The 228,057-nt window shown below is 69.5% G+C and carries 209 protein-coding genes, 5 tRNA genes, 1 other RNA gene, 1 pseudogene and 1 riboswitch (1 of these 217 cut by a window edge); of the genes and pseudogenes, 70 read left to right on the plus strand and 146 right to left on the minus strand.

From position 1 onward, the window contains the following. Positions 1-96 precede the first annotated feature (96 nt). From ASE44_RS05315 to dinB, 6 genes are all read right to left on the minus strand, one after another. Positions 97-663, minus strand: coding sequence for a hypothetical protein (locus tag ASE44_RS05315; protein ID WP_056914182.1), 567 nt, complete (start codon positions 661-663; stop codon positions 97-99). Further along, positions 660-1,460 (minus strand): energy-coupling factor transporter transmembrane protein EcfT, encoded by an 801-nt coding sequence (locus ASE44_RS05320; RefSeq protein WP_056778000.1) that lies wholly within the window; start codon positions 1,458-1,460, stop codon positions 660-662. Before ASE44_RS05320 ends, ASE44_RS05315 begins: the two co-directional genes overlap by 4 nt. Then, positions 1,457-2,932, minus strand: coding sequence for an ABC transporter ATP-binding protein (locus ASE44_RS05325; protein ID WP_056778002.1), 1,476 nt, complete (start codon positions 2,930-2,932; stop codon positions 1,457-1,459). The genes ASE44_RS05320 and ASE44_RS05325 overlap by 4 nt, the downstream gene beginning before the upstream one ends. A 2-nt stretch (positions 2,933-2,934) precedes the next feature. Continuing rightward, positions 2,935-3,564, minus strand: coding sequence for an ECF transporter S component (locus ASE44_RS18910; RefSeq protein ID WP_056778005.1), 630 nt, complete (start codon positions 3,562-3,564; stop codon positions 2,935-2,937). 36 nt (positions 3,565-3,600) lie between these two features. After that, positions 3,601-3,709: riboswitch (TPP riboswitch) on the minus strand. 51 nt (positions 3,710-3,760) lie between these two features. Continuing rightward, positions 3,761-4,090, minus strand: coding sequence for a hypothetical protein (locus ASE44_RS05335; RefSeq protein WP_056778008.1), 330 nt, complete (start codon positions 4,088-4,090; stop codon positions 3,761-3,763). 9 nt (positions 4,091-4,099) lie between these two features. Beyond that, the gene (gene dinB / locus ASE44_RS05340; protein ID WP_056778011.1) at positions 4,100-5,398 is read right to left on the minus strand and encodes a DNA polymerase IV; all 1,299 of its coding nucleotides are present in this window, start codon (positions 5,396-5,398) and stop codon (positions 4,100-4,102) included. A gap of 82 nt (positions 5,399-5,480) precedes the next feature. Here dinB and ASE44_RS05345 point away from each other — a divergent pair, with 82 nt between their 5' ends. Next, positions 5,481-6,806: an acyltransferase gene (locus ASE44_RS05345; protein ID WP_082455828.1), complete on the plus strand. Its 1,326-nt coding sequence runs from the start codon at positions 5,481-5,483 to the stop codon at positions 6,804-6,806. Here ASE44_RS05345 and ASE44_RS05350 read toward each other — a convergent pair. The 4 genes from ASE44_RS05350 to gatC all read right to left on the minus strand — a co-directional run bounded on the left by ASE44_RS05350 (position 6,777) and on the right by gatC (position 10,797). Beyond that, positions 6,777-7,373: a hypothetical protein gene (locus tag ASE44_RS05350; RefSeq protein ID WP_082455830.1), complete on the minus strand. Its 597-nt coding sequence runs from the start codon at positions 7,371-7,373 to the stop codon at positions 6,777-6,779. The genes ASE44_RS05345 and ASE44_RS05350 overlap by 30 nt on opposite strands. A 114-nt stretch (positions 7,374-7,487) precedes the next feature. Continuing rightward, positions 7,488-8,987, minus strand: a complete 1,500-nt coding sequence (gene gatB / locus ASE44_RS05355; RefSeq protein WP_056006775.1) for an Asp-tRNA(Asn)/Glu-tRNA(Gln) amidotransferase subunit GatB — start codon at positions 8,985-8,987, stop codon at positions 7,488-7,490. Between the two features lie 2 nt (positions 8,988-8,989). Further along, positions 8,990-10,501 (minus strand): Asp-tRNA(Asn)/Glu-tRNA(Gln) amidotransferase subunit GatA, encoded by a 1,512-nt coding sequence (gene gatA, locus ASE44_RS05360; RefSeq protein ID WP_056778015.1) that lies wholly within the window; start codon positions 10,499-10,501, stop codon positions 8,990-8,992. Beyond that, on the minus strand, positions 10,498-10,797 hold the full coding sequence (gene gatC / locus ASE44_RS05365; RefSeq protein ID WP_056006781.1) for an Asp-tRNA(Asn)/Glu-tRNA(Gln) amidotransferase subunit GatC: 300 nt from the start codon (positions 10,795-10,797) through the stop codon (positions 10,498-10,500). Before gatC ends, gatA begins: the two co-directional genes overlap by 4 nt. Positions 10,798-10,887: 90 nt before the next feature. Here gatC and ASE44_RS05370 point away from each other — a divergent pair, with 90 nt between their 5' ends. Then, positions 10,888-12,609 (plus strand): long-chain-fatty-acid--CoA ligase, encoded by a 1,722-nt coding sequence (locus tag ASE44_RS05370; protein WP_056778022.1) that lies wholly within the window; start codon positions 10,888-10,890, stop codon positions 12,607-12,609. Between the two features lie 2 nt (positions 12,610-12,611). Here ASE44_RS05370 and ligA read toward each other — a convergent pair whose 3' ends face one another. Further along, positions 12,612-14,912, minus strand: coding sequence for an NAD-dependent DNA ligase LigA (ligA, locus tag ASE44_RS05375; protein ID WP_056778024.1), 2,301 nt, complete (start codon positions 14,910-14,912; stop codon positions 12,612-12,614). Between the two features lie 150 nt (positions 14,913-15,062). Between ligA and ASE44_RS05380 the strand changes: the two genes are divergently transcribed. Continuing rightward, the gene (locus ASE44_RS05380) at positions 15,063-16,550 is read left to right on the plus strand and encodes a sugar porter family MFS transporter (protein ID WP_056778026.1); all 1,488 of its coding nucleotides are present in this window, start codon (positions 15,063-15,065) and stop codon (positions 16,548-16,550) included. Between the two features lie 60 nt (positions 16,551-16,610). Here the strand turns inward: ASE44_RS05380 and mnmA are convergent, their stop codons facing one another. Beyond that, positions 16,611-17,723, minus strand: coding sequence for a tRNA 2-thiouridine(34) synthase MnmA (gene mnmA, locus ASE44_RS05385; protein WP_235522550.1), 1,113 nt, complete (start codon positions 17,721-17,723; stop codon positions 16,611-16,613). A gap of 59 nt (positions 17,724-17,782) precedes the next feature. Beyond that, complete coding sequence (locus tag ASE44_RS05390) at positions 17,783-19,006, minus strand: cysteine desulfurase family protein (protein WP_056778030.1); 1,224 nt, start codon at positions 19,004-19,006, stop codon at positions 17,783-17,785. A gap of 67 nt (positions 19,007-19,073) precedes the next feature. Between ASE44_RS05390 and glgX the strand changes: the two genes are divergently transcribed. Further along, a complete protein-coding gene (glgX, locus tag ASE44_RS05395) occupies positions 19,074-21,116 on the plus strand; it encodes a glycogen debranching protein GlgX (protein WP_056778033.1) in 2,043 nt (680 codons plus the stop codon). A gap of 2 nt (positions 21,117-21,118) precedes the next feature. Continuing rightward, positions 21,119-21,610 carry a Cys-tRNA(Pro) deacylase gene (ybaK, locus tag ASE44_RS05400; RefSeq protein ID WP_082455832.1) on the plus strand — a complete coding sequence of 164 codons (492 nt, stop codon included), beginning with the start codon at positions 21,119-21,121 and terminating at the stop codon, positions 21,608-21,610. Between the two features lie 15 nt (positions 21,611-21,625). On the opposite strand, the gene glgP is transcribed toward ybaK, so the two are convergent. Continuing rightward, positions 21,626-24,199 (minus strand): alpha-glucan family phosphorylase, encoded by a 2,574-nt coding sequence (glgP, locus tag ASE44_RS05405; protein ID WP_056778035.1) that lies wholly within the window; start codon positions 24,197-24,199, stop codon positions 21,626-21,628. 184 nt (positions 24,200-24,383) lie between these two features. Here glgP and ASE44_RS05410 point away from each other — a divergent pair, with 184 nt between their 5' ends. Together ASE44_RS05410 and glgB are read left to right on the plus strand one after the other, a co-directional pair. After that, the gene (locus ASE44_RS05410) at positions 24,384-26,438 is read left to right on the plus strand and encodes a maltotransferase domain-containing protein (RefSeq protein WP_082455834.1); all 2,055 of its coding nucleotides are present in this window, start codon (positions 24,384-24,386) and stop codon (positions 26,436-26,438) included. Further along, positions 26,435-28,717 carry a 1,4-alpha-glucan branching protein GlgB gene (gene glgB, locus ASE44_RS05415; RefSeq protein ID WP_157579806.1) on the plus strand — a complete coding sequence of 761 codons (2,283 nt, stop codon included), beginning with the start codon at positions 26,435-26,437 and terminating at the stop codon, positions 28,715-28,717. Before ASE44_RS05410 ends, glgB begins: the two co-directional genes overlap by 4 nt. Before the next feature lie 84 nt (positions 28,718-28,801). Here the strand turns inward: glgB and ASE44_RS05420 are convergent, their stop codons facing one another. The 11 genes from ASE44_RS05420 to rpsB form a co-directional block, all read right to left on the minus strand. After that, positions 28,802-29,794 carry a tetratricopeptide repeat protein gene (locus tag ASE44_RS05420; protein WP_056778038.1) on the minus strand — a complete coding sequence of 331 codons (993 nt, stop codon included), beginning with the start codon at positions 29,792-29,794 and terminating at the stop codon, positions 28,802-28,804. After that, entirely contained in the window at positions 29,791-31,659 is a 1,869-nt protein-coding gene (locus ASE44_RS05425) for a hypothetical protein (RefSeq protein WP_056778042.1), read from the minus strand. Before ASE44_RS05425 ends, ASE44_RS05420 begins: the two co-directional genes overlap by 4 nt. A gap of 119 nt (positions 31,660-31,778) precedes the next feature. Then, on the minus strand, positions 31,779-32,522 hold the full coding sequence (locus tag ASE44_RS05430; RefSeq protein WP_056778044.1) for an alpha/beta hydrolase: 744 nt from the start codon (positions 32,520-32,522) through the stop codon (positions 31,779-31,781). Positions 32,523-32,577: 55 nt separating this feature from the next. Continuing rightward, positions 32,578-32,868: a hypothetical protein gene (locus tag ASE44_RS18165; RefSeq protein ID WP_082455836.1), complete on the minus strand. Its 291-nt coding sequence runs from the start codon at positions 32,866-32,868 to the stop codon at positions 32,578-32,580. 56 nt (positions 32,869-32,924) lie between these two features. Then, complete coding sequence (locus ASE44_RS05435; protein WP_200921020.1) at positions 32,925-33,593, minus strand: lytic transglycosylase domain-containing protein; 669 nt, start codon at positions 33,591-33,593, stop codon at positions 32,925-32,927. A 75-nt stretch (positions 33,594-33,668) separates the two neighbouring features. After that, positions 33,669-34,226, minus strand: coding sequence for a DivIVA domain-containing protein (locus ASE44_RS05440; protein ID WP_235522551.1), 558 nt, complete (start codon positions 34,224-34,226; stop codon positions 33,669-33,671). Positions 34,227-34,281: 55 nt separating this feature from the next. Next, positions 34,282-35,328, minus strand: coding sequence for a phosphatidate cytidylyltransferase (locus ASE44_RS05445; RefSeq protein ID WP_235522552.1), 1,047 nt, complete (start codon positions 35,326-35,328; stop codon positions 34,282-34,284). Between the two features lie 71 nt (positions 35,329-35,399). Next, a complete protein-coding gene (gene frr / locus ASE44_RS05450; RefSeq protein ID WP_056006819.1) occupies positions 35,400-35,954 on the minus strand; it encodes a ribosome recycling factor in 555 nt (184 codons plus the stop codon). A gap of 72 nt (positions 35,955-36,026) precedes the next feature. Beyond that, the gene (pyrH, locus tag ASE44_RS05455) at positions 36,027-36,740 is read right to left on the minus strand and encodes a UMP kinase (protein WP_056006822.1); all 714 of its coding nucleotides are present in this window, start codon (positions 36,738-36,740) and stop codon (positions 36,027-36,029) included. Between the two features lie 169 nt (positions 36,741-36,909). Next, a complete protein-coding gene (tsf, locus tag ASE44_RS05460; protein ID WP_056778047.1) occupies positions 36,910-37,737 on the minus strand; it encodes a translation elongation factor Ts in 828 nt (275 codons plus the stop codon). 18 nt (positions 37,738-37,755) lie between these two features. Beyond that, complete coding sequence (gene rpsB, locus ASE44_RS05465) at positions 37,756-38,682, minus strand: 30S ribosomal protein S2 (RefSeq protein WP_056006828.1); 927 nt, start codon at positions 38,680-38,682, stop codon at positions 37,756-37,758. 314 nt (positions 38,683-38,996) lie between these two features. On the opposite strand from rpsB, the gene ASE44_RS05470 reads away from it, so the two are divergent. Beyond that, positions 38,997-39,521: a murein hydrolase activator EnvC gene (locus ASE44_RS05470; RefSeq protein WP_162235737.1), complete on the plus strand. Its 525-nt coding sequence runs from the start codon at positions 38,997-38,999 to the stop codon at positions 39,519-39,521. On the opposite strand, the gene ASE44_RS05475 is transcribed toward ASE44_RS05470, so the two are convergent. The 11 genes from ASE44_RS05475 to ASE44_RS05525 form a co-directional block, all read right to left on the minus strand. Further along, positions 39,494-40,423: a tyrosine recombinase XerC gene (locus ASE44_RS05475; RefSeq protein WP_056780894.1), complete on the minus strand. Its 930-nt coding sequence runs from the start codon at positions 40,421-40,423 to the stop codon at positions 39,494-39,496. The genes ASE44_RS05470 and ASE44_RS05475 overlap by 28 nt on opposite strands. Positions 40,424-40,480: 57 nt before the next feature. Continuing rightward, entirely contained in the window at positions 40,481-41,770 is a 1,290-nt protein-coding gene (gene dprA, locus ASE44_RS05480; RefSeq protein WP_056778054.1) for a DNA-processing protein DprA, read from the minus strand. Further along, the gene (locus ASE44_RS05485; protein WP_056778058.1) at positions 41,767-43,296 is read right to left on the minus strand and encodes a YifB family Mg chelatase-like AAA ATPase; all 1,530 of its coding nucleotides are present in this window, start codon (positions 43,294-43,296) and stop codon (positions 41,767-41,769) included. Before ASE44_RS05485 ends, dprA begins: the two co-directional genes overlap by 4 nt. Continuing rightward, positions 43,296-43,652, minus strand: coding sequence for a YraN family protein (locus tag ASE44_RS05490; RefSeq protein WP_056778061.1), 357 nt, complete (start codon positions 43,650-43,652; stop codon positions 43,296-43,298). The genes ASE44_RS05485 and ASE44_RS05490 overlap by 1 nt, the downstream gene beginning before the upstream one ends. A 123-nt stretch (positions 43,653-43,775) precedes the next feature. Beyond that, a complete protein-coding gene (locus ASE44_RS05495) occupies positions 43,776-44,099 on the minus strand; it encodes a DUF2469 domain-containing protein (RefSeq protein WP_056006841.1) in 324 nt (107 codons plus the stop codon). 12 nt (positions 44,100-44,111) lie between these two features. Further along, positions 44,112-44,756: a ribonuclease HII gene (locus tag ASE44_RS05500; RefSeq protein WP_056006844.1), complete on the minus strand. Its 645-nt coding sequence runs from the start codon at positions 44,754-44,756 to the stop codon at positions 44,112-44,114. Beyond that, on the minus strand, positions 44,756-45,505 hold the full coding sequence (lepB, locus tag ASE44_RS05505; protein ID WP_056006848.1) for a signal peptidase I: 750 nt from the start codon (positions 45,503-45,505) through the stop codon (positions 44,756-44,758). Before lepB ends, ASE44_RS05500 begins: the two co-directional genes overlap by 1 nt. 75 nt (positions 45,506-45,580) lie before the next feature. Next, positions 45,581-45,928 carry a 50S ribosomal protein L19 gene (gene rplS, locus ASE44_RS05510; RefSeq protein WP_056006851.1) on the minus strand — a complete coding sequence of 116 codons (348 nt, stop codon included), beginning with the start codon at positions 45,926-45,928 and terminating at the stop codon, positions 45,581-45,583. Positions 45,929-46,092: 164 nt separating this feature from the next. After that, entirely contained in the window at positions 46,093-46,620 is a 528-nt protein-coding gene (locus ASE44_RS05515) for a hypothetical protein (RefSeq protein WP_056778063.1), read from the minus strand. Between the two features lie 83 nt (positions 46,621-46,703). Further along, on the minus strand, positions 46,704-47,363 hold the full coding sequence (locus tag ASE44_RS05520) for a response regulator transcription factor (protein ID WP_056778065.1): 660 nt from the start codon (positions 47,361-47,363) through the stop codon (positions 46,704-46,706). Then, complete coding sequence (locus ASE44_RS05525) at positions 47,360-48,604, minus strand: ATP-binding protein (RefSeq protein WP_082455840.1); 1,245 nt, start codon at positions 48,602-48,604, stop codon at positions 47,360-47,362. Before ASE44_RS05525 ends, ASE44_RS05520 begins: the two co-directional genes overlap by 4 nt. A 112-nt stretch (positions 48,605-48,716) precedes the next feature. Between ASE44_RS05525 and ASE44_RS05530 the strand changes: the two genes are divergently transcribed. Beyond that, the gene (locus ASE44_RS05530) at positions 48,717-50,222 is read left to right on the plus strand and encodes a PspC domain-containing protein (protein ID WP_056778067.1); all 1,506 of its coding nucleotides are present in this window, start codon (positions 48,717-48,719) and stop codon (positions 50,220-50,222) included. After that, positions 50,219-50,551 carry a hypothetical protein gene (locus ASE44_RS05535; RefSeq protein WP_056778070.1) on the plus strand — a complete coding sequence of 111 codons (333 nt, stop codon included), beginning with the start codon at positions 50,219-50,221 and terminating at the stop codon, positions 50,549-50,551. The genes ASE44_RS05530 and ASE44_RS05535 overlap by 4 nt, the downstream gene beginning before the upstream one ends. A 26-nt stretch (positions 50,552-50,577) precedes the next feature. On the opposite strand, the gene trmD is transcribed toward ASE44_RS05535, so the two are convergent. Genes trmD through nirD form a run of 3 tightly spaced genes read right to left on the minus strand, consistent with a single transcriptional unit; the run spans position 50,578 to position 52,461 of the window. Next, positions 50,578-51,285: a tRNA (guanosine(37)-N1)-methyltransferase TrmD gene (gene trmD, locus ASE44_RS05540; RefSeq protein ID WP_056778071.1), complete on the minus strand. Its 708-nt coding sequence runs from the start codon at positions 51,283-51,285 to the stop codon at positions 50,578-50,580. Between the two features lie 46 nt (positions 51,286-51,331). Beyond that, positions 51,332-52,090, minus strand: a complete 759-nt coding sequence (locus ASE44_RS05545; RefSeq protein WP_056006866.1) for a sirohydrochlorin chelatase — start codon at positions 52,088-52,090, stop codon at positions 51,332-51,334. Next, positions 52,087-52,461 carry a nitrite reductase small subunit NirD gene (gene nirD, locus ASE44_RS05550; protein ID WP_056006869.1) on the minus strand — a complete coding sequence of 125 codons (375 nt, stop codon included), beginning with the start codon at positions 52,459-52,461 and terminating at the stop codon, positions 52,087-52,089. Before nirD ends, ASE44_RS05545 begins: the two co-directional genes overlap by 4 nt. 211 nt (positions 52,462-52,672) lie before the next feature. Between nirD and nirB the strand changes: the two genes are divergently transcribed. From nirB to ASE44_RS05580, 6 genes are all read left to right on the plus strand, one after another. Then, entirely contained in the window at positions 52,673-55,273 is a 2,601-nt protein-coding gene (gene nirB, locus ASE44_RS05555) for a nitrite reductase large subunit NirB (RefSeq protein WP_056778074.1), read from the plus strand. Beyond that, positions 55,274-56,053 carry a uroporphyrinogen-III C-methyltransferase gene (gene cobA / locus ASE44_RS05560; protein WP_056006875.1) on the plus strand — a complete coding sequence of 260 codons (780 nt, stop codon included), beginning with the start codon at positions 55,274-55,276 and terminating at the stop codon, positions 56,051-56,053. Then, positions 56,050-57,213, plus strand: a complete 1,164-nt coding sequence (locus ASE44_RS05565; protein ID WP_056006878.1) for a uroporphyrinogen-III synthase — start codon at positions 56,050-56,052, stop codon at positions 57,211-57,213. Before cobA ends, ASE44_RS05565 begins: the two co-directional genes overlap by 4 nt. Before the next feature lie 190 nt (positions 57,214-57,403). After that, positions 57,404-58,822, plus strand: coding sequence for an MFS transporter (locus ASE44_RS05570; RefSeq protein WP_056006881.1), 1,419 nt, complete (start codon positions 57,404-57,406; stop codon positions 58,820-58,822). 37 nt (positions 58,823-58,859) lie between these two features. Next, positions 58,860-61,022 (plus strand): molybdopterin oxidoreductase family protein, encoded by a 2,163-nt coding sequence (locus ASE44_RS05575; protein WP_056778077.1) that lies wholly within the window; start codon positions 58,860-58,862, stop codon positions 61,020-61,022. After that, positions 61,019-62,683 carry an FAD-dependent oxidoreductase gene (locus ASE44_RS05580; protein ID WP_056778080.1) on the plus strand — a complete coding sequence of 555 codons (1,665 nt, stop codon included), beginning with the start codon at positions 61,019-61,021 and terminating at the stop codon, positions 62,681-62,683. The genes ASE44_RS05575 and ASE44_RS05580 overlap by 4 nt, the downstream gene beginning before the upstream one ends. Before the next feature lie 92 nt (positions 62,684-62,775). Here the strand turns inward: ASE44_RS05580 and rimM are convergent, their stop codons facing one another. From rimM to rpsP, 3 genes are read right to left on the minus strand one after another with little or no spacing between them, the layout of a single operon-like run. Further along, complete coding sequence (rimM, locus tag ASE44_RS05585) at positions 62,776-63,444, minus strand: ribosome maturation factor RimM (protein WP_056778084.1); 669 nt, start codon at positions 63,442-63,444, stop codon at positions 62,776-62,778. Continuing rightward, a complete protein-coding gene (locus ASE44_RS05590; RefSeq protein WP_056006893.1) occupies positions 63,445-63,696 on the minus strand; it encodes an RNA-binding protein in 252 nt (83 codons plus the stop codon). It lies immediately after the preceding gene. 2 nt (positions 63,697-63,698) lie between these two features. After that, complete coding sequence (gene rpsP, locus ASE44_RS05595) at positions 63,699-64,121, minus strand: 30S ribosomal protein S16 (protein ID WP_056006896.1); 423 nt, start codon at positions 64,119-64,121, stop codon at positions 63,699-63,701. A 251-nt stretch (positions 64,122-64,372) separates the two neighbouring features. On the opposite strand from rpsP, the gene ASE44_RS05600 reads away from it, so the two are divergent. After that, positions 64,373-65,515: a glutamate--cysteine ligase gene (locus ASE44_RS05600; RefSeq protein WP_056778085.1), complete on the plus strand. Its 1,143-nt coding sequence runs from the start codon at positions 64,373-64,375 to the stop codon at positions 65,513-65,515. Positions 65,516-65,525: 10 nt separating this feature from the next. Here the strand turns inward: ASE44_RS05600 and ASE44_RS05605 are convergent, their stop codons facing one another. Together ASE44_RS05605 and ffh are read right to left on the minus strand one after the other, a co-directional pair. Beyond that, entirely contained in the window at positions 65,526-65,906 is a 381-nt protein-coding gene (locus ASE44_RS05605) for an META domain-containing protein (protein ID WP_056778088.1), read from the minus strand. A gap of 16 nt (positions 65,907-65,922) precedes the next feature. Next, on the minus strand, positions 65,923-67,476 hold the full coding sequence (gene ffh / locus ASE44_RS05610) for a signal recognition particle protein (RefSeq protein ID WP_056006905.1): 1,554 nt from the start codon (positions 67,474-67,476) through the stop codon (positions 65,923-65,925). A 103-nt stretch (positions 67,477-67,579) separates the two neighbouring features. Between ffh and lipB the strand changes: the two genes are divergently transcribed. Together lipB and lipA are read left to right on the plus strand one after the other, a co-directional pair. Continuing rightward, a complete protein-coding gene (lipB, locus tag ASE44_RS05615; RefSeq protein ID WP_056778089.1) occupies positions 67,580-68,254 on the plus strand; it encodes a lipoyl(octanoyl) transferase LipB in 675 nt (224 codons plus the stop codon). Beyond that, positions 68,251-69,267, plus strand: a complete 1,017-nt coding sequence (lipA, locus tag ASE44_RS05620; RefSeq protein WP_235522553.1) for a lipoyl synthase — start codon at positions 68,251-68,253, stop codon at positions 69,265-69,267. Before lipB ends, lipA begins: the two co-directional genes overlap by 4 nt. Before the next feature lie 37 nt (positions 69,268-69,304). On the opposite strand, the gene ASE44_RS05625 is transcribed toward lipA, so the two are convergent. Genes ASE44_RS05625 through ASE44_RS05635 form a run of 3 tightly spaced genes read right to left on the minus strand, consistent with a single transcriptional unit; the run spans position 69,305 to position 74,379 of the window. Then, positions 69,305-69,805 carry a DUF2004 domain-containing protein gene (locus ASE44_RS05625; RefSeq protein WP_056778092.1) on the minus strand — a complete coding sequence of 167 codons (501 nt, stop codon included), beginning with the start codon at positions 69,803-69,805 and terminating at the stop codon, positions 69,305-69,307. After that, complete coding sequence (gene ftsY, locus ASE44_RS05630; RefSeq protein WP_056006913.1) at positions 69,805-70,683, minus strand: signal recognition particle-docking protein FtsY; 879 nt, start codon at positions 70,681-70,683, stop codon at positions 69,805-69,807. The genes ASE44_RS05625 and ftsY overlap by 1 nt, the downstream gene beginning before the upstream one ends. Before the next feature lie 51 nt (positions 70,684-70,734). Beyond that, a complete protein-coding gene (locus ASE44_RS05635) occupies positions 70,735-74,379 on the minus strand; it encodes a chromosome segregation SMC family protein (RefSeq protein ID WP_056778094.1) in 3,645 nt (1,214 codons plus the stop codon). 149 nt (positions 74,380-74,528) lie between these two features. Here ASE44_RS05635 and ASE44_RS05640 point away from each other — a divergent pair, with 149 nt between their 5' ends. Continuing rightward, entirely contained in the window at positions 74,529-75,611 is a 1,083-nt protein-coding gene (locus ASE44_RS05640; RefSeq protein WP_056778098.1) for a GNAT family N-acetyltransferase, read from the plus strand. Positions 75,612-75,614: 3 nt separating this feature from the next. Here ASE44_RS05640 and mutM read toward each other — a convergent pair whose 3' ends face one another. From mutM to ASE44_RS05670, 6 genes are all read right to left on the minus strand, one after another. Beyond that, complete coding sequence (gene mutM / locus ASE44_RS05645; RefSeq protein WP_056778101.1) at positions 75,615-76,505, minus strand: bifunctional DNA-formamidopyrimidine glycosylase/DNA-(apurinic or apyrimidinic site) lyase; 891 nt, start codon at positions 76,503-76,505, stop codon at positions 75,615-75,617. Beyond that, positions 76,489-77,145 (minus strand): ribonuclease III, encoded by a 657-nt coding sequence (gene rnc, locus ASE44_RS05650; protein ID WP_056011317.1) that lies wholly within the window; start codon positions 77,143-77,145, stop codon positions 76,489-76,491. Before rnc ends, mutM begins: the two co-directional genes overlap by 17 nt. 112 nt (positions 77,146-77,257) lie before the next feature. Beyond that, entirely contained in the window at positions 77,258-77,467 is a 210-nt protein-coding gene (gene rpmF, locus ASE44_RS05655) for a 50S ribosomal protein L32 (protein ID WP_056006932.1), read from the minus strand. Positions 77,468-77,470: 3 nt separating this feature from the next. Continuing rightward, positions 77,471-77,983 (minus strand): DUF177 domain-containing protein, encoded by a 513-nt coding sequence (locus tag ASE44_RS05660; protein WP_056006935.1) that lies wholly within the window; start codon positions 77,981-77,983, stop codon positions 77,471-77,473. A gap of 111 nt (positions 77,984-78,094) precedes the next feature. Next, on the minus strand, positions 78,095-78,577 hold the full coding sequence (coaD, locus tag ASE44_RS05665) for a pantetheine-phosphate adenylyltransferase (RefSeq protein WP_056006938.1): 483 nt from the start codon (positions 78,575-78,577) through the stop codon (positions 78,095-78,097). A 19-nt stretch (positions 78,578-78,596) separates the two neighbouring features. After that, a complete protein-coding gene (locus ASE44_RS05670; RefSeq protein WP_056778103.1) occupies positions 78,597-80,765 on the minus strand; it encodes an ATP-dependent DNA helicase RecG in 2,169 nt (722 codons plus the stop codon). 72 nt (positions 80,766-80,837) lie between these two features. On the opposite strand from ASE44_RS05670, the gene rsmD reads away from it, so the two are divergent. Beyond that, on the plus strand, positions 80,838-81,410 hold the full coding sequence (gene rsmD, locus ASE44_RS05675; RefSeq protein ID WP_056778106.1) for a 16S rRNA (guanine(966)-N(2))-methyltransferase RsmD: 573 nt from the start codon (positions 80,838-80,840) through the stop codon (positions 81,408-81,410). A 31-nt stretch (positions 81,411-81,441) separates the two neighbouring features. On the opposite strand, the gene thiL is transcribed toward rsmD, so the two are convergent. Next, a complete protein-coding gene (gene thiL, locus ASE44_RS05680; protein WP_056778110.1) occupies positions 81,442-82,458 on the minus strand; it encodes a thiamine-phosphate kinase in 1,017 nt (338 codons plus the stop codon). A 25-nt stretch (positions 82,459-82,483) separates the two neighbouring features. On the opposite strand from thiL, the gene ASE44_RS05685 reads away from it, so the two are divergent. Beyond that, positions 82,484-82,975 (plus strand): DUF3515 family protein, encoded by a 492-nt coding sequence (locus ASE44_RS05685; RefSeq protein ID WP_056006950.1) that lies wholly within the window; start codon positions 82,484-82,486, stop codon positions 82,973-82,975. Positions 82,976-83,009: 34 nt separating this feature from the next. On the opposite strand, the gene ASE44_RS05690 is transcribed toward ASE44_RS05685, so the two are convergent. The 11 genes from ASE44_RS05690 to ASE44_RS05740 form a co-directional block, all read right to left on the minus strand. Then, the gene (locus ASE44_RS05690) at positions 83,010-84,101 is read right to left on the minus strand and encodes a D-alanine--D-alanine ligase family protein (protein WP_056778112.1); all 1,092 of its coding nucleotides are present in this window, start codon (positions 84,099-84,101) and stop codon (positions 83,010-83,012) included. Beyond that, positions 83,998-85,143 (minus strand): NAD(P)H-dependent glycerol-3-phosphate dehydrogenase, encoded by a 1,146-nt coding sequence (locus ASE44_RS05695; protein WP_056778115.1) that lies wholly within the window; start codon positions 85,141-85,143, stop codon positions 83,998-84,000. The genes ASE44_RS05690 and ASE44_RS05695 overlap by 104 nt, the downstream gene beginning before the upstream one ends. Further along, a complete protein-coding gene (locus ASE44_RS05700) occupies positions 85,133-85,873 on the minus strand; it encodes a 1-acyl-sn-glycerol-3-phosphate acyltransferase (protein WP_056778116.1) in 741 nt (246 codons plus the stop codon). The genes ASE44_RS05695 and ASE44_RS05700 overlap by 11 nt, the downstream gene beginning before the upstream one ends. A 6-nt stretch (positions 85,874-85,879) precedes the next feature. Then, positions 85,880-87,250, minus strand: coding sequence for a UDP-N-acetylglucosamine 1-carboxyvinyltransferase (murA, locus tag ASE44_RS05705; protein ID WP_056006959.1), 1,371 nt, complete (start codon positions 87,248-87,250; stop codon positions 85,880-85,882). A gap of 19 nt (positions 87,251-87,269) precedes the next feature. Beyond that, positions 87,270-87,866 carry a 3-isopropylmalate dehydratase small subunit gene (leuD, locus tag ASE44_RS05710; protein WP_056778119.1) on the minus strand — a complete coding sequence of 199 codons (597 nt, stop codon included), beginning with the start codon at positions 87,864-87,866 and terminating at the stop codon, positions 87,270-87,272. Further along, on the minus strand, positions 87,866-89,362 hold the full coding sequence (gene leuC / locus ASE44_RS05715) for a 3-isopropylmalate dehydratase large subunit (RefSeq protein WP_056778120.1): 1,497 nt from the start codon (positions 89,360-89,362) through the stop codon (positions 87,866-87,868). Before leuC ends, leuD begins: the two co-directional genes overlap by 1 nt. Before the next feature lie 180 nt (positions 89,363-89,542). After that, positions 89,543-90,685, minus strand: coding sequence for a DUF4333 domain-containing protein (locus ASE44_RS05720; protein WP_056778125.1), 1,143 nt, complete (start codon positions 90,683-90,685; stop codon positions 89,543-89,545). Further along, positions 90,682-91,608 carry a hypothetical protein gene (locus ASE44_RS05725; protein WP_056778128.1) on the minus strand — a complete coding sequence of 309 codons (927 nt, stop codon included), beginning with the start codon at positions 91,606-91,608 and terminating at the stop codon, positions 90,682-90,684. Before ASE44_RS05725 ends, ASE44_RS05720 begins: the two co-directional genes overlap by 4 nt. After that, a complete protein-coding gene (locus ASE44_RS05730) occupies positions 91,605-92,660 on the minus strand; it encodes a serine protease (RefSeq protein ID WP_056006974.1) in 1,056 nt (351 codons plus the stop codon). Before ASE44_RS05730 ends, ASE44_RS05725 begins: the two co-directional genes overlap by 4 nt. A 185-nt stretch (positions 92,661-92,845) precedes the next feature. Continuing rightward, positions 92,846-92,918: transfer RNA gene (locus tag ASE44_RS05735), tRNA-Glu, on the minus strand. 109 nt (positions 92,919-93,027) lie between these two features. Then, positions 93,028-93,924 (minus strand): diacylglycerol kinase family protein, encoded by an 897-nt coding sequence (locus tag ASE44_RS05740; protein WP_235522622.1) that lies wholly within the window; start codon positions 93,922-93,924, stop codon positions 93,028-93,030. Between the two features lie 89 nt (positions 93,925-94,013). Between ASE44_RS05740 and ASE44_RS05745 the strand changes: the two genes are divergently transcribed. Beyond that, positions 94,014-94,652, plus strand: coding sequence for an MBL fold metallo-hydrolase (locus ASE44_RS05745; protein WP_056778133.1), 639 nt, complete (start codon positions 94,014-94,016; stop codon positions 94,650-94,652). A 10-nt stretch (positions 94,653-94,662) separates the two neighbouring features. Here ASE44_RS05745 and ASE44_RS05750 read toward each other — a convergent pair whose 3' ends face one another. Beyond that, a complete protein-coding gene (locus ASE44_RS05750) occupies positions 94,663-95,757 on the minus strand; it encodes an acyl-CoA desaturase (protein ID WP_056006983.1) in 1,095 nt (364 codons plus the stop codon). A gap of 375 nt (positions 95,758-96,132) precedes the next feature. Between ASE44_RS05750 and ASE44_RS05755 the strand changes: the two genes are divergently transcribed. Further along, a complete protein-coding gene (locus ASE44_RS05755) occupies positions 96,133-96,336 on the plus strand; it encodes a cold-shock protein (protein WP_056006986.1) in 204 nt (67 codons plus the stop codon). Between the two features lie 184 nt (positions 96,337-96,520). Here ASE44_RS05755 and ASE44_RS05760 read toward each other — a convergent pair whose 3' ends face one another. Then, the gene (locus ASE44_RS05760) at positions 96,521-97,222 is read right to left on the minus strand and encodes an SOS response-associated peptidase (RefSeq protein ID WP_056006988.1); all 702 of its coding nucleotides are present in this window, start codon (positions 97,220-97,222) and stop codon (positions 96,521-96,523) included. A gap of 141 nt (positions 97,223-97,363) precedes the next feature. On the opposite strand from ASE44_RS05760, the gene ASE44_RS05765 reads away from it, so the two are divergent. From ASE44_RS05765 to ASE44_RS05795, 7 genes are all read left to right on the plus strand, one after another. Then, complete coding sequence (locus ASE44_RS05765; RefSeq protein WP_056778136.1) at positions 97,364-98,098, plus strand: hypothetical protein; 735 nt, start codon at positions 97,364-97,366, stop codon at positions 98,096-98,098. Next, positions 98,095-99,690 carry a DNA polymerase Y family protein gene (locus tag ASE44_RS05770; RefSeq protein ID WP_056778139.1) on the plus strand — a complete coding sequence of 532 codons (1,596 nt, stop codon included), beginning with the start codon at positions 98,095-98,097 and terminating at the stop codon, positions 99,688-99,690. The genes ASE44_RS05765 and ASE44_RS05770 overlap by 4 nt, the downstream gene beginning before the upstream one ends. Positions 99,691-99,734: 44 nt before the next feature. Next, a complete protein-coding gene (locus ASE44_RS05775) occupies positions 99,735-103,157 on the plus strand; it encodes an error-prone DNA polymerase (RefSeq protein WP_056778142.1) in 3,423 nt (1,140 codons plus the stop codon). A gap of 154 nt (positions 103,158-103,311) precedes the next feature. Beyond that, positions 103,312-103,788: a DapH/DapD/GlmU-related protein gene (locus ASE44_RS05780; protein ID WP_082455846.1), complete on the plus strand. Its 477-nt coding sequence runs from the start codon at positions 103,312-103,314 to the stop codon at positions 103,786-103,788. A 102-nt stretch (positions 103,789-103,890) separates the two neighbouring features. After that, entirely contained in the window at positions 103,891-105,462 is a 1,572-nt protein-coding gene (locus ASE44_RS05785) for a polysaccharide biosynthesis tyrosine autokinase (protein ID WP_056007003.1), read from the plus strand. Continuing rightward, positions 105,459-106,073 carry a hypothetical protein gene (locus ASE44_RS05790; protein ID WP_056778145.1) on the plus strand — a complete coding sequence of 205 codons (615 nt, stop codon included), beginning with the start codon at positions 105,459-105,461 and terminating at the stop codon, positions 106,071-106,073. Before ASE44_RS05785 ends, ASE44_RS05790 begins: the two co-directional genes overlap by 4 nt. Next, positions 106,070-106,801: a GntR family transcriptional regulator gene (locus ASE44_RS05795; protein ID WP_056778148.1), complete on the plus strand. Its 732-nt coding sequence runs from the start codon at positions 106,070-106,072 to the stop codon at positions 106,799-106,801. The genes ASE44_RS05790 and ASE44_RS05795 overlap by 4 nt, the downstream gene beginning before the upstream one ends. A gap of 77 nt (positions 106,802-106,878) precedes the next feature. Here ASE44_RS05795 and ASE44_RS05800 read toward each other — a convergent pair. From ASE44_RS05800 to ASE44_RS05815, 4 genes are all read right to left on the minus strand, one after another. Further along, positions 106,879-106,950, minus strand: a tRNA-Gln gene (locus ASE44_RS05800). A gap of 91 nt (positions 106,951-107,041) precedes the next feature. Continuing rightward, on the minus strand, positions 107,042-107,962 hold the full coding sequence (locus ASE44_RS05805) for an NAD(P)/FAD-dependent oxidoreductase (protein WP_056778151.1): 921 nt from the start codon (positions 107,960-107,962) through the stop codon (positions 107,042-107,044). Further along, entirely contained in the window at positions 107,959-109,479 is a 1,521-nt protein-coding gene (gene gltX / locus ASE44_RS05810) for a glutamate--tRNA ligase (RefSeq protein ID WP_056778154.1), read from the minus strand. The genes ASE44_RS05805 and gltX overlap by 4 nt, the downstream gene beginning before the upstream one ends. Beyond that, positions 109,472-110,434 (minus strand): LysR family transcriptional regulator, encoded by a 963-nt coding sequence (locus ASE44_RS05815; RefSeq protein WP_056778157.1) that lies wholly within the window; start codon positions 110,432-110,434, stop codon positions 109,472-109,474. Before ASE44_RS05815 ends, gltX begins: the two co-directional genes overlap by 8 nt. Before the next feature lie 81 nt (positions 110,435-110,515). Here ASE44_RS05815 and ASE44_RS05820 point away from each other — a divergent pair, with 81 nt between their 5' ends. After that, entirely contained in the window at positions 110,516-111,601 is a 1,086-nt protein-coding gene (locus tag ASE44_RS05820; RefSeq protein ID WP_056778158.1) for an aminotransferase class V-fold PLP-dependent enzyme, read from the plus strand. On the opposite strand, the gene ASE44_RS05825 is transcribed toward ASE44_RS05820, so the two are convergent. The 4 genes from ASE44_RS05825 to ASE44_RS05840 form a co-directional block, all read right to left on the minus strand. Next, positions 111,598-112,362, minus strand: coding sequence for a fumarylacetoacetate hydrolase family protein (locus ASE44_RS05825; RefSeq protein WP_056007024.1), 765 nt, complete (start codon positions 112,360-112,362; stop codon positions 111,598-111,600). The genes ASE44_RS05820 and ASE44_RS05825 overlap by 4 nt on opposite strands. Positions 112,363-112,440: 78 nt before the next feature. Next, positions 112,441-113,574, minus strand: a complete 1,134-nt coding sequence (locus ASE44_RS05830) for a branched-chain amino acid aminotransferase (RefSeq protein WP_082455848.1) — start codon at positions 113,572-113,574, stop codon at positions 112,441-112,443. A gap of 43 nt (positions 113,575-113,617) precedes the next feature. Next, a complete protein-coding gene (locus ASE44_RS05835; protein ID WP_056778161.1) occupies positions 113,618-114,673 on the minus strand; it encodes a 3-isopropylmalate dehydrogenase in 1,056 nt (351 codons plus the stop codon). Between the two features lie 101 nt (positions 114,674-114,774). Further along, positions 114,775-116,298, minus strand: coding sequence for an MFS transporter (locus ASE44_RS05840; RefSeq protein WP_235522554.1), 1,524 nt, complete (start codon positions 116,296-116,298; stop codon positions 114,775-114,777). A gap of 114 nt (positions 116,299-116,412) precedes the next feature. Between ASE44_RS05840 and ASE44_RS19030 the strand changes: the two genes are divergently transcribed. Further along, the gene (locus ASE44_RS19030; RefSeq protein WP_056778166.1) at positions 116,413-116,970 is read left to right on the plus strand and encodes a TetR/AcrR family transcriptional regulator; all 558 of its coding nucleotides are present in this window, start codon (positions 116,413-116,415) and stop codon (positions 116,968-116,970) included. 62 nt (positions 116,971-117,032) lie between these two features. On the opposite strand, the gene serA is transcribed toward ASE44_RS19030, so the two are convergent. The 3 genes from serA to ASE44_RS05860 all read right to left on the minus strand — a co-directional run bounded on the left by serA (position 117,033) and on the right by ASE44_RS05860 (position 119,687). Next, a complete protein-coding gene (gene serA / locus ASE44_RS05850; RefSeq protein ID WP_056007036.1) occupies positions 117,033-118,625 on the minus strand; it encodes a phosphoglycerate dehydrogenase in 1,593 nt (530 codons plus the stop codon). 115 nt (positions 118,626-118,740) lie between these two features. After that, entirely contained in the window at positions 118,741-119,112 is a 372-nt protein-coding gene (locus ASE44_RS05855; protein ID WP_157579807.1) for a hypothetical protein, read from the minus strand. A 5-nt stretch (positions 119,113-119,117) separates the two neighbouring features. Further along, complete coding sequence (locus tag ASE44_RS05860; RefSeq protein WP_056778172.1) at positions 119,118-119,687, minus strand: hypothetical protein; 570 nt, start codon at positions 119,685-119,687, stop codon at positions 119,118-119,120. 70 nt (positions 119,688-119,757) lie between these two features. On the opposite strand from ASE44_RS05860, the gene ASE44_RS05865 reads away from it, so the two are divergent. After that, positions 119,758-120,144 (plus strand): DoxX family protein, encoded by a 387-nt coding sequence (locus ASE44_RS05865; RefSeq protein ID WP_082455849.1) that lies wholly within the window; start codon positions 119,758-119,760, stop codon positions 120,142-120,144. Between the two features lie 45 nt (positions 120,145-120,189). Here ASE44_RS05865 and ASE44_RS05870 read toward each other — a convergent pair whose 3' ends face one another. From ASE44_RS05870 to ASE44_RS05895, 6 genes are all read right to left on the minus strand, one after another. Next, entirely contained in the window at positions 120,190-120,945 is a 756-nt protein-coding gene (locus tag ASE44_RS05870; RefSeq protein ID WP_056778174.1) for a copper homeostasis protein CutC, read from the minus strand. Between the two features lie 53 nt (positions 120,946-120,998). Beyond that, positions 120,999-121,913: a carbohydrate ABC transporter permease gene (locus tag ASE44_RS05875; protein WP_056007049.1), complete on the minus strand. Its 915-nt coding sequence runs from the start codon at positions 121,911-121,913 to the stop codon at positions 120,999-121,001. Next, positions 121,910-122,914: a carbohydrate ABC transporter permease gene (locus ASE44_RS05880; protein WP_056007053.1), complete on the minus strand. Its 1,005-nt coding sequence runs from the start codon at positions 122,912-122,914 to the stop codon at positions 121,910-121,912. Before ASE44_RS05880 ends, ASE44_RS05875 begins: the two co-directional genes overlap by 4 nt. Further along, a complete protein-coding gene (gene ngcE, locus ASE44_RS05885) occupies positions 122,911-124,317 on the minus strand; it encodes an N-acetylglucosamine/diacetylchitobiose ABC transporter substrate-binding protein (RefSeq protein ID WP_056007057.1) in 1,407 nt (468 codons plus the stop codon). Before ngcE ends, ASE44_RS05880 begins: the two co-directional genes overlap by 4 nt. 95 nt (positions 124,318-124,412) lie before the next feature. After that, entirely contained in the window at positions 124,413-125,192 is a 780-nt protein-coding gene (locus ASE44_RS05890; RefSeq protein ID WP_056778177.1) for a sugar isomerase domain-containing protein, read from the minus strand. A gap of 10 nt (positions 125,193-125,202) precedes the next feature. Beyond that, complete coding sequence (locus ASE44_RS05895; RefSeq protein WP_056007063.1) at positions 125,203-126,150, minus strand: MurR/RpiR family transcriptional regulator; 948 nt, start codon at positions 126,148-126,150, stop codon at positions 125,203-125,205. Positions 126,151-126,243: 93 nt separating this feature from the next. Between ASE44_RS05895 and ASE44_RS05900 the strand changes: the two genes are divergently transcribed. From ASE44_RS05900 to ASE44_RS05910, 3 genes are all read left to right on the plus strand, one after another. Beyond that, a complete protein-coding gene (locus ASE44_RS05900; RefSeq protein WP_162240058.1) occupies positions 126,244-127,269 on the plus strand; it encodes an N-acetylglucosamine kinase in 1,026 nt (341 codons plus the stop codon). Next, a complete protein-coding gene (locus tag ASE44_RS05905) occupies positions 127,266-128,267 on the plus strand; it encodes a Gfo/Idh/MocA family protein (RefSeq protein WP_056778182.1) in 1,002 nt (333 codons plus the stop codon). Before ASE44_RS05900 ends, ASE44_RS05905 begins: the two co-directional genes overlap by 4 nt. 121 nt (positions 128,268-128,388) lie before the next feature. Next, a complete protein-coding gene (locus ASE44_RS05910; RefSeq protein ID WP_056780902.1) occupies positions 128,389-129,711 on the plus strand; it encodes an alpha-L-fucosidase in 1,323 nt (440 codons plus the stop codon). An 88-nt stretch (positions 129,712-129,799) separates the two neighbouring features. On the opposite strand, the gene ilvC is transcribed toward ASE44_RS05910, so the two are convergent. From ilvC to otsA, 6 genes are read right to left on the minus strand one after another with little or no spacing between them, the layout of a single operon-like run. Continuing rightward, positions 129,800-130,828, minus strand: a complete 1,029-nt coding sequence (gene ilvC / locus ASE44_RS05915; protein WP_056778185.1) for a ketol-acid reductoisomerase — start codon at positions 130,826-130,828, stop codon at positions 129,800-129,802. Between the two features lie 48 nt (positions 130,829-130,876). After that, positions 130,877-131,386, minus strand: a complete 510-nt coding sequence (gene ilvN / locus ASE44_RS05920) for an acetolactate synthase small subunit (RefSeq protein ID WP_056007074.1) — start codon at positions 131,384-131,386, stop codon at positions 130,877-130,879. A 2-nt stretch (positions 131,387-131,388) separates the two neighbouring features. Next, the gene (locus tag ASE44_RS05925) at positions 131,389-133,194 is read right to left on the minus strand and encodes an acetolactate synthase large subunit (protein ID WP_056007077.1); all 1,806 of its coding nucleotides are present in this window, start codon (positions 133,192-133,194) and stop codon (positions 131,389-131,391) included. Positions 133,195-133,236: 42 nt separating this feature from the next. Beyond that, positions 133,237-134,931 (minus strand): dihydroxy-acid dehydratase, encoded by a 1,695-nt coding sequence (gene ilvD / locus ASE44_RS05930; RefSeq protein WP_056007079.1) that lies wholly within the window; start codon positions 134,929-134,931, stop codon positions 133,237-133,239. A gap of 1 nt (position 134,932) precedes the next feature. Further along, positions 134,933-135,754 (minus strand): trehalose-phosphatase, encoded by an 822-nt coding sequence (gene otsB / locus ASE44_RS05935; protein WP_056007081.1) that lies wholly within the window; start codon positions 135,752-135,754, stop codon positions 134,933-134,935. Then, positions 135,751-137,229, minus strand: coding sequence for an alpha,alpha-trehalose-phosphate synthase (UDP-forming) (gene otsA, locus ASE44_RS05940; RefSeq protein ID WP_082456048.1), 1,479 nt, complete (start codon positions 137,227-137,229; stop codon positions 135,751-135,753). The genes otsB and otsA overlap by 4 nt, the downstream gene beginning before the upstream one ends. A 162-nt stretch (positions 137,230-137,391) precedes the next feature. Between otsA and ASE44_RS05945 the strand changes: the two genes are divergently transcribed. The 3 genes from ASE44_RS05945 to ASE44_RS05955 all read left to right on the plus strand — a co-directional run bounded on the left by ASE44_RS05945 (position 137,392) and on the right by ASE44_RS05955 (position 139,134). Continuing rightward, complete coding sequence (locus ASE44_RS05945; RefSeq protein ID WP_200921022.1) at positions 137,392-138,225, plus strand: sugar phosphate isomerase/epimerase; 834 nt, start codon at positions 137,392-137,394, stop codon at positions 138,223-138,225. 4 nt (positions 138,226-138,229) lie between these two features. Then, on the plus strand, positions 138,230-138,418 hold the full coding sequence (locus ASE44_RS05950) for a hypothetical protein (protein ID WP_056778188.1): 189 nt from the start codon (positions 138,230-138,232) through the stop codon (positions 138,416-138,418). Between the two features lie 182 nt (positions 138,419-138,600). Next, a complete protein-coding gene (locus tag ASE44_RS05955) occupies positions 138,601-139,134 on the plus strand; it encodes a hypothetical protein (protein ID WP_157579809.1) in 534 nt (177 codons plus the stop codon). 366 nt (positions 139,135-139,500) lie between these two features. On the opposite strand, the gene ASE44_RS05960 is transcribed toward ASE44_RS05955, so the two are convergent. Further along, a tRNA-Lys gene (locus ASE44_RS05960) sits at positions 139,501-139,576 on the minus strand. Between the two features lie 145 nt (positions 139,577-139,721). On the opposite strand from ASE44_RS05960, the gene ASE44_RS05965 reads away from it, so the two are divergent. Together ASE44_RS05965 and ASE44_RS05970 are read left to right on the plus strand one after the other, a co-directional pair. Then, positions 139,722-140,525 carry an inositol monophosphatase family protein gene (locus ASE44_RS05965; protein WP_235522555.1) on the plus strand — a complete coding sequence of 268 codons (804 nt, stop codon included), beginning with the start codon at positions 139,722-139,724 and terminating at the stop codon, positions 140,523-140,525. Positions 140,526-140,588: 63 nt separating this feature from the next. After that, positions 140,589-141,572 (plus strand): DNA topoisomerase IB, encoded by a 984-nt coding sequence (locus tag ASE44_RS05970; protein ID WP_056007092.1) that lies wholly within the window; start codon positions 140,589-140,591, stop codon positions 141,570-141,572. Here ASE44_RS05970 and ASE44_RS05975 read toward each other — a convergent pair. The 12 genes from ASE44_RS05975 to prfB form a co-directional block, all read right to left on the minus strand. Next, on the minus strand, positions 141,569-141,934 hold the full coding sequence (locus ASE44_RS05975) for a hypothetical protein (protein ID WP_056778193.1): 366 nt from the start codon (positions 141,932-141,934) through the stop codon (positions 141,569-141,571). The two genes, ASE44_RS05970 and ASE44_RS05975, sit on opposite strands and share 4 nt — an antisense overlap. 15 nt (positions 141,935-141,949) lie before the next feature. Next, positions 141,950-142,327, minus strand: a complete 378-nt coding sequence (gene mnhG / locus ASE44_RS05980; protein ID WP_056778195.1) for a monovalent cation/H(+) antiporter subunit G — start codon at positions 142,325-142,327, stop codon at positions 141,950-141,952. Then, positions 142,324-142,587, minus strand: a complete 264-nt coding sequence (locus ASE44_RS05985; RefSeq protein ID WP_056007101.1) for a monovalent cation/H+ antiporter complex subunit F — start codon at positions 142,585-142,587, stop codon at positions 142,324-142,326. The genes mnhG and ASE44_RS05985 overlap by 4 nt, the downstream gene beginning before the upstream one ends. Continuing rightward, positions 142,587-143,156, minus strand: coding sequence for a Na+/H+ antiporter subunit E (locus ASE44_RS05990; RefSeq protein ID WP_056007104.1), 570 nt, complete (start codon positions 143,154-143,156; stop codon positions 142,587-142,589). The genes ASE44_RS05985 and ASE44_RS05990 overlap by 1 nt, the downstream gene beginning before the upstream one ends. After that, on the minus strand, positions 143,156-144,724 hold the full coding sequence (locus tag ASE44_RS05995; protein WP_056007107.1) for a Na+/H+ antiporter subunit D: 1,569 nt from the start codon (positions 144,722-144,724) through the stop codon (positions 143,156-143,158). Before ASE44_RS05995 ends, ASE44_RS05990 begins: the two co-directional genes overlap by 1 nt. After that, on the minus strand, positions 144,721-145,200 hold the full coding sequence (locus tag ASE44_RS06000) for an NADH-quinone oxidoreductase subunit K (RefSeq protein ID WP_056007110.1): 480 nt from the start codon (positions 145,198-145,200) through the stop codon (positions 144,721-144,723). Before ASE44_RS06000 ends, ASE44_RS05995 begins: the two co-directional genes overlap by 4 nt. Further along, positions 145,197-148,127, minus strand: coding sequence for a Na+/H+ antiporter subunit A (locus ASE44_RS06005; protein WP_056778199.1), 2,931 nt, complete (start codon positions 148,125-148,127; stop codon positions 145,197-145,199). Before ASE44_RS06005 ends, ASE44_RS06000 begins: the two co-directional genes overlap by 4 nt. A 139-nt stretch (positions 148,128-148,266) precedes the next feature. Further along, positions 148,267-148,635, minus strand: a transfer-messenger RNA (tmRNA) gene (gene ssrA / locus ASE44_RS18170). Positions 148,636-148,771: 136 nt separating this feature from the next. After that, entirely contained in the window at positions 148,772-149,248 is a 477-nt protein-coding gene (gene smpB, locus ASE44_RS06010) for an SsrA-binding protein SmpB (protein ID WP_056007115.1), read from the minus strand. 111 nt (positions 149,249-149,359) lie between these two features. Then, positions 149,360-150,274, minus strand: coding sequence for a permease-like cell division protein FtsX (ftsX, locus tag ASE44_RS06015; RefSeq protein WP_056007118.1), 915 nt, complete (start codon positions 150,272-150,274; stop codon positions 149,360-149,362). Continuing rightward, positions 150,271-151,581, minus strand: coding sequence for a cell division ATP-binding protein FtsE (ftsE, locus tag ASE44_RS06020; RefSeq protein ID WP_056778202.1), 1,311 nt, complete (start codon positions 151,579-151,581; stop codon positions 150,271-150,273). Before ftsE ends, ftsX begins: the two co-directional genes overlap by 4 nt. Before the next feature lie 100 nt (positions 151,582-151,681). Then, positions 151,682-152,791: a peptide chain release factor 2 gene (gene prfB, locus ASE44_RS06025; RefSeq protein ID WP_056007124.1), complete on the minus strand. Its 1,110-nt coding sequence runs from the start codon at positions 152,789-152,791 to the stop codon at positions 151,682-151,684. Positions 152,792-152,837: 46 nt separating this feature from the next. Between prfB and ASE44_RS06030 the strand changes: the two genes are divergently transcribed. Beyond that, positions 152,838-154,106, plus strand: a complete 1,269-nt coding sequence (locus ASE44_RS06030) for an MFS transporter (RefSeq protein WP_056778205.1) — start codon at positions 152,838-152,840, stop codon at positions 154,104-154,106. Between the two features lie 24 nt (positions 154,107-154,130). On the opposite strand, the gene ASE44_RS06035 is transcribed toward ASE44_RS06030, so the two are convergent. The 7 genes from ASE44_RS06035 to ASE44_RS06065 are packed head-to-tail and all read right to left on the minus strand — an operon-like array spanning position 154,131 to position 158,702. Continuing rightward, complete coding sequence (locus ASE44_RS06035) at positions 154,131-154,595, minus strand: hypothetical protein (protein ID WP_056778207.1); 465 nt, start codon at positions 154,593-154,595, stop codon at positions 154,131-154,133. Further along, complete coding sequence (locus tag ASE44_RS06040) at positions 154,592-155,005, minus strand: hypothetical protein (RefSeq protein WP_056778211.1); 414 nt, start codon at positions 155,003-155,005, stop codon at positions 154,592-154,594. Before ASE44_RS06040 ends, ASE44_RS06035 begins: the two co-directional genes overlap by 4 nt. 49 nt (positions 155,006-155,054) lie before the next feature. Further along, entirely contained in the window at positions 155,055-155,480 is a 426-nt protein-coding gene (locus ASE44_RS06045; protein ID WP_235522556.1) for a TadE/TadG family type IV pilus assembly protein, read from the minus strand. Continuing rightward, entirely contained in the window at positions 155,464-155,658 is a 195-nt protein-coding gene (locus ASE44_RS06050; protein WP_056007134.1) for a hypothetical protein, read from the minus strand. The genes ASE44_RS06045 and ASE44_RS06050 overlap by 17 nt, the downstream gene beginning before the upstream one ends. Before the next feature lie 13 nt (positions 155,659-155,671). Then, positions 155,672-156,610 carry a type II secretion system F family protein gene (locus ASE44_RS06055; RefSeq protein ID WP_056778214.1) on the minus strand — a complete coding sequence of 313 codons (939 nt, stop codon included), beginning with the start codon at positions 156,608-156,610 and terminating at the stop codon, positions 155,672-155,674. Then, on the minus strand, positions 156,607-157,476 hold the full coding sequence (locus tag ASE44_RS06060; protein WP_056778217.1) for a type II secretion system F family protein: 870 nt from the start codon (positions 157,474-157,476) through the stop codon (positions 156,607-156,609). Before ASE44_RS06060 ends, ASE44_RS06055 begins: the two co-directional genes overlap by 4 nt. Further along, positions 157,473-158,702: a CpaF family protein gene (locus ASE44_RS06065; RefSeq protein WP_056778219.1), complete on the minus strand. Its 1,230-nt coding sequence runs from the start codon at positions 158,700-158,702 to the stop codon at positions 157,473-157,475. Before ASE44_RS06065 ends, ASE44_RS06060 begins: the two co-directional genes overlap by 4 nt. 93 nt (positions 158,703-158,795) lie before the next feature. Here ASE44_RS06065 and ASE44_RS06070 point away from each other — a divergent pair, with 93 nt between their 5' ends. Both ASE44_RS06070 and ASE44_RS06075 read left to right on the plus strand, forming a co-directional pair. Continuing rightward, positions 158,796-159,188 carry a barstar family protein gene (locus tag ASE44_RS06070; protein ID WP_157579810.1) on the plus strand — a complete coding sequence of 131 codons (393 nt, stop codon included), beginning with the start codon at positions 158,796-158,798 and terminating at the stop codon, positions 159,186-159,188. 73 nt (positions 159,189-159,261) lie between these two features. Beyond that, on the plus strand, positions 159,262-160,005 hold the full coding sequence (locus tag ASE44_RS06075; protein ID WP_056778221.1) for an NAD(P)H-hydrate epimerase: 744 nt from the start codon (positions 159,262-159,264) through the stop codon (positions 160,003-160,005). 55 nt (positions 160,006-160,060) lie between these two features. Here ASE44_RS06075 and ASE44_RS06080 read toward each other — a convergent pair whose 3' ends face one another. Beyond that, positions 160,061-161,974 (minus strand): anthranilate synthase family protein, encoded by a 1,914-nt coding sequence (locus ASE44_RS06080; protein WP_056778224.1) that lies wholly within the window; start codon positions 161,972-161,974, stop codon positions 160,061-160,063. Positions 161,975-162,229: 255 nt separating this feature from the next. Between ASE44_RS06080 and ASE44_RS06085 the strand changes: the two genes are divergently transcribed. Together ASE44_RS06085 and ASE44_RS06090 are read left to right on the plus strand one after the other, a co-directional pair. Beyond that, positions 162,230-162,311 (plus strand) — tRNA-Leu (locus tag ASE44_RS06085). A 52-nt stretch (positions 162,312-162,363) separates the two neighbouring features. After that, positions 162,364-163,110: a DedA family protein gene (locus ASE44_RS06090; RefSeq protein ID WP_056778227.1), complete on the plus strand. Its 747-nt coding sequence runs from the start codon at positions 162,364-162,366 to the stop codon at positions 163,108-163,110. A gap of 45 nt (positions 163,111-163,155) precedes the next feature. On the opposite strand, the gene ASE44_RS06095 is transcribed toward ASE44_RS06090, so the two are convergent. The 4 genes from ASE44_RS06095 to murI form a co-directional block, all read right to left on the minus strand. Continuing rightward, on the minus strand, positions 163,156-164,070 hold the full coding sequence (locus ASE44_RS06095; RefSeq protein ID WP_056778231.1) for a cation diffusion facilitator family transporter: 915 nt from the start codon (positions 164,068-164,070) through the stop codon (positions 163,156-163,158). A 77-nt stretch (positions 164,071-164,147) separates the two neighbouring features. Further along, positions 164,148-164,777 carry a non-canonical purine NTP pyrophosphatase gene (locus ASE44_RS06100; RefSeq protein WP_056778234.1) on the minus strand — a complete coding sequence of 210 codons (630 nt, stop codon included), beginning with the start codon at positions 164,775-164,777 and terminating at the stop codon, positions 164,148-164,150. Beyond that, positions 164,777-165,511, minus strand: coding sequence for a ribonuclease PH (rph, locus tag ASE44_RS06105; RefSeq protein ID WP_056778236.1), 735 nt, complete (start codon positions 165,509-165,511; stop codon positions 164,777-164,779). The genes ASE44_RS06100 and rph overlap by 1 nt, the downstream gene beginning before the upstream one ends. Then, complete coding sequence (murI, locus tag ASE44_RS06110) at positions 165,504-166,349, minus strand: glutamate racemase (RefSeq protein ID WP_056007165.1); 846 nt, start codon at positions 166,347-166,349, stop codon at positions 165,504-165,506. The genes rph and murI overlap by 8 nt, the downstream gene beginning before the upstream one ends. An 88-nt stretch (positions 166,350-166,437) precedes the next feature. Here murI and ASE44_RS06115 point away from each other — a divergent pair, with 88 nt between their 5' ends. Next, the gene (locus ASE44_RS06115; protein ID WP_082455852.1) at positions 166,438-167,766 is read left to right on the plus strand and encodes a nicotinate phosphoribosyltransferase; all 1,329 of its coding nucleotides are present in this window, start codon (positions 166,438-166,440) and stop codon (positions 167,764-167,766) included. A gap of 39 nt (positions 167,767-167,805) precedes the next feature. On the opposite strand, the gene ASE44_RS06120 is transcribed toward ASE44_RS06115, so the two are convergent. From ASE44_RS06120 to ASE44_RS18920, 3 genes are all read right to left on the minus strand, one after another. Further along, positions 167,806-168,081: a DUF3039 domain-containing protein gene (locus tag ASE44_RS06120; RefSeq protein ID WP_056011344.1), complete on the minus strand. Its 276-nt coding sequence runs from the start codon at positions 168,079-168,081 to the stop codon at positions 167,806-167,808. Positions 168,082-168,181: 100 nt separating this feature from the next. Then, complete coding sequence (locus tag ASE44_RS06125; protein ID WP_056007168.1) at positions 168,182-169,753, minus strand: hypothetical protein; 1,572 nt, start codon at positions 169,751-169,753, stop codon at positions 168,182-168,184. Next, positions 169,729-171,567: an ABC transporter ATP-binding protein gene (locus tag ASE44_RS18920; RefSeq protein ID WP_235522557.1), complete on the minus strand. Its 1,839-nt coding sequence runs from the start codon at positions 171,565-171,567 to the stop codon at positions 169,729-169,731. The genes ASE44_RS06125 and ASE44_RS18920 overlap by 25 nt, the downstream gene beginning before the upstream one ends. A 271-nt stretch (positions 171,568-171,838) precedes the next feature. On the opposite strand from ASE44_RS18920, the gene ASE44_RS06140 reads away from it, so the two are divergent. The 5 genes from ASE44_RS06140 to ASE44_RS06160 all read left to right on the plus strand — a co-directional run bounded on the left by ASE44_RS06140 (position 171,839) and on the right by ASE44_RS06160 (position 176,673). After that, positions 171,839-172,531 (plus strand): NTP transferase domain-containing protein, encoded by a 693-nt coding sequence (locus tag ASE44_RS06140; RefSeq protein WP_056778242.1) that lies wholly within the window; start codon positions 171,839-171,841, stop codon positions 172,529-172,531. A 117-nt stretch (positions 172,532-172,648) separates the two neighbouring features. Then, positions 172,649-173,416 carry an ABC transporter permease gene (locus ASE44_RS06145; RefSeq protein WP_056007176.1) on the plus strand — a complete coding sequence of 256 codons (768 nt, stop codon included), beginning with the start codon at positions 172,649-172,651 and terminating at the stop codon, positions 173,414-173,416. Then, positions 173,416-174,174, plus strand: a complete 759-nt coding sequence (locus ASE44_RS06150; protein ID WP_056007179.1) for an ABC transporter ATP-binding protein — start codon at positions 173,416-173,418, stop codon at positions 174,172-174,174. Before ASE44_RS06145 ends, ASE44_RS06150 begins: the two co-directional genes overlap by 1 nt. Positions 174,175-174,248: 74 nt before the next feature. Beyond that, complete coding sequence (locus tag ASE44_RS06155; RefSeq protein ID WP_056778245.1) at positions 174,249-175,145, plus strand: hypothetical protein; 897 nt, start codon at positions 174,249-174,251, stop codon at positions 175,143-175,145. A 52-nt stretch (positions 175,146-175,197) separates the two neighbouring features. Continuing rightward, positions 175,198-176,673 (plus strand): glycosyltransferase, encoded by a 1,476-nt coding sequence (locus ASE44_RS06160; protein WP_056007185.1) that lies wholly within the window; start codon positions 175,198-175,200, stop codon positions 176,671-176,673. Here ASE44_RS06160 and ASE44_RS06165 read toward each other — a convergent pair. The 6 genes from ASE44_RS06165 to ASE44_RS06190 all read right to left on the minus strand — a co-directional run bounded on the left by ASE44_RS06165 (position 176,594) and on the right by ASE44_RS06190 (position 183,798). Then, positions 176,594-177,802: an acyltransferase gene (locus ASE44_RS06165; RefSeq protein WP_056778249.1), complete on the minus strand. Its 1,209-nt coding sequence runs from the start codon at positions 177,800-177,802 to the stop codon at positions 176,594-176,596. The two genes, ASE44_RS06160 and ASE44_RS06165, sit on opposite strands and share 80 nt — an antisense overlap. A 53-nt stretch (positions 177,803-177,855) precedes the next feature. Then, positions 177,856-179,148 carry a CDP-glycerol glycerophosphotransferase family protein gene (locus ASE44_RS06170; protein ID WP_056778252.1) on the minus strand — a complete coding sequence of 431 codons (1,293 nt, stop codon included), beginning with the start codon at positions 179,146-179,148 and terminating at the stop codon, positions 177,856-177,858. Positions 179,149-179,215: 67 nt separating this feature from the next. Next, a complete protein-coding gene (locus tag ASE44_RS06175) occupies positions 179,216-180,100 on the minus strand; it encodes a glycosyltransferase family 2 protein (RefSeq protein ID WP_056778255.1) in 885 nt (294 codons plus the stop codon). After that, positions 180,100-180,927 carry a CDP-alcohol phosphatidyltransferase family protein gene (locus ASE44_RS06180; RefSeq protein ID WP_056007196.1) on the minus strand — a complete coding sequence of 276 codons (828 nt, stop codon included), beginning with the start codon at positions 180,925-180,927 and terminating at the stop codon, positions 180,100-180,102. Before ASE44_RS06180 ends, ASE44_RS06175 begins: the two co-directional genes overlap by 1 nt. Further along, positions 180,928-181,995, minus strand: coding sequence for a glycosyltransferase family 2 protein (locus ASE44_RS06185; protein WP_056007199.1), 1,068 nt, complete (start codon positions 181,993-181,995; stop codon positions 180,928-180,930). It lies immediately after the preceding gene. A gap of 120 nt (positions 181,996-182,115) precedes the next feature. After that, positions 182,116-183,798, minus strand: coding sequence for a S1C family serine protease (locus ASE44_RS06190; protein WP_082455853.1), 1,683 nt, complete (start codon positions 183,796-183,798; stop codon positions 182,116-182,118). Between the two features lie 158 nt (positions 183,799-183,956). Here ASE44_RS06190 and ASE44_RS06195 point away from each other — a divergent pair, with 158 nt between their 5' ends. Then, entirely contained in the window at positions 183,957-185,153 is a 1,197-nt protein-coding gene (locus ASE44_RS06195) for an aminotransferase class I/II-fold pyridoxal phosphate-dependent enzyme (RefSeq protein WP_056778259.1), read from the plus strand. A gap of 60 nt (positions 185,154-185,213) precedes the next feature. On the opposite strand, the gene ASE44_RS06200 is transcribed toward ASE44_RS06195, so the two are convergent. From ASE44_RS06200 to ASE44_RS06215, 4 genes are all read right to left on the minus strand, one after another. After that, entirely contained in the window at positions 185,214-186,110 is an 897-nt protein-coding gene (locus ASE44_RS06200; protein ID WP_056778263.1) for a glycine betaine ABC transporter substrate-binding protein, read from the minus strand. Positions 186,111-186,178: 68 nt separating this feature from the next. Continuing rightward, positions 186,179-187,180 carry a proline/glycine betaine ABC transporter permease gene (locus ASE44_RS06205; RefSeq protein WP_082455854.1) on the minus strand — a complete coding sequence of 334 codons (1,002 nt, stop codon included), beginning with the start codon at positions 187,178-187,180 and terminating at the stop codon, positions 186,179-186,181. Then, the gene (locus ASE44_RS06210) at positions 187,177-188,547 is read right to left on the minus strand and encodes a glycine betaine/L-proline ABC transporter ATP-binding protein (RefSeq protein ID WP_082455855.1); all 1,371 of its coding nucleotides are present in this window, start codon (positions 188,545-188,547) and stop codon (positions 187,177-187,179) included. Before ASE44_RS06210 ends, ASE44_RS06205 begins: the two co-directional genes overlap by 4 nt. Positions 188,548-188,945: 398 nt before the next feature. Continuing rightward, entirely contained in the window at positions 188,946-189,428 is a 483-nt protein-coding gene (locus ASE44_RS06215) for an Lrp/AsnC family transcriptional regulator (RefSeq protein WP_056007214.1), read from the minus strand. A 170-nt stretch (positions 189,429-189,598) separates the two neighbouring features. Here ASE44_RS06215 and ald point away from each other — a divergent pair, with 170 nt between their 5' ends. Beyond that, positions 189,599-190,723, plus strand: a complete 1,125-nt coding sequence (gene ald / locus ASE44_RS06220; RefSeq protein WP_056778264.1) for an alanine dehydrogenase — start codon at positions 189,599-189,601, stop codon at positions 190,721-190,723. Positions 190,724-190,819: 96 nt separating this feature from the next. Here the strand turns inward: ald and ASE44_RS06225 are convergent. The 3 genes from ASE44_RS06225 to ASE44_RS06235 form a co-directional block, all read right to left on the minus strand. Beyond that, positions 190,820-190,893, minus strand: a tRNA-Met gene (locus ASE44_RS06225). Positions 190,894-191,061: 168 nt separating this feature from the next. Continuing rightward, complete coding sequence (locus ASE44_RS06230; protein ID WP_082455856.1) at positions 191,062-193,986, minus strand: UPF0182 family protein; 2,925 nt, start codon at positions 193,984-193,986, stop codon at positions 191,062-191,064. A 70-nt stretch (positions 193,987-194,056) separates the two neighbouring features. Then, entirely contained in the window at positions 194,057-195,187 is a 1,131-nt protein-coding gene (locus ASE44_RS06235; protein ID WP_056778268.1) for a PDZ domain-containing protein, read from the minus strand. 120 nt (positions 195,188-195,307) lie between these two features. On the opposite strand from ASE44_RS06235, the gene ASE44_RS06240 reads away from it, so the two are divergent. Next, positions 195,308-196,723, plus strand: coding sequence for a zinc-dependent metalloprotease (locus ASE44_RS06240; RefSeq protein ID WP_369796414.1), 1,416 nt, complete (start codon positions 195,308-195,310; stop codon positions 196,721-196,723). A 171-nt stretch (positions 196,724-196,894) separates the two neighbouring features. Further along, positions 196,895-197,602: pseudogene (locus ASE44_RS18925) on the plus strand (TOMM precursor leader peptide-binding protein); the annotation flags it as partial. Here ASE44_RS18925 and ASE44_RS06245 read toward each other — a convergent pair. Both ASE44_RS06245 and nudC read right to left on the minus strand, forming a co-directional pair. Continuing rightward, positions 197,556-199,286 (minus strand): ATP-dependent helicase, encoded by a 1,731-nt coding sequence (locus ASE44_RS06245; protein WP_056778271.1) that lies wholly within the window; start codon positions 199,284-199,286, stop codon positions 197,556-197,558. The pseudogene ASE44_RS18925 and the gene ASE44_RS06245 sit on opposite strands and share 47 nt — an antisense overlap. A gap of 25 nt (positions 199,287-199,311) precedes the next feature. After that, positions 199,312-200,250, minus strand: a complete 939-nt coding sequence (gene nudC, locus ASE44_RS06250) for an NAD(+) diphosphatase (RefSeq protein WP_056007227.1) — start codon at positions 200,248-200,250, stop codon at positions 199,312-199,314. A 63-nt stretch (positions 200,251-200,313) separates the two neighbouring features. On the opposite strand from nudC, the gene ASE44_RS06255 reads away from it, so the two are divergent. Further along, positions 200,314-201,543, plus strand: a complete 1,230-nt coding sequence (locus tag ASE44_RS06255) for a phosphotransferase (protein ID WP_082455858.1) — start codon at positions 200,314-200,316, stop codon at positions 201,541-201,543. Here the strand turns inward: ASE44_RS06255 and ASE44_RS06260 are convergent. Together ASE44_RS06260 and ASE44_RS06265 are read right to left on the minus strand one after the other, a co-directional pair. Then, entirely contained in the window at positions 201,453-204,728 is a 3,276-nt protein-coding gene (locus ASE44_RS06260; protein WP_056778274.1) for an ATP-dependent DNA helicase, read from the minus strand. The two genes, ASE44_RS06255 and ASE44_RS06260, sit on opposite strands and share 91 nt — an antisense overlap. Beyond that, positions 204,725-207,898 carry a UrvD/REP family ATP-dependent DNA helicase gene (locus ASE44_RS06265; RefSeq protein ID WP_056778277.1) on the minus strand — a complete coding sequence of 1,058 codons (3,174 nt, stop codon included), beginning with the start codon at positions 207,896-207,898 and terminating at the stop codon, positions 204,725-204,727. Before ASE44_RS06265 ends, ASE44_RS06260 begins: the two co-directional genes overlap by 4 nt. A 140-nt stretch (positions 207,899-208,038) precedes the next feature. On the opposite strand from ASE44_RS06265, the gene ASE44_RS06270 reads away from it, so the two are divergent. After that, positions 208,039-208,263 carry a DUF3107 domain-containing protein gene (locus ASE44_RS06270; protein WP_056007232.1) on the plus strand — a complete coding sequence of 75 codons (225 nt, stop codon included), beginning with the start codon at positions 208,039-208,041 and terminating at the stop codon, positions 208,261-208,263. Between the two features lie 2 nt (positions 208,264-208,265). Further along, positions 208,266-208,565, plus strand: a complete 300-nt coding sequence (locus ASE44_RS06275; RefSeq protein WP_056007235.1) for a hypothetical protein — start codon at positions 208,266-208,268, stop codon at positions 208,563-208,565. 75 nt (positions 208,566-208,640) lie between these two features. On the opposite strand, the gene ASE44_RS06280 is transcribed toward ASE44_RS06275, so the two are convergent. After that, entirely contained in the window at positions 208,641-209,363 is a 723-nt protein-coding gene (locus tag ASE44_RS06280) for a ferritin-like fold-containing protein (RefSeq protein WP_082455859.1), read from the minus strand. A 160-nt stretch (positions 209,364-209,523) separates the two neighbouring features. On the opposite strand from ASE44_RS06280, the gene ASE44_RS06285 reads away from it, so the two are divergent. Beyond that, on the plus strand, positions 209,524-211,059 hold the full coding sequence (locus ASE44_RS06285; protein WP_056007241.1) for a DEAD/DEAH box helicase: 1,536 nt from the start codon (positions 209,524-209,526) through the stop codon (positions 211,057-211,059). A gap of 145 nt (positions 211,060-211,204) precedes the next feature. On the opposite strand, the gene ASE44_RS06290 is transcribed toward ASE44_RS06285, so the two are convergent. Next, complete coding sequence (locus ASE44_RS06290; RefSeq protein WP_056007244.1) at positions 211,205-212,059, minus strand: PHP domain-containing protein; 855 nt, start codon at positions 212,057-212,059, stop codon at positions 211,205-211,207. An 82-nt stretch (positions 212,060-212,141) separates the two neighbouring features. Between ASE44_RS06290 and ASE44_RS06295 the strand changes: the two genes are divergently transcribed. Continuing rightward, positions 212,142-213,179, plus strand: a complete 1,038-nt coding sequence (locus ASE44_RS06295; protein WP_056778280.1) for an endonuclease/exonuclease/phosphatase family protein — start codon at positions 212,142-212,144, stop codon at positions 213,177-213,179. A gap of 41 nt (positions 213,180-213,220) precedes the next feature. Further along, the gene (locus ASE44_RS06300) at positions 213,221-214,618 is read left to right on the plus strand and encodes an aminopeptidase P family protein (RefSeq protein ID WP_056778282.1); all 1,398 of its coding nucleotides are present in this window, start codon (positions 213,221-213,223) and stop codon (positions 214,616-214,618) included. Between the two features lie 42 nt (positions 214,619-214,660). Here ASE44_RS06300 and ASE44_RS06305 read toward each other — a convergent pair whose 3' ends face one another. Next, positions 214,661-215,164 carry a general stress protein gene (locus ASE44_RS06305; protein WP_056778286.1) on the minus strand — a complete coding sequence of 168 codons (504 nt, stop codon included), beginning with the start codon at positions 215,162-215,164 and terminating at the stop codon, positions 214,661-214,663. Between the two features lie 68 nt (positions 215,165-215,232). Between ASE44_RS06305 and ASE44_RS06310 the strand changes: the two genes are divergently transcribed. From ASE44_RS06310 to ASE44_RS06320, 3 genes are read left to right on the plus strand one after another with little or no spacing between them, the layout of a single operon-like run. Continuing rightward, positions 215,233-216,546, plus strand: a complete 1,314-nt coding sequence (locus tag ASE44_RS06310; protein ID WP_056007255.1) for a magnesium transporter MgtE N-terminal domain-containing protein — start codon at positions 215,233-215,235, stop codon at positions 216,544-216,546. Beyond that, entirely contained in the window at positions 216,524-217,066 is a 543-nt protein-coding gene (locus ASE44_RS06315; protein WP_056007258.1) for a DUF1003 domain-containing protein, read from the plus strand. The genes ASE44_RS06310 and ASE44_RS06315 overlap by 23 nt, the downstream gene beginning before the upstream one ends. Beyond that, positions 217,059-218,219 carry an Mrp/NBP35 family ATP-binding protein gene (locus tag ASE44_RS06320; protein ID WP_235522558.1) on the plus strand — a complete coding sequence of 387 codons (1,161 nt, stop codon included), beginning with the start codon at positions 217,059-217,061 and terminating at the stop codon, positions 218,217-218,219. Before ASE44_RS06315 ends, ASE44_RS06320 begins: the two co-directional genes overlap by 8 nt. A 40-nt stretch (positions 218,220-218,259) precedes the next feature. Here the strand turns inward: ASE44_RS06320 and ASE44_RS06325 are convergent, their stop codons facing one another. Further along, the gene (locus ASE44_RS06325; protein ID WP_056007264.1) at positions 218,260-218,688 is read right to left on the minus strand and encodes a hypothetical protein; all 429 of its coding nucleotides are present in this window, start codon (positions 218,686-218,688) and stop codon (positions 218,260-218,262) included. Positions 218,689-218,759: 71 nt separating this feature from the next. On the opposite strand from ASE44_RS06325, the gene ASE44_RS06330 reads away from it, so the two are divergent. Then, entirely contained in the window at positions 218,760-219,392 is a 633-nt protein-coding gene (locus ASE44_RS06330; protein ID WP_056007266.1) for an O-methyltransferase, read from the plus strand. An 88-nt stretch (positions 219,393-219,480) separates the two neighbouring features. Here the strand turns inward: ASE44_RS06330 and ASE44_RS18180 are convergent, their stop codons facing one another. The 3 genes from ASE44_RS18180 to dapE form a co-directional block, all read right to left on the minus strand. Next, positions 219,481-219,654 carry a DUF3117 domain-containing protein gene (locus ASE44_RS18180; RefSeq protein WP_079002123.1) on the minus strand — a complete coding sequence of 58 codons (174 nt, stop codon included), beginning with the start codon at positions 219,652-219,654 and terminating at the stop codon, positions 219,481-219,483. A gap of 103 nt (positions 219,655-219,757) precedes the next feature. Continuing rightward, positions 219,758-220,981, minus strand: coding sequence for a hypothetical protein (locus ASE44_RS06335; RefSeq protein WP_235522559.1), 1,224 nt, complete (start codon positions 220,979-220,981; stop codon positions 219,758-219,760). Then, positions 220,971-222,068, minus strand: coding sequence for a succinyl-diaminopimelate desuccinylase (gene dapE, locus ASE44_RS06340; RefSeq protein ID WP_056007272.1), 1,098 nt, complete (start codon positions 222,066-222,068; stop codon positions 220,971-220,973). The genes ASE44_RS06335 and dapE overlap by 11 nt, the downstream gene beginning before the upstream one ends. A gap of 70 nt (positions 222,069-222,138) precedes the next feature. Between dapE and dapD the strand changes: the two genes are divergently transcribed. Next, on the plus strand, positions 222,139-223,116 hold the full coding sequence (gene dapD, locus ASE44_RS06345; RefSeq protein WP_056778293.1) for a 2,3,4,5-tetrahydropyridine-2,6-dicarboxylate N-succinyltransferase: 978 nt from the start codon (positions 222,139-222,141) through the stop codon (positions 223,114-223,116). Positions 223,117-223,234: 118 nt separating this feature from the next. Here dapD and ASE44_RS06350 read toward each other — a convergent pair whose 3' ends face one another. From ASE44_RS06350 to ASE44_RS06365, 4 genes are all read right to left on the minus strand, one after another. After that, positions 223,235-224,494: a citrate synthase gene (locus ASE44_RS06350; protein WP_056011358.1), complete on the minus strand. Its 1,260-nt coding sequence runs from the start codon at positions 224,492-224,494 to the stop codon at positions 223,235-223,237. A 179-nt stretch (positions 224,495-224,673) separates the two neighbouring features. Beyond that, on the minus strand, positions 224,674-225,795 hold the full coding sequence (gene dapC / locus ASE44_RS06355; protein ID WP_056778296.1) for a succinyldiaminopimelate transaminase: 1,122 nt from the start codon (positions 225,793-225,795) through the stop codon (positions 224,674-224,676). A gap of 4 nt (positions 225,796-225,799) precedes the next feature. Continuing rightward, positions 225,800-226,123 carry a ferredoxin gene (gene fdxA, locus ASE44_RS06360; protein ID WP_056007281.1) on the minus strand — a complete coding sequence of 108 codons (324 nt, stop codon included), beginning with the start codon at positions 226,121-226,123 and terminating at the stop codon, positions 225,800-225,802. A gap of 38 nt (positions 226,124-226,161) precedes the next feature. Continuing rightward, on the minus strand, positions 226,162-226,695 hold the full coding sequence (locus ASE44_RS06365; RefSeq protein ID WP_056778299.1) for a hypothetical protein: 534 nt from the start codon (positions 226,693-226,695) through the stop codon (positions 226,162-226,164). 201 nt (positions 226,696-226,896) lie between these two features. Here ASE44_RS06365 and efeU point away from each other — a divergent pair, with 201 nt between their 5' ends. Next, entirely contained in the window at positions 226,897-227,745 is an 849-nt protein-coding gene (gene efeU, locus ASE44_RS06370) for an iron uptake transporter permease EfeU (RefSeq protein WP_056007287.1), read from the plus strand. Positions 227,746-227,802: 57 nt separating this feature from the next. Beyond that, on the plus strand, positions 227,803-228,057 hold the 5' portion of the coding sequence (gene efeO, locus ASE44_RS06375; RefSeq protein WP_056778302.1) for an iron uptake system protein EfeO. It continues 957 nt past the right edge of the window; 255 of the gene's 1,212 nt are visible here — the first part of the coding sequence; its start codon is at positions 227,803-227,805; its stop codon lies beyond the right edge, outside the window.

Genomic DNA, 228,057 nt, shown 5'->3' on the forward strand with positions numbered 1-228,057 from the left:
CTTCGACAAGCTCAGGGACCGGTGTGCGACTTCTCGGCCCCTCAGCACGTTCTGGATTCCTTTCGACGGAACCGGGAACATATCCGGCCGCATGGATCAGGCGCGGAGCCAGGGCCGCCAACGGTCGTCACGCTCGAGCATGCTCAACACGCGGGCACCGACCATCGCTGCCGACCCCGTCGCCTCGACCACCAGATCGGCGTCGCGATCGGGACACTCCCGTTCAATGAACGCATCCTCCTGGAGCGTCCACGCTGCGAGCCAGTCGACGCCGTCGTCGCGGCCCACGAGCCGGTCGGTGCGCTGGTCCACCGGCGCGTCGAGCCACAGCACCGTGTCGGCCAAGACCCTCGACGCGCTCGACGAGGACCCGCAGCCCTCCACGATGAGCGGCCGATCGGCCGGGACGGCATGCCGGTCCGCACGCTTCGACCGTTCCCAGTCCCACCGCTGCCACTCCCCCGGCCGCCGATCGGCGAACGGGGTCAGGATCCACTCCACGAGGAGTCGCGACCCCTCTTCGAGGCCGTCCCATCCCGGATACAGATCGTCCATGTGGACGACGGTGCTCACCGTCAATGCGGCGGCCACCGAAGAGGCGAGCGTCGTCTTCCCGGTACCCGACCGCCCGTCGATCAGGAGCACCGGCGCTGCGGCACTCATTGCCCCACGAACCGGAACGTATCGGCGAGGACGGCGGTGGACAAAGCGACGGCCATGATCGCGACCGCCACCAGGACCGCCACGAAATCGATCACGCCGAGCCGCGACGGCCTGGCCCACGTTCGCTCGACGGGGGCGCCGAAGCCCCGTGCCTCCATCGCCGTCGCGAGCTTGCTGCCCCGGCGGATGGCGAACACGAGCAACACGAACGCCATCGAGGCGAAGCGCCGGACCGCCCCACGGTCGCCGAGCCCTCGGGCACGGCGGGCGAGCGCGAGACTGCGCCAATCGTCGATGAAGAGCCCGAGCATCCGCGCCCCCGCGAGGATCCCGAGGACGAACCGCGACGGGAGCTTCGCGATCTGGGACAGCCCGTCGCCCAGGTCGGTCGGATCCACCCGCGCGAAGAGCAGGATCGTCGGCAGGCCGAGCGCCAGCACGCGGATGGTCACGGCGACGGCCAATTCGATCGAGTTGTCGGTCACCCGGACGAAACCGAGCGACAGGTACTCCGTCCCGCCCGGCTTCGCGTACAGCAGCATGCTGATCCCGCCGATGGGCGCGAAGACGAGCACCGGGATCGATCGCTTCAGGAACGGCGACAGCCGGAGACCGGACAGCGGGAGCAGTGCCATCTCGAGGAGGACCGCGGCGGTGGCGCTGACCCAGTCGATCGTGAGCAGCAGCGGGACGGACAGGATGAGCACCGCGAGCACCTTCGTCACCGGGTTCACCCGGTCGAGCGGCGCCTGGCGAGGGAGTTTCGCGCGACGGTCCGGTGCCATGACCCGCGTCATGCGGCACGCCCCGCTGCCGATCGCGACTCGAGCCGGATCCGATGGTCGCCCAGATGCTCGATGACCCCTGGATCATGCGTGACCGACACGATCGTCGCGCCACGTTCGAGCTCCAGGTGCAGCAGCCGCATGAGTGACAGCCACGTCAATCGGTCCTGCCCGAACGTCGGCTCGTCCAGGACGAGGACGGCGGGTCGCGCCACGAGCACCGTGGCGACCGACAGTCGTCGCTTCTGGCCGCCCGAGAGACTGAAGGGGTTCGCTTCGGCGAGCGCGGCCAACCCCAAGGCGTCGAGGACTTCGGAGACCCGCTCGTCGATCGCGGCGCGTGTCCACCGCAGCGCTTGCAGGGCGACGCCGAGCTCCTTGCGCACGGTCGCGGCGACGAACTGATGCTCCGGGTCCTGGAAGACCGTCCCGATGCGGGTGAGCAGCTCGGTCGACTTCCAGCGGATGGGCCGAGGACCGATCCCCCCGGCGAGCCGGCGGCCAGCGTCCACGGTTCCGGCGAGCTCGGGCAGCAGACCGGCCAAGGTGAGGGCCAACGTCGACTTCCCGGCCCCGTTGGGTCCGACGACCACCGTGGCGGCTCCCTCAGGCACGCTGAGGTCCAGGTGCTCCTGCACCGGCTGGGATCGGAGCCGTCCGATCGTCAGGTCGGACGTCGTCAAGACGGCTGCGTTCGGCTGCACCATCCGGCGGGGCCGCAGCCCCAGCGGGATGCCCGGTACCCAGACGCCGGCGTCGGCGAGCCGGCGCCCGACATCGTCGAGGACGACGGAGGGAGGACCGTCGGCGAGGACTCCTCCGTCCGCATCGAGTACGACGACCCGCGTCATCAGATCGCGCCAGACGTCGACCCGGTGTTCGATGACGACCAGGGTCGACGAACCGTCGTCGACCACACGCGCGACGGCGTCCCTGACCTCGGTGACGCCGATCGGGTCGAGGTTGGCGGTCGGCTCGTCGAGCAGGAGGAGCGAGGGCTGCATGGCGAGTACCCCGGCGAGGGCGAGCCGCTGCTTCTGTCCGCCGGACAACGCCGAGGTCGGGTGGTCCAACGGGAGGTCGAGGCCGACGGCCTGCAGCGACGAGACGACCCGTCGCCAGATCTCCTCGCGCTCGACCCCGAGGTTCTCGCAGCCGAACGCGACGTCGTCGCCGAGCTTGGACAGGATGACCTGCGAATCGGGATCCTGCAGCACGAGGCCGATCCGGCCCCTGGCCTGTTCGGGCGCAACCCCGTCCACGAGCAGCGACCCGCGAGCCTCACCCTCGTCCGCTCCCCCAAGGACACCGGCGAGCGCATGGATCAGGGTCGACTTGCCGGCGCCGGACGCGCCCAGGAGGAGGACCCGCTCCCCCGGTTCGATGACGAGGTCGAGGTCGCTGACCGCCCATGCCTTCCGACCGGCGTGACGCCACCCCCAGTCCCGGGCGACGACGCGCGCCGGACCGGTCGCACCGACCACGCTCAGACCTCGCGCCGCGCGTCCCGCCCTGAGGCGAACCGGCTGAGCGCACCCGTGGAGGCGAGCGCCTTGACGAGGACCCAACCGACGACGCCCGCGAGGATCGCGCCGGAGACGAGCAGTGAGCCGAGGTAGATCGCGTTGAACTCGGCACCCTTCTCCAGGTTCGCCGACATGAACAGCTCGAGCAGCCATGCGCCGGCACCGGCGCCCGCACCGGCGAGGATGGCCGGGACGAGGCCGAAGCGCTTGTAGGCCAGCGCGGCGAACACGAGCTCGGCTCCGAGCCCCTGGGCGAGGCCCGAGTACACGGTGGTGATGCCCCACGCGTTGCCGATGAGCGCGGAGACGACGGCCCCGATGGTCTCGACGAGGACGGCCGCGCCGGGCTTCCTGATGATGAGCCCGCCGAGGACGCCGCCGAGCAGCCAGATGCCGACGGCGATGCCGCCGAAGCCGGGCGTCACGGCACTCGCTCCGGCGTACCAGAGCGATCCGAGCGTGTTCCACGCCCAGAAGATGAGGCCGGTGGCCACGCCGAGGACGGCGACCACGACGATGTCGACGACCCTCCAGCGGAGGTTCCGCGCGGCGGCGCGTTCAGACGAGGAGATTTTGGTCGATGCTGACACGATACGTGCCCTTCCTGTAGACGGAAAAGAGCACGGGATAGCGAGAAATGGTCTCCCTGCGCTGGCATGATCCAGATCAGGTTCGACGGTCGAAGGCGAATACCTTCCTCTCAGCCCGGTTCACCGGACTCCCGTGGTGGCACGAGTCTAACCCCTGCCGCGCAGGATCGCTCGACAGGGGTTCGACGGGGGAAGGCTACTTCTTGAGCGCCTTGATGAGCCCGGACAGCGCCTTGCCGCTCACCCAGATGAACGGGATGGCGACGGCGATGAGCGAGATGAGGTTCGGGTCGAACCGGAGGCCCTCGTCCGTCTTGATGTAGGCGCCGACGGGGATGGAGACGCCACCGCCTCCGCCGCCACTCGGTGCGTCGTCGCCGTCACCCTCGGACCCGCCACCGAAGCCGTAGTACGTCAGGGCCACCGGCACGAGCTTGGTGCCGTCGATGTCCTGCTGCTCCCCGTAGGCCGCGGTCACGCCGAGGCCCTTGGTCTGTTCTGCCAGCTTCTCCACGAGATTCGTCATGCTGCCACGCTACCGCTGCGCATCCGCCGGTCCAAGGGGTTGATCCGTGCTCCCAGCACCCTGCGAGTCGCCTCGACTCCCGAGCCCTCGTCGCCGCGGTTTCCCGAGGAGCGAGGCCGGAGCGATCGCGAGGTCGCCGAAGCGACTGGCCACCCGGTCGATCGTCTGTTCAGCGCCGCGCCACTCCTCATCGGGATCCCACAACGCCGATCCGGCCTCCTCGGCGGGCACCAGTTGATCGACCTTCACGCCGACGAGGCGGACCAGACGCCCTCCTCGATCGAGGTCGCCGAAGAGCGAAGCCGCCTCGTCGTAGACGCGACGTCCGACGTTCGTCGCTTCGCCGATGGTCCGTGACCGGGTCACGACGCTGAAGTCCGCGTAGCGCACCCGGATACTGATCGTCCGACCGGCGTACCCACCCTTCCGGAGGCGGATCGCGACGAGTCCCGCGAGGTTCAACAGCTCTCGTTTCAGCACGGTGGGGTCTGCGACGTCCGTCGGGAACGTCACCTCGTGGCTGACGCTCTTCTCCCGCCGCGCCAACTCGATTCCACGCGGGTCGATCCCATTCGCGAGCTCGAGGAGCCGGCGTCCGGACGCCTCGCCGACGGCGCGCTGGAGCATGGACAACGGGGTGGAGGCGAGCTGGCCGATGGTCCGGATGCCCCGGTTCGTGAGCTGTTCCTCGGTTCGTCCGCCGACGCCCCACAGCGCCCCGACCGGCAACGGGTGCAGGAAGGAGAGCGTCTCAGCAGCCGGCACGACCAGGAGTCCGTCGGGCTTCGACAGCCCCGACGCGAGCTTCGCCACGTACTTCGTCGCCGCCAGACCGACCGAGCAGGGAAGCCCCGTGGCGTCGAGGACCCGCTGCTTCACGAGCGCCGCGATCGTGCGCGGACTCCCGAGCAACCGCACCGCCCCGGAGACGTCGAGGAACGCCTCGTCGATGCTCAACGGCTCGACGAGCGGGGTCACCGACTCGAACACCTCCATGACGCGATCCGAGTACTCGCGATACCGGCCGTGATGCGGCGGGAGGACGACCGCGCTCGGGCACAAGCGCATGGCCTGGGACACCGGCATCGCGGCACGCACCCCGTACCTGCGGGCCTCGTAGCTCGCGGAGGTGACGACCGAGCGGCCCTCCTTGTTGCCGACGATGATGGGCAGGCCACGGAGCTCGGGCCGCTCCAAGAGCTCGACCGAGACGAAGAAGGCGTCCATGTCGACGTGGAGGATGGGGGTACCGCTGTCGTCGGCATCGTGCGCCGAGACGCGACGAGACGCTCCATCCTGCCGACTCATGACTCCATTGTCGCAGTCACCTCCGACACGCTCTTTACAGGGGCCGAGGTGGGAGCGCTCGGCGGCGCTAGGCTGTCCGGCGATGAGCACGCGAACGCGGACCGGGTCGGCCCCGGCGGTCCCAGACCTCTCCGGGCGGGACCTCGCCCTCGACCTCGTGCGCGTCGCCTGCGTCGTGACGGTCGTCATCGTCCACCTCCTGATGGTCGCGGTGGCGGTCGAGCCGGACGGCACGATCGGCATCTCCCGAGCGTTGGAGCAGCAACCCTGGTTCGACACGGGTACCTGGTTCGGCCAGATCATGCCGCTGTTCTTCATCGTGGGCGGCTTCGCGACGATCACCGGCTGGCGCAGCACCGTCCGACGTGGTGGCGGGACCAGCGACTTCCTCCGGTCCAGGGTCTTCCGACTCGCCCTGCCGACGATCCCGGTCCTGCTCTTCCTCGCCGCGGGGCTGTGGCTGGCCGGGGCGCTCGGTGTCGACCCCGCCATCATCGAGGCCGTCGCCGCAGGCGTCGGGTCCCCGCTCTGGTTCCTGGCCGCCTACCTGCTGTGCCAGGCGGTCGCCCCGTTCCTCGCCACCTGCCACGACCGCCACCCCTTCCTGACCTGTGCGGCACTGCTGGCCGGCGTGATCCTCGTCGACGTCGTCCGTTACTCGACCGGCCTCCTGGGCATCGGTCTCGTCAACCTCGTGTTCGTCTGGCCGCTGCTGCAGCAGTTCGGGTTCTTCCTGGCCGACGGACGTCTCCGCTCCGTTCCGCGCCTCGTCCTCGTGGCCGTGGTGCTGATCTCCTACGGCGCGCTCGTGCCGATCACGACCTGGCTGCCGTACTCGACCAGCATGCTCGGCAACCTCAACCCACCGACCCTCCCCCTCGTCGTCCTCGGCGTCGGGCAGCTCGCCCTGCTCGCCCTGGTGCACCCTCTGCTCACCGCCATCATGCGGACCCGCGCCGCGCGAGCGGTCGTCTTCCTCATCGGGTCCCGGCTGATGACGGTGTACCTCTGGCACCTGCCCCTCATCATCGCCGTCGCCGGTCTGCAGCTCGCCCTCGGCATCCCCTTCGCGGAGCCGCTGACCGCCGCCTGGTGGTGGACCCGACCGGTCGTGTTGCTCGTCGTCGCGGTCCTCCTGGCGGGTGTCGGAGCACTCCTCGGCCGCGTCGAGCACCCCCGGAGGCTGCGCCTCGACCCGGAGCGCAAGCCGGCGCACGTGGCTGTGTGGATCGCAGTCGTGAGCGCGTTCCTCATGCCCTTCGCCGAGATCTCCCACCCGCTCACCGCCGCCATGGCCGCTGCCGGAGCCGCCGGCTCGATCATCGCGGTCGTGCTCCTGAACCCGACCCGTCGGCCGGTCGAGCGCGTCGCGAGCGGATCAGACCAGGCTGTGGACCAGCGGTCGTAGCCACTCGCGAAACGCCTCCCGGTCGTCCCGGAGCGACTCACTGACCACGATCGTGTCGGGTGCGACGACCCAGGCACCCGGTCGGCAGATCGGAAGCACCTCGAGGTCCAGTCGGAACGAGCTGGATTGCCGACGTAACTCGAACTGGCGCTCGCGGATGAGCTCGTAGACGTCGGCGAGTCTGCTCGGTGAGCGTCCGGCCAGGGCGATCTCATACTCGCGGATCCTGTCCGTCGCCCACCGGTAGGCGCCGTCGTAGGCACGGTAGGCGAGTTCCTGCAGTTCGAGGGCGCGATCGAAGACCTCGAAGTGCGGAGGACGCACCTCCGCCAGGAACAACCGCGTGTCACGCCGGGCGATCCCGGTCCACCAGCCGTCGAACTGGAGTGCCAGGGCGTCGCGATCGAGGTCGGCGACGTCGATCGGATCGGGTGCGGGGGCCACCGCTGGGAGCTGGCCGACGCACCGGTCCCCGAGACCGGCCATGGAACGGAAGGCGAGCGCGAGCATAAGGGCCATCGGGGCGTCCTCGGTGACCTGCCAACGCATGGTGCCTTCGACCAGCATGGCCGAAGTGTATGCCGCACCGGGGACACGCGCCAGGGCTTCCCGGCGGGACGGAAACGGGCCCGGACGGCAGTGCACGACTGCCGTCCGGACCCGATGTCGCTGGTGCGGGACCTACTGCCCGGCGCGCTCCAGGACGAGTTCGCGCACACGCGCCGCATCGGCCTGTCCGCGCATCGCCTTCATCACGGCGCCGATGACCGCGCCGGCGGCCTGGACCTTGCCGTCGCGGATCTTCGCGAGGACGTCCGGCTGGGCGGCAAGAGCCTCGTCGATGGCGGCGATCAGCGGACCGTCGTCGGACACGAGCGCGAGACCACGAGCGTCGATGACCTCCTGAGGAGTGCCCTCCCCTTCGATGACACCCTCGAGGACCTGACGGGCGAGCTTGTCGTTGAGCGTTCCGTCCTCGACGAGCGCCGCGAGTGCGGCGACGTGCTCGGGCGACACGAGGCTCGTCGCCTCGACGTCGCGCTGGTTCGCGATCCGGGAGATCTCGCCCGTCCACCACTTCCGTGCGGCGGCCGGAGCGGCTCCCGCCTCGACGGTGGCCGTGATCTCGTTCAAGAGGCCACCGTTCACGACGTCCTGGAACTCGAGATCCGTGAAGCCCCACTCGCCCTTCAAGCGGCGCCGACGGACGGCCGGCTGCTCGGGGAGCGCCGCACGCAGTTCCTCGATGAGTTCGGGCGACGGCACGACCGGGAGCAGGTCGGGCTCCGGGAAGTAGCGGTAGTCGTCGGCGTCGCTCTTCGGCCGGCCGGCCGACGTGGCGCCGGTGTCCTCGTGCCAGTGACGCGTCTCTTGGACGATGGATCCGCCGTCCTTGAGGATCGCGGCCTGACGCTGGATCTCGTAGCGGACGGCGCGTTCGACCGACCGCAGGGAGTTGACGTTCTTCGTCTCCGTCCGCGTGCCGAGCTTCTCCTGGCCACGCGGGCGCAGCGAGATGTTCGCGTCGCAGCGGAGGTTCCCGCGCTCCATCTTCGCATCGGAGATGCCGAGCGCCACGACGATGTCGCGGATCGCGGAGACGTAGGCCTTCGCGATCTCCGGCGCCCGGTGCTCGGTGCCGTAGATCGGCTTGGTGACGATCTCCACGAGCGGGACGCCGGCGCGGTTGTAGTCGACGAGCGAGTACTCGGCACCCTGGATGCGCCCGGTCGAGCCGCCGATGTGCGTGAGCTTACCGGCGTCCTCCTCCATGTGCGCGCGTTCGATCGGCACGGTGACGATGGTGCCGTCGGCGAGCTCGACGTCGACGGAACCCTCGAAGGCGATGGGCTCGTCGAACTGCGAGATCTGGTAGTTCTTCGCAAGGTCGGGGTAGAAGTAGTTCTTCCGCGCGAAGCGGCTCGACGGGGCGATCGAGCAGCCGAGGGCGAGCCCGAGGCTGATCGAGTACCGCACCGCCTGCTCGTTCACGACCGGGAGCGAGCCGGGCAGACCGAGACACACCGGCGAGATGTTCGTGTTCGGCGCGTCGCCGAAGCCGTTCGGCGCCGAGGAGAACATCTTCGTCTTGGTGTTGAGCTCGACGTGCACCTCGAACCCGAGCACGGGCTCGTACAGTTCGAGGGCTTCCTCGTAGGAGAGGAGCTTGTCCTTGGCCATGGTTACCGACCTCCGAGAGCGGGTGCCTGCGAGATGAGGGTGTGCCCCCACGTCGATTCGAGGAGCGCCTCGAGAGCGGCGCCGACCCGGTAGAGCCTGGCGTCCTCTCGTGCTGGCGCCATGAACTGGATGCCGACGGGCAGGCCGTCCTCCGGGGCGAGCCCGATCGGGACGCTGATGCCCGGGACCCCGGCGAGGTTGGCCGGGATGGTGGTGACGTCGTTGAGGTACATCGCCAGCGGATCGTCGATGCGCTCACCGAGCTTGAACGCCGTCGTGGGCGCGCTCGGGCTCACGAGGACGTCGACCTGGTCGAAGGCCGCCGCGAAATCGCGCTGGATGAGCGTCCGCACCTTCTGGGCGCTGCCGTAGTAGGCGTCGTAGTATCCGGCGCTCAGGGCGTAGGTGCCGAGGATGATGCGACGCTTCACCTCAGGACCGAACCCGGCCTCGCGAGTGGCGGACATCACCTGCTCGACCGTGCCGCCACCCTCAGGGGTGACACGCATGCCGAACCGCACGGAGTCGAACTTCGCGAGGTTGCTGGACGCTTCTGCGGGGAGGATCAGGTAGTAGGCGGCGACCGCGTACTCGAAGTTGGGTGCCGACACCTCCACGATCTCGGCGCCGTTCGCCTCGAGCACCGTGAGCGCCTCCTGGAAGCGGCTCTTCACGCCGGCCTGGAAACCTTCACCGTTGAGCTCCTTGACGACGCCGACGCGCAGACCGCGCAGTACGTCGCCGCGGGCACCCTCCCGAGCGGCTGCGGCCATCGATGGCCAGGCGTCACGGAGGGAGGTGGAGTCGAGCGCGTCGTGCCCGGCGATGACGTCGTGCAGCAGCCCGGAGTCGAGGACGGTCCGGCTCACCGGCCCGACCTGGTCGAGCGAGGACGCCAGGGCGATGGCACCGTAGCGGCTGACCGCTCCGTAGGTGGGCTTCACGCCGACCGTCCCGGTGACGTGCGCCGGCTGACGGATCGAACCGCCGGTGTCGCTGCCGAGCGCGATGGGCGCCTCGAACGCGGCGACCGCTGCGGCCGAGCCACCTCCGGAACCGCCGGGGATGCGGTCGAGGTCCCACGGGTTGTGGGTCGGGCCGTACGCGGAGTGCTCCGTGCTCGACCCCATGGCGAACTCGTCCATGTTCGTCTTGCCGAGCGGCACCAGGCCGGCCGCCCGCGATCGCGCGACGACGGTGGCGTCGAAGGGCGACAGGTATCCCTCGAGGATCTTGCTCCCCGAGGTGGACGGCATGTCGGTCGTGACGAGCACGTCCTTGATCGCGAGTGGGACGCCGGCCAGTTCGCCGAGCTCCTCACCCGCTGCACGACGCGCATCGATGTCGGCGGCGACCTCGAGGGCGTGGTCCGAGACGTGCAGGAAGGCGTGGACGTCGCCGTCGACCTGGGCGATGCGGTCGAGGTGCGCCTGGGTGACCTCGACGCTCGACACGTCGCCGGCGCGGAGCTTGGACGACAGTTCGGCTGCCGTCAGACCGATCAGGCCGCTCACTGCTCCTCCCCCAGGATGGCCGAGACCTTGAACCGGCCGTCGGCCGACTCCGGTGCGTTCTGCAGCGCCTGCTCCCGGGTGAGCGTGTTGCCGACGACGTCGTCGCGGTACACGTTCTCGAGCGGGATCGGGTGGCTCGTCGCCGGGACGTCAGGTGTGGCCACCTGCTGCACCTTCGCGATGTTGTCCACGATGGAGTCGAGCTCCGTGGTGAGGTGGGCGATCTCGTCCTGGCTCAGGGCGATGCGAGCGAGGGTCGCGAGATGTGCGACCTGCTCGGTGGTGATTTCCGACATGCGTCTCCCGTACGTGTAGCGGTGGCGGTCGCTCCAGTCTATTCGCCAGGGACGTGGTCGACGGTCGGCCTCCGCCCCTACAGTGGGACGGTGAGCCAGAACGACTCGAGCAGCCGTCCCCGTCCCCCGCACGAGCGCCCGTGGCTGGCGAGCTACGCCGCCGACGTCCCGGACGACATCCCCGAGCAGACCGGCAGCCTCGGCGATCTCGTGGAGGCCTCCGCGGCGAGCTACCCTGACGCCGTGGCGCTCGAGTTCTTCGGCTCGACGACCACCTACACCGAACTCGACGCCCTGATCGCGCGCGCTGCGGCCGGTCTGCGCGACCTCGGCGTCCGGGCCGGCGACCCGGTCGCCCTCATGCTCCCGAACTGTCCGCAGCACATCGTCGCGTTCTACGCCGTCCTCCGACTCGGCGCCGTCGTCATCGAGCACAACCCCCTCTACACGCCGCAGGAGCTCCGCCACCAGTTCGAGGACCACCGCGCCCGGTTCGCGATCGTCTGGGACAAGGTCGCGGGTCACCTGCAGGACTTCCCGGCCGACCTGGCGGTGGATGCGCTCGTCACGATCGACGTCACCCGTGCGATGCCGATCCACATGCGCCTGGCACTGCGGCTCCCGATCGCGAAGGCACGCGCCTCCCGTGCGCAGTTGACCGCCCCGGTCTCCGGCACGGTGGTGTGGGAGCGGCTCCTCACCACCGGGTCACTCCCGGCGAGCCACCCGAAGCCGGCGACCGACGCGCTCGCGCTCATCCAGTACACCAGTGGCACGACAGGCTCGCCGAAGGGTGCGGCCCTGACCCACGGGAACCTGCTCGCCAACGCCGCCCAGTCGCGCGCCTGGGTGCCGACCGTGCCACGGGGATCCGCCGTCGTCTACGCAGTGCTCCCGATGTTCCACGCCTACGGGCTGACGCTGTGCCTCACGTTCGCCATGAGCATGGGCTCGCGACTCGTCCTGTTCCCGAAGTTCGACCCGGCGCTCGTCCTCAAGGTCATGAAGAAGCGCCCTCCGACCTTCCTGCCGGCGGTGCCGCCCATCGCCGACCGTCTCCTGGCGGCGGCGACGGAGCAGGGCGTCTCGCTGCAGGGTACCGAGATCGCGATCTCCGGGGCCATGCCGCTCCCCCACGAGCTCGTCGTGCCGTTCGAAGCGGCGTCCGGCGGGTTCCTCGTCGAGGGGTACGGGCTCTCCGAGTGCTCACCGGTGATCTCCGCGAACCCGGTGTCCGCCGCCAGGAAGCCCGGCACCATCGGTCTCCCGCTGCCGAGCACCGAGGTCAGGGTCGTCGACCCCGATGATCCGGCGACGGACCGGCCGGCCGGAGAGCCGGGCGAACTCCTCGTCCGCGGACCCCAGGTGTTCCGCGGCTACTACAACAAGCCGGAGGAGACCGCGGCCGTGCTCCTCCCGGGCGGTTGGTTCCGCACCGGCGACATCGTGTCGATCGACGACGAGGGGTTCATGACGGTCGTCGACCGCATCAAAGAGCTCATCATCACGGGCGGGTTCAACGTCTCCCCCAGCGAGGTCGAGCAGGTCCTCCGCGGCCATGCATCCGTCGCGGACGCCGCCGTCGTCGGGATCCCCGACCCGCACTCCGGCGAGCAGGTCGTCGCAGCCGTCGTCGCCGCTCCGGGCACCACCGTCGACGCCGAGGCGCTCCGCGCGTGGGCTCGCGAGATCCTCACGCCCTACAAGGTGCCGAAGCGGGTGGTCGTCGTGGACGAACTCCCGAAGTCGCTCATCGGCAAGGTCCTGCGACGCCAGGTCAGGGACGACCTCCTGGACGCCGCCGGGCACTGAGCTCAGTCGGTCGCCGGTGCCTCGTCGCCGGGCGTCTCGGGCTCGCCGAGGGCTGCCGGGCCCTCCGAGACCAGGATCGCGAACTGCTCCGCGTCGATGATCCGCAGACCGAGCGCTTCCGCCTTCGCGAGCTTCGACCCCGCGCCCGGGCCGGCGGCGACGAAGTCGGTCTTCTTCGAGACGCTCGACGCCGCCTTGCCTCCGGCCTGCACGATGGCCTCCAGCGCGCCCTCGCGGGTGAAACCGTCCAGGGAGCCGGTCGCGACGACGGTCACGCCCGAGAGGACACCGCCAGCAGCGACGGCGGCACCTGGGCCCGGGTGACCGGGCGTCGCCCACTGCACGCCGGCAGCCGTCCACTCCTCGACGATCTCGCGGTGCCAGTCGATCTCGAACCAGGCCATGAGGGCGTCGGCGATGATCCCGCCGACACCGTCGACCTCGGCCAGCTCCTCGCGGCTCGCAGCTCGGATGGCGTCGAGCGATCCGAAGTACTCCGCGAGCGACCTGGCCGCCACGGGACCGACGTGGCGGATGTTGAGGGCGACGAGCAACCGTGCGAGCGGGCGCGTCTTCGCGGCGTCGAGGTTGGCGAGCAGCTCGACCGCGTTCTTCGACGGCACCGAGGACTCGTCGCCGTCGAACTCGGACGCCTCCGGGTCGTGCACGCCGTCCTTCTTCGCCCGACGGCGGCGGAACGGCGTGACTCGCTTCTCCGAGCCGTCCTCGTTGAGCTTCGGCAGGCCGGTCTCGTTGTCGCGCACGACCACCGTCACCGGGAAGAGGTCGGCCATCGTCAGCGAGAAGAGCCCAGCCTCGGTGGTCAGCGGCGGCTCCGCGGGTTCCAGCGGCTGCGTGAGCGCCGCTGCGGCCACCTCACCGAGGGCTTCGACGTCGAGTGCTCCACGTGAACCGATGTGCTCCACCCGGCCTCGCACCTGAGCCGGGCAGCTCCGCGCGTTCGGGCAGCGCAGGTCGATGTCACCCTCCTTGGCAGGGGCGAGCGGGGTGCCGCATTCCGGGCAGTCGTCCGGCATGACGAACTCGCGCTCGGAACCGTCGCGGAGTTCGACCACGGGACCGAGGACCTCGGGGATGACGTCGCCGGCCTTGCGGAGGACGACGGTGTCGCCGATGAGCACCCCCTTCGCCTTCACGACGTCCTGGTTGTGCAGCGTGGCCTGGCGCACTTCGCTGCCGGCGACCAGGACCTTCTCCATGACGGCGAAGGGCGTGGCCCGACCGGTGCGGCCGACGCTGACCACGATGTCGAGGAGCTTGGTGTTCACCTGCTCCGGCGGGTACTTGTAGGCGATGGCCCAGCGCGGAGCCCTGCTCGTCGCGCCGAGTTCCCCGTGGAGCGCGAGATCGTCGACCTTGACGACGACCCCGTCGATCTCGTGCTCGACGCTGTCGCGATGTGCTCCGAAGTACTCGATGAACTCGGCCGCCCCCGTCGCTTCGTCGTGGACCCGGTAGTGCGACGAGGTCGGCAGACCCCACCGGTGGAGGAGCTCGTAGACCTGCGACTGACGCGCGACCGGCGGGCGCTCCCAGGCGCCGATGCCGTGGACGAGCATCTGCAGCCGGCCGAGCCGGTCGTGCATGAGGGCGAGCTGCGCCGGGTTCTTGCTCTCCGCCTTCTGACGGAGCGATCCGCTCGCCGCGTTTCGGGGGTTCGCGAACACCCGTTCACCGGCGGCCGCCTGGTTGGCGTTGAGCTCCCGGAACGCCTCGACGGGGAAGAAGATCTCGCCGCGCACCTCCACGACCTCGGGGACCTCGACGTCCGTGTCGGCGGTGGTCAGCACGCTCGGGATGGAGCGGATGTACCGGACGTTCTCCGTGACGTCCTCACCGACGACGCCGTCGCCGCGGGTCGCCGCGCTCACCAGACGCCCTCGCTCATACCGCAGGTTGATGGCGAGGCCGTCGATCTTCAGCTCGCACAGGTACTGGACGGCACCGTCCGCGTCGCGCTCGACCTTCGCCGCCCAGGCGAGGAACTCCTCGGTCGAGAAGACGTTGTCGAGGCTCAGCATGCGTTCGAGGTGGGTGACCGGTGCGAACAGCGTCGTCTCCGCCCGGCCGCCGACCGTCTGCGTCGGGCTGTCCTGGCTCTGCAACTCGGGGAAGAGCCGCTCGAGCTCGTCGAGCCGCTTGATCATGGCGTCGTACTCCTGATCGGAGGCGAGCGACTCGTCCCGCTCGTAGTACGCGTCGCGCAGCTCGAGGATCCGAGAGGTGAGCTCCTCCGCCTCGGCCGATGCCTGCTGCAGGGTCTGTTCGTTGCTGTTCGCCACCTGGTCAGTCTATGAGCGGCCCCCGACACGCAGGAGCGCTTGACACACCGCACGTCCTCCCCGATCGGGGCAAGCGGGTCTGCGAGCCGCTGATCGAGGAGTAGGGTGTCGCAGTGCCGCAGGAACCATGCGCGCGGAATCGGAGGAACCATGTCCCAGTCCAGCAGGCCAGGAACGGGGGCGGCTCCTACCAGTAAGCAGCTCACCGCGCGCGTCATCGGCATCTCCGTCTCCGCCGCGGTCGGTGGCTTCCTCTTCGGCTTCGACTCCTCCGTGGTCAACGGCGCGGTCGACGCCATGCAGGACCACTTCCAGCTGAGCGAGGGGCTCATCGGCTTCGCCGTCGCCTCGGCCCTCTTGGGATGCGCGCTCGGCGCCTACCTCGCCGGCCGGATCGCGGACAGCCGCGGACGCATCTTCACGATGCTCCTCGGTGCCGGTCTCTTCTTCGTCTCCTCCTTCGGCGCCGGCTTCGCCTTCTCCCCCTGGGACCTGATCCTGTGGCGCGTCGTCGGCGGTCTCGGCATCGGCATCGCATCCGTCGTCGCTCCGGCCTACATCGCCGAGATCGCGCCGAGCGCCATCCGCGGACGCCTCGCCTCCCTGCAGCAGCTCGCCATCACCCTCGGCATCTTCGCCGCGCTCCTGTCCGACTCCGTCCTCGCGGGCGTCGCCGGCGGTGCGTCCAACCCGCTGTGGTTCGGCGTCGAAGCCTGGCGCTGGATGTTCATCGCCTGCGCCATCCCCGCCGTCGTCTACGGGCTCCTGGCCATGCGGCTCCCCGAGTCGCCACGCTTCCTCGTCCGCAAGGGCAAGGCCGACGAGGCCCGCCGCATCTTCGCGACGGTGTGGCCGCAGGAGGAGGTCGACCGCGCGGTCAAGCTCGCCGAACAGGCGGTGAAGGACGACGAGCAGCAGAAGAAGGCCTCGCTCTGGGGCGGGAAGTTCGGTCTGCTCCCGATCGTGTGGATCGGTGTCATCCTCTCGATCTTCCAGCAGTTCGTCGGCATCAACGTCATCTTCTACTACTCGACGACCCTCTGGAAGGCGGTCGGATTCCAGGAGTCCGACTCGCTGCTCATCTCGGTCATCACCTCGGTGACGAACGTCGCGGTCACGATCGTGGCGATCCTGCTCGTCGACCGCATCGGTCGCCGGCCGATCCTCCTCGCCGGATCCATCGGGATGACGGTCTCGCTCGGGGCCATGGCGATCGCCTTCACCCAGTCGGTCACGGACAGCGCGGGCGAGGTGTCGCTGCCGCAGCCCTGGGGCACGATCGCACTGATCGCCGCCAACGTGTTCGTCGTCGCGTTCGGCGCCTCCTGGGGTCCACTCGTCTGGGTCCTCCTCGGCGAGATCTTCCCGAACCGGCTGCGTGCCAAGGCCCTCGGTGTGGCGGCGATGGCCCAGTGGATCGCCAACTTCCTCATCACCGTGAGCTTCCCGGGTCTCGCCGCGTTCTCGCTCCCGGTGACGTACGGCATGTACGCGTTCTTCGCCCTGCTCTCGTTCGTGTTCGTACTCGCGAAGATCCCGGAGACGAACGGGCTCACCCTCGAAGAGGCCGAGACGCTGTTCGTCAAGAAGCCGAAGAAGGCCAAGGCTTCGAAGTCGGGGACGACCGCCGGAGCCTGAGCATCGGACGCGGAACGCCCGGCGAGCATCGCTCGCCGGGCGTTCGGTCGTTCCGGGGTGTCAGGCGCCGACGCTGGCGGGTACAGCGCTGACGGTGCGGTCGATCGTGAACTGTCCCAAGACGCGCGTTCCGCTGTAGAGCACCGCGGTCTGTCCGGGCGCGACCCCGTCGAGCGGCGTCTCCGGGTGAACGACGAGTTCGCCGTCGACGAGGGCCAGCGCGGCCGGGACCGGGTCGGCGTGGGCGCGGATCTGGACGTCGCACGGGATCGGGTCCACGCGGACGGCCGGAGCACGGCCCGCCCAGGTGTACCGGGAGCCGGCGATCTCGCCGATGGCGAGAGCCTCCTTCGGGCCCACCACGACGGTGTTGTCCTTGGGACGCACCTCGAGGACGAAGCGCGGACGTCCGTCCGGGGCCGGTACGCCGAGGTGCAGCCCCTTGCGCTGTCCGACGGTGAACGCGTGCGCGCCCTCGTGCGAACCGACGACCGCGCCGTCGCGGTCGAGGACCTGGCCGGTCTCGGTGCCGACCCGCTCCCCCAGCCAGCCCTTCGTGTCGCCGTCGGGGATGAAGCAGATGTCGTGGCTGTCGGGCTTGTTCGCGACGGTGAAGCCGCGCTCCGCGGCCTCGGCACGTACCTCGGCCTTCGACGGCGTCGCACCGAGCGGGAACATCGAGTGCGCGAGCTGCTCGGCGGTGAGCACGCCCAGGACGTACGACTGGTCCTTCGCCCAGGCGCTCGCGCGGTGCAGCTCGCGATCGCCCTCGGGGCTCGTGACGATCGTGGCGTAGTGGCCGGTCACGACCGCATCGAACCCGAGGTCGAGCGCCTTCTCCAGCAATGCGGCGAACTTGATCTTCTCGTTGCAGCGCATGCAGGGGTTCGGCGTGCGGCCCGCACGATACTCCGCGATGAAGTCGTCGACGACGTCGAGCTTGAAGCGCTCGGAGAAGTCCCAGACGTAGTACGGGATGCCGATGAGGTTCGCCGCCCGCTGGGCGTCCATCGAATCCTCGATGGTGCAGCACCCCCGGCTGCCGGTCCGGAGCGTGCCCGGCATCCGGCTGAGGGCCAAGTGGACCCCGACCACCTCATGGCCTGCGTCGACGGCGCGTGCCGCTGCCACGGCGGAATCGACCCCACCACTCATCGCTGCCAGAACCTTCACCGGGCAAGTCTACGCGCCAGTCGCCGGACAGCCACCCGCAAGTGATCGGGCGCGTGGGGTCAGGGCCGCGCGCCGAGCGCCGTGTCGCGATCCGCGGAGCCGGCCCGGCTCGCCTGTGCATAGGCCGAGGGAAGCGCCTGCAGGAACCGGTCGACGTCGTCCTCGGTCGTCGTCCTGCCGAGCGTGATCCGCAGAGCCGCGCGGGCGTCCGACTCCGAGCGCCCCATGGCGAGCAGGACGTGGGAGGGTTCGGGCACACCGGCCTGACACGCAGAGCCCGTGGACACCGCGACCCCGGCGAGGTCGAGGAGGAACAGCATGGAGTCGCCCTGGGTCCCCGGGAGGACGAGGTGCACGTTCGAGGCCAGTCGTTCCACCGGGTCTCCGGTGAGTTCGGCCTCGGGCACCGCGGAACGTACGCCCGCGATGAGCCGGTCCCGGAGCGCCTGCAACCGCTGCTGCTCGGCAACCCGTTCCCGCTCCGTCGCCTCGGCGGCGACGGCGAACCCGATCGCGGCTGCGACGTCCTGGGTACCGGAGCGGAGGCCACGCTGCTGGCCGCCACCGTGCTGCAAGGGCTCCACGACCGCCGCCCGGCTGACCACCAAAGCGCCGACGCCCACCGGTCCGCCGATCTTGTGCGCGGACACGCTGATGGCCACGAGACCGCCGGCCCCGGTCGAACCGGACGCGGCACGCAGGCCGGCCAAGTCGATCGGCAGATGTCCGTATGCCGACACGGCGTCCAGGTGGAACGGCACGCCCGCTGCTGCGGCGAGCGCCGCGAGTCGTGCGGCGGGCTGGATGGTGCCGACCTCGTTGTTCGCCCAGAGGGCCGTGGCGACGGCGATGTCGTCGCCGTGTTCCGCGTAGAGCTCCTCGGTGCGTTCGAGCGAGACGGCTCCGAGGTGGTCGAGCGGGGCCCACAACGGCGTCGCGGCCTCGTGGCGTTCGAGCCATTCGACGGTGTCCAGGGTGGCGTGGTGCTCGCCGGCGGGTGCGAGGACCGCGGTGCGGCGACGGTCCCGTTGGCGGTGCCAGTAGAGCCCCTTCAACGCGAGGTTGATGGACTCGGTACCGCCCGAGGTGAAGACGAGTTCGATCGGATCGCAGCCGAGGGTCTGCGCGATCCGCTCCCGAGCCTCCTCGAGGAGCCGGCGAGCCTGTTGCCCGGGTCCGTGGATCGACGCTGGGTTCCCGACGGTGGCCATGGCGGCCGCGTAGGCGTCGATGACCTCGGGACGCACGGGGGTCGTGGCGGCGTGGTCCAGGTACACCACCATGCCGCCCCTCCTCTCGTCGCCGCGTCCGCGGATCTCGGCGACTGCTGCACTCACTACTGTAGAACCCATGAACGCTGGTGACCCCCTCCACGATCTCGGCGTCCGCCTCGGCCCGTCCGGTGGTGAGCTCCGTGTGTGGTCGGAGCATGCAGATGCACTCGAACTCGTGATCTTCGACGACAAGGATCTGAACTGGATCACCCAGTCGGTGGAGATGACCCGCGACGAGGGTGCGGTGTGGAGCGCCCGGTCCGAGGAGCTCGTGCACGGTCGACGCTACGCCGTCCGTGCATCTGGGCCGTCGACGCCGAACAACGCCTTCGACCCGCACCTGCTGCTCCTCGATCCGTATGCCCGCGGTCTCGCGCGGGTGTCCGCCGAGCAGTGGCGCTCCGTCGTCGTCGACGACGCGTTCGACTGGGGTGGTGTGCAGAAACCGCGTCTCCCGCTCGACCGCACCGTGGTGTACGAGGCGCACGTCAAGGGGCTCAGTAAGTTGCACCCCGACGTCCCCGAGGAGCTGCGCGGAACCTACGCTGGTCTCGCCCATCCCGCGATGATCGCGCACCTGCACGAGCTGGGCGTGACGAGCGTGGAACTCCTGCCGGTGCACGCGTACACCTCGGAGCAGCGCCTCATCAAGCAGGGCCTCGTCAACTACTGGGGCTACAACACCCTCAACTTCTTCAGCCCACACGCCGCGTACGCCACGAAGGCCGCCCAGGCGGGTGGCGCCGACGCGGTGCTCCGTGAGTTCAAGGGCATGGTCAAACTGCTCCACGAGGCGGGGCTCGAGGTCATCCTCGACGTCGTCTACAACCACACCGCCGAGGAGGGGCCGGGCGGCCCACGCACGAGCCTCCGCGGGATCGACAACGCGAGCTACTACCGCCAGGATGCCACCGGCGCGTACATCGACGTGACCGGGTGCGGCAACACCGTCGACTTCGGCCACCCGGTCCCCCAACGCCTGGTGCTCGACTCCCTGCGTTACTGGGCGGACGAGGTGCAGATCGACGGGTTCCGCTTCGACCTCGCCGCGACGCTCGGTCGGAACGAGGCGGTCGAGTTCACCCCGGACCACCCGCTGCTCGGGGCGATCATCAGCGATCCGGCACTCGTCGACGCGAAGATGATCGCCGAACCCTGGGACGTCGGGATGGGCGGTTGGCAGACCGGCAACTTCCCGAGCGGTTGGCATGAGTGGAACGACCGGTACCGCGACCGCGTGCGCAACTTCTGGCTCTCCGACATCGACTACGCCAGACGCGCCGACGCCCCCGTGGGTATCGGCGGCTTCGCGACACGATTGGCCGGATCGAGCAACACCTTCTCGGCCGAGCGCGGGCCGCTCGCGTCGGTCAACTTCATCACGGCCCACGACGGCTTCACGCTCGCCGACCTCGTGTCGTACGACGTGAAGCACAACGTCGGCAACGGCGAGTCGAACCGGGACGGGACGGACAACAACCGGTCGTTCAACCACGGCGCCGAAGGTCCGACAGACGACGAGGCGATCCTCGCGGCCCGCCGGAAGGCGATGCGCAACCTGCTCGGGACGCTCCTCCTGTCGGCCGGCATCCCGATGATCACCGCGGGCGACGAGTTCGGGCGCAGCCAACGGGGCAACAACAACGCCTACTGTCACGATTCGGAACTGACCTGGGTCGGGTGGACGCGGGAACCCTGGCAGGATCAACTCCTCGCGCACAGCCGCAGGCTCCTCGAGCTGCGGCGGGAGCATCCCGCGCTCCGGCCGGAGCACTTCGGGGCGGCAGAGACGACGGTGCCCGGCGCGAGCGCCATGGACTGGTTCGACGCCACCGGCGGGACGATGAGCACGGACGACTGGACGAGCCCCCGGAACCGGACCCTGCAGTTCTTCTCGTCGAGCACCCCGGAGTCCGAGGCGCTCGACCGCGTCCTGCTCATCGTGCACGGGGTCGAGCAGCCGGTCGAGGTCACACTGCCCGAGCACGACGGGGTGACCGCCTACCGGCGCATCTGGAACTCCGCAGACGACGTCCCGATGTCGGACGAGGACGAATTCGCCCCCGGGCACACGGTCGCGGTCGGCGCCACGTCGATGCAGCTGTTCCGGGCCGTCTGACGGTGGCGCGGCGGAAGGCGGAGGGCGGGAGCACGCCGGCGACGCTGGCGCTGACCGGACTCGGCATCCCCTTCACCCCACGGCCCTACCAGCACGACCCCTCGACGACCGCGTTCGGGCTCGAGGCGGCGACAGCCCTCGGCGTGGACCCGTCCCGCGTCTTCAAGACCCTGATGACCGAGGTCGACGGCTCGCTCGTCGTCGCCGTCGTCCCGGTCTCGGCGCAACTCGACCTCAAGGCGCTCGCCGCAGCGGTCGGAGGGAAACGCGCACGTCTGGCCGATCCCGCCGTGGCGGAGCGCAAGACCGGGTACGTGGTCGGCGGCATCAGCCCGATCGGTCAGCGGACGGCACTGCCGACCGTCCTCGACGCGAGCGCGACGGACCACGAGACGGTGTTCGTGTCCGGTGGGCGGCGGGGCTTCGATCTCGAACTCGCCCCGGAGGGGCTGCGTACAGCGGCTTCCGCCGTCTTGGCTCCGATCGCGCGCTGATCCCGGCACCTCCCGCTACTGGTCGGCCAGGGCCACCAATCCGAGTTCCGCCGGCGTGAGCAGCAACTCGTGCTTCGGGACGATGCGGACCGTGTACCCGAAGCCGCCCGCGCGATCGAGCGGCAGGGTGCCCGCGTATTCGAGCGTGTGCTCCGGTCGGCTCGTGGACGGGGTCTGCTGCTGATCGAGCGGCTGCGAACGGACGTCGAGCAACTCGCCCGTGGCTCCGGGGACCCCGGAGACCACCTCGACGGTCACATCGTCCGGTGACAGCGAGCCGAGCTGGACGTACGCTCGCAATCGCAGCACGTCGCCGACCTGCGGCACCTCGTCGACACCGCCGCTCTCGACGTGGGCGACGGCCAACTGCGGCCAGGCGTCCCGCACGCGTCGTTTGTAGGCCGCCAGATCGCGGGCGCCGAGCTGATCGGACGCGGACAGCGCACGTTCCATCGCCGCCGCCGGAAGGTACATCCGCTCGGTGTACTCGCGCACCATCCGGTCGGCGCTCAGCGGCTCCGACAGCGTGGAGATCGTGTGCCGCACCATCTGCAACCAGCGCCACGGCGGTGCACCGTGCTCGCGGTCGTAGTACCGGGGTGCGAGCTGGTGTTCGATGACGTCGTAGAGCGACGCCGCCTCGAGGGCGTCGCGCTCGTCGTCGTCCGGCGTGCCGTCGGCGGACGGGATCGCCCACCCGTTCTCCCCGTCCGCGTACTCGTTCCACCAGCCGTCGAGGATCGACAGGTTGAGCGCTCCGTTGAGCGCCGCCTTCATGCCCGACGTCCCGCAGGCCTCGAGTGGCCGGAGTGGGTTGTTCAACCACACGTCGCACCCCGGGTAGAGGGTCTTGGCCATCCCGATGCCGTAATCCGGCAGGAAGACGATGCGTGCGCGCAGGAGCGGGTCCTGGGCGAACTGCACGAGTCGTTGGATGAGGCGCTTCCCCTCGTCGTCCGCCGGATGTGCCTTCCCGGCGACGACGATCTGGATCGGTCGATCCGGGTGCAGGAGCAGCGAGCGCAGTCGGTCGGGGTCGCGCATCATGAGGGTGAGGCGCTTGTACCCCGGCACCCGCCGGGCGAACCCGATGGTCAGGACCTCCGGGTCGAGGAGTTCGTCGATCCAGGACGGCACGACGGCGAGCGGATTCTGCGCACGGTATCCGTCGGCGATCCGACGGCGCACGTCGGCGACCAGCCGCTCGCGCATCCCCCGCTTGAGCGCCCAGAGCTCGTCATCGGAGACCGACGGACCGGCCCAGTCGGCGCGGCCCGGCTCGATCCCTCCCCACCGTTCGTCGGCGAACCCGATGAGGGCCGGGTCCGTCCAGCTCGGGGCGTGCACGCCGTTCGTGATCGAGGTGATGGGCACGTCGGAGACGTCGAACCCGGGCCACAGGCCTCGGAACATCGCACGGCTGACCTCCCCGTGGAGTCGGCTCACGCCGTTCGCGCGCTGCGCCAGACGGAGTCCCATGATCGCCAGGTTGAACACCTCCGGCGAACCGCCGTTCGCGGTCTCGTCGCCGAGCGCGAGGACGTCCGGTGCGGCCACGCCGGGGAGCAGGTCGCCCGAGAAGTACCGCTCGATCACGTCGTTCTCGAAGCGGTCGATGCCGGCGGGCACCGGCGTGTGGGTGGTGAACACCGTGCCGCCGCGAACGAGCTGCAGCGCCTCGTCGAAGGAGAGGCCGTTCCCGACGAGGTCGCTGATCCGTTCCAGGCCGAGGAACCCGGCGTGGCCTTCGTTCGAGTGGTACACCTGCGGGAGCGGGTGGTCGGTCAGCTCGCTCCACTGCTTGATCGCCCGGACACCGCCGATGCCGAGGAGGAGCTCCTGGTGGAGGCGATGCTCGCCGCCGCCGCCGTACAGCCGGTCGGTGACCGCGCGCAACTCCGCGACGTTCTCGGGGATGTCGGTGTCGAGCAACAGCAGTGGGACGCGTCCCACTTCGGCGATCCACACCCGCGCGGACAGGCTGCGGTCCTCGGGCAGGGCCAGGGTGACGGTGACCGGCGTGCCGTCCGGTTCTCTGAGGACCGTGAGCGGGAGGCCGTCGGGGTCCTGTACGGGATAGGACTCCTGCTGCCACCCGTCGTTCGTGATCGACTGGGCGAAGTACCCCGAGCGGTACAGGAGGCCGACGCCGACGAGGGGCACCCCGAGGTCCGACGCGCTCTTCAGGTGGTCTCCGGCGAGGATCCCGAGGCCGCCCGAGTACTGCGGGAGGGCGGCGGCGACACCGAACTCCGGCGAGAAGTAGGCGATCGTCTGCGGCTTCGGGTCGGGAAGACCCTGGTACCAGCGCGGCTCCTCCAGATACCGGCGGAGGTCGGCGTGGAGCGCTTCGGCGCGACCGACGAAGTCCGCGTCGGCGGCGAGCTCGGCCAACCGTTCGGGGGTGACGAGGCCGAGGCCCGTGATCGGGTCGTGCCCGGACTCCCGCCAGACGTCAGGGGCGATCTCGTCGAAGAGGCGCTGCGTCGGCTCATGCCACGACCAACGGAGGTTCGCCGCGAGGGCGGTCAGCGAGGTCAGTGACTCCGGGATGAGCGCGCGGACGGTAAACCTGCGGATAGCCTTCACGGGCTCACTCTATGGCACCCCCACCGGCGGCCCGACCGGCCGCCCGACCGGCCGCCGTCCACCCTGCGGGAACCGCACGGCACGGTCCGCCTTAGCATGACGCGCGACACCCCGCGCGGCCCTTCATCGGCCCACGTTTCGCGGTACGGTCGGACGAGTGGCACCGAAGGAGATGGAACGCACTATGCCGAAGTCAGTACCGCAGTCCTCCACCGTCGACGACGCCGGAACGGTGTCGCTCACACTCACCCCGAACATCGGGCGCATCCCGATCCTCGATCCGACCCCCTCCGTCGAAGGCGGGCGTTGGCCGGCCAAGGCGTTCGCAGGAGAGGTGGTCCCCTTCGCGGCGACCGCGTTCCGCGAAGGCCACGACCTGATCGGGGTCGAGCTCCTGCTCACCGACCCCCGTGGGAAGACGGCCGCCCATCGCATGGCACCGGGCGCCGCCGGTACCGACCGCTTCGAGGTCCAGGTCCAGCTCGCCACCGAGGGGACCTGGAGCTATCAGGTGCGTGCCTTCGCCGACGAGTTCGCCACCTGGGAGCACAACGCCCGGGTGAAGATCGAGGCAGGCGTCGACGTCGACCTCATGTACCTCATCGGGGCGGAACTCCTCGAGGGAGCGTCGACGGACAAACTCCGCCCCGCCAAGGACCGCCGGTTCCTCACCTCGACCGCCAAGCTGCTCCGCGACGCCGACGCCGATCCCGACGCGAGGTTCGCCGTCCTCGACGATGCGGAACTGCTCGCCATCGCCGCGCGACGCCCGTTCGCCGGACTCGCCAGCACCAGCGAGCAGCGACGCATCCGGGTCGAGCGCACGCGGGCCGGTGTCGGCTCGTGGTACGAATTCTTCCCCCGCTCCGAGGGCGCCGAGCAGCGCCCGGACGGATCCTGGGCCTCCGGCACCTTCCGGACGGCCGCAGCACGCCTCCCCGCCGTGGCCGCGATGGGCTTCGACGTCCTGTACCTGCCGCCCATCCACCCGATCGGTGAGACGTTCCGCAAGGGACCCAACAACACCCTGACCCCCGGCGAACACGACCCGGGATCCCCCTGGGCCATCGGTGGTGCCGCCGGCGGCCACGACGCGATCCATCCCGACCTCGGAACCGAGAAGGACTTCGTCTCCTTCGTCCGTCAGGCGAAGAAGTTCGGCCTGGAGATCGCACTGGACCTCGCCCTGCAGGCCTCGCCCGACCACCCCTGGGTGACCGAGCACCCCGAGTGGTTCACGACACTGCCGGACGGCACGATCGCGTACGCGGAGAACCCGCCGAAGAAGTACCAGGACATCTACCCGGTGAACTTCGACAACGACCCGGAGGGCATCCGCACCGAGGTGCTGCGCATCGTCCGCCACTGGATCTCGCTCGGTGTCCGCATCTTCCGGGTCGACAACCCGCACACCAAGCCGCTCGACTTCTGGGAGTGGCTCCTCGCGACGGTCAACCGCACCGACCCCGACGTCGTCTTCCTCGCGGAGGCGTTCACCCGTCCGGCGCTCCTGCAGGGGCTCGCGAAGGTGGGCTTCCAGCAGAGCTACACGTACTTCACCTGGCGGAACACGAAGGAGGAACTCGAGGAGTTCCTCGGCGCGGCGGCCACCGAGACCGCCGACTTCCTCCGCCCGAACCTGTTCGTGAACACCCCCGACATCCTGACGGAATACCTCCAGTTCGGTGGACGCGCCGCGTACAAGGTGCGTGCGGCCATCGCCGCGACGGCAGCGCCCACCTGGGGGGTGTACGCCGGGTACGAGCTCATCGAGAACGTCGCCCGCCCGGGCGCCGAGGAGAACATCGACAGCGAGAAGTTCGAGTACCGGCCGCGGGACTGGGCGGCGGCCGAAGAGGCCGGGACGTCGCTGTCGCCGTACCTCACCCTCCTCAACCAGATCCGGCGGACGCACCCCGCGCTCCGGCAGCTGCGCAACATCAGCTTCCACTGGAGCGACGACGACCAGATCCTCGTCTACAGCAAGCACCTCGACGAGCGGTTCACCGGGACGGGTGAGCCGGACACGATCGTCGTCGTCGCCAACCTCGACCCGCACTCCGTACGACAGACCATGGTGCACCTCGACCAGACGGTCTTCGGCGGCGTGCCAGGAGGCACCTTCGACGTCACCGACCTCGTGACCGGGGCCGAGTGGATCTGGTCCGACAGCAACTTCGTGCGCCTCGACGCCTTCACCGAACCCGTGCACATCCTGAGCGTGAGGATCCGACCATGACGACCATCCCCCCATCCGCCGACGGTGCCGCGGCTCCGAAGCGCTCGGGTCGCCGGGCTGCCGCTCCCCCGGCCGCCGAGGTGGCTCCGCCCCCGCGTGAGCTCCCGCTCCCGTCCGTCGACGACTGGATCCTCGACGCGGTCTCGGAGGGCCGCTACCACGATCCGCACCAGATCCTCGGGCAGCACCTCGTCGATTTGGGCGGGGTGAGCGACCCACTCGTCGTGGTGCGCGCGCGTCGCCCCCTGGCCGAGCAGGTCACGGCGGTCCTCGCGAACGGAGCACGCGTGGAGCTCGCCCACGTCCGCTCCGGCATCTGGCAGGGTTTCCACGTCGACGGCATCCTCGACTACACGCTCGACGCGCGCTATGGGGACGGCTCGACCTGGAACGCCGACGACCCCTACCGCTTCGCCCCGTCGATCGGCGAGCTCGACCTCCACCTCATCGGTGAGGGACGCCACGAGCGGCTCTGGGACGCCCTCGGTGCACACGTGACCGAGCAGCAGGGTGTCACCGGCACCGCGTTCGCCGTGTGGGCACCACACGCGCGGGCCGTCCGCGTCATCGGCGACCTCAATTCGTGGGACGGCACCGCACACGCCATGCGGAACATGGGAGCGACCGGGGTCTGGGAGCTGTTCATCCCCGGCGTCGGTCCCGGAGAGCTGTACCGGTTCGAGATCCTGGCCCAGGACGGCCGCTGGGTCCGACGGTCCGACCCCATGGCCCGGTTCACCGAGCGGTCCCCCGCGACCGCATCGGTGACGGGTGTCAGCGACCACCGCTGGAACGACGCCGACTGGATGGAGCGTCGGGCCGCGAGCGACCCGCACAACGGCCCGATGAGCGTCTACGAGCTCCACGTCGGGTCGTGGCGTCCCGGCCTCGGCTACCGCGACCTCGCCGACCAGCTCATCGAGTACATCGGCGAGCTCGGGTACACGCACGTGGAGTTCATGCCGCTGGCCGAGCACCCCTTCGGCGGCTCCTGGGGCTACCAGGTGACCGGCTACTACGCTCCGACGAGCCGGTTCGGTTCGAGCGACGATCTGAAGTACCTGATCGACCGACTCCACGGCGCCGGGATCGGCGTCCTCATGGACTGGGTCCCCGGCCACTTCCCGAAGGACGAATGGGCCCTCGCCAATTTCGACGGCCAGCCCCTGTACGAGCACCCCGACCCGCGACGCGGCGAGCAGCCGGACTGGGGCACGCTCGTGTTCGACTTCGGCCAGCCCCAGGTCAAGAACTTCCTCGTCGCCAACGCCCTGTACTGGCTCGAGGAGTTCCACGTCGACGGTCTCCGCGTGGATGCCGTCGCCTCGATGCTCTACCTCGACTACTCGAGGAAGGACGGCGAGTGGCTCCCGAACGTCCACGGAGGACGCGAGAACCTTGAGGCCATCAGCCTGCTCCAGGAAGCGAACGCGACCGCGTACCGCCGCAACCCCGGCATCGTGATGATCGCCGAGGAGTCGACCAGTTGGCCCGGCGTCACCGCGCCGACGAGCGAGGGCGGCCTCGGCTTCGGCCTGAAGTGGAACATGGGTTGGATGCACGACTCGCTCGAGTACATGCAGTACGACCCGCTGTACCGCTCGCACCACCACGGTGAGATCACGTTCTCGATGGTCTACGCCTTCAGCGAGAACTTCCTCCTGCCGATCAGCCACGACGAGGTCGTCCACGGGAAGGGCTCGCTGCTGGCGAAGATGCCGGGTGACCACTGGCAGCAGCTCGCCAACATGCGCGCCTACCTCGCGTTCATGTGGGCCCACCCGGGCAAGCAGCTCCTCTTCATGGGTCAGGAGTTCGGCCAGCCGTCCGAATGGTCGGAGGAACGCGGGCTGGACTGGTGGATCCTCGATCAGCCGAGCCACCGCGCCCTGCTCGGGCTCGTCGCGCGGCTCAACGCGGTGTACACCGAGCATCCCGCGCTCTGGGCGCTCGACCACGACCCCGCCGGCTTCGAGTGGCTCGACGGCGGCGACGCGCAGAACAGCGTGCTGTCGTTCATCCGCTCCGACGACGAGGGCAACGTCATCGCCGCGCTGGTCAACTTCTCCGGAGCGCCGGTGGGGCCCTATCGCGTCGGCCTCCCGCGCGCCGGCAGATGGGAGGAGCTGCTCAACACGGACGCCGTCGAGTACGGCGGATCGGGTGTCGGGAACTACGGATCGATCGAGGCGACGGCGGCACCGTGGGCCGGCCGGCCGGCCTCCGCGGAACTCACCCTCCCCCCGCTCGGCATGATCTGGTTGAAGCACGTCGGCTGAGCCGGGCGGACGCCTCCCGGCTGCAGCACGAAGGCCCGCCTCCTGAGGGAGGCGGGCCTTCGTCGTCCGCTGGACCGGGACGGATCAGTAGAGCAGGCCGGTCAACCGCGCCCGAGCCCGCATGACGCGAGGATCGGTGACACCGGCGACCTGGAACAGCTCGAGCAGGCGCGTCCGGACCGTGTCCTTGTCGGCCTGGTCGAGCTCGGGGAACATCGTGAGCAGTCGGTCGAAGGCGTCGTCGACGTGGCCGCCGGACAGGTCGAGGTCGGCGACCGCCAACTGAGCGTCGAGGTCGGCGGGAGCGGCTGCAGCCCGACTGCGGATCTCCTCCAACGTCTTCCCGCCGAGACGGTGCAGGAGCCGTACCTGGGCGAGGCCGGCCACGGCCATGTCGTCCTTCGGGTTCTGGGCGATGGCTTTCTCGTACGCGGCGATGGCCGTCGGGTAGTCGGCGCGCTCGATGGCCTCGTACGCCTCCGCGTGCAGCGGCGGCAGGGGCGGCTCCACCGGCTCCGCCTCCTCGGCTGCGGTCGCTCCGTCGGCGACGACAGCGCGGCCGGAGACGCCGTTCTGCGCGGCCAGCTGGAGCAATTGCTCGATGACCTCACGCACCTGGGACTCGGGGATCGCACCGTTGAACATCGGCACGGGACGGCCACCGACGACCGCGACGACCATCGGGATCGACTGGGCTTGGAACGCCTGCGAGAGCTGCGGGTTCGCATCGACGTCGACCTTGGCGAGCACGAACCGGCCGGCGTATTCCGCAGCGAGACGTTCGAGCACCGGTGAGAGCTGCTTGCAGGGCCCGCACCATTCCGCCCACAGGTCGATCACGACCGGGACGACGGAGGACAGCTCGACGACCTGGCCGAATCCGTCGTCCGTCGCGTCGAAGACGAACGACGGGACGTCCACGGTCTGTCCGGCGGTCGCGCCGGGTGCCTCCGCGGGGGCGCCTGACTGGCCCGGCTGAGCTGGAGCTCCGGCGGGCGGCGCCTGGTGGCGACGGGCGAGGCCGGACAGGTCGACGGCGCCGCGCAGGTGCGCCGCGCTCGGCTCCGCGGCGCTCACGGGAGCTCCGATGCGGCGGTGAGGGTCTGGGTGAAACCGAGCAAGGTGATCTTCTCTCCGGAGTTGACGGCTGGCACGTAGAACAGGAGCTGGTCACCGTAGGTGGCCTGCGTCCCCTTCGCGCTCTCGGTGATCCCGGAGAGCGCGGCGACGGAACCCTGAGGTTTCACGGTAGCACCGGCGGTGACGACGCTGACCGTCTCACCCTCCTGGACGTTCACGGCCACGATCGCACCCGAGTCGTTGGTCGCCAGCGCGACGTTCGGACCGGTCCCGGCGGCGGCCGAGAAGGCGATGCTCGCGGTCGTCGGCAGGCCGGCGGCCTTCGTCGCCCGGTCGGCGGCGACCTGCGTGCGGAAGACGTCGCCGTCGGCGTCGAAGAGGCCGGCGAACGAACTCGCGTCACCGTTGGTGATGATGTCGGCGTACGCCGCCGCGATCTGCTCGGGCGGCATGACGAGCAGCTTCGAGTCCGGCGGCACACTCGCGGCGCCGATCGTCGCCGGAGCGACGTTCTCGAGCCGTGCGCCTTCGAGGAGCTTCTCCGCGTAGACGACCTGGTAGTTCGACCGCGGGTCCTCCTGCGTCATGACGAGGACGGTCGGCGAAACCGTCTCGTCCGACTTGTCCTGGATCGCGGTCATGACGGTGCGGGGCCAGGCGTCGGTCGCCTGCGGCAGGGTGAGGGTGACGGGCGACGCCGGGATGGGCGTCGCACCGGCGGCGTCGGCGACCTTCGCACGGAGGGCGTAGTTGGCGGTGCGTTCCGCGAGCGCCGGACCGGCGAACCGGACCGCTGCGGCGGTGCCGTCGAGCGCGGCGTCGGCCTCGGAGGCAGCGGTCGAGATGCGCGACACGATGCGCTCGACCTGGGGAACGGTGACGACGGGAGCAGCGAAGTCCTGATCCTGGCTGTCGGCCGGGAGATCGGTCGCGGTCACCGTCGGCGTCGGGGACGGAGCACCGATCGTGGGCCAGTAGTCCTGTGAACATCCGCTGAGCCCGAGCGTCCCGACGAGGACGAGGGGCACACCGATCACCAGGGAACGGCGGAGCGGACCGCGCTTGGTCTTGCCTGCACCGAGTTCTCGGGGGCGACGCGGCTTCGGCTGTCTCGACATCTTGGTGAGGCCCTTCTGTCCTTGGCCGGGACCCTTGCGACGCGGGCCGCGGGAGCGACGCATCCGCTGGATGCCCGAGAGGTACAACACGATGCCGGCCAGGAGGACGACGATGCCGCCGGCGATCAGCGGCCCGGCCCACGGGGTGGCGTTGTCGAGGGGCCAGGAGAGACGGAGTGAATCCGGGGCGGCGGCGCTGCCATCGGTCGCGACGAGGACGTCGATGTCCTTCGGGAGGTTCATCGTCGCGATGACGGCGCCGGCCTCGTCGTACTCGCCGAGCCAGAGGTCCGACCCGCGCGGGTCGGGACCCTTGTCGTCGGCCGGGGCGGCTGCGGTCGGCTCCGGGGAGGGAGCGGTCGAGGGCTGGTCGCTCGGTGACGCGTCACCGTCGTCCGTGGAGTCGTCGGCGTCCGGGACGACGCTCGTCGTCGTCAGCGCGGTCCCCGCGCTGTTGACCCCGACCCGGCTGTAGGGCTCGTCGCCCAACCAGGCGGTGATGTCGGCCGCGCGACCGTAGCTCATGAACACCTGTGTGTCGCCGCCGGCGCTCGCGACGATCGACTGCGCCCCCGGCTGCGACTGCAGCACACTCCCGGGGATGACGATGAAGCGGTCTCCGTCGTCCACCGTCGTCGACAGGCTGAACGTGCCCGGTTGGAGGAACACGGTCCGTTGCGCGATGCCGGTCACGATCATGACGGCAGCCACGACGAACGCGGCGATGGCGAGAACGAAACGCACGGAATACTCTCCTCTGGCGCCGGGGACGACGCGGGTGATCATGCGCCCGACGGGCTCCGGCGGGTCGGGCCGGCACGAGACGCAGGTGGTTCAGGCTATCGGACGTGACTGGGAGGCTGCTAGACGGCTGCTGAACGCTCGGGCGTCGGCCAGTGCGTCGGCAGCGGCAGTGCCGCAGGGTGCACCGCGGCCACGATCTCGGTGAGGACGCGTCGGGTCTGACTCTCCCCCACCCAGAGGTGCTTCGCACCGTCGACCGGTACGAGCGTCGCCCCCGGGAGGACGCCGAAACGCTCCGTCGCCTCCGGTGGCCGGAGGAAGTCGTCGAACTCCGGGACGAGCACGATCATCGGGCGTTCGTCGGCGGCCCACGCGCGCAACTCGTCGTCGGTGGTGCGGTGGAGCGGCGGCGAGAGGAGGATCACCCCGTCGACGGCCGCTTCGCGTCCGTACTTCAACGCCAGCTCGGTTCCGAAGGACCACCCGAGCAACCACGGATGCGGGAGTCCGCGCTCGGCGACGAAGGCCAACGCCGCCTCGACGTCCGCCCGTTCGCCCACACCACCGTCGAAGGCGCCGTCGCTCGTCCCGCGGGGTGACGAGGTCCCCCGCGTGTTGAACCGGAGGACCGCGATCCCCGCCAGGGCCGGCAGGCGTGCGGCGGCCTTCCGGAGCACATGGGAGTCCATGAACCCACCAGCGGTCGGCAGCGGGTGCAGGGTCACCAGGGTGGCGACGATCGGGCCGTCCGCCGGCACGGCGAGCTCACCGACGAGGGTCAGGCCGTCGCTGGTGTGCAGCTCGATGTCCTCGCGGACGGCGGGCAACTCGGTCCCGCCGCGGATCTCGATGGTGTCGGTCATGTGATGTCTCCTCCTCGGAGCGGATCGTCGGCGTCTCCGGGCGACCGGAGCGCCCTCAACGGATCCGCCAACAACGGTCATGCCAATGGCGTCGAGCGGCGATGTCCGCCTGATCGCCCAGCACGCCGTCCGCGCGCCAGGTCACCACGTGCGCGGTACCCGGCGGGATCGTCTGCCCGCAGCCCGGGCAGACGTAGGTCTTCTGTGCGCTGGAACCGGACACCGGTTGGACATTCCAGGAGCCGTCCCGGTGGTCTTCGGTGCGCTTCCACCCGGCGAGCAGCCGGTCGAGCCCGTTGCCTTCGTCGTCGCCGGGCCGAGGCCGATGGCGGTGATGTCGAGGCATGGGTCAAGTCTAGGCACAGCCTCCCCGACACCCGTCGAGCGGGCGCGCGGGTCGGGTCAGTACCAGCCGTTCGACTCCGAGTGAGCCCACGCACCGCACGGCGTGCTGTACCGGCTCGTGATGTACCCGAGCCCCCAGGTGATCTGCGTGGCCGGGTTGGTCGCCCAGTCCGCCCCTGCAGACGCCATCTTCGAGCCGGGCAGTGCCTGCGGGATGCCGGTCGCGCCGGAGCTCGCGTTGTACGCGTACACGTTCCAGCCGGACTCACGGTTCCACAGGGATACGAGGCAGCTGTACTCGCCCTCTCCCCAACCGTTCGCCATGACCATGTCGTACGCGATGGCCTGAGCCGTACCCGGGTCGGGTGTTCCCGCCGCGGGCGCACTGCCGGACGACGAACCCTTGTCCGTCGCGGCCGGGGCGGCCACGGGTGGCGGCGGGGGCGGCGGAGCGACGACCTCGTAGCTGTCGCGGGCGAAGGTGTACTGGAAGTTCGAGCTGGCGACCACCGACTGCGCGGCGTTCCCGCCGAACTGCGCCTGCTTCTCGGCGTAGGAGGATGCCACCACGCTCGAGGTCGGGTCGACCATCGTCACCGCCACGAAGCCGAACGCCGCGGTGGCCGCGAAGATCCCGAGGACCTTCTTGCCACGCGAACGCGGACGACGGTAGGACTGAACAGCCTTGCCGGAGTTCGGCTGGGCTGATGGTTTCCACGGAGTCACGTCAGTTGAGTGTTGAGGCACGATGCATCGATGGTAGCCGAGAACACCGGAACAGGCCACCGGAGAGGAGGACCCTCAGCGAACCGCCAGCATGACGTCGACGACGCTGTCGAGGAGGGCGTCGACCTGCGACTCTCGATAGCCCGCCCATTCGTTGCGGAAGACGGCGGTTCGGACACGGTCGACACTGAGCGGCGTCCCGTCGTGGAAATAGGCGACGAGGCGGTCGGCCAGAGCGTCGACGTCCTTCCGGCTGTACCCCCGCGCGAGGAGGCTCACCCGGTTGAACCGTTGACCCTCGGGCCGGGTCAGCCGGTTGAGGATGACCTGCGCGGTGCCGCGGGCGTCACGGAGCCACTCCTTCGCGCCGCGTTCCTCGACGGACCGCTCGCGCTCCCGCAGGGAGAAGGCGTCCTCGAGGCGCTCCAGTGCGGCGTCGACGTGCTCGGTGCTGTACCCGCCGCGCACCAGCCGGAAGGCCACCCGACGGATGTCCTCTGCGGACAGCACGGTGTCGGCGTCGGCCTCGGCGTCCTGTGCGTACGCCGCTCGAGCGCGGTCGAGGAACTCGTCGACCTCGGCTGGATCGTAGCCACGCTTCGAACGCTTGGAGGTGGGGAAGATCGTGCTCACCGGACCATTCTCCCCCATGACGGACTGATCGAGCGAAACCGAGGGTGCCGGCGACTCAGCTCGCGAGCGAACCGAAGACCAGGTAGACGACGTAGGCGACGACGGCCGACGGCAGGATGGAGTCCAGCCGATCCAGGAATCCGCCGTGCCCGGGAAGCCAGGAACTCATGTCCTTGACGCCGATGTCGCGTTTGATGAGCGACTCGGCGAGATCGCCGACCGTCGCGCTCCCGAGGAGCAGGAGACCGAGGAGCACACCGACCCACCACGGGACGCCCAGCATCAGGATCGCCAGGAGGACGCCGGCCACGACCGCCGCGACGCCGGCCCCGGCGAAGCCCTCCCACGTCTTGTTCGGACTGATCACGGGCGCCATCTTGTGCTTGCCGAACGACAGACCGCTCGCGTAGGCGCCGACGTCGACGCAGATGACGAGGATCAGGAAGGCGAGCGTCCACCACTCCCCGTCCGGTTGGGCGACGAGGTAGACGGCGAAGGACGCGAGGAACGGCACGTAGACCTGGATGAAGGTCCCCGAGGCCAGATCCCGGACGAGCGTCGGGAGATCCGTGCGCCTGGTGGCGATCAGCTGCTCGGCCACCCGCCAGACGATCACCAGCAGGATGCCGAGGAGGACGACCGACCAGCGCCACACGTCGTGCAGGAAGAACGCGGCCGGTTGCATGGCGACCGCCGAGATCACCGTCGGGATCGCCGGAACCCGACGGCCGGTGTGCTCGAGGGCCTTCCGCAGTTCCAGTGCTGCGAAGGCCACTACGGCCGACGCGAGCACCACGAAGATCACCTTGAAGATGATGAGGCTCACGAGCATGATGCCGCCGGCCGCCACCCCGATGAGGATGGCGTTGACCAGGTTGCGGCCGACACGAGCCTCGATGCGCTCGTTCGTCGCATCGAACTGCGCCTTCGTGGCCTGGACCTGGCGCTCGATGTCGGCCCTGGTGACCTCGACCTGGCGCTCGAACTTGGCCCGACGGTCCTTCAGCTGCGACCGCAGCTCCTGCGGTCCGAGCTTGCCGGCTTTGCCGGGTTCCGGCGTCGTCGGCTCAGTCGACCGCCCGGAAGCGACATCGTCTTCCACAGGTACCTCCAGCGGGCCGGCCGTCGATCGATTGACCGGGCGGCGAACGGAATCAGCGGACGGACAGCGGCTCAGATCGAGAGCAGCTCGGTCTCCTTGGCCTTCAGCGCGGCGTCGACGGCGTCGATGTGCGACTTGGTGACCGCCTCGAGCTCCTTCTCTCCGCGCGCGACATCGTCATCGCCGACCTCGCTCTTGAGTGCCTCGAGGTCGTCCTTGCCCTTGCGACGGATGTTCCGGATGGAGACCTTCGCGTCCTCGCCCTTGCCGCGGACGATCTTCACGTACTCCTTGCGACGCTCGGCGGTCAGCTCGGGCATCGTGACCCGGATGACCGTGCCGTCGTTCGTCGGGTTGGCGCCGAGGTTCGGGATGTCCCGGATCGCCTGCTCGATGTCGCGCAGCGCGGTCTTGTCGTAGGGCGTCACGACGATGGTGCGCGCCTCCTGGTTCTGCAGGGAGGCGAGCTGGGCGAGCGGGGTCGGCGTGCCGTAGTAGCTCACCAGCACCTTCTGGAACAGCTGGGGGTTGGCGCGACCCGTACGCACCGTGGCGAAGTCATCCTTCGCGGCCTCGACGGCCTTCGACATCCGGGTACCAACATCCGAGAGGACATCCGCGATCACGAGCACTCCTTTGATTGCATTACTGGGTTCAGTCTAGTCGGGCGACGGCGCAGGACCTGGCCGCCCTGCCGCCTACGCGGAGGTGACGAGGGTGCCGATCGCAGCGCCACGGATGGCTGCCGTCACGTTCCCGGCGGGTTCCATGCCGAAGACCCGCATCGGCATACCGTTGTCCATGCAGAGGCTGAACGCCGTCGAGTCGACGACCTTCAGGCCGCGCTGGAGGGCCTCCTGGTAGGAGATCGTGTCGATCTTCGTCGCGGTCGGGTCGACGCGCGGGTCGGCGGTGTAGACCCCGTCGACACCGTTCTTCGCGACGAGCACCTCGACGGCGCCGATCTCCAGCGCGCGCTGCGCCGAGACGGTGTCGGTCGAGAAGTAGGGCAGCCCTGCGCCGGCACCGAAGATCACGACGCGACCCTTCTCGAGGTGACGCTCCGCGCGGAGCGGGATGTACGGCTCGGCGACCTGCGTCATGGCGATGGCGGACTGCACGCGGGTCGCTGCGCCGGCCTGCTCCAGGAAGTCCTGGAGCGCCAAGGCGTTCATCACCGTTCCGAGCATGCCCATGTAGTCGGCTCGCCCGCGGTCCATCCCGCGCTGACTGAGCTCGGCACCACGGAAGAAGTTGCCTCCTCCGACGACCACGGCGACCTCGACCTCGGCAGTCGCTTCGGCGATCTCTCGGGCGATCGACCCGACGACGTCGGGATTGACGCCCAGCTGGCCGCCTCCGAACGCCTCACCTGACAGCTTGAGCAGTACCCTGCGCTTCTTCTCCGGCATCCGCCTGTCCTCCCTCGTCCCTCACACAACTTAGTGCCCGGAGCCACGCGCTGTCCGCGACAACCGACGACTCCTCGGCTGGATCATCACCGATCCGGCGTGCACGGATATGTCCGTGCACGCAAAGGGGTCCGGATCGCCACTGGCGATCCGGACCCCGTCACAACTGCTACGCGCCGACCTTGAAGCGGGCGAACCCGGTCACGGTGAGGCCCGCGTCAGCGAGCACCTTCTGCACGGACAACTTGTTGTCCTTGGCGTAGTCCTGCTCGAGGAGCGCCACCTGCTTGAAGTACGAGGTCACTCGGCCTTCGACGATCTTCGGCAGAGCCGCCTCGGGCTTGCCCTCGTTCTTCGAGATCTCGGTGACGATCTCGCGCTCCTTCTCGACCTCGTCGGCCGGGACGTCGTCGCGGCTGAGGTAGGACGGGTTGGCGAAGGAGATGTGCTGCGCGATGCTGCGAGCCGTCTCCGCGTCGTCACCCGTGTAGCCGACGACCACGCCGACCTGCGCGGGCAGGTCCTTGTTGGTCTTGTGGAGGTACACGGCGAAGTGCTCGCCCTGGACCACCGCGAGGCGGCGGAGTTCGAACTTCTCACCGATGATCGCTGCCGAGTCCGCGATGACCTCGGCGACGGTCTTGCCGTCGGCCGGAGCCGCGTTCCCCTCTTCGACGGTGGTCGCGCCGGCGGCGACGACCGCGTCGAGGACGAGGTCGGCGAGGGCGAGGAACTTCTCACCCTTCGCGACGAAGTCGGTCTCGCAGGCGAGCTCGATGAGGGTGGCGGTCTCGCCGTTCTCCTTCGCGGCGACGAGGCCTTCGCTCGTGGAGCGGTCGGCACGCTTCGCGTTGCCCTTCGCACCCTTGAGGCGGAGGATCTCGGTCGCCTTCTCGACGTCGCCATCGGCTTCGACGAGTGCGTTCTTGGTGTCGACCATGCCGGTGCCGAGCTGCTCGCGCAGCACCTTCAGGTCAGCAAGAGAAAAGTTTGCCATTGCTGGTGATCTCCTTGATTACTTCTCGTCGGCGACGGGCTCGGCTGCAGCTGCACCCGCGGCGTCGTCGGCGGACTCGGTTGCGGCGACCTCGACGTCTTCGACGGCGGGGGCGGACTCGACGGCGTCGGTCGCGGCGATGGCCTCATCGGCGACCTTCGCGGTCTCGGCGGAACCCTGCTCGCCACCCTGGAGCAGCTCCTGCTCCCACTCGGCGAGCGGCTCGGCCGGGGCGTCGCCCTCGGTCGGCTTCTGGTGGCGCTGGATGAGCCCCTCGGCGGCGGCGTCGGCGATGATGCGCGTCAGCAGGCCGACGGAACGGATCGCGTCGTCGTTACCCGGGATCGGGTACGTGACCTCGTCGGGGTCGCAGTTGGTGTCGAGGATGCCGATGACGGGGATGCCGAGCTTGCGCGCCTCGTCGATCGCGAGGTGCTCCTTCTTGGTGTCGACGACCCAGAGGGCGGACGGCGTCTTCGAGAGGTTGCGGATACCACCGAGCGACTTGTGGAGCTTGTCCAGCTCGCGCTTCTTGATGAGGAGTTCCTTCTTGGTGAAGCCGCTCTTCGAGGCGTCTTCGAAGTCGAGCTCCTCGAGCTCCTTCATCCGGGCGAGTCGCTTCGACACCGTCTGGAAGTTGGTGAGGAGGCCACCGAGCCAACGCTGGTTGACGTAGGGCTGGCCGACGCGCGTCGCCTGCTCGGCGATGACTTCCTGCGCCTGCTTCTTCGTACCGACGAAGAGGATGGTGCCGCCGTGGGCGACCGTCTCCTTGACGAAGTCGAAGGCCTGGTCGATGTAGCCGAGCGACTGCTGCAGGTCGATGATGTAGATGCCGGAACGCTCGGTGAAGATGAACCGCTTCATCTTCGGGTTCCAACGGCGGGTCTGGTGCCCGAAGTGCACGCCGCTGTCGAGCAGCTGGCGGATGGTTACGACGGCCATGAGCCGTTCTCCTGTTCTGCGCTCGCCACCGCACCGCTGGCGCGGACGGTTGGGAGTGCCTCGGTTGTCTGACGGACCGGATGGCCTCGTCCCTGGTGCCCGGCGCACGTCCGCCGCGCTCCGGAGAGCGAGGACCGAATGGAAGTGGAGGCCGAAATGGCACGCGTAGTCACCCCGACGAGCGAGGTGCTCCGTTCAGCATAGCATCCGGGCACCGTGACGACCGCGCTCCACAACCGCCTCGACACCTCGTCCGCTGCGCTCACCCGATTCCCCGTGGACCCCGGGTGTCCCGCTTCCGGGAACCTCGGATGATGACCATCTCCATCACGCTCCGCCTGCTCTCCGTCTGCCTGCTGCTCGGCACGCCGTCGAACGGCTCCGCCGTGACGCCGGCCTGGTCCTGGCCCCTCGCTCCCCCGCACCCGGTCGTCGCCCCCTTCGTCGCTCCTCCGGATCCGTACTCGGCGGGCCATCGAGGGATCGACATCGCGGCGAGCCCAGGAGCACCGGTCACAGCCGCGGCCGCCGGCGTCGTGACCTTCAGCGGGACGGTGGTGGACCGGCCGTTGGTCGTGATCCGGCACGACGATGGACACGTCTCCAGCATCGAACCGGTCGTGGGCTCGGTGGAGGTCGGCAGCTCCGTGCCGCGTGGAGCGCCGATCGGGACGGTCGGCAGTGGCGGACATTGCGCCGACCGGTGCGTGCACTTCGGGGTGCGACGCGACGGCGTCTACGTCAACCCGATGTCGCTGCTCGGCGAGGTCCCACCGGCGGTCCTGCTCCCGCTGACCGCGACGGCGGCGGCTCAGGCCCGTGGATGGGCGCTGCGGTAACTCTCCTTGATGCGCTCGACGGAGACGTGCGTGTAGATCTGCGTCGTCGCGAGGCTGGCGTGCCCCAGGAGTTCCTGGACCGCTCGCAGGTCGGCCCCGCCGTCGAGGAGGTGCGTCGCGGCCGTGTGACGCAGGGCGTGGGGTCCCGCCGGGCCGCCGCCGGGCACGGCGTCGAGGAGCCGGGCAACGAGGGTGTACACGGAGCGCGGGCCGAGCCGGCCACCGCGGGCTCCGAGGAACAGGGCGGCGCCGGGCGCCGGTCGACCGTCGCTCGAGCGGACCCGAGCCGCGAGCTGCGGTCGAGCGCTCGTGAGGTAGTCGACGATCGCCGATTGCGCTGGGACACCGAACGGCACCACGCGTTCCTTGTCACCCTTCCCGGTCACGCGGACGGTGAGTCGGTCGAGATCGAGGTCGTCCCGGTCGAGGCCGCAGAGCTCGGAGACGCGGAGCGCCGACGCGTACAGGAGCTCGACGACGGCGAGATCGCGGAGCGCGTTCGGCTCGCCCGCCGCCGCGCGGTCCTCGAGCCCGGCGAGCAGCTCGTCGAAGGGCCCGCGGCCGACGACCCGGGGAAGGGTCCGACCGGTCTTCGGACTCCGGAGGCGTGCCGCGACGTCCGCGTCGACCCTGCCCGTCCGGAGGAGCCAGTCGCTCCAGGCCTTGGCCGTGGCGGTCCGTCTGGCGAGCGTCGCCTTGGATGAGCCCGATTCGGACGCCACCCAGAGCCAGTCACGCAGGAGGTCGAGGGTCACACCGCTCACGTCGTCGACGTCGCGTCCGCTGGCGAAGTCGGCGAGCTGCCGGAGATCGGATGCGTAGGCGCGAACGGTCTGCGGCGAGAGCCGACGCTCGGAGACGAGATGCTCCGAGAAGGCGGCTGCGCTCGTCTCGATGTCCACCTGCACAGCTTGCCGCACGGGTGCGGCGGCGCGTCCCTCCCCCGCCGATCGTGCACGTCATGCTCGTCCGGCGTGGAGCACCCATCCGTGTTCGCGCTCCGAGACGACCCCGGCGAGGTCCAGCGCGCCGAGCACGCCCGTCACCTCGCGCAGGCTCAGACCGCTCTCCTTCGCGATCGCGTCGACGCTGCGCGCCGAGCGGACACTCATGGCATCACGGACGCGGCGCTCCTCGGCGGAGGCGTACGCCTCGCCCGTGTCGTCCAGCGCGCTCCACCCGGCGAGCTCGGCCATCTGTTCAGCGTTCGTCACGCACGTGGCCGCGTACTCGCGGATCAGCCGGTGGCAGCCCGCCGAGGAGGGACTCGTGACGGGGCCAGGGACGGCCCCGAGCGGTCGTCCGAGCGACGCGGCGTGGCCTGCGGTGTTGATGGACCCCGAGCGACTCCCCGCCTCGAGGACGACCGTCGCGGACGAGGCGGCGGCGATGAGTCGGTTGCGCTGCAGGAACCGCCATTTCGAGGGCACCGAGCCGCACGGCGATTCGCTGACCACGGCACCGCCCGATTCGCGGATCCGACGGATCAGGGCGTCGTGACCCGCCGGATAGGGACGATCCACCCCTCCGGCGAGGTACGCCACGGTCATCCCACCGCTCCCGAGCGCGGCACGGTGGGCCGCACCGTCGATACCGTACGCCGCACCGGAGACGATCGTGAAGGCCCGGTCGACGAGCCCTGCCGCGGCCTCAGCGGTCACGTGCTCGCCATAGCCGGACGCCGCCCGCGCACCGACCATCGCGATCGCGCGGTCGGAGACGGGCGCGCCGGGATCGCCCCGCAGCCACAGGGCGTGAGGGGCGTGCACGTCGAGATCGCCGAAGCCCGAATGCCAGCCGGGGCCGCCGGGCAGGATCAGCCGGGCACCGACGCTGATCGCCGTCTCACAGGCGGCGACGAGGTCCGCGGACACGAGTCTGGGCCGCCAGCGCTCGAGCGCGTTGCCGAGCACGCGGGAAGCCGGAGGTGCTGCCGGCTCGTCGGTGTCCGATGATGCGGGGGTGCCCGCTCCCGGCCACCCGCTCGCCAGGATCCGGCGCTGCAGCTCCGTCGGCCCGGCCCGCTCGATCACGGCCGAAAGCGCCCCCACCGGACCGAGCGCGGCGACCACGAACCCGGAGACACCGTCGCCGGGTTCCGCGATCATCGTCCACGCGGCCCTGGCGAATGCCTCGCGCACGGCCTCGGCGTCGGAGACGACGCCTGCCCCGTCGACATCCGGATCGTTCCCGAGTCGCCGGACGAGCCTGTCGATCAGCGTGCTGTCCAACCCGAACCAGGAGCTCATGAGATGCCCTTCCGGAGGAAGAGCGCCCGGCCGAGGTGCTCCGCCGTGGGGCTGACGGCGTCGTCGAGGTCGGCGAGCGTCCACGCCAATCGGAGGATCCGGTCGTACCCGCGCATCGTGATCCCGCCGCGCTCGAGCGATCGGTCGAGCGCCACCGTGACCGATCTGGCGAGACGCATCCGCGGGCTCCGGAGCCAGGTGCCGCTGGCCTGCGCGTTCGTCGTCCAGCCGGTGCCCGCCAATCGTTCGGCGCTCGCGCTCCGGACGGCTTCGACCCGGGCACGGGCCTCGGCGGTGGACAGCCCGCCCTCCTGCGAGAGGCCGGACAGCGCCGAGGTGATCCGTGAGACACGGACCCGGATGTCGATGCGGTCGAGGAGCGGTCCGGACACCCGTCCGAGATACCGCCGCCTGGCCTGCGGCGGACAGGTGCAGACACCGTCCGCCGTGCCGTACTGCCCGCAGGGACATGGGTTGGCGGCGAGGACGAGCTGGAAGGCGGCCGGGAAGGTCGCACTGCCGTGCGCACGGTGGACGGTGACGACACCCGACTCGAGCGGTTGCCGCAGCGAGTCGAGGACGTCCGCCCGGAACTCGGGTGCCTCGTCGAGGAAGAGCACCCCGTGCGCTGCCCGTGCCGCAGCCCCCGGCCGGATCTGCCGAGAACCTCCGCCGATGATCGCCGCAGCCGAGGACGAGTGATGGGGGCTCTCCCAGGGCGGTCTGCGCACGAGGGATCCGTCCGGTGGGAGGCCGATCAGGGACCGGAGACAGCTGACCTCGACGGCGGCGTCCGGGCCGAGATCGGGGAGGATCTCCGGCAACCGGGCGGCGAGCATGGTCTTGCCCGCACCCGGTGGTCCGACCATCATGACGTGGTGACCACCGGCGGCGGCGGCGACCATCGCCTCGACCGCGTCCGGCTGACCGACGACGTCGGCCAGGTCGAGCGGGTCCGGCTCCGGCAGTTTCTCGACCCGCTGCCGGACCGGCTCCAGGTCGATTGGCGTCAGTTCGGCGCCGTGCCAGATCGCCGCGTCGCGGAGCGACGTCGCGCCGATGACGGTGACCCCGGGGACGAGCTGTGCCTCCGCGACGTTGGCGGTCGGCACCATGACCGCGTCGTAGCCCGCGCGAGCCACGGCGAGCACCGCGGGGAGCACACCCGTGAGCGGCCGCAGCCGACCGTCGAGTCCGAGCTCACCGAGATGCACCACCCGCTCGGCGGACTCCCGGCGGACGAGGCCGCCGACGGCGAGACAGGCGATGGCGATGGAGAGGTCGAACGCACTCCCCTGCTTCGGCAACGACGCCGGCGACAGGTTGATCGTGAGCTTGCCGCCCGGCAACGGGCAACCCGAGTTCGCCGTCGCGCTCTTGATCCGGTGCGCGGCCTCGCCGAGGGACTTGTCGGGGAGTCCGACGATCGCCATGCCGGGGACCGTCGCCGACGCCGACGCCTCGACCTCCACGATCGACCCCGTGAGCCCGGCGAGGGCGACGGACCAGGTGCGCGCCACGGCCATCAGGACACCCCTCTGAGGTGCTCGAGACGCACGCCGCCCTCCGGCGGCAGCACGATCCCGACGACGTCGACGCGCATCCGCCTCGACCGTGGATGGTGCTCGGCGCACCATGCCCCGGCCAGGCGGCCGATCCTCGCGAGCTTGCGAGCGGTGACCGCCTCCGTCGGGTCTCCGAACCCGACACCGGAACGGGTCTTCACCTCGACGAAGACGAGGGTGCCGTCGTCGTCGGCGACCACGTCGAGCTCGCCCTGCGGGCATCGCCAATTGCGATCCAGGATGCGGAACCCGCACGCCTCGAGATGTTCCATCGCCACCTGCTCGCCCCGACGGCCGAGCTCGTCCTTCCGTGCCATGTGCACCTCCTGGCACCCAGCCAAGCGGGACGGAGGAGGTTCGGATGCGCCGGGTGACGTGGGAGCGAAGATCGGGGCGACGGACCGTCCTGTGGAGCGGGGTCGGCGGCGAGCGAGTGGCGGTTACTCGTCGAGCGTGAGCTCCTTGGGCAGCTCGAAGTCGCGCGAGGAGAGCTGCTCCACGTTGACGTCCTTGAAGGTGAGGACGCGGACGCTCTTGACGAAGCGGTCGGAGCGGTACACGTCCCAGACCCAGACGTCGGTCATCGAGAGCTCGAAGTAGAAGTCGTTCGCCGTGTCGCGTCGAACGAGCTCGACCTCGTTGGCGAGGTAGAACCGGCGCTCGGTCTCGATCACGTACTTGAACTGCCCCACGACGTCGCGGTATTCGCGGTAGAGGGCCAGTTCGACCTCGCGGTCGTAGTCTTCGAACTCGTCTTCGTCCATGGTCTCTCTATCCTACGTGTAGGCCGGCAGCCAGCTGCTCCGGTGGTGCAGCGTCAGACCGTGCTCCGTCAGCGCCGCCAGGTGGTGGACCGAGCCGTAGCCCTTGTTCCCCTGCCAGCCGTACTCCGGCAGCGTCTCGTGCAGCTCGATCATGAGCCGATCCCGATGCACCTTGGCGAGGACCGACGCCGCCGCGACGGAGGCACAGTCGCGGTCCGCCTTCACGCGGGTGGTGATCGTGAGCGGGCGATGGAGCGAACGGCTGAGCCAGTCACTGTTCCCGTCGAGGAGCACGGTCGACCCCGTGACGTCGGCTCCGACGGCGTGGAGCTCGAGCAACGCACGGCGCCCGGCCAGGCCGAGGCAGGCCGTGATGCCGAGTTCGTCGACCTCCGCCGGACTCGCCAGCCCGACCGCGCCGTAGAGCACCCACTCGCGGGTGAGCGGTTCCATGCGGGTCCGGGCCTGCTCACTCAACAGCTTGGAGTCGCGGAGCCCGACGGGGAACGGACCACACGCCGGGGCGACGACCGCCGCGCCGACCGCCACCGGTCCCGCGATGGCGCCCCTGCCGACCTCGTCCATGCCGATGACCGACGGGACCCCCGCGGCGAACAGTCCGTGCTCGACCTCGAGGGTCGGTTCGCTGACCGCCATCACTCCTTCTCTGGAGCGGGGATGCCCTGGAACACCGAGGGGTAGTTGTCGAGCCAGGCCCAGTTGCTGGACGGCCAGGTGATGACGAACGCCCGCCCGACGACGTTGTCGATCGGGACGAACCCGCCACCAGGCGTGTCGGCGTTGTACCGGGAGTCCTTCGAGTTGTAGCGGTTGTCGCCCATGACCCAGAGCGAGCCCTCCGGCACCACGATGTCGAACGCGTCGCCGGAGACCTTCTCGGTGCCTGCGGGGAGCTTCACGTACGGCTCGTTGAGTGGCACGCCGTTGACCGTCATCTGGCCGAGCGGGTTGCAGCAGGTGACGTGGTCGCCCGGGAGCCCGATGACGCGCTTGATGAGGTGGTCGTCGCTGTCGGGGGCGACGAGACCGAAGATCGACAGGACCCATTCGACAGCAGCGGTGGCCGGCGGCTGCGGGGGCTCGACCGTCTGCGGCAGCCAGCCGCCCGGATCCTGGAAGACGACGACGTCGCCGCGGTTCAGGGCGACTACGTCCGGGACGAGCTCGTTCACCAGGATGCGGTCCTGGATCTGCAGGGTGTTCTCCATCGACCCGGACGGGATGTAGAACGACCGGACGAGGAAGGTCTTGATGAGGAAGGAGACCAACAACGCGACCACGAAGATGATGAGGAGGTCGCGAAGGAAGAGCAGCGCTCCGCGTTTCCCGCGTGGGCGCTGCTTGTGGTCGGGCGACGCGTCTGCCGCCAGGGAATTGTCTGTCATTTAACCGCCTGAGCTCCCCACCAGCTTATCCGGTGGGGAGCTCAGGAATGATCGCGCAGGCGACCGGGAGGACGACTAGTTGTCGCGCTTCTCCTTGATCTTCGCCTTCTTGCCACGCAGTTCGCGCAGGTAGTAGAGCTTGGCGCGACGGACGTCACCGCGGGTGACGACCTCGATGTGGTCGATGTTCGGGGAGTGGACCGGGAAGGTACGCTCGACGCCGACCTGGTAGCTCACCTTGCGGACGGTGAAGGTCTCGCGGACGCCCTCGTTGGAGCGGCCGATGACGACACCCTGGAAGACCTGGATACGGGACTTGTTGCCCTCGATGATGTTCACGTGCACCTTGACGTTGTCGCCGGCGCGGAAGTCGGGGATGTCCGACTTGAGGGATGCTGCATCGACTGAGTCGAGAATGTGCATGATGATTCCATCTCTGCGACCGCCACAGGTCGACCGCTGAATACGTTCGGAAGGAAGGGTGTGCCCGTTGCCGGCGTTCCCCTGTGGCAGAACTGCGGAGGCACAAACAGCAATTGTGTCATGAAAGCGTTCCGGATGGGTAACCGGGCGCGTCCGACGCCTCCTCAGCGACGTTCGTCGGGCTTCTTCTCCTCGATGACGATGAACTCGCCGCCGTCGATCGGCCCGGGTTCGAACCGCTGCGCGGGTGGGATCGAGGATCCGGGTACCGTTCCCGGAGCGGCGGCGGCCATCCGCTCGAACTCCGCCATCGTCTCGCGCGCACGGCGCGTCGTCTCGGAGATGAGCTGGGAGATGACGCCCCAGAACGCGGCGAGCCCGGCGACGACGCCGAGCACGGCCCAGAGGGCCACACCCGAGCTGAACGAGCCGAAGCAGATGATCGTGACGTGCCAGAGGGCGAGCAGCCCGACATCGGTCCAGGAGACGAGGCGTGTCGTGCGGACACTCGCGCGGGCCGAGATGAGGAAGGCGATCGCGGCGAGCGCGATGGCGAGGATCGGCATCGCGATGAACAGCCCGACGAGGCTCCAGCCGCTCTCGCCGAACAGGCCCCACCCGACGAACGGCCAGGCGGGCAGGACGAAGATCGCGATGAATCGCCAGTAGAAGAACGCCCGCCGGATGATCATGTCCCCAGGGTACCGCCGGGTCCCCTGGCGTGCGCTGGGCGTTCGCTCACGGCCGAGCCGCGGCGGACCCGGCCCGGGACCCGTCAGAGCAGCTTGCGTTGCAGCGCCCAGGCGGCGAGCTCATGGCGCGAGGACAGCTGGAGCTTGCGGAGGACGCTCGAGACATGGGTCTCGACGGTCTTGACGGAGATGAACAGCTCGGTCGCGACCTCCTTGTAGGCGTATCCGCGCGCGATGAGCCGCATGACCTCCTGCTCGCGGGCGGAGAGGCGGTCGAGTTCGTCGACGGACTGGGCCGTCTCCCCCGCCACGGCACCGAAGGCGTCGAGCACGAAGCCGGCCAGACGAGGTGAGAAGACGGCGTCGCCGTCGTCGACGCGTCTCGCCGCCTCCGCGACCTCCGCGCCCGAGGAGCTCTTCGTGATGTAGCCGCGCGCTCCCGCCCTGATGACCCGGACCACGTCTTCGGCGGCATCCGACACGCTGAGCGCGAGGAACCGCGTGGCGGGCACGCTCGCGGTCGAGCCGGCGATGACGTCGGCTCCCCCGCCACCGGAACCGCCCGGCAGGTGGACGTCGAGCAGCACGACCTGTGGCCGGGTCTCCGCGATGACCCGGATCGCCTCCTCGACGTCTCCCGCCTCGCCGAGGACGTCGATCCCCGGCCCGAGCTCGCTGCGGAGCCCGGAACGGAAGATCGAGTGGTCGTCGACGATCACGACGGTCAGTGGTCGCTCGCTCATGGTCGGCTCCTCGGAACGGTCTGGACGGGTGCGGGCTGCGGCGCGGCGTCGTGGACAGGCAGGACGAGACGGACCTCGGTGCCGCGGCCGCCGGGTCGCGTACGGATCGTCGCTTCACCGCCGATGCGCTGCATGCGGCCGATGATCGACTCACGGACCCCGAGGCGGTCGCGCGGGACCTGCTCGAGGTCGAAGCCGGGACCGCGGTCGGAGATCGACACCTCGATCCGTTGCTGTGCCGTCTCGAGGTAGACGGAGACGTCGCCGCCCGCGTGACGTGCCGCGTTGAGCACGGCCTCCCGCGCGGCGGCGAGGAGCGGTTCGGGAGCGTCGTCGACCGGCCGCCCCACCGCGACGACGTCGACGCGCACCGCGTGGTCCGCTTCCACTGCGGCCGCGATGGTCCGCAGCTCGGTCGCCAGATCGCCCGTCGGAGCGGTCCCGCCGGAGAAGAGCCAGTTCCGCAGCTCACGCTCCTGCGCCCTGGCCAGACGGGACGCCTCGCTGCCGGGCCCGGCCTGCTGCTGGATGAGCGCGAGCGTCTGGAGCACCGAGTCGTGCAGGTGCGCCGCGATCTCGGCGCGGTCGGCCTCCCGCATCCGCGCGGCTCGCTCGTCTGCGAGGTCGCGGTTGAGCTGGAGCGCCCAGGGGGCGATCACCACCGCGACCCCGAGGAGTACGGCGAGCGCGGCGACGATGACCGTCCACATGTTCGGGCGATCGCCGGTCACGAAGAAGAGGAGGATGCCGAGGACGACGAGGACGAGCGCTCCGAGCACGCGGATCAGGAGCGCGCGGGAGCCCTCACCACGACCACGCTCGCCGAACTGCCTCCACGCGAGCGCGGCACCCGCGAGGACGACGATCACGGGGATGACGGCCTCGAGCGGGATGTCCATCCCGGTCCGCGTCGCGATCAGCGCGGTCCCGGCCGCGAGCAGGGCGATGCCGAGGAGCACCTCCGTGATCGGCGCCCGACGAGGGATGTCGGAGTCCGCTGCGCCATCGGTCGAGGCGGGCCGCAGCAGGTGCTCGCGAGGATCGATCGGTGCATCGACACCCTGCGTGGGTGTCATGACCCACAGCCACACGTAGAGGAGCAGACCCGCTCCGCCGCAGCAGGCGAGGATGACCGTCGCCGTCCGCACCGCGGCGGCGGGGAGACCGGTGTGCTCGGCGAAGCCGGCGCAGACGCCGCCGAGCAGGCGACGCCTCGGACGGATCATCACCTCGGTTCCCATGGAGCCATCCAAGCAGTTCGGGGTGCGGTCGGCACCCTGGGAGGTCAGGTTCAGGGTGCGCTCAGGGTCATGCCGGATGGGCCGGGCCCGGGCGCTTCGCGAGAATCGGATCATGACGAACCACAGCACGCCACCCGCCGGAGCAGAACAGGGTGCACCCGCCCCGCAGGATCCGACGACCCGCTTCTTCGACTGGTGGCGGACCACCGGTCTCCGTCGCTCGGACGACTCCTGGCTCGGCGGTGTCGCCGGCGGTGTCGCGACTCGGCTCGGCCTCGATCCGATGATCGTGCGCGGCGCCCTCATCGTCATCGCGATCCTGGGCGGACCGGTCCTCTTCGTCTACGCCGCGGGCTGGGCACTCATCCCCGACCAGCAGGGTCGGATCCATCTCGAACGGGCGATCCGTGGGGTGTTCGACCCGGCGATCGTCGCCATCGGCATCCTCGCGGTACTCACCGTCGTGCCGTTCATGCGTGGTCTCTGGTGGGACGGCGTTCCGCACGCCTGGAACCTCCCGGGCTGGCTGGAGTCGACCATGACCGCCGGCTGGGTCATCGCCCTGATCGTCGCCACGGTGTGGCTGATCGTGATGTTCTCGCGACGCGACTCCGAGCGGGCGACTCCCCCTGAGAGACCATCGCAGCGTGACCCGTGGACCAGCGACGCCTCGATCCCGAAGCCGTCGGCACCGTCGGCCACGTTCTCCCCCTCCAGCCCTCCCGGTCAGGCGCCGGCCTCCCCCGGCGCCACGGCCCCGGTGTCGCTCGCGAAGGTCGCCGGTTCGCCAGGTGACCAGGGCGCGACCATGCCGCTCCCTGGCGCCACTCCCACCACCGTCTGGGACGGGGCTCCGAGCCAGCAGCGAGGCTGGACGAGACAGGAGTTCCGGGACGAGATGAGCCGCCAGCGCGCCGAGCAACAGGCCGAGCGCGAGACCAAGGCTCGAGAGCGGCGTGCGCAACACCCGGGAGCGGCCTTCGTCGCGATCACCCTCGGGCTGGCGCTGCTCGCCGGTGCCGGCGCGGCCGTCGTCGCAGCGAGCGCCGGGTTCTCGATCCCCGTCGTCGTCGTCATCGGCCTCGCCGCAGCGCTCGGCGCGCTCGCCGTCGCGACGATCGTCGCGGGCATCAGCGGACGGGAGAGCGGTTGGCTCGGGCTCTTCACGTGGGCCGCCGTGATCTCCTTGCTCGCCACCGGGGTGTTCCCGCTCGGCTCCTCCTTCCTGCCGGTCGGACGCGCGACCTGGACCGTGACGTCGACGGATGCGGACGAACGCCGCGGCTACGTCATGATCGCCGGCCAACCCACGCTCGACCTCGGCGAACTCGCCGACGACGACGCCTTGCGCGGTGGGACGATCGACGTCTGGATCGTCGCAGGCCAGGTCGACGTGCTCATCCCCGAGGACGTTCCGGTGATCGTCGAGTTCTCGGCGATCGCGGGCACCCTGGACACGGGACGCGGCGGTCGGGACGGCTCGGACCGGCGCGGTGGAGCCCTCTTCCAGGACGAGGCGCGGTACGGACGGACGACGTCGGCGGACACGACACGGGTCCGGGTGTGGACGGTCGCCGGCAGCGCGGTCGTGACCGAGGAAGCGGAGGCGGGACGATGAGCGAGCAGGACGACCGGACCGAGCGGGACGACCGGACCGACGCCACGACGGAGTCGACTCCACTGGCGACCGACCAGACGACCACGTCCGAGCGGACGAGCCACGAGGCGAAGAGCGGTTCCGATCAGACGGGTCGAGGCGGTCGGGCGCCGCGGTTCGGCACCATCCTCTGGGGCGTGCTCCTGCTCGTCTTCGCCGGGGCCATGCTGGTCACCAACCTCACCGAGGTGCGTATCGACCCGCTCGGCTGGATCACCGGTGCGATCATCGCGACCGGAGCGGTCCTCGTCGTCGCAGGCATCGCGGCCGCGGTGCGCCGGCGACCCTGAGACCAGGACGCTCGAGCTCTAACCGCTCAGCCGCCGGTGACGTCGTCCGGCAGCAGGTCGGGCCGGACCTCGCGGGTCCGCTCGAGCTGCTGCTGACGCCGCCACGTCGCGATAGCCCCGTGGTTGCCGCTCAGGAGCACCGGCGGTACCGGCAGCCCCCGCCATTCGGACGGCTTCGTGTAGCTCGGGTATTCGAGCAGACCGTCCTCGTGCGACTCCTCGACGAGACTCTCGGGATTGCCGACCACGCCGGGGACCAGCCGACCGATCGCCTCGATCATGGCCATGACCGCGACCTCGCCGCCGTTCAGGACGTAGTCGCCGAGGCTCACGAGGCGGACGCGTGCCCGGCTGGCCGTGTGCTCGAAGACGCGGTGGTCGATGCCCTCGTACCGACCGCAGCCGAACACGAGGTGCGGCTCGAAGGCGAGTTCGCGGGCCATCGCCTGGGTGAAGACCTCACCCGCCGGCGAGGGGAAGATGACGAGCGGCTCGTCCTCGGTGTCGTCACCCAGGATGCCGTCGAGCGCCTCGCCCCAAGGCTCGGGCTTCATGACCATCCCGGCCCCTCCGCCGTACGGGGTGTCGTCGACCGTGCGGTGACGGTCGTGCGTCGAGTCGCGGAGATCGTGGACGTCCAGCTCGATCAGGCCGCCCTGCTTGGCCTTGCCGAGCAGGGAGAGGTCCAGGGCATCGAAGAAGGTCGGGAAGATCGTGACGATGTCGATGCGCATGAGGAGCAGTCTATTCGCGCGAGGGGCGGCCTCCCGGTCGCGTCGATCAGTCGGACAGCCTGGCCGACGCCTCCTCGTAGCGATCGATCACGAGGTCGACGATGCCTGCATCCGGCGCCTCGCCCGGGTGGAGGAGCGGCGACGTCACCGCGTCGGCCCCGGCCTCCTCGAGCAGCCGCGCGAAGTATCCGGGTGCCAGCAGATAGGTCGCGATGACGACCCGCCCGCGCGGTCGGCTCGCTCGGGCTTCTGCGACCGCGTCGGGTACCGCCGGGCTGGCGGCGGAGACGAACGCGGTCACGACCGGGACGCGCAACCGTGCCTCCAGGCGCCGTCCCATCTCGAAGCAGTCCGCGACGGCACGCGCATCCGTCGAGCCGGCGGCGGCGAGGACGATGCGGTCGTCGGGCGTCACGCGCAGCGCCTCGAGTCGGCGGGCCAGCACCGCGACGAGGCGGTCGTCTGGCCCCATCGCGCGCGCCAGGGCGGTCGATCGCTCCGTCGCCTCGAGGTCCTCCACGAGGTCGACGTGGACGTGGAAGCCCGCGGACAGGAGCAGCGGCACCACGACGGCCGGACGGCCCGATTCCACGGAGCCGAGCGTGGCGGGGACGTCGGGCTGCTGGACGTCCACGAAACCACCGGCGACGTGCAGGTCGGCCCTGGCATGCTCGACGGCGGTGACGAGCGCGGCGACCGACGCCTGGCCGATGGGACAGCTCGTGCCGTGCGAGACGGCGACGAGGGCCGGCGTCGTGCGGGTGGCGGGCTCCGCCCGGCGGACACCGGGGGCGAGCAGGGTCATCGCTCCTCCCCCAGCTCGATCTCGACGAAGCCCCCGACGATGCGGGTGCTGAAGGTCCTGAGGAACAGGTTCGGGTCGGTGAAGCACTCGCCGGTTCCGAGGTCGTAGACCTGCTTGTGCAGCGGCGAGGCGATGGTCGGACGCTCTCCCCGTGAGCCGACGATGCCGCGGGCCATCACCGGCGCCGCCGTCTGGGGGTCTCGGTGGTCGACCGCGTACACCTCCTCGGCGCCGATGCGGAAGACGGCGATCTGGCGTGCGCGGAGCAGCGCCACCTCGCCCCACGACAGCTCGAGATCGTCGATGGCGCAGACCCGTCGCCAGTCGGCGAGCGCCGTCCGCGCGGTCTGCTCCGGTGTCGTCACGCTCATCGTCGGCCTCCTGCTGGTCGTGCGTCGGAGCACCGACGCTACGGGCGGGGTGTTTCGGCTGATCACCCACGAGGTTTCGGTCAGGTGAAACCGACCTCACATCGCGTCCCACCGTCTGTGCGGTCCTCGACCCGTCGGGGACACATCCGGGCAACGGTCCGGAAACGCCGCCTCAGTACGCTCGCTGGAACACGAGCCGAGGGGGCCCACGATGACCGATCGCACTCCACAGGGCGGACCACGCCGCATCGTCGTCGTCGGCGGCGGACCGGCCGCGCACCGGTTGGTCGACGCCCTGCACAGCCGTGACGGCGGGGAACGGACGCACATCACCGTCATCTGCGAGGAGCTGCACCGCCCCTACGACCGCGTCGCGCTGAGCAAGCGACTCGACGACGCCTCGATCGACCTCACGCTCACCCCGTCCGCCGTCTGGGACGAACACCATGTCTCCCTCCTCCTGGGCGAGCGTGCGGAGCGCATCGATCGTGACGCACGGACGGTGCACACCTCGCTCGGTCGGCTCGTGGAGTGGGACGAGCTGATCCTCGCGACCGGCTCGTCGGCGCCGGTGCCGGAGATCGACGGCGCGGAGCACGCACTCGTCTACCGCACGCTCGACGACGTGGACCTGCTCGTCTCCGAGATCGAGCGCATCGGAAGACTGCGGGGACGTCCCGCTCGCGTGATCGTCGCCGGCGGTGGTCTCCTCGGGCTCGAGGCCGCCGGCGGCGCGGCTCGCCTCGGCGCCGACGCGAGCGTCGTGCACTCCGGTTCGTGGCTCATGTCGGCACAACTCGACGAGGGAGCCGGACGTGCACTCGGCCGGATCATCGGCGCGCAGGGCATCGCCTTGCATCTGGGGACCCGTCCTCGCTCGATCCTCCTCGACGAGGACGGCGCCGTCTCGGGGGTGAGGTTCTCGAGCGGCCAACAGGTCGAGGTGGACATCGTGGTCTTCGCGATCGGCATCCGGGCGAGGGACGAACTCGCGCGCGACGCCGGGATCGACCTCGGCGAGCGCGGTGGCGTGGTCATCGGGACCGACTGCAGGACGTCGGCGGCCGGGGTCTGGGCGATCGGGGAGGTCGCCTGCTTCGAGGGACGCTGTACCGGGCTCGTGGCGCCGGCGAACGCGATGGCGGAGGTCGTCGCCGACCGGCTGCTCGGCGGCGAGGCGGAGTTCACGACGGTCGACGACGCGACGAAACTGAAGCTCTCCGGCGTCGACGTCGCGAGCTTCGGCGACGCCCTCGCCCGGACGGAGCACAGCCTCGAGATCGTCTACGCCGACCCGGCACGGGGGCTGTACCAGAAGCTCGTGATGACCGACGACGCGAAGACACTCCTCGGCGGCATCTTCGTCGGCGACGCCTCGCCCTACGTCGCGTTGCGCCCGCTCCTCGGGAGTGAGCTGTCGAGCGAACCCGCGGCCTACCTGTCCGCCTCCGGGATCGAGGCACCGGCCGGGGACGAGCTGCCGGACGCGGCGCTCGTCTGTGCGTGCAACGCCGTCACCGCGGGCTCGGTCCGCGAGGCGATCGCCGGCGTGCACGGCGAGGCCTGCACGGAGCTCGGCCCGCTCAAGGCCTGTTCACGGGCCGGCACCCAGTGCGGCTCGTGCGTCCCACTCGTCAAGAAGATCCTCGAGACGGAGCTGACGAAGTCCGGTATCGCCGTGTCGCGCGCCCTCTGCGAGCACTTCGCCCTGTCTCGGCAGGAACTGTTCGAGTCCATCCGGGTGCTCGGCCTCACCTCCTTCGACGACATCCTCGCCCGGTTCGGCGTCGGTCGCGGCTGCGACGTCTGCAAGCCCGTGGTCGGCTCCATCCTCGCCAGTCAGCAGGGCGGCTACATCCTCGACGGTGGGCGCGGCACACTCCAGGACACGAACGACCGTGCGCTCGCGAACATGCAGAAGGACGGCACCTACTCGGTGGTCCCGCGGATCCCCGGCGGTGAGATCACGCCCAAGAAGCTCGCGGTGATCGCGCAGGTCGCCACCGACTACGGGCTCTACACGAAGATCACGGGCGGGCAGCGCATCGACCTCTTCGGGGCCCGACTCGAGCAGTTGCCGGAGATCTGGCGCATCCTGGTCGACGCCGGGTTCGAGTCCGGCCAGGCCTACGGCAAGTCCCTCCGCAACGTGAAGAGTTGCGTCGGGTCGAGCTGGTGCCGGTTCGGGGTGCAGGACTCCGTCTCCATGGCGGTCTTCCTCGAACTCCGCTACCGGGGGCTCCGGGCGCCGCACAAGTTCAAGTTCGGCGTGTCCGGCTGTGCCCGTGAGTGCGCTGAGGCTCGTGGGAAGGACGTCGGGATCATCGCGACCGAACAGGGGTGGAACCTGTATGTGGGCGGAAACGGCGGGTTCCAACCGACGCACGCGCAGCTCCTCGCGGGTGACCTCGACGACGAGATGCTCATCCGGTACATCGACCGGTACCTCATGTACTACATCCGCACGGCCGACCGTCTCCAGCGCACGGCACGGTGGATGGAGGACCTCGAGGGCGGACTCGACCACGTCCGGGAGGTCGTCGTCGAGGACTCGCTCGGGCTCGCCGCCGATCTCGAACAGGCGATGGCCGCCCATGTCGAGGGCTACGAGGACGAGTGGGCCGCCACCCTCGCCGACCCGGAGCGCCTCCGACGGTTCCGTTCCTTCGTCAACGAACCGGGCGAGGCGGAGCCCGGGTTGCCGCGCGTGGCCGAACGCGGCCAGTACCGACCGGCCACGGCTGCGGAGGTCGAACGCGGCGAGGCCGTCTACGTCGCAGGGCCTACCATTCCAGTGAGAGAAGGGGCGTAGATGTCGCGTGCAGGCAGGGTCACCCTGGTCGGTGGCGGACCGGGCGATCCCGCGTTGCTGACCGTCGCCGCGGTGGAAGCCCTGCGCGACGCCGACGTCGTGCTCTACGACCGACTCGCCCCGCATGACGCCCTCCCTTCCCTCGCACCGAACGCCCTCCTCGTCGACGTCGGCAAACGCCCGGGCCACCACCCGATCGGGCAGGAGGGCATCGAGACCGTCATGGTCCAGCACGCCCTGGACGGTGCGGCCGTCGTCCGCTTGAAGGGCGGCGACCCGTACGTGTTCGGCCGTGGTAGCGAAGAGGTGCTCGCCTGCCATCGCGCGGGCGTCCCCGTCCGCGTCATCCCCGGCGTCTCGAGCGCCGTCGCCGTACCCGCCGCCGCCGGGATCCCCCTCACCCATCGGAACCTGAGCCGGCTCTTCACGGTGGTGAGTGGTCACATGCCGCTCTCCGACGACGAACACCGTCACCTCGCCGGGCTGGGTGGCACGATCGTGGTCCTCATGGGTATCGGCACCCTGCCCTCCGTCTCCCAGGGACTGCTCACCGCGGGACTCGCCGCCGACACCCCGGTCGCGATCATCGAGCGCGGTTACAGCGAGACCCAGCGGACGACGATCGCGGACCTCGGTTCGATCCTCCACGTGGCGGCGGCTGCCGGGGTGCGATCCCCGGCGGTCATCGTGATCGGCCACGTCGTCTCCTTCGCGTTCGACGGCGACGCCGAGGCCGCCGAGCTCCTGGAGCGGGCAGAACGCCTGGCGGCGACGGCATGACCGACGCCACGGCGGGATCGCCGGACCCCGGCCCCGACGTCACCTCGCCGGTACCGGGGTTCCGCGCGGACCAGCTCGAGGGGTTCCGGATCGGCGTGACGAGCGACCGCCGGTCGCAGGACCTCATCGACGCCTTCGAGCGACGCGGCGCCACGGTCGTGCACGCCCCGACGCTCCGGATCGCCCACGCTCAACACGACGAACCCCTCATCGACGACACGCGCGACATCATCGCGGCACGTCCGGACGTGCTCCTCGCCACGACCTCGTACGGCGTCCGCCGGTGGTTCGAGGTGGCCGACGCCGCCGGACTCGGCGACGAGCTCGTCGACGCGCTCGCCGACACGGACATCCTCGTCCGCGGCCCGAAGGCGCGTGGGGCCGTTCGGGCTGCGGGCCTGAACGACGTCGGTATGAGCGACCGCGAGACCACCGCCTCCCTCGTCGACAAGGTCCTGGCCGAGTACCCGGCAGGCCTCCGGGTCGCCGTCCAACTGCACGGGTACACCGATGAGCGACAGCTCGAGCGCCTCCGCGCCGTGCATCCGGAGGTGCACACGGTCGCCCCGTACCGGTGGACGGACCCGGACGCCACCGACGAACGCGTGCGCCGGCTCGTGGACGCCATCGTGAGCGGATCGCTCGACGCGGTCACCTTCACGAGTGCACCATCGGTCGTCGCCCTCTTCACCGCCGCCGAGGCCCTCGGACTCGAGGACGCCGTCGTCGACGCGTTCCGCCACGACGTGCTCTGCGCGGCGGTCGGCCCCGTCACGGCCGCACCGCTGCTGGCGCAGGACATCGAGCCCATCGTCCCCGAACGGTTCCGCATGGGGGCGCTCATCCGACTCCTCTGCGAACACCTCGAACAGCACGCGATCCTCCGCGCCGAGACGCTGCACGGTCCCATCGCCATCCGCGGAGCCATCGTCGAACTCCCCGGGTCCCGCGTGCGGCTCCCCCCGAACTCGCTCGCGCTGCTGCGAGCGCTCGTGCGCGCCAACGGCGCGGTCCTCTCACGGTCTGCCCTCGCCGACGCCCTCCCGGCGGCGGCCGACCACCACGCCCTCGAAGTGCAGATGAGCCGACTGCGCCAGGCACTCGGCGTCCCCGGCCTCATCAACACCATCGTCAAGCGCGGCTACCGACTCGACGTCTGACCCGTTCGAGCCGACGCGCGCGTCCGACCGAGCCCGACCGCGTCCCGACGGTCCGCGTCCTCACGGTCGTCGACGAGCGGTGTGAGCAGGAGGTGACGCAGGTGTTACGTGGGCGGTCGGACGCCGAAACACGGCGTCGATAGCGTCGGAGACAGCACCTCTCCCGCTTCACCGAACGCTCGGAGCAGTCATGACCACGAACCTCGACGCAGCAGACACGACGCCGACCACCGCCCCGACGGCCGGAGCCCCGGTCGCCCTGATCCACCGCCCGGGGCGCTGGATCGACGGCTGGAACCCTGAGGACACGGCCTTCTGGGAGCGTGAGGGTCGGAGCATCGCCGGGAGGAACCTGCGGTGGTCGATCTTCGCCGAGTTCCTCGGCTTCGTCGTCTGGCAGCTCTGGAGCATCGTCGTCGTGATGTTGCCGAGTGCGGGGTTCTCCTTCTCCACCGCCGAGACGTTCTGGCTGATCTCCATGCCGAGTCTCGTCGGCGCCACCCTCCGGTTCCCCTACTCGTTCATGGTCCCGAAGTTCGGCGGACGCAATTGGACGATCATCTCCGCCGGGCTGCTCCTCATCCCGTCGATCGCCCTCGCGCTCTGCGTGGGCAATCCTGACACCCCCTTCGGCGTCATGCTCGTCGTCGCCGGACTCGCCGGCTTCGGCGGCGGCAACTTCGCCAGTTCCATGTCCAACATCACCTACTTCTACCCGCAGCGGGAGAAGGGGTGGGCGCTCGGCTTGAATGCGGCCGGCGGCAACCTCGGTGCCGCGGTCGCGCAGTTCGTCGTACCCATCGCGGTCACGATCGGTGCGGCGGCCAGCCTCAATCTGAGCCTGGCCGGCTGGATCTGGGTGCCGCTCATCCTGGTGGCTATGGTCGGCGCGTACCGCTCCATGGACAACCTGTCGTCCGCGAAGGCCGATCTCCGCGGGTCCGCGGCCGCGCTCCGCGAACCGCACCTCTGGCTCCTCGCCGTGCTCTACATCGGTACGTTCGGATCCTTCATCGGCTTCGCGAGCGTCTTCCCCAAACTCATCGCGGATCAGTTCCCCGCGTTCTCGACGTTCGCCGTGGGTTCCGCCTCGATCTCCCTCGCGTTCCTCGGAGCCTTGATCGGTTCCCTGGCCCGGCCCTTCGGCGGACGGCTCGCAGACCGCTTCGGTGGTGCGGTCGTGACGATGAGCGCGTTCGCGGTCATGGCGCTCGGTGCGCTCGCGGTGCTCTGGACCCTTCCGCTCGCGAACTTCTGGCTCTTCCTCGGATGTTTCCTGCTCCTGTTCGTGGCCGCCGGCGTCGGCAACGGCTCGACGTACCGGATGATCCCCAGTGTGTTCGCCGCACGTTCCGGGCTGCAGGACGCCCACCAGCGCGGTGGCGATGTGACGACGCAGCGGAAGGCGGCGGCCGCCCTGGGACTCATCTCCGCGATCGGTGCGTACGGCGGCTTCGTGATCCCGCAGATCCTCGGCCTCTCGCACGGTGCCACCGGCAGCTACTCGTCCGCGTTCATCGGGTTCGTCGGGGCGTACGTCGTCCTCTTCGCGATCACCTTCCTCGTCTACTTCCGGAGGAACGCCTCGCTGGCCGGTCAACGGCTGTGAGCGACCGTCCCGTCCACGTCTGACCGAAGGACACCGCATGCCGCGTTCCACCGCCCCGGCGACCGACACCCACTGCCCCTACTGCGCCCTCCAGTGCGCGATGTCCCTCACCCGGGCACCCACGGTGGACGGCGTGGCTCCGCGGCTCCCACTCGAGGTCTCGGGACGGGACTTCCCGACCAACCGGGGAGGCCTCTGCAAGAAGGGGTGGACGTCCGGCGAGCTCCTCGGGCGGGGCGACCGCCTCAAGGCCCCGCTCGTGCGGAACGCCGCCGGGGCGCTGGTCGAGACGAGCTGGGACACCGCGTTGGATCTCGTCGCCTCGACCATCCTGCGGATCCGCGAGGCACGCGGAGCGGACGCCGTCGGGGTGTTCGGAGGCGGCGGACTCACGAACGAGAAGGCCTACCAGCTGGGCAAGTTCGCGAGGATCGCGATCGGCACGAGTCGGATCGACTACAACGGGCGGTTCTGCATGTCGTCCGCGGCGGCCGCGGGCAACCGGGCGTTCGGGATCGACCGGGGGCTGCCGTTCCCGCTCGAGGACCTCGACGGCGCATCGACCGTCCTCCTCCTCGGGTCGAACGTCGCGGAGACCATGCCGCCGTTCATCGGTCATCTCACGGGTGCGCAAGCCGCCGGCGGTCTCATCGTCGTCGACCCGCGTCGTTCGGCGACCGCCCGACTGACCGAGCAGCAGCGTGGCATGCACGTGCAACCCGCCCCGGGCACCGACCTCGTCTTCCTGCTGGGGCTGACGCACCTCGTCCTCGTCGAGGGGCTCGCCGACCTCGACTACCTCGAGCGCCGCACGACGGGGCTGGGTGCGCTTCGGCGCAGCGTCAGCGCCTGGTGGCCGGAACGGGTCCAGTCGGTCACGGGCGTGCCCACCACGGTGCTCCGCGAGGTCGCGCATCGACTCACCACGGCCGGCGGGGGCACCTACATCCTCACGGGTCGGGGCGTCGAGCAGCATGTCGACGGCACCGACACGGCCACCGCGGCCATCAACCTCGCGCTCGTCCTCGGCCTGCCTGGCCGGCCGGGGTCCGGCTACGGCACCCTCACCGGTCAGGGCAACGGCCAGGGCGGTCGGGAGCACGGGCAGAAGTGCGATCAGCTGCCGGGGTATCGGAAGATCACCGATCCCGAAGCGCGCCGTCACGTCGCGGGTGTCTGGGGCGTCCCCGTCGAGTCGATCCCCGGCCCCGGTCTCCCGGCCGTCGCCCTGCTGAACACGCTCGGAGATGCCGACGGCGTGCACGCGCTCCTCGTCCACGGCTCGAACGTCGTCGTCTCGGCACCCAACGTGCAGACGGTCCGCGATCGCCTGGAGCGTCTCGAACTCCTGGTGGTGTGCGACTTCTTCCTCTCCGAGACCGCCGCGCTCGCCGACGTCGTCCTCCCCACCACCCAATGGGCTGAAGAGGAGGGCACCATGACGTCCTTGGAGGGCCGGGTCATCCGCCGACGGCTGGCCGTCGATCCTCCGGCGGGTGTCCGGAGCGAACTCTGGATCATGCGCGAGCTGGCGCGTCGACTCGACGCCCCCGGTCGGTTCGACGTGGACCCGGCCCTGGTCTTCGACGAGCTGGCGGCAGCGTCGGCCGGTGGTGTCGCCGACTACTCGGGTCTCAGCCATGCCCTGCTCGACACCGGCATCGCCGCCCATTGGCCGTTCCCGGCGGGCGGTTCCGGCACCCCACGGCTGTTCAGCGAACGGTTCGCCCACGACGACGGTCTGGCGCGTCTCGTCCCCGTCCGTCCCGCCGTCGGATCGGAGTCCGTCGACGCGGAACACGAGCTCACCCTCACGACCGGTCGGCTGCTCGAGCACTACCAGTCCGGGACCCAGACACGCCGCGTCCCGGAGCTCGACGACGCCCGCCCCGCTGTGTTCGTCCAGCTCCACCCGGCAACCGCTGCACGTCTCGGCATCGTCGAGGGCGGAATGGTCGAGTTGTCGAACCGTCGTGGAACCCTCACTGCGCGGGCGAGCATCGACCTCGACATCCGTCACGACACCGTGTTCCTTCCGTTCCACTTTGCCGGTGCGGCCTCGGCGAACCTCCTGACGCAGGACGCCGTGGACCCGGTCTCCGGCATGCCCGACTTCAAACGCGCGGCGGTCCGCGTGCGTCCGGCCGTCCACGGCGGATCCCCCGTGCCCGCTGCCGCCGGGGTCGGTGCACGATCATGAACGCCCAGCGTCGCGGCCCACTCCGGATCGTCCTCATCGGCTTCGGGCCGGTGGGCGCGCGGTTCGCCGAGGAGCTCGCCCCCGGTGTCCGCGCAGGCGACGTCGCGCTGACCGTGATCGGCCAGGAGCCCGTCGACGCCTACAACCGTGTCCTCGTCGCCGAACACGCCACCGGTTCCGCACAGCTCGCCGACATGACCCTCGTCAGCGCCCGGGACTTGGCCGACGACGGCATCAGGGTGCTCCTCGGCGCAACCGCGACCCGGATCGATCGCGTGGGCCGGACAGTGGAACTCGACCGTGGAGACGCACTCCCCTACGACCATCTCGTACTCGCGACCGGAGCACGGGCGAACGTCCCGACCCTCGACGGCATCGATCGGTGGAGACGCGACCTCCCGGCACTGGAGAAGTACGGTGCGCGTCTCATGGGGTCGGATCACGCCCTCCCGGCCGGGGTGTGCGCCATGCGCGACCTCGACGACGCCGACACCGTCGCTGCGGTCGTACGGACTGGCGGACGGATCGTCGTCCTCGGCGCGGGTGTGCTGGGCCTCGAGACGGCTCTTGCGGCGGCGAGGGCCGGGGCCGACGTGGTCGTCGTCCATCACGGCCCCACGCCGATGCCACGCAACCTCGATCGCGGCGCCGGCTCCGTCCTGTCCACAGCGCTGCGCGCAGCGGGTGTCGAGGTCGTGGCGAACAGTCGAGCGGAGGCGGTGGGCTACCGGGACGACCCGGCTGGCGGTCGCCGGTTCGACGCGCTCATCACCGCGGACGGCAAACGGATCGCGGGAGACCTGCTCCTGTTGTCGTGCGGCGTGAGCGCCCGGTCGGACCTCGCGGTCCTCGCCGGGCTCCGAGTGGGCGCCGGCGTCCTCGTCGACGAAGCGCTCACCAGTTGGTCCGACGAGCGGATCTCGGCGATCGGAGACTGCGCGCACGTCCTCACCCCGACGCCGGAGCGCCGCACTGAACGGGTCGTGCCCGGTGGCCCCTCCGGGCTCATCGGTCCGGGATGGCGGCAGGCGGAGTGGCTCGCTGCCCACCTCCTCCGAGCGGGTGCGGCGGCCGACGACCGGCGAGGTCTGCTCACGCCCCCGCCCGTCGAACGAGCGAGTCCGGTCGCGCTCAAGGCCACAGGAGTCGACGTGGTCGCGGTCGGCGACGTCGAGGTCGACCCCTGGGACGTCTCCCCCGAGCCTGCGGACCCCTGCGGGCTCCACGTCTCGGCGAGGCGCAGCGTCTCGGTCTGGGCGGACCCCGACCACGGCCGGTACGTGAAGATGGTCACCCGCGCCGGCGTCTTGAGCGCGTTCGTGGCGGTCGGGATGCCTCGGGCCGCCGCCGAGCTGACCCTGCTCTACGAGAGCGGTGGCGAGCTGCCCGCGGACCGTTCCGTGCTGCTCCGTCTGGACGGGCCGGACGCCGTCGGCGCGACGTCAGTCGACGCCTTCGCGCCGACCACGACCGTCTGCACCTGCAACGGTGTGACGGTCGGCAGGATCCGGGAGGCTGCGGAGGCCGGCAGCACGACGGTCTCCTGCATCGGGAAGGCGACCCGCGCCGGCACCGGGTGCGGCGGGTGCACCGACCGGATCACGGCGGTGTTGGAGCGGGTCGCGGCGGGCGAGCACCAGGGCGAGCCGATCGCCGTGTGACGCTCCCGGGAACGACGACGGCGGAGGCGCCTGCTGCATGCAGCTGACGACTCCGCCGTGCGGTGCGAACCGGAGTGCGGCTCGGAACGGTGTTACTCGGGCCTCGGCGTCCCGGTCTCCTCCGGAGCCGTCTCCGACTCCTCGGATGCTTCTGCCTCCGGGGCGTCGGCGTCCGGGGCATCGGCGACCGATGCGTCCGGAGCGTCGTCCGCCTCGGGGAGCTCCTCGAAGAGCCCGGTCGGCGGCGTGACCGTCACGATCCCGGCGGCGACGTCCACAGCCGGGACGATGGCCTTGACGAACGGGACCATGACTTCGCCGTCTCGTGTCTTGACGATCAGGAGGTCCTGCGAGGGGAAGTGCTCGACCCGCGCGACGGTTCCGACCGACGCACCATCACGATGCACCGCCAGACCGACGAGCTGGTGGTCGTACCACGCGTCTTCCTCGGCCGGCAGCTCCGTCGGGTCCTGTTCGACCCACAGGATGGCCTTGACCAGGGTTTCGGCTTCGCTGCGATCGGTGATCCCGACGAAGAACGCCACCGGCTGGCTGTTGTACCAGCGGAGCTCGATGAGCTCGAGTGACTTACCGCGCCATTTGGAGCCGGCGGGGACCTGCAGGGTGAAGCTCGCACCTGGCGTGAACCGGTGTTCCGGCTCGTCCGTGTAGAGCTCGACCTTCAGGGCGCCCTTCAGGCCATGTGCCTTCGTGAGCCGGCCGACCCGCAGTTGGGTCTTCGGCTCCGTCTCCTCAGCCACCTAGGCGCTTGCGCCGGTGGCGTCCGTGTCGACCACGTCGACTCGGACCCGCCGGCCGTCCGCCAACGCAGCCACCAGGGTGCGGAGGGACTTGGCCGTCCGGCCGGCACGACCGATGACCCGGCCGAGGTCCTCGGGGTTCACACGAACCTCGAGGACCTCGCCACGGGCGGAGTTCTGTGCCGTGACGCGAACGTCATCCGGGTGATCGACGATCCCCTTGACGAGGTGTTCGAGCGCGGGAGCGAGCAAGGCTACGCCTGCTCTGCTTCGGCGGCGTCAGCGGCGGGAGCCTCGGCCTCGGCCGGAGCAGCCTTGGCCGGAGCCTCGGCCTTCGGCTTGAGGACGGGCTTCTTCTTCTCGTCGGCGACGAAGGCGGCCTTCGGCTCCTTGACGCGGACGGTGCTGACCGCGTCCTTGTCGCCCTTGAACTTGCCCCAGTCGCCCGTGAGCTTGAGGAGCGCTGCGACCTGCTCGGTCGGCTGCGCGCCGACGCTCAGCCAGTACTGTGCGCGCTCGGAGTCGACCTCGATGAACGAGGGCTCCTCGGTGGGGTGGTACTTGCCGATCTCCTCGATGACACGGCCGTCGCGCTTCGTGCGCGAGTCGGCGACGACGATGCGGTAGAACGGCGCGCGGATCTTGCCGAGACGCTTGAGACGGATTTTGACAGCCACGATTCTCCTGAATGATGTGATGTTTGATGTGCTCGCTGCCGAAAGGTGGGGCCACACGCTCGACGCGAAAACTGTGGTTGCTGCGGGCGTCGGATAGAGGGTCGAACTCCGCGCAGACTCAACTCTCTATTCTGCCAGACATCGGCCGATCTGGGTAATCCTGCGACACGGGGGCGGAAGGACCGGCGTACCGCGTGGAAGGATGGGCTGGCGCACGGCACCCGGCCGTGCCCTGCGGGAGGTCGACGCCAATGCCCATCGAGTTCGCCAGCTCCGAGCGTTCGACCGTCGGCCTCGAGTGGGAGGTCGCCCTCGTCGACCGCGACACCGGGGATCTCGTCGCCTCCGCCGACACCGTGCTCTCGGAACTCCGCGGCGACGACGGTTCCGAGCACGCGCAGATCACGAACGAACTGCTGCTCAACACGCTCGAGCTCGTCTCCGGGGTGCACCACACCGTGCCGGAGGCGATCGCCGACCTCGAGGGGCAACTGGCCGAGGTGCGCGCCATCACCGATCCCATGGGCGTGGAGCTCATCTGCAGCGGCTCCCACCCGTTCGGGCAGTGGTACGACCAGCAGGTGACCGACAAGCCGCGCTACCACAAGCTCATCGACCGCACGCAGTGGTGGGGCCGGAACATGATGATCTGGGGCGTCCACGCCCACGTCGGCGTCGAGACGGTCGACAAGGTCCTGCCGATCATGAACGGGCTGTTGACCTACCTCCCGCATCTCCAGGCACTGTCCGCGTCGAGCCCCTACTGGGGTGGTGTCGACACCGGGTACGCGTCGAACCGCGCGCTCATGTTCCAGCAGCTCCCGACCGCGGGCCTCCCCTATCAGCTCTCCGACTGGGAGCAGTTCGAGGCGTACGTGGACGACCTGACGGTCACGGGCATCATCGAGGACCACACCGAGGTCCGCTGGGACGTGCGACCCTCACCGCAGTGGGGCACCGTCGAGATGCGCGCCTGCGACGGCGCGTCGACCGTGGGCGAGTTCGCCGCACTCGCCTCCCTCATCCACTGCCTCACCGAGCACCTCTCCGATCGCCTGGACGACGGCGAGCGGCTGCAGACCCTGCAACCCTGGTACGTCCGGGAGAACAAGTGGCGCGCGGCGCGGTACGGGCTCGACGCGGAGATCATCCTCGACTCCTCCGGTCACGAACGGTTGGTGACGGACGACCTGCACGACCTGCTCGACACCCTCGCGCCGATCGCGCGGCGGCTCGGCTGCTCGGAGGAGCTGGCGAGTATCGCCTCGATCATCGACCACGGTGCGAGCTACCAGCGTCAGCTCGCGGTCGCCCACGCGAACGGCGGTAGCCTGCAGGCCGTCGTGAGCGCGCTCGCGAAGGAGCTGCGACACGGGGTCCAGCCGACCGCCTGACGAGGCGGAGTCATTCGTCGCGGTCGAGCGTTCCGATCCGCGCGCCGGCGTCGTCGGTCACGACCAAGCGCTCACCGTCGTCCGACAGGGCGACCTCGGCGATCGCCCGGAGCCACGTGTCGACGCCGGGGCATGCCATGAGCGTGCCCGCGACATCGGAGACCGCGACCGAGTCGTCCTCGGCCCGCCAGGAGCCGGAGAGGCTGTTGCACCCGTCGGAACCGGTGACCCGACCGTCGTCGGCGAAGACCAGGTGGGGCTCCGCTGCGCCGCTACCGTCGCCCCACGTTCCGACGACGCGCTCTCCGACGCCACCGGTGGAGCAAGCGGCGAGCAGCGCGGCCACGAGGACGACGCCGATGGCCGTCGCCGGCACCCTCAGCGCACGCATCCCGCCACCGCCGGTGTCAGCGACCCAGGAACTTCTGGAGTTCGGCGAGTTCAGCCTCGGTCGGCGCCTTCGTGCCCGCCGACGCGCCGCCACCGAGCCCGAAGCCCGCACCGGTTGCCGGGGCCTGCGCCTCGACGACACCGGCGTTCTCCGCTGCCCGCTTGGCCGGGTTCCCTGATCGGGAACCCTTCTTCTTCGCCTGAGGCTTCGGACGGTTCGTCCGTGCGCCGGGGACCGGGCCCATGCCGGGGATGTTCGGAACGCCGCCCTTGGCGACCGTCTTCATCATCTTGGCAGCTTGCTCGAACCGGTTCACCAAGGCGTTGACCTCGGTCACCGTCATGCCGGAACCCTTGGCGATCCGCAGCCGGCGCGAGCCGTTCAGGATCTTCGGGTTGGTGCGCTCGGCGGTCGTCATCGACTGGATGATCGCCTCGGTGCGCACGATCTCGCGCTCGTCGAAGTTCTGGAGCTGCTCCTTCATCTGGCCCATGCCAGGGAGCATGCCCATCATCTTCTTGATGGAGCCCATCCCCCGCAGCTGCTGCATCTGCTTGAGGAAGTCGTCGAGGGTGAACGAGTCGGTCGCGAACTTCTCGGCGACCTTGCGCGCCTCGTCCTCGTCGAAGTTCTGCTGCGCCTGCTCGATGAGGGTGAGGATGTCACCGAGGTCGAGGATCCGGCTGGCCATGCGGTCGGGGTGGAAGGGCTCGAAGTCGTCGAGGCCCTCGCCGGTCGACGCGAACATGATGGGACGGCCCGTGACCGAGGCGATCGAGAGGGCGGCTCCACCGCGTGCGTCACCGTCGAGCTTCGACAGCACGACACCGGTGAAGTCGACGCCGTCGAGGAAGGCCTTCGCCGTCGCGACGGCGTCCTGTCCGATCATCGCGTCGATGACGAAGAGCACCTCGTCGGGGTCCACCGCCTTGCGGATGTTCGAGGCCTGCTTCATGAGCTCGGCGTCGACACCGAGTCGACCGGCGGTGTCGACGATGACCGTGTCGTAGAGCTTCTGCTCGGCGAACTTCACGCCGTCGCGCGCGACCTTCACCGGGTCGCCGACGCCGTTGCCCGGCTCAGGCGCGTAGACGGGGACACCCGCCTGTTCCCCGACGACCTGGAGCTGCGTGACCGCGTTCGGCCGCTGGAGGTCCGAAGCGATGAGCAACGGCGTGTGGCCGTCCTTCTTGAGCCACTTGGCGAGCTTGCCCGCGAGCGTCGTCTTTCCGGCACCCTGGAGGCCGGCGAGCATGATGACGGTCGGCGGCTTCTTCGCGAACTCGAGCCGGCGCTGCTGACCACCGAGGATCGTGATGAGCTCGTCGTTGACGATCTGCACGACCTGCTGCGCCGGGTTCAGCGCCTTGCTCACCTCATCGCCGAGTGCGCGTTCGCGGACGCGACCGGTGAAGTCCTTGACGACGTCGAGTGCGACGTCCGCGTCGAGGAGTGCGCGGCGGATCTCGCGGACGGTGCCGTCGACATCGGCAGCGGAGAGCTTGCCCTTGGTGCGGAGGTTCTTGAACGTGTCCGCGAGGCGGTCAGAGAGGGTACCGAACGTTGCCATGATCCCTCCAGTTTAGGGCAGTCGGCGTCCTGGTCCCGTCGATCGATCGGAACCGCCGGAGATGAGTATTTGGACGGCGTCCAAGAATGCTATCGTGGCCGCCATGACAGAGCTCCTCCTCGCCGGACTCGCCCCGGCGTTCGTCCCCTACCTCGACGGCTGGGCGCTGCAGCGCCGGGTGCACGCGGCCGTGGTCGCCGGCACCGGCCCCGAACAGTTGATCCTCTGCGAACACGAGCCGGTGTACACGGCAGGCAAGCTGACGCGCGCCGACGAACGTCCGGACGACGGGACGCCGGTCGTCGCCGTGGACCGTGGTGGGCGGATCACCTGGCACGGCCCCGGACAGCTCACCGGCTACCCCATCGTCCGCCTGCCGGAGCCCGTGGACGTCGTCGCCCACGTGCGTCTGCTCGAGGAGGTCATGCTGCGGACGATCGCCGAGCTCGGTGTCGCCGGGCGGCGGATCGACGGACGATCCGGCGTCTGGGTGGATCCGGCGGGCGGTGGCCCCGCGGCGAAGATCGGCGCCGTCGGCGTGCGCATCCAAGCCGGGGTCGCGATCCACGGCTTCGCCCTCAACTGCAGCAACTCGCTCGAGCCGTTCGAGCACATCGTCGCGTGCGGCATCGCCGATGCCGGTGTCACCACGATCAGCGAGGAGCTCGGCCGCACGGTCACGCCGGGTGACGTGGCTCATCGCGTGGCGGAACGGTTCGCAGACCTCCAACACGGTTGGCGGTTCACCTCCGCCCCTGCGGTCGGAGCGGTCGCGTGAGCGCCTGTGGTGCACCGGCACCCGATGCCGCGGCGGACACCGGCGGTCGCAAACTGCTGCGGCTCGAGGTCCGCAACGCGCAGACGCCCATCGAGCGGAAACCCGACTGGATCAAGACCCGCGCGACGATGGGCCCCGAGTATCGGCAGCTCCAGACCCTCGTGCAGGAGGAGGGGCTGCACACGGTGTGCCAGGAGGCCGGGTGCCCGAACATCTTCGAGTGCTGGGAGGACCGCGAGGCGACCTTCCTCATCGGCGGCTCGCAGTGCACCAGGCGGTGCGACTTCTGCCAGATCGACACCGGCAAACCCGCCGACTACGACCGCGACGAGCCGCGCCGGGTCGCCGACTCCGTGCAGCGCATGCGGCTCCGCTACGCGACCGTGACGGGTGTGGCCCGCGACGACCTTCCCGACGAGGGCGCGTGGTTGCACGCCGAGACCGTCCGCCGCATCCACGAGACCAACCCCGGCACGGGTGTGGAGATCCTCGCGACCGACTTCTCCGGCAACCCCGACCTCCTCGGCGAGGTGTTCGCCTCACGTCCCGAGGTGTTCGCGCACAACGTGGAGACGGTGCCCCGCATCTTCAAGCGGATCAGGCCCGCGTTCCGGTACGAGCGGTCGCTCGACGTCCTCACCCAGGCCAGGGCCGCCGGGCTCATCACGAAGTCCAACCTCATCCTGGGCATGGGCGAGGACCGGAGCGAGATCAGCCAGGCGCTCGAGGACCTGCACGAGGCGGGCACGGACATCATCACCGTCACGCAGTACCTGCGCCCGACGCCTCGGCATCTCCCCGTCGACCGATGGGTGAAACCGCAGGAGTTCCTCGAGATCAAGGAGGAGGCCGAGGAGATCGGGTTTCTCGGTGTGCTGGCCGGTCCGCTCGTCCGCTCCTCTTACCGGGCCGGTCGCCTCTGGGCGCAGTCCATGACGGCGAAGGGACTGCCGGTCCCCGAGGGCCTACGCCATCTCGCGGACTCCTCGCTCGGGTTCGCCCAGGCGGTCTGAACGCCGGGGCTCCGTCCCGGGGCTGCGGCCCCGGGACTCAGTCCTCGCTCGTGACCCCGGTGACCTCGCCGTCGGAGCTGTAGGCCACCATGAGCACGCCGTCGAGCTGGTCGGCGTCGAGCGAGTACTCGAAGATCGCGAACGCCTCGTCGCCGTTGTGCTGATGCGGCGCGAACCCGACACTCAGCAGGGTCATCGATCGGATGACGTCGACGTCGCGGTCGCCGGACTCGTCGACGAGGACGTCCGGCAAGGACTCGCCCAGCTCCTCGACGGCCTGGATGATGTACTCCGTGACCTCCGAGGTGCGGTCGTCGACCTCGCCCAGCATCGCTTCGCGGGAGCGCAGGTCGAAGCCCTCGAGGGCCAGGATCATCGCGGCCGCGAGGTCGAGCGCGTCGGCGGGGATCTCGTCCTCGTCGGGCGCGCTGAGCGAGATGGACACGGACTGCTCGCCCACGTCGATGTTGTCCGACCAGTACACGCCGCCGCCCGGCTCGGTCGCGATGATGCCGAAGTAGTCGTGCTCGATCGCCATCAGTTGCCCACCAGGTTCTGTGCGAAGACGTGGGGCGTGAAGCCGGTGAGGTCCCCGATCCCCTCACCCTGTCCGACGAGTTTGATCGGGATGCCGGTCTTCTCCTGGACGGCGAGGACGAACCCGCCCTTCGCGGAGCCGTCGAGCTTCGTCAGGACGAGCCCCGTCACGCCGGCGTGCTCGATGAACGCCTGCGCCTGCGACAGGCCGTTCTGCCCGGTCGTCGCGTCGAGGACGAGGAGCACCTCCGAGATGGGCGCCTGCTTCTCGACGACGCGCCGGATCTTCGACAGCTCGTCCATCAGCCCGCCCTTGGTCTGCAGCCGGCCCGCGGTGTCGATGATGACGATCTCGGTCCCCGTCCGCTTGGCGTACTCGATCGTCTGGAACGCGACCGAGGCCGGATCCTGGCCCTGCTGCTGGGGGCGCACGATCTGTGCCCCGGCGCGCTCCGCCCAGGTCGCGAGCTGTTCGACCGCCGCGGCACGGAAGGTGTCGGCCGCACCGACCACGACGCTGCGATCGTAGTTGCGGAGGAATTTCGCGAACTTGCCGATGGTCGTGGTCTTGCCGACCCCGTTGACGCCGACGACGAGGACCACCGCAGGGCGCTCGCTGAGCTTCAAGGTGGTGTCGAACTTCGACAGCCGCTCCTCGACCTCCTCGCGGAGCATCCGCTGCAGGTCGCGCGGATCGGTCGTGCGGTAGCGGTCGACGGAGGCGTGCAGACCGGTGACGATCGACTCGGTGACGTCGGGGCCGAAGTCGGCGCCGATGAGTGCGTCCTCGAGGTCCTCCCACGTCGTCTCGTCGATCGTCGGACGTTGGAACATGCCTTTGAGGGCACCGGAGAGCGACCAGGGTGTGCGTGCAGCCATGGTCTCAGCGTAGCCGTCGGCGGGGTGGTCCCGTCGCGGGACGGGGAACGATCAGCCGGCCCGTTCCTCGGCGACACGTTGACCGACCACGGCCGAAACGCCGTCCTGACGCATCGAGACGCCGTAGAGGGCGTCGGCGATCTCCATCGTGCGCTTCTGGTGCGTGATCACGATGAGCTGACTCGTCTGTCGGAGGTCCTCGAAGATGGTGAGGAGCCGCCCGAGGTTCGCGTCGTCGAGGGCCGCCTCGACCTCGTCCATGATGTAGAACGGGCTCGGTCGGGCTTTGAAGATGGCGATGAGCAGGGCCACAGCGGCGAGCGAGCGCTCCCCACCGGACAGGAGCGACAGGCGCTCGATCTTCTTGCCGGCGGGCTTCACCGACACCTCGATGCCCGTGGTGAGCATGTGGTCGGGGTCCGTGAGCGAGATGCTGCCGGTGCCGCCGGGGAATAGGATCGGGAACACCTCGGTGAACGCGGCTTCGGTGTCGGCGAACGCCGAGGCGAAGATCACCTCCATCTTCCCGTCGATGTCCTCGATGATCGACAGCAGGTCGGCGCGGGTGCTGGTGAGGTCGGCGAGCTGTTCGGTGAGGAAGCGGTGCCGTTGTTCGAGCGCGGCGAACTCCTCCAGGGCGAGCGGGTTGACCCGGCCGAGCTGCGCGTAGGTGCGCTCGGCGGCGGCGAGTCGTTTCTGCTGCTCGGCGCGGACGTACGGGGTCGTCGGCACCGCTGGCGCGTCGAGCTCCGACGTCTCGCCGGCGGGGCTCGCCTCCGCAGCCGCGTCCGCAGGAGCGTCCGTCGCCTCGCCGGAGGCGGCGGCGGCACCGGCGTCCTCGGGTTCCGGAGCCGTCCGGGCGGTGGCTCGCGGCGTCGGCGGGTCGACCGGCACGGGGACGTCCGGCCCGTACTCGGCGACGAGGATGTCCTCGACGAGTCCCAGCTCCGATCCGGCCCGCTCGAGGAGCCCGGACAGGTGCAGCTTCTTCTCGTAGATCTGGAGCTCGAGCCCGTGGACGCTCTCCGTGACGACCTGCAACCGTTGCCGGAGCGTGTGCTCCTCTCCACGCAGGCGCACGAGCTCGGCGTTCCGGCTGGATCTCGTCGCCTCGGCTTCCGCCAGGGCGACCCGCGCCTCGGTGACCGAGCGGTCGACCGAGTCGAGGACGGGTGGCAGCGCCTCGGTGACGGCGGTGGCCGCCGCCGCCTGCCGCGCCCGGATGACGGCCCGCCGTGCGGCCTCCTCCGCGGCTGCCTCGTCGGCCTGCCGCTGCCGTTCGAGGTTCGCGACCGCGAGCTCCTCCGCCCGGACGCGTTCACGTGCGGTCTCGAGGAGCAGGCGGTGCTGCACCTCGGCCTCTCGGGCCGCGTCGAGTTCGGCGGAGAGCGCGTCGCGGACCGTCACGTCGAGCAGCGGGCGTGGACGCGCCCGGGCGGTGTCGTGATCCTGCTTCGCGCGGTCGGCTGCCACGACGGCATCGGCGACGGCGGCGTCGGCGTTCGCCGCAGCCGCGAGGAGACGGTCGTGTTCCGCCTGGGCTGATTCGTACCGGACGGTCACCCGGTTGACCCGTTCGGCTTGCGAGGCGCGGTTGGCATCGAACTCGCGCAAGGCGTTGAGCGCGGCCTGCGCCGTCTGCTTCGCCTCCTGCAGGATCGTCCGCTGCTCACCCAGGGCGAAGCGTGCCCGTTCGATGAGTGACTCGACCTCGCCGTGTCGGTCGGCGGCCGCATCGCGTTCGGCCAGGAGTTCGATGCGACTCTGCGCGCCACCGCTCCCCCCACGCACGATGCTGTCGGTGACGACGGCGCCGTCCCTGGTCACGATCGTGAACGCCGTCAGCGCTGAGCCGAAGCGGTCGTACGCGTCGATCGCCTCGTCGAGGGAGTCGACGACGAGGACCGTCGCGAGGATCCCGAGGACACCGGGAGGCGCGTCCACCAGTTCGGCCGCCGAGGTGAACCCCGCCGGAGCGTCCGGCACCTCGCGGGTGCCGTCCGCGATGACGATCTCGACCCGGCCCAGCTCCCGGTCCGCGGCGTGGTCGAGCGCCCGACGGGCAGCGTGTCGATCGACCGCGACCGCCGCCTCGGCGAGCGTGCCGAGCGCTGCGGCCACGGCCGCCTCGTGGCCGGGCCGGACCTGCACGCGGTCCGCGACGATCCCGTCGATCCCGTCGAGGCCGCTGCCGGCGAGTTCGGCCGACCCGGTCTTGAGGTCGAGTGCGCGGGAGAGCGCGCTCGTCTTGGCACCGAGCGAATCGCGTTCGCGTTCGAGCGCATGCAGCTGTTCGCGCAGGCGCTCGATCTCGCCCTCTGCGGCGGTCGCACCGCGCTGAGCCGCCTCGTAGGCGTCGTCGAGGCCGGAGTCGGCGGCGTCCGCGAGGGTCGGGTCGTCTCCGAGCGCTTCGACCTCCAGCCGGGCGGCGTCCAGACGGAGGACCGCCGCGTCGATGGCGTTCTGCTGACGCAGGGCCTCGCCGCGGACCGCGGCCAACTTGGACGAGGCGGCGTCCACGGCACCGGCGAGTTTCGACAACTCCAGGTCGTGTCGTGACACGAGGGCGCTCTGCGCGGCGATCTCGACGTCCACCGCGTCGAGCGCGGCGCGCTGCTCGGCGGTGGTCGCCTGCGCCTGTCGCAGGGCGAGTTCCGCTTCGACGACCGCCGCGCGAAGCCCGTCGATCTCCGCGGTGGCGTCGGCGACCATCTGTCTCGTGATCCGTGGTTCGGCAGCGACCTCGTCGGTCGCGGGTCCGAGCAACGCGAGCCGCTGATTGGCGAGCGTGTAGAGGTTCCGGAGCCGTTCCTGCACGCTCTCGAGCTCGAAGGTGATCCGTCGCGCGTCGTCGACCGCATCGCCCAGTTGCGTCTGCTCGATCCGGCGGATCCGCGACTCCGCCTGCTCCAACTGCTCCTGGAGCACGAGGCGCTCGCTGTGCCGTTCGCTCTCCGACCGGTTGTGCTCGTCGAGCGAGCGCCGGAGCCCGACGACGTCGTCGGCGAGGATCCTGGCGCGGGCGTCGCGCACGACCGCCGCGATCGTCTGTGCCTCCCGTGCGATCTCCGCTTGGCGTCCGAGCGGCTTCAGCTGCCGCCGGATCTCCCCGGCGAGGTCGCTCAACCGGGTGAGGTTGGTCTGCATCGCCTCGAGCTTCCGGAGGGTCTTCTCCTTGCGGCGACGATGCTTGAGGATCCCAGCGGCCTCCTCGATGAAGCCGCGCCGCTCCTCGGGCGTCGCACGGAGGACGGCGTCGAGCTGTCCCTGGCCGACGATGACGTGCATCTCGCGACCCAGGCCGGAGTCGCTGAGCAGCTCTTGGACGTCCAGCAACCGACAGGTGTCGCCGTTGATGGCGTACTCGCTGCCGCCGTTCCGGAACAGGGTCCGGCTGATCGTCACCTCGGTGTACTCGATGGGCAGGGCACCGTCGCTGTTGTCGATGGTGAGCGTGACCTCGGCCCGTCCGAGCGGTCCCCTCGTCGACGTGCCGGCGAAGATGACGTCCTCCATCTTGCCGCCGCGGAGGGTCTTCACCCCCTGCTCCCCCATGACCCAGGCGAGTGCGTCGACGACGTTCGACTTGCCGGAACCGTTCGGGCCGACGACGCAGGTGACGCCTTGCTCGAACGCGAAGGTGGTGGGGTGCGCGAAGGACTTGAACCCTTTGAGCGTCAGGCTCTTCAGGTACACGCGCACCTCCTCTCCCGCGTCGCGGATGCTGTGGACTACGGTAGCGAATCCGCCGACGGGCGAGGGACACCACGCGGTGCGGGCCGTCCGGGGCGGTCGTAGCATGGACCGCATCACCCAGGACGGTCTGGCGTGGGAGGGAGGCGACGATGCGCGTCACGATCGACGACGTGGAGATCCCGGCATCCGGGAGCTCGGCCGTGTTCGATGCGGTCCAAGAGGTCGCGAACACGCTCGAAGCGGAGATCTGGTCCACCGACGACTTCTCCCTGACCTCCACCATGACCCTTCCCGAGTACCGCGACCAGCGGTTCCAGCGACGCGTCCTGCTCGCCGCCGTCCTCGACGGCCGTGTGGTCGGTCGCGGCTGGCTCGGGTACGGCACCGAGGGCGACGCGGCGACCGCCTCCCTGGACGTCGGCGTCCTTCCCGAGGCGCGTCGTCGAGGGATCGGCACGGCTCTCCAGCTGGACCTCGAGCGGCGGGCCCTCGCCGCCGGCCGCCAGACGGTGACGGCGTTCACGCAGCACGCCGTCGACGACATCCCGTCCGACGAACCGCTCCTCGGCGCGAGCGTCGGCGAACGGGCGATCCCCGCGAACTCCGCGGCCAGCCGGTTCATGCTCGATCGCGGATACGCCCTCGCTCAGGTCGAGCGGACCAACCGCTGCGACCTCGCCACGACGCTCGGGAAGCTGCCGGACATCGTCGCGACGTCGACCGCGCGAGCCGGACACGCGTACCGCCTCGTGCACTGGGTGGACCGCACCCCTGATGAGCTGCTCAGCTCGCTCGCGACTGCCCGCGAACACATGGCGACCGACATCCCGGCCGCCGATCTGGAACTCGACCCAGAGGTCTGGACGCCCGATCGCGTCCGCGCCCGCGAGGATCAGCTGGCGGCGGCGGGCGACCACGCGATCGTCGTCGCCGCCGTCCACCGCGACAGCGGCGCGGTCGCCGGGTACAGCGAGCTCGTCCTCGGCGAGGGCAAGGTGCACGCGGAGCAGTGGGACACGCTCGTCCTCGCCGCCCACCGAGGGCACGGCCTCGGGCTCTGGATGAAAGCGGCGAACCTCCTCGCGCTCGCGGAGCGGGCACCGGAGCGGTCGAGGATCTACACCTGGAACGCCGATGAGAACGAACACATGCTCGCGATCAACGACCGACTCGGGTTCCGCATCGTCGGCTACTCGGGCCAATGGCAGCGCCGGCTCCCCCGCGACGCCTGAGCGTCACGTCCGGCGTTGGCAGACCGGACAGCGGTGCGATCCGCGGTTCATGAACTGTTCGCGCACGATGAACGTCCCACAGCGCGCGCACGGCTTCCCCTGCCGGCCGTAGGCGTTGAGGCTGTGGGCGAAGTACCCGGCCTGCCCGTTGACGTTCACGTACTGGGCGTCGAAGCTCGTGCCGCCCTCCGCCAGCGCCTTCGCGAGGACCTGCCGCACCTCGTCGAGCAGGCGCGCAGCGCGCGGACGGCTCAACCGGGCGGTCTCCTGCTCGGGATGGATGCGCGCCGCCCAGAGCGACTCGTCCGCGTAGATGTTGCCGATCCCGCTGACGAGGGTCTGGTCGAGGAGCGCCCGCTTCACCCCGGTCCGTTTCTCGCGCAGCCGTCGGAGGAAGACGGCGTCGTCGAAGGCGGGGTCCATCGGGTCGCGGGCGATGTGCGAGACCTGATCCGGCACCAGTGCGACGTCGTCACCGAACCCTCCGGCAGCACCGTCCAGCGTGGGGACGAGCGCCGTCACGGCCATGGACCCGAAGATCCGCTGATCGACGAAGTGGAGCCAGAGTTCCCCGTGTTCGGGATGCTCCAGCTGCAGTCGGATCCGCAGGAGTCGGTCGGCGTCGTCGCCCGGCGACCGCAGCAGCATCTGTCCGCTCATCCCCAGGTGGCCGACGATCGCCTCCTGGTCGTCGAGGGGGAACCACAGGAACTTCCCGCGTCGGACCGCCGAGCGGATCGTCCGCCCCGTCAACCGTGCCGTGAAGTCGGCGACACCGCTCGCGTGGCGGCGCAGGGAGCGTTCGTCGAAGACCTCGACGCCGGCGATGGTCGACCCACTGACGGCGGGCTCGAGGCCGGCGCGGACGACCTCGACCTCAGGGAGTTCCGGCACTGATCCTCGACCAGGCTTCCAGGGCGGCCGCCATCTCGGCGTGCTTCTTGCTCGTGCCGGAGCCCGTCGCGGTGACGGCGGTGCCGACCGTGACCGTCGCGACGAACCGACGGTTGTGGTCGGGACCGGAGCTGGCGATCTCGTACACGGGTGCCGGAGCACCGATCGCGGCGGCGGCCTCCTGCAGGCTCGTCTTCGGGTCCATCGCGGCCCCGAAGCGTTCGGGGTTCTCGAGCAACGGCGTCACCAGGCGCAGGACGAGCGCCGTGGCCGCGTCAGGACCGGCGGACAGGTAGGTCGCGCCGATGACGGCCTCCATCGTGTCGGCCAGGATGGACGCCTTGTCTCGGCCCCCGGTCTGGTCCTCGCCCTTGCCGAGCTTGATGCGCTCGCCCAGGCCGATCGAGCGGGCGACCTCGGCGAGCGCGATCGTCGACACGAGACTGGCCCGTCGCTTCGCGAGCTGGCCTTCGTCGAGGTGGGGGAAGTCACGGTAGAGCATCACCGTGACGGCCTGCCCGAGGATGGAGTCGCCGAGAAACTCCAGGCGCTCGTTGTGCGGGAGCCCACCGTGCTCGTACGCGTACGAGCGGTGGGTCAGCGCGAGGTCGAGGAGCTCGTAGGAGACATCGACATCCAGCTGCCGGGCACAAGCGACGACACCGGGGTCGGGCTCCGAGAAGGAGCCGACCCCGGTGTGGTCGGAATGGTTCGTGTTCACGCTGTTCGAACGCGGACGTTCAACAGAGCGATCAGACGTCTGCGACCTTGCGGCCCTTGTACTCGAGGTAGAGGGCGGTGCCCTGCGAGTCCTCGACGACCTTGGCGCGGTGCGGCAGGCTGTACGTGACGCGGCCGTTCTCCACCGTCTTCACGAGCGTCGGCACGGCGGCCTTCCACTGCGAGCGACGCGAGCGGGTGTTCGAGCGCGAGACCTTCCGCTTCGGGGGGTTTCCAGCCATGATCTATCTCTCTTCTGTGTCTGCAGCCGCGCCCGGGGCGCTGCTGGCGTCTGTGTCAAGTTCGGAGTCTGAGGACAAGCCCGCGAGCGCAGACCAGCGAGGATCTGCGACGTCTTGGGGGTGTCGTTCCGGACGTTCGGCCAACCGCTCACCGGTCTCGGGATCGAGTCCGGGGCAATCCGGCTGGCACACCGGCTGAAACGGTAATGCGAGAACTACCGCATCTCTGACCAGAGGTTCAAGATCCACGTGGTCGTCGTGAACCTCGAAGTCAGACGCTTCCGAATCAGGATACGCGAAAAGTTCCTGAATCTCGACTTCGACGGGCAGTTCGATGTCGCGGAGGCACCGACCGCACTCGCCGGTCGCCGTCGCATCGACGTCCACGGTGACGAGGATGCCCTCGTGCACGGACTCGAGACGGACCTGCTCGGAGAGCGTCGTGCCCTCCTGGACGGCGACGAGACCCTCGCCCCATCGCTCGGCGAGCACCACCTCGAGGTCGTGCTCACGCATCTCCCCAGGACGGTTCACCAGATCGCGCACGTTGACGCTGAACGGGGAGTTGTTGGTTCTCTTTCTAGCCACGATCGACGATTCTACGCCGAACGCGACCGAGGAGCCGCCCTAGCCCTCCTGCAGGAAGGAGGCCACGACCGGCGGAACGTACGGGCTGACGTCGCCACCGAGTGCGGCGACCTGCCTGACCAGCGAGCTCGAGACGTGGGCGTGCGCCGGGTCCGGGAGGAGGAAGACCGTCTCCACGCCGGCGAGGCTGCGGTTCATGATGGCCATAGGCGTCTCGTAGGCGACGTCGACCTGTGACCGGATGCCCTTGACGAGCACGCTCGCGCCGACGTCGGTGCAGTAGTCCACCAGCAGACCGACGTTCCACTGCGCCACCACGATGTTGTCCGGCAGGCCACCGTCCGTGATGGAGCGTTCGAGGAGCGACACGCGCTGCGGCATCGGCAGCAGTGCGGACTTGTCGGGGTTGTGCACGACGAGGACGTGGAGTTCGTCGAAGATCCGCGCCGCCCGCTCGATGACATCCAGGTGCCCCAGGGTGACGGGGTCGAACGATCCGGGGACGACGGCGATCCGCTTCATGGAGCCAGCCTAGCCGTGCTCAGTTCTTGGCGAGGGCGGCGCGGTCGGATTCGTCGAGGCGTCGGCGCAGGGCCTCCGCCAGGGCGGGGTGGTCGGCGAGGTCCGGATCCGAGGCGAGGAGCTCGGCCGCATCGGCCCGAGCTTCGATGATGACCTCACTGTCGTGCACCACCCGCAGCAGCTTGAGGGATGACCGACCACCGGACTGCGTGCTGCCGAGGACGTCGCCCTCGCGCCGCAGTTCGAGGTCGACCTGCGCGAGGTCGAAGCCGTCGAGCGTCGCCGCCACGGCGTCGACCCGCTCGCGGGCGGTGCTCTCCATCTCGGCCGCGGTGACGAGCAGACAGAGGCCCGGCACACCACCTCGCCCCACCCGGCCGCGCAGCTGGTGCAGCTGTGAGACGCCGAAGCGGTCCGCGTCGAGGACGACCATCGTCGAGGCGTTCGGGACGTCGACACCGACCTCGATGACGGTGGTCGCCACCAGGACGTCGATGTCGCCCGCCGCGAAGGCGCGCATCGTCCGGTCCTTCTCCTCGGCGCTCATACGACCGTGCAGGACCTCGATCCGTCGGGCGGCGAGCAGCGGGTGCCGCCGGAGCTCCTCGACCGTCGTCAGGACGGAGGCGACCGGGCGTGCCGGATCGACGTCCTCCTCGAGGGGCTCCCCCGGTTCGACCTCCTTGGCGTCGATCGCCGGACACACCACGAACCCCTGCCGCCCCTGGGCGAGTTCCTCCGCCAGTCGCTCCCATACGCGCGAGATCCAGCGTGGGTGGTCCGCGAGGGCCACCACGAAGCTCTCGATGCCCTGGCGCCCCTGCGGCAGCTCCTTGATCATGCTGACGTCGAGATCACCGAAGACGGTCATGGCGACCGTGCGTGGGATCGGCGTCGCCGTCAGCACGAGCACGTGCGGCGGGGTACGCCCCTTCTGGCGGAGCTGATCGCGTTGCTCCACGCCGAATCGGTGCTGTTCGTCGACGACCACCAAGCCCAGGTCGGCGAAGCTGACGGCATCACCCAGCAACGCGTGCGTCCCGATCACGATGCGAGCCTGGCCGGCGACGATGCGGAGCAGTGCTCGTTTGCGTTCGGCCGTCGGCAGCTGCCCGGTGAGCAGGGTCGGCATGAGTTCCGCCGCGAGGTCCGGGCCGAGGGATCGGACGATCGACCGCAGGTGCTGGGCCGCCAGGACCTCCGTGGGCGCCAGGAGCACGGATTGTCCTCCGCTGTCGGCCACCGCCGCCATGGCCCGCAGCGCGACCAGGGTCTTCCCCGAGCCCACCTCGCCCTGGACGAGGCGGTTCATGGGATGGCGCTGCGCGAGGTCGGCGGCGATCTCCGCTCCGACCGTCTGCTGGTCGCCGGTCAGCTCGAACGGCAGCGCCGCGTCGAGCCGGGTCAGATACCCGCCGGCTCGGGGTGTGCGCGGCTCGGCCGCGAGGGCTCTGGTCGCCGCGCGCTGTTGGAGGAGCGCCGTCTGCAGCAGATACGCCTCCTGGTAGCGGAGGCTGCGGCGCCCCCGCTGCCAGTCGCGGTCCACGGCAGGACGGTGCACCGCGCGGATGGCGGCATCGAAGGACAGCTCGCTCCTCGCCGACCGGACGGACCGCGGAACGGGATCCTCCTGGGGCGGCAACGCGTCGAGGACGAGCTCGACGGACTGTTTCAGGTTCCAGCTCGTGATGGTGCTCGTCGCCGGATAGATCGGGATGGGCGCCTCGGACCACGCCTTCGCCTGCGCATCGGCGAGCGCCGGTGCTTCGGCGTCGTCGGGGAAGAGCTGGTATTGCGGATGTGCGAGTTGGTAGCTGCCGCGGTAGTCGCCGACCTTGCCGGCGAAGATGCCACGGAGTCCCGGTCGGAGCTCGTTCGCCCGCCACTTCTGGTTGAAGAAGGTGAGGTTGAGTCGGCCCTGGCCGTCGGAGATGACCACCTCGAGGATGGAGCCCTTGCGCTGCTTCATCTCCCGGTCGCGGACCTCGACCACGTCGGCGACGATCGTGACGTCCTCGCCGAGCGGCAGCTGCCCGATGGCCGTCAGCTCGCCGCGTCTCGCGTAGCGACGGGGGTAGTGCTCGAGCAGGTCGCCGACGGTCTCGACGCCGAACGCCTTCTGCAGTGCCGTGGCCGTGCGCCCACCGAGGACGCCCCCGAGCTTCGTGCCCAGCTCGATCCCCGTCATGCCCTCGATTCTATTCGGCACCTCGGACACCGACGGTTCGCCTCGTCCCGTGCGGCCTGCGAGGATGGAGCCATGGCCGGCATCAGGATCATCTCGGGTTTCGCCGGATCACGCACGATCCGGGTTCCGGGCAGCGGGACACGACCCACGAGTGATCGTGTCCGCGAAGCGCTCTTCTCAGCACTGGAGGCCCGCGACGTCATCGCCGGGGCCGAGGTGCTCGACCTCTACGCCGGATCAGGCTCCCTCGGACTCGAGTGCGCGAGTCGGGGCGCGACCGTGGTGACCTTGGTCGACCGGTCGTCCGAGGCCGCGAAGCTGTGCCGCGACAACGCCAGGATCGTGACGGCGGCGGCCCCTCGTGGCGCGGCGCCCCGGATCACGGTGCAGGCCAAGGCGGTCGGCGCCTATCTCGCGGGGGCGACGGTCCCGTCCGACCTCGTGTTCATCGATCCGCCCTACGACCTGCCCGAGGCCGAGCTCACCGCCAACCTGGCGGCGCTCGTCGGCCTCGTGGCGGATGACGGCCTGATCCTCGTGGAACGCAGCTCCCGGTCGCCGGAACCCACGCTCCCCGCCGAGCTCGAGGTGTTGCGGAAGAGCACCTACGGCGAGACCCTCATCTGGTGGATCGCTCCGGCCTGATCTGTCCCACCGAGGCCGTCGACGCCGCACGTCAGCCGGCGGCGTCGTCCCAGTCTCGGTACGGGTCCCACCCCGCGTCGCCGTCGTAGAGCCTGCCGTCCACGAGGACACCGGCTCCCGACCGCACCGTGCCGATGGCGCGGAACCCGTCGGGGACACCGCCCGCCGCGGGGAACGTCGCCAGCAGCGCGTGGTCCTCTCCACCGGAGAGGGCGAGCACGGCGTCGGCGCCCAGCGCGTCGCCCCGGAGGTCGATCGCGACACCACTCGCCCGAGCGAGACGCCCGGCGTCCAGCGCGAGGCCGTCGGAGAGGTCGAGCATCGCCGTGGCTCCCCCGACGGCCGCGACGACGCCGGCACCGATCGGTGGGCGCGGGGCCAACTGCGCCTCGACCAGGGCCCGATGCTCCACCCGTAGCGCGGCCGCCGCCTCGGCCGACGGGACCCCCGCCTCGTCGACCCCTCGGTCGAACAGCAGCCGGAGGCCGGCCGCCGCCGCTCCCAGCTCACCGGCGACCGCGACGGTGTCACCGACCTGCGCGCCATCCCGACGGACAGGAGCTCTCCCCTCCAGGTCCCCGAACGCCGTCACCGCGATCATGAACACGTCCGAGACGGCCAGATCACCACCGACGACGCCACACCCCGGCGCGAGGGCGGAGCAGGCGTCGCGGAGGCCCTCGGCGAACCCGTCGAGGACGGCGACCGGCAGGTGCTTCGGCATCGCCAACGCCACCACGAGGGCCGTCGGCCTGGCACCCATGGCGGCGACATCGGCGAGGTTGCTGGCCGCGGCCTTCCAGCCCAGATCGTGTCCGGTCGACCACGCGAGCCGGAAGTCCGGGCCGTGGATCATCGTGTCCGTCGTCACGACGAACCGACCGTCCGGCGCCTGCACGACCGCTGCGTCATCGCCTGGCCCGAGGAGTTCGGCCTCCGCGTGCGGCAGACGGGGGAAGATCCGTTCCAGCAGCTCCCCCTCGGCCAGGTCACCGACGGACGTCCCGTGCATCGCACCACCGCCGGAGGCACTCCCAGACTCGTTCATGGGATCAACGGTAGCCTGGTGTGCGATGTCCCCGACCCGCGCCCTCCTGGCCACCGCCCTCGCTGCGGTCGCCGCCCTCGCCCTCGCCGGCTGTGCCCCCGCCGTCGCACTCGAACCAGCCGACGACGCGAACAACCCGCAGTGCGCCGAGGTGACCGTGCGCCTCCCCGACGTGGTGGCCGAGCTGCCGGAACGCACGACCGACGCGCAGGCCACCGGCGCCTGGGGCGACCCGTCAGCCGTCCTCCTGCACTGCGGCGTCGCCATCCCCGGCCCCACCACCCAGCAGTGCCAGTCCGTGAACGGGGTCGACTGGATCATCGACGACAGCGACGCGCCGCGCTACCGCTTCACGACCTTCGGCCGCACCCCCGCGGTCGAGATCGTGCTCGACGGTGACGCCGTCGCCAGCAGCACCGTGCTCGCCGACCTCGCGCCGGCCGTCTCGGTCCTGCCCATCACGGGCAAGTGCACCGCCCTCGGCGACGCCGAGCTGCCGATCCCCACTGACGGCTGACGCCGACGGCTGACGCCTGAGGGCACCCGTCTGGTCACGACCGGGCGCGCGCGACCTCGATCAATTCGGTGATGAGTTCCGGATAGCTGAGCCCCGAGGCGAGCCAGCAACTCGGGAACATCGAGATCGGCGTGAAGCCGGGCATGGTGTTCACCTCGTTGACGACGAAGCCGTCGGCGGTCAGGAAGAAGTCGACCCGTGCGAGCCCGGCGCATCCGAGGGCGTCGAACGACCGCCTCGCGAGGTCCTGCATCTCGGCGAGTTGCGCGTCGGGGATGTCGGCAGGGCAGACCAGCTCGATGCCGGGGGCGTCCAGGTACTTGGCCGCGAAGTCGTAGAAGTCCCGTCCGGTGACGACGACCTCGCCGGCGACGGACACCCGCGGAGCAGTGCCGGGCAGCGACTCGAGGACGGCGCACTCGACCTCGCGCCCGACGAGGCCGGTCTCGACGAGCACCGTCGAGTCCTCGGCGAGGGCGACCTCGATCGCGGCGGCGAACGCCTCGGGCGAGGACACCTTCGAGACACCGACACTCGATCCGGCGCGAGCCGGCTTCACGAAGGCCGGGAGCCCCAGGGAACCGAGTGACGACAGGACCTGCTCCGGTGCGGACGCCCACTCGTAGGCGGAGAACCGGACCCAGGGGGCGACGGCGATCCCTGCGGCTTCGAGCACGGTCTTCGTGAAGTGCTTGTCCATCCCGAGCGACGACGCCAACACCCCCGACCCGACGTACGGCAGGTCGACGAGCTCCAGCATCCCCTGCACGGTCCCGTCCTCGCCGAACCGGCCGTGGAGGATCGGGAACACGATGTCGATCGGTCCGAGCGTCGACTCGACACCGTCGGGGCCGACCACGGTCAACTCCCGGGAGCCGATCCGATCAGGCCACCGCACGGCGGGACGCGAGGCGTCGACCTCCGGAAGGTGCTCAGGATCGAGCGCGTACCGGCTCGGGTCGTCGACCTCGAGGACGTAGGACCCGTCGTGGGCTATGCCGACCGGGTAGACGTCGTATCGTTCACGGTCGATCGCCGCGAGGACGCCGCCCGCCGTTGCGCAGCTGATCGAGTGCTCGCTTGAACGGCCTCCAAAGAGCACCACCACTCCGGTCTTGTGCGTCATCGTTGCTTCTCTCCCCCTGGGGTTCGTCGTCGTCGGTCGTCAAGTGTGGTGCGATGTCCTTCGGGTCGAGCGTGCCGTCGAGCACCTGCTTGACCTGTTCGACGATGGGCATCGCGACACCCTTCGCGCGGGCCAGTTCGAGGACCGGAGCGACGGAGGCGAGCCCCTCGGCCGTCTGCTGCATCTGCTTGACGACATCGTCGAACTGATACCCCTGCCCGAGCAGTCGGCCCGCCGTGTTGTTGCGGGACAACGGGGACTGGCAGGTGGCGATGAGGTCGCCGAGCCCGGCCAGGCCCGACAGGGTCTCGGGCTGGGCGCCGTGGGCGACCGCGAAGTCGGTCATCTCCACCAGCCCTCGCGTGATGATGGACGCCTTCGTGTTCTCGCCGTAGCCGACGCCGTCGACGATGCCGATCGCCACGGCGATGAGGTTCTTCAGGACCCCACCGAACTCGGTCCCGATCACGTCGGTGTTCACGAAACTGCGGAAATACCGGTTGCGCGCCAGGAGTGCGACCGTCTGCGCGGTCTCGAGGCTCTCCGAGGAGATGACCGCCGCGGTCGGCTGCTCACGGGCGATCTCGAGGGCGAGGTTCGGACCGGAGGCGACGGCGATGCGCGAGGGGTCGATGTCGAGCGTCTCCCGGATGACCTCGCTCATGCGCGAGCCGCTGCGTCGCTCCACACCCTTCATGAGCGACACCACGATGGTGCCCTCCTCGAGGTGCGGGCGCAGCGCGATGAGGTTGTCGCGCAGGGACTGACTCGGAACCGACAGGAACACCACCGCAGCCCCGCGCACGGCGTCGACCATGCTCGCCGTGGCCGTCATGCGCATCGGCAGGTTGATGCCCGGCAGGTAGTCGCTGTTGCGCTTCGCCTCGGTGATCTCACGGGCGAGCTCGGGTCGTCTGGCCCACATGACCACGTCGGACCCACCGTCCGCGAGGATCTTACCGAAGGTCGTGCCCCAGCTGCCCGCTCCGAGGACCGCGACCTTCGTGGCGGCCGGCGTCGCCGGAACGTTCCTAGGACTCAAAGCGGCCCGTCTCCTTCTGCTGGTGTTTGGAGGGGTCCCAGCGCTCCGTGGGAGCCTGGGCACCGCGGAGTTCCTCGCAGAGGGCGGTGATGGCCCGCATGACGACCTCGGTCGCCTCGTTCAGCGTCTTCGAGTCTAGCGGCCGGCCCGCGAACGCCGAGAGGTCCACCGGCTCACCGATGGCGACGTCGACCCGTTTCCGCAACGGGAAGACCCGCAGCTTGCCGTACCGCGGCATGACCTCCTGCGTACCCCAGTGCGCCGCGGGGATGATCGGCAGGCCGTGGGTGAGGGCGATCCGCGCCGCGCCCGTGCGTCCGCGCATGGGCCACAGCCCCGGGTCACGGGTGAGCGACCCCTCCGGGTACACGATGACGCCTTGACCGCGACGGGCGAGGTGCGCCGCGGCGCTCACCGGATCCATGCCCCTGGCCGAACCCTCGCGCTGCACCGGGATCTGCCCCGACCGGCTCAGGAGCCACCCGACGACCGGCACGCGGAACAGGCTGCCCTTGGCCATGAAGCGAGGTTGCCTGCCGAGCCGCCAGACGGCGGCGCCCATGATCAACGGGTCGAACTCGCTGTCGTGGTTGGGCGACAGGATGAAGGCACCCTCCTGTGGCAGTCGTTCACCGTGCCGGATCCGCAGCTTGACGAGGGCGCTGAACGGCGGGATCGCTATCGACGACAACAGCCAGTAGATCGACGGTCTCGACCGCTCCACCCCCACAGCGGACTACTTCGTTTCGAGGACGAAGTCAGCACCGAGCTGCTGGAGCTTGACGATGAAGTTCTCGTACCCGCGGCTGATGATGCCGACGTTGCTGACCGTGGACTTCCCCTCGGCCGTCAGCGCCGCGATGAGGTGGCTGAAGCCACCGCGGAGGTCGGGGACCTCGATGTCGGCGCCGTGCAGCGGCGTCGGTCCGTTGATGACGGCGGCCTGCTCGAGGTTGCGACGAGGCACCCGACGAGGCGTGCCGGACAGTCCGTTCGGGTGCACGACGATGTTCGCGCCCATCGTGTTGAGCGCGTCCGTGAAACCGAAGCGGTTCTCGTACACGGTCTCGTGGACGATGGACTCACCCTTCGCCTGCGTGAGCGCCACGATCAACGGCTGCTGCCAGTCCGTCATGAATCCGGGGTGCACGTCGGTCTCGATGACGACGGGCTTGAGCTCCTCCTTACGGTAGAAGCGGATGCCGTCGTCGGTGATGTCGAATCCGCCGCCCGCCTTCCGGAAGATGTTCAGGAACGTCATCATGTCCTGCTGCTTCGCGCCGCCGACGAACACGTCGCCGTCGGTGGCCAGTGCCGCCGAGGCCCAGCTGGCGGCCTCGTTGCGGTCGCCGATCGCCGTGTGGTCGTAGCCCTCGAGCTTGTCCACGCCCTCGATGAGGATGACGCGGTTGGGCTCGTAGGAGATGATCGCGCCCATCTTCTGGAGGACCGCGATGAGATCCATGATCTCGGGTTCGATCGCGGCGCCCTTGAGCTCCGTCGTGCCCTTCGCACGGACCGCGGTGAGGAGCACCTGCTCCGTCGCGCCGACGCTCGGGTACGGCAGGTGCACCGTCGTCCCGTGGAGACCGTTCGGAGCCGAGAGCCGGATGCCCTGCGGGAGCTTCTCGACGACCGCGCCGAACTTCCGGAGCGCGTCGAGGTGGAAGTCGATCGGACGGTCGCCGATGCGGCAGCCGCCGAGGTCCGGGATGAAGGCTGCTCCGAGGCGGTGCAGCAGCGGGCCGCAGAACAGGATCGGGATCCGCGAGAAGCCGGCGTGTGCGTCGATCTCCTCCATGTGCGCGGACTCGACGTTCGTCGGGTCGAGGCGGAGCTCGTTGGGGTTCTCCCCCTCGGTGACGTCGACGCCGTGGATCTCGAGCAGCGACCGGACGACCCGGACGTCGCTGATGTTCGGCACGTTGCGCAGGACGCTGACGTTCTCCCCGAGCAGCGACGCCACCATGGCCTTGGTCACGAGGTTCTTGGCACCCTTGACCTCGATCCGGCCGGTGAGCGGGATGCCGCCGTTGATCGTGATGCGGTCGACATCGAGTCCGACCGACGAGCCTGCCGCCTGTGACGCCTGGACGAGTGAATTCAAACCGGTACCTACTGCCTTGCTACTTGACGGGAATGGTGCGGGGCAGCCAGTTGGGCCGCCGGGCTTCGAATGCGGTGATGTGCTCCTCGCTGCGGAGCGTCAGCCCGATGTCATCGAGTCCTTCGATGAGCCGCCACCGAGTGTAATCGTCGACCTCGAACGAAACCGTGAGATCGCCGACCGTGATGGTGCGGTCGATGAGGTTCACCACCGAGTCAGCGCCCGGGGACGCCTCGATCGCCGCCCAGAGCTGTTCCAGCTCCTCCTCGGTGACCTGGGCCGCCAGCAGCCCCTGCTTCCCCGAGTTGCCGCGGAAGATGTCGCCGAAGCGCGACGACACGACGACGGTGAACCCGAAGTCGCGGAGCGCCCACACGGCGTGCTCGCGCGACGAGCCCGTCCCGAAGTCGTGCCCGGCGACGAGGATGCTCGCGCCCTGGTAGGCCGGCTGGTTGAGCACGAAGTCCGGGTCCTGTCGCCACCCGGCGAAGAGCGCGTCCTCGAAGCCCGTCTTCGTGACGCGCTTCAGGTAGACGGCGGGGATGATCTGGTCGGTGTCGACGTTGGAGCGGCGCAACGGTGCTGCGATGCCGGTGACGGTCGTGAACTTGTCCATCAGGCGTGCACGCCTTCCTGCTCGGTCGCCGCGTGTCTGCCGGGGCCGACCTCCAGGTCGGCGGGGCTGGAGAGCGTTCCGCGGATGGCGGTGGCGGCGGCGACGAGCGGCGAGACGAGGTGCGTCCGACCGCCCTTGCCCTGACGACCCTCGAAGTTGCGGTTGGAGGTGGACGCACAGCGTTCGCCCGGGGCGAGTTGATCGGGGTTCATGCCGAGGCACATGGAGCACCCGGCGAAGCGCCACTCCGCACCGAAATCGGTGATGATCTTGTCGAGGCCCTCGGCCTCCGCCTCGATCCGCACCCGAGCTGACCCGGGGACCACCATGACCCGCACGCCCTCAGCCTTCGTGCGGCCTTCGATGATGGACGCGAAGGCCCGGAGGTCTTCGATGCGGCTGTTCGTGCAGGAACCCATGAAGACGGCGTCGACCGGGATGTCCTTCATCGGCGTGCCGGCTTCGAGGGCCATGTACTCCAGGGCGCGCTCGGCGGCCGACCGTTCGTTCGGGTCCGCGATGGCGGCGGGGTCCGGCACGTTCTCGCTCAGCGAGACGCCCTGTCCGGGGTTGGTGCCCCAGGTGACGAACGGCTCGAGGGTGTCGGCGTCGAGGAAGACCTCGGCGTCGAAGGCGGCACCCTCATCGGTCGCGAGGGTGTCCCAGTACGCGACGGCCTCGTCCCAGTCGGCTCCGGTCGGCGCATGCGGGCGACCCTGCAGGTAGTCGTAGGTGGTCTGGTCGGGGGCGACCATGCCGGCACGTGCTCCAGCTTCGATCGACATGTTGCAGATCGTCATGCGCCCCTCCATCGAGAGCGCACGGATCGCGGAACCGCGGTACTCGAGCACGTACCCCTGCCCGCCGCCGGTGCCGATCTTCGCGATCACGGCGAGGATGATGTCCTTCGCGGTGACGCCCGGACGCAAGGTGCCCTCGACGGTGATCGCCATGGTCTTGAACGGCTTCAGCGGAAGGGTCTGGGTCGCCATGACGTGCTCGACCTCGCTCGTGCCGATACCGAAGGCCATCGCGCCGAACGCGCCGTGCGTCGAGGTGTGCGAATCGCCGCAGACGACCGTGATCCCCGGCATGGTGAGGCCGAGCTGCGGGCCGACGACGTGCACGATGCCCTGATCGAGGTCGCCGAGCGAGTGGATGCGGACGCCGAACTCTGCAGCGTTCCGCCGCAGCGTCTCGATCTGCGTGCGGCTCGTGAGGTCGGCGATCGGCTTGTCGATCGCGAGCGTCGGGGTGTTGTGGTCTTCGGTCGCGATCGTGAGGTCCACGCGGCGGAGCGGGCGATCGGCCAGGCGCAGCCCGTCGAACGCCTGCGGGCTCGTCACCTCGTGGACGAGGTGCAGGTCGATGTAGATGAGGTCGGGCGTGCCGTCCTCGCCCTTGACGACGAGATGGTCGTCCCAGACCTTCTCGGCCAGCGTCCGCGGGTGCTCGGGGATGCTCGGGATGGACGGATCGGCGTTCAGCTGCGACATGTCGTGGAATTCCTTCAAACGATGAGTGGACAGGCGTCAGCGACCTCCGCGACGAGGGAGCCTGGGTCTAGGCCTCGTCGCGGCACGGAAGGAGGAGCAGCCCGGACAGCATGGGCCCAGCGTACCACCCTGCACACGCCCGGCCTGGCCCTGGAGCCGGGCCACCGACGCCCCGATCCCCTACTTCGGAGCGTCGACCCCGACGCGGTACTGCCCCTGATCGTTGATGACCTCGACGGCCACCGGGTAGCTCTTCGCGTTGTAGGAGAAGGTGCACTCGAACTGCGTCCCGGTCGTGGCCGGCTGGTCGCTCGGGCACTCCACCTTCTCGACGTCGGCCAACCCGAAGTCCTGCTTGAGCACCTCGGCCACGCCGGTCTGCACCGCCCCGCGGTCGAGCATCGGGGTGAACAGGCGGCCGACCGACAGCAGGGTGAGCGGAACCGCGATGAGCGACGCGGCCACGGCACCGATGACGACACCGGTCCAGAGTTTGCGGCCGAGCGGCTTGCGCGGCGCTTTCGGCGTCGAGGCGGACTGCTGGGCCGGGCCGCCGTACTCGGGGCCCGGACGGAACGGGCCCGTGGATGGACCGGGCTGCTGCTGCCCGGGTCGCTGAGACGGCCCCTGCTGCTGCGGACCCTGTGGCTGGCCTCCCGGGAACGGAGCGCCCGGGTGCTGGGCCTGTCCCGGCCCGAAGGGCTGGGGTCCGGGAGGACGCCCCTGACCGAACGGCTGGTTGCCCTGCTGGCCGTTCGGCGCGCCCGTCGGACGAGCCTGAGGTCCTCCGTGAGGCTGGTTGGGCAGCGGCGGCTGCTGGCCCTGGCCGGACTGACCGTAGGGCGCCGGAGGACGGAATCCGTCCGGGCCCTGCTGCTGTCCCTGAGCCGGCGGCCGACCAGCGGGCGCGCCCGACGGCGGCCCCTGCTGAGGCCACGGCCGCCCGGCCGCGTCGGGTGCGGCCTGCTGACCCTGGTTCGTCTGCGAAGAGCCGGTGGGCTGCTGCCCCGGGGCGCCGTTCGGCCGCCCGTTCGGGTACGACGGCGATCCGGACGCCGAGCTGTTCCCGGGCGTGCCGTTCTGGGCGGGGCCGCCCTGGGACGGACCGCCCTGACCGTTCTGCGTGGGTCCGGCCTGGGACGGACCGTGCTGGCTGTTCTGCGCGGTGCCGTTCGTCGGCGGCGTCTGCAGCTGCGGGCTTCCCGGTCCGAACTCCAGGCGCGGTGCGTTCGGGTCGGGGAACCCGGGTGGCTGCTGGTCCGGTCGCAGCGGTCCGCCGACCGGGGGTCTTCCGAGGTTCTCGGGCTTCTGATCGTCGGTCATTTCCGCAACTCCTCGATCCGATCCCAGAACGCGGCCTGATCGGCCGCCGGGATCACCGTCGTGTCGAATCCTGATGGTGACGTCGGCAGGTCCTCGAGGGTCGACGTCCCCGACACCTCGAAGCCGGCTTGCAGCTGCAGCGGCGTGTCGCCGTCGACCGTTCCGCTCAGCTCCATCTTCACGAGCCCGCCCTCCGCGTTCTGGAAGATCGTGACGGGCAACTGCGTCGCCAGCTCATCCTCGCTGAACGAGGAGACGACATCGTCCGGCAGGTCGAAGAGCGTCCCCACCGCCAGCACGCTCTCGAGGGTCGCGCTCGTCGAGATCTGCGAGGACCCGTCGTTGCGCATCGAGACGACGACGCTGCTCGGCACCCCCTCCTTGGCGCTGCGGGTCGCTTCGACCGCCGTGTAGATGTCGCACGCGATCGAGATCCCGGGGAAGACGCACGCGGGCCCGAGCGAACCCTCCGTGTCCTCGTCCGCCGTGTACTGCGTATCGACGGCCACCCACTCCGTCGGGGCGAGTTCTTTGAGCTCGCCACCCAGGAGGAGCAGGTCGTAGTTGCGGCCTGCCTCGTGGTAGATGTCGACCGTGTTGCCGTCGGCCGAACCCTTGTCCTGGCTGAACGAGGCGGTCGGGTCACCGAACAGGACCACCGAGTCGTTCTCATGCGACTCGAGGTCGCCGGAGACGGCGTGCACGTAAGCAGACCCGATGACGTCCGGCGCCTGCCCGATCTGGGCGGCGAGGAGTTCGAACCTGGCCTCGGCGAGATCCTGCATGTAGCTCTGTTGGGCGGCGGCGTCGGGGAACGCCGAGCCTGGCGTCGTGCACGCGGTCAAGGCGAGGGCGGCCCCGCCGGCGATGACGAGGAGGCGGATTACCCCAGGGCGCCGCGTCGTCTGCAGGTGGGCGGTCACGATCCCTCCGCCAGAGCGTCGTTGTAGAGCGTGAGCGCCCGCTGGCCGAGGACCGGGCCCTCGAGCCAGGATCCGTCGCCGCGGGAGGTGACGGAGGTGACGTACCCGGCGCCGGTGGCGGGGTCGAGTCTGGTGAGCCAGCCGCCGCCCGAACATCCTGGCGTCATGAGGCAGTCGACCCGGTAGCCCGCGTACCCCTTGGTGGCCGCCTGGCTCGCGCAGTACCGCTGCGACTGGCCGTCGAACGGAGCGGCGGACGGGTACCCGATCACGGTGATGCCCTCCGGTGGGGTTCCGAAGGAGATGCCCTGACCGCCGGTGACCTCCTGGATCTTCTGACCCGACGCGTTCGGAGCGAGCCGGATGAAGGCGAAGTCGTACGCCCAGCCGTTCCCGCTCGTCGCGCCGCTGGCGTCGGAGGTCGCCTCACTGGTGAACTCGTCGGGGACGTAGGTGCTGACACCCGCCCACTGGCCGTACGGCTGGGTCTGACCGTTGGCCGCGTCGGCCGGGATGAAGATGATGTTCTCGGCGAGCTGCTTGCCGTACGTGTCCCACACGCAGTGGCCCGCGGTCAGCACGAGGTCCATGGTCGGCGCGTTGACGACGCTCGCGGAGCAGACGTAGGTGGCGCCACCGATGGAGAAGTAGAGGCGCCCCTGCGTCGCTGCGGCGAGCCCCGTCGCCGGGTAGGGGTCACCGGCGGCGGTCGGCGCGATGGCCTTGACGTCGACGTCGGGGCCGACACCGGTGCTCGGGTGGACGACCACGCCGGTCGCCTGGTCGCCCGTGAGGGTGTCCTCGCCCGGCTTGAGGTCAGGTGCCTTCGCGCCACCGAACTTGTCGTCGGTCCAGTAGTCGTTGACCTCCTGCGGGCTCGCGTCGAAGTCCTTGCGCAGGGTGTCGTCCGTCCCGCCGGCGACGTCGATGACGGGGCCGGCCTCACCCGCGACGGGCTCCCCCGTGACCGGGATGGAACATCCCGTCAGCAGGGCGGCGAGGATCAGGACGGCGGCTGTCGCCGGAGCGCGGCGCTTCTGCTTCACGATCACCCGGCCAAGCTAGCACGCAGCAACGTCCCAGGAGATCGGTGCGAACCCTGCCGTCGCCGGGCATCGCCCAGAAACGTCGGACGACACCGCCGCGAACCGGGCATCTCGAGGGAGGCCCTCGACCCCACGACGAAGAAGCCCCGCTCCCTGTAGACACAGGAGAACGGGGCTTCTTTTCGGTGTTGTGACCCCAACGGGATTTGAACCCGTGCTGCCGCCGTGAGAGGGCGGTGTCCTAGGCCGCTAAACGATGGGGCCGTAAGCAACGGATATGAGTATGCCATACGATTTCGAGCCGTACAAATCGACGCCCTGACAGGCCTCCGGCGGGCGTGTCGGCACCCCTCCCGGCTGTGTCGCCGCGGCCTCAGGCGAGGACTCGGAGCGCCCCCGGCACCACCTCGACCACGACCGGGAGGGGTCCGATCCGTTCCCCGTCCGCGTACGCCGAGATGTCCGCCGCTCCGATCGACACGGAACGGACCCGCGACAGCCGGACGATGTCGAGTTCGGTGTGCGCGCCGGAGAACACCTTCGGGAAGAGGCGGAGGAACCGCGACCGCGACACCGGCGCGACGACGAAGAGGTCGAATCGCCCGTCGGCGAGGTCGGCCTGCGGGGCGATCAACATGCCGCCTCCGATCGAGGTGTTGTTCGCCACGGCGAGGAGCACCGCCTCCACCGACTCGGCCACACCGTCGACCACCAAGTCGTACCGGCGGGGTCGCAAAGCGATGAGCTCTCGGAGGATCGCGATGGTGTAGCGACTGCGACCGCGCGGACGCCGCATCCGGTTCGCCCGCTCGTTCACCAGCGCATCGAACCCTGCAGACACGGCTCCGACGAACCAGGTCGTGCGATCCCCGACCGTCGCGGTGCCCGCATCGATGGTGCGCGGCTCCCGATCCAGCGCCCGCACCAGCAGGTCGATGGCCGCCGCGGGGTCGTCCAACGGGATGCCGAGGCCTCTGGCGATGTCGTTCCCCGTACCGGAGGGGACGACGCCGAACGGCAGCCCGGAGTCCCGCACCGCCTCGACCGCCAGACTCACCATCCCGTCACCGCCGACGACGACGAGCGCGTCCAGGCCGGTGTCGATCGCGGCACGCACCGAGACCCGGAGTCCCTCGACGTCGTCCTCCTGCAGGTGGACCGTCCGGTGGCCGGCGGTGTGGAGCGCGTCGAGCACCATCGGGCCGACCGCTCGGGTCGCGCCGAAGGACGCGGACGGGTTGATGGCGACGCCGATGCGTCGTTGCTGCATGGTCACGTGCCGATTCTGACAGGAGCGGGGCCGAGCGAGGCCCGACGGACCGGCTTGCCCTGGATGCCGGGACGGTATTCACTCGTCGTATGAGACTGACGAAGTTCGAACACGCAGCATTCCTCCTCGAGACCGACGGCGCCAAGCTCGTCGTGGACCCCGGGTCGTTCACGGCACCGATCGCGGACGTCGACCACGTCGTGGCGGTCCTGATCACGCACCTCCACCCCGACCACTGGACCGGGGAGCACCTGGATCGCATCCTCGCGGCGAGTCCCGGGGCCGTCGTGTACGGCCCTGCCGGTGTGGCCGCCGCGGCAGAGGGATACGACGTCACCGTCGTCGCACCGGGCGACGTGGTCGAGGTCGGACCGTTCGCGCTCCGGTTCTTCGGCGGCACCCACGCGGTCATCCACCCGTCGATCCCCGTCATCGACAACGTCGGCGTCCTCATCAACGACCGGGTCTACTACCCCGGGGACTCCTTCGCCGTGCCGGAGGGGGTCGAGGTCGACGTCCTCGCCGCACCGGCCGGGGCCCCCTGGATGAAGATCTCCGAGGGGATGGACTTCGTCACGGCCGTCGCGCCGAAGCGTGCGTTCGGGACGCACGAGATGGTGTTGTCCGGCGCGGGGCAGAGCATGTCACACGATCGCCTGCGATGGGCGACCGAGCAGGGCGGCGGAAGCTACTTCGCCCTCGCCCCGCTCGACACCCTCGAGATCTGACCGCCGACGACTACCGGCGGCGGAAGTTCGCCGCCGCCGGGCAGTCGAACGGGTCGCGGGCCGAGAGACCCACGCGGTTCAAGTACTCGATGACGATCGCGTAGGACTGCAACAGCGTGGTCTCGGTGTACGGGACCTGCTGGGTCTCGCAGTGCTCCCGCACGATGACACGGGCGCGGGCGAGAGCCGGCCGGGGCATGCTCGGGAACAGGTGGTGCTCGATCTGGTAGTTCAGGCCGCCCATGAAGGTGGCCATGCCGAATCCACGGACGTTGCGCGAGGTCAACACCTGCTTGCGGAGGAAGTCGAGCTTCATGTCGGCGGGGATGATCGGCATGCCCTTGTGGTTCGGGGCGAAGGACGCTCCCATGTAGACGCCGAAGACGGCGAGTTGGACACCGAGGAACGCGAACGCCATGCCCAGCGGCAGGAAGAGGAAGATCGCTGCGAGGTACAGGCCGACGCGAGCGACGATCATGCTGATCTCCGCGACCCGACCGTCGACCTTGCCCGGCCCGAAGAGGGTCTTGAAGGACAGCGCGTGCAGGTTGATGCCCTCGAGCATGAGAAGCGGGAAGAAGAGGTACCCCTGCTTCCGGGTGATGAGCGCCTGGAGGCCCTTGGCCTTCGCCGCGTCCTCTTCGATGAAGGAGATCGTGTCGATCTCGATGTCGGGGTCCTTGGTCACCTGGTTCGGGTTCGCGTGGTGCCGCGTGTGCTTCGTCATCCACCAGGAGTAGCTGATGCCGACGATCCCGGCGGCGAGGAACCGGCCGGCGCGGTCGTTCGCACGACCGGACTCGAACACCTGACGGTGCGAAGCCTCATGGGCGAGGAACGCGAACTGGGTCAGGATGATGCCGAGCGCTCCGGCGATGAGGAGCTGGAACCATGACTCGCGCAGCAGGATGAACCCGGTCACGCAGCCGAGGAGCGCGATCACGAGGAACGAGAACGTGAGGATGTAGAACATGCGGTGGCGGCGCAGCAGTCCCGCTTCACGAACCGTCTTCAACAGCGACGAGTATGAGCTGGTGACGTTCGCAGCGCCGGGCTTGCGGGGGCTCGTGGCACGAACCGGGCCGAGGATGGCTTCAGTTGACATGGGCACTCCGGAGGAATCGTGTCGACTTCCCAGCCGGGGGCGATGAGCGGACGCTCGGTCGAGCGGAAGCTCTGCAGATGGCCTCAGCCTACGGTCGACGGCTGGGGAATCACCTCACATCTCGGTATCCGCACAGGTTCCCCACGTCGAGACGGGCGATCCGGGGAAAAGTCGCAGAATTCGTCAATCCGTTACCTGTTTGAGTTCCACTTGTGCGCCCTCATGGGCTAACGTGGATCGAAGTTGTTGTGTTGCGCAGGTATTTCAAGCCGCGTTTCCACCGATGGATACGCTGCTTTTCTGAGGAGCGAGCAAAGAACACCGCGACGAACGGTCCCGAAAGTCGGGAACGGTCACTCATGAAAGAGGAAATACATGTCAACTGGAACTGTGAAGTGGTTCAACGCCGAAAAGGGCTTCGGCTTCATCACCCCTGACGACGGCAGCGCCGACGTCTTCGCACACTTCTCCGCCATCGCGACGAGCGGCTACCGCTCGCTCGAGGAGAACCAGAAGGTCGAGTTCGAGACCAACCAGGGCCCCAAGGGCCTGCAGGCCGAGAACATCCGCCCCCTCTGATTCTCTGATCAGTCGGAGCTGACGATCCGAGTGGCCGGTCTTTCCAGCCCTCGCGTCTGAGACACCGAGAACCGCCCCTGACGTTCGCGTCAGGGGCGGTTCTGTGTCTCCAGGGGGTACGCGACCCGATGTCGACCGCGCCGTCGCCCGATCGCGCCGACGGCCCGATGTCGCGAGCGAGTGGTCAGTCCTGGACCGGGACGATGAGCTCGGGCCCGTCACCCTGCAACGGTGCGACACGGTGGAACACCAGTTGCTCCGCGACGTCGGTCGCAGCAAGCACCATCTCGTCGACCTCGTCCTGATCCGCCTCATGGTGCGGGTCGAGCCATTCGTCCCAGCACTCCGGAGGCAGGGTCACAGGCGTCCGCGGGTGCAGCCCCTGCAACGACCCGACGGCCGGGCGGGTGAGGATGGTCGCACTCAGCACCCACCGCCGCGGATCGTCGTCCGAGAGCGAGCGGTCCCGCCACCACGAATAGAGTCCGGCGAAGACGATCGGCTCACCGCCGGCCGTCTGCACGTAGTAGGGCGTCTTCACCGTTCCCTCGGTGTGCCATTCGTAGTATCCGGCGGCGGGGATGAGCGCACGGCGTCGCTTGAGCGAGTCCGCGAAGGTGGGCTTCGTGGTGATCTCCTCCGAGCGCGCGTTGAAGGTCGGGTACTGGCTCTTCAGCTCCGTGGCGAACGCCGGCACGAGCGACCATCGTGCGGATTCGAGGCGCCGGACCGCCGGCTCCGTCTTCGCCGAGTCGAGGATGATCGGGATCTGTTCCGTCGGGCGCACGTTGTACGAGGGCCCGGGCAGCTCGGCAGCCGCATGGTCGATGTCGAAGAGCTCGATCAGCTCTTCGGTGGATTCGGTCACGACGAAACGTCCGCACATGGGCCCAGCGTACCGGCCACCGACGACACACCGTGCCGCGTGTCGGTGGCCTCGGGGACCATGGTCCCACTGAGCGTCATCCGTCGGTGAACCCGGGTCGACCCGGTTGACTTGTTCGAAGATATGTTCGAATATTGAGCCATGGCCCTCCACGCACTCGTCGACTCCCCCGTGAGGGCGGACACCGCGACCGAGCTGCACGAGCTCCAGGGCCGGATCAAGCGGATGCAGGGGACCCGACTCGACACCAGGTCGCTGCCGACCGCCCCGGAACTCTCGGGACTCCTTCCCGGGGGCGCACTCCAGGCCGGCGGGAGCTACTCGGTCCTCGGTTCCACGGCACTCGCCATGTCCCTCATGGCCGGTCCATCCGCGGCCGGCACCTGGTGCGCCGTCATCGGCCTTCCAGCGTTCGGGATCGAAGCCGCGGCCTCCTCCGGGATCGATCTCGAGCGACTCGTCCTCGTCCCCCGGCCCGGGCCCGACTGGCTCACGGTCACCGCCGCCATGGCCGACGTCGCCGGGGTGCTCATCACGGCGCCCCCAGGCCGGATCGCGCCGAGCGACGCAGCACGGCTCGCCGCCCGGCTCCGCCAACGCGAGGCGGCACTCATCGTCCTCGGCTCCTGGCCGCAGAGCGACGCGACGCTCCGCGTGACCGAGAGCTCCTGGAGCGGCCTCGGCTCGGGTCACGGGCATCTCCTGCGTCGACGACTCACGGTCAGCTCGATGCTCGGGCAAGGTGGGGTCGGCAGGCCTCGCACCGCGCACCTCACCCTGCCCCTGGGGCCGCTCGACGACCGGGCCGAGCAGCCCTCCCGCACCAGGCTCGACGACGACACGGTCACCCGGCTCCCCATGGTGGTGAACCGATGACGATCGAGACGCCTGCCGAACTCGTCGAGCGCACGATGGTGCTCTGGTGTCCCGACTGGCCGATCGTGGCGGCGAGACTCTCCGGCACCCTGCCTCCGGACACCGCCGACGGTCCCCTCGCGCTGGTGGAGCACGGGGAGGTCCTCGCCTGCGACGCGATCGCTCGCCGAGCAGGAGTCCGGAGAGGGTTGCGCATCCGCGAGGCGGAGGCCCGGTGTCCGGAGCTGGTCACCGCAGACTACGACCCGGTCATCGACACCCGGGCGTTCGAACCGATCCTGCTCGGCATCGAAGCACTCATGCCGGGCGTCCAGCCCTACCGCGCCGGGCTCTGCGCCATCCGCTCCAGAGGTCCGAGCCGCTACTACGGCGGCGAGTCGGCTGCGGCGGACGTCCTCCGCGCCTGCCTCGACGACCTCGGTGTGCCCGACGCCCGGATCGGTATCGCCGACGGCCCGTTCGCCGCAGAACAGGCGGCCCGGTCGACCGTGGTCCAGCAGGACGACTCCCGGATCCTGATCATCCCACCGGGAGCGTCCTCGGCCTTCCTGGCCCCACTGCCGTTGACGACACTCGGACGCCCTGAACTCAGCACCCTGCTGCACCGACTCGGGATCAGCACCCTGGGAGCGTTCGGGTCGTTGCCCGCGACCGAGGTGCGCGACCGCTTCGGCGTCGACGGCGCCCGTGCCCACCGTCTCGCCGCCGGCGCGGACGCCAGGAGCGTCGTCCCCCGCGTCCCACCGACCGAGCTGAACGTCGCCGTCTCCTTCGAACCTCCACTCGACCGCATCGATCAGCTCACCTTCGGGTTCCGGCAGTCCGCGGAGCGGTTCATCGCCGGATTGACCGCGGCAGGACTCGTGACCACCGCGATCACGATCAGCATGCGCAGCGAACGTGGCGAGCGCTCCACCCGGACCTGGTTGCATCCGCGTTGGTTCACCGCCGGTGACGTCCTGGACCGGGTGCGTTGGCAGCTGCAGGGCTCATCGAACATCGACCACGGACTCGCCTCCCCCGTCGAGCTCGTCGAAGTCGTCCCGGAGACCCTCGACGACGCTGCGGAACACGAGGAAGGTCTCTGGGGTAGTGGTCCGGACGAACGCATCCACAGCGGGCTCGCCCGGGTCCAGAGCATGCTCGGTCACGACGGTGTCCTGACTGCCGTGCCGTCCGGTGGGCGTCTCCTCCTCGACCGCCGCATCCTCGTCCCCTGGGGCAGTGTCCCGCCGGGTGGCGGGGCCGCCGTGGCCGAACGTCGGAGCCGGCCGTGGCCCGGTACCATCCCCGGAGCAGCTCCCACGACCGTGTTCGACATCGCGGTTCCGGTCGAGGTGGTAGACGCGACGGGCAGAACGGTGGAGGTCGGCGAGCGCGGCACGCTGAGCGCACCACCCGCACGGTTCGCCGCCTTCTCCCACTGGCACGTCGTCGACGGTTGGGCCGGCCCCTGGAGCATCGACGAACAGTGGTGGGACGACGACGCCCACCGACACGTCCACCGTCTCCAGGTGGTGGACGACGAAGGCGACGCCTGGCTGCTCCTCCTGGAGGCGCAGCACTGGAGAGCCGAAGCACGGTACGACTGACCACATCCAGCCAGCACCCGAGCAGCATGACGAGAGGAACCCCCATGGGATGGAACAATCCCCCGGTGTCGTGGTCGGAGTTCGAGCGTCGCCTGTCCGACGCGAGCCGGCCGGCCGCCCTCCCGCTGGGGGCAGACGGCGGCGACAGCCCGGCCTGGTCCCGGAAGCGGGAGCCGTACGCCCCGGAGCCACCCAAGCCTCGGCCGGCGTCGACGACGGTCCCGTACGCGGAACTCCACGCTCACTCGAGCTTCAGCTTCCTCGACGGTGCGAGCCCCCCGGAACGTCTCGTCGAGGAGGCCGCAGCACTCGGGCTGCACGCTCTCGCCCTCACCGATCACGACGGGTTCTACGGGGTCGTCCGCATGGCCGAGGCGGCTGAACGGTTCCCCGACCTCCGGACCGTCTACGGTGCGGAGCTGTCGATCGGACTCGACCGGCCGCAGAACGGCGTCCCGGATCCCGTCGGTCATCATCTGCTCCTGCTCGCCCGTCGGGCCGAGGGCTATCACCGCCTCGCCGGCGCAATCACGGACGCGCAGCTCGCCGAGGGCGCTGAGAAGGGACACCCGATCTACGACCTCGAGCGACTCGCCGCGTCCGTCGCGGGCTTCGTGACCGTCCTCACCGGATGCCGGAAGGGATTCGTCCGCACCGCATTGCGCGAACAGGGTATGGAGGCCGCGGCCGCCGCGGTCGACCGACTCGTCGCGCTGTTCGGTCCGGAGCACGTCGTCGTGGAACTGAGCGACCACGGCCATCCGGAGGACTCGGCGGAGAACGACGCGCTCGCCGAGATCGCCGCCCTGCTCGACCTCACCGTCGTGGCGACCGGGAACGTCCACTACGCGACCCCTGATCAGCATCGGCTGCAGACCGCGTTGTCCGCCGTCAGAGCCCGTCGGAGTCTCGAGGAGCTCGACGGTTGGCTGCCTGCCGCCGGTGCCGCTCATCTCCGGAGCGGTGCCGAGATGGCGGCGCGGTTCGCGAGATACCCCGGGGCGGTCGCACGAAGCGTCGAACTCGCCGACGACCTCGCGTTCAGTCTGCGGGCCGTCCGCCCGAACCTCCCCCGCCAACGCGTCCCGGAGGGGCACACCCCGATGAGTTGGTTGCGGCACCTCGTCCTCGAAGCCGTCCCCGTGAAGTACCCGAACGCCACGCCGGAGCACCTCCGACGCATCGACCGCGAACTCGAGGTCATCGAGCAGAAGGACTTCCCGGGGTACTTCCTGATCGTGCACGACATCGTGAGCTTCGCCCGCAGCCGTGGCATCCTCTGTCAGGGCCGCGGCTCGGCCGCGAACTCGGCCGTCTGCTATCTGCTCGGGATCACCGCCGTCGACTCGATCTTCTACGAGTTGCCCTTCGAGCGGTTCCTCTCCAGCATGCGCGAGGAGGAGCCCGACATCGACGTCGACTTCGACTCGGACCGCCGCGAGGAGGCCATCCAGTACGTGTACGAGACCTACGGACGCCGCAATGCGGCCCAGGTCGCCAACGTCATCAGTTACCGGCCGAAGTTCGCCGTCCGGGACACGGCGAAGGCCCTCGGCTACAGCCCCGGCCAACAGGACGCCTGGTCCAAGCAGGTCGAGCGCTGGGGTGGTGTGATGTCGAGCACCGACCACGACATCCCGGACCGCGTCGTCGGCCTCGCTCAGGAGATGCTGACCCTGCCCCGGCATCTCGGCATCCACTCCGGCGGCATGGTGCTGACCGACCGCCCGGTCGGCGAGGTGTGCCCGATCGAACACGGTCGGATGGACGGCCGTACGGTCCTCCAATGGGACAAGGACGACTGCGCCTGGATGGGACTCGTGAAGTTCGACCTCCTGGGCCTCGGCATGTTGTCGGCCATCCAGTACTGCTTCGACCTCGTCGCCGAACACACCGGAGAGCGCTGGACGTTGGAGACCATCCCGAAGGACGAAGCGGGGGTCTACGACCAGCTCTGCCGGGCCGACACCATCGGCGTGTTCCAGGTGGAGAGCCGTGCACAGATGGGGATGCTCCCCCGGCTTCTCCCCCGACGGTTCTACGACCTGGTCATCGAGGTGGCCATGATCCGCCCGGGCCCGATCCAGGGTGGCGCCGTGCACCCCTACCTGCGACGGAAGACCGGCCAGGAACCCATCACCTACCTCCACCCGAGCCTCGAGCCGGTCCTCGAACGCACCCTCGGCGTCCCCCTGTTCCAGGAGCAGCTGATGCAGATGGCGATGGCCGTCGGTGGGTGTTCCGCCGAAGACGCCGACCTGCTCCGGCGGGCGATGGGATCCAAGCGCGGCGAGGAGAAGATCGAGAGCCTCAAGGACACGCTCTATCTCGGCATGGCCGGTAACGGCATCGTCGGCGCGGACGCCGATGCGGTCTACGCGAAGATCCAGGCCTTCGCGAACTTCGGCTTCGCGGAGAGCCACTCCCTGAGTTTCGCCCTGCTCGTCTACGTGAGCGCGTGGTTGCGACTGCACTACCCCGGCGCCTTCCTGGCGGCACTGCTCCGAGCGCAGCCGATGGGGTTCTATTCGCCCATGACCCTGGTCGCCGACGCCCGACGACACGGCGTCCCGGTGCTCCGCCCCGACCTGCACCGCTCGGGGGCTCAGGCCGGCCTCGAGGCGCTCGATCCGGACGCGGACCCGGGCACGCCGATCGCCCCCGGGGGACGCCCTCGCTGCCTCGAACAGGAGCAGGGACCGACGGGCGACTTCGACCCGCACCTCCCGGACGACTCCGCCGGCCACCGGCGCGACGGAGGACTCGCCGTCCGACTGGGGCTCTCCTCCGTCCAGGGGATCGGTGAGGAACTGGCAAAGCGCATCGTCGCCGAGCGGGAACGCGGCGGGCTCTTCTCGAGCCAAGCCGATCTGGCGAGGCGGATCGGCCTCAGCTCGTCCCAGTTGGAGGCGCTGTCCGCGGCCGGCGCCTTCGAGGGGTTCGGGCTGACGCGTCGCGAGGCGATGTGGGGTGCCGCCCAGGCGAGCAGACACCGACCAGATCAGCTCGAGGGGACGTTTACGACGGTGCAACCGCCACTGCTGCCGGTCCCGACACCGGCCGAGCAGCTGATCTCCGACATCTGGGCGACCGGGATGTCGACCGACGACCATCCCATCCGTCATGTACGGACGGAGCTGCGGCGTCGAGGTGCCCTGCGATCCGACGAGCTCCTGACGGCGCAGACGGACCGCCGCGTGGAGGTGGGGGGCATCGTGACGCATCGTCAGCGACCGGCGACTGCGAGCGGGATCACCTTCATGAACCTCGAGGACGAAGCCGGGCTCGTCAACGTGATCTGCAGCGTCGGTGTCTGGAACCGGTATCGCCGGGTGGCGAGGGAGGCACCGGCCATGGTGGTCAGGGGCATGTTGGAGCGCTCACCGGAGGGGATCGTCAACCTGGTGGCGGATCGCCTCGAGGCTCTCCGGATCGGGGCGAACACCCGCTCGCGGGACTTCCAGTGAACGGTTCCGACCAATCCACAATCCGGTGGGATTCCGAACTCCTCCTACAGCAGAACACGAGACTCATGGGATTCCCAGGCACGGCCGGGGAAGGAATGACCGGGAGCTTCCGGGCGTTGTCCCCAGTGTTGAGTAGACCAGAAGGGGGTCACCCATGGCGAGAGTGTACGAAGAGATCGAAGGCCGCACCGGTGAGGTGGAGCGATACCGCCACCACCCGAACGGCAAGGGCATGGTCGCAGCTCGTGCACTGATCGATCCGACGGCGTTCATCGAACGGACGACGTTCGTCGAGGCGGACGCGGACATCCGCGCCAATGCCTGGATCGGTGCCGGGACCTGGATCGATCGGTCCGCAGTGATCGGTGAGGGCGCCTTCATCGGCGCGAACGTCCACATCGGCGAGCGCTGCGTCATCGGTCGCGGCGCCAGGGTCGGAAGCGATGCGCGCTTGGGGGCGGACGTGCACGTCGCGCACGGCGCCAGCGTCGACCGAGATGCCCGGGTGGCCGATAGCGCCCTCGTCGGCGCAGAACGTCCCGTCATGACGGAACCGACCGTCCGGCAGACGAACCGCGCGCCACGTCGGCCTCGCGCGAGCGGCACCGACCGGTTCGGCAAGGCGGCCTGAGCACTCGTTCCATCACCCCGTGAAGGGCCCGGACTCGATGAGTACGGGCCCTTCGTCGTCGTGCCACCACGTGCCAGACATCCGATATGCTAATATACCAGGATGGATCTCAAGGACTACCTGCGCATCTTCCGCCACCGGTGGCTGCTCATCGTCGCCATCACGGCCGGCATCGCGGCGCTGGCCCACGGGTACACCCTCGTCACCAAGCCCGTCTATCAGTCGACGGCCCAGCTGTTCGTCGCCGTCAAGAGCGGCGACTCGGTGGGCGAACTCAACCAGGGCAACACCTTCGCGCAGAGCCGCGTCTCCTCCTACGTCATCCTGGCGACCGGCTCCACCGTGCGCACCATGGTGGCCGAACGGCTCGACCTCGACCCCGCCACCCTGGTCGGCGCGATCTCCGCAGCCAACCCCGCCCAGTCGGTGCTGATCAACATCTCGGCCCTCGACAGCGACCCGGTGGCGGCGGCCCGCATCGCCAACACCGCCTCCGAGGTCCTCGTCGACCTGGTCGACGACGTCGAGAGCACGGATGCCGCATCGTCGACCGATGCAGCCGGGGGCCCGACCCCGGTCGGACTCACGATCGTCGAGCAGGCCTCACCGCCCTGGTCCCCGGTCGCACCCAACCCGCTGCAGAACCTCGCCGTCGGCGTGTTCATCGGTCTCGCCCTCGGCGTCGGAACCGCGCTCCTCATCGAGGTCCTGGACACCCGGCTGCGCGGCCGAGCCGCGATCGAGAAACTCACGGACACCAGCATCCTCGGCACCTTCACGGCCGAGCCCGCTGATACACCGCAGCTCATCCTCGGCTCGACGGAGAGTTACAGCCGGCGGGCCGAGAGCTTCCGCCAGCTCCGGACCCACCTGCAGTTCGCCTCCATCGACGGCGGGCTCCGAAGCGTCATGGTCACGTCCTCCATCCCCGGCGAGGGGAAGACCACCACCGCGGCGAACCTCGCTCTCGTCCTCGCCGAGGCGGGGAACTCGGTCCTCCTCGTCGACGCCGATCTGCGACGCCCCCGCCAGCACGAGCTGTTCGGATTGGAGGGCTCGGTCGGGCTGACGACGGTCCTCACCGGACGGATCAGCCTCGACGAGGCGGCGCAGTCCGTCAACGGCGCCGGACGTCTGGCCGTCCTCACCTCCGGGGAGCTCCCACCCAACCCCAGCGAACTCCTCGGGTCTGCCGCCATGGAACGGGCCCTGGCCGAGATGGAGCGCACCTTCGACGTGGTCGTCGTCGACACCCCGCCACTCGTGAACGTCTCGGACCCCACCGCACTGTCGACGCTCGCGAGCGGTGTCCTGCTCGTCGCCTCCGCCGACGGACGCCTGCACCGCGACCAGCTCCGTCAATCCCTCGAGAACCTGAGTTTCGTCCAGGCCAAGCTCCTCGGCGTCGTCCTCAATCGTGTCGAGGCCTCCCGTGGCGGGCAGTCCTACTCGTACTCCTACTACGACCGGATCCCGGAACCCGGGACGACCGCCCCGAAGCGACGCACCCGTCGGAAGACCGCGCCCACGGATGCGCCCGACACCCGCCGTCCCGCTGCGGCACCCGCTCTCCGACGCACGCCCGAACAGCAGCAGGCGCAACGCGAGCTGCCCGGAGTGACGCCCCCGGTCGACAGCTCGTCGAGCCGTCGATCACGACGGGAACGAGTATGAGCGCGACGCCAGACCCGACACCGACTCGGATCCTCATGGTCTGCACAGGCAACATCTGTCGTTCTCCGTACGCCGGGTTCCTGCTGGCCGGCGGGCTTCGCGACATCGATGTGTCCGGGTTCGAGGTGCGGAGTGCGGGGACGAGGGCGATGGGCGGACAACCGATCGATGCCTCGAGCATGGCCCTCCTCGGACCACTCGCCGCTGCGACCGACGGGTTCGTCGCGACGCAGCTGACCGCGGAGATGATCCGTCGCCAGGACGCCGTTCTGACGATGACGAGGGACCAGCGTGGCGCCGTTCTCCGCCTCCAGCCCGATGCGTTGCGGAGGACCTTCACCCTGCGCGAGTTCGGTCGGCTCCTCGACACCGTGGAGGTCGCCGGACTCCCCCGGGACCGCGCGGAGCGGTGGCGACGGCTCCTGCCCGAACTGGCGGCGAACCGGACGAGCGCACGCATCCCGGACCCGGCCGACGACGACGTCATCGACCCCTTCGGCCAGGGCGAAGCAGCCTTCCGGGAGATGGCCCGGCAGATCGCGCCGGCGACGGAGCGCATCGTCGCCTTCGAACGGACCGCCGCCGACCTCGCCGAGCGGGATCCCCGATGAACGCCCAGTCGGCCCGGACTGATCCGGTCTCGGATCGCCGTCTCCTACGCCAGAACGTCTTCGAACGTCTCCTGGCGGAGATCATCGACGGCCGACTGGCACCGGGACGCCGCCTCCGGGACGACGAGCTCACTGCGCTGCTCGGCGTGTCGAGGACGCCGCTCCGGGAAGCCCTGGCCCGACTCGACGGCCTCGGCCTCGTCCAGACGGCTCCCAATCGGTTCACGCGGGTGGCTCCGCTCGCCAGTGGGTCGCTGTTCGAGGTGATCGACCTGCTCGACGCCCTCGTCCCCCTGCTGGTGCAGCGCATCGTGGAGCGGCTCGATGACGACACCCTCCTCGAGGCGGAGTACCTCGAGCGGCGGATCGCCCGGCTCCCGGTCGAGGAGACGACGCGGGCGGTGGGTCTGCTGTTGAGCTTCGGCGAACGACTGCTCGACGACCTCGAACTCATCCCCTCGGTCATCACATCGGCGATGATCGCGCTCGTCCGGTACGCGGTGCAGCGACCGGTGGTCCTCATCGACGCCGGCGGGATCCCAGCGGTGCAAGCGGTCCTGCAGGCACTCCTCGACCACGACCCCGCGGCGATGACCCGCCATGCCGAAGTGTTCCTGCGTCGACTCGCCGGAGCGATCCGTGCGACCTGGTCGGATGCGGGAGCAAGCGCTCCGGATCGGGAGTCCGTGGATCAGCAGCAACGCCCGGAGCCGGTCGAGGAGGCCTGACCCGTCCGACGCGACACCTGATCCAACGACGAAGGCCCGCGATGTTCGCGGGCCTTCGTCGTGATTCTGCTGTCTTGCTGGGGTACCTGGACTCGAACCAAGAACAACTGAACCAGAATCAGTCGTGTTGCCAATTACACCATACCCCACTGTCTGAACCGAAGCCCCGACCGAAGAACAACACTAGCCTACGGAGCCGATCGTCTCAAATCGGTGCGTTCCGGGCGCGTCGCGGCAGGTTCAGCTGGGGACGCCGGCGAGGTCCCGGTTGAGCGCTCGAGCCACCCGCGCACCGTTTCCGGCGGCCACGATGAGCTGTTGCGGGCCGGGTGGTGTGATGTCGCCGGCGGCGTACACCCCGGGCACGGTCGTGCGACCCCAAGCATCGACGACCACATAGCCGTCGGTGTCGCGGTCGAGCGCCAGCGGCAGCAGGTACTCGAGCGGAGCGGACCATTCCGGCCGCACGAAGCCGCCAGACCGCTCGATGAGCGTCCCGTCGGCGAGCATCACCCCGGAGAACCCGTCGCGACCGCCGGCCAGCTCGGCGACCGCACCGCGCTCGACCCGGATGCCCGCAGACGCCAGCGCGGCCTCCTCCGGCTCGGTGACGGTGTCGGACCCGTTGGTGAAGACGATCAGATCGGACGACCACTGCGCGATGAGGATCGCCCACTCGGCCAGGTCCGCCGACTCGCCGATGAGGGCGAGCGGTGCGTCAGCCTTCTCGAACCCGTCGCACTCGACGCAGCTGTGCAGGTCCGTCCCGTAGAACGCCCGCATGTTGCCGACCTTCGGCAGGGTCTCCGTGAGCCCGCTGGCCACGACGACGGTGCGGGTCACGACGTCGCGGTCCGGCTCGCCACGGACGCCTTGGGCGACGACCCGAAATCCGTCAGGAGTCGCCTCGACCGTCTGGACCGCCGCGAACTGGATCTCGGCGTTCCCGTAGGCAGCGACCTCCTCGCGCCCCAGCCGCCGCAGATCGAGCGGTGGGACACCGTCGCGCGTGAGGAAGCCGTGGGAGCGGAGCGTCGCGGCATGGCGTGGACGGTTGCCGTCGAGCACGAGGACTCGACGCCGCGCCCGAGCGAGGTTCAGCGCGGCAGAGAGCCCCGCCGGGCCTCCACCGATCACGACGACGTCGTAGGCGTCGTTCATGACGCGAGGTGCGTGGAGAGCCGATCCAGTCGCGCGATCGATTCCGTCTTCCCGAGGATCTCGAGGGATTCGAAGAGCGGCGGCGAGATCCGGCGACCGGATGCCGCGACGCGGAGCGGACCGTAGGCGATCCGGGGCTTCAGGCCGAGCCCCTCGATGAGCGCGCCGGCGAGCGCCTCCTGGATCGAGGCCGCGGTCCACTCGGCCTCGGGGATGAGCTCGAGCGCACCGATGGAGGCCGCGAGGACCTCACCCGCGTTGGCGGGGAGCCCCCGCAGCGCGTCGTCCTGGTAGTCGAGCTCGGCGGCGCCGACGAACAGGAACCCGAGGAGCGCCGGGACCTCGCCCAACAGCGCGATGCGCTCCTGCACGAGCGGTGCGGCCTGCTCGAGGATCGCCTGCTGGACGTCGGGAACGGGCTCGCTCACCACGCCGGCATCCACGAGATACGGGACGATGCGGCCGAGGAAGTCCGCGGGCTCCAGCAACCGGATGTGGTCCCCGTTGATCGATTCCGCCTTCTTGAGGTCGAACCGGGCCGGGTTCGGATTCACGTCGACGACGTCGAAGGCCGCGATCATCTCTTCGATCGAGAACACGTCCCGGTCGCCGCTGAGCGACCACCCCAGAAGCGCGAGGTAGTTGATGAGCCCCTCCGGCACGAAGCCGCGGTCCCGGTGGTGGAAGAGGTTCGCCTCGGGATCGCGCTTCGAGAGCTTCTTGTTGCCCTCCCCCATCACGTAGGGCAGGTGACCGAACCTCGGGACGAAGGTGGTGAGGCCGATGTCGATGAGCGCGTGGTACAGCGCGATCTGACGAGGCGTCGACGGCAGCAGGTCCTCGCCGCGGAGCACGTGGGTGATCTGCATGATGGCGTCGTCGACGGGGTTCACGAGGGTGTAGAGCGGCTTGCCGTTCGGACGCACGAGGACGAAGTCGGTGAACGAGCCGGCCGGGAAGGTGATCTCGCCGCGGACGAGGTCGTCGAAGCTGAGGTCGTCGTCCGGGACCCGGAGGCGGAGCGCCGGCTCACGACCTTCAGCTCGGAAGGCTGCACGCTGCTCGTCGGTGAGGTCGCGGTCGAAGTTGTCGTAGCCGAACTGCTTCGGTCGCCCCGCCGCCTCGTTGCGCGCGTCGATCTCCTCGGCGGTCGAGAAGCTCTCGTAGAGGTGCCCGGCCGCGGTCAGTCGCGCGATGACGTCGGCGTAGATGTCGCTGCGCTCGGACTGCCGGTACGGCGCGTGGGGTCCGCCGACGCCGACACCCTCGTCCCAGTCGAGCCGCAGCCAGGTCAGCGCGTCGACGAGCTGTTCGTAGCTCTCCTCGCTGTCGCGGGCCGCATCGGTGTCCTCGATACGGAAGACGAGCTTGCCGCCCGTGTGGCGGGCGTAGGCCCAGTTGAACAGGGCCGTGCGGACGAGGCCGACGTGCGGCGTGCCGGTCGGTGACGGGCAGAACCGGACGCGGACGTCGGAACCGGAAGCCGTGGAGAAGGGGTGCGTAATCGTGTCAGACATCGACTGTCATCCTACTCGGGCCACCCACGGACGCGGCGATGCGCAGGAGTGCCGCGACCGCCGGGATGCGGTCCGCATGCGCCGCGCTCACGAGGTGCAGCGCGCGATCGTCCCCGTTCCGCGTCGGCCGGACGACGACGCCTTCGGGGAGCCGGGCCGCCGAAAGTGCGAGCGACGGGAGGAGTGCGACGCCGAGGCCTGCCGCGACGAGCGCGGTGACGGCGATCGCGTTGTCGGTCTCGTGGGCGATGTCCGGCTCGAAGCCGCTGGACCGACAGAGTCCCAGGAGGTGACCACGACACCGCGGGCAACCGGCGATCCACCGCTCGCCGGCGAGCGCCGCGAGGTCGACCTGCTCGTCGGCCGCCCGCGGATGGTCGATCGGCAGCACGAGACGCATCGGATCGGAGCCGAGGCGGTGCACCTGCAGCCCGGCGGCGCTCGCACGGTGCGGATCGTCGGGATCGCCCGGATAGCTGAAGGTGATCGCCACGTCGGCCTCACCGGCTCGGACCGCCGCCACGGCTTCCGGCGGTTCGGCCTCGACGAAGGAGACGCCCACACCCGGAACCTCGTCCGACACGCGCGCGAGCAACCGCGGGACGAGCATGGAGGAGGCCGAGGGGAAGGCCACGAGCCGCACCCGTCCGCTCCGCAGCCCGGCGAGCGCCGCCACCTCCTCCGTGGCCGCCCGGAGCGCGCGGTCCACCGCTTCGGCGTGCTCGGCGAGGATCCGGCCCGCGTCGGTCAGGCGGACCCCGCGGCCGACGCGCTCGACGACCGGCATGCCGAGACGTCGCTCGAGGCGTCTGAGGTGCTGACTCACGGCCGGTTGGCTCGATCCGAGCTGGTGGGCGGCGGCAGTGATCGAGCCGGTCGCGGCGATGGCCCCGACGACGAGCAGGGACCCCGCGTCGAGCGACGTCGAGGCGGGGAGGGGGGTGAGGGCCGACATGGGAGAAGCATAATGCAGCGTTATGGATCGCATCGTGAGCCTGTCCTTGTCCTATGGATCGTCGACGAAGACACTGGAGCCATGGCCCATACGACCTTCGACGAAGCGCGGACCTCCTTCCCCGAGGGGTCCGGCTATCTGGCCGCATGCACGCTCGGGCTGCCGACGACCGGGACGGTCGACGCCTTGACCGCCGACCTCTCGGCCTGGCAGGAGACCCGAACGGACGCCGCGTCCTACGGACGGGTCGTGGAGGACGTTCGCCGTTCGTACGCGGATCTGGTCGGCGTCTCCGTGCGCGACGTCGCGATCGGGTCTCAGACCTCTGCCATGGTCGCGATGATCGCGGCGTCCGTCCCCGACGGAGCCGAGGTCCTCTGTGTCGAGGGTGATTTCAGCTCGCTCGTCGCGCCGTTCCTCATGCAGGCACACCGAGGCGTCAGGGTGCGTCACGCGCCCCTCGCCGAGCTCGCCGACCACGTCGACGCGTCGACCTGGCTCGTCGCCTACTCCGCGGTCCAGTCGGCGACCGGGGCGGTCGCGGATGCGACGGCGATCCGGGCGGCTGCGCGGGCACACGGCGCACTGACGCTCAACGACCTCACGCAGGCGGCCGGCTGGCTCCCCGTCGACGCCGCCGCCGACGACATCACGGTGTGCCACGCCTACAAATGGCTCTGCGCCCCCCGAGGGGTGGCGTTCCTGACGGCGCGCGAGGCCGTCCTCGACCGCCTGCGACCGAGTCAGGCCGGCTGGTATTCGGGCGAAGACGTCTGGTCCTCGTGTTACGGCCCCTCGCTCCATCTCGCCGACAGCGCACGACGCTTCGACGTCTCCCCCGCCTGGCAGGCCTGGGTCGGTGCCGCACCGGCCATCGCCCTCTTCGCTGAGCTCGACGCGTCGGCTGTGTACACCCACGACACCGGGCTGGCAGCGGCACTCCGGGCGGGCATCGGCGACCGCCGATCCCTCCTCACCGGTACCCCCTCGGCCATCGTGACCTGGCTGGATCCGGACGGCGAGGATCTCCGCTCCATGCAGTCGGCCGGGATCACCGCCTCCGGTCGGGCGGGTCGGGCCAGGGTGGCGTTCCATCTCTGGAACACCGACGACGACGCCGCTGCGGTGCTCGACGCCCTCGAGACCCGGCCGGCCCGGGTGCTCTAGGGGCGGCGACCGGTGTTGCGCAGGATCCCGATACCGGAGACCTCGACCTCCACGACCTGACCGTCGGTGAACTCTCCGACGCCGGCCGGTGTCCCGGTCAGGATGACGTCGCCCGGGAGGAGCGTCCAGACGGACGAGGCGTACTCGACGATCGCACCGATCGAGTGGACCATGTCCGACAGCGGCGCGTGCTGGCGGACCTCGCCGTCGACCCTCGTCTCGATGGTCGCACCGTCGAAGGAGAACTCCGTCTCGATGTACGGGCCGAGCGGGCAGAACGTGTCGAAGCCCTTGGCCCGTGCCCACTGGCCGTCGGCCTCCTGCAGATCGCGTGCCGTGACGTCGTTGGCGATCGTGTAGCCGAAGATGACCTCGTCTGCGCGCTCTGCGCTCACGTTCTTCGCGACGCCGCCGATGACGATGGCGAGCTCACCCTCGAAGTCGATGCGCTCGGACTGCTTGGGGAACACGACCGCGTCGCCAGGACCGACCACCGAGGTGTTGGGCTTCAGGAAGAGGAGCGGCTCGGAGGGAGCCTCCCCGCCCATCTCGGCCGCATGGTCACGGTAGTTCTTGCCGACGGCGACGACCTTGGAACGAGGGATGACCGGCGCGAGCAGGACCGCATCCGCGAGCGGGACGCGCTCCCCCGTCGGTTCGAAGCCCGAGTAGAGCGGATCGCCGTCGAGGACGACGAGATCCGCATCGTCGATGATGCCGTAGCGGATGGCCTGATCGTGACTGAAGCGAGCGATTTTCACCAGGCCAGCCTATCCCGAGGGACGCGGAGGACACGGAAGCCCCGCACGAGGTGCGGGGCTTCCCAGGGTGCTCGGAGCCTATTCGGCGCTCGAGGACGTCTCAGCGTCGAGTCGGGTCATCCACCCGTGGCGGTCCGGCAGACGTCCGTACTGGATGTCCGTCAGCTCCTGCCGCAGGGACATCGTCAGTTCTCCGGCGGGTGCGTCTGCGTCTCCGACGGTGAAGTCCCGTGCCTTCAGCTGCGCGATCGGGGTGACGACCGCGGCGGTGCCACAGGCGAACACCTCGACGATGTCGCCGCTCTCGACGCCCTCACGCCATTCGTCGATCGTGACCCGACGACGCTCGACCGGGTGACCGCGGTCCGCAGCGAGCTGGAGGATGCTGTCGCGGGTGATTCCTTCGAGGATCGAGTCGGACTCGGGCGTGACGAGGGTGCCGTCCTTCTTGACGAGCACGACGTTCATCCCGCCGAGCTCCTCGATGTAGGTCGCCTCCTGCGCGTCGAGGAAGAGGACCTGAGCGCAGCCCTGTTCGTAGGCCTCAGCCTGCGGCAGCAACGACGACGCGTAGTTCCCACCCGTCTTCGCCGCACCGGTGCCGCCCTTGCCGGCGCGGCTGTAGTCGGTCGATAGCCAGATCGACACGGGCGTCACGCCTCCGGTGAAGTAGGCGCCGGCCGGGCTGGCGATGACGTAGTAGTTCACCTTCTTGGCGGGGCGGACGCCGAGGAAGGCCTCCTTGGCGAACATGAAGGGCCGGAGGTACAGGCTGGTCTCCGGCGCGGACGGCACCCACGAGCCGTCGACCGCGATGAGCTGCTTGATCGACTCGACGAAGTACTCGACGGGGAGCTCCGGCAAGGCGAGTCGCTTGGCCGAGCGCTGCAGGCGTCGGCCGTTCGCGTCCGGCCGGAACGACCAGATGGACCCGTCGGCATGGCGGTAGGCCTTCAGCCCCTCGAAGATCTCCTGGGCGTAGTGCAGGACCGCGGCGGCCGGATCGAGTGAGATCGGGCCGTAGGGCTGGACACGGGGCCGGTGCCAACCGCCGTGCTCCGACCAGCAGATGTCGACCATGTGGTCGGTGAAGTGCTGGCCGAACCCGGGGGCGGCGAGGATCGCGTCGCGCTCGGCCGCCGGCACGGGCTGCTCGTTCGGGGTCACGGTGAAGGCGAGTTCGCGCCGTGCCATGGGGAGGTTGATCGTCATGATGGTGTCTTCCGTCTGGATCTGCGTGTCAGGTGGGCGTCGTCTACCGCTTCGCCGCGAGGGCCGCGATCGCATCGCCGACCTCGGTCGTCGAACGCGCTGCGCCCGTGCGGGCGGCGATGTCGGCGGTGACGGCAGTGGCCACTCGTGCCGCCTCGGTCTCGAAGCCGAGATGCGACAGCATCAGGGAGACGGAGAGGATGGCGGCGGTCGGATCGGCCAGCTGCTTCCCGGCGATGTCGGGCGCCGATCCGTGGACGGGCTCGAACATGCTCGGGTACGTGCCGTCCGGGTTGATGTTTCCCGAGGCCGCGAGACCGATGCCGCCGCTGATCGCGCCGGCCAGATCGGTGAGGATGTCGCCGAAGAGGTTGTCCGTGACGATGACGTCAAATCTAGCAGGATCGGTGACGAGGAAGATCGTGGCGGCGTCGACGTGGAGGTAGTCGACCGCCACGTCGGGGAACTCGGCGGACACGGCGTCGACGACGCGCTTCCAGAGCGATCCGGCGAAGACCAGGACGTTGGTCTTGTGCACGAGGGTCAGCTTGCCCCGGCGAGCGGCCGCGGCGGCGAACGCGTAACGGACCACGCGCTCCACGCCGTAGGCCGTGTTCACCGAGACCTCGTTCGCGACCTCGTGCGGCGTTCCTTGGCGGATCGCCCCGCCGTTGCCGACGTAGGGCCCCTCGGTCCCCTCGCGGACGACGACGAAGTCGACCGCCCCGGGCTCGCGCAGCGGGCTGGGCACCCCCGGGTACACGACGGTCGGTCGCAGGTTGACGTAGTGGTCGAGGCTGAAGCGGAGCTTCAGGAGCAGGCCGCGTTCGATGTTCGCGTTCGCGAGCCGGGGGTCGCCGGGCACGCCGCCGACGGCGCCGAGGATGATGGCGTCGTGCGAGGCGATCGCGGCGAGGTCGGCTTCGGTCAGCACCTCGCCCGTCTCGAGGAATCGGGCGGCACCGAGGGAGAACGGGGTCTGCTCGAATCGCGCCTCGCCGCCCTCGATCGCGGCGTCCAGCACCTTGAGCGCCTCGCCCACGACCTCGGGACCGATCCCGTCGCCGGGGATGACTGCGAGCTTGACGGTGCGGGACATGGGACTCCTGAGGGTGCGACGACGGTGTGCGCCCAGCTTAACGCCTGGCACCACGACGCGGTCGTGCCACCCGAGCCCGGGTGGCACGACCGACGAGCGCCTTACCGGACGCGGCGCAGACCGATCGCCGCGACGAGCATGGCGGCGACGATGAGGCCGACCCCGATCCACGCCGCGACGCCGACGCCGCTGTCGAAGGCGTGCCGTGCCGACTCCATCAGCGCACCGGCCAGGTCGCCCGGGAGCTGCTCCGCGACGGTCGCCGCTCCACCGAGGGTCTCCCCCGCCGCCTGCTGCTGGACGGCGGTGAGCCCGTCCGGCAACACCACCGAGGAGCGGTAGGACGCGGTGAGCACCGTCCCGAGGGTCGCCGTGCCGAGGACCGCACCGAGTTCGTAGGCGGTCTCGGACACGCCGGACGCGGCACCGGCCTTCTCCGGCGGTGCACTCGCGATCACGAGTTCGTTCGACACCGTCTCGGCGGATCCGATGCCGAGGCCGAGCGCGACGAACGCGAGTCCGATCCCGAAGGCCGAGACGTCGCCACCGGTGATCGCAATGGACGCGTACCCGACGGCCGAGACGACGAGGGCGACGGGCACGACGATCCCCGGGCGGACCCGCTTCGAGATGGGCACGATCACGAGACCGGCGACGATCATCACGATGAGACCTGGCAGCAGGACGAGGCCGGCGTCGAGTGGCGCCAGACCGAGGACCAGCTGCAGGTGCTGCGACACGAAGAACAGACCACCGACGAGCGCGGTCACGCTGAGCAGGTTGATGACCACGGCGCCACTGAACGAGGCTCGCCGGAAGAGACTGAGATCCAACAGCGGGTGCTCGAGCCGGAGCTGTCGCCGGATGAACAGGATGCCGCTCGCGACGCCGACGACGATCGAGACGACGGTGACGACGTCGAAGCCGGCCTCGGCCAGGTGCTTGACGCCGAACACGAGCGGAGTCATCGTCACGAGGATGAGCACGATGCTCGGAACGTCGATGCGACCCGGATCCGGGTCCTTGGACTCGGGGATGAGGAACGGTGCGAGCACGACGAGCGGCAACAGTACCGGCACCGCCAGCAGGAACACCGCGCCCCAGGCGAAGTGCTCGAGGATGACACCACCGACGATCGGTCCGAGCGCACTGCCGGCGGCGAACCCACTGGCCCACACGGCGATCGCGAACCGTCGCTGGTCGCGGTCGAGGAAGATGTTCCGCAGGAGCGAGAGCGTGGACGGCATCAGCATCGCGCCGAAGAACCCGAGGGCAGCCCGGGCCGCGATCAGGAGCTCCGCACTGGGCGCGAAGGCGGCAGCGACGGAGACGACACCGAAGCCGATGGACCCGATGAGGAGGAGCCGACGGCGACCGATGCGGTCGCCGAGGCTGCCCATCGACACGAGCAGGCCGGCGAGGACGAGCGGGTAGACGTCGACGATCCAGAGCAGCTGGGTTCCGGACGGCGTGAGTGCGCTCGAGATGGCGGGCAACGCGAAGTTCAGGACCGTGTTGTCCACCGACACCAGGAGCACGGGGAGCATGAGGACGGCGAGCGCGAACCAGGCTCGTCGACCGGCGCGCGGAGCGAGGACGGCGGTGGGTTCGGTTGCGGTGGACACGATGACCTCTTTCGGAGCGTGGAGAACGGCGCCGGTCGGGCGCCGCCTGCTCGACTATACCGTCCAGCCGGTATAGTATCAATCCGAACCCGACCAGCCGAATACGATGGAGCCATGGCGAAGCAGACCGCAGCCCGAGAACGCGTCCTCGACGCCTTCGCCGACCTGCTCATCGAACAGGGCGAACGCGCTGCGACCCTCGATGCCGTCGCCGCCGCGGCCGGGGTCTCCAAAGGTGGACTGCTCTACCACTTCGGCAGCAAGGACGCCCTCGTCGACGGCCTCATCGAGCGACTCGCGGAGATGAGCGAGGCCGACACGGCGCGGATGCTCGCGGCCCCGGAGGGCGTCGTCGAGTACTTCGTGCGGACCTCCGTCGACTGCGGCACCCCGTTCGACCGGACGATCATCGCCGTCGCGCGGCTGGCGCAGGGACAGCACGCGCAGGCGAGCGAGGCCATGTCCCACATCCGGCGCAGCTGGCTGCGCACCGTGGAGGACGCCGTCGGCGATCCCGACACCGCCCGCGCGATCGTGCTGATGTCGGACGGCCTCTACGCCAACACCGCACAACTCGGCATGGGGGTCAGCGACCCCGACGAGGGCAGTGACGAGTCGATCGAACGGCTGCTCGCCGTCATCGCGCGGCTCCTGCCCACACCCTCCCACTGACCGTCCGGAGACGACGACGCCCCACCCCGGCACCGACCGGGGTGGGGCGTCGTCGATGGGTGCTACTGCTCGGTGATGTCGATCTCGCGCAGGAGCGTGGCGTCGATCGTCTCGCGGATGACCTCGAGCACGTCGTCGGCGACGGGTGAGTCGACCGTCAGCACGCTGAGCGCCGGTCCGCCGGCCTCGTGCCGGGCGATCTGCATGCCGGCGATGTTGATGCCGGCCTCGCCGAACCGCTGGCCGTAGACCGCCACGATTCCGGGACGGTCCGTGTAGACCATGACGATGTGGTGCTTGGCGAACGGCACCTCGACGTCGTACCCGTTGATCTCGACGATCTTCTCGATCTGCTTCGTCCCGGTCAGGGTGCCGGAGACGGAGATCTGCGATCCGTCGCTCAAGGCGCCGCGCAGCGTGATGACGTTCCGGTACTCCTCGCTCACCTCATCGGTGAGGAGTCGGGCGACGACGCCGCGCTGCTCGGCCAACAGCGGCGCGTTCACGTAGGACACCGTCTCGCTGACGATGTTCGTGAAGATCCCCTTGAGTGCGGCGAGCTTCAGAACGCTGACGTCGTAGCCACTGAGCTCGCCGTGCACCTCGACGTCGACGCTCGTCAGCGACGAGGTCGACAGCGAGGCGAACACCTGTCCGAGCTTCTCCACGAGCGGGATACCGGGACGGACGTACGGGTCGATGACGCCACCGGCGACGTTGACCGCGTCGGGGACGAGTTCGCCACCGAGGGCGAGTCGCACGGATTTGGCGACGGACACGCCGGCCTTCTCCTGTGCTTCGTCCGTCGAGGCGCCGAGGTGCGGCGTGACGATGACGTTCTCGAGGCCGAGCAGCTTCGTGTCCGTGGGCGGCTCGGTGACGAAGACGTCGAGACCGGCGCCGGCGATCACACCGTTCGAGAGCGCCTCGTAGAGGGCGTCCTCGTCGATCAGACCACCGCGGGCGACGTTCACCACGTAGGCCGTCGGCTTCATGAGTGCGAACTGCGGGCCGGCGATCATGCCCGTCGTCTCCGGCGTCTTCGGCATGTGGATCGTGATGAAATCGGACTGAGCGAGCAGTTCGTCCAACGTGACGAGCTGCACGCCGAGCTGCTGCGCACGCGCCGACGTGACGTAGGGGTCGTAGGCGATGACGTTCGTGCCGAACGCCTGGAGGCGGGCGGTGATGAGCGCGCCGATCCGACCGAGACCGATGATGCCGATGGTCTTCTCGTACAGCTCCGTGCCGGTGTACTTGGAACGCTTCCACTGCCCCTGGGCGAGCGCGGCGTGGGCTGCCGGGATGTGGCGAGCGAGGCTCAGGATGTGGCCGACGGTGAGTTCGGCCGCGGAGATGATGTTCGACGTCGGCGCGTTGACGACCATGACACCCGCCGTCGTCGCGGCCTTGATGTCGACGTTGTCGAGGCCGACCCCGGCGCGGGCGATCACCTTGAGACGGGTCGCCGCCTGGATCGCCTCCTCGTCCACCTTGGTGGCGGAACGCACGAGGATCGCGTCCGCATCGGCGATGGCGTCGAGCAGCGCAGGGCGGTCCGTCCCGTCGACGGAGCGCACCTCGAAGTCGGGCCCGAGGGCGTCGACGGTGGCTGGTGAGAGTTCTTCGGCGATCAGTACGACCGGTTTCGACACGGAACGGTTCCTTCGCAGTAGCAGTGGGGTGGGCAGCGCGTCGGTGTCCGGCGGCCGTCGCAAGCCTATCGGAGGCGCACTCGGCGGTTCGTCGTGTGACGCCGCCGCCGGTGGTTCAGGCGGAGAGGTCGATGAGCTGCTGGGCGCCGAACATCGCGAGGATCGACAGTGAGACGGCCGCGACCACGCAGAGCGCGACGAGGTATCTGACCGCCTGCTCCCCCAGTGAGCGCCCGCGACCCGTCCGGTACGCGATCGCGAAGGCCACGATCGGGAGGAGGAGGCCACCGATGAGGACCACCCAGCCGAGCGGGAGGACCGGGACGCCGAGGCCGTCCGCCGTTCCGAGGATGCCGACGAGGTTGCCGACGCCTTCGAAGACGTCGTACGCGAAGAACAGGCCGAACAGGACGGCGATGCACCAGCTGAACCAGGAGGGGCGAGGGGTGGTGGGCTTCGGAGCGGTGTCCGCACGGGTCGAGGGCATCGCGATCACACTCCTCGGAGGAACGGCCAGGGCAGGATGAGCAGGACGCCGAGGAGGAGCATGGCGATCCGGACGAGTGGCCTGCCGCCACGCGTCAGCCAGAGGGTCGCGGCCATCCAGACGGGTCCGGCGGCGACCGCCAAACCCTGCCCGAGGTCGAACATGAAGCGGCCGACCGCGTCGCTCGGGGGTGCGGCGTCCGGCCGGAACGCCGAGATGAGCCAGCCGACGCTGTAGAGCAGGAACACGCCGCCGAAGATGCCGAGGGTCACGAGCATCACCGAGCTCATCTGCTCACGCTCCGCGACGGCAGGCCCGGTCGGCACCCGATCGGCTGCAGCCACCTCGTCCGGCTCGGACTGCTGCTCGGCCTCCTCGGGGGTCGCCGGAACGGAGGCCGAGGTAACGGGGGCCGAGGGGACCGATTTGTCGAGCCGCGCGGCCGGAGCGGGGGTCTCGAGCGCCTCACTCGAGGGCGCTCCTCCTCGGCTTCGCTCGCCTGACGCTGAAGGGTCGAGCGTCGGATCGTCGTCTCCGGCCCAGCTCAGCGCGTCGTCGTCCCGCTGTTCCGTCATGCCGCCAGCCTATCGTCGCTGAAGCGTCCTCAGGTGCGACGGCCGGCCCGCGACGGAGCACAATGGCACGGTGAACCCGTTCTCCATCCTGCAGTCCATCCTGACGATCGTCCTCGCGCTCATGTTCGTCGGGATGGGCCTCCTCCACTTCCTCCCCGGCCCGGGGAGGACCATGGCCGCGATGATCCCCGACCGGCTCCGCGGCACCACTGTCACCCCGCGGCTGCTGGTCCTCTTCACCGGCGTCTGCGAGATCGCCGGCGGTCTCGGCCTGCTGATCCCAGCGACGAGGATCGCCGCGGTCTGCTGCCTGATCGTGTTCCTCATCGCCGTCTTCCCGGCCAACGCCGCCGCCGCCCGGCAGCCCGCCCGGTTCGGTCGCCTCGCGGTCCCCCTCGTGCCGCGGCTGATCGGCCAGCTCGTGCTGATCGCCGCACTCGTCGCCGTGGCGATCTGACGACCCGGACCGATCAACCTGCTGCCGGCGGACGGCCGGCGACCGTCACACCGCGACGGCGGCGCGGCGGACCGCTGCGACGGCTCGGGCGACCGTCGTCGCGTCGGTGATGTCGTAGCTCGGGGATCCGCCGCCAGGACCCGTCTCGGTGACCCGCCCGGCCCGGCGTCGGGCGGAGAGGTGCACCGCGTCGACCCCGGCGCTGGCGAGCGTCGGGATCGCGTCGATCGTCACTCCCCCGCCGGCCATGATCTCCATCGAGCCGTCACCGTTCGACGCCATCGCCGCGAGCTTCTCCGCGCCGTCGATGCTCGCTCGCGCGCCACCCGACGTCAAGAGGCGGTCGACCCCGGCGTCGCGGAGCTCGTCCGCGGCGCGGACCGGGTCGAGCGTCGCGTCGACGGCACGGTGGAACGTCACGGCAAGCGAACCGGCGGCCTGCCGTAGTTGCGCCAACGCCTCCGTGTCGATCGTGCGATCGGCCCGGAGGGTGCCGACGACGATCCCTGCAGCACCCGCCGCCTCCAAGGCGAGGATGTCGCCCGACATGACCTCGATCTCGGCCGGTGTGTAGACGAACCCGCCTTCACGAGGCCGGACCAGGACGTGGACGAAGTCACCGAGCCCGGCCTCGTCCGCCGCCCGGACCGCGGCCATGACGAGGCCGATGGACGGGGTGAGCCCGCCGGACCCGAGGGCCTGGCAGAGCTCGACCCGCTGTGCACCCTCGCGGATGGCGATGCGGACCCCCTCGAGGTCCTGGACAGCGATCTCGACGGCGATTGGCGACTGGGAGCTCATTCGGACCATTGTTCCAGGGATCCCCTCGGTGGCATGACGCGCACGCCGATGCGCTACTTGTCCGTGCCCTGCGAAACCGAACCCTGCAGCTGACGCTGGAAGATCAGATACACGATGAGCACGGGGACGACGGTGATGACGGACGCCGCGAAGAGCGCACCGAAGTCCACCGAATACCCGGCCTGAGCCGCGAACGACGCCATGCCCTGCGTGAGGACGTAGTTCTGCGGGTTCGAGTTGAGCGCCACCGGCAGGAGGAACTGGTTCCACAGGCCCACGAAGTTGAGGATCGCGACGGTCGCGAGCCCTGGCCGCGCCATCGGGAGCATCACCTGGAAGAACGTCCGCCACTCCCCTGCTCCGTCGATCGCGGCCGCCTCGGCGATGGAGACCGGCAGTGACTTGAAGAAGGAGAAGAGGAAGAACACGGTGAACGGGAAGGCGAACGCCGCGTACGTGAGGATGAGTCCCGGGAGCGAGTTGAGCAACCCGAGGCTCTGCAGCACGAAGAACAACGGCACGATCGCGAGGAACACCGGGAAGGTGAGACCGGCGAGCATCAGATAGTAGATCGCTCGGCTCCCGAAGAAACGGAACCGCGCCAGCACGTACGCGCACATCGAACCGAACAGCATGGTCACGATGAGGGCGCCGAAGACCACCACGATCGAGTTCAGGAAGAAGCTCCCGATGCCGGCCGTCGTCCACGCGTTCACGTAGTTGTCGAAGTTCCAGTTCGACGGCAGGGAGAACGGCGAGGCGAAGATCTCCGAGCTGGTCTTGAACGACGACATGACCGTCCAGAGCAGCGGGACGACGACCACGATGGACCAGATGATCAGCACCGTGTGGGATGCCGTCCCGACGACGCGGTCGCCCGTGGTCGGTTTGCGGCTGGCCGGTGTGCGCGTACCGGGTTTCCCGACGACCGCCGGGTTCGCGGTCGTCGCCGTGGTCTGGACGGTCATTCCGCCACCCCTTCATCGTTGCCGCCGGTGAGCCGGCTGACCAGGAAGACGACGCCGGCGAACATCAGGGTGACGAGCGCGAGCACGACCCCCATGGCGCAGGCGTAGCCGAACTGGCCTTTGGTGAACGCCGTCGTGAACAGCTGCTGCGACATCACGAGCGTGGTGTTCGACGGGCCGCCGCCCGGGTTCAACGCGGCCATGTACACGAACGCGTCGAGGGCGAGGATGCCCATGTAGATGTACGCCGTCTGGATGTTGTCCCGGATCAACGGGATGGTGATCGTGAGCGCGGTCCGCAGGCGACCCGCGCCGTCGATCCGTGCCGCCTCGTACACCTCGGCCGGCACACCCTTGATCGCCGCGATGAAGAGCACCGTGTAGAACCCGATGAGTCCCCAGACGATGACGAACATGGTGGCGATCATCGCCGTGTCCGGCGAACCGAGCCAGGCGAACGAGGCGAACTGGTCGAGACCGATGCCGGTCAGGAAGCCGTTCAACAGCCCGGACGACGGGTCGTAGATCTGCTTCCAGATGAGGCCGATGACGATCGCCGGCACGACGTACGGGAAGAACGTGATCACGCGGTACACGCTGGAGTTGCGGAGGCCGCGGATCGGTCCGTTGCTCGGTCCGCCGATCGTGATGAGGGAGGCGAAGAGGAACGCGATCCCGAGGGTCACGAGCGGCAGGACGATCGCGAGCGCGACGCTGTTGCCCATGGACTGGAGGAAGGTCTGGTCCTGGAAGAGCTTCGTGTAGTTCGAGAACCCGACGAAGTCCATGCCCGGGGAGAACCCGGACCAGTTCGTCAACGAGTAGTACGCCGCTTGCGCGAACGGTGAGACCACGAAGACGACGTACCCCACCACCGGCACGATCAGGAAGACCAGGAAGAACGAGACCCGGTCGAACGTGAAGTCCCGGCGGCGCAGCCGCCGGGCGGCGGGAGGGGTGGCCCCTCCCACCTTCCCGATCGGCGTGCCGACGGCCGTCATTTGACGGTGACCTTGTCCACGGAGTCGTCGTTGCGGACCTTGTCGGAGATGTCCTGCATGCCCTTGGTGAGCGTGGCGACGTCGGAACCACCCTGGAGGAACGTGTTCCAGAGGACGAGGAGGTCCGTGTTGAGCCCGTAGAGGTCGATGAAGCTCCAGGAGAACACATCGGTGCCGGCGTCGTTCAGCATCTTCACCTGGGACACGAGCGCCGTCGAACCGAAGCCGTCCTCGGGGATCGTGTCCTTCACGATGGTCGACGAGAAGGTCGTCTTCGCGAAGTTGACCGCAGCGTCGTTGGAGAGCATGGACCGCAGGAACTCCTTGCCACCGCCGACGTTCTTGCCCTGCGACGGGACGATGAACCCTTCACCGGCCGTGCTGTGCAGCGCCGAGTACGGCAGAGCGGAGTCGGCGGAGACCGTCGGCTCGGGCGCGCCGGTCATCTTGAAGCCGTCCTTCGTCTGGGTCTTCATCTCGTTCTCGATCCAACCGCCCGAGGGGTAGAGGATGAAGTCCTCCGAGTTGCTCCACTGCGCCTGCGCCGCGGTGAACTGCGTTCCGGCGCCACCGGGCTTGACGTACCCGGCGTCGATGATCGCCTTCAGGCCCTTGAGCACGTCCTGGACGGCCGGCTTCGACCAGCAGTCCGCCTCGAGGTTCTCGAGCGCCAGACGGACCTCGTCGCCGCCCTCCTTGATCGCCGAGGCGATCGCCATCGTCAGGTAGTAGGTGGCCGCCTCGGTGCCCCAGCCGAACAGGTACTTGCCCTGCTCCTTGGCCTTCGCGCCGAGGTCGAGCGCCTCCGCCCACGTCTTCGGGGGCGTCCAGCCGTTCGCCTCGAAGAGCGCCGCCGAGTACCAGACCGCGTACACCGTCAACACGTAGTTCAACTGCACGAACTTGCCGTCGAAGGTGCCCGGCTCGACGACACCCGGGTAGAGGGTGTCCTTGATGACCTTGCCCTCGTAGTTCTTCGCCTCGATGACGTCCGTTAGGTCGGCGAGCTGCTCGCGGATGGTGTTGATGCCGATGAGGCCGGCACCGCTGTTGTCGATGACGTCCGGCGGGTTGCCTGCGACGAACCGCGGCTGGAGGGTCTGGGCGATGTTCGTCGCCGCGGTGACCTTGACGGTCGAGCCCTTCTGCTGCTTCTCGACGAGCTTGCCGGCGAACTCGGTGTACTCGATGCCGTACCCGCCCTTGAAGATGACGGCGTCGACCGTCGAGTTGGCTGCCATGCCGAACGGGTTGTCGGCCGTGACCGGTCCGCCGGTGGTGGTCGCCCCGCCTCCACCGCCGACACAGGACGCGAGCGTCCCGCCGAGCGGGAGGAGGATCGCGGTCGCGAGTGCCCCTCGGAGGAAATCGCGGCGTTGGAGCGTTGCTGGCTGCTTGTCCATCGGTCTACCTTCCAGTGATTCGTGTCGTGCCCGGGTGTGGTGCTGTCGGGGTGGTGCGGTCGGGTGTGTGGAGCGGGTGTCGGGGCGCCTCAGGCTCAGGCGTCACGTCGGATCCGGCCTCGGTAACGGTCCTCGAGCACACCGTTGTGCTCGTCGCCGCCCGGGATGTTGGCCGAGATGTAGAGCGGTGGGGTCTCGCCGGTCGCCGCGATCCTGGCCGCGACGCCGATGGTGAGGAGTTGCGCGAGGTACGCGGCCGTGATCGAGGAGACGGCGCCGACCGGGACGCCGTCCTGGACCTCGATGGTCGCGTCCCCGAAGGGGGCGCGGTTGTCGAGGACGACGTCGGCGACCTCGGAGAGCCGCAGTCCGCTCGGGTGCTTGGGCTCGACGCGCGAGGTGTGCTCGAGCGAGGTGACCGCGATGACGGGGTGGCCGTGCTCCTTCGCGAGCAGGGCGAGCCCCACGATCGACCCGTTGACGCCGGAGTTCGAGGCGATGATGAACACGTCGCCCGGCCCCACGGGGGAGATCGCGAACAGTTCCGCCGCGACGTCGCCGCTGCGTTCCAGTGCGGCACCACCAAGGTCGTCGACGGACCGGTCGCCGCGCAGGACGACGTCGCGCAGGGCGATCTTGTTCGTCGGGATCAGCCCGCCCGCACGGCCGGCGATCTCCATCGCGAAGGCCTCGGAGTGGCCGGTACCGAACGCCTGGATGACCGCGCCCTGGTCGAGCGCCGTGATCAGGAGGTCGATCGCGGGGTCGAGCTCGCCGGACCGCGCCGCCCGGGTGATGTCGGCGATACGGGAGGTGACCTCCTCGGTGTACTGGTCGAGGTGATCCGTCCAGCTCGTGGTGGATGCGGTGCTCATGCGGTTCCTCTCAGACGCCAACGGGCGACGGGGTCTCGGAGAGGGCTCCGGCCCTCGTCGGTCGGCGGTGGGGGGCGACCGCGAGCGCGGAGGCCGCGAGGCGCTTGGTCGTGCGTTCGAAGTTCTGCTGGGCGACGAACAGGTAGAGCAGGTCGAGGACGAACAGCTGGCCGTGCTTGGCGGAGAGGTCGTCCGGCTGGAGGAACCGTTCGTGGGCCGAGGTGATGATGGCCAGGGCCGACTCGGCCACGAGCGGGGAATCCGGGTTGTTGCTGATCGCCACGGTGAGCGCGCCGGCGCGGCCGGCCTGGCGGAGCATCTGGATGGTCTCCTCGGTGCGTCCGGTGTTGCTGATACCGAGGGCGACCGTGTCGGGTCCCTGGATCGCCGCGCTCGTGAGGCCCGCGTGCACCTCCGACCAGGCGTGCGTGCTGATGCCGATCCGGTAGAGCCTCGCCTGCATCTCGTCGGCGAGCATCGCACTCCCGCCGACACCGTAGATGTCGACGTTCCGGCTCCTCGCGATCGCACCGGCGATCTCGAGCATGACGTCGAGGTCGATCACCTCGGCGGTCTCGCGCAGCGTCCGCGTGTGGGCGTTGAGCAGGGTGCTCAGGACGTCGGGCGCCGAGTCGTCGGGACCGAACGCCCGACCGATGTCGGTGCGCCAGGAGTCGCGGGCCGTGCTGCGACCGAAGTCCTTCGCGAGGTCGACCCGGAACGGCGCGTATCCCGTGTACCCGATGATGCGGCAGAAGCGGGTGATGGTCGCCGCGGAGACGCCGGTTTCGGCGGCGAGTTCACCGATCGTGAGGGTGAGGGGGGCGTCGGGGTTCTCCAGGAGATAGTCCGCGATCCGCAGCATGACCCCGGACATCTCCGGCATCCGCGACCGAATCCGGTTGGTCACGCCGGTGGCGTGCTCGACCGGTGGGTCGGTGCGGACGGAAACAGTCATGGAAATTCCTTTTCTCCTTCGTTGGAGGGACGCGAAACTGATTCTTACAGTACGTTGTGGCCCACGGCAACATGTTTCGAGATGATGACGATGATGAAAACAACACTGGCGGTCGATGCCGGCGGCACCTCGTCCCGCGCGGCGCTCGTCGACGCCTCGGCCCGGCGCCTCGGCTCCGGGCGGGCGGGCGGCGGGAATCCGACCTCGTCGGGCGTCGACGCCGCTGCCGCGCAGATCGCCCTCGCGGTCCGTGCCGCGCTCGACCAGGCCGGGAGCACGCTGTCCGGCCCGGCCGTCGAGACCGGGTCGCCCGTGGTGATCACGCAGGCGGGACTGGTGTCCGACGCCTACCGGCGGGCCCTCGACGCGCACCTCGGCCCGCTCGGACTCGGACCGGTCGTGATCGAACCGGATCTCCTGGGCATGTACGGATCCGGCTCGGCGTCTCCCGACGGCATCGTCCTCGTCGCGGGCACCGGGAGCGTCGCCGGACGGATCAGGGACCGCCGGGTCGTCCGCGAGGTCGGTGGCGCCGGGTGGCTCCTCGGCGACGGCGGCTCCGGGTTCTGGATCGCCCGTCGGGTGATCCGCGCGGTCGCCGCCGACCTGGACGACATCGGACCGAGGACCGCGCTCACCCCGTTGCTCTGCCGGATGATCGGCATCACACCGGAGACGACGACCTCCGACCACGCGCACCGTCGCCGATCGTCGGCGCTCGACGCGCTCATCCGGTCCGTGAACGACGGTCCGCCCATCGCCATCGCACGCCTCGCGCCGCTCGCCTTCCTGGCCACTGACGACGAGGTCGCGGTGGCGATCCTCGACGCCGCCGTGGACCGGTTGACGCTGCTCGTGGAGCGCGTCGCGGATCCGGGCTCGGACGACCACGACGCCGCGCTCGTCGTCGGTGGGAGCGTCCTCGTGGACGGCCTCCTCCCGGCCGTCGGTTCTGCGAGGGACCGCCTGTCGGCCGCGGCCGCGGGAGCCCGACTCGTCCCGGTCGCCGACGGCCTCGTCGGCGCCGCGGCCCTCGGCCTCAGAATGCTGGGCGAGGACGTCGACGACGCGACGCTCGGTCGGCTGCGCGACGACCTGGCGGCGGGGGCGACCCGATGACGCCGGGGCACATCGCCGTCATCGGCACCGGCGCCATGGGGCAGGCGCACGTCCGCGCCCTCGCCGGACTCGGCGCAGCCGACCGGATCGCCTACCTATGCTCGGCGCGCTCTCCGAGGCCCATGCCCGAAGCACCGGGCGCGCGGCTGACGACCTCCGTCGACGAGGTGCTCCACGACGCCTCGGTCGACATCGTCGTCGTCTGCACGCCGACCGACACCCACCGGGACCTCGCGGTCCGCGCGCTCCGAGCCGGCAAGCACGTGCTGCTGGAGAAACCCATCGCCCTCGAACTCGCCGACGCCCACGCGATCCTCCGTGCCGCCGAGGAGGCTGGACGCATCCTCATGGTCGCGCACGTCGTCAGGTTCTTCGGCGGGTACGAGGCGATCGACGACGCCGTGCGCGCCGGCGCCGTCGGCACGCCCCTCGCGGTCACGGCCGAACGATTGAGCGCCCCCGCTCCCCCGTCCCCGTGGTGGCAGGACGAGCGACGCTCCGGCGGCCCGTTGGTGGACTTCGCGATCCACGACTTCGACCAGCTGAACCGGCTCCTCGGCACGCCGCGTGCCGTCTCGAGCCGCCGGACCGGCTCAGGCCGACCGATCGAGACGACCGTCGAGTACGCCGACGGCGGCATCGGGCGCGTCCTGACGTCGATGGACCTCCCGCCCGCCTTCGGGTTCAGCTCGGCCATCGAAGTAATCGGCAGCACAGGCCTCCTCGCGCACCGCTTCGTCGGCGCGTCCCCGACGCATCGCGCCCCGCTCTCGATCGAAGCGCTCGGGTCCGCGACGCCGAGTCGGCCGTACGAGCTCGACGAGACCGACCCCTATCAGCGACAGATGGCCTCGTTCCTCGACTGCGTCGAGCGAGACGTCGAACCGGTGCGGGTGACCGGGCCGAGCGCGATCGCGGCGCTCTCCGTCGCTCTCGCGGCGAAAACCTCATTGCACACCGGGACACCGGCGCAGCTCGCTGAGCCCACCGACGACTGAACCGCCGGCAGGACGCTGACGGTGTGTGCCGCCGTTTGCCGCCCGATGCGGCCAGACATCCGACCTTTCGTGTTAGCCTGCCCGCATCGCCGTGAACCCGCTCGACGATCGAAAGGCCGCCGTGACCGAGACCAACACCACCAGACCCGACACCGCCTGGTTCGACGAGGCGAGATTCGGACTCTTCCTGCACTGGGGCCTCTACGCGCTCCCCGCCCGGCACGAATGGGTGCAGACGCGGGAACACCTGTCCGCCGCGCACTACGAGCGCTACCGCGAGCACTTCGACCCCGACCGGTTCGACCCGCGCGCCTGGGCCAGGCAGGCGAAGGCGGCCGGCTTCCGATACGCCGTCCTCACGACGAAGCACCACGACGGCTTCTGCCTCTGGGACTCGGCACTCACCGACTTCACCTCGATGCACACGCCCGCCGGCCGTGACCTCGTGGCCGAATTTGTGGAGGCCTTCCGCGCCGAGGGGCTCCGCATCGGCTTCTACCACTCGCTGATCGACTGGCATCACCCCGACTTCACCGTCGACGGGATCCACCCGCTTCGCAACGACCCCGAAGCGCTCGCCGCCAACGCCGACCGCGACTGGGGCCGCTACCGCGACTACCTCCATGGTCAGGTGCGCGAACTCCTCACCGGGTACGGCACGGTCGACTACCTGTTCTTCGACTTCAGTTACTCGCAGGGCATCGAGGGACTGCCGGGCAAGGGTGCGGCGGACTGGGGATCCGAGGAACTCGTCTCGATGATCCGCGAGCTGCAGCCGTACATCCTCATCAACGACCGACTGGAGCTCCCGGGTGATGTCACCACTCCGGAGCAGTACCAACCCGTCGAGACACCGGTCGACGCGGACGGTGGACCGCTCCGCTGGGAGGCCTGCCAGACGTTGAACGGGAGCTGGGGGTACGACCGGGACAACCTCGACTACAAGTCACCGGAACTCCTCCTGCGGATGCTCGTCGACTCCGTCTCGAAGAACGGCAACATGCTCCTGAACATCGGACCGACGGCCCGCGGGACGATCGATCCTCGGGCCGTCGAACGCCTGGAGGTGCTGGCCGACTGGTTCGCGCTGCACGAACGCGCGATCCGCGGGTGCGGTCCGTCCGAGTTCGCGAGCCCGTCCGACGTCCGGTACACCCAGCGCGGTGACCGCCTCTATGTGCACGTCTTCGCCTGGCCGTTCGTGCATCTGCACCTCCCGGGACTCGGCGGCAGGGTGCGCTACGCGCAACTCCTGTCGGACGGCTCCGAGGTCCCCTTCCAGGTGCATCGACCGGAGCACGACCTGCCGAACCAGCACACCCAGCCGAAGGGGCTCGGTCCGGACACGGTGACGCTGCATCTCCCGATCGGCGAACCCGCCACCCCGATCCCCGTCATCGAGATCTTCCTCGAGCCGGGCACGACCGGTGTGGCAACGGCCTGAGGCCTCCCGCAGACGACGAAACGCCCGCCCCGACGGATCGGGGCGGGCGTTCTGACTCGGTGCCGCTGAGCGACAGGACGAGCGGAGACTAGCGAGCGACGCTGCCGTCGACGTAGTCGTCGTCGTTCGAGGCGTTCCACGCGAAGAGCTTCCGCAGCTCGCGACCGGTGGCCTCGATCGGGTGGTCCTCACCCTTCTTACGCAGCTCGAGGAACTCGGGCGCGCCGGCGTCCTGGTCCTCGATGAAACGCTTCGCGAAGGTGCCGTCCTGGATGTCCTTGAGGACCGCCTGCATGTTGGTCTTGACACTCGGGTCGATGACCCGCGGGCCGGAGACGTAGTCGCCGTACTCGGCCGTGTCGGAGACGCTCCAGCGCTGCTTGGCGATGCCGCCCTCCCAGATGAGGTCGACGATGAGCTTCAGCTCGTGGAGCACCTCGAAGTACGCGATCTGCGGCTGGTAGCCGGCCTCGGTCAGGGTCTCGAAGCCGTACTGGATCAGCTGCGAGACACCGCCGCAGAGGACGGCCTGCTCGCCGAACAGGTCGGTCTCGGTCTCCTCGGTGAAGGTGGTCTTGATGCCGCCGGCACGCAGGCCGCCGATCGCCTTGGCGTAGGACCAGGCGAGCGCCCAGGCGCTGCCGGTCTCGTCCTTCTCGACGGCGACGATGACGGGGACGCCACGGCCGGCCTCGTACTCGCGACGCACGGTGTGACCCGGGCCCTTCGGGGCGACCATGAAGATGTCGACGCCCTCGGGCGCCTCGATGTATCCGAAGCGGATGTTGAAGCCGTGACCGAAGACGAGGGCCTTACCCGGTGCGAGCTGGTCCTTGATCGACTCGGCGAAGATCGTGCGCTGGAACTGGTCCGGCGCGAGGATCACGATGACATCGGCCCATGCGGAGGCGTCGGCCACGTTCTTGACGGTGAAGCCCTGCTCCTCAGCCTTGGCGGCCGACTTGGAGCCGTTCTTCAGGCCGACGACGACCTCGACACCGGAGTCGCGGAGGTTGAGCGCGTGTGCGTGCCCCTGCGAGCCGTAGCCGATCACGGCAACCTTCTTGCCCTGGATGAGCGACAGGTCTGCGTCCTGGTCGTAGAAAATCTCAGTCACTGGTGGTTCTCTCCTTGGTTGTGGTTTCGCACGATGTCGCCGAGGCGACTAGTTCTTGAAGACGCGTTCGGTGATGGACTTGGACCCGCGCCCGATGGCGAGGAGGCCCGACTGGGCGATCTCCTTGATGCCGTAGGGCTCGAGCACCTTGAGGAAGGCCGTCGTCTTCCCCGAGTCACCCGTGACCTCGATGACGAGCGCATCCGTGGCCACGTCGACGACGCGGGCGCGGAACAGGTTGACGGCCTCGAGCACCTGGGAACGGGTGGAGTTGTCGACGCGGACCTTGATCAGCAGGTGCTCGCGCTGGACGGACTGCGCCGGATCGAGTTCCACGATCTTGATGACGTTGATGAGCTTGTTGAGCTGCTTCGTCACCTGTTCGAGCGGGAGCTCCTCGACGTCGACGACGACCGTGATCCTGGACAGACCCTCGATCTCGCTGTGACCGACGGCGAGGCTCTCGATGTTGAAGCCCCGGCGGGCGAACAGCCCGGCGACGCGGGTCAGCAGACCGGGCTTGTCCTCGACGAGGAGGCTCAGGACGTGGCTGCTCATGCTCAGGCCTCCTCATCGAACGACGGACTGTGGTCCTTGGCGTACTGGACGTAGCTGTTGCTGACGCCCTGCGGCACCATCGGCCACACCATCGCGTCGGCACTCACGACGAAGTCGATGACGACCGGGCGATCGTTGGTCTCGAGCGCGAGCTTGATGGCCGCATCGACCTCCTCCTCCTTCGTCACACGGATCGCGAGGCAGCCGTAGGCCTCCGCGAGCTTGACGAAGTCGGGGATGCGGATGGTGTCGTGGCCGGTGTTGAGGTCGGTGTTGGAGTACCGGCCGTCGTAGAAGAGCGTCTGCCACTGGCGGACCATGCCGAGCGAGGAGTTGTTGATGATCGCGACCTTGATCGGGATGTTGTTGATCGTGCAGGTCGCGAGTTCCTGGTTCGTCATCTGGAAGCAGCCGTCGCCATCGATCGCCCACACGTGGCGGTCGGGCTGAGCAACCTTGGCGCCCATGGCCGCCGGGACCGAGTACCCCATGGTTCCGGCGCCGCCGGAGTTGAGCCAGGAGTTCGGGCGCTCGTACTTGATGAACTGGGCGGCCCACATCTGGTGCTGCCCCACACCGGAGGCGAACACACCCTCCGGTCCGGTGAGCTCACCGATGCGGGAGATCACGTGCTGCGGGGCCAGCAGGCCGTCGGTGGGTGCGGCGTAGCCGAGCGGGAACTCCTCGCGGAGACCGTCGAGGTACGCCCACCACTCGGTGATGTCTGGCGTGACCTCGCGGGAGGCTGCTTCGAAGGCCGACTGCAGGTCGACGATGACGTCCTTCGCGTCGCCGACGATCGGGACGTCCGCGATACGGATCTTCGAGATCTCGGCGGGATCGACGTCGACGTGGACGACCTTCGCGTTCGGTGCGAACAGCGAGGCCTTCCCGGTCACGCGGTCGTCGAAGCGAGCGCCGAGGGACACGAGCAGATCGGACTCCTGCAGGGCGAGCACGGCGGGGACGGTGCCGTGCATGCCGGGCATGCCGAGGTGCTGGTGGTGGGAGTCCGGGAACGCTCCGCGGGCCATGAGGGTCGTGACGACCGGCGCGCCGACGGCTTCGGCCAGGGCGAGCAGTTCTTCCGAGGCCTTCGACCGGATGACACCGCCACCGACGTAGAGAACGGGCTTCTTCGCGTTCACCAGGAGCTGTGCTGCTGCCTGGATCTGCTTGCCGTGCGCCTTCGTCACCGGACGGTAGCCCGGAAGGTCGACCTTCGGCGGCCAGATGAACGGCGCCTCGGCCTGCTGGGCGTCCTTGGTGATGTCGACGAGCACCGGACCGGGACGGCCCGTCCCGGCGATCTCGTACGCCGCCGCGATGGCGGCAGGAACGTCCTCCGGCGTCTTCACGAGGAAGGAGTGCTTCGTGATCGGCATGGTGATGCCGACGATGTCCGCCTCCTGGAACGCGTCCGTGCCCATGAGCGTCGAGAACACCTGACCGGTGATCGCGACCATGGGCACCGAGTCCATGTAGGCGTCGGCGATGGCGGTGACGAGGTTCGTCGCGCCAGGACCGGACGTCGCGATGCAGACGCCGATCCCGCCACCGGCCGCGGCGTAGCCTTCGGCCGCGTGGCCGGCACCCTGCTCGTGCCGGACGAGGATGTGACGGAGTTTCGTCGAGTCCATCAGCGGGTCGTACGTCGGCAGGATCGCTCCGCCGGGCAGACCGAAGATGTCGGTGACCCCGAGCAGCTCGAGCGATCGGACGATCGCCTGTGCTCCGGTCAGGATCTCCGGGGCAGCCGCAGCCGCCGGTGTTCTGGGGTGAGGCACGGGTTGGGACTCCGTGGGCATGATGATTCCTTCAGCGATGAGATGCACGAACGAGATGCTCGGTTACCCCGTGATCGCGCCCTCCGCTGCGGAGTGCACGAGACGAGAGTACTTTGCGAGAACGCCACGGGTATAGCGCGGGGGAAGAGGCGCCCAGCCTTCGCGGCGGGCTTCCAGCTCTGCGTCGTCGACGAGTAGGTCGAGCGAGCGGCCAGCGATATCGACCCGTATCAGATCACCATCGCGCACGAAGGCGATTGGACCTGCGTCCACCGCTTCGGGTGCTATGTGGCCGATGCATAGTCCGGTTGTGCCGCCTGAGAATCGACCGTCCGTCAAGAGTAGTACATCTTTGCCGAGCCCGGCGCCCTTGATGGCTGCCGTGATCGCGAGCATCTCGCGCATTCCCGGCCCACCCTTCGGGCCCTCGTAGCGGATGATGACGACGTCGCCCTTGTTGATCTTGCCCTCGGTGAGCGCGTCCATGGCACCGCGTTCACGTTCGAAGACCCGCGCGGGCCCTTCGAAGACCTCGGCGTCGAAGCCGGCGGTCTTCACGACGGCTCCCTCGGGGGCGAACGAACCCTTGAGGATGGTGATGCCGCCGGTCGCGTGGATCGGGTTGTCGAGCGTCCGGATGACCGTGCCGTCGATCGGGTCAGGGTTGATGTCGGCGAGGTTCTCGGCGACCGTCTTGCCGGTGACCGTGAGGCAGTCGCCGTGCAGGAGTCCGGCGTCGAGCAGGGCCTTCATGACGACGGGGACGCCGCCGTGGCGGTCGACGTCGTTCATGACGTACTGGCCGAACGGCTTGAGGTCGCCGATGTGCGGGACCTTGTCGCCGATGCGGTTGAAATCGTCGAGCGTGAGGTCGACCTCGGCCTCGCGGGCGATCGCCAATAGGTGCAGGACGACGTTCGTGGAACCACCGAACGCCATCGCGACGGCGATCGCGTTCTCGAACGCCTCCTTGGTGAGGATGTCGCGGGCGGTGATGCCGAGGCGGAGCATGTTGACGACGGCCTCACCCGAGCGGTGCGCGAAGTAGTCGCGGCGGCGGTCGGCCGAGGGCGGCGAGGCCGAGCCGGGGAGGCTCATCCCGAGTGCTTCGGCGACCGAGGCCATGGTGTTGGCCGTGTACATGCCACCGCAGGCGCCCTCGCCCGGGGCGATGGCGCACTCGATGCGCTTGAGGTCCTCTTCGCTCATGTTCCCGGCCTTGCAGGCCCCGACCGCCTCGAAGGAGTCGATGATCGTGACTTCCTTCTCCGTACCGTCGCTCAGCTTGACCCACCCTGGAGCGATCGAGCCGGCGTACAGGAACACCGAGGAGAGGTCGAGACGCGCGGCCGCCATGAGCATGCCGGGCAGCGACTTGTCGCAGCCGGCGAGCAGGACGGTGCCGTCGAGGCGCTCGGCCATGACGACGGTCTCGACGCTGTCGGCGATGACCTCACGCGACACGAGCGAGAAGTGCATGCCCTCGTGCCCCATCGAGATGCCGTCGGAGACGGAGATCGTGCCGAACTGGAGCGGGTACCCGCCGCCGGAGTGGACGCCTTCCTTGGCGCCCTGGGCCAGGCGGTCGAGCGAGAGGTTGCAGGGCGTGATCTCGTTCCACGAGCTCGCGATGCCGATCTGCGGCTTGTCCCAGTCCTCGTCGCCCATGCCGACGGCGCGGAGCATGCCGCGCGAGGTGGTCGCCTCGATCCCGTCGGTGACGGCACGACTGCGTGGTTTGATGTCGATCTCTGGCATTTTAAGAGTCTACGGCTTCCTTGTTGCTTCGATATTCCGCGAGCATGCCGAGGACTCGCGCGATCTCCGAGGGTCCTTCGACCCGGAAATCCGCGGCGGTCACGCCGGTGCCGCTCTTCACCCCGAGGTCTCCCGGGCCGAGCGCTCCGAACGCGTCCTCATCCGTGACGTCGTCGCCCGCATAGAACACGGCGTCTGCTTTCGTATACCGCCGGAGGTGTTCGACGGCTTCGCCCTTGGTCGCGCTCCTGAGCGAGAACTCGAGGACGTTCTTGCCCTCGCGAACCGTCAGGGCGCCGAACTCGTCCTTGGTGTGGGCGAGTGCTTCGAGGTGGGCGATCCTGGAGTCTTCTTCACTGGCGAGCCTGGTGTGCAGGGCGAACCCTGCCGGCTTCCGCTCGATCCAGACATTATCGTAACCCCCGGCGACGTCCTGGAGGATCCGCTGCAGCGTCTCCCGCTGCTCGCGTTCCTCGTCGTCGAGGGCGAGCGCGTCGTCGGGGTTGTCGAGGCGGATCTCGACACCGTGCGAGCCGGCGAACAGCGCGTGGTCGGGCAGTTCCGCCACCGCCACGAGGCTGTCGATCGCGCGTCCGGACACGAGCGCGACCCGGGTGCCCGGCAGGTCCATGAGCGCGAGGACGGCTTTGCGTGCGGCAGGCAGGGCACGTGCCTGGTCTGGGTCGTCGACCTCGGGCGCCAGGGTGCCGTCGAAATCGAGGGCGACCAGGAGGCTCGGGACGTCGGCCAGGCGGCGCAACTCCGCGCGCAACCCGAGGGGAAGCCCCCCGAGGGTGTCGGTGGGCTCGTCGGTGGTGCTCATGACTGGGTGGTGCTCCCCTGCTCGGTGGTCGATGCCGTGTCGCGGACGCGGTGCAGCTCGTCGAGGAAGGATGCGGACCAGCGGGCGACGTCGTACTCCATCACGCGCTTGCGCAACGCACGCATCCTCCGGCCGCGTTCGGCCTTCGTCATGTGGACCGCCTGCAGGATCGCGGACTTGAGCCCCTCGATGTCGTGCGGGTTGATCTTCAACGCCTGCTTCAGCTCGTCGGAGGCTCCGGCGAACTCGCTCAGCACCAGGACGCCGTCGTTGTCGTAGCGGGCCGCGACGTACTCCTTGGCGACGAGGTTCATCCCGTCGCGCAGGGCCGTCACCAGCATGACGTCGGCGGCGAGGTAGAGGGCGGCCATCTCCTCGCGCGGGTACCCGTGATGGAGGTACTGGATCGCGGTGTGGCCGATCGTGCCGAAGTCGCCGTTGATCCGGCCCACCGTCTGCTCGATGTCGTCGCGCAGCTGGCGGTAGGTCTCGACCCGCTCACGGCTGGGGCTCGCGACCTGGACGAGCGTGACGTCCTCGACCGCGAGCTTGCCCTGCTCGAGGAGCTCACCGAAGGCCTTCAGGCGGTGGCCGATGCCCTTCGTGTAGTCGAGCCGGTCGACGCCGAGCATGATCGTCTCCGGGTTGCCCAGCTCCTCACGGATCTGCTTGGCCCTCGCGATGATCTCCGGGCGCTGGGCGAGCGCCTGGTAGCCCTGGCTGTCGATCGAGATCGGGAAGTGCCTCGCGATGACCGTGCGGTAGGGAGCGCCTCGCTTCGACGCGGCGGGCGCGGCGTCCGTCGTGACGGACACGAGCGCGGCGTCGAGCGGGACCTGGATCGCGGCACCCTTGGTCTCGTAGCCGAACAGACGACGGACCGCCCGGGAGAAGTTCCCGGCGTCCGCCACGCGCTGGAACCCGATGACGTCCGCGCCGAGCAGACCCTCGATGATCTGGCGGCGCCACGGCAGCTGGGAGTAGATCCCGTAGGCCGGGAACGGGATGTGGTTGAAGAACCCGATCGTGAGGTCGGGACGGAGCTCGCGGAGGATCTTCGGTACGAGCTGCAGCTGGTAGTCCTGCACCCACACGGTCGCGCCGTCGGAGGCGGCGGCCGCAGCGGCCTGGGCGAAACGACGATTGACCGCCACGTAGGAGTCCCACCACTCGCGGTGGTAGCTCGGCGGCGCGATGACGTCGTGGTAGAGCGGCCAGATGGTGTCGTTCGAGAAGCCCTCGTAGTAGCGGGCGATCTCCTCCTCCGACAGCGGCACCGGGATGATCCACATGTCGTCGTTGTCGAACGGCTCGATCTCGAGGTCGGCCGACCCGGCCCACCCGATCCAGGCACCGTCAGCGCCGCGCATGACGGGTTCGAGGGCGGTGACGAGTCCGCCGGGAGAGGTCCGCCAGCTCTCGGCACCGTCTGCATCGACGACACGGTCGACCGGCAGTCGGTTGGAGACCACGATGAAGTCGAAGGTCGACGCTGATCCGCCGTCAGGCGCGGAATATCTGGTGATGATGACCCTCCCGGGTTGCTCGGGTTCGCCCTTCAGGCTAGCAGCGTTCCGCACGGCGAAACCGCGTGTTCAGACGGCGAGCATATGCTTGCGCTGATGATCCGCCACGGCATGAGCACCTCCTGCGTCTACCCCTCCGGCACCAGGCGCGCCTTCGAACTCGCCGCGGAAGCCGGCTACGACGGCGTCGAGGTCATGGTGACCGAGGACCGGGTGACGCAGGACGCGGTCGCGCTCCGGTCGCTGGCCGACGAGACCGGGCTGGACATCCTCTCGATCCATGCTCCGGTGCTCACGAGGACGGCGTTCGTGTGGGGGCGGGACCACCGCGTGAAGCTCCGTCGCTCCGCCGAACTCGCCGACGCCGTGGGCGCCTCGACGGTCGTCGTCCACCCGCCGTTCCGCTGGCAGCGACGGTATGCGGCGGCGTTCGTCGACCTCGTGGCGGAGCTCAGCGAGCAGTACGGCCTGGAGATCGCGGTCGAGAACATGGCGTGCTTCCGGAGCCGCGGGCTCCGCGTGCAGCCGTTCGCATTCGGATACGACCCCGGCCCGCTCGCGTGTGCGGCGCTCACGCTCGACTTCTCGCACGCGGCCCTCGCCGGCGAGGACTCGTTGGAGATCGCCACCCGCTACGGCGACCGGCTCCGACACATCCACCTCTGCGACGGCACGTCCCCGTCACCCCGCGCCGCCTTCCTCGACGAACACCTCCTGCCTGGCGACGGCGACCAGCCGGTCGCCGCGGTGCTCGAGCGGCTCCGGGCGGCGCAGTGGTCGGGCAGCATCGTCGCCGAGGTGCACCTTCCGAGCGGTGGCGACGACGCCAGCCGCGTGGCGCAGCTCCGATCGTCGCTCGCCTTCGCCAAGCGAGCCCTCGCTAGCACAGGCCGGCTGCCGGACGAAAGCCCGGATGCGGGGGGCCTCCCCTACCGGCTAGCGTGAAGGCATGCGCAAATATCTTTTCAACGGCAGCATGATCTCCGCGGTCTTCGGCGGCATCTCGGCTCTCCAGGCCACGCGCCAGGGCCCCCGCGACTGGAAGCTCATCCTGCTGTGGCTGAGCTGGGGCATCTCGCTCGCCCTCGCGATCAGCACGGTCCTCGAAGAGAGCAAGCAGGCCGAGATCCGACGCTGATCCGGTGCTACCACGGAGTACCCGGAATGCCGTGAACCCCGGCGTCGTCCGCGTGTCTCCGCGGCGTTCCGTACTCGGTGACCGACAATGAAGGCAGTCCTTTCCAGGGACGATCCGCTTTCGATGAAGGGCCCGCCATGTTCGGTCGCCGACGCCACGCTGCACCTGTCTCCGCATCGAAGTTGACCGAGAAGCAGCTGTTCGACCTGGTGCACGCACGACTGGCCGGCGAGCTCGGCGCGAACGGCGCCTGGGTGCTGTCTCGGCGCACGCCGAGCTCCGGCGATGAGATCTTCCACGAGGTCTACGCGCAGCAGCTCGCGCACGAGATCGCCACCGACATCGACCTCGAACAGGCCGCGGTCACAGTCCGGGCCGAAGCCGCACCGGCACGCGGATGGCGCCTCTGGTCGCGTCCGCAGGAGCAGCTCGACGCCGTCGAGGTGGACGAAGTGGAGCTCGAGGTCGCCGCGGACACCACGTTGCCGGTCGAGCAGGCGGAGCCCGTGGAGACGCTCGTGCCGGCAGCTGGCACCGAGCAGGCCGAGCCCGAGCACTCCCCCGAAGCCGAGGAGGAGCCGGTCGCCGAACCGACCCTCGTGGAGCGGACGCTGCTGGAGCCTCAGCACTACCCGATCACCGTGTGGGCGGAACCCGAGTTCATCGACGCCAGCCTCGTCAACCCGGTTCCCGCGCGGCGGAGTTCCGTCGCCTGAACCGACGCATCGACACGTACGGCCGTCCACCTCGGTGGGCGGCCGTTTCGTCGTCGCAGGGCCTGAGCGGGCATGACGCCTCATCGAACCCGAATCGATGAGGCGCCACGGCGACGGCGGGCACTGATGCGCGCTGTCGCTGCGCCCCGAGCGGTGGGGTGACCACACGGAGGCCGTCGTCGGCAACGGCAGGACCCGATCCCGCCAGCTCGCCGACCCTTTCAGGGTCTCATGCCATGACGCCTCGGGACGCCGATGACGCGTATCCGACGCGGGCTGGCGCGAAACGTTGCAAAATCGGTTCAGCTCCCGCAGGGTGGGCGCAAAACGACGACGGCCCCATCCGAAGATGAGGCCGTCTCTGTGTGGTGCACCCCCCCGGACTTGAACCGGGAACCCACTGATTAAGAGTCAGTTGCTCTGCCAATTGAGCTAGAGGTGCGTGGTTTCGGAGTGTTCCGAACCGAGATATGACACTATCACCGAACCTGCTCCGGTGCGAAATCGAGCCCGTCGGCGTGTCGCGCGGACGGCCCCGCGCGTCCGCAGGTCCGAGGATCCGATCCGCGCGACCCTATCCTGGACTGGTGACCGACCACTCCCCAGCATCCTCTGCAGACCTCGAACTCGCCCTCCGGCTGGCCGACGCGGCGGACCGCATCGCCATGGACCGATTCGAGGCACGCGACCTCGAGATCTCGACCAAGCCGGACCGCTCGCACGTCACGGACGCCGACCTCGCCGTCGAACGGGCCATCCGCGGCATCCTCGAGACCGAACGGCCCGATGACGGGGTGTTCGGCGAGGAGTACGGTGCGCAGGGGCCGACGGACCGCCAGTGGATCATCGACCCGATCGACGGCACGGCGAACTTCCTCCGCGGCGTCCCCAACTGGGCGACGCTCATCTCCCTCGCCGTCGACGGGGTACCGGTCGTCGGTGTCGTCAGCGCACCGGCCATGCACGCCCGCTGGTGGGGCGCCATCGGGCACGGGGCATGGGGACTCCGGTTCGGCGAGGTCGAACCGCGCCGGCTCGCCGTCTCCGCGGTCGCAGACCTCGCCGATGCGTCGTTCAGCTTCCAGAGCATCGCGCAGTGGGCCTCCGTGGGGCGTATCCCCCAGCTCCTGGCCCTGTGCGGCTCGCTCTGGCGTGATCGCGCCATCGGCGACATGTGGCCCTACATGCTGCTCGCCGAGGGCTCGATCGACGCCGTGGCGGAGTTCGGGGTCCAGGAGTACGACCTCGGCGCTCACGTGCCCATCGTGCTGGAGGCCGGCGGACGCTTCACGGACATCGACGGCAACCGGTCCATCTCGACACGGAGCTCCCTCGCGACGAACGGGCGCCTGCACGACGCCTTCCTCGCCGAGCTGCCCCCGGTCGACTGACACGATCAGCGGGCACCGCGCAAGCCCGGCGAGCGGTCCGATGACGCGTCGTACGCTGAGCGGATGGTACGACTGAGGCGCAGTGACGTCAGCGGGCAGGGCATCCGACGGGTTCGCTCCGGACGCGGCTTCAGCTATCGCCTGCCCGACGGTTCCCTCCTCGAGGACCAGGAGATCCGTGCCCGTATCGACGGCCTCGTGATCCCGCCCGCCTGGAACGAGGTGTGGATCACCCCCTACGCGAACGGGCACATCCAGGCGACCGGCATCGACACGGCCGGCCGACGCCAGTACCTCTACCACCCCTCGTGGCGCGAACGACAGGACCGCAACAAGTTCGACCGGGCGCTGGCCCTCGCCGAGGCCCTCCCGGCGGCACGAGGACGGGTCACGCGCGACCTCAGACTCGAGGGCTACCCGCTGGCCCGGGTGTCGGCCGGGGCGTTCCGCATGCTCGACACGGGTTCGCTGCGCGTCGGCGGCGAACAGTACGCGGAGGCGAACGGGAGCCACGGCCTGTCGACCCTCGACGGCGCACACGCCCGGGTCAGCGGCGACACCGTCGCCCTGAAGTTCCCGGCCAAGAGCGGACAGCCCTGGGAGTCGGACATCGTGGACGCCGACCTCGCCTCACTCATCCGTTCCTTGAAACGGCGAGGCCCGCATGCCCGGCTCCTCGCCTGGAAGGACGGCAACCGGTGGAGGCACCTCCAGGCGAGCCAGATCAACGACTACGTCCGAGCGCAGACCAACGGTGCGTTCACGGCGAAGGACTTCCGCACCCTCCACGGCACCGTCGCAGCGGCCGAGAGCCTCGCGAAGGCCGGACCGGTCCGGAGCAAGACCGCGCGATCGAAGGTCGTCGCCCAGGCCATGCGGGATGCCGCAGCGGTCCTCGGCAACACCCCGGCGATCGCCAAATCGAGTTACGTCGACCCACGCGTCGTCGACCGCTACGCGCACGGCGAGACGATCCCGCCGGACGGCCGGGGCTCCCCTGAGCTGGCCCTGCGCGTCCTGCTCGTCGGAACGGACGACGGTTCCTAGTCCTCACCGTGTTCGTGGCTGCCGTCGCTGTCATGCGACAGTCGACCGCCAGCGAGGTGCCGCTCGACCTCCGATTCCGGGATGAGCTGCAGCCCGCGCGGCGAATGGGATGTCTCCGAGAGCACCTCGAGCCAGGCCCGATTGAGTTCCGGAGGCCGGCTGCCGAAGAAGCGGAACTGCAGCGGGATGCTCGAAGACAACCACAGCGAGCGCCGCCCGGAACCGTGTTCGGCGTCGTTCGCCCAGCTGAGGAAGAAGCCCTCCTGCCGACGGAGCTTCGCCCCGATCACGGCCTTGAGGTGTGCGAGCGCGCGGTCGTCGATCTCGTACTCGTCGCCGGATCCGTAGATGAGCATTCCCATGAGGACATTGTGCCGCTACTCGGGCGTATGTCCCGGATGTCGTTCCTCGCCGAGCTCTTCGCGTCCGGCGAGCTCGTCCCGGACGAGCAACGTCTCGTCGAAGTTCCCACTCCGGTACGCCGCGCGCGCGACCATGTGCGCCGAGATGGGGGCCGTCAGACTCTGGAAGACGATGATGGCGATGGCGATCGTGATCGTCCCGACCGTGGGACTGGACACGGCGACATCGGCCATGATGGCGATGAGCCCGAGGATCTGCGGTTTCGTCGCCGCGTGCAGTCGCGAGAGGACGTCGGGGAAGCGCAGGAGACCGACCCCGGCGGCGAAGCACATGATCGCCCCGACGATGACGAGCGCGCCGGTGACGATGTCGCGGATGAGATCGACGGTCATGCGTCGTCCTGCTTCGACATGAACCGCGCGACGCTCACCGAACCGACGATCGCGAACATCGCGAGCGCCAGGAGGACCGGCAGACCGTCGGTATGCCGGTTGACGGCCATCTCCGCCCCGATCGCGCACATCACGGTGGCGACCAGCACGTCGGATGCGATCACGCGGTCGAGGAGGCTGGGCCCGCGGATGATGCGGTAGACCGCGGCGAGGGCGGCGGCGGCGAACAGCACGGACACGACGATGACGACGACGAGCATCACGCACCCCTTCCGGTCGAGACGTGGTCGTGGTCATGGCGGAGCGCGTCCGCCTCGGTGCGCGAACCGATCGCGAGGATGAGACGCCGCTCCGTTCCGAGGACCTCGGCGACGACCTGCTCGATGTCGGAGTCGTCGTGCACGTTCAGGGCATGCAGGTAGAGCGTCGACGCGGTGCGGTCGAGGTCCACCACGATCGATCCGGGCACGATCGACACCGCTTCGGCCGTCCAACTCATGATGAGGTCGGACGAGGTCCGGAGACGCACCGCGATGAGGGCGTTGCTCGACCGGAAGGACGGACGGAGGACGAGCCAGGTGATCTCGGCGCTCGCGCGGACGATGTCGACGAGCAGGCGGCCGAGGAACACCGCGGTCCGCCAGACGTTGATACGACCGCTCAGCTCGACGGCAGGGAGGTAGAACAGGAACGAGACCAGGAGAGCGACCCCGAGCCCGGTCACGAGCGTGAGGAGGTCGAACATGCCCCAGAGGAGGCACCAGAGCAGCACCAGTCCCGCCGTCAGGAGGGCCTGGCTGACGAACGCGCGACGACGTGACGGTTGCATTACCTCAGGTGCTCCGTTCCGTCGGGGAAGACCGCGGTGATGTAGTTGTCCGGGTCTTCGATGTTCTCGGCGGCCCGCGTCGCGAGGCCGAACAACGGTCCGGCGAACACGGTGAGGGCGAGGGTCAGGGCGACCATGCCGGTCGTCGCGCCGATCATCGGGCGGGAGATGGTCTTGGTGTCGACCGACCCCGAGTCCTCCGGGCTCTCGGCGAGCTGGTCGAGGAGCGGCGACGAGTATCCGGCGACCTCGTCCTTGCCGCGCCAGAACCCCATGTTCCAGACCCGCGCCAGCGCGTAGAGGGTCAGGAGCGAGGTCGCAGCACCGGCCGCGATGAGGATGTAGGAGAGCGGGTCCCCCAGGGCGACACCGGCCTGGAAGAGGCCGATCTTGCCGAGGAACCCGGAGAACGGCGGGATGCCGCCGAGGTTCATCGCCCCGATGAAGAACAGCACCCCGACGATCGGCGAGGCCTTCAGGATCCCGCCGAGCCGGGAGATGGAGGTCGTCCCGCCGATCCGCTCGACGAGCCCGGTCGTGAGGAACAGGGTGGTCTGGACGACGATGTGATGGACGATGTAGTAGATCGTCGCAGCGGTGCCGGCGACCCCACCCACCGCGATGCCGAAGATCATGTACCCGATGTGGCTGACGAGCGTGAACGACAGCAGCCGTTTGATGTCCGCCTGTGCGACCGCGCCGAAGATCCCGATAAGCAGCGTCAGGAAGGCGATCACCATCAAGGGCGTCGCGAGCGGGACCTCCTTGAAGATGAGCGTGTCGGTGCGGATGATCGCGTACACACCGACCTTCGTCAGCAGGCCGGCGAAGACCGCGGTGACCGGCGCCGGTGCGGTCGGGTACGAGTCCGGGAGCCAAAACGAGAGCGGGAACACCGCCGCCTTCACCGCGAAGCCGAGCAGGAGGGCCGCGCAGAGGATCGCCTGGACCTCCATGGGTAGATCGCGGACGCGGTCGGCGACCAGGGCGATCGTGACCGTGCCCGTCGCGCCGTAGATGAGTGCGATCGCTGCGACGAAGAGGAGGGACGACATGAGGCTGATGACGATGTACGTCACGCCCGCACGGATCCGCGCGCCGGTCCCGCCCAAGGTGAGCAGCACGTAGCTGGATGCGAGCAGCATCTCGAACCCGACGTACATGTTGAAGAGGTCGCCGGCGACGAAGGCGTCGAACAGACCGGCCGCCAACACCAGGTAGGTGGGGTGGAAGATCGACACCGGGGTCTCGCGGTCGCCGTCGACGATGCCCTGACCGATGGCGAAGACGAGGACGCCGAGCAGCATGAGCGCCGCGATGAGCAGCATGATCGCCGACAGGCGGTCGACGACGAGGACGATGCCCCACGGCGGGGACCAGCCGCCCAGTTCGACCACGATGGTGCCGCTCTGGTCGACCGCTGCCAGGAGCACGGCGCTGATCACGGTCACCGCGGTGAGCGCGACGACGCTGATGAGGACCTGGGTCTTCCGGCGGTTGCGGAACATGAGCGCGACGGCGGAGCCGATCAGCGGGATCATGACCACCAGGGGCACGAGTGCGTTCATTCGCCCGCTCCCTTCCTGGCCGTGTTCCGATCGTCGCCGTGCTCGTTGCTCTCGTCGAGGACCCGTTGGATGGCCTCGTCGTCCAGGTCGACCTGGTTGAAGACCGCGTCCGTCGCCGCCTCCGTGTCGTCCGCGTGCTCGTCGCTGAGGGTGTCACCCTCGTCGCCGAGCTGCGCCAGCCACCAGGTCCGGTAGATCAGGGCGAGGATGAACGCCGTCACGCCGAAGTTGATGACGATGGCCGTCAGCATGAGCACCTGCGGCACCGGGTCGACCATGCGGTCGTCCGAAGCCGTCCCGGTGACGAGTGGCGCGGTACCGCTCGGTCCGCTCATGATCAGGATCAGGAGGTTCGTCGCGTTGCCGACGAGGACGAACCCGATGAGGAACCGCGTCAGGCTGCGTTCGAGCATGACGTAGACGCCCGTGCCGTACATGACGGCCATCAGGACGACGAGGGTGAGGGAGGCGCTCATCGTTCGACCTCACTCGCCGAGAACTCGTCCGTACTCTGCTCGTCGATGTCGGCTTCCTCCTGTTGACGGTCGACCTCGGCTCCGAGACTGCGCAGGATGTCGAGCGCGAGCCCGACGACCACGAGATAGACACCGATGTCGAAGATGCTCGACGTGCCGAAGGAGAGGTGGCCGAGGATCGGGACGTCGGCCGAGAAGTACGCGGATTGCAGGGCTTCCCCGCCGAAGAACAGCGACCCGACGGCGGTGCCGACCGCGAGGAGCAGGCCGACGCCGAGCACCTTGCCGGCGTCGATGGGAACCGCCTCCCCCAACTCGTACCGGCCACCGGCCAGGTACCGCATCACGAGCGCCAGTCCGGCGAGCAGGCCACCAGCGAACCCGCCACCCGGCTCGTTGTGTCCGACGAAGAGGAGGAAGATCGAGACGACGATCGCCGGGTGGAACAGGAGTCGGACGAGCACCTCGAGCAGGATCGAGCGGTTCGCTTCGGCGATGGCACGGCCGCCGATGAGCCACGAGTGGCGTCCGACGGCGTCGCGGGGAGCCTCCATCTCGCTGTCCGCCAGATGCGGGTCCGACACGACCTGCGAGCGCAGGCTGGGCGTCCGCCGGCGACGGGCGCCGCTCAAGCGCGGCACCTCTGCACCGCGCTGGGAGACGAACAACAGGCTGGCGATGCCGGTGGCGACGACGACGAGGACGGAGATCTCACCCATCGTGTCCCAGGCGCGGATGTCGACCAGCATGACGTTGACGATGTTCTTGCCGTGTCCCTCTTCGACCGCGAGGCGGGGCAGTTCGGTCGCGATGCTCTCCGCCTGGCGTGCGCCGAGGGCGATCACCCCGATGAGGCCCATGACGGCACCCGTCAGGGTCCCGATCACGACGCGGCGGGTCCGGTGGACCGGAGCGTTCCGCTGAGCGATCTTGGCGGGGAGCCGTCGGAGGACGAGGACGAAGACGACGATGGTGATGGTCTCCACCAGTGCCTGCGTGAGGGCGAGGTCGGGGGCGCCGTGCAGGGCGAACAAGGCCACGAGGCCGAAGCCCGTGACGCCCACGAGGAGGACCGCCGCCATGCGCTGCTTCGCCCTGGCCGCCGCGATCGCCGCGGTCGCCATGATGATGGCGATCGCCACCTGTGCCGGGTAGTCCCACAGGCGGACCTCGTCCGGCCAGGCCCGGCCGACGAGTGCGATCGTGCCGAGCGTCAGGACGAAGACCACGAGGATCGTGGACAGATACTGGACGAGCCCGCCGCGCTGCGCGAAGAGGGTGACCTTCGCCGAGAGCCGATCGATCCCCTGTGTCGCGGCCCAGTAGCCCTTCGACGAGTCGATGACCGACGGGAGGCGGTCCTGCAGTCGCGCGACCGGGAGACGCCAGCGGAAGAGCAGCAGACCGAGGAGCAAGACGACCGCCGAGATCCCGAGGGCGGGCTCGAAGCCGTGCCAGAGCGCGAGGTGGTATCCGCCCTCCCCCACCGAGTCCGCGTAGGGCGCGAGAACGGTGTCGATCGGGGTCGTCGCGAAGCCGAGCACGATGGTGGCGACCGCGAGGACACCGGGAGCGATCAGGATGCTGCCGGACTCCGCGTGCAGCTCGGTCGGTGCCGCGCCACGGCGGTCACCGAACGCGCCCCAGAGGAACCGAGCACTGTAGGCGACCGTCAGGACGGAACCGACGGCGGTCCCGATGATCGCGACCCACCCCCAGACGTCGCCCTCGAGTGCGCCCTCGAGCAACGAGGTGAACACGGCCTCCTTGGCGACGAAGCCGAAGAGTGGAGGAATGCCAGCCATCGATGCGACGGCGATCGCGGCGATCACGGCGAGGACCGGCGTCTGGCGCCCGACACCGGAGAGATGCCGCCAGTCGCGGGTCCCGGCCCGATGGTCGATGATCCCGACCACGAGGAACAGGGCGGCCTTGTAGATCGCGTGAGCGAGCAGCAGCGCCACCGCTGCCAACGCCGAGTCGCGCGTGCCGTAGCCGGAGACCACCATGAGGAACCCGAGCTGGCTGACGGTGCCGTACGCCAGGACGAGTTTGAGATCGTACTGACGGAGCGAACGCCAGGCTCCGGCCACCATCGTCAGGACGCCGAGACCGACGAGCATCGCATCCCAGCCCGGGGTGTCGGCGTACCCCGGCGCGAACCGCGCGACCAGGTAGATGCCGGCCTTCACCATCGCCGCCGCGTGGAGATAGGCGCTCACCGGCGTCGGGGCGGCCATCGCGGCTGGCAACCAGAAGTGGAAGGGGACGAGGGCGGACTTCGAGATCGCACCCACGAGGATCAGGAGGATCGCGACGGTGGTCGCCGGACCGGTGAGGCCCTGCTCCACGATCGAGGCGAGGGAGGTGCTCTGCGCCTGCACCGAGATCATGATGACGCCGACCAGCATCACGAGCCCGCCGAAGGTGGTCACCAGCAGCGCCTGCAGCGCCGCTCCACGGCTCTCCTTGCGATCGGTGTAGTGCCCGATCAGCAGGTAGGAGAGCACACTCGTGATCTCCCAGAACATGAACATCACGATGATGTCGTCGGCCGTGACCAGCCCGAACATCGTTCCTGCGAACGCGAAGAGGAACGCGGCGAACCGCCCGAGTCCGGGCTCGTCCGCTGAGAAGTACCGCGCGCAGTACACGAGGACGAGGGCGCCCACCCCGGTCACGACGAGGGCGAGCAACCAGGCGAGCGTGTCCATCCGGAACGACAGCGCGATGCTCAGCTGCGGGATCCACTCGATGGTCTCGACGACGGTGCCGCCGGACGACATCGTGGAGGTCTGGAAGAGCGTCCAGATGAATGCCGCCGCGGGAATACACGCGATGACGTAGAAGACCTTCGTCGACAGCACTCTCGTGAGTGTGGGCGTGGCGACGGCGATCGCAGCAAAAACAAGCAGGATTGTCGCCATGCAGGTCTCCCGGGTGGTGGCGGCCTCTGGACTCCCAGGCTAGCAGCCCGTCGGGGGCCGCCTGACCTCAAGCACGACGAAAGGCCCCCGCCGAAAGCGGAGGCCCGACGTCGAACCGACGGCGTGTGACAACGACCAGGTGTGGAGATGGGGGGAATTGAACCCCCGTCCACTGCTGTGATTCTGCGCCTTCTACGGGCGTATCCCTTAATGCGTTCTACTCGGCCCCGACCATTGACAAGGGCATCTTGGTCGACGGGCCCAGCCGAGGAAAAGTCCCGGATGACGTCGCGGCTCCGTCATCCAGCAAGTCCCCTAGATGACGCCAGGATCCGAGACGGGGACACGCTCGGTCTGACGGACTATCGGGCTCGCTTAAGCAGCGAGGGCGAAGTCAGTGCGCTTAGAGTTGGCACTTGTTGTTTTGCAGAGATCGTTAACGAGATAACCCTGCATCCTCGACCCGCTTCTCGCAGTTTCGCAGGCAATGTCGAAACCGATCATCCCCATGCGCTCAGCACCCCGTCGCCGAGGTGAAGAGGGTCGTTGTCACACGCTGTCGAGTTGTCAATCCACCGCGAGCGGTGAACGAGCACCTTCCGGTGCAGCTTTCAAGTGTACCGCGCGCCGGCGGTGGTGTCACCCTATTCGCCGAGTCGGTTCCTGGTGGCCATCGCGCGAGCCGCCTCGCGGGTGTCCTGCTTCTCGCGCAGGGCATGCCGCTTGTCGTACTCCTTCTTGCCCTTCGCCACGGCGATCTCGACCTTGGCCTTGCCGTCCTTGAAGTAGATCTTCAGTGGCACCAGCGTGAACCCACCCGGTGCGATCTTGTGCGCGATCTTGTCGATCTGCTCACGGTGCAGCAGCAGCTTGCGCTTGCGCCGCGGCGGGTGGTTCGTCCACGTCCCCTGGCCGTACTCGGGGATGTGCACCGCGTCGAGCCACGCCTCACGGCGGTCGATGAAGGCGTATCCGTCCACGAGCGACGCGCGACCGGCTCGCAGCGACTTCACCTCGGTACCCGTCAAGACCATGCCGGCCTCGTAGGTGTCCTCGATCGTGTAGTCGTGGCGGGCCTTGCGGTTCGTGGCCACGACGTTCTCGCCCCGTTCCCTCGGCACGGTGTACTCCTGACGTTCTGGTTCGGATCCATCGGAACGGACCGGCCGCGATCGCGGCAGCCTGTCAGTCTAACGCAGAGCGAGCGGCGCGGTGTCCGCACCGCTCCCCCACTAGACCTTGAGGTACCGCGAGATCGCGAAGTTGGCCGAGATCGCGGCCAACAGCACGCCGACGAGCAGCAGGATCGGCAACACCACGAAGGCGTCTCCGAGATCGACGAAGTTGACGTACCGCATGCGGTCCGCCAGGTATCCCTGGACGAACACCTGGACGATGGTGATCACCGCCCCGGCCGCGAGGACGGAGCCGATGAGTGCCGCGAACACGCCCTCGAGGATGAACGGTGTCTGGATGAACCGGTTCGAGGCGCCGACGAGCCGCATGATCCCGAGTTCCCGGCGTCTGGAGTAGGCCGACAGCCGGATCGTGGTCGCGATCAGGAGGGCTGCCGCGACGAGCATGAGCGCGGCGATCCCGATCGCGGTGTAACTGGCGATGTTCAGGACCGAGAAGATCTGGTCGAGATACTGGCGCTGATCCGTCACCTGCTCCACGCCCGCGACGCCGGAGAACGCCTCGACGAGCACGTCGGACTGCGAAGCGTCCTTCATGTTCACCCAGAACGTTTCAGGGAGCTGATCGGCGGTGACGAACTGCGCGATGTCGTTGCCCTTGAACTGCTCCTGGAAGTTGGTGAACGCCTGCGCCTGATCCTCGAAGTAGAACTTGTCGACGAACGGGGCGAGGGTCGACGACTCCAACGCGCTCTGCACGGCGGCGCGCTGTTCCTCCGTGGCCGCACCGGCGGCGCAGGTGTCGCCGGCACTGTCGGCGGTGCACAGGTAGATGGCGACCTGAGCGCGGTCGTACCAGTAGTTCTTCATCTGGCCGATCTGCATCTGCAGCAGCACGGCCGTTCCGACGAAGGTCAGGGAGATGAAGGTCACGAGCACGACGGAGACCACCATCGAGACGTTGCGGCGCAGGCCGTTCCAGACCTCGGACCAGATCAGTGCGAGTCTCACTTGGTCGGCCCCACGTTCTGCTCTCCGTCTTCAGAGCCGCGCGCGGCGGCGCGCAGGCCGAGCCGCTCGGCGAGCGACAGGTGTTCGACCTCGATCGGGTCGATCTCGTTGCGCGCCGGGAGCCCGATGGGTCCGGTGGCATTGCTCAGGCGTTGTGGTGGGGCGACCTCCGGGACCGTGGCCGCCGGCGGCAGGGCCGACTCCGCTTCCGGCGTCGACGCGTCGACCTCGGTCACATCCGTCACCGGTTCCTCGGCTCGCACGACCGGCGATTCCGGCTCGGCGACCGGCGTGACGGCCGGTTCCTCGATCGGGGTCGCGACGGAAACGCGGGTCGTCGACTCCTCGGTGTCGTTCTGGGGCGAGGAGTCGCGCGAGACCGCGTTGGACGCGGCCGTTGCGGCGGGAGCCGTCGACGTGGCGGCGGTGGCGGCGACCGCGGCGGCTGCCACGGCACTCGTCGTGGGCTCGGCGCTCGCTGCGACGGAGGACGTCGTGGTCGTCACCGGGACCGACGGGGTCTCTGCGACAGCCACCGCGGGCGTCGATGCAGTGACCGGCGCCTGCTGGGCGGACGGGGCGGCGGCCTTCGACGACCCTCGGACGAGCCCGGGGATGGCGGCGGTCGTGCCGTACCCACCGTGTCGTTCGTCACGGACGATCTGGCCGTCCTGCAGTTCGATCACCCGGCGCTGCATCTGGTCGACGAAGCCGGCCTCGTGGGTGGCCATGACGACGGTCGTACCACCGGCGTTGATGCGTTCGAGCAGCTGCATGATCCCCGCGCTGGTCGCCGGGTCGAGGTTGCCCGTCGGTTCGTCGGCGAGGAGGATCTGCGGCTTGTTCACGATCGCTCGGGCGATGGCGACACGCTGCTGCTCACCACCGGAGAGCTCGTGCGGGAGTCGCTGTGCCTTGCCGTCGAGACCGACCATCTTGAGGACGTCGGGGACGGCCTCCTGGACGAATCCGCGTGACTTGCCGATCACCTGCAGGGTGAAGGCGACGTTCTGGTAGACCGTCTTGCTCGGGAGCAGCCGGAAGTCCTGGAAGACGACACCCAGGCTGCGACGGAAGTACGGGACCTTGCGGTTCGAGATCGAACCCAGGTCGTGGCCGAGCACATGGATCTTGCCCTTGCTCGGCTTGTCCTCCTTCAGCATCAGGCGGAGGCAGCTCGACTTCCCGGATCCCGAAGCACCGACGAGGAAGATGAACTCTCCGCGAAGGATCTCGAAATCGACGTCGTTGAGGGCGGGACGCGAGGTTCCCGCATACTTCTTGGAGATGTGATCAAACCGAATCATGGCTCCTTGAGCTTAAGGAGCGGCGTGCCGATTACGGGCAGGACACGCCCGCGATCCGTACCCTGTACGAGGGCTGGGCGAACACTATGTCCGGGTCCGGCTACTCGGCTTTCGACATCGAACGCCACCGGATCCCGGCGGCGATGAATCCGTCGAGATCGCCGTCGAACACGGCTGCCGGGTTCCCCTGCTCGTGCTCCGTCCGCAGGTCCTTGACCATCTGGTACGGCGCGAGCACGTACGAGCGCATCTGGTCGCCCCAGCTCGCGGTGATGGTGCCGGCGAGCTCCTTCTTGGTGGCCGCCTCCTGCTCCTTCTGGATGAGGAGGAGTCGTGACTGGAGCACGCGCATGGCCGCGGCACGGTTCTGGATCTGGCTCTTCTCGTTCTGCATGGACACGACCGTGCCCGTCGGCAGGTGGGTGATCCGCACCGCGGAGTCGGTCGTGTTGACCGACTGACCGCCGGGGCCACTCGACCGGAAGACGTCGACCCGGATGTCCGACTCGGGGATCTCGACGATCTCCGTCTCCTCCATGAGCGGGATGACCTCGACGGCGGCGAAGCTGGTCTGTCGCTTTCCCGCAGCTCCGAACGGGCTCATGCGGACGAGCCGGTGCGTCCCGGCCTCGACGCTGAGGGTGCCGAAGGCGTACGGTGCGTCGACCTCGAAGGTGGCCGACTTGATCCCGGCCTCCTCCGCGTAGCTCGTGTCCATGACGGTGACCGGGTACTTGTGCTGCTCAGCCCATCGCAGGTACATGCGAAAGAGCATGTCGGCGAAGTCGGCCGCGTCGACACCGCCGGCGCCCGCACGGATGGTGACGACGGCCGGACGCGGGTCGTACTCGCCGCTCAACAGGGTCTGGACCTCGAGATCGCCGAGCACCTTCTGGAGGCTGATGAGCTCCTGGCGGGCTTCCTCGGCCGACTCCTCGTCCTCGGCGTCCGTGGCGAGCTCGATGAGCACCTCGAGGTCGTCGAGACGGTTCGCGATGCTCGTGATCCGGGCGAGCTCGGACTGACGGTGGCTGAGCGCACTCGTCACCTTCTGCGCGTTGGTGGTGTCGTCCCAGAGATCCTGGGCACCCGCCTGCTCGCTCAGCGTCGCGATCTCGGCTTCGAGACGGTCGACGCCGACGACGCTGCGGATGTCGTCGAAGGTCGAGCGGAGGGTACTGATCTGTGTGGAGAGGTCCAAGTCAAACATTTGGGATCAGCCTACCGCGCAGTGCCGCGGGCGTACGATCGAGCAGATGACTTCCGAAGAACGCCCGTTCAACCTGCGCTCCGTCGCAGTCGCGGTCTTCCTCCCCACCCTCCTGTTCTCGATCGGCGAGGGTGCGATCATCCCGATCATCCCCGCTGTGGCGGGGAACCTCGGCGCGACGCTGGCCGTCGCCGGTGTCATCTCGTCGCTCATCATGCTCGGGGAGCTCGTCGGCGACGTGCCGTCGGGGTGGATCGTCAGCCGGATCGGCGAACGCTTCGCGATGATGTGGGCCGCCCTGCTCGCCGTCGTCGGTGTCGCGACCGCGGCGATCTCACCGAACCCGTTCGTCCTCGCGCTCGGGATCTTCTGCATCGGCCTCGCGACGGCGGTGTTCGGCCTCGCGCGGCATGCCTTCATGACGACGTACGTGCCGATCCGCTACCGCGCGAGGGCCCTCTCCTCGCTGGGCGGGGTCTTCCGCGCCGGCACCTTCATCGGCCCGTTCCTGGCCGCAGGCGTCATCCACCTGACCGGCACCTCGCAGGCGGCGTTCTGGGTCATGGTCGTGTGCTGCGTCGGGTCCGCGGTGACGCTGCTGGTGCTCCCCGACCCGGCCGAGATGTTCGGTCGGCCGAGCCCTACCCGAGGCCCGGAGGGCGAAGCCCGGACCGAGGGTGAGGAGCTCGCGGCAGCGGAGTCGAGCGGGCTGCTCGCGGCGATCCGCGCCCACGGCGTCGTCCTCACGCGGATGGGGACCACCGCCGCGCTCGTCGGGGCCATGCGGTCGTGCCGTGCCGTGCTCCTCCCCCTGTGGTCGGTGAGCATCGGCCTGTCCGAGACCGAGACGGCACTCATCATCGGCGTCGTCGGAGCGGTCGAGTTCGCGTTGTTCTACGCCAGCGGGCAGATCATGGACCGTTGGGGCCGGATCTGGACGGCCGTCCCCTCGATGATCGGTCTGGGCTCGGGGTTCATCATCCTGGCGTTCACGCACGACCTCGACAGCGCCGCAGTCTGGTTCATCGCCGTCGCTCTGGTGCTCGCACTCTCGAACGGTCTCGGCAGCGGAATCCTCATGACCCTCGGATCGGACCTCGCGCCGCCGGACCGCCCGGCGCCGTTCCTCGGTGCCTACCGCTTCCTCGGAGACGCCGGCACCGCCGCCGCTCCGCTGGCGATGTCCGGGATCACCGCGGCCGCATCGATCTCCCTCGCCGCGGGCACCATCGGCGGTGTCGGGCTGATCGGCGCGTTCCTCCTGTTCCGGTTCATCCCCCGCTTCATCGACCGCGGCTCTCGGCCCTTCCCCTGATCGGTAGCGAGCCGTTCGGCGTGGTCACCAGAACACGCTGCGGGCGCTCGCCGTCGCCTCGATCCGCACACCCGTCGGCACGAACAGCGTCAGCATCGGTGGACGCCACTCGGATGCCAACGAGACCTCAGCGCCCCGTCCGTCCGGAGTGACGGCCTCGAGGATCTCGACGCCGGTGAGCGTACCTGGGCCCTCGGCGGCCAGTGTCGCGCGGGCGCTCGACGCAACGGCGGCGTCGTCGAGGACCGGCCGGAACGAGCCGTCGGGCAGCATGACGACGTCGTCGATCGAGAACGACTCGGCAGCCGTGGCGGCCAGTCGATCGGCGAGCCCGAGGAGGCGCTTGTGCTCGACGTACAGGGAGGTCGCGGCGATCCCGACGAGCACGACCGCGAGCGTCACCGCGGCGAAGCCGATCGTCAGGAGGATGGTGGATCCGTCGTCGGTGCGGAGGTCGCGGCCGGCCGGGCCCGATCGCGGGCCCGTCATCCCGCCTCACCGTCGCGGTCGTCAAATCGTGAGATCGGCGCCGTCGCGGATCCGGACACCGGCACCGCCGCCCACGACCCGACGACGTCGGGCATGAGCGGCAGAGCCACCAGGATGTCGATCCTCACGCTGACGGATCCAGCCCGTTGGCCGCACGGCAGGCCGGCTGGCAGGCAGCCGAGCTGCGCCGAAGCCGCCGATCGGTCGAGCCCGAAGTCGGCCAGCGCGAGTGCGAGTGCATCGTCCGCACGAGTCCGACCCGTGGAGTCGTCCGGTGCCCGTGCGTACGCTTTCGCCGCCTGCACGGCGGCACCGTCTGCCGCCAGCACCGCCGCCTGGATCTCCGAGAGCGCCACGATGAGGTAGACCAACGGGACGAGCAGGACCAGGCCGACGGTGATGAACTCCAACGAAGCCGAACCATCGTCGTCCCGCGCGCCCGCCGATCCGCCGGTCCGGTCACTCGAGCGTCTCCAGCACCGCACGGCCCTCCACCTCCAACGCGCCCGGGAGACCGAGGAGTCCGATGACGGGCAGCGGAGCACGGACGGTCACGGTGACGACGCCGACGCCACCACGATCGGTAAGCGACGCCCGGATGTCGCCTGTGTAGGCCTCCCCCACCGCCACGGCGACGAGATGCCGTGTCCGGTCGGCACCGTCGAGCAGTTCGGTGTCGGCCAGGGCTCCGAGACGGGCTCCCTCGGCGGCAGCGTCGATCAGGGTGTTCCGCACGTGCAACGCGAGGGCGAGCTGCACCACGGACATCATCAGGATCGTCAGCATCGCACCGACGAACACGAACTCGGCGACGGCTGAACCGTCCTCGTCCTGAGCGCACCGGCGACGCAGGCGTCCTCCGCCGGACTCAGATACCGGAGACACGCTCGATGGCCTGCTCGAACACCTGCGTGAGCGCCGGGCCGGCGACACCCCAGATCAGGAGGACGAGCCCCGCCGTCATGAGGGTGATGAGCACCCAACCGGGCACATCGCCGCGGTCCTCGTCGAGGAGGGCCCGGCCTCGGTCGCGGAGGCGTTGCGGGAGGAGGGGGGAGGACATGTGGGACCTTTCGTTAGAAGCCGGTGCGGAGCACGAAGACTCCGGGGAAGACGGCGATGATGATGGACAAGGGAAGGATCAGGAAGACGAGGGGCACGAGCATCGCGACCTCCTTCTTCCCGGCGGACTCCAGCAGGCGGCGTTTGGCGGTGTCGCGTCCGTCGTGCGCGTGGTCGAGGAGCACCGCGGCGACGGGGGTGCCGCGTTCTAGCGCCCCGAGGATCTGGTCCACGCACCGGGAGAGCGTCGGCATCGCGAGTCTGGCCTCGAACTGACGGAACGACTGCGCGAACGGGATCCCCGTCGAGACCTCTGCCATGACCTGCCGGAACTCGTTCCCCAGTTCACCGCTGGAACCGATCCGTGCGACGCGGTCCATCGCGTCGGTGATCGCCTCGCCGGCGGCGAGGCTCAGGCTGAGGAACTCGAGGACCGTCGGGAGTTCCTCCTCGATGCGCGCCAGCCGGCGGCGGGCGGTGAGGTTGAGCAGCTGGTCGCGCAGGACGATGCCCGCGACCGCGCCCAGCGCGGGCATCGCCGCAGCGAACGGGAGCGGGAGTCGACCGCCGCTGAACGCGAGCACGGCAAGCGCCGCTCCGATGGCGAAGCCCCCGAGCCCCCACAGCAGTTGCATCAGTCGGTAGCGCTCCAGCGTGGGACCTCCGGCCTGCCCGAGTCTGCGGACGACGAGTTCCTGGTCCGCTCCGACAAGGCCGAGCAGCCAGCGCAGAGCGCGGAGGACCGGGACCAGCAGCGTTCCGATCACCGGCAACGGGTCCGTCGAACGTCGTGCCGCCCGCTGCCGGGCATCGCTGGAGAGGTCGACCAGATAGGGCGCGATGCGGTCCGCCAGCCGAGGCCTGCCGAGCGCGGGGAGCAGCATCGCGAGTGCCCACAGGCCGATGCCCAGCGTCGCGCCGAGACAGAGCGCCCAGGCGCCGTCGGCGCTCATCGGAACCACCGTCGTTCGGGTTGCAGGCGACCCACGCGGAGCATGGCCTGGTAGGCGAGCGCCGAGACGACGACGCCCGCGATGATCAGGACCGCGCCCTCGCGCGAGTTGTAGGCCGCCGAGGTCTCCGGCCGGGAGGAGAGCAGCAGGAGGATCGCCCACGGCGCGGCGACACCGAGCCGGGCCGCGTTGACGACCCAGGATTGGCGCGCCTCGGCCTCGGCACGGATCGCCGACTCCTCGCGCAGACCGGCGGACAGCGCTCGCAGCACCGCTGGGAGCTCCGTGCCGCCGACGTCGCGCGCCATCCTGACCGTCTCGAGGATGCGGTCGGCGACGGGGTCCGCGAGTGCGGTCTTGAGGTCGTCGAGGCCGTCCGCGAATCGCCCTGCGGCCCGGTAGTCGGCGCTGAACGCCGCGAAGGCTGGGCGGAGCGGCGCTGGTCCGACGGTGTCGAGCGCGGCGACGGCGTCCGGGAGCGAGAGTCCCGACCGGATGGCGGACAGCAGGTGGTCGACGACGTCGGGCCAGAGCCCGCGTTGCAGGCGTCGACGGGCGGCGGCGCGGGCGCGCAGCACGATCACCGGTGCGACGAGTCCCGCGACGGCGACGACCGCGCTGAGCGGCATGACCCGACAGAGACCCTGCACGACGGCACCCGACACCAGACCGGCGAGCACGGCGACCACGAGGGTGGCGGCCCAATACCGGCCGGGGAGCCCGGCCAGGATGAGGAGCTCCCGAAGGGCAGCGACGGGACGCCACCGCTCGAGCCTCGCCCGCAGCGGCTCGGGTTCAGGCCACCACCAGGGCGCCAGGGTGAGGAGCAGCCCGGCCGCGAGCAGCGCGCCGACGACGAGACTCATCGCTCGCCGGCAGTGAGGATCGAGGCGAGCGAGATGCCTGCCGACCGGTACTTGTCGTCGCGGAGCGGGAACCGCCCGGTCGCGCGCAACTCGCCGTCGCGGTGTTCGAACAGCGTGGAGGCTTCGATCGTGTGGGATTCCCCGCTCCCGCCCACCGCGATGATCTCGGCCACCCTCCGACGACCGGTGCGGTCGAGCTCGCAGTGCACGACCAGGTCGACGCAGGACGCCACGGCTGGTCGGACGAACCCGGAGTCGATGTTGCGCCCGGCGAGCAGCGGCAGGGTGCAGAGCTTGCCGATCGCGTCGCGAGCGGAGTTCGCGTGGATGCTGCAGAGTCCGGGCAGCCCGCTGTTGAGGGCGATCAGGAGGTCGAGGCTCTCCGCCTCGCGGACCTCCCCGACGACGATGCGATCGGGCCGCATTCGCAGGGCCTCTTTGATGAGGCGCCGGAGGGTGATCTCCCCCGTCCCTTCGAGACTGGCTTGTCGGCACTGCATCGCGACGACGTCCCGATTGCCCGGCGCGAGCTCGAAGGTCTCCTCCACGGTGACGATCCGGAGGGCGGGATCGAGTGCCGCGATGAGCGCGCCGAGCATGGTGGTCTTCCCCGCCTGCGTCGCCCCGGACACCAGCAGGTTGGCACCGGCGATCATGCTGGCCCGCAGGAACTCCGCGGCCTGATAACTGATCGATCCGGCGGCGACGAGCTGACCGAGGTCGCGGATCCGCGCGGAGAACTTGCGGATGTTGATCGACATGTGGCGCCGGGTGACGTCCGGGATGACGACGTGCAACCGGGACCCGTCCGGCAGCGACGCGTCGACGAACGGGTTGGCCAGATCGACCCGACGTCCGGTCGCTCGGAGCATCCGTTCCACGAGGTCGCGGACGTCGCCCTCGCCGAGCATGACGTCGGTGAGCTCCGACACCCCGGAACGTGCCACGAACACCTTGGTCGGCTCGTTGATCCAGATCTCCTCGACGCTCGGGTCGTCCAGCAGGGGCTGGATCGCCCCGAAGCCGGTTACCGCGGCGAGCACCTCACTCGTCATGCCGTGCTCGTCGTCGATGAGCGGTGTGGCGTCGTTCAACGCGTGCTCGTTGTACCGACGCACCTCTTCACGGGCGATCCGCCCTGCTCCACCGCGCCGGCTCGGTTCACCGAACTCCTCGCGCACCCGGTCGCGCACGCGCGCCGTGATGATCTCAGCCGCTGTCCCCATGCCGCCATCCTGACGAACACCGGCCGCAGCTCGCAGAAGTTATCCACAGCACCACCGCCCCGGGTGTCCGGGGCCGCTCGGTAGGCTCGGATCGTGCCGACCACCTTCCACATCGACGGGTCCGAGATCCACGACATCGCCTCGTTCTACGACGTGATGAACGCCCTGCTCATGCGGGATGAGGACTGGGATCTCGGCCCGAGCCTCGACGCCCTCGACGACGTCCTGTACGGCGGGATCGGTGCGCTCCGCGATCTCGACGAGGTCCGCTTCGTCTGGACCGGGCACGAACGCAGTCGCGCCGCGCTCGGCGTCGCGGCCACCCGTGCCTGGCTGCAGGAGAAGGTCGACCGAGGCGCTCCGTTCGACACCGACCGCCTCACTGCGCAGCTGCACGACCTCGACACGGGTCGTGGGACGACGTACTTCGAGCTGATCCTCGAGGTCTTCGCCGGCCACCCTGGGCTCAGGCTCGACCTCGCCTGAACGGACGCCTGGTCGCGCACGAGCCGACCGCAACCGCTTGCGGCCGCTCACGCGAGCGGGAAGAGTGGGCGCCATGATGAACGGCTACACCGCAGACCAGGTCCGAGCCGCAGAGGCACCACTCCTGGAGGCCGGGGAACCGCTCATGGCGCGAGCCGCCCACGGCCTCGCTGAAGAGCTGCGGGCCGTCCTGGCGGAGCGCGCGGCGGAACTCGACGGCACCGTGCCGGACGCCTGGAGGATCCTCCTGCTCGTGGGATCAGGCGACAACGGCGGGGACGCCCTGTTCGCCGCCGCTGAACTGGCCGGCTCGGAGGGCCCCGAAGGGGTACCGCTCGACCTCGTCGTCGCACGCACCGGCGACCACGCACACGAGGCCGGCTACGCCGCCGCCGTCGAGGCCGGCGTGCGCTTCCTCGTCAACTCCCCCGCCGAACCGGACGACGCCGCTGACGAGGCGAAGGGTGCGGCGCTCGTGGTGGACGCGGTCTTCGGCATCGGAGCGAGCCGGAACCCGAGCCTCCGCGGCGCACCCAAGGCGATCGTCGAGGCCGTCCTCCCGGTCGTGCAGAGCGCCGGCGGGCCCACGGTGGTGGCCGTGGACGTCCCGAGCGGCATCGACCCCGACGAGGGAAGCGTGCCCGAGGGCGCCGTCCTCCCGGCCGAGGTCACGGTCACCTTCGGCGCGGTGAAGGCCGGACTCCTCATCCCACCCGGCTCCGCCTACGCGGGAGACGTGCGGCTGATCGACATCGGCCTCGGGCCACAGCTCGCGGGCGTCACCCCGTTCACGATGCTCGACCAGGCCGACGCCTGACACCGCCTCGAGGAGTCATCCCCAGGCGGTCGCGGAGCGCGGCGTCGGGACGCGGTCAGGCGTCGACCGGCGCAGCCGACACCCCTGACGCCACGCCGGCGAGCGCGTGCCCTGCGAGCGAACCGAGGGTGCGGAGCCCGTCCCTGGACAGCACCGATTCCAGGTGTCCCTGCACCGAGGCGAACCCGCGACCGCGCATGGCGAAGACGTCGCCGGAGACGGGGTCCGCGGCGATCTCGACCCCGCCCACCGGCGCATCTCCCGAGGAGCGGGCCGTGAAGGTGTTGTAGAACCCGATCAACGACTGCTCGCCGAAGAGGTCGAGGTCGAGTTGCAGCCCCTGGCGAGGAGCGTCGAGGCGGGCGATCGGCAGGCCGAGCTGGATCGCCAGCACCTGGTGGCTCAGGCACACCGCGAGGAGGGGGGCACCGGCCGCGAGGCGTGCTGACACGATCTCGTGGAGGCGGCGGACCCGGGGCTCGGCGAGGTCGAGCGGGTCGCCTGGTCCGGGTCCGGCGACGAGCAGGTCGGCGTCCAAGCGCGAGTCGTTCACCGTCGACCAGTGCTCGACGTCGACGGTCATGCCGAAGTGGCGAAGTTGGTGGGCGAGCATCGCGGTGAACTCGTCCTCGGCGTCGACGATGATCGCGGAACGGCCGGACAACGGACCGGTCGGCGCCGCGTGCTGGGGCTGCAACCAGAAGGGTGCGAGCCGCTCGTTGCGGGCCCGAAGCGCCTCCTCGACCCCCGGCTCGGCGGCGAGGTCGACCGTCGGGCCGAGCTCGGGCGGAGCCATGACGCCGAGCGCCGTGAGCACACCGGCCGCCTTCGCAGCCGTCTCGGCCACCTCGGAGACGGGATCCGAATGCCGGACCAGCGTCGCCCCGGCGGGGACCCGGACGAGCCCTGCGTCGTCGAGGTAGGCCGTGCGGATGAGGATCGGGGCGTCGAGTTCGTAGTCGCCGTCGTCCATCGGGGTGAACAGCGCGAGGACGCCCGAATAATAACCGCGCGGGTTGCGCTCGTGTCGGGCGATGACGGCGCAGGCGTTCTGCATGGGCGACCCCGTGACCGTCGGCGCGAACATCGTCAGCCGCAGCACCTCCCGGACGTCGAGGTCGCTCGTTCCGGCCAGCAGGTACTCGGTGTGCGTGAGGCGCGACATCTGCTTGACGTAGGGCCCGAGGATGCGTCCGCCGGATGCACAGACCCGGCTCATCATCTTCATCTCCTCGTCGACGACCATGAAGAGTTCCTCGGTCTCCTTGACGTCACCCAGGAACGCGCGGAACTCGTCGCCGGTCGCGCCGGAGCGCGGGTGGCGGAACGTCCCGCTGATGGGGTTCATCGTCACGGTCCGCTCGCCCGTCGACGCGTCGCGGGAGACGGCGACGTGCCGCTCAGGCGTCGCGCCGGCCATCGAGACCCCCGGCGTGTGCACGGCGAACGTCCAGTAGGCTCCGGTCTCCCCCGAGAGGAGCGCCCGCAACCAGGCGAGGACCGCGCGCTCGGCGGGCACCTCGGTCGTCGCGGTGAACTCGCGGCGGATGACGAAGTTCGCGCCTTCACCGCGGCCGATCTCATCCTCGATCACGCGGCGGACGATCGCCGCGTAGTCCTCGTCGGAGACGTCGAACCCGCCGTCGAGCAGCGGGACCACGTCGATCGGCAGCCGGTCGAGCAACTCGCCGAGGGCGACCGACTCCCGTTCCTCGACAACGAGGCATCGCAGCGGCGCGCCGTCGTCCATCGCTGCGAAGCCGCGCTCACGCACCTGTCGGTACGGCACGAGGGTGAGGACCTCCGGTCGGCGTGCGTCGCCGGCCGCTCCGAGCGGGATGTCGGCGAGCGAGTCGACGTCGACGACGTCGCCGGTGTAAAGGTCGACGGTGTCGCTGCCGTGGCGGCGGATCACCGCGAACGGGAAGTCGGGGCCGGCGTGCAGCACGCGGTTGAGCAGGGTGGTCATGGTGGTGTCCTCAGGCTGGGACCGATCCGACAGGGCCTCCGAACGAGAACGACCGCCCTGTCAGGCGGTCGAGTCGTCGTGTGTGCACGTGCGCGGTCCGCCTAGGAGGCGGGCCACCAGCTCGTTGCACACGTCGTTCGCATGGAGCCGAGCATACACGGCGCGGCACCGGCTCTGCTGGGCGTCGGAGCGTCCGCCGCGGCGCCACGAAGCACAGGACGTTCCCGACCTCGCTCCCGTAGACTGAGCCGAGCCGCGGGAGTGGTGGAATTGGCAGACACGCAGGATTTAGGTTCCTGTGCTTTCGAGCGTGAGGGTTCAAGTCCCTTCTCCCGCACGCGACACCGTCGTACGCCGTTCCATCCCTCCCCCGACAGCAGGAGCTCCGCATGGTCCACACCGCCCTCATCCCCTGGCTCGACCCGGAGGGCATCATCACGGCCGTCGGTCCGTGGGCCCTGGTCGTCGTGTGCGCGATCGTCTTCGCCGAGACCGGCCTCCTCGTCGGGTTCCTCCTGCCCGGAGACACCCTCCTCGTCATCACCGGCCTCCTCGCGTTCGGATCCGCGCGCGTCATCGAGATCGACATCTGGTGGGTCTGCCTCGCCATCGGATTCGCGGCGTTCCTCGGAGGCGAGGTCGGCTATCTGATCGGACACAAACTCGGGCCGAAGGTCTTCGAGCGCAAGGAGTCCGGCCTCTTCAGCATCAAGAACGTCGAGCGTACGAACGCCTTCTTCGAGCGCTTCGGCGCCCTCGCGGTCATCCTGGCCCGCTTCGTCCCGATCGTCCGGACCTTCGCGCCGGTCGCCGCGGGCATCGGGCACATGAACTACAAGAAGTACTCGCTCTACAACCTCATCGGCGCGTTGATCTGGGGCGCCGGTCTGACGTTCTTCGGCTATCTCCTCGGCTACATCCCGCCGGTCGCCACCTTCGTGCAGAACTACATCGACGTCATCCTCATCGGCGCGGTCGTCCTCACCCTCATCCCGACCACGTGGCACTACATCCAGTCGAGCCGGAAGGCGAAGGCGCTCCAGGGCACCATCTCCGAAGAGGAGCGTCGCGCGGCGGCCTCCAAGCTGGCCGACCAGGACGTCTTCAACCGCGACCGCGGCAACGACCCGGCCTGATCACCGGCGGCACCGCCCGCCCGCTACCGCGGCCACCGCGCCGGGTCAGCGGTGGTGGGACTCCTCGTGTGAGGCGTGCTCCTCAGGCTCCAGCTGGAACGTGGAATGCTCCACGTCAAAGTGGTCGTGAAGACACGAGCCCAGACGGTCGAGCAGCTCCCCCGTCCCGCCGAGCGCGAACACCCGCTGCTCGACGACGACGTGTGCGGAAAACACCGGCTGCCCGGAGGTGATCTGCCAGACGTGGACGTCGTGCACGGCGACGACCCCGTCCGTCCCGATCAGGTGGTCCCTGATCTCCTGCACGTCGGTGTCGGAGGGCGCGGACTCGCTCAGGACGTGGACGACGTCGCGGAGCAACGCCCAGGCGCGCGGCACGATCATCGCGGCGATCGCGAGCGACGCGATGGCGTCCGCCTGGGCGAACCCCGTCAGCAGGATGACGACCGCGGCGATGATGACGGCGATCGACCCCAAGAGGTCGCCGAGGACCTCGAGGTACGCGCCGCGCATGTTGATCGAGGACTCACGGCCTCCCCTGAGGATCCAGAGCGCCCCGAGGTTCGCGACGAGGCCGATGACCGCGACGACCAGCATCGGCAGGCTCTGGACCTCGCCCGACGAAGGTTCGACGAGCCGCGCGATCCCTTCGAGGAGCACCGACACGGCCACGGCGATCAGGATCAACGCGTTGATCAGGGCCCCGAACACCTCGGCCCGCTGATACCCGAACGTCTGGCGGTCGGTGGCCGGTCGGGCAGCGACGATCGTCGCCACGAGCGCGATGACCAGCCCGGTCAGATCCGACAACATGTGCCCGGCGTCCGCGAGCAACGACAGCGAACCGCTCACCCACGCGCCGACCAGCTCGACGACCAGGATGGTCGCGATGATGGCGATCGCCGCCACCAGTCGCGAACGGTTGGTGGCGCTGCCGGCGTGCGTGTGATCGTGACCCATGATGTGACCACCGTACGAGCTTCCCGGGGCCCCGGGAAGGGTTCATGCCGAGATAGGAATGGTCCTGAGTATCATGCTCAGTTGGCGGCCGCCGGCGCGGGCAGGAGGCCCCGCAACACCGGGACCAGTTCGCGGAAGGCGATCGCCCGGTGGCTCGACTCGTTCTTCTCCGCCGGTGTCAGTTGGGCCGCGGTGCGGTGGTCGCCGCTGGGGATGAAGGCCGGATCGTAGCCGAAGCCGTTCGTGCCGATCGGCTCCGTGGCGAGCACCCCACGCCAGGTTCCGACCGCCACATGCTCGAAGGGGTCCGTCCCCGGGATCCCCGCGGGCACGACGAGCGCGAGGTGGCAGGCGAACCATGCCGAACGGTGCTCCGCACGCACGTCGCGCAGCTGATCGAGCAGGAGCGCGAGGTTCGCCGACGAGTCGTGGTGCGAGCCCGCCCAACGCGCCGAGAAGATGCCGGGCGCGCCACCCAGGATGTCGACACCGATCCCCGAGTCGTCCGCGAGGGCGATCGAGCCCGTGTGGGCGGCGGCCACGCGGGCCTTGATCAACGCGTTCTCGCTGAACGACGTCCCGTCCTCGACGGGCTCAGGGCCGTCGTAGCCGAGGACCGTGATGCCCGGCACATCGAGGCTCACCAGCCGCTGGAACTCCTCGACCTTGTGCTGGTTGTGCGTCGCGAGGACGATCTCGACGGACATCAGCGGCCGAGGGCCTCGAACTGGATCGCCTTGAGCGACGCCGCACCACCGACGGCCAGATCGAGCAACGAGTCGAGCTCCCGGCGGTCGAACGGTGCCCCCTCGGCCGTCCCCTGCACCTCGACGAACGAGCCCCCTCCGGTCACCACGACGTTCATGTCGGTCTCGGCGCGCACGTCCTCGACATAGGCGAGGTCGAGCATCGGGACACCGTCGATGATCCCGACCGAGACGGCGGAGACGCTGTCCGTGAGTGGTGCGGCCTTCTGCGAGATGAACTTCTTCCCGCGCGCCCATTCGATGGCGTCGGCGAGGGCCACGTAAGCGCCCGTGATCGCGGCGGTCCGCGTGCCACCGTCGGCCTGCAGGACGTCACAGTCGATCACGATCGTGTTCTCACCGAGCGCCTTCGTGTCGATCACGGCACGGAGGCTGCGGCCGATGAGCCGGGAGATCTCATGGGTCCGGCCTCCGATGCGTCCCTTGACCGCCTCACGGTCCATCCGCTCGTTGGTGGATCGCGGCAGCATGGAGTACTCGGCGGTGACCCAGCCCCGACCCTTGCCGTTCAGCCACCGGGGCACCCCGTTCGTGAACGACGCGGTGCACAGCACCTTGGTCCGCCCGAAACTGATGAGCGCCGAGCCCTCGGCCTGCTCGCTCCAGCCCCGCTCGATGGTGATGGGACGCAGCTGGTCGTTGGTGCGGCCGTCGGCGCGCTGGATGTCACTCATGGATGTGCTCCTCGAACTGGTGGGATGGAAGGTCGATGACGCCGGTCTGGACGAGCGAGACCGTCGAGATCTCCCGGCCCATCAGGCGGTTGGCGAGGGCGATGAAGTCGTCGGCGCTACTCCCCGTCGCCTCGTACCGGTGGACGGGCGGTTCGCCGCTGTCGCGGAGCAGGTCGCGGGTGACGAGGACCCGATACACGTCGTTCGCGGTCTCCGTGTCGCTCGAGACGAGGGACACCTGCGGGCCCATCACGTAACTGATCGCACCCTTCAGGAAGGGGTAATGGGTGCAGCCCAGCACGACCGTGTCGACCCCGGCATGCCGGAGCGGCGCGAGGTACTCCTCCGCGGCCTCCAGGAGGTCCGGACCGGTCGTGACACCCGCCTCGACGAACTCCACGAACCGCGGGCAGGCCTGCCCGAACACCGTCAGCTCGGGGTTGACCTCGAACAGGTCCTGATAGGCGCGCGAGTTGATGGTGCCCTCGGTTCCGATGACCCCGATGCGGCCGTTACGGGTGCTGCGGACCGCGGTTCGGACCGCCGGCTGGATGACCTCGACCACCGGGACCGAGTACCGTTCGCGGGCGTCGCGCAGCATCGCCGCCGATGCGGTGTTGCACGCGATGACGAGCATCTTGACGCCCTGGTCGACGAGGGTGTCGAGCACCTCGAGCGAATACCGTCGGACGTCGGCGATGGGTTTCGGCCCGTAGGGCGAATGGGCGGTGTCGCCGATGTAGATCACGGATTCGGCCGGGAGTTGGTCGCTGACCGCTCTCGCCACCGTGAGTCCGCCGACGCCTGAGTCGAAGATGCCGATGGGTGCGTCGTTCACGATGGTCCAGCCTACCGCGCATGACCCCTCGTCATGCCGGACCGCCCGATCACCGCGATCCGTGCACCCGCGCGGCTAGGCTGAACGGGTGCACGAGTCCTCAGCTCTCCTCACCGACCGTTACGAACTCACGATGCTGGACGCCGCCCTCAACCGCGGCACCGCCGATCGGGAGTGCCTCTTCGAGCTGTTCGCCCGCAGGCTCTCAGGCGGACGACGCTACGGGGTGGTCGCCGGTACCGGCCGGTTCCTCGAACTGCTCAAGCGGTTCCGGTTCGGCGAGGCGGAACTGGAGTGGCTGCGCGAGGAAGGCGTGGTCAGCACGGCGGCACTCGACTGGCTCGCCGACTACCGCTTCTCCGGTTCGGTCTGGGGGTACCGGGAAGGCGAGGTGTTCTTCCCCGGTTCGCCGATCCTCGTCGTGGAGGGTACCTTCGCGGAGGCCGTCATCCTCGAGACCCTCGCCCTCAGCGTCTTCAACTACGACAGCGCGGTCGCCACCGCGGCCGCACGCATGACCTCGGCCGCCGGTACACGCCCCCTCGCCGAGATGGGCTCGCGCCGGACCGGTGAGCGGTCGGCGATCGCTGCCGCCAGGGCCGCCTACATCGCGGGCTTCAGCGCCACGTCCAACCTCGAAGCCGGCCGCAGTTGGGGTATCCCGACGATGGGTACCGCCGCACACTCCTTCACCCTCCTGCACGACTCCGAGGAGGACGCGTTCCGGGCACAGATCGACACGATGGGCGCGGGGACGACGCTGCTCGTCGACACCTATGACATCGAAGCGGCGGTGCGGCTCGGCGTGCGCCTCGCAGGGCCCGAGCTCGGCGCGGTCCGCATCGACTCCGGCGACCTGCCGATCGTCGTCGACCAGGTGCGGCGACTGCTCGACGAGCTCGGCGCCACCACGACCCGCATCACGGTCACGAACGACCTCGACGAGCATGCCGTCGCCGCCTTGGCCGCCTCGCCCGTCGACTCCTACGGCGTCGGGACGTCCGTCGTCACCGGATCCGGCTCGCCGGCGATGGGGATGGTCTACAAGCTCGTGTCCCACCGCGACGACCAGGGCGACTGGATCAGCGTCGCCAAGAAGTCCGCTGAGAAGGCGACCGTCGGCGGCCGCAAGACCGCGGCACGCGCCTACGACCGCAACGGCGTCGCTCGGGAGGAGCGCATCTACCTCGGCGACGGGCCGGCCGGTCAGCACGAGGGGGCGGCCGACGCCGGTTCGGAACGCCCGCTCATGGTCCCGCTCGTGGTCGGCGGTCTCGTCGACGAGCAGTACCTCGGTGCCGCGGGAACGCGGCAGGCGAGGGAGCACCGTGAGCGTTCGGTCGCGGAACTGCCGCCGCGCGCCGTCAGCCTGACGCGCGGAGACCCGGTGCTTCCGACCGTCTACCTCGAGGGCTGACGCACCCTCGCGCCGGCCACGTTCGGACCCGCAAGCGGATCAGTCGCGCAGGAGCCGCTCGTAGATCTCCTTGCACGACGGGCAGATCGGGAACTTCTCCGGGTCGCGTCCCGGCGTCCACTTCTTGCCGCACAACGCCTTCACCGGCTTCCCGCTGAGCGCCGACTCGAGGATCTTCTCCTTCTTCACGTAGTGCGAGAAGCGCTCATGATCGCCGGGTTCGATGTTCTCGCTCTCGATGAGCTCCTCGAGCTCGCGATCCATGATCGCGGTGCTCCCCCCGTCCGGTGTCCCGCCGGGGTCGATCGTGCTCATCTGCTGCTTCGTGCTGTCATGCTGCGCCATGGCTCCATGGTACCGCCGCAGAGGGCCCGGGGTTCCTGTGGTCCCGTCGGGGGCGGTCGGAGCCCTGGGATCAGTGGGAGCTGGCGAAGCCGACGATCTCGGGGCTGCGGCGGTCGAAGACCCGACCGCCGGCGAAGATCCCGATGACCAGGACGAGCAGGCCGGTGCCGACGCCCACCGCGAGCGCGCCGAAGTTCCAGTTGGGCTCGCCCGTGAGGCCGAGGACCGCCAGCCAGGCGGCCGGGATCGTGAGGACCACGGTGCCCAGCAGGCTCATGAACTGTGCGGACAGTCCGCTGCTGCCGGGGACCTGCGGCTGCTGGAACGGGCTGTCACCCGGCAGCGAGGTCGGGTACGGGAACCGAGCGGACACGAAACTCGCGATACCGGCGCCGCTCAGCAACAGACACGTGCTCACCCCGATCATCGACGGGAGCGCGTCCCAGTCGCCGTAGAACAGGATGCTGAGCGTCGATCCGACGGCGATGAGCGGAATGCCGATGAGCAGTACCGGGAAGAGACGGCCGATGCGGTCGGCTCGCCCGCGGACCCCCGAGGCCACATGCAACCAGACCGCGGTCGAGTCGAAGGCCAGGTCGTTGTGCAGGAGCCAGCCGAGGAACCAGCACACGACCGGGAGCGGCACGAGTGCGAGGACGTTCAACGGGATGCCGGCGACCAGCAGCGGGACGAAGAAGATGAACGGGGCGATTGGAATGATCACCAGCGAGACGAGGTATCGCGGATCGCGCAGCCAGTAGGTCATGCTGCGAGCGGCGATCACGCCCGCCGGACGCCCTGGCAGCAGGTCGAACCATCCCAGGCCGGTGCTCTCGCGACCGGTTCCGATGCGTTCCGGTGCGACGAGCAACCGTGCGACGAAAGCCTGCCAGGCGAACCAGAGGAGCGCGATCGTCGCTGCGGTCAGCAACAGTTTGACCACCGCGGGCACGACGTCGCCGATGGCCGCGTCGCCCGGGAACGACCACACGGCACCCAGGGGCGTCCAGCTCAGGATGTCGGCCACCCGGCCCAGCACGGCGAAACCGTCGCGCTGCCAGTCGACCGTGGTCAGGGCGATGATGGCCGGGCTCACGGCGATGATGAGCACGAGTCCGAGCACACCCATGACCTCTTTGGCGCGCCGCGTCGACAGCAGGCTCGCGGAGATCGACGTCGCGATCCGTGCCAGGAGTGCGCACAGCAGGACGCCGAGCACTGCCGACATGACGGCGAGGACCGCCGGGAGCGGCGACCTCGACCAGGTCACGACGGAGGATGCAGCGAGCACGGCGAGGACGATCGACGGAACGGAGACGAGTGCGGCGACGATCAGGCCCGCCGACAGGGTCCGGTTGGGGAGACCGTAGAGCGAGAACGCCCTCGGGTCGAGCTGGTCGTCCACCCCGAACACGAGCGGCAGCACGATGAAGCCCAGGACGATGACGGAGCCGACGAGCACGAGGAGGTTCCGGGTCACTTCCGGATCGGTCGTGCGGAGCGCGACGAGCCCGGTGCTCGCGAGCACCACGACCCAGACACCGAGCGCGATCGCCAGGACGAGTCCGACCAGTCGCCAGGGACTGCGGCGGAACGCGTTCAGCGTCAGCTGCAGTTTCAATCGGAGAAGCTGTGCAACCATTCCATTCCCTCTGCCGACTTGCGGCCCCCGGCGAGTTCGACGAAGCGCTCTTCGAGCGTTCCCGTCCCCCGCACCTCGTCCACGGACCCGGCGGCGAGCACCTTGCCCTGGACGATGATGGCCACGTGATCGCACACACGCTGGATGAAGTCCATGCCGTGACTCGAGAGCACGACGGTTCCGCCGTTGGCGACGTAGCGCTGCAGGATCTCGATGACGTTGGCGGCCGACACCGGGTCGACCGACTCGAACGGCTCGTCGAGGATGAGGAGACGGGGCGAGTGGATGAGCGCCGCCGCGAGCGCGATCTTCTTCGTCATGCCGGCGGAGTAGTCGGACACGAGACGACCGAGCGCGTCGTCGAGACCGAACGCCCGAGCCAGGTCCGTGGTCCGCGACTTCACCGTCGCAGGGTCGAGTCCGCGGAGGACGCCGGAGTAGTAGAGCAGCTGGTTGCCCGTGAGGCGGTCGAAGAGCCGCAGGCGGTCCGGGAGGACGCCGATCGCACGCTTCGCCTCGGCGGGGTCCTGCCAGACGTCGACGCCCTGGACCCGGATGGATCCGGCATCGGGGCGCAGCAGGCCGGTGACCATGGACAGCGTCGTCGTCTTCCCGGCGCCGTTCGGACCGACGATGCCGTAGAAGGAGCCGCGTCGGACCTCGAGGTCGACGCCGTCGACGGCGACCGTGTCGCCGAACTGCTTCACGAGCCCGGAGATCGACAGCACGATGGGGTTGGCCTCGGGCGCCGCGGTGTCGGCGCCCTTGCCAGCGGCCGGCGACTCAGCGGGCGTCGACGGCGGCTTCGTCGTCGTGGGACGGGCGACCGGACGCTTCGGCGCGACCGGCGGGGCTGCCACCGACGGCTGCGCGGCCTGCACGTCCGAAGCCGGCTCGGTGCGCGCCGACTCGACGGTCGGGCGGGGATCCTCCGTCGTGGTCGTCGCGGCGGTCTCGGGAGCGGTGACCGGGTCGACCGTCGTCGCGGTCGTCGGTTCCGAAGCGGCCGTGGATCCGTCGACGCGGTCGGACTCGGTCGGCGTCACCGTGGTGTCGACGTCCGGGGTGGACCCGGGCTCGGCGGCTGGCGCGGACGTGTCTCCGACCACCGGGGCTCGGACCTCGTCGAGGACACCGGCACTCGCGGCCGCCGTCTGTTCGTTCGGCTTCGGCGTCGTGGTGCGAGCGGTGCCGGAGCGGGCCGGCGTCCGCTTCGCGGGCGTCCGGGTCGTCGTGGACTTCGCGGCGGTGGTCCGGCTCGTGCCGGTCTTCGCTGCCGGCGTCTTGGTGCCCGACGAAGCTCCGGTCGTGCGCGTCGTCGTCCTGGGAGCCCTCGGCGTCGATGCCGGAACCGCGGGGGTCGATCCGTCGTCCGGGGACGCTGGCGTCGCGATGCTCGGGTCCGTCTCGGGCGCAGCCTTGGCGGGCGTGCGCTTCGCCGCGGTGGTCCGGGCCGTCCCGGTCTTGGCCGCGGTGGTCCGCGCCGTGCCGGTCTTCGCCGCCGTGGTCCGCGAACCCGTCGAGCGGGTCGCCGTCGTCTTCTTCGCGCCCGTGGCGTCCGTCGGGTCCGCCCCGGTGGTGGTGCGTGCAGCACTCGGGCGCTTCGCCGGGGCCTTCGCCGTGCCGGAGGCGCGCGGCGTCGTCGTCCGGGGTGCGCGTTTCGCGGCAGACGGTGCCGCCGCGGACTGCTCGTCTGGTGCACTCGGCTGCGCCACCCCTGGTGCGTCGGGAGCGGACGCCGCCGGCGGACTCGTCGACGGCCCGTCGGCAGGCGCGGGCTGCTCGGCGGGATCTGGCGGAGTCGTGGAAGTCACCAAGCAAACCTACCAACAGCAGCGCCCGCAGCGGACAGCGGAGTCACAGGATGAACAGTTGACACATCTCCCCCAAGCTGTGTAAACGCCGGGTGGTCGATCACGAAACGACAACGGACCCTGTGAACCCATGACAGACGGAGTTCACCGCGGCTAGCCTGTATTTTGGCATGACGGAGTGTCTTTCAATGCACGTCTTGGTAAATCCTCGGTGAATTGTCCACAGCTTCGTGGCACCGCGTGATTCCATACCCACACTGAGGAGAACAACGTGACCACCCAGGTAGTGATCCTTGCCGCCGGAATGGGCAGCCGTCTCGGCCGCTCGCTCCCGAAGCCCCTGACCGAGCTCAGCGACGGCCGCACCATCATGCAGCAGCAGTTCGACAACATCCACCACGCGTTCGGAGCGAGCGCGAAGGTGACGATCGTCGTCGGATACAAGCTCGAGCACATCATCGAGGCCTTCCCCGACGCGTCCTTCGTCTACAACGAGCAGTACGACCAGACCAACACCTCGAAGAGCCTCATGCGTGCACTCGCCGCATCGCAGGCCGGTGGCGTCCTCTGGATGAACGGCGACGTCGTCTTCGACCCGGCGGTTCTCGACCGCGCCGCGGCGATGATCGCCAAGGACCGCTCCTTCGTCACCGTCAACACCTCGAAGGTGTCCGACGAGGAAGTGAAGTACACGACCAGCGCCGAGGGGTTCATCAAGGAACTCTCCAAGACGGTCGTGGGCGGGCTCGGCGAGGCCGTCGGCATCAACTACATCTCCTCGCAGGACAAGGCGATGCTGCACCGCTACCTCGCGAAGGTCGGCGATCAGGACTACTTCGAGCGCGGCATCGAGCTCGCCATCGAACGCGAGGGCATGCTCGTCGAACCGGTCGACATCTCGGACCTGTACGCGGTGGAGGTCGACTTCGCCGAGGACCTCGAGCGAGCGAACCTCTTCGTCTGAGCATCCCGTCCGCTCCGCACCCGAACGCCGTCCCGACGCTGAGCGTCGAGGACGGCGTTCCTGCGCGACCTCGATAAGGTTGGTCCCGTGAGTTCTTCAGCTGAGACGCGGCCAAGGATGTCGCGTTCGGCCAGATACCGCCACGCGCTCTGGATCTTGACCGTCCGGGATCTGCGCGTGCGCTACTCGACGAGTGCGCTCGGATACGTGTGGTCCATCCTCGACCCGCTCGTCATGAGCGGGATCTACTGGTTCGTCTTCACGCAGGTGTTCCGGCGCGATGTCGGCGAGGAGCCGTACATCGTCTTCCTCCTCGCGGCACTGTTGCCGTGGATGTGGTTCACCGGGTCGGTGTCGGACAGCACCCGTGCGTTCCTGCGCGAGGCGAAGCTGGTGCGGTCGACGACGATCCCCCGCACCATCTGGGTCAATCGCATCGTGCTGTCGAAGGGCATCGAGTTCCTCGCAGCACTCCCCGTCCTCGCGGCGTTCGCCGTCTTCAGCGGCGCGTCGGTGAACCTCGACATCCTGCTCTTCCCGCTCGCGATCGCCATCCAGGCCGTCCTCACCGTCGGGCTCTGCCTGATCGTCGCGCCCCTCGTCGTGTTCTTCCGCGACCTGGAACGCGCGGTCAAACTCGTGCTGCGCTTCATGTTCTACGCGACCCCGATCATCTACAGCACGACCGCCCTGCCGGACCGCATCGAGCCCTTCGCCGCGCTCAACCCCCTGAGCGGCATCTTCGCCCTGTACCGATCCGCGTTCTTCCCGCAGGAACTCGACTGGTACCTCGTGGGCGTCTCGGCCGGGATGTCCGCCGTGATCCTGGCGCTCGGCCTGCTGATCTTCAAGCGGTGCGAGCGCTCCGTGCTGAAGGAGATCTGATGTCGACCGACAGCTCCCCCACGACCCGCGCCGCCATCTCGGTGACCGACGCCGGCATCCGCTTCCGTCGGAACCGCGGCGGTCGGCGCAGCTTCAAGGACCTCTTCGCGGGACGGGACCGCCGATCGCGCCCGGGCGAGTTCTGGCCGTTGCGGCACGTCTCGTTCGAAGTCGCGCCCGGGGAGGCGATCGGCGTGGTCGGCCGGAACGGACAGGGCAAGTCGACGCTCCTGAAGCTCGTCGCCGGCGTCGTCCTGCCCGACGAGGGAACCGTGGGCGTCCGCGAGGGGGTCGCGCCCCTGATCGAGATCACGGGCGGCTTCGTCAACGACCTCACCGTCCGCGACAACGTCTACCTGACCTCGGGACTCCACGGCATGTCGCGTCGCGAGATCGACGAACGGTTCGACGACATCATCGCCTTCGCCGAGATCGCCGATTTCGTCGACACCCCGTACAAGCACCTCTCCAGCGGCATGAAGGTCCGCATCGCGTTCGCGGTCATCGCGCAGCTCGAGGAACCGATCATCCTCGTGGACGAGGTGCTGGCCGTCGGCGACCGGGCCTTCCGTGAGAAGTGCTACCGCCGGATCGAGGAGCTCCTCGAGGGCGGGCGGACGCTGTTCTTCGTCTCGCACAACGAGAAGGACCTCCGCCGGTTCTGCACGCGCGGCCTCTACCTCGACAAAGGTGCCCTCGTCCTCGACGCGTCGATCGACGACGTGCTCGACCGCTACAACGCCGACTACAACAGCTGAGCCGCCGCAGCAACCGTCGGCGGTCCTGACGGACCACGACGTAGACTGGCCGCCCCGCCCACGAGGAGGCCGACATGACCGGACCGCAGCAGGGACCGGTTCCCGGTCCCGCCCACTACCCGAACCCCGCAACGCAACAGCCGATGCTCCCCGAGCCCGGGTGGGTGCGGGCCCTCGACCGCGTCCTCTGGGTGCAGCGGCCGGTGGTCGTGGCCCACATCCGGTCGATCCGACGTATGTACCCCAACGCGACGGCCGATCAGCTGATCCGCGTTCTGGAGCGTCGATACCTCGCGACGGTGACGACGACCGGCGCCGCCGTCGGTGCGACCGCCGTCGTGCCCGCCATCGGGACCGCGACGACCCTCGCGCTCTCCGGCGTCGAAACGGCCGGCTTCCTCGAGGCCACGGCGTTGTTCGCGCAGTCGGTCACGGAGGTCCACGGCATCGCCCTGGCCGATCCGGTCAGGTCCCGCGCGCTCGTCATGACGATGATGCTCGGGAAGGCCGGCACCGACCTCCTCCGCAACTTCGGGTCCCAGGCGACCGGCACGGGCATCCCCCGACAGGCGTTCTGGGGTCAGACGATCACCCAGGGGCTGCCCTCGATGATCGTGGGACCGGTCGCAGATCAGCTGCGGGTGCGGTTCGTCAAGCACTTCGCCGCGAGCGGCGGCGCCGGCGTCATCGGCAAGGCCCTGCCGTTCGGTGTGGGCGCGGCCGTCGGCGGTATCGGCAACCACCTCCTCGGACGGCAGGTGGTCCGTGCCGCGCGCCAGGCGTTCGGACCGGCGCCGTTCGTTGTTCCGCTGGACCTCGAACCGCGGATGCGCGCGGTCACCGGCACGTCCCGCCTCGGCAGGTTCCGCGACCAGGTGTTCCGCCGAACTGGGCAGCAGGCCATCGAGTCCGGCCCTGGCGCGCCGGGCCACCCCGCAGGCCCTGCCCAGGACCCGCCAGTCGGTCCGTGAGTCGCTGCAGGCGATGCGGCATCTCTCCAGGTCCGTCGCGTAGCGTCGAGTCGTGAAACTTCCCTTCCTTCGCCGTTCCCAGAGCCTCCTCCCCGAAGGTCGTCACTTCGCGGTCACGTGGGGCCTGACGGACGACTTCGGGGGGATGACCGAAGCGATGTTCCACCGTTCGCGGGCGTTCGTGCGTCTGGCCGGTACGCCCGTCGACATCCTCACCTTCGACCAGCGACCGGACTACCCCGCCCTCGAGCAGCGGCTCCGATCCCGTGGTGACCTCGTGGACGACATGCGGATCGTCAACCTCTACGACTGGTTGCGTTCGAACCCGCTGCCGGGTGGCTCCCTCGACCTCGAGCGGTATCCGTTCACGCCGCTCCCCACGGTCGACGACGGCACCGAGCGGCGCCGCGGCGAGGCCGTCCTGAGCCGGGAGCGTCGCGACGACGCCGGCCAGGTTCTGCAGGTCGACGTCTACCGCACCGACGGCACCCTCCTCCTCTCCGACCGCCGCGACACCAAGGAGCTGGGCACGAAGGGCGGCCGCTCTGTCGTGTTGTGTGACGAACACGGTCAGCCGGTGCGCGCCTGGGGTCGGATCTGGTCGCTGTATCGGGCGTGGTTCGACGCGATCACCGCCGGGGCCCCGGCCTGGATGATCGTCGACAGCAAGACCACCGCCCCGTTCGTCCTCAGCTATCGCAACCGGAACGTGGTCACGGCGCATGTCGTGCACGCCTCCCACCTCCAGGGCACCGAACGACCGCACGGTCGACTGCGGGAGTCGCGGCGCGCGGTCTTCGAGGCACTCGACGACTTCGACCTCGTCGCCCTCCTGAGTGAGCGTCAACTGGCCGACGTGCGGACCATGCTCGGTGACCACGCCTCGCTCGCGGTCATCCCGAACTCGCGCGACCTCGTCGAGAAGCACGTCGCGCAAGCGGCGCGCCCCCGTCATCGCGGGATGTTCCTCGGGTCGCTCACGGCGCGCAAGCGCCCCGCTCACGCCATCCGGGCCGTCCTGGCAGCGACACCCGCCGTCGGCACGCCTCCGACGCTCGACGTCTACGGCGGCGGCGAGCTGCTCGGCGAACTGCAGGCCATCCTGACCGCGGAGGATCCCGAGCACCGCATCGTCCTCCACGGCTACGACCGCTCGGCCCGCGAACAGCTCGGCGCCGGCTCGTTCCTCGTCATGACCTCGACCTCGGAAGGCTTCCCGCTCGTCCTCGTCGAGGCGATGGCGGCGGGCTGCCTGCCGATCGTCGTCGACGTTCCGTACGGACCGGCCGACATCGTCACCGATGGACGCAACGGGTTCCTCGTCCCGTCCGCCGAGCCGGCCGTCGTCGCCGCTGCCATCGAACGGCTGCTCGCGCTCCCCGACCACGAGGTGGACGCCATGCGCCGCCACGCGCGGACCACCGCCGAGCAGTACGACGACGAGGCCGTCACCCGTCGGTGGGCCCAGGAGTTGCGCGCGGCCGATCGTCGGAAGAAGCGGAAGGCGCTCGTCCCCCGCGTCGGCTGACGGCCCACGAACGCACCGCTTCCGTCTGCGCCTGAACGGCCCGGCCGACGCGACGCGCGAGGCCGTGTGAGGGCCGCTCGACGAGCTGGAAGAACGCGGCGGCGACCAGCAGGCTGAGTGGGACACCGACGATGCCGACCAGCCACCAGCGTGCATCACCGAAGGAGAACGCCAGCGTCGCCAGGATCGGCGCGTGCACGAGGTAGAGGCTGAACGACACCTTCCCGAGCCACAGGACCGGTCGGACCTCGAGCAGCCGTCGGGCGAGCGGGCTTCCGATGGCGACGACGATGAGTCCGGCCGCACCCACACCGGAAAGCCCCCAGAGCGCCTGGCCGAGCGACGAGGACGACTCGACGAAGGGACGGGACAACCAGCTGGCCACGAGGAGCAGGGCGGAGACGCCGGTCAGGATGCCCCACTGCCACGGGCGTGACCGCTCCGCCGCCCAGTCCCGGAGGCTCTCGAGCCGGACCGCGATCAACGTACCGATGAAGAAGGCCGGGAGGTACACGGCGGCGTCGACGCCCGCGACGCGACCGACGACCATCACGACCGACATGAGTGCCGCGATCGGCCACGCCCAGCGACGGAGCAACCGTGCGAGCAGGACGGCGACGGGCAGGAGGAGCGTGAAGATGAGTTCCCACCGCAACGACCAGAGCGTGTTGACGAGCGTGTAGCTGACGGGCGTGAGGGTGGCCTCCGACAGGAGGTGCAGCGGGTCCACGCTCGTCGCGTTCGCGTTGGCGATCCACTCACCGGTCGTGACCGAGGCCTGATCCCGCGGAATGAGCAGGATGAGCGCGGCCGCGAACAGGAGCGCTCCCCAGACCGGCAGGTACAGCCGCACGAAACGGGCGGCGAAGAAGCCAGGCCAGCTCGCGCCACCGCGCAACAGCGGCAACGCCACGACGAGGCCGCTCAGGACGAAGAACACCTGCACTGCCTCGGTTCCGGCGAACAGCAGCTTGAGCGGCGTCTCCGTCGCGATGTCCCACGCCGGTTCCGAGATGCGGCCGGTGGCGAAGGGTCGCGCCAACAACGACACGTGGTAGAGCACCACGACGACGCTGGCGACACCACGGACTCCGTCGAGGGAGGCCAGTCGCCCGGAGGACGGATTCACCTGCCCGACCCTACGTGGTTCTCCTGGGCGCGGACTCAACGATCCAGCGCGCCTCAGGCGCGATCCTCGTCGTCGTCCTCGTCCTCGTCGTCCTCATGCTCGTCGAGCTCCGGGCGGTCACCCGCGTGAAGGAGCGCGAACCGGTCCCATTCCGCCATCAGGTGCTCGATGGCCTCGTGGAACCGGGCCGTCGTCACCCCGGGAGTCGTGTCGCCGAAGTAGTACTCGACCCAGTGCTGCAGCCGTGCCACGGTGTCCGGATCCTGGAGCAGGCGGTCGATGCCGCCCACGATGTCCGACGCGTCCGACGCGTCGAGCCACTCGCAGGCCGAGAGGTATCCGCCGGTGTCGATCTCGGCCTCGGGATGCACCGGACGCGTGATCATGAGCGGCTTCCCGCTGGCCAGCCGGTCGTAGACCATGGCGGAGATGTCGACGATCGCCGCATCGGCCGCCGCCAGTTGCCACCCGAGTTCAGCGCCGGTGTCGACGACGTGCTGGGCGGAGGCGTCCGTGCGGTTCGCCTCCTGCAGGGCGGACATGATCTCTCGGTTGGCACTGGCGTAGGACGCGTCGACGACACCGCTCCGCGGGTGCGGCCGGTACACGACACGGTGACGGCCCGTCGCGATGAGTGCCCGGACGAGGGCGACGCCGTGACTGGCGATCGACCCGTACGCGGCGGCCGCGCGATCCCCTTCCCAGGTCGGGGCGTAGAGGACGACGATCCGCTCGTCAGGCGTGTACGGCAGCGCTCCCGAGTAATGGTCCGCCTGTGGACGGCCGATCATGATCGCGCGCTTGTCGAAGTCGTAGTCCCAGAGCACCCGCTCGAGTCGGTTCCTCGCGGCCTGACCGGCGATGAGGCTGTAGTCGTAGGCCTTGAACTGGTTCGTGGTCATGTACATCTTGTCGCTCTCGCCATGGTTGACGAACACGTGCCAGCGGGAACCGTACCGGAACATCTGGAAGTTCCTGGCGTTCTGGTTGACGTACAGCACGACGCGAATGTCCTGCTCGGCGAGCGTCCGTTCGAGCGCGACGACCGTCCGGACGTAGGCCGTGGGGACGGGCGACTCCTCGAACAGCTTCGCGGCCGCCGTCGCTCCGCGGCTGAGGATCAGGACCGGCCAGCGCTTGGAGAGCTCGGCGAGCGGGCGGTACCACTGCCGGATCTGGTACATGTTCACGGCGCCATCGGCGAAGTACACCGCCACCTTGAAGCGGCCGGGTTCGATCACGGGAGCCGCCTGCATCTGGACGGCGAGGACGGCTCTCGCCCGCCGGTTGGCGAGCAGGTCCCGCGCCAGGGTGATGGCACGCCGACCGTCTCTGATCAGTCCCACGTCAGCTCCAGCATCCGTCAAGCGTAACGACGCCAGGTCACAGTGGGGTCACGACGGTGCCCGGTGGTCAGATGACCGGAGGCCGGCCCGCTCTGGCCATCCGCCAGACCGTCCGCCAGCGCAGTGGCCGGCGTCCGCCCGGGTCGGTCCTCCACCCCTCGCGCCACCCACCGAACCAGGGCCGGAGCGCCTCGGGCTTGCGCCACCACCGCGCGATCTGGATCGCCGTCCAGGAACCGACGTAGAGCGGGACGAGCGGGAGCGGGAGGTTCCGCCGGGCGAGCCAGACGCGATTCCGAGCGTTCAGGCGGTAGTACGCGGTGTGTCTGGTCGGCTCGGTGACCGGGTGGTTGGCCTCGAGCGACGCCTCGTACCAGGCGCGCCTCCCCTGATCCCAGACCCGCCAGGCGAGTTCGATGCCCTCGTGTGCGTAGAAGAACGGCTCGGCCCAACCGCCGACGGCGTCGAACACCCGGCGAGGCAGGAGGACCGCCGCCTCGAGGCAGGAGAAGACCGCGCTCGAGTGCTGTGGATCCTTGTCGCGGGTCCTGGGCACCCAGCGGGACGGCGTCGGGACACCGGTCGCGTCGGCGAGCCTGGGCTGGAGCAGCCCGATCGACCGGTCGGCGTCGAGGATCGCGATCGCGTCCTGGAGGAACGTCGTCGACGGGATGGTCGCGTCGTCGTCGAGGAAAAAGATGAACTCGCCGTTGACGGTGGCGGCACCACGGTTGCGACCGGCGGGGATCCCGAGGTTCTCGGCCAGCGCCAGCCCACGCACCCCCGATGGGAGCCCGGACGGTTCCCAGCCGTTGCCGACCACCACGACATCGAGTTCGACGCCACGCTGGGCGAGCACGCTCGCGACACCGGCGGCCAGCTCGACGGGCCTGGTCCCCTGCGTCAGCACGACGACGCCGACGGATCGGGTGACCGGGATCGGTCCCGACATCACGCGCGCAGTCGATTCGACGAGACGATCGCGACGAAGTGGCCGACGACCGTCAGGAGGGCCAGCGGCACGAGGACCGCGAGGGTCCACCGCATCGCCTCGACGTCGCCGACGAAGAGTCCGACGACGGATGCCGCGAAGACGACCATCGTGAGTTCGACCGAGTGGAAGAGGCGGTGGAACGGCAGGAACCGCGCGACCCGTCTGGCCATCGCGAGGACTCCCCCTCGTGGTGCCGACTCCTCCGTCGAGTACGTGAGCTTGGGGGCACCGAAGCCGGCGCGGGCGACGCGCACCATGTCGTTCAGGGCCTTGTTCAGCACGACGAACAGGGCGAGCGCGAACCCGAGCGTGATCCAGGTGAGGTCGGCCGGTGCGTCGACCGGCCATCCGGCCGCCCGGACACCGAGCGCGATGGCGATGAGCGACTCGGTCGAGTAGTGTCCCACGGAGTCGAGGAACGCTCCTGCGGGACTGGACGTCCTGCGCCACCGCGCGACCTCGCCGTCACAGCAGTCGACGAGCATCTGCGTCTGACCCAGGACGAGGGCGAGCGCGGCGCCGCCGAAGCCCGGGATGAGCAATGCCGCAGCAGCAGCCCAACCGGTGAGGATCATGAGTCCGGTCACGCCGTTCGCGCTGATGCTGGTGCGCAACAGCAGCCAGGTGACGTACGGCGACAGGTCGCGGAGGTAGAGGTCCGCCGTCCAGTGTTCCGCGTTCTTGCGGGCTCGGACCTCGGGGGGCTGCGCCACGGCCCGGAGTTCGGCGATCGTCCGCGGCGGGGTGAGCCGCGGACCCGGAGCGTCTGCACGAGGATCCGACATCTAGACCGCCTTCGGTGGGTTGCGCAGAGCGGAGATGTCCTTCGCGAGCGAGCCGTAGCCGAGCACGAAACCGGTGCCCCAGCAGAAATGGATGCACGGGAGCACGACGAGCATCCACAGGCTCGTGCGCACCCCGTCCCGGCCGGTGACGACGATGCTCGCGAGCAACACGATGAGCGCGTACCCGATCGGCGCTGCGAACCCGATCAGGAGCCACGGCGGGATGCCGGAAGCGAGCTGGAGGAGTCCGCCGAGACCGAGCAGGGTGCCGAGGACGATCCCGAGTACGAGGACCGGCGGGGCGAAGTATCTGAGGGTGCCGCGCGTGGGGAAGCTCCGACTGAGCTCGCCGCGCCAGAGACCGGTGGAGAAGAACTGACGGGCAAGGGCGCGCAGGCTCGCCCGCGGACGGTACACGACACGCAGCTCGGGGGTGAACCAGACGAGACCGCCCGCGTGCTTGATGCGGCGGTTGAGCTCCCAGTCCTGCCCGCGCTTGATGCGCTCGTCGAACATGCCGACGCGCACGAGCATCTCGCGGTCGAACACGCCGAGGTAGACCGTGTCGGCCGGCCCCTCACGCCCGCCGACGTGGTGCGGCGTGCCGCCAAGTCCCACCCGCGAGCCGTACGCCCGTGCCACCGCCGTCTCGAACGCAGTGCGCCCGCGAGCGTCCATGATCCCGCCGACGTTCTGCGCACCGGTGCGCAGCATCGTCTCGACGGCGATCCTGGCGTAGTCACTCGGTAGCTCCGAATGGGCGTCGACCCGGATGACGATCGGATGGGTCGACGCCGAGATGGCGAGGTTCAGCCCGGCCGGGGTCGAGCCGACGCGGTTCTCGAGCACGTGGATGCGCGGATCCGCGGCCTGGAGCGACCGGACCAGTTCCGTCGTCCCGTCGATGCTCGGACCGACGGCGATCGTGATCTCGACGTCGCCCGCGTAGTCCTGCGCGAGCAGGCTGTCGACGGCTGCTCGAACGTGCCGTGCGTCGTTCAACACGGGCATCACGTAGGAGACTCCGGGCAACGACGGTGCGTCGGCCTGGCCTCGGTCGTTCGACATGTGGGGTTCACTCCGTGATTCGTTCGATCGAGCCTAGCAGCCGGTCGCGGGCCCGGGCCCGGACGCGGAGACGCCCGCACGGTGCCGTGCGGGCGTCTCCTGGACTGCGGGTCGCGAGCGTCAGAGCGCGAGTTCCCCGAGGGTGACCTCGGCGCTCTGCGAATCGCTCCCCCGGGTGAAGGTGACCTTCGCCGTCGCCCCACCGGCGAGCGCCCGGACCTGCGCGGTCAGGTCGTTCGCTCCGGTGATCGGCACGCCGTTGAACTCCGTCACGACGTCGCCCGACTTCAGGCCGGCGGCCTGGGCGGCACCGTTGTCGGTCACCTTGTCGATGAGCGCCCCGGCGACGGTGCTCTTCGCGTCGCTCGCGGCATCCTTCACGGTGGCGCCGAGCAAGCCGTGGGTCGCCTTCCCCGTCTTGATGATCTCGTCCGAGACGCGCTTGGCGATGTTGGCGGGGATGGCGAAGCCGACGCCGATGCTCCCGCTCTGCGAGGACGAGTCGGTGCTCCCGGCGCTCGCGATGGCGACGTTGACGCCGATGAGCTTGCCGGTGCCGTCGACGAGTGCGCCACCGGAGTTGCCGGGGTTGATCGCCGCGTCGGTCTGGATGACCGCGATGGAGATCGAGGAGGTCGGCGCCGTCGGCGTCTTGCCCGGGACGTCGAAGTTCCAGGGGCTCTGGTTGTCGCCGTTCGGGTCGTCCGAGCCGCCGTCGTCGCCGGAACCGGAATCCGGCACTGCGGACGAAGCGACGGTGATGCTCCGGTTCAGGGCGCTGACGATCCCGTCGGTGACCGTTCCGGCCAAGCCGAGCGGTGCGCCGATCGCGACGGCCGTCTCGCCGACGTTGAGCTTGTCGGAGTTCGCGAACTCCATCGGGCTGAGGCCGGATGCGTCTTCGAGCTTGATGACGGCGAGGTCGTAGACGGGGTCCGTGCCGACGAGCTTGGCGGAGTACAACTTGCCGTTCGCGTCCGTGACCCGGATGGTCGGGTCGGCGACCTGACCGTCGAGGGTAACAACGTGGGTGTTCGTCAGGACGTACCCGTCCTTGCTGAGCACGATGCCCGAACCGGTACCGGCGCTCTGGCCCCCTTGCACCGACAGCGTCACGACGCTCGGCCCGGCCGTGGCGGCGATGGCCGTCGTGAGGCTGACGTCGGCGTCGTCGTTGATCGCGAAGGCCTTCGATCCGGCCTCGTTGCTCGACACGCTCGACTTCGTCGCGTTCGTCACCCAGAGGGTCGCGCCCGCGCCGGACGCGCCGCCGATGAGGGCTCCGACCGCGAGCATCGCGACCATCCCGGCGAGCGGGCGGTTCGTCTTCTTGGGGCGGGGTGCCGGCGGGGTCCCGACGTGCTGCTGCGCGTAGGGCGACGCACCGTAGGCCCCGGGCTGCTGACCGGGCTGGTACTGCCCCGTCCCGAGCTGGCCGGACTGCGGGTGGCCTGGCTGCGGGTGCCCTGCCTGCGGCTGGGCGGGCTGCTGCTGGTAGGCGCCGTACGCGTTCGGCTGCGGCTGACGCGTGAACGCCGCGCTCGGATACTGCGACGGCTGCTGGTAGGGAGACCCCTGCTGCGGCGACCCGAGCGGCTGCTGCGCGGCCTGGCCGTACAGCGGCTCGGTCGGCTGCGTCGCCGTCGGCGGCGGGAAGTACGCACCGGCCGTCGACGGCCGGGTCTCACCCGCGGCGGCGGGACCGCCGGCCTGCTCAGCGGCGGCGGACTGCGGCGTGGTCTCCCCGGCGGGGGTGGACTCGGGGTGTTCGGCGGGCTGCTGTCCGTCTGCGGGTTCGGTCATGGTGGTTCTGCTCCTTCCAAGCGCAGTCAGCTTCGCGCGCCGAGCTGTGTGTTTCATTCGCACGGGCTGTACGCGGGCTAGGTCTTCGCCGCAAGCCGCCGTGGGTGGTGTCCTAGATTGGAGGCAGCCTGTCACTCAGGCCGCGGAGGGAGATCGACATGGTGGTTGACGGACCCTGGCGCCGCACTGCGGAGGGCGCCGGACTCGTGGACGAGGAGGGCGCCGTCTCCTCGACGATCTTCGCCGAGATGAGCGCCCTCGCCCTGCAGACCGGCGCGGTGAACCTCGGCCAGGGGTTCCCCGACGAGGACGGACCGGAATCCGTCCTCGCGGAAGCGATCGCCGCGATCGAGCGTGGCGAGAACCAGTACCCGCCGGGCCCCGGCACCCTCGACCTCCGCACCGCCATCGCCGAGCACCAACGACGCTTCTACGGTCTCGACCCCGATCCCCAAGGAGAGGTGCTCGTCACGGCCGGAGCGACCGAGGCGCTCGCCGCCTCCCTGCTCGCCCTCGTCGAGCGCGGTGACGAGGTGGTGACCTTCGAACCGTTCTACGACGCGTACGGCGGCCTCATCGCGCTCGCAGGGGGCAGGCACCGGACCGTGAAGCTGCGCGCACCAGACTTCCAACCCGATCCGGAGGAACTCCGTGCCGCGGTGACCGACCGGACGCGGATCATCCTGGTCAACACGCCGCACAATCCGACCGGCACGGTCCTCGACCGGTCGACCCTCGAACTCATCGTCGAACTCGCCGACCGCCACGACGCCCTCATCGTGACCGACGAGGTCTACGAACACCTGACGTTCGACGTCCCCCACGTCCCGATCGCGACCCTTCCGGGGGCCGCGGAGCGCACGCTGACGATCTCCTCGGGCGGGAAGACCTTCAGCACGACGGGCTGGAAGATCGGTTGGCTGACCGGCCCCCGCGAGCTCGTCGCAGCGGTGTCGACCGTGAAGCAGTACCTCAGCTATGTCAACGGCGCCCCGTTCCAGCCGGCGATGGCGACAGGGCTCCGACTCCCAGACGCCGCCTTCACCGCGATCGCCGACGGCCTCCGGGGAAAACGCGACCTCCTGAGCGAGGGACTCTCCGCAGCCGGCTTCGAGACGTTCCGACCCGACGGCACCTACTTCATCGTGGCGGACGCGGCGCCACTCGGCCATCGCGACGCGGCCGCGTTCTGTCGCGCCCTGCCGGAGCTCGCCGGCGTCGTCGCCGTGCCGTTGTCGGCGTTCTGCCTGGACCGGCGCGACCCGGACTATGCGTCACTCGTCCGATTCGCGTTCTGCAAACGCACCGAGGTGCTCGCGCGCGCCGTCGACGGACTCGCGCGGCTCGCACGCTGACCCCGGTGCAGACGACGACGGGCACCGGATCGCTCCGGTGCCCGTCGTCGTCGTGATCCGCTACTTCGTGAGCGAGTCCACGTACTCCTGGTTCTCGCTGATCCACTTCTCGACCACCGGCGCGTAGTCCTTCGAGTCACCCTCGTTGAACATGGCGTTCTCGAGCGAGAACAGGCGTTCGGAGTCGAAGTCGAAGTCCTTCAGCCATCCGGCGAGCGTCGGGTACTCCTCGGCGAAGTCGGCCTTGCCGAAGCTATGGATGCCTTCGGCGTCGCCGAGCGCGCCCTTCGGGTCCTCGAGGTCCTTGATCGGGAACGCGTCGTAGGCCCAGTGCGGACGCCAGAGCGTGACGGCGATGTTCTCGCCGGCATCGGTGGCCGCCTTGAGCTCGGAGAGCATCGCGGGAGTACCCGAGGTGAGAAACTCCCAGTCCTCGAGACCGTACTCGGGGATGACCTTGTCCTGGGTCGCCTCGGTGAGGCCGGCACCCGGGTCGATGCCCACGAGGCGGTTGTCGAAGAGGTCGGCGTTCGCGGCCAGGTCCTCGAGGGAGTCGACGGGAGCGTCCTCGTTCACCGCGATCGTGAGCTTGGCGTCGGTGTTCCAGGCGCCGAGGTCGACGACGTCGTCCCCGAACTTCTCGATGTAGCTCGCGTGGGTGGTCGGCAGCCAGACGTCGAGCGTGAGGTCGTAGTCGCCCGTGCTCAATCCGGAGAACACCGGGGCCGGCTCCGCCTCCTCGAGCGTGACGTCGTAGCCCTGCTCCTCGAGCACGGCCTTCCACAGCTCGGAGGCGGCGATGCCCTCGTCCCAGCCGCTGAAGACGGCGATGGTCACGGCCTGCTTGTCGCCGTTCTCGAGCGTCTCGTCGGAGGCGCCTGCGGAGCAGCCGGAGATGGCGAGCGTCGCCGCCGCCCCCGCTGCGATGGTGGTGGCGATCTTGGTGCGGTACTGCATGTTCGATGATTCCTTTCGTCCCGCGAACGGGGATCGGTGTCGTCGGTTGAAGTCGGGAGGGCCGGGCGTCAGCGTGAGCCGGCCGGGGACGGAGCGGGCTTCCCGCTCGGCTCGACATGGCTGGTCGAGTCCGTCGTAGTGGTGCTCGAGGCAGGCGCGGGGCGGATGCCACCCGGTGCCGGCGCCGGCTTCACGCGCCGCCCACGCTTGCGACCGGCGCCGAGCGAGGCGGTGAGGCGGTCCAGGAAGATCGCCAGGATGACGACCGACAGGCCCGCTTCGGAGCCGAGCTGGATGTCGATCCTGGAGAGGCTCTTCACCACGTCGCCACCCAGTCCACCGGCGCCGACCATCCCGGCGATGACGACCATGGAGAGCGAGAGCATGATGACCTGGTTGACGCCGGCCATGATGTTCGGCATCGCGAGCGGCAGTTGGATCTGGCGCAGGATCCGCCACGAGGAGGCTCCGAACGCGTTGCCGGCCTCGACGACCTCCCGGTCGACGTTGCGGATGCCCAGCTCCGTGAGCCGGACGGCCGGGGCCAACGCGAAGACGATCGTCGCCACGATGCCCGGGACGACGCCGATGCGGAACAGGATGAGCGCAGGGATGAGGTAGACGAACGCCGGGGTCGTCTGCATGAAGTCGAGCAACGGCCGGATGATCGACGAGGCGACCTTCGAGCGGGCAGCCAGGATCCCGAGCGGTATGCCGATGACGATCGCGATGAGGCCGGCGACGAGGACGAGCGAGAGCGAGTCCATCGCGTTCTCCCACTGCTCCACGCCGACGATGATCAGCAGACCGACGGCCGAGCCGATCGCGAACACGGGGCCGCGGACGATGAGCGCGAGGATCGCTGCGACGAGGATGATCACCCAGAAGGGCGGTCCGCTGAGGATCGTGTCGACCCCGTCGTAGAGTCCCTGGAAGACCGCGCGGATCACGTCGAACACCGGCTGGAACACGTCGGTGATGAAGTCGACGAACGCTTCGACCCACGCTCCGATCTCGGGGCGGGTGATGGCGTCGATGAGGTCGGACGATTGGAGACGGAGGCCGTTCATCGGACGTTCCCTTCCTGGAGGGCGGCGGAGGGTTCGGTCGTGGACGGTTCAGCGGCCGTCGGGTCGACGGATCCACCGTCGTCGGGGTGCTGCGGGTCTTCCGCGGTCGACCGCAGGGTCGCCGTGATGAGCTCGACGGGCACAGTCGCCGGCGGACCGACGAGGCTGATCTCGTCCGTGTTGGTGGAGACGTTGCCGACGGCAGCGAGCAGGGTCACCCGCGGGACGACGCCGAGGAGACGCGTCCGCTCGTCAACGACGGCGACCGGGAGGGCACTCTCGACCGCGGACTCGAACAGGTCCACGAGCGCGGCCTCCGGGGAGACGGTGGCGAGGTCCGCGGTGATGACGCTACTGAGCTCGTGGTCGCCCGCCCGGACGAGACGAAGGACGTCCTTGTCGCGGACGACGCCGAGCAGCTGGCGTCCCGGGCCGACGACGAACGCGGTCGAGGTCTGCAGATCGCGCATGATGCGCAACGCCGCCCGCGGACCGGCGGACGCGGACACGACGGAACGCGCAGGCTCCATCACGCCGCCGGCCGTGAGCACGCGAGCGCGGTCGACGTCCTGGACGAACTGCGCCACGTAGTCGTTCGCCGGGTCGGTGAGGATGTCGTTCGGCGTACCGACCTGGACGATCCGACCGTCGCGCATGACGGCGATCCGGTCGCCGAGGAACATCGCCTCGTTGAGGTCGTGGGTGATGAAGATGATCGTCTTCCCCAGCTCAGCCTGCAGCTCGACGAGCTGCTCCTGCATCTCGCGACGGATGAGCGGGTCGAGCGCGGAGAAGGCCTCGTCCATCAGGAGGATGTCGGTGTCGGACGCGAGTGCGCGGGCCAGTCCGACGCGCTGCTGCATCCCGCCGGAGAGCTGGCCGGGGAGCTTGTCCTCCCAGCCGGCGAGTCCTACCCGTTCGACGACGGCCTGAGCACGCTCGCGACGCTCCGCCGCGGGCACACCCTTGACCTCCAGCCCGTAGGCCGCGTTCTCGAGGACCGTGCGGTGGGGCAGCAGGGCGAAGTGCTGGAAGACCATCGAGATGTTCTCCTGGCGCACCGCACGAAGCTGCTTGGAGGAGACGCCGGAGATCGGCTGCCCGGCGACCGTCACCGTACCGGCGGTCGGCTCGAGCAAGCCGTTGAGCATGCGGATGAGCGTCGACTTGCCCGAGCCGGAGAGGCCCATCACGACGAAGATCTCGCCCTGCTTCACGTCGAATGACGCGTCGATGACGGCAGCGGTCCCGCTCGTCGCGATCTCGTCGCGGGACGCACCCGCTTGCAGACGCTTGACGGCGTCCTTCGGCTTCCTGCCGAAGACTTTGTACAGACCCGTCGCTGAGACGGCAATCGTTTCGGTCATTCTTTCTCCCGGAAGCGCACGCGGAGCCGCGTTGCACTCTTCCTGTCGATCGTCAGGCCGGGTCGAACGACTCAGGATCCGCCCCATCGGCGCACTGACAGACAGCGCGCGGGCTCGGATCACGTGGGGCGTCGACGGCTACCACGTTGCGTTCGACCGTACGTCCAGCACGCCGTCACGAAGGCGACAGGGGGCGGGACGCGGTTACGTAGGTCAGCCCTTGCGGGCCGTCGACAACGCTAACGAAACTCACAGCTGGTGGCTAATCGACAATCCCCCGAAAGGCGGACACAGCCGCGGCGACACGCACGAAAACCGATCATCACCAGGCTTTTCCGCGAAGCGTCTTCGTTACCTGTTTGTGACCTTCGCGCGGTCGATCCCTCGCGAACCGAGGCTCACTCCCCCACTTCGACACCGATGAAGGCATGCTCGAACACCAGACTCGTCCGCGTGGAGGCGACCGTCGGGTCGGCGGAGAGGTGCTCGACGACGAAGTCGCGGACGTGTGCGCTGTCGCGGGCGGCCAGATGGATGACGAAGTCCTCGGAGCCGCCGAGGAAGAACACCTGGACGACCTCCGGCAATCGTCGGATGCCGGCGCTGAACTCGGCGATCCGCGCTCGGGCGCCGGCCCGGATGTTGACACTGATGAGGGCTTCGAGCCCGAGCCCGACCGCCACCGGGTCGATGCTCGCAGCGAACCCGGTGATCACCCCGCGATCGACCAGTGAACGGATCCGCGCGACACAGGTCGACGGCGCGATCCCCGCGAGTTCCGCCATCCGGGCGTTCGTCATCCGGGCGTTCTCCTGCAGCAGCCGAAGCAGCGTGCGGTCCACGTCGTCGAGGTCGACGTTCCGGCGAAGATTGTTCGTCATCCTGCGATCATCCTCCCCATTGTCCGAAGCATCGTCGATCTGCGAGATGGATGTCCGGATTTCTGCAGCCCATCGCGGTCAGGCTCGCAGGAACCCCAGAATAGTCCCACACCGTCCACCGACGAGCGGGAGCCGAGCTGAACGCCGCGGGCCCGCGAGAGGAAGCACTCATGCGCATCGGCATCCCCACTGAGGTCAAGAACAACGAGAACCGGGTCGCCGCGACCCCAGGCGGCGTCCACGAGCTCGTCCGCCACGGACACGAGGTCGTCGTCCAGGCGGGCGCCGGCATCGGCTCAGGCAACCTCGACGAGGCATACCGCGACGCCGGGGCGACCGTGCTGCCGGATGCAGCCTCCGTCTGGGCGGCGGGCGACCTCCTCCTCAAGGTGAAGGAACCCGTCGCCGCCGAATACGGGTACCTGCGCGCCGATCAGACGCTCTTCACCTACCTGCACCTCGCAGCGGATCGAGCACTCACGGACGCTCTGCTCGCGTCGGGGACGACGGCGATCGCCTACGAGACCGTGCAGCTCGCGAACCGCTCCCTCCCCCTGCTCCAGCCGATGAGCGAGGTGGCCGGGCGACTCTCGACCCAGGTCGGGGCCTACCACCTGATGCGGGCAGCCGGCGGTCGGGGCATCCTCCTCGGCGGCGTGCCCGGCACCCCGAAGGCGAAGGTCGTCGTCATCGGCGGCGGCGTTGCAGGCGAGCACGCCGCAGCGAACGCCCTCGGCATGCAGGCGGACGTCACGATCATCGACATCTCGATCCCCCGGCTCCGGGAGCTCGAGAACCGCTTCGGAGGACACGTGCAGACGAGGCCGTCGTCCGCCTACGAGATCGCCGAACAGCTGCGGGACGCCGACCTCGTCATCGGCTCGGTCCTCATCCCCGGCGCCCAGGCACCCAAGCTCGTGACCGATGCGATGGTGGCCGACATGAAGCCGGGATCCGTCCTCGTCGACATCGCGATCGACCAGGGTGGCTGCTTCGAGGGATCCAGGCCCACGACGCACGACGACCCGACGTTCCAGGTCCACGACAGCCTCTACTACTGCGTCGCCAACATGCCCGGCGCCGTCCCGGAGACCTCGACACGGGCCCTGACCAACGCGACCCTCCGGTATGCGCTGGCGATCGCGGATCAGGGCACCGAACAGGCGGTGGCAGCCGACCCGGCCCTGCGCGCCGGCGTGAACGTCCGTGCGGGCGAGGTCACGAACAGCGGCGTCGCGGCCGCCTTCGGCCTGCCCCTCGCGGACCTGGAGGAGCACCCCTCGGTGCTGCGATGACCCGACGGTCGCACCGACGCCTCTGCGTCGGTGCGACCGACGGTGTGTTAACGAAGAAATCCCGGTCTCGACGAGACCGGGATTTCTTCTTTTCTGTTGCAGGGGCAGGATTTGAACCTACGACCTCTGGGTTATGAGCCCAGCGAGCTACCGAACTGCTCCACCCTGCGGCACAAGAGATAAAGCTAGCATGCATTTCCAGGCCCCGCAAATCGAGTGCCGTCAGCGGTCCCGATCGGAGCCTGCGGCTGACGATCCTCGGACGAGGACGACGGCCGGGAACGATGGAACGGCGCCACCCCGGAGGGTGACGCCGTCCCGTCGAGCAGCAGCTCGGATCAGCCGTTCAGCAGGTCCAACGCCTTCGCGAGCGCGTCGGAGACCTTCTTGTCGGCGACACCGTACGCGGCCCAGTCGCCACTGGCCATCGCGGCATCCTTCTCCAGGATGGCCGCACGGGCCTCGCTCAGCAGGGTCTTGATCTGCGCGTCGACCGCGGGATCGCCCGTGCTCGGGGTCGTCCCGGTGTCGGTGCCGTCACCGGTGTCCGTCCCGTCGGCCGGTGGGGTCGTCGTGTCTCCTGGGACGTTCGTGTCACCGGCGTCGGCTCCCGAGTCTCCGCCGAAGAGGGTGTCGAGCGCCTCGTCGAGCGTGTCCTCGAAGGCGATCTGATCACCGAAGGCCACGAGCACCTTCTGCAGCAGCGGGAAGCTCGTGTCACCCGTCGACTTGACGTAGACCGGCTGCACGTAGAGGAGCCCACCACCGACCGGCACCGTCAGCAGGTTGCCGTTCAGCACCTCCGTCTGGCCCTGTTTCAGGATGTTGATCTGGCTCGACACGCTCGGGTCGGAGTCGAAGGTGTTCTGCACCTGGCCCGGGCCCGGGACGGTGTCGTCCTTCGGCAGCGTCAGGAGCCTGATCTTGCCGTAGTCGGAGCTGCGCTTGCCGTCTTCACCGCCCGCGTTCGCGTCCACCGCCAGGTAGCCGGTGAGCACGTTCCGCGACTGTTCGCCACCCTGGCGAGGGATGAAGGTCGAGTACAGCGAGAACGACGGCGCCTGCTGCTCGGGGAGCTGCATCGTCAGGTAGTACGGCGGCTGGTACTTCTTCTCGGTGTCGGTGGACTGCGGGTCGTTGGGGGTCACCCACGCGTCCTCGCTCGAGTAGAAGGAACCGGCGTTCGTGACGTGGTACTGGCCGAGCACCGAACGCTGGACCTTGAAGAGGTCGGCGGGGTACCGGACATGGCTCATGAGGTCGCCGGACATCTCGGACATCGGCTTCACCGTGGACGGGAAGACCTTCTGCCAGGTCTCGAGGATCGGGTCCTTGTCGTCCCAGCTGTAGAGCGTGACCTTGCCGTCGTAGGCGTTGACCGTGGCCTTCACCGAGTTGCGGATGTAGTTCACGTCGTCGAGAGCGTAGTTCTGCACCGGCGTGACCGAGTCGGAGATCGTGTCCGAGAGGCTCACGGTCTTCGAGTACGGGTAGCTGGCGCTCGTCGTGTAGCCGTCCACGATCCAGACGATCTGTCCGTCCACCACCGACGGGTAGGGGTCGGAGTCGAGCGTCAGGTAGGGCGCGACCTTCTGGACGCGCGTGAGGGGCTCACGGTCGTACAGGATCTGCGACTGGTCGTTCACCGAGTCGGACAGGAAGATCTGCTCGGACTGGAACTTCAGCGCGTAGACGAGCTTCTTGAAGACGTTGTCGAGCTTCGGACCACCGTCACCGTCGAAGGTCGTGTACGTCTGCGACTCCCCCTGCGTGCCCGACGGGTAGTCGAGCTCGATAGGATCGCTGCCCTTCGGAGCACCGACGATCGAGTAGTCGGGAGACTGCTCGCCGAAGTACACCCGGGGCTCGAAGTCCCCGAGCGCACCCGTCGTGGGGATGCCGGACTCGAGGAAGACCGGCTCACCCGAGGCGGAACGCTGGTTGCCGTAGGCGGCGACCAAGCCGTACCCGTGGGTGTACACGACCGTGTTGTTGATCCACGACTGCGAGTTGTCGAGGCCGGAGACGTTCAGTTCGCGGACCGCGACGACGGTGTCCTGCGTCTTGCCGTCGATCGTGTAGCGGTCGACGTCGAGCTGCTTGTCGAAGGAGTAGAACTGCTTGAACTGCTCGAGCTGCGCGACCGAGGCGCTCACCAGCGAGGGGTCGATGATGCGGATGTTCGCGGTCGTCTCCGCGTCCTGACGCAGGGCGCCCGGTGTCGCGTCGGTGGTCGCCTCGTACTCCTCCTCCTGCACGTCGGCGATGCCGTAGGCGTCGCGCGTCATGTCGATGTTCTTCTGGATGTACGGCGTCTCGAGGCTCTTCGCGTTCGGCTCCACCTGGAACCGCTGCACGATCCACGGGTAGAGGCTGCCGACGATGAGGGAGGCGACGATCAGGAGCGCGGTGCCGACGAGCGGCAGACGCCAGCGGCCGATGAAGGCCGTCACGACGAACAGCACGGCCACCATGAGCGCGATGCCGGCGAGGATCACGCGACCGGGGATGATCGCGGCGACGTCCGTGTAGGACGCTCCGGTGATGAGGGTGCCGGTGTCGTTCAGTGTCGTGTACTGGTCGAGCCACAGGCTGACCGCCTGCAGGATCAGGTAGAGCGCGGCGAGCACCGAGATCTGCACGCGGGCGGCCATAGAGATCCAGACCTCGCGGCTGACGACCCGGATGCCTCCGTAGAGGTAGGTGACGACGGCGGTGGCGATCAGGGCGATCAGCACGACGGCGGAGGAGAACGCGACGACCGCCTGGAAGAACGGCAGGTCGAAGAGGTAGAAGGAGACGTCCAGGTTGAACTGCGGGTCCTTCGTGCCGGACGGCGTGCCGTTCATCCAGAGCAGGGCCAGCTGCCACCGCGAGGCGGCGGCCACACCACCGAAGAGCCCGAAGAGCGCGGGGATGCCGTAGGTCGCCAGCCGGCGCAGCGGCTCGACCACCTGCTGGTAGCGGTCCACCTGCGAACTGAGCTTCGCGTAGACGGGGCGGGTCCGGTAGGCGATCTCGATGGCCAGCCAGACGGGCAGCGCCATGCCGACGAAGCCGATGAGGAACATGGCGATGGTGGCGATCCACTGCGTGGTCAGCACCTCGGTGAACCCGAGCTGCTGGAACCACAACAGATCGGCGTAGAACCCCGAGAACACGAAGAACCCGATGAGGAGCGCGGCGATGACCGCCACCGTGATCGCTATCGGGGCGCGTCGGCGCTGAGTGGACAGGGGCTTCTCTGCTGCTGCGGATGTCACGTATGGCCTCTTCAGATAGGGGTCGTCGTGACCATCCTAAAGCGGCGGGCCTGTGAGAGCGCCCTAGAGCTCAGCCCGCCGGGCAGGTCGGGAGGGCGCTGGTGTCGCCACCGTCCGCGATCACCTTGAGCGCCGAGAGCGAATCGTCGAGCGTCTTGACGGCGAAGACCTGCAGTCCGTCCGGGATGTGCCCGGAGACCTCGTCGCAGTTGCTCTCCGGAGCGAGGAACCATTCGGCCCCGGCGTCCTTGGCGCCGAAGAGCTTCTGGCGGATGCCGCCGATGGCTCCGACGTTGCCGTCGGCGTCGATCGTGCCGGTCCCGGCGACGTCCTTCCCGCCGTTGAGCTCACCGGGCGTGAGCAGGTCGATCATCCCCAGCGCGAACATCATGCCGGCACTCGGCCCGCCGACGTTGTCGAGCTGGATGGTGATGTCGACCGGGAGGTCGTAGGTGACCTTCGTGCCGATGCCGATCACCGTCGAGGTCGTCCCATCGCTCGCGGTCGCCGTCGTGGGCGTGATCTGCACGGTGGCCGGCGAGCCCCCGCGGACGATGTCGAGGGTGACGGGGGTCTCCGTCCCGTTCTCGGCGATGGCGCCGCGCAGGCTTTCGAGCCCCGTCACCGGTACGCCGTCGACGGCGACGATCTCGTCGTCGAGTCGCAACACGCCCTGCGCCGGCGCCCCCTCGGCGATCTGCGCGACGACGACGTGCTCCGGCACCTCGTAGCCGAGCTCGCGCAACGCCGCGGCAACGGAGTCCTGCTGGGAGTCCACCATCAGCGTCGCGTTCTGCTCGTCGCGCTGCTCCGTCGTCACGCCCGGCGGGAAGTAGAGGTCCATCGGGACCACGGCTCGGCTCGGGTCGAACCAGGCCGAGACGATGTCGAGCCAACCGGGGCTCCGCTGCGGGTTGCCGACGAGCTGCACCGTGAGCATGTCGAGGGTGCCGCCGGTGTCGTAGGTCTTCGCGTCGTGGACCTCGATGAGCGGAACGTCCTTGTCCTCGCCCTCGGTCGTGCCGAGCACGTTGAAGACCGGCCCCGGCTGCTCGATCACGTACGGAGCGGGCACTGCGGAGAGCACACCGAGGAGGACCAACGAGAGGACGAGGACGATCCATCCGAAGCGCGCACGACGGTTCCGGCCATGGCCGGTCGGCGCCGAAGCGGTGGGAGCCTCATCGGCGAAGAGCGACATGCAAGCCTTCCGGACTGTTCGCGGTGGGCGGAAACCCGACCAACCATACCCCGGCGATTCTTCAGCGAGGTGCGACTAGCGTAGAAGGCCCAGCACCGAGCAATCTGAGAGGCGGCTGACGTGCCAGAGGATTCCGACAAGAGTCCGGAGGACGAGTTCCGCGACATGCTCCGCGAGCTGCTCTCCGGCAACGGCTCATTCGATCCGAGCCAACTCGCCGGCGCCGCCGGCCTGCCGAGCGACCCGGCCAGTCTCGCCGCGCTCATGTCGCAGCTGCAGGGCGCCCTGCAATCGAACGGCGACGGCATCAACTGGGACACTTCGCTCCAGCAGGCGAAGACGATCGCCGGCGACGGTGCTCGCGACACGACGCCCGAGCAGCGCGTCGAGTACGAGCAGGCGTTCCACATCGCGTCCCTGTGGCTGGCCGACGTCACGGATGTCGCCGAACTCTCCAGCGAGCCCGCTCTCTACACGCGGACCCGTTGGGCGACGAAGACGATGCCGTTCTGGACCCAGCTCGCGGAACCGGTGGCGACCAACATCGCGAACGCCCTCACCGGCGTCCTCACCGAACGTGCTCCGGAGGAGCTCTCCGGCATGATCGCGAACGCCGGACAACTCGTCCGCGGCATCGGCGGCACCCTCTTCGCGATGCAGCTCGGCCAGGTGGTCGGTCAGCTCTCCAAGGAGGTCGTCTCCGGTGGGGACATCGGCATCCCGCTGCTCGACGACAACGAGGCCGCACTCGTCCCCCAGAACGTCGCCGACTTCGGCGAGGGTCTCGACATCCCGGCCGACCAGGTGCAGATCTACCTCGCCGTCCGCGAACTCGCCCACGCGCGACTCTTCCGCCACGCGCGGTGGCTCCGCCTGCACCTCATCTCCTCGATCACGGACTTCGCCCGCGGCATCCGGATCGACACGGAACGCCTCGAAGAGCTCGCCGAGAGCTTCGATCCGTCCAACCCCGAGGAGCTCCGCGAGGCGATGACGAGCGGTGCTCTCATCCCCGCTCGGACCGAGTCGCAGGAGGCGAGCCTCGCCCGACTCGAGACCACGCTGGCGCTCATCGAGGGCTGGGTGGACGTCGTGACGGCTGCGGCCACCGTGCGTCTCCCGCGATCGGCGGCCATCGCCGAGACCGTCCGGCGCCGACGCGCCGCTGGCGGACCGGCCGAACAGGCTCTGGGAGCGCTCGTCGGACTCGAGCTCCGTCCCCGCCGCCTTCGCGAAGCCGCGATGATGTGGCAGCAGGTCACCGACGCGGTCGGGACGGCCCAGCGGGACGCCCTCTGGTCGCACCCGGACCTCGTCCCCACTGCGGCCGACATCGACGCACCGGACGCCCTCGTGGCGCGCCTCGAGGCCGAAGCCCGCGGGGAGCGCCCGGAGCAGGACGAGATGGACCTCGCACTCGAGGACCTGCTCCGCGACGAGGAACGAGGCGAGGCCGCGCGGGACGACCAGGCTCGCACCGATGAACCGGGACCGGACTCCTCCGACCCCGACGGCACCGGCGGTCCCCCGGTCTGATCCGACGATCGTCTCGGCGAGCGGGCCTGTGGAGAGCCACGACGGACCCGCTCGCGGAACCGTCATCATCGATGGATGACGACCCGGCTCGATCCCCGCAGACCACTCCTCTGGCGAACGCCCCACAGTCTGCAGATCGGGGTCGACGACGCCGTCGTCCTCGACAGCGTCATGACCGACACCGAGCAGGTCGTGTCCGCTCTGCGGGCAGGGTTCCCGGCGTCGGTCGGCCGTCGGTTGGCGGGGGCGTTCGGTGTCCCGGAAGTCGAGGTCGAACGTGTCTTCACGGCGCTCGAGCCGGTGATCGACCACGGCACGCGGGCAGATCCTCCCCGGCGGCCGCATCGCGTCGTCGTGGCCGGTGCGAGCCCGTCGGCCGATCAGCTCCGCAGGCTGCTCGCGGACCAGTCGGTGATCGACCTCGCCGCGGCGGGACCCGTCGACGACGCACCGGAGGCATCACCGCATCGGGTCGACATCGCGATCCTGTTCGCCGACTTCGTCCTGCCGCCGAGCCGGTACGCCCGGTGGCTGCGTGACGACGTCCCACATCTGCCGATCGTCTTCGGTGATCGCTACGTCCGGATCGGGCCGTTCGTCACTCCGGGCGCCGGCCCGTGCCTGCACTGCGTCGAGTTGCACCGCGCCGACGACGACCCGGCCTGGCCGGCGGTCGCGTCGCAACTCCTCGGACACCGTTCCCCGCTCGACACCCTGCTGGTCCGCTCCGAGGTCGCGACCCGGGTCGCCCGCCTCGTCCTCAGACGGATCGAAGCGGCGCAGCCCATCCTCGTGAACACGCAGCTGGTGATCGACGCCGCCTCGGGAGGGGTCAGGCGCCGCGTCGTCCGGGAGCACTCGAGGTGCGCATGCCGAGCTCTGCCAGGAAGCGGGACGGCTCCCGTCTCCCCCCACGCTGCTGCGTCTCCGACCACGACAGGTGCAGGAGGCGTTTGGCCCGGGTGATCCCGACGTACAGGAGCCGGCGCTCCTCGTCCGCCTGCTCGAAGTGCTTCGCATAGGAGATCGGGAGATACCCCTCGGACAGGCCGATGAGGTGGACGGCCTCCCACTCGAGCCCTTTGGCCGAGTGCAGGGTGGCGAGGGTGACCGCCTCGACCGTCGGCTCGTGCTGCGCCGCCTGACGGGTCTGCAGTTCATCGGTGAAGGCGCGGAACGTTGTGCCCTCCGGCGCCTGGTCGACGAGCCCCATGATCGCGTTGAGCGACTCCCAGCGGTCGCGCACCGCGCCGCCGCCGTCCGGAGGATCCTGGCTCCACCCGAGGGACCGGAGCACGTCGCTGACGGACTTGAACAGCGGTTCACCGCTGATCGAGACGGAGGCCGCCCGGAGTTGCAGGAGCGCCTGACGGACCTCGGGGAGTTCGAAGAAGCGCTTCGATCCGTGCATGACATACGGGATACCCGCCTCGCCCAGCGCCGTCTCGAGTGCAGCGGCCTGCACGTTGATGCGGTACAGCACGGCGATCTCCGACGCGGGGACGCCCGACTGCAGCTGATCGAGGATCTCCGACGCCACCCCTCTCGCCTCGGACAGCTCGTTCGGGTACTGGCGGACCCCGACGGCAGGGGTCTCGGGGCGCACGGACGATGCCGACTCGTCCTCCGCTCGCACTGCGGAGAGCTGCAGCGCCCCCGGGCGCCCGCGCATGAGCGTGTTCGCCGCGGCGACGACGGGCGGGGCTGACCGGTAGTTGCGTTCGAGGCGGACCACGGTCGCGTCGTGGTACCGGGTCGGGAAGTCCAGGAGGTAGTCGGCGCGAGCACCCGCGAACGAGTAGATGGTCTGGCTCGCGTCGCCGACGACGCACACGTCTCGGCGGCCGCCCAACCAGAGTTCGAGCAGGCGGTGCTGCAGCGGGGACACGTCCTGGTACTCGTCGACGACGAAGAACCGGTACTGCTCATGGACCTGCATCGCGACCGACGGTTCGGTCTCGATCATGCCGGCGCAAGCGAGCAGGACGTCCTCGAAGTCGATCCGCTTGCGCTCGTCCTTGAGCTGCTCGTAACTGTCCTGGAGAGCCACCACCTGCTCGAGGGAGAGCTTCGCCGGCAGCGGCCGGTTCGCGGCCGCGTACTGTTCCAACGTCAGGCCCGACACCTTCCGCCACTCGATCTCACCGGCGACGTCCCGCAGGGTCGCCGTGTCGACCCGCAGGCGGAGCCGTTCCGCCGCGTGGCCGAGCACCCGTCCCTTGCTCTCGACGAGCGCCGGCACCTGTCCTCCGACGACCTGCGGCCAGAAGAAGTTCAGCTGCGACAGCGCCGACGCGTGGAAGGTCCTCGCCGAGACCCCCTCGGCACCGAGCGCCCGCAAGCGACCGCGCAGCTCTGCGGCCGCACGGCTCGTGAAGGTGAGGGCCATCACCCGTGAGGCGGTGTACGTCCCGGTGGCGACGCCGTAGGCGATCCGGTGGGTGATCGCGCGGGTCTTGCCGGTGCCGGCACCGGCGAGCATGCACACGGGTCCGCGAAGCGCCTCCGCCGCGACGGCTTGATCGGGGTCGAGTCCTGCGAGCAGTTCGGCCGGACTGCTCATCGCGGACCCTCGGGGACGACGCGGGTCATCGCGTCCAGGATCCGCTCAGCCAGTCGTCGATGACGGCCCGGGCGATCGACGACGGGCCGGGCAGGATCACGTCCGTCGACGGGTCCTCGAGCTCCTCGCGCGTGAACCACCGGAGATCGAGGATCTCCTGTCCGTCCGGCACGAGCGCCTCCGGGTCCTGATCTGCGGCGAGCGGCGCGACGAACCCGAGCATGAGCGAGCGCGGGAACGGCCACGGCTGCGAGCCGAGGTAGACGGGCGTCCCGAGGCGCATGCCGGACTCCTCGAAGATCTCGCGGGAGACGGCCTGTTCGAGCGACTCGCCGGCGTCGACGTACCCCGCGAGCAGCGAATACCGGTTGTGCTCCCACATCGCGTTCGATCCCAGCAGGATCCGACCGGCCGGGTCGACGACCGCCACGATGACCGCCGGGTCCATGCGCGGGAACAGCTCGTTGCCGTCGACCGGGCAGTGCCTGGCCCAGCCGGCGTTCCGGACCGTCGTCGGGGACCCGCAGTGCGCACAGAAGGGTTCGGCACGGTGCCAGCCCGCGATCGCCAGCGAGGTGGCGAGGATGCCCACGTCCGTGTCGGAGAGGCGATGACCGCTCCGGCGCAGGTCGAACCAGCGGTCCTCGTCGGCCGTGATCGTGTCGGCCTCCGCATCGCCGAGCACCCACAGGAGGATGCCGGTGCCCGCCGGCGTCCCGGGGGTCTCGTCGATCGTGCGGCCGAGGTACACCAGCAGCTCCGGCTCCGGCAGCTCCGAGGGCGTCATGCGGTCCAGGGTGTCTCCGGTCACGAGCGCGCGTCTGCCCTTGAGGACGACGGCGCGCACCGTCGGATCGGCGCGCAGCTCGTCGAGCACCTCGGGCCGTGATCGGAGCTCGCCGTGACGGTCGAGTCCGCCTCTCGCGAGCGGTAGGCCGGCGAGTGCGCGAACCTGAATCGTCATGGACAACCTCTCTGAGGGCGTGGCGAGCACGGCTCGCCGGGACGGCCCCGTACCCTGGATGTCATGGCCAGATCCCATCTCACTCTAGCCGCGTTGGCCACCTCGGCCGTCGCCGACCTCCAGGTCCGCGGCTCCGGCGCGCACACCGCAGGAGGCGAGGGGAACTACGACGCAGCCCGACTCGTGACGGGCGACGGGCGCGAGCTGATCGTGCGCATCCCGACCTCGCAGCAGGCCGAGACGGAGCAGTCCGCCGACCTCATCGCCCTCCGCGCCCTCACGCCCGGGATCCGCAGCAGATTACCGTTCGACGCACCGACGGTCGTCGGTCAACTCCCGGTGGACGGCACCCGCGCCGTGGTGCTCGACTTCGTCGCCGGCACCCACCTCGACCCGACCGCACTCAGCAGCGACGAGGTCCTCGCCGACTCGCTCGGAGCCGCGATCGCCGCGATCCACTCGCTCCCCACCTCCTTCGTCGCGGAGGCCGGCCTCCCCCTGCTGACGACGGAACTCATCCGCGCGGACGCACACCGCATCGTCTCCCGAGCGGCGGAGACGCGACTCCTCCCGACCGCCGTCCGCGAGCGCTGGCAGGCCGCGGTCGAGGACAACTCGCTCTGGCAGTTCCAGCCCACCGTCATCCACGGTTCCCTGGCCGCCGATCGGGTCCTCGTCATCCGCCAGGACGGCCACGGCCTCGTCAACGGCGTCCTCGACTGGGGCTCCCTCCGGGTCGGTGACCCGGCACTCGACCTCCATTGGATCGCGACGCTCGGCGCCACAGGCGAACAAACGCTGTCCACCTATGCGGCCTCGTGCTCCCGCGGCCCGGACCGGTTCGTGACCCTCCGCGCGAGGCTCTACGCGGAGCTGGAGATCGCCCGCTGGCTGTTGCACGGCCGGGACGGCCACGACGAGACGATCGTCGAGGACGCCGTCGCCATGCTCGACGGACTCGTGGACCGGGTGCTCGGCGACGTGACCGACCCGCTCGGGAGCAGCACAGGCCCCGTCTTGGCGGTCGACGAGGTCGAGGACATGCTCGACCGCACCCCCCTCGGATCGTCCTCCCCCGGCATCGCGATGCAGACCGACACCTACGACCGCTCAGAGCTCGAACGAGCCCTCGGCCGGGACACCGGAAGCGCCGACACCTCCGAGGACGAGGACCCGTCCGCGGAGGACGCGAACGCCACGGATCAGATCGACACCTCGTCGTTCGAACTCTGGGACGCCACGGCCGCCCCGAAGGACCGCTCCCAGGCCGACAGGAGCTCCTCCTCCGAGTAGAGGCGTTCCGGCCGCAGCTGCACGTCGTGCGTGACGTAGTAGAGCACGGCGTCGATGCGCTCGGGGTCGACGTCGCGGTGGTGCGCGTAGGCGAGTCGGTACAGCGCGAGCTGGAACGAGGCGTTCCGCACCTCCTCAGGCGTCGTCGGCACGGCTCCCGTCTTCCAGTCGACGATCTCGAAGCGATCCCCACGCTGGAACACGGCGTCGAGCTTGCACACCACCAGGCGGCCGGTGTCGCCCAACGGGACATGGATCTCCGTCTCCACCTCGATCGGCCGCACATCCGCCCACTCCGAGGCGAGGAACCGCTCGACGAGTTCCTCGAAACCGATCCCCTGCGCCGCATCGGCACCCGGTTTTTCGAGATCGAGTTCGTCAGGGTCCGCGTCCACGAGTTCCTGGAGGCCGAAGCGCTCGTAGTGCGCCTCGACCCAGGAATGGAACCGGGTGCCCAGTCGGGTCTGTCGGTAGGGCCGCTGGGGCACCGGGCGCCGGAGCCGCTCGAGCGCGGCCTCTGGCTCGGTGACGAACTCCTTGAACCTCGAGGCCGGGATCCGCACGGGGAGTTCGCCGCGCGCGCTGGTCGTCGCGGCACGGCGCCGTTCCTCGAGCAGCAGGGTCAGCTCGTTCTCGAGCGGTCCGAGGGTCGCCAGGAGTCCGGCCTCCGGGAGCCCGCGGCGTTCCTCGACCTCGGCCGCCGCCCGTTCCACGACGGCGCGACGGGGTCCGAGCGGATCGAGCGGCCACTGCACCACGGCGGCGCCGGTGTCGATGGGGTTCTCCTCGAACGCCGACGCCGCGGGGAGGTCACCGATGACGCCGGCGTCGGCCAGTTCCTCGAGGTACGTGCTCGCCGCCCGAGGGCGTTTCCGCTCGCCGGACCAGAACGATCCGGTGAGCAGGAGGTCGTGCTTCGCCCGCGTGACCGCCACGTAGGCGAGGCGTCGTTCCTCGTCGAGCGCCCGTGCGGACAGCGCATCCGAGAAGGCGGCCTGGGCGTCGACGACCTCCTTCCGGGTCTCGGCCGTGCGCCAGGCGAACTCCGGCAGTTCCGCAGCGTCGCCGCGGAAGTCGTAGGGCAGGGTGCCGAGCCCGACCCACCCCTTGCCGTCCTTCGGTTTCGCCGGGAGCTCGTCGACGACGAGCCGAGGGATCACCACGTGATCCCATTCGAGTCCCTTCGACCCGTGGATGGTCAGGAGCTGGACGGCGCCCTGATCGGGCGCCTCACCGGCCGGACCGAGATCGTCCCGACCGAGTGACCGGTCGATCCAGGCGAGCAGACTCCCGAGGTTGACCTGCTCCTCGGCCGCGATGAACGAGATGATCTCATCGTGGAACGCCTGCAGCCGGGCGGACGCCCGCGCCGCAGAACCGGTCGACTCGTTCGCGACGACCTCGATGTCGAGTCGCAGCTCGCGCTCGACGGACCTCACGAGGTCGGGCAGGCCACTGCCCACCCGACGTCTGAGGGACGCGAACACGAGCCCGGCCTCGCGGAGCCGGGCGCGACCCTCCTCGGTGAACCCCGCCGCGAGTCCGGCCGGCACACGGTCGGCGGCGATGAAGTCGACCGCATCGATGATGGACCGTCCGTCGTCGTCCGCGACCGACTCGCGGAGCCTGGCGGCGAGCTCGGCGTCGTACCGCTTCGTCTTCCAGTCGATGGCCTGCAGGTAGCGCGCCACCTCCACGAGGTGGCCGAGATCACGGACGCCGATCCGCCAGCGTGGACCGCTCAGGAGCCTGATGAGCGCGGATCCCGCGCCCGGGTCGTGGATGACGCGGAGCGCGGCCGTCACGTCGACGATCTCAGGGGACGAGAGCAGACCGCCGAGCCCGAGGATGTGGTGTGGCACGCCCAGCGCGGCCAGGCCGTCGGCGAAGTCCTGCATGGGCCGCCGGGCGCGGAACAGGATGGCGGCGGAACCGGCCGGATCTCCCCCGCGGTGGGCGAGCAGGCGGTCGGCGCACCATTCGGCGACCGCGCGCACCTCCTCGGTATTCGTCTCACTGACGTCGACCGAGAGCGACCCCTCACCAGCCCCTGGCTTCGGCTCGAGGTCGAGGACGCGCAGCCGCGCTGCCGCCTTCGCCTGCTGCTGGAGCGGGCGGACGAGGACGTTCGCCGCCTCGAGGATCCGGCGGTCGTTCCGCCAACTCGTCGACAGGTTGAACTGCGTCGCGGTGACCTCCCGCCCGAAGTCGCGGGAGAACCGGGCCAGGTTCGCGGCGCTCGCACCACGCCAGCCGTAGATGGATTGGTGCGGATCGCCGACCGCCATGACGGGGTGGTCGGCGAACAGCGTCGACAGGAGTCTCGTCTGCACGACGGAGGTGTCCTGGTACTCGTCGAGCAGGACGACGCCCGCTCGTTCGCGCGCGACCTTGGCGACCTTCGGCGACCGTTCGCACGCGGCCAGCGCGAGCGCGACCTGATCGGAGAACTCGACGAGTCCCTGCCGTCGCTTCTCGTCCGCGTAGCGCAGAGCCAGGTCGAGGAGGACCGGCAGCGCACCGACGACGGCGACCGCCTGATCCACCTGTGCGTAGGAACCACGGCCGCCGTCGGGCAGCTCGGCGATCCCGACGAACTGCTCGACGAAGCCCAGCAGCTCCTCGGTCGTGCCGTCGATCTCCGCCAGTTCATGACCGAGCGAGAGGACGAGTTCGGCGACCTGGTCGACCGATTTGCCGAGGCTCGACAGCCGTTCGTCGCCGTGTAGGACGACGATGCGGCGCGCGAGCCGCCACGCCGACGCCTCCGACAGCAGGACGGACTCCGGTTCGCGGCCCACGAGGAGGGCGTTGTCGCGGAAGAGCGCGTTCGCGTAGGCGTTGTAGGTCGAGACGTCCGGGCGGTCGAAGAGGGCGTCGGCCGCGGGATCGAGGATCCCGACGTCCTGGAGGGCGGCGATCCGCTTCCCGATCCGGGCCGCGAGCTCCCCCGCCGCCTTCCTGGTGAAGGTGAGACCGAGGATGCCGCCGACGTCCACGTGGCGGTTGGCCAGCAGCCAGACGACCCTCGACGCCATCGTCTCGGTCTTCCCGCTCCCCGCTCCCGCGACGACGAGCACCGGAGCCATCGGCGCTTCGATGACCTCCACCTGCTGTGCGGTCGGTTGCGGGAGTCCGAGCAGGCCTGCGAGGGTCTCGGCCGAATACGTCTGGTCCGTGCTCATGAGCTCACCGCTGGGACGACATGGATCGCGCACTCGCCGAAGGCGAACGGGTCGTGGCAGTGGGTGCCGACCCGCGCCTCGAACACCGCGCCGGCCATGCCGATGGCGTCGGCGACCACGCGCTCGCGGAAGCGGTCGAGTGCCTCGTCGTCGAGCGCCGGTTGAGCCGGGTCGTAGTACTCCTTGCGCTTGGTTCCCGCCGAGACGACGATGAGCTTCGCCCCACCGCTCGGCATCCCTTCGGTGCCGGCGATCGCACCGGACGCGAGGGCGAGCTGGTAGGCGCCGAGCTGAGCCATGTCGGCGACATCGCGATCCTGTCGGGGTGCCGAACCGCCCGTCTTGAGGTCGGCGATCACCACGCGCCTCGTGCCGTCGGTGGCCGGCACGACTTCGACGCGGTCGATCGACCCGCCGAGGACGGCTGCCCCGCCCAGCTCACCGATCGGGATACGGAGGCTGAACCGGCTCTCGTTCCCGATCGACGTCACCCCGGCCCGCTCCGCGTCGTGCAGGTACGCGGACAGACGGTGGACGAGTTCCGCCGCCCGGCGCTTCGTCGCCTCGCCCTCCCAGGAGGCCTCGAAGTGCAGCTCGTCCCAGCGGTCCTCGACGGCCGCCCAGAGCGCCGACTCGTCGGACGACTCGGCGTGTTCGAGAGCGGCATGGACGATCGTGCCGAGTCCGGAGGCGAACCCCGACGCTCCGCCGCCCAGGCGGGCGATCGCCCAGTGCAACGGGCACTCCTCGAAGGCCTCCATGCGCGACGGGGAGACCGGGAGCTCCTCGACGGTCGGGTCGTGGAGCGGTTCCGTCGAGGTGGGATCCGCCACGCCGTACCACTCCTCCGGCGGCGCACCCGGTACGCCCGCCTCCGCGAGGATGGCCAGGGCAGACGCCGATGCGGCGCGCTCCGCCGGGTCGGCGGGACGGACACGACGGGTGAGCGAGCGACGGAGGTTGCCGACGAGCCCACGGAGCGACAAGGGTGAGAGCGCCGCTCGATGTGGGTCCGGTTCCGGGAGCAGGGTGAGGAACGGGCTCGCCTGGTGGTCGTCGTCGACGACCGCGACCACCATGAGCGTCCGGTTCGCCCGCGAGGTCGCCTGCGCGAAGAGTCGGAGCTCGTCGTGCAGGACCGCCCGTCTGGCGTCGGCGGTGGGCGTCGCGGTTCCCTCCAGCAGCTCGACGAGCTCCGAGGCACCGAGCAGGGAGTCCCGGACCCGGAGGTTCGGCCAGACCCCGTCCTGCATCCCGGCGACCACGACGGTGTCGAACGCCGTCCCGACGAGGGCGGCCGGTGTCGCGATCGTGACCGCCTGTCGGAATCCCGTCGGAGCCAGGGAGTCGTCGCCGACCGTCTGTTCGAGGAGTCGGTCGAGGAAGACGGATGCCGGGGTCTCGGGTTCGGACTCGACGAAGGTGCGTGCGGCGTCGGCCAGCTGCGTGATCGCGTCGAGGTCGCGGTTCGCCTCCTCAGCGGCCTGACCGCTGCCCTTCGACAAGGCCACCCAGCCGCGTTCGAGACCACTCCGGGACCAGAGCCCGTAGACGAGTTCCTCTGCCGAAGCCCCTGCCGCGGCCTGCGCGCGAGCCTCGGCGAGGCTGTCGGCGAGGGACCGGGCGCGGGCGGCCGACGGCGTCTCGAGTCCGATCAGCGCGCCGGGGACGGCGAACGCCTCTTCCAGCAGACGATCGGCGCTGCGGTCGAGCCCGTGCGCGAGGTCGGCGTGCCGGAGCGCCGCTCGGAGGCGTCTGACGCCGATCGAGTCGAGCCCGCCGAGGGCACTGTGGAGCAGCTCGGTCACGACCTCGGCGTCGAGCGGCGTGCGTCCGAGCGCGACCGACACGGCGAGGAGGACCGCCCTGACGAACGGGTGCTCCCTCAGTGGCGCTCCGCCGGTACTGGCCCGCGTGGGCACTTCGAGCGACGACAACCCGCGCTCGATCGCCGGGATGAGCCCGCCGCTCCGCACGACCACGGCCATCTCGGCCCACGGGACCCCGTCGAGCACGTGACGTTCACGGAGGAACCTCGCGATGACGGCGATCTGCTCGGCGGGCGACCCTGCGGCGACGGTGACGACGGGGCGCGCCTGAGCCGCGGCGTCCGCGATCGGTGCCGCGGCCTGCCGGTGGCGTCCGGCACCCGCCGTCCCGATGCGGTCGGTCACACCGCGCACGGTCGCTCGGATGCCGGGGGTGCCGCGATACACCTGTTCGAGGAGCAGCGTGTCCACGGGGCGGCCGAGCACCTCGCCGAACCGCCCGAGGGCGTCGGCGCGAGCACCGTGGAAGGCGCCGGTGGTGAGGTCGGGGTCGCCGAAGGCGACGATGGTGATCCCGTGGCGGGCGAGAGCGGCCAGGAGCTGCAGCACCCCGTGCGTCGCCTCCTGCGCATCGTCCACGAAGACCACCCGGAGCCGACCGAGGACACCGGTGCCCGGCTGCTGCTCGTCGAGGAGCCGTGCGGCACGCGCCAGCGCGGCAGCCGGTGTGAGGTGACCGCGCCAGTCGTCGGCCAGGAAGCCCTCGATGAAGGCGGCGGAGGCGATCCACTCCGGGCGGTCGTGGAGCGAGCCGAGCCGACGCAGCTCCGCGGGCGCGACGTCGTGTTCGACACTCCGCTCCATGAGGTTGCGGAGTTCGGTGCGGAAGCCCTGGAGTCGCCTGACCTCGGGCCCGAGCTCCGCGGGCCAGACCGGGCCGGTGCCGTCCACCTCGTCGCCGAGGAGGCGTTCGGCGATGGTCTGGTCTTGCTCGCCACCGGTGAGCAGCCGGGGCCGCCCGGTGCCGGCGAACGCCCCCGACCCCGCGATGACCTCGAGTGCCAGGGAGATCGCCGTGCGGGCGAGCGACCCGGGCGTCGCCCTGGCGACCCGCGCCTCGAGGCGGTCGCGGAGGACTTGCGCGGATGATCGGGATGCAGCGATGACGAGCAGTTCGTCGGTACCGTAGCCGCGAGCGTGCACGCGCTCGGCGACCGCCTCGACGAGCGTCGTCGTCTTCCCGGAGCCCGGCGCACCGAGCACCACGGCCGACCGTGCGTCCGGGAGCCGCAGCACGGCGGACTGCGCGTCGTCGAGTGGGACGAGCGCCTCGACGGAGGCCGCGCGGTGCTGGTCGTGGACCGCGACCGTGGGGAGGTCGGAGGCGTCGGAACCGGTCATGGACCGCACGTTACCGGAGCCCGCCGACATCGTCGCGACCCGGGGCGGCGTTCCGGTGTTCGCTGACAGCAGGCGACCGCGACCGGTCCGTCGACGATGACTCCCGTAGTCTTGCCCTACGCAACCGAAAGGCACTCAAAGTGGAAATTCGCATCGGAATCCTCAACAGCCCTCGCGAGATCGGCTTCGAGACCTCGCAGCCCGCCGCCGAGATCGAACAGGCGGTCAAGACCGCCCTCGAGACGGACGCGAAGCTGCTCTCGCTGAAGGACGACAAGGGCACCAGCTACCTCATCCCGACCGCGGGCATCGGCTATGTCGAGCTCGGAACCGAGGAGTCGCGCCGCATCGGATTCGTCGGCTGATCATGGAGCTCCTCTTCGTCGTGCTCGGCGGCGCCATCCTCGGGCTGGCCGTCCGCTACCTCCTGCCGGGCAGGGACCAGCACGGAGCGGCGCTCGTCCCGGCGGTCGCCACCCTCGTCGCCGCCGTCGTGTGGGTCGTGGCGACCTGGGCCGGCATGGCCTGGGACGGCGGTTGGATCTGGGTCGCCGCCTTCGGCGCCTCAGCGATCGTGAGCGTCGTGGTCGACATCGTGCTCGTGCGTGTCCGCACCGCATCCGACGACGCCATGCTCGCGCGGCTCCAGCACGGGGTCACCGTCTGACGCGCCCGCCAGACCGAACGATGCCGCCGCTCCATCCGGAGCGGCGGCATCGTTCGTCGGAGGTGGTGACGTCGTTCAGGCCGTCAGGCCGAGGGCGTCCATCCGCCTCGTGTGGTTCGCGATGAGTTCCGTGTAGATCGGTTCGACCCTGGCGTCGTCGGGCAGGGCCTTGCTCTCGGTCACGAGGGCGGACCTCGCGACGAGCATCGTGTCGCCGAGGAGGCGTCGTCCCCACATCGCGAGGGTCGAGGCTCGCTCCGGGTGGGAGGCGATCACGCGGTGCAGGATCCCGACGAGCGGGTCCTCCTCAGGACCCGGGGCGACGATCGCCGCGAGGTCGCGGGCGTCCGCTCCGTCGAGGCCGCGCGCGAGCTCCGCGAAGAACTCGTCGAGGAATCCGCGGGTGACGAGGATGCCGAGGAGGAGTTCGTCCCACGTGCCGGTGCGCAGGATCGCCTGGAACTCGTCGCGGGACCTGGCGAACGGTGCGAGCACCGCGGTCGGGTCGTCGTTCGTCCGGCGGAGCCAGGCGAGGAGCGCCTGGTGTTTGCGCAGGGCGGTCGCGGCCGCCTCGGCGAGCGTCTCGCGATCGGCGTCGCTCGGGGCGTGTTCGACCGCGAACGAGAGCGTCATGAAGAAGCCGAGCTGCAGTTGCGCCACCTGACCGAGGTAGTCCGCCGTGCTCGGAGCGAGTTCGTGGAGATCGACGCGAGTCGCCTGGACCGTGTCGCCGCGGGAGCGCAACCGAGGCGTCTCCGTGCCGGGACGACGCCGACGTCGTGCAAACCAACCTGCCATGCGACCACCCTATCCGTCGTGCGCCGATCACCGTGTTCCGCGCGCCCAGCGGCCTCTCGGGACCTCCCGGGTAGAATAGCCGTGCCCCGGCGTCGGATCGGGGCCCTACACCTGTGTGCAATCGAAGGTGTAGACCATGACTGCACTGACAGGTATCTCCGTGACTTTCTCTGATCTCGGTGTCGACCAGGACATCGTCGACGCCCTCACGTCCAAGGGCATCATCGACCCATTCCCCATCCAGGAGCAGACGATCCCCCTGGGACTCGCCGGCCAGGACATCATCGGCCAGGCCAAGACGGGAACGGGCAAGACCTTCGGGTTCGGCATCCCGATCGTCCAGCGCCTCGGTCTCGACCCGGCACCCGGCGTCAAGACGCTCGTCGTCGTCCCGACCCGCGAGCTCGCCGTCCAGGTGTCCGAGGACATCGAGATCCTCATCTCGAACCGGTCCACGACGCTCGTCTCCATCTACGGTGGCAAGGCCTACGAAGGCCAGATCGAGCAGCTGAAGGCCGGCGCCCAGATCGTCGTCGGCACGCCCGGCCGACTCATCGACCTGAACAACCAGCGCCTCCTCGACCTCTCGGGCATCACCGAGATGGTGCTCGACGAGGCCGACAAGATGCTCGACCTCGGCTTCCTCGCCGACATCGAGAAGCTCTTCTCGAAGACGCCCGCCGCGCGCCACACGATGCTGTTCTCCGCGACCATGCCCGGTCCGATCGTGGCCCTGGCCCGCCGCTTCATGAGCAAGCCGATCCACATCCGCGCGAGCGACCCCGACGAGGGGCTCACGCAGGCCAACATCAAGCACCTCATCTACCGCGCGCACTCGCTCGACAAGGACGAGGTCATCTCGCGCATCCTGCAGGCCGAGGGTCGCGGCAAGACCGTGATCTTCACGCGGACCAAGCGTGCGGCCGCGAAACTGGTCGAGGAACTCAGCGACCGCGGATTCAATGCCGCAGCGGTCCACGGCGACCTCAACCAGGAGCAGCGCGAGCGCGCGATGGCGTCCTTCAAGGCCGGCAAGCGCGATGTGCTGATCGCCACCGACGTCGCCGCCCGTGGCATCGACGTCGACGACGTCACCCACGTCATCAACCACACGATCCCCGAGGACGAGAAGACGTACCTCCACCGCGTCGGCCGTACCGGTCGCGCCGGGAAGACGGGTATCGCCGTCACCTTCGTCGACTGGGACGACCTCCACAAGTGGGCGCTCATCAACCGTGCCCTCGAGTTCGGCCAGCCGGAGCCGACGGAGACCTACTCCTCGAGCCCGCACCTGTTCACCGACCTCGGGATCGCCGAGGGCACGAAGGGCCGGCTGAAGCCCGCCAAGGCCGTCGAGCCCGCTCCGCGCCGCGAGGGTTCGCGGAGCGCAGGCGGACGCGACGGTTCGCGGGGCAGCGGCGGACGCGACGGTTCGCGGACCAGCGGCGGTCGCGGTGGTGAGCGCGGCGGACGCGGAGGCGAGCGCACGCAGCCGAGCAGCACCCGGCTCGAATCCCAGCCGAGCACCCGCGCCCACTCGCGGACGCACGACGCCGCCTCGACCGACACCGTCGACCGCAGCGCGCCCGCAGCAGGCACCCACGACGGCCACGGTTCGGAGCACCGCGACGGCAACAGCGCTCCCCGCCGTCGGAGCCGGACGCGCCGCACCGCACCCCCGGCCCCCACGGCGTAGATCCGTCACGCAGAACGCCCGCACCCTGAGGGGTGCGGGCGTTCTGCATGTCGCGAGCGCTCCGCTTGGAGCTGGATACCCCCGTGCGCACGTCGGCAAGCTCAGTGACCGAAGGACGTTCGACCGGGACGCCGGCAGCGCCGGATCAGTCGGGAAGGACGGGTTCCGAGCCGGTGGCCTCGTCGACGATGCGCCGGACGACGTCGATGTCCGTGGTGTTCTCGCCGAGGCGGTTCGGCTTACCGGTCCCGTGATAGTCGCTCGAACCGGTCGCCACGAGGCCCAGCTCGGAGGCGATCCGCCGCACGACGACCTTGCCCTCCTCGGTGTTCTCGCGATGCTCGATCTCGAGCCCGAACAGGCCCGCGTCGGCGAGTTCGCGGAAGTACGGCTCAGGCAGCATCCGGTCGCGGCCGGCCGGGACCGGGTGGGCGATCACGGGCACACCACCGGCGGCGCGGACGAGCTTGACCGCGGTCAGCGGGTCGGGGGCGTAGTGCGGCGCGTAGTACCCCGTGCGCGGATGCAGGATGCCGTCGAAGGCCTCACCGCGGTCCGCCACGATGCCGAGGGCGATCAGCGCGTCGGCGATGTGCGGACGACCGACCGTCGCACCCTCGCGAGTCTGCGCGAGGACGTCGGCCCAGGAGAGCGGGTAGTCGCCGCCGATCCGAGCCACGATGGCCTCGGCCCGGCGCAGGCGGGACTCGCGGATCTTGGCGGTCTCCTGGAGGAGGTCGCCGTTGAGTGGATCGATGAGGTAGGCGAGCAGGTGCACGCTCCGCCACTCGTACCGGGTGCTGAGTTCCATCCCGGGGAGCAGGGTGATGCCCTGCCGACGCGACTCGACGGACGCCTCGGCCCAACCTGCGGTCGAGTCGTGGTCCGTGAGGGCGATGGTGCCGAGCCCCGCGGCGCCGGCCGCGCGCATGAGTTGCGTCGGCGTCTCCGTGCCGTCCGAGACACTCGAGTGCGTGTGCAGATCGGCGGGACCGTGCATGTCTCGAGCGCTCACCACGGTTCCACCCTAGTCGCAGCTCGTCCTCCGGTGACTCCCAGACCGCTCGCCTACGCTGGCGCGAATGCTGAAGACCGTCGGTGCCGTCATCGCGGCCGTGATCGCGACAGCGGTCACGGTCCTGCTCGGCGTCGCCATCCTGCCCGGCCTGTTCGGGCTGGAGCAGACGCAGATCATCGTCCAGCTGAGCGCGTTCCGGCTGCTGCTCGCGATCCTGGCGGCGGGCGCCGCCCTCCTGGCCGTCGTGGTGGGGGTCCTGCTCAGGGGATCCCGCCGGGTGCTCCCCTTCGTGCTCGCCTCGGCACTCGCCGTCGTCTCGGTGACCGGCGCCGTCGTCACCGCGAGTCGAGGCGTCGACGACCGGGTGGTCGCGGGCGAGGCGACCGACCTCGCCGACCAGGTCACCGTCCTCGCGTGGAACACGCTGGGCGACGCGGTCGACCCGGGGACGATCGCGGCCATCGCGGTCCGTGAAGGTGCGGACGTCGTGTCCCTGCCGGAGACCTCCGCTGCGGCCGCCGGTGCGGTGGCAGCCGCGATGACCGCCTCCGGCCGACCGATGGTGGCCCATTCGACGGCATCGGACGCCCACGGGACGAGCCTGCTCGTGAGCACCGGGCTCGGCGAGTACGCGGTCCGAGCCCCCTCCCCGACCGGGTCGACGGCCATCGAGGACTCGGAGACGCTCATCGCGGACCCGGTCCTCGGTCGTGGACCGACCCTCGTCGCCGTCCACACGACGGCCCCGCTGCCGAGCCGGCTCGACGACTGGCGCGCGGAGCTCGCCGACCTCGCCGGACGTTGCGTCGCCGGCACCGACGTCATCATGGCGGGCGACTTCAACGCGACGCTCGACCACCTGGCCGGTCTGCGAGGCGACGGCGACCTGGGCGACTGCGACGACGCCGCGGCTGCGGACGCCGCCGCAGGGCTCGGCACCTGGCCGACGGAGCTGCCCGCCGTCCTCGGCGCGCCGATCGACCACGTCATGGCCAGCCCGACGTGGGTGTCCGTGTCGGCCCATGTGCTGACCGATGTCGACGGCACGGGCAGCGACCACCGACCGGTGGTCGCGACCCTGCTCCCCCGGACCCCACGCTGACCGACGGGCCGGCGCATCGGTCCCGGTGCGACAATGGAACCATGGCGACTTCCGCAGACACATCCAGTTCGACCACCGTCCAGACCGAGGCGACCTCCAACCGGGCGGCCGCCTGGTCGGAGGGCTTCCGCGCATTCATCGGCACCGGCTGGGCAGACCGCTCCGAGGTGCTCCCCGAGCCACGCGAGACGGCGAGCCTCGCCGCGGCCCGTCGCGACCGGCTGTCGGCGCTGTTCCCCGGCCAGCGTCTCGTCCTCCCCGCGGGTGGGATGAAGCAGCGCTCCAACGACACCGACTACCTCTACCGGGCGCACTCGGCCTTCTCGTACTACACCGGCTGGGCAGCGGATGCGGAGCCGGACAGCGTGCTCGTCCTCGACCCGGAGGAGTCCGGCCACACCGCGACGCTGTACTTCCGGGAGCGGGCAGGGCGCGACACCGACGAGTTCTACACGAACGCCGCCATCGGCGAGTTCTGGATCGGAGCCCGCCCGTCGCTGGCCCAGGTGGCCGCCGATCTCGCGATCGCGACCGCAGACCTCTCGGCGTTCCACGCGGACGCGACCGACCTGACGGTCGACGTCGACGCCGACCTCACCCGGGCGGTCTCCGAGATGCGCCTCGTGAAGGACCGATACGAGATCGCTCAGATGCGCCTCGCCGTCGATGCGACCGCGAGAGGGTTCGACGACGTCATCGCCGAGCTGCCCAAGGTGCTCGCGCACGAGCGTGGCGAGCGCATCGTCGAGGGCGTCTTCGCTGGTCGCGCCCGTGCCGACGGGAACGGCGTGGGCTACGAGACCATCGCTGCCGCCGGACCACACGCCTGCATCCTCCACTGGACGCGGAACGACGGACGGGTCCTCCCGGGCGACCTCATCCTGATCGACGCCGGCGTGGAACTCGACAGCTACTACACGGCGGACATCACGCGGACCATCCCGGTCTCGGGCACCTTCACGGAGGTGCAGCGTCGGGTGTACGAGGCGGTCCGTGAGGCCGCAGACGAAGCCTTCGCCATCGTCCGCCCCGGCATCCGGTTCCGCGAGGTGCACGCTGCGGCGATGGCCGTCATCGCCCGGAAGACCGCCGAGTGGGGGCTGCTCCCCGTGACCGCGGAGGAGGCGTTGCTCAAGGAGAACGAGCAGCACCGGCGGTACATGGTCCACGGCACGAGCCACCACCTCGGGACGGATGTGCACGACTGCGCCCAGGCGCGGCGCGAGATGTACGCCGACGCGGTCGTCGAACCGGGCATGGTGTTCACGATCGAGCCCGGGTTGTACTTCCAGGTCGACGACCTCACGGTCCCCGAGGAGTACCGCGGCATCGGCGTCCGGATCGAGGACGACATCCTCGTGACCGAGGACGGCGCGGAGAACCTGTCCGCCGGCATCCCGCGCACCGCCGACGAGGTCGAGGCCTGGCTCGCCCGCTGAGGCACACCCGTCGTTCCGCCGCTCGGCGTCCGACGCCGCGGGTCAGCCCGCGTCGGACGCCGGGCCGCGCTCCAGCAGGTTGCGCGCCCGGTTCGCGAGCTCGTCGCCCACGACGAGGTCGTACCGCGTGGCGATGACGAGCGTGGCCGAGGTGTACTCCTGACGCTTCCGCGTCACCGAGTAGGAGACGATGCCGAACAGCATGCCGAACGCGGCACCCATGAGCACCGCCGCGCCCAACAGCATGAGGTTCGTCTCCGGGTTGAAGATGACGAGGACGAGTCCGAGGAACAGACCGAGCCAGGCCCCGCTGACGGCACCGGCGCCCGCGGCACGCCCGTAACTGAGCCGCCCGGTCACGCGTTCGACGCTCTTCAGATCACTGCCGACGATCGAGATCTCCTTGACCGGGAAGTCGGTGTGGGCGAGGGAGGAGATCGCGGCCTGCGCGGACTCGTAGCTGTCGTAGCTGGCCACCGTCTCGCCTCGCGGGATGACGCCGAGCGCCGGGGCGCCCTTGCGGCCGAACTGTCGCGGATCACTCATGCCTCCATCCTCTCATCCCACCCCGAGGGGTCCGTCCTGGCAGGCCACCGGCGGGTAGGTTAGTAGGCGTGAGTGCAACCAGAGTGTTCGTCGCCAGGCTCGCCGGGTGCACCGTCTTCGACCCCGCGGGCGATCGTGTCGGCAAGGTCCGGGACGTGCTCGTCGTCTACCGCACCGGCAAATCCCCGCGCGTCGTCGGCCTGATCGTGGAGATCCCGGGCAAACGTCGCGTCTTCGTCTCCATCGGACGCGTCACGAGCATCGGTGCCGGGCAGATCATCACCACCGGCCTCATCAACGTCCGCAGGTTCGAACAGCGCGGCGGCGAGGTCCGCGTGATCGCCGAACTCTTCGGGCGGCGCGTCGTCTTCCGGGCGAACGGCGAGGAGGCGACGATCGAGGACGTCGCGATCGAGGAGCAGGGCCCTGGCGAGTGGCAGGTGTCGCAACTCTTCGTCCGACGCCCGAAGACCACCGCCTCGCCCTTCGTCAAGGGCCCGACGACCTTCGCCACCTGGAACGAACTGCGGGAGGAGCAGGAGCTCGGTGAGGCGCAGTCCGCCGAGCAGCTGATCGCGACGTACGCCGATCTGAAGCCGGCCGACCTCGCCAACACCCTCCTCGACCTCCCGCGCGATCGGATGATCGAGGTCGCCGAGGAGCTGTCCGACGACCGGCTCGCCGACGTGCTCGAGGAGATGCCCGAGACCGACCAGGTGCACATCCTCGCGCAGCTCGACGACGACCGCGCCGCCGACGTCCTCGACCAGATGCAACCCGACGACGCGGCCGACCTCATCGCCCAGCTCCCCGAGGATCGTGGTGAACACCTCCTCGAGCTCATGGAGCCGGAGGAGGCCGAGGACGTCCGCATGCTCCTCCGGTTCGATCCGGAGACCGCGGGTGGGCTCATGACGACCGAACCGATCATCCTCTCCGCCGACGCGACGGTCGCCGAGGCCCTCGCGTCGATCCGGCGCTCCGAGCTGGCCCCCGCACTGGCCGCCGGGGTCTGCATCACGCTTCCGCCGTACGAATCGCCCACGGGCCGGTTCCTCGGCATGGTGCACTTCCAGCGGATGCTCCGGTACCCGCCGCACGAGCGGCTCGGGACCCTGCTCGACCAGAGTCTCGATCCGGTGGGGGTCCGCACCTCGGCCGCCGAGGTCTCGCGTATCCTCGCGAGCTACAACCTCGTCCAGGTCCCCGTCGTGGACGAGCAGCATCGGCTGCTCGGGGTCGTGACGATCGACGACGTGCTCGACTACCTCCTCCCCGACGACTGGCGGAGCATCGACGAGAACGACGAACTCCCGGCTGCGGAACAGCGCATCGGATCGAACGGAAGGAGGGCAGGTCGTGGCACGAGCTCCCCGCAATGAAGTCCGACTCGACGCACCCAAGGGGCTGCGCAGCTCCGTCCGTTCCATCCGGCGCGCGCCCGCCTCGCGCGACCGCTTCGGACGGTTCACCGAGTGGATCGCCCGGGCGATGGGGACGCCCTGGTTCCTCGTCGGCCTGACCCTCTTCGTCATCCTCTGGATCGCCTGGAACACGTACGGCCCGATGTCCCTCCGGTTCGACTCCGTCGACATCGGCTTCGTCGCGCTGACCCTGGTGCTGTCGCTCCAGGCGTCCTACGCCGCGCCGCTCATCCTGCTGGCTCAGAACCGTCAGGACGACCGCGACCGCGTGCAGATCGAACAGGACCGTCAGCGGTCCGAGCGCAACCTCGCCGACACCGAGTACCTCGCCCGCGAGGTCGTCGCGCTCCGCCTGGCGCTCAAGGACATGGCGTCGAAGGACTTCATCCGCGCCGAGCTGCGTTCCCTGCTCGAGGAGTTGGACCGGGACCGCACCGATCAGCCCGAGCACGACGGGCCAGAGCGCCGGCGTGGCTGACGCGGAGCTCGCCGACCGGATCAGGACGGCGCTCGGCCGGGTCATCGACCCCGAGATCCGCAAGCCGATCACCGAACTCGACATGGTCGGCCCGATCGCCGTCGACGATCAGGGCGCGGCCGACATCACGATCAAGCTCACCATCGTCGGGTGCCCGGCGGCGACGAGCATCGAACGCGACGTCCGGGAGGCCGCCGCATCCACCCCCGGGGTGACGCAGGTCGCGGTGGACGTCCAGGTGATGTCCACCGCGGAACGGCAGGCCCTGACCGACCGTCTCCGCGGGGGCCGCGGCGTGCGAGGCGTCCAGTTCGGTCCGGACTCGCTGACGCGGGTGTACACGGTCACGAGCGGCAAGGGTGGTGTCGGCAAGTCCACGGTGACCGCCAACCTGGCCGTCGCCCTCGCCGCCCGAGGCCTGCGGGTGGGGCTCGTCGACGCCGACGTCCACGGCTTCTCCATCCCGGGTCTGCTGGGCCTCGTCGAGAACGGCGTCGCCGTGAAACCGACCCAGGTCGGTGACATGATCCTGCCGCCCGTCGCGCACGGCGTGAAGGTCGTGTCGATCGGCATGTTCATCGACGCGCCGACCGACGGGACCACCGCCGTCGCCGTCGCCTGGCGCGGCCCGATGCTCCACCGCACGATCCAGCAGTTCCTCACGGACGTGTTCTTCGGCGATCTCGACGTCCTGCTGCTCGACCTCCCCCCGGGCACGGGTGACGTCGCGATCTCGATCGGTCAGTTGCTCCCGCACGCCGAGGTGCTCGTCGTCACGACGCCGCAGCCGGCCGCCGCCGAGGTCGCGGAGCGCAGCGGGGTGGTGGCACGGCAGACCGGCCAACGCGTGTACGGCGTCATCGAGAACATGGCGGGCCTTCCACAGCCCGACGGCAGCGTCCTGCCGTTGTTCGGCACCGGAGGCGGCGAGGCACTCGCGACGAGGCTCTCCGTCGGTCAGACCGAACCGGTACCCCTGCTCGCCTCCGTCCCGCTGAGCGTCACGCTCCGGCAGGGCGGCGACACCGGACGACCGGTCGTGCTCTCGGACCCGGCGGATCCGGCGGCCGCCGAGATCCTCCGTCTGGCGGGGCAGCTCGCGGGCCGTCCACGTGGCCTGGCCGGGAAGCGCCTGGGCGTCAGCACCAGCTGAAGCGGCCGGCGCGGAACGCGTCGCGCAGGACGCTCCGGACTCAGGTGGCTTCGAGGTCGAACGGCGGTGCCGCCGTCTCCCCGGCGGCCAGGCGGCGGAGACGCTCGTCGGTCGACGCCTGGATCGACTTCGGTTTCTCGAGGGACGGGGCGGTCGCGGCCGCCGCGGCTGCCGGTGCAGCAGCCAGGGGGGCGGTCGTCGGCGTCACCGGCGGCTCGTCGTCGAGCAAGGCTTCGCGGATGATGCGCCGGGGATCGTACTGTCGGGGATCGAGCTTCTTCCAGTCGACCTCGTCGAACTCCGGGCCCATCTCCTCGCGCATCCGGTCCTTCGCGCCGGAGGCCAGGTCGCGGAGGGTCCGGACGAGCCTCGCCAGCTGGGACGCGTAGTACGGCAGACGCTCGGGACCGAGCAGGAACACGGCGATGACCCCGATGATGAGGAGTTTGTCGAACGTCAGACCGAACACGTGATCAGACTACCGCGCGAGCCTCAGCTCGCGGAGCCCTTGCAGGCCATACGCTGAGATCCGGAGGCAAGGTGTCAGAACACAATCTCAACTGGAAGTACGCGGGCGACGTGGTCGTCGAGAGTGCTGCGATGCACACCGCTCGTGCGCACGCGCACGAACTCGGCGTGGAGGCGATCTCCCCGGCGATCGGCGCACAGCTCGCAGTGGTCGCCGCGGCGACCCGCGCGGAGTCCATCGTCGAGGTGGGCACCGGGACGGGCGTCTCCGGACTCTGGCTCCTCCGCGGCGCCACGAACGCCGTGCTGACCTCCATCGACACGGAGATCGTCCACCAGCAGCAGGCTCGGGCGGCGTTCACGGAGGCCGGCATCACCACCAACCGCATCCGCCTCATCACCGGCAGCGCGCTCGACGTGCTGCCCCGCATGAACGAGAACTCCTACGACCTCGTCCTCGTCGACGGCGATCCGGGATCCGTGATCGAGTACGTCGAGCATGGCCTCCGCCTCGTCCGGCCCGGCGGAACCGTCCTCGTGCCGCACGCACTCTGGCGCGGCAAGGTCGCCGACCCGACGCAGCGCGACGAGACCACCGGCCTCTTCCGATCGCTCGTCCAGGAGATCTCCGCGTCCGACGCGGTCGTCAGCGCCCTCTCCCCCGCCGGAGACGGTCTGCTCCAGATCACCAAGCCCGGCGTCTGAGTCCCGAGTACGACGAACCGGCCGCCACCCTCGCCCTGGGGCGATGATGACGGCCGGTCCTCAGCTCATGCGGCGTCGGTGACGGGGCTCAGCCCGCGCTCACCACACCCGCGAGTGCATCGTGCAGTTCTTGAGCCTCTGCGTCGTTGACCGACACGACGAGACGCCCTCCCCCTTCAAGAGGCACTCGCACGATGATGAGCCGACCCTCCTTCACGGCCTCCATTGGCCCGTCTCCGGTGCGTGGCTTCATTGCGGCCATGCGAGTCCCCTCTCGTTATTCGACTGACCCCTATTATCGCGTATCACGGGGGCTCGTGATAATCCTGAACGCGGCGAGGCGCGGGATGACGACTGATCAACGGCTACGGAATGGTCCAATAGGCGTTCGCGAGGCCGTACATGACGAAGATCCAGCACCACTGGAGCGCCAGGGAGAGGACGACGACACCACCGCGGTACCACCGGTTTCGCGGGACGGCGACGGCGCCGAGGAGCGGGAAGACCGGGATGAGCAGTCGGAAGACGCTCGTCTGCGGGAAGAAGACCGCGAAGAGGTACAGCAGGTACGACGCCACCCACAGCCGGAGGTCGACGCCGAGGCGACGGACCGCCGGGACGAACAGGAGGAGCGCGGAGCCCACGAAGACGGCGAGGACGACCACGAGGCCGGGCCCGTCCCCGAACCAGAACTGCCCGCCCTGGATCCACGCCGAGAACGGCACGAGCGGTTGCTCACCGATGAAGGCGGCGCGCCAGGCCAGCTCGGTCTGGAGGTATGCCTCGGGACGGCCCGTCACGAGGCCGGCGATGACCATCCAGGCGAAGCCCGCTACCGCCGCCAACGCTCCCCCGACGAGGATGAGGAGGACGTCGCGCCGGGCGAGCGGGTCGCGGCGTCGCGTGACCACCCGCACGACCAGGTGGAGTCCGAGCAGGAGCGCGAACGCCAGGACCCCGGGTCGGGTGAAGGCCATGACCGGGATGACCGCGAGCAACCACCCGTATCGGCGGGTCACGAGGAGCAACAGCGCCAGCGTCAGCAGGAGGAGGAACATCGACTCCGCGTAGGCGAGCTGGAAGACGGCGCTGAGGGGTGCGATGCAGAACAGGACGACGGCGAACATCGATCGGCCGGCGTCCAGACGCGTCCGCATCAGCCGGTGGAACAGCAGCGCACTGCCGAACCCGCAGCCCAGGGACACGAGCACCGCCATGACCGGCCACGGCAGGAACGTGACGACCGACAGCCCCTTCACCACACCGGGATAGACGGGCATGAAGGCCCAGGCGTTCTCGGCGACCCGTCCGGCGCTGTCGAGCGGCAGCTGGCTCGGGTAGCCGTACGTCGCGATCCACCAGTACCACTGGCCGTCCCACCCCGCGGCGAGGGTGCCGAGCGAGGGGAACGCACCGAACCGGGAGTCCGGAGCCGACAGGAGGCTCGCAAGCGCGAACATCGCCGTCGTCACGAGCCGGGACAGCACGTAGACGATGCCGATGCGCCCCCACACGGGCAGGCGCACCCACCGCCGGAGCATCGAGGGCCGTTCGTCGACCGCTACCCGGACCTCCGCGTCAGCGGCCATCGGTGCCCTGCAGCCAGGCGCGGAGGCCCCGCTCGCACTCCTCGATCTGGGCGAGCGGGACGCGTTCGTCGTCCGCGTGCGCGAGCAACGGGTCGCCCGGGCCGTAGTTGACCGCGGGCACGCCCAACGCGGAGAAGCGGGCGACGTCGGTCCAGCCGTACTTCGGTGCCGGCGTCCCCCCGACCGCCGCCAAGAAGTCCTGGGCGATCGGCGCGTCGAGGCCCGGGCGGGCACCTTCCGCGACATCGGTCTGCACGACCTCGAAGCCGGAGAAGAGCTCCTCGAGGTGGGCGAGTGCCTCCGCTCCCGTCCGGCTGGGCGCGAACCGGTAGTTCACCTCGACGGTGACCAGATCCGGGATCACGTTCCCGGCGACGCCGCCGTGGATGGCGACCGCGTTGACGCCCTCGCGATAGACGAGCCCGTCGACCTCGACCTCACGGGGGGTGTACGCGGCGAGCGTCGCGAGGACCGGCGAGATCGCGTGGATGGCGTTGACGCCGACCCAGCTCCGCGCGGCGTGCGAGCGTTTGCCGAAGGCGCTGACCTCGACGCGAAGCGTTCCGTTGCACCCGCCCTCCACGCCGGCGTTGCTCGGCTCCCCGAGGATGGCGAAGTCCCCGACGAACAGCTCCGGGTGGTGCTTCGCGAGCCGGCCCAGACCATTGCGGTCCGACGCGACCTCCTCGTTGTCGTACCACATCCAGGTGATGTCGACGATGGGGTCGGTGAGCTCGGCCGCGAGTTTCAACTGCACGGCGACACCACCCTTCATGTCGACCGTTCCGCGCCCCCACAGCGTCGCCTCGCCCGCATGCTCCTCGAAGCGGGTCGGGACGTTGCCGTTGATCGGGACGGTGTCGAGGTGGCCGGCGATGATGACCCGCTGCGCGCGGCCGAGGGACGTCGACGCGACCACCGTGTCGCCGTCGCGCACGATCGTGAGGTGGTCGCACCCGCCGAGCGCCGCCTCCACCGCGTCGGCGATCCGCACCTCGTCCCCCGACACGGAGGCGATGTCACACAGCTGCCGGGTGAGTTCCACGGAGGAGACGGACAGGTCGAGTACGGGGACATCGGCTGGCATGGAACCAGTGTATTGGCCGCGACCCTGGGCGTCGGCCGTCTCTCCGGACGTTCGCCGCTACCCTGGAGCCATGACTGCCGCGACTGCCGAAACGCCCGTTCCGACCCACGCCTGGGGCTCCGGCCTCGCGACGATCGCCAGCGACGGAACCGTGCTCGACACCTGGTTCCCCGAGCCGACGCTCGGCCGGATCCCCGAGGGCCGCGACCGCTGGATCGCTCCGGCGGAGCTCGAGGCCCTCGCGACCGACGACGACCGGCGGGCCGTGCGGATCGACATCGTCACCGTCGAGATCGAGTTGCAGGCCGCCCCGGCGAACACGCCGGACGCCTACCTGCGCCTGCACCTGCTCAGCCACCTCCTCGTCCGTCCGAACACGATCTCGCTCGACGGCGTCTTCGCACACCTGCCCATCGTCGTGTGGACGAATGCAGGACCGGTGCACCCCTCCGACTTCGACCGACTCCGGCCGTCGCTCCTCCGCGCGGGCATCCACGCGACCGGCATCGACAAGTTCCCGCGGCTCCTCGACTACGTGACTCCGGACAAGGTGCGGATCGCCGACGCCTCCCGCGTGCGGCTCGGTGCCCACCTCGCTCCGGGGACGACCGTCATGCACGAGGGCTTCGTCAACTTCAACGCGGGCACCCTCGGGTCGTCCATGGTCGAGGGCCGCATCTCCCAGGGAGTCGTCGTCGGTGACGGCAGCGACATCGGCGGCGGCGCGTCCATCATGGGCACCCTGTCCGGCGGGGGCACGCAGCGGGTGGCGATCGGCCAGCGCGCGCTCCTCGGGGCGAACTCCGGCATCGGCATCTCGATCGGCGACGACTCGGTCGTCGAGGCCGGCCTCTACGTGACAGCCGGCACCAAGGTCGTCCTCGCCGGAGCCGCCGCGACCGCCGACGGGGCTCCGCGGACCGTCAAGGCCGTCGAGCTCTCCGGGGTGCCCAACCTCCTGTTCCGGCGCAACTCGCTCACGGGCGCGGTGGAGGTCCTCCCCCGCTCCGGCTCCGGTGTCGAACTGAACGCGGCCCTGCACGCCTGAGCCCTTCGACAGGCTCAGGGACCGGACGGCGGGCCCGGGTCTCCGATCACGGTCACAGACACGGAACGGCCCCGCATCCTCGGATGCGGGGCCGTTCTCGTGATCGGCCGAGGCGCGACTACCGCGTCGGGAAGGACCGCTCGGGCGAACCCGTGTACAGCTGCTGCGGGCGACCGATCTTGGTCTGCGGGTCGAGGTTCATCTCACGCCAGTGCGCGATCCATCCGGGAAGTCGCCCGATGGCGAAGAGCACCGTGAACATCCGCGTCGGGAAGCCCATGGCCTTGTAGATGACGCCCGTGTAGAAGTCGACGTTCGGGTAGAGCTTCCGCTCCTTGAAGTAGTCGTCCTCGAGGGCGATCTGCTCGAGTTCCTGCGCCAGGTCGAGCAGCGGGTCGTTGATCCCGAGCGCACGGAGGACCTCGCCGGCGCTCTCCTTGACGAGCTTGGCCCGCGGGTCGTAGTTCTTGTAGACGCGGTGCCCGAAGCCCATGAGCTTCACGCCGTCTTCCTTGTTCTTGACCCGGTCGACGAAGCGCTGGACGCCCTCGCCGGACTCCTGGATGCGCCCGAGCATCTGCAGCACCGCCTCGTTGGCACCGCCGTGCAGCGGCCCGGAGAGGGCGTTGATGCCGGCCGACACGGAGGCGTACAGGTTGGCGCCCGTCGACCCGACCAGACGGACCGTGGAGGTCGACGCGTTCTGCTCGTGGTCCTCGTGGAGGATCAGGAGCAGGTCGAGGGCCTTCGACAGGACCGGGTCGATCTCGTAGGGTTCGGCCAGGTTGCCGAAGTTCAGCTTGAGGAAGTTGTCGACGAAGCTCAGGGAGTTGTCCGGGTACAGGAACGCCTGGCCCACGGACTTCTTGTGCGCGTACGCCGCGATGACCGGGAGCTTCGCGAGCATACGGACCGTGGTGAGCTCGACGTGGTCGGGGTCGTGCGGGTTCGCGTCCGACTCGTAGTACGTGGACATCGCCTGCAGGGCACTGGACAGCACCGCCATGGGGTGCGCCGTGTGCGGGAGCGCCGAGAAGAACCGCTTGAGGTCCTCGTGCAGCAGCGTGTGACGACGGATCTTCTCATCGAACCCGCCGAGCTCGTCGGCGGTCGGGAGCTCACCGTGGATCAGGAGCCAGGCGACCTCGAGGAACGTCGACTGCTTGGCGAGCTGCTCGATCGGGTACCCGCGGTAGCGGAGGATGCCCTGGTCGCCGTCGATGTACGTGATCGCCGACTTGGTGGCAGCCGTGTTGACGAACCCGTAGTCGAGCGTCGTCAGGCCGGTCTGCCGGGTGAGCGAGGAGACGTCGATACTCGACGCGCCTTGGGCTGACCGGTGGATCGGGAATTCGGCTGTTCCGCCGGGGTAGTTCAGGGTGACCTGCTGCGTCTCGGTGGAAGCCTGTTTCTCGACGTCGCCCACGGCGCCTCCTCGTATCTTCGTGCGATAGGGACTGGACATCGCCCTCCGATACGACGGCGTGTCACATACAGCCTAATCGGGTTCCGGGCCCACTGCTGTTTCCCACAGTGATCCGGCGACTTCCTTGGAGTTCACCCTGAAATCGGGCGCACGCCTCGGAGTCGCTCGGCGGCCGCGGCGATCCGCTCGTCGCTCGCCGTCAACGACAACCGCACGTGATCGGGGTGGGCGTCACCGTAGAACACGCCAGGGCCCCCGAGGATGCCGATGGACGCCAGGCGGTCGATGCTGGACCACGCGCCGCGACCCTCGGTGATCCACAGGTAGAGGCCGGCCTCGCTGTGGTCGACGCGGAAGCCCGCCTCGCGGACCGCCGGGAGCAGCACCTCGCGCCGGGCGCGATACCGCGCCTTCTGCTCGGCCACGTGCTCGTCGTCACCCAGGGCGGCGACCATGGCCGCCTGGAGCGGGGCCGGCAGCATGAGTCCCGCGTGCTTCCGCACGGTGACCAGGCGCTGCACGAGCCGTTCGTCTCCGGCGAGGAAGGCGGCACGGTACCCGGCCAGGTTCGACTGCTTGCTCAGCGAGTAGATCGCGAGGACGCCACTGTGGTCCCCATCGGTCACGCGCGGGTCGAGCACCGACGGGGTCGGGGTGTCGGACCACTCCCCCTCCCAGCCGAGTTCCGCGTAGCATTCGTCGCCCACGAGGACGGCACCGAGTTCGCGCGCCCGAACCAACGCGGCGCGCAGTTCCTCGATCGAGAGCACCCGTCCGTCCGGGTTGCCCGGCGAGTTGAGCCAGACGAGGCGGGTGCTCTCGGGCCACTCGGCCGGATCGTCGGCCGCGACCGCGTCGGCACCGGCGATCGCCGCGCCGACGGCGTACGTCGGATAGGCGGCCACCGGGTGCACGACCGTGTCGCCCTCGCCGAGCCAGAGCAGGAAGGCGAGCAGCGCCACGAGTTCCTTGGAGCCGATCGTCGGCAGGACGGCGTCGGGTGACAGTCCGCCGACACCGCGGCGGCGGGCGAACCAGGCGATGATCGCCTGACGGAGCTCGGGCGTACCGATCGTCGTCGGGTACGCGTGAGCGTCGGTGGCGTCACGCAGGGCGTCGCGGATGAGGTCCGGCGTCGCATCGACCGGCGACCCGATCGACAGGTCGACGATGCCGTCCGGATGCCGACGCGCCCGCTCCGCATACGGGGCCATGAGGTCCCAGGGGTAGTCGGGCAGCGGCTGCAGTGCCATGCGGCTACTCGTGGGCTTGCGGCGGCAGCGCGGCGATGAGGGGGTGGTCCGACGGGATGACCCCGACCTTGGCGGCACCACCGGGCGACCCGACCTCGTCGAAGAACTCGACGTTGGCCTTGTAGTAGTCCGCCCATTCCTCGGGCAGGTCGTCCTCGTAGTAGATGGCCTCCACCGGGCAGACCGGCTCGCACGCACCGCAGTCGACGCACTCGTCGGGGTGGATGTAGAGCGAGCGTTCACCCTCGTAGATGCAGTCGACGGGGCATTCGTCGATGCAGGCGCGGTCCTTCACATCGACGCACGGCAGGGCGATCACGTAGGTCACGGGCGGGTGGCTCCCTTCACGAGCACTGAGTGTCCAGTCTACGCCTGCGGCGAGGTGGCGAACGGCTCCGACGGCGGCCCGGCGGGACGTGCCACCGGGGTCTCGCGCTTACGCTCGGGCAGCTTCGGCCAGGCCACGACCAGGACGGCGACGAGGCCGGGGGCGATGGTCCACACGAGGCCGGAGACACTCTGCGGGATGAGGACCGACCCGCCGGTGCTCTCGAGCAGCAGCACGCCGATCATGAGGATGACGCCGAAGGCGGCCGCAGCGGCCGCGAGCCGGTCGCCGAGGACGATCCGCAGACCGAGCAGCAGCATGCCGACGCCGAGAATCCCGAGGATCAGCCCGACGGGGAGGGCGATGCCGAGCACCGACGGCGCCCAGGCGTGCGCGACCGTGCCGATGGCCCCGTAGGCGAGCCCCACGAGGAAGGCGAGGACGACCCCGATGACGCGGGACGCGGTGGTCTGCTCGCGCGGAGCGTCGTCCGGTTCCGTCGGCGCCGGGAGCCAGCGGTCGGCAGCGGCGGGAGCGCTTGCAAAGCGGGGGTCGGAAGCCGGATCGGTCATCCGCCGATTGTATCTGGACAGTCTCGGCGTCTGCCGCTATGGTCGAGGGCGGATAAGGTTAGCCTTACCCAACCGCGTTCCGAAGTCGCAGCGCCCCGCCCGGACCACGGTCCTCGCCCGGCGCGCCCTCGGAAGCCTCCCACCCAGCAACGACGGCCTCCCCCGGGCGACCGCCTGCTCGACGCCCGAAAGTCCGGTCACGTGCTCGCGAACTACCTCATCGGCCTCCGCGAAGGCCTCGAAGCCGGCCTCATCGTCGGCATCCTCGTCGCCTACCTGAACAAGCTCGGCCGACGCGACGTCCTCCTCCGGCTCTGGCTCGGCGTCGCCGTCGCGATCGTCGTCTCGCTCGGCGTCGGCGCGATCCTCACCTGGGGGCCGTACGGGTTGAGCTTCCAGGCGCAGGAGATCCTCGGCGGCGGCCTCTCCATCCTGGCCGTGGGTCTCGTCACCTGGATGATCTTCTGGATGGGCCGCAACGCCCGAGAGCTGAAGCACGACCTCGAGTCCCGACTCGACGCGGCCGTCGCCGGTTCCGCCGTCGGCATCGTGGTCCTCGGCTTCATCAGCGTGGGACGCGAGGGGATCGAGACCGCGCTCTTCATCTGGGCCAGCGTCAACTCCGGCGAGAACGCCGTCGTCGGATCCATCGGGGCCCTCCTCGGCATCCTCACGGCCGTCGTCATCGCCTACCTCATCTACCGCGGCTTCGTCCGGATCAACCTCGGCACCTTCTTCACCTGGACCGGGCTCTTCCTCGTGGTCGTCGCCGCAGGCGTCCTGGCCTACGGGGTGGGCGACCTCCAGGAGGCCGGTGTCATCCCCGGCTGGGGCCAGGCCGCCTTCAACCTCAGCGCCGTCGTCCCGCCCACCAGTTGGTACGGCACCGTCCTCGGCGGCCTCTTCAACTTCACCCCCGCTCCGACCTGGGCACAGTTCATCGCGTGGCTGCTGTACCTGGTCGTCACACTCGTCTGCTTCGTCCGGGTCTCAGGGCTTGGGCGTCGCCGCCCGACCACGGTCACCAACCGCGTCGCGACGAGCGGCTGACGCGGCCGGGCCCACGTTCACACAGCACAGCACCAGCACCTTCCGACAGGAGTCTCCATGCAGCACCGCATCATGACCGGCCTCGCAGGCGCGGGCGTCCTCGCCCTCGCGCTCACGGGCTGCGTCCCGAACAACACGGGCACCGACGCGCTCACCGTCGACATCACGGACGACTCGTGCTCCGTGTCCGTCGCCAAGGCGACGGCGGGCGCCGTGACGTTCTCCATCACGAACAACGGCACCGACGTCAACGAGTTCGAGATCCTCGCCTCCGACAAGCTCCGCATCGTCGGCGAGAAGGAGAACGTCACC

Origin of the sequence: Plantibacter sp. Leaf1, from assembly GCF_001421315.1 — a bacterium.
GTDB lineage: Bacteria > Actinomycetota > Actinomycetes > Actinomycetales > Microbacteriaceae > Plantibacter.

What these genes read in the sequence shown, in the direction of transcription:
- ASE44_RS05315 (WP_056914182.1), bottom strand. Translation starts at nt 663, where the DNA reads ATGAGTGCCGCAGCGCCGGTGCTCCTGATCGACGGGCGGTCGGGTACC.
- ASE44_RS05320 (WP_056778000.1), bottom strand. Translation starts at nt 1,460, where the DNA reads ATGACGCGGGTCATGGCACCGGACCGTCGCGCGAAACTCCCTCGCCAG.
- ASE44_RS05335 (WP_056778008.1), bottom strand. Translation starts at nt 4,090, where the DNA reads ATGACGAATCTCGTGGAGAAGCTGGCAGAACAGACCAAGGGCCTCGGC.
- dinB (WP_056778011.1), bottom strand. Translation starts at nt 5,398, where the DNA reads ATGAGTCGGCAGGATGGAGCGTCTCGTCGCGTCTCGGCGCACGATGCC.
- ASE44_RS05345 (WP_082455828.1), top strand. Translation starts at nt 5,481, where the DNA reads ATGAGCACGCGAACGCGGACCGGGTCGGCCCCGGCGGTCCCAGACCTC.
- ASE44_RS05350 (WP_082455830.1), bottom strand. Translation starts at nt 7,373, where the DNA reads ATGCTGGTCGAAGGCACCATGCGTTGGCAGGTCACCGAGGACGCCCCG.
- gatB (WP_056006775.1), bottom strand. Translation starts at nt 8,987, where the DNA reads ATGGCCAAGGACAAGCTCCTCTCCTACGAGGAAGCCCTCGAACTGTAC.
- gatC (WP_056006781.1), bottom strand. Translation starts at nt 10,797, where the DNA reads ATGTCGGAAATCACCACCGAGCAGGTCGCACATCTCGCGACCCTCGCT.
- ASE44_RS05380 (WP_056778026.1), top strand. Translation starts at nt 15,063, where the DNA reads ATGTCCCAGTCCAGCAGGCCAGGAACGGGGGCGGCTCCTACCAGTAAG.
- ASE44_RS05390 (WP_056778030.1), bottom strand. Translation starts at nt 19,006, where the DNA reads ATGGTGGTGTACCTGGACCACGCCGCCACGACCCCCGTGCGTCCCGAG.
- glgX (WP_056778033.1), top strand. Translation starts at nt 19,074, where the DNA reads ATGAACGCTGGTGACCCCCTCCACGATCTCGGCGTCCGCCTCGGCCCG.
- ASE44_RS05410 (WP_082455834.1), top strand. Translation starts at nt 24,384, where the DNA reads ATGCCGAAGTCAGTACCGCAGTCCTCCACCGTCGACGACGCCGGAACG.
- glgB (WP_157579806.1), top strand. Translation starts at nt 26,435, where the DNA reads ATGACGACCATCCCCCCATCCGCCGACGGTGCCGCGGCTCCGAAGCGC.
- ASE44_RS05430 (WP_056778044.1), bottom strand. Translation starts at nt 32,522, where the DNA reads ATGACCGACACCATCGAGATCCGCGGCGGGACCGAGTTGCCCGCCGTC.
- ASE44_RS18165 (WP_082455836.1), bottom strand. Translation starts at nt 32,868, where the DNA reads ATGCCTCGACATCACCGCCATCGGCCTCGGCCCGGCGACGACGAAGGC.
- pyrH (WP_056006822.1), bottom strand. Translation starts at nt 36,740, where the DNA reads ATGCCGGAGAAGAAGCGCAGGGTACTGCTCAAGCTGTCAGGTGAGGCG.
- tsf (WP_056778047.1), bottom strand. Translation starts at nt 37,737, where the DNA reads ATGGCAAACTTTTCTCTTGCTGACCTGAAGGTGCTGCGCGAGCAGCTC.
- rpsB (WP_056006828.1), bottom strand. Translation starts at nt 38,682, where the DNA reads ATGGCCGTCGTAACCATCCGCCAGCTGCTCGACAGCGGCGTGCACTTC.
- ASE44_RS05470 (WP_162235737.1), top strand. Translation starts at nt 38,997, where the DNA reads ATGACCATCTCCATCACGCTCCGCCTGCTCTCCGTCTGCCTGCTGCTC.
- dprA (WP_056778054.1), bottom strand. Translation starts at nt 41,770, where the DNA reads ATGAGCTCCTGGTTCGGGTTGGACAGCACGCTGATCGACAGGCTCGTC.
- ASE44_RS05485 (WP_056778058.1), bottom strand. Translation starts at nt 43,296, where the DNA reads ATGGCCGTGGCGCGCACCTGGTCCGTCGCCCTCGCCGGGCTCACGGGG.
- ASE44_RS05490 (WP_056778061.1), bottom strand. Translation starts at nt 43,652, where the DNA reads ATGGCACGGAAGGACGAGCTCGGCCGTCGGGGCGAGCAGGTGGCGATG.
- ASE44_RS05495 (WP_056006841.1), bottom strand. Translation starts at nt 44,099, where the DNA reads ATGGACGAAGACGAGTTCGAAGACTACGACCGCGAGGTCGAACTGGCC.
- ASE44_RS05500 (WP_056006844.1), bottom strand. Translation starts at nt 44,756, where the DNA reads ATGGCGGTCAGCGAACCGACCCTCGAGGTCGAGCACGGACTGTTCGCC.
- lepB (WP_056006848.1), bottom strand. Translation starts at nt 45,505, where the DNA reads ATGACAGACAATTCCCTGGCGGCAGACGCGTCGCCCGACCACAAGCAG.
- rplS (WP_056006851.1), bottom strand. Translation starts at nt 45,928, where the DNA reads ATGCACATTCTCGACTCAGTCGATGCAGCATCCCTCAAGTCGGACATC.
- ASE44_RS05515 (WP_056778063.1), bottom strand. Translation starts at nt 46,620, where the DNA reads ATGATCATCCGGCGGGCGTTCTTCTACTGGCGATTCATCGCGATCTTC.
- ASE44_RS05520 (WP_056778065.1), bottom strand. Translation starts at nt 47,363, where the DNA reads ATGAGCGAGCGACCACTGACCGTCGTGATCGTCGACGACCACTCGATC.
- ASE44_RS05525 (WP_082455840.1), bottom strand. Translation starts at nt 48,604, where the DNA reads ATGGGAACCGAGGTGATGATCCGTCCGAGGCGTCGCCTGCTCGGCGGC.
- ASE44_RS05530 (WP_056778067.1), top strand. Translation starts at nt 48,717, where the DNA reads ATGACGAACCACAGCACGCCACCCGCCGGAGCAGAACAGGGTGCACCC.
- ASE44_RS05535 (WP_056778070.1), top strand. Translation starts at nt 50,219, where the DNA reads ATGAGCGAGCAGGACGACCGGACCGAGCGGGACGACCGGACCGACGCC.
- trmD (WP_056778071.1), bottom strand. Translation starts at nt 51,285, where the DNA reads ATGCGCATCGACATCGTCACGATCTTCCCGACCTTCTTCGATGCCCTG.
- ASE44_RS05545 (WP_056006866.1), bottom strand. Translation starts at nt 52,090, where the DNA reads ATGACCCTGCTCGCCCCCGGTGTCCGCCGGGCGGAGCCCGCCACCCGC.
- nirD (WP_056006869.1), bottom strand. Translation starts at nt 52,461, where the DNA reads ATGAGCGTGACGACACCGGAGCAGACCGCGCGGACGGCGCTCGCCGAC.
- nirB (WP_056778074.1), top strand. Translation starts at nt 52,673, where the DNA reads ATGACCGATCGCACTCCACAGGGCGGACCACGCCGCATCGTCGTCGTC.
- cobA (WP_056006875.1), top strand. Translation starts at nt 55,274, where the DNA reads ATGTCGCGTGCAGGCAGGGTCACCCTGGTCGGTGGCGGACCGGGCGAT.
- ASE44_RS05565 (WP_056006878.1), top strand. Translation starts at nt 56,050, where the DNA reads ATGACCGACGCCACGGCGGGATCGCCGGACCCCGGCCCCGACGTCACC.
- ASE44_RS05570 (WP_056006881.1), top strand. Translation starts at nt 57,404, where the DNA reads ATGACCACGAACCTCGACGCAGCAGACACGACGCCGACCACCGCCCCG.
- ASE44_RS05575 (WP_056778077.1), top strand. Translation starts at nt 58,860, where the DNA reads ATGCCGCGTTCCACCGCCCCGGCGACCGACACCCACTGCCCCTACTGC.
- ASE44_RS05580 (WP_056778080.1), top strand. Translation starts at nt 61,019, where the DNA reads ATGAACGCCCAGCGTCGCGGCCCACTCCGGATCGTCCTCATCGGCTTC.
- ASE44_RS05600 (WP_056778085.1), top strand. Translation starts at nt 64,373, where the DNA reads ATGCCCATCGAGTTCGCCAGCTCCGAGCGTTCGACCGTCGGCCTCGAG.
- ASE44_RS05605 (WP_056778088.1), bottom strand. Translation starts at nt 65,906, where the DNA reads ATGCGTGCGCTGAGGGTGCCGGCGACGGCCATCGGCGTCGTCCTCGTG.
- ffh (WP_056006905.1), bottom strand. Translation starts at nt 67,476, where the DNA reads ATGGCAACGTTCGGTACCCTCTCTGACCGCCTCGCGGACACGTTCAAG.
- lipB (WP_056778089.1), top strand. Translation starts at nt 67,580, where the DNA reads ATGACAGAGCTCCTCCTCGCCGGACTCGCCCCGGCGTTCGTCCCCTAC.
- ASE44_RS05625 (WP_056778092.1), bottom strand. Translation starts at nt 69,805, where the DNA reads ATGGCGATCGAGCACGACTACTTCGGCATCATCGCGACCGAGCCGGGC.
- ftsY (WP_056006913.1), bottom strand. Translation starts at nt 70,683, where the DNA reads ATGGCTGCACGCACACCCTGGTCGCTCTCCGGTGCCCTCAAAGGCATG.
- ASE44_RS05640 (WP_056778098.1), top strand. Translation starts at nt 74,529, where the DNA reads ATGCGCGTCACGATCGACGACGTGGAGATCCCGGCATCCGGGAGCTCG.
- rpmF (WP_056006932.1), bottom strand. Translation starts at nt 77,467, where the DNA reads ATGGCTGGAAACCCCCCGAAGCGGAAGGTCTCGCGCTCGAACACCCGC.
- ASE44_RS05660 (WP_056006935.1), bottom strand. Translation starts at nt 77,983, where the DNA reads ATGCGTGAGCACGACCTCGAGGTGGTGCTCGCCGAGCGATGGGGCGAG.
- coaD (WP_056006938.1), bottom strand. Translation starts at nt 78,577, where the DNA reads ATGAAGCGGATCGCCGTCGTCCCCGGATCGTTCGACCCCGTCACCCTG.
- ASE44_RS05670 (WP_056778103.1), bottom strand. Translation starts at nt 80,765, where the DNA reads ATGACGGGGATCGAGCTGGGCACGAAGCTCGGGGGCGTCCTCGGTGGG.
- rsmD (WP_056778106.1), top strand. Translation starts at nt 80,838, where the DNA reads ATGGCCGGCATCAGGATCATCTCGGGTTTCGCCGGATCACGCACGATC.
- thiL (WP_056778110.1), bottom strand. Translation starts at nt 82,458, where the DNA reads ATGAACGAGTCTGGGAGTGCCTCCGGCGGTGGTGCGATGCACGGGACG.
- ASE44_RS05685 (WP_056006950.1), top strand. Translation starts at nt 82,484, where the DNA reads ATGTCCCCGACCCGCGCCCTCCTGGCCACCGCCCTCGCTGCGGTCGCC.
- ASE44_RS05690 (WP_056778112.1), bottom strand. Translation starts at nt 84,101, where the DNA reads ATGACGCACAAGACCGGAGTGGTGGTGCTCTTTGGAGGCCGTTCAAGC.
- leuD (WP_056778119.1), bottom strand. Translation starts at nt 87,866, where the DNA reads ATGGACAAGTTCACGACCGTCACCGGCATCGCAGCACCGTTGCGCCGC.
- leuC (WP_056778120.1), bottom strand. Translation starts at nt 89,362, where the DNA reads ATGTCGCAGCTGAACGCCGATCCGTCCATCCCGAGCATCCCCGAGCAC.
- ASE44_RS05720 (WP_056778125.1), bottom strand. Translation starts at nt 90,685, where the DNA reads ATGACCGACGATCAGAAGCCCGAGAACCTCGGAAGACCCCCGGTCGGC.
- ASE44_RS05740 (WP_235522622.1), bottom strand. Translation starts at nt 93,924, where the DNA reads ATGCAGCAACGACGCATCGGCGTCGCCATCAACCCGTCCGCGTCCTTC.
- ASE44_RS05745 (WP_056778133.1), top strand. Translation starts at nt 94,014, where the DNA reads ATGAGACTGACGAAGTTCGAACACGCAGCATTCCTCCTCGAGACCGAC.
- ASE44_RS05750 (WP_056006983.1), bottom strand. Translation starts at nt 95,757, where the DNA reads ATGTCAACTGAAGCCATCCTCGGCCCGGTTCGTGCCACGAGCCCCCGC.
- ASE44_RS05755 (WP_056006986.1), top strand. Translation starts at nt 96,133, where the DNA reads ATGTCAACTGGAACTGTGAAGTGGTTCAACGCCGAAAAGGGCTTCGGC.
- ASE44_RS05760 (WP_056006988.1), bottom strand. Translation starts at nt 97,222, where the DNA reads ATGTGCGGACGTTTCGTCGTGACCGAATCCACCGAAGAGCTGATCGAG.
- ASE44_RS05765 (WP_056778136.1), top strand. Translation starts at nt 97,364, where the DNA reads ATGGCCCTCCACGCACTCGTCGACTCCCCCGTGAGGGCGGACACCGCG.
- ASE44_RS05770 (WP_056778139.1), top strand. Translation starts at nt 98,095, where the DNA reads ATGACGATCGAGACGCCTGCCGAACTCGTCGAGCGCACGATGGTGCTC.
- ASE44_RS05775 (WP_056778142.1), top strand. Translation starts at nt 99,735, where the DNA reads ATGGGATGGAACAATCCCCCGGTGTCGTGGTCGGAGTTCGAGCGTCGC.
- ASE44_RS05780 (WP_082455846.1), top strand. Translation starts at nt 103,312, where the DNA reads ATGGCGAGAGTGTACGAAGAGATCGAAGGCCGCACCGGTGAGGTGGAG.
- ASE44_RS05785 (WP_056007003.1), top strand. Translation starts at nt 103,891, where the DNA reads ATGGATCTCAAGGACTACCTGCGCATCTTCCGCCACCGGTGGCTGCTC.
- ASE44_RS05790 (WP_056778145.1), top strand. Translation starts at nt 105,459, where the DNA reads ATGAGCGCGACGCCAGACCCGACACCGACTCGGATCCTCATGGTCTGC.
- ASE44_RS05795 (WP_056778148.1), top strand. Translation starts at nt 106,070, where the DNA reads ATGAACGCCCAGTCGGCCCGGACTGATCCGGTCTCGGATCGCCGTCTC.
- ASE44_RS05805 (WP_056778151.1), bottom strand. Translation starts at nt 107,962, where the DNA reads ATGAACGACGCCTACGACGTCGTCGTGATCGGTGGAGGCCCGGCGGGG.
- gltX (WP_056778154.1), bottom strand. Translation starts at nt 109,479, where the DNA reads ATGTCTGACACGATTACGCACCCCTTCTCCACGGCTTCCGGTTCCGAC.
- ASE44_RS05815 (WP_056778157.1), bottom strand. Translation starts at nt 110,434, where the DNA reads ATGTCGGCCCTCACCCCCCTCCCCGCCTCGACGTCGCTCGACGCGGGG.
- ASE44_RS05820 (WP_056778158.1), top strand. Translation starts at nt 110,516, where the DNA reads ATGGCCCATACGACCTTCGACGAAGCGCGGACCTCCTTCCCCGAGGGG.
- ASE44_RS05830 (WP_082455848.1), bottom strand. Translation starts at nt 113,574, where the DNA reads ATGACGATCAACCTCCCCATGGCACGGCGCGAACTCGCCTTCACCGTG.
- ASE44_RS05835 (WP_056778161.1), bottom strand. Translation starts at nt 114,673, where the DNA reads ATGTCCCGCACCGTCAAGCTCGCAGTCATCCCCGGCGACGGGATCGGT.
- ASE44_RS19030 (WP_056778166.1), top strand. Translation starts at nt 116,413, where the DNA reads ATGGCGAAGCAGACCGCAGCCCGAGAACGCGTCCTCGACGCCTTCGCC.
- ASE44_RS05855 (WP_157579807.1), bottom strand. Translation starts at nt 119,112, where the DNA reads ATGCCCTCGACCCGTGCGGACACCGCTCCGAAGCCCACCACCCCTCGC.
- ASE44_RS05860 (WP_056778172.1), bottom strand. Translation starts at nt 119,687, where the DNA reads ATGACGGAACAGCGGGACGACGACGCGCTGAGCTGGGCCGGAGACGAC.
- ASE44_RS05870 (WP_056778174.1), bottom strand. Translation starts at nt 120,945, where the DNA reads ATGAGCTCCCAGTCGCCAATCGCCGTCGAGATCGCTGTCCAGGACCTC.
- ASE44_RS05875 (WP_056007049.1), bottom strand. Translation starts at nt 121,913, where the DNA reads ATGACCGTCCAGACCACGGCGACGACCGCGAACCCGGCGGTCGTCGGG.
- ASE44_RS05880 (WP_056007053.1), bottom strand. Translation starts at nt 122,914, where the DNA reads ATGACGGCCGTCGGCACGCCGATCGGGAAGGTGGGAGGGGCCACCCCT.
- ngcE (WP_056007057.1), bottom strand. Translation starts at nt 124,317, where the DNA reads ATGGACAAGCAGCCAGCAACGCTCCAACGCCGCGATTTCCTCCGAGGG.
- ASE44_RS05890 (WP_056778177.1), bottom strand. Translation starts at nt 125,192, where the DNA reads ATGAGCACCGCATCCACCACGAGCTGGACGGATCACCTCGACCAGTAC.
- ASE44_RS05895 (WP_056007063.1), bottom strand. Translation starts at nt 126,150, where the DNA reads ATGACTGTTTCCGTCCGCACCGACCCACCGGTCGAGCACGCCACCGGC.
- ASE44_RS05900 (WP_162240058.1), top strand. Translation starts at nt 126,244, where the DNA reads ATGAAAACAACACTGGCGGTCGATGCCGGCGGCACCTCGTCCCGCGCG.
- ASE44_RS05905 (WP_056778182.1), top strand. Translation starts at nt 127,266, where the DNA reads ATGACGCCGGGGCACATCGCCGTCATCGGCACCGGCGCCATGGGGCAG.
- ilvN (WP_056007074.1), bottom strand. Translation starts at nt 131,386, where the DNA reads ATGAGCAGCCACGTCCTGAGCCTCCTCGTCGAGGACAAGCCCGGTCTG.
- ASE44_RS05925 (WP_056007077.1), bottom strand. Translation starts at nt 133,194, where the DNA reads ATGCCCACGGAGTCCCAACCCGTGCCTCACCCCAGAACACCGGCGGCT.
- ilvD (WP_056007079.1), bottom strand. Translation starts at nt 134,931, where the DNA reads ATGCCAGAGATCGACATCAAACCACGCAGTCGTGCCGTCACCGACGGG.
- otsB (WP_056007081.1), bottom strand. Translation starts at nt 135,754, where the DNA reads ATGAGCACCACCGACGAGCCCACCGACACCCTCGGGGGGCTTCCCCTC.
- ASE44_RS05945 (WP_200921022.1), top strand. Translation starts at nt 137,392, where the DNA reads ATGAGCACCTCCTGCGTCTACCCCTCCGGCACCAGGCGCGCCTTCGAA.
- ASE44_RS05950 (WP_056778188.1), top strand. Translation starts at nt 138,230, where the DNA reads ATGCGCAAATATCTTTTCAACGGCAGCATGATCTCCGCGGTCTTCGGC.
- ASE44_RS05970 (WP_056007092.1), top strand. Translation starts at nt 140,589, where the DNA reads ATGGTACGACTGAGGCGCAGTGACGTCAGCGGGCAGGGCATCCGACGG.
- ASE44_RS05975 (WP_056778193.1), bottom strand. Translation starts at nt 141,934, where the DNA reads ATGGGAATGCTCATCTACGGATCCGGCGACGAGTACGAGATCGACGAC.
- mnhG (WP_056778195.1), bottom strand. Translation starts at nt 142,327, where the DNA reads ATGACCGTCGATCTCATCCGCGACATCGTCACCGGCGCGCTCGTCATC.
- ASE44_RS05985 (WP_056007101.1), bottom strand. Translation starts at nt 142,587, where the DNA reads ATGCTCGTCGTCGTCATCGTCGTGTCCGTGCTGTTCGCCGCCGCCGCC.
- ASE44_RS05990 (WP_056007104.1), bottom strand. Translation starts at nt 143,156, where the DNA reads ATGCAACCGTCACGTCGTCGCGCGTTCGTCAGCCAGGCCCTCCTGACG.
- ASE44_RS05995 (WP_056007107.1), bottom strand. Translation starts at nt 144,724, where the DNA reads ATGAACGCACTCGTGCCCCTGGTGGTCATGATCCCGCTGATCGGCTCC.
- ASE44_RS06000 (WP_056007110.1), bottom strand. Translation starts at nt 145,200, where the DNA reads ATGAGCGCCTCCCTCACCCTCGTCGTCCTGATGGCCGTCATGTACGGC.
- ASE44_RS06005 (WP_056778199.1), bottom strand. Translation starts at nt 148,127, where the DNA reads ATGGCGACAATCCTGCTTGTTTTTGCTGCGATCGCCGTCGCCACGCCC.
- ftsE (WP_056778202.1), bottom strand. Translation starts at nt 151,581, where the DNA reads ATGATTCGGTTTGATCACATCTCCAAGAAGTATGCGGGAACCTCGCGT.
- prfB (WP_056007124.1), bottom strand. Translation starts at nt 152,791, where the DNA reads ATGTTTGACTTGGACCTCTCCACACAGATCAGTACCCTCCGCTCGACC.
- ASE44_RS06030 (WP_056778205.1), top strand. Translation starts at nt 152,838, where the DNA reads ATGACTTCCGAAGAACGCCCGTTCAACCTGCGCTCCGTCGCAGTCGCG.
- ASE44_RS06035 (WP_056778207.1), bottom strand. Translation starts at nt 154,595, where the DNA reads ATGACGGGCCCGCGATCGGGCCCGGCCGGCCGCGACCTCCGCACCGAC.
- ASE44_RS06050 (WP_056007134.1), bottom strand. Translation starts at nt 155,658, where the DNA reads ATGTCCTCCCCCCTCCTCCCGCAACGCCTCCGCGACCGAGGCCGGGCC.
- ASE44_RS06055 (WP_056778214.1), bottom strand. Translation starts at nt 156,610, where the DNA reads ATGAGCGCCGACGGCGCCTGGGCGCTCTGTCTCGGCGCGACGCTGGGC.
- ASE44_RS06060 (WP_056778217.1), bottom strand. Translation starts at nt 157,476, where the DNA reads ATGAGTCTCGTCGTCGGCGCGCTGCTCGCGGCCGGGCTGCTCCTCACC.
- ASE44_RS06065 (WP_056778219.1), bottom strand. Translation starts at nt 158,702, where the DNA reads ATGGGGACAGCGGCTGAGATCATCACGGCGCGCGTGCGCGACCGGGTG.
- ASE44_RS06075 (WP_056778221.1), top strand. Translation starts at nt 159,262, where the DNA reads ATGATGAACGGCTACACCGCAGACCAGGTCCGAGCCGCAGAGGCACCA.
- ASE44_RS06080 (WP_056778224.1), bottom strand. Translation starts at nt 161,974, where the DNA reads ATGACCACCCTGCTCAACCGCGTGCTGCACGCCGGCCCCGACTTCCCG.
- ASE44_RS06090 (WP_056778227.1), top strand. Translation starts at nt 162,364, where the DNA reads ATGGTCCACACCGCCCTCATCCCCTGGCTCGACCCGGAGGGCATCATC.
- ASE44_RS06095 (WP_056778231.1), bottom strand. Translation starts at nt 164,070, where the DNA reads ATGGGTCACGATCACACGCACGCCGGCAGCGCCACCAACCGTTCGCGA.
- ASE44_RS06100 (WP_056778234.1), bottom strand. Translation starts at nt 164,777, where the DNA reads ATGTCCGTCGAGATCGTCCTCGCGACGCACAACCAGCACAAGGTCGAG.
- rph (WP_056778236.1), bottom strand. Translation starts at nt 165,511, where the DNA reads ATGAGTGACATCCAGCGCGCCGACGGCCGCACCAACGACCAGCTGCGT.
- ASE44_RS06120 (WP_056011344.1), bottom strand. Translation starts at nt 168,081, where the DNA reads ATGAGCACGATCGACCCCGGCGGGACACCGGACGGGGGGAGCACCGCG.
- ASE44_RS06125 (WP_056007168.1), bottom strand. Translation starts at nt 169,753, where the DNA reads ATGGTTGCACAGCTTCTCCGATTGAAACTGCAGCTGACGCTGAACGCG.
- ASE44_RS06145 (WP_056007176.1), top strand. Translation starts at nt 172,649, where the DNA reads ATGTCGCGTTCGGCCAGATACCGCCACGCGCTCTGGATCTTGACCGTC.
- ASE44_RS06150 (WP_056007179.1), top strand. Translation starts at nt 173,416, where the DNA reads ATGTCGACCGACAGCTCCCCCACGACCCGCGCCGCCATCTCGGTGACC.
- ASE44_RS06155 (WP_056778245.1), top strand. Translation starts at nt 174,249, where the DNA reads ATGACCGGACCGCAGCAGGGACCGGTTCCCGGTCCCGCCCACTACCCG.
- ASE44_RS06175 (WP_056778255.1), bottom strand. Translation starts at nt 180,100, where the DNA reads ATGTCGGGACCGATCCCGGTCACCCGATCCGTCGGCGTCGTCGTGCTG.
- ASE44_RS06180 (WP_056007196.1), bottom strand. Translation starts at nt 180,927, where the DNA reads ATGTCGGATCCTCGTGCAGACGCTCCGGGTCCGCGGCTCACCCCGCCG.
- ASE44_RS06185 (WP_056007199.1), bottom strand. Translation starts at nt 181,995, where the DNA reads ATGTCGAACGACCGAGGCCAGGCCGACGCACCGTCGTTGCCCGGAGTC.
- ASE44_RS06190 (WP_082455853.1), bottom strand. Translation starts at nt 183,798, where the DNA reads ATGACCGAACCCGCAGACGGACAGCAGCCCGCCGAACACCCCGAGTCC.
- ASE44_RS06195 (WP_056778259.1), top strand. Translation starts at nt 183,957, where the DNA reads ATGGTGGTTGACGGACCCTGGCGCCGCACTGCGGAGGGCGCCGGACTC.
- ASE44_RS06200 (WP_056778263.1), bottom strand. Translation starts at nt 186,110, where the DNA reads ATGCAGTACCGCACCAAGATCGCCACCACCATCGCAGCGGGGGCGGCG.
- ASE44_RS06205 (WP_082455854.1), bottom strand. Translation starts at nt 187,180, where the DNA reads ATGAACGGCCTCCGTCTCCAATCGTCCGACCTCATCGACGCCATCACC.
- ASE44_RS06210 (WP_082455855.1), bottom strand. Translation starts at nt 188,547, where the DNA reads ATGACCGAAACGATTGCCGTCTCAGCGACGGGTCTGTACAAAGTCTTC.
- ASE44_RS06215 (WP_056007214.1), bottom strand. Translation starts at nt 189,428, where the DNA reads ATGACGAACAATCTTCGCCGGAACGTCGACCTCGACGACGTGGACCGC.
- ald (WP_056778264.1), top strand. Translation starts at nt 189,599, where the DNA reads ATGCGCATCGGCATCCCCACTGAGGTCAAGAACAACGAGAACCGGGTC.
- ASE44_RS06235 (WP_056778268.1), bottom strand. Translation starts at nt 195,187, where the DNA reads ATGTCGCTCTTCGCCGATGAGGCTCCCACCGCTTCGGCGCCGACCGGC.
- ASE44_RS06245 (WP_056778271.1), bottom strand. Translation starts at nt 199,286, where the DNA reads ATGAGCAGTCCGGCCGAACTGCTCGCAGGACTCGACCCCGATCAAGCC.
- nudC (WP_056007227.1), bottom strand. Translation starts at nt 200,250, where the DNA reads ATGACGATTCAGGTTCGCGCACTCGCCGGCCTACCGCTCGCGAGAGGC.
- ASE44_RS06255 (WP_082455858.1), top strand. Translation starts at nt 200,314, where the DNA reads ATGGCCAGATCCCATCTCACTCTAGCCGCGTTGGCCACCTCGGCCGTC.
- ASE44_RS06260 (WP_056778274.1), bottom strand. Translation starts at nt 204,728, where the DNA reads ATGAGCACGGACCAGACGTATTCGGCCGAGACCCTCGCAGGCCTGCTC.
- ASE44_RS06265 (WP_056778277.1), bottom strand. Translation starts at nt 207,898, where the DNA reads ATGACCGGTTCCGACGCCTCCGACCTCCCCACGGTCGCGGTCCACGAC.
- ASE44_RS06275 (WP_056007235.1), top strand. Translation starts at nt 208,266, where the DNA reads ATGGAGCTCCTCTTCGTCGTGCTCGGCGGCGCCATCCTCGGGCTGGCC.
- ASE44_RS06280 (WP_082455859.1), bottom strand. Translation starts at nt 209,363, where the DNA reads ATGGCAGGTTGGTTTGCACGACGTCGGCGTCGTCCCGGCACGGAGACG.
- ASE44_RS06290 (WP_056007244.1), bottom strand. Translation starts at nt 212,059, where the DNA reads ATGCACGGTCCCGCCGATCTGCACACGCACTCGAGTGTCTCGGACGGC.
- ASE44_RS06295 (WP_056778280.1), top strand. Translation starts at nt 212,142, where the DNA reads ATGCTGAAGACCGTCGGTGCCGTCATCGCGGCCGTGATCGCGACAGCG.
- ASE44_RS06300 (WP_056778282.1), top strand. Translation starts at nt 213,221, where the DNA reads ATGGCGACTTCCGCAGACACATCCAGTTCGACCACCGTCCAGACCGAG.
- ASE44_RS06305 (WP_056778286.1), bottom strand. Translation starts at nt 215,164, where the DNA reads ATGAGTGATCCGCGACAGTTCGGCCGCAAGGGCGCCCCGGCGCTCGGC.
- ASE44_RS18180 (WP_079002123.1), bottom strand. Translation starts at nt 219,654, where the DNA reads ATGGCCGCAATGAAGCCACGCACCGGAGACGGGCCAATGGAGGCCGTG.
- ASE44_RS06335 (WP_235522559.1), bottom strand. Translation starts at nt 220,981, where the DNA reads ATGGCCGCTGACGCGGAGGTCCGGGTAGCGGTCGACGAACGGCCCTCG.
- dapE (WP_056007272.1), bottom strand. Translation starts at nt 222,068, where the DNA reads ATGCCAGCCGATGTCCCCGTACTCGACCTGTCCGTCTCCTCCGTGGAA.
- dapD (WP_056778293.1), top strand. Translation starts at nt 222,139, where the DNA reads ATGACTGCCGCGACTGCCGAAACGCCCGTTCCGACCCACGCCTGGGGC.
- dapC (WP_056778296.1), bottom strand. Translation starts at nt 225,795, where the DNA reads ATGGCACTGCAGCCGCTGCCCGACTACCCCTGGGACCTCATGGCCCCG.
- ASE44_RS06365 (WP_056778299.1), bottom strand. Translation starts at nt 226,695, where the DNA reads ATGACCGATCCGGCTTCCGACCCCCGCTTTGCAAGCGCTCCCGCCGCT.